Origin of the sequence: Methanosarcina sp. WH1, from assembly GCF_000970005.1 — an archaeon.
Classification (GTDB): domain Archaea; phylum Halobacteriota; class Methanosarcinia; order Methanosarcinales; family Methanosarcinaceae; genus Methanosarcina.
The window spans coordinates 691,580-922,265 of record NZ_CP009504.1; the positions used below are offsets into that span (position 1 = coordinate 691,580).

Here is a 230,686-nt window from a genome sequence, read left to right on the forward strand (position 1 = left end):
AGTCGACTCTTCTGAAGGATATCTTGCAGTATCTGAGCTTCTTTCGAACCCTCAGGGCTATGCCGGGCAGAGTATAAATGCAATGGGAATTGTAGAGGACGGAAGCCTTGAAAAGGTTCCTGGCATGACATCATTTGAACTGAAAGACGAAAATGATGAAAACCTTAAGATACATGTGAATTATGTAGGAGATCTCCCTTCCAATCTTGCCGAAGGAAAACAGGTGACAATTAGCGGAACAATGATTTCCGAATCTACGTTTGAGGCAAATAAGATAGTTACCGGATGCCCGTCAAAGTATACGGAGTAATATTGATGAATATTGAAGAATGGGAAGAATACAGATATGTAGAAGCCGGGATTGAGGACTCAATTGCCCGAATAGAGAACTCCGGCTTAAAAAAAATGGTTGAGCATGTCTGTCATTCCGGAGGAAAACGAATTCGACCAATTATCCTTCTTCTGGCCAGCGAGATCTGTTCAGATTCATATTCCCGGAGCCTTAATGCAGCCCTTGCCGTTGAAATGATGCATTCGGCTTCCTTAATTCATGATGACCTGCTGGATCAGGGGCTTATCCGGAGGAATCTGCCCTCTGCCCCGGAAAAATTCGGGCCTTCCAGATCACTGCTCTGTGGTGATTATCTCATTGCAAAATCAATTGCGTTCATTTCCCCTTATGGTGAAAAGGTAATTCGAGATTTTGGAAAGGCGGGAATGGATATGGCGGAAGGAGAGGTCCTTGACCTGAGGCTTGATGACGATAACTTCGGAGAAAGCGATTATTTAAAATGTATTTATAAGAAGACTGCTTCTCTATTCGCAATCAGTGCATCCATTGGAGCATATACCGGAGGAGCTGATGAGGCACTTGCGGAGCGTTTTAGCTTCTTTGGGAATTCCCTGGGAACTGCATACCAGATTGTTGATGACATTCTTGAATTTCTAGAAGTAGTCGAGGGCAAGGAATCAAAATTTACATCTGAAACCCTGCCGCACATCTACATGAGGAACATGTCAAAGGAAGAGGCCTTAGAGAAGTCTATAGATTCCGTAAGGCTGCACGTTAGTGCCGCAAAAGAAACCCTTGAAACATTTAGAGTATGTCCGGCAAGGGATAAGCTTTTCCAGATAACTGATTATATAACCGTAGACATGCTTCAAAATATCTGATTTAGCTCTACTCATCCTGAAAAATGAATTGACTCTGTCGAATTTCTGTGTATAGAATGCCAATAATGATGCAATTTAGTTTCTTACTTAAACCCCAAAAGTTTTCAGCTTTTGATATTAACTTTATCAGGTGTATCCATGCGAGTATATGATAGTCCGGTGATTAAGGTAAATGCCAGTACAGAAAATGAAAAGCTGGTGCTTGATGCAGAAGGTCCTCTTTCCCAGCTTGCAAAACCCTTTCTGAAACGTATAAACAACATCTTTGCGGAAGAAAAACCTATTTCAATAAACGAAGACGAGATTATTTTCTCCACATGGATTCCTCCCATTCCCGGCCCTGTTTTCAGCCGAGTCATAAGTGCTGAAATTGCAGCCATAATGAAGAAACGTGTTCCGGATCAATTTTCAATAGGGATTACCGCCCGCTGTCCAAATCGGTGTATTCACTGCGGAGCAGCTGACATAAAACCTGAAAGAGAACTGACCCTTGATGAGATATGTAACGCTATAGAGCAGAGCCTTGACCTTGGAGCCTATCTGGTTTCCTTTGACGGCGGAGAGACGATGCTCAGGGATGATCTCGTTGAGATGGTCTCCAGGGTAGACAAGACAAAGGCAATTGCCACATGTTTTACTTCAGGCTTCAAGCTCTCTGAAGAAAGGGCAAAGGCACTTAAGGCTGCAGGACTGTATGCTTCAAGGATCAGCTTTGATAGCCCATTTGAAGCTGAGCACGACCGCTTCAGAGGACGGAGCGGTGCATACCGGGATGCAATTGATGGAGTCAAAAATGCAAGTGCTGCAGGAATCCTTACTGATATGTTTGTCGTTGTTTCTCCGCATAATATCGATGATCTGGAGGATTTCTATTCCCTTGCAGCCGATCTGGAAATGAAGGAGATGTCTATTTACGAGATCATTGCAGTGGGGCGCTGGCTTGAACATGAGGATGAGGTAATAAGTGAGAAGGACGTATCAAGGCTTCAGACTTTCCAGAAAGCCATGAACAGCAAACCCGAGGGGCCGAGAGTTACAGCTTTCCCTTATTTTATGGGTCCTGAACTTTTCGGATGTTTTGCCGGCAGGCGCTGGATGCATGTTGCTTCAGACGGGGAGGTAATGCCCTGTGCATATACCCCACTATCTTTTGGCAATATATGTGAAGAGCCTCTGGAATCCATCTGGAAACGCATGGGCAAGCATAATGCCTACAAGAAAGATGATGCCTCCTATTGCATGATGCGAAACCCTGAATTCAGGAAGGAGTATATACATACTATCCCCAAAGGGGCCAGAATTCCTTACAGGTTTAAATAATTCCTTTTTAATACCTTTTAAGAAGGAAATTTTGCTTATTTCTGGCTTTTCGGCCTCCTTCAAGCCTCTTTCTTTTTATAAATTTTTTTACATTACTTCTTTTTTTTTCTCTTTCTCTTTTCTGCTATTTTCTGGATATTTTTCTATATTTTAAGCCGTGAATAAAATTTTTTAATTATTATTTTTTACACTTTCTTTAAAAAATTTTTATTGTGTTCGTGGCTTTATTTTGAATATTTCGATGGAACCTTCCTTGTTTATTATCGACTAAGTGTCTGCAACGAAATAACCTATGCAAATGATTATTTATTGTAACTTCAATTGGTGACTTTGATATTGAAAATTAAAAAGTCAAATAGGAAATCTACATAGGTTGTTCTGTGACGGCTACTAAGCTCAGTAATTATCTTTTCGGGAGTTTTGTTCACAGACTCGGAATTAAATGCATCTATTTAAAAAAGACTGGGCTGTTTTCTAAAGTAATCTTCTATTTTTTTGAAACAAGAGGCTAGTGTCGTTTGAAAATACATTGTATTTTTTTAAAAATTGTTATATCCCTTACTTTGAATACATTCTTTTTTTTATTTTTTAAACTCGCTTTAAATATCTTCTCTCTATTAGACAATGCTGTGCGTGTTTTAAGGATAGATACCTGTATATAGATACCTGATATAACTTGTTTTACAAAGTCTTAACTCAAAGTTGTTAATTCACATTTATTTTAAAATTACCTTGAAATCGCCTATCAGAACATTAATTCAAAAAAGTTCTTTTCATGGCTTTGCTCTTCTTTTTTACAGGCAAGATTTAACATTTTTTACCAATCAATTATATTCGACTGTTTATATTTAATTATTTTTTACTGTTCTATTTAATCTTTTGGATTTAAACCACATATTTTGCTATTTATATTTCTAAATTTCTTAAAAATTTCCGGTGAATTCGATATCTAATGAATATTCATTATAATTACTCTATCCCTCTCCGATAAAACCGAAGCTGTTATATAGTTCTTTCGCGAAGGATTTGTTAACTAGCTCCATTGGAGTAGGGATTTTTAATTATTAATTTATATATTAAATTTTGAGAGACGGAGATTCACATGGCTAAAAATGAAATCTTATCCGAAATAAAAAAAGCGGAAGAGAGCGCTAAATCAATGGTTGACAACGCTATTGATTCCAAAAACAAGCGTATCTCCGATGCTCGGGCCGAAGCCAGGGAAATCCTGAGGCAGGCCGAAATCGATGCACATAAAGCTGCACAAGACTCTTTTAAAGTAGGTGAAGAAAAGATCCTGGAGGAAAGAGATAAGATCGTCAACGATGGTGAAAAAAACGCATTAGCCATGTCCCAAAAAGCTCAAGCTAATTTAGACAAATCCGTCAATTACCTTGTACAGGAGTTTGAGAGGGCGGTCCTTAATGAGTAGACCTAAATCGATGACAAAGGCCGTTATTGTCGGGCATAAAAGCATTCTAAGTAGCACCATCGATTCATTGCATGAAACTAATCTCTTTCATATTGAAGATTTTGTTGAGGACGAGTCTGGTTTTAAGATCAGCAAGCCATTGAAAAACGCCGAAGAAGTCTCGAAAAAGCTTGTGAAGATCCGATCTATCGCCAATTATTTGGGGATTGTAAAAAAAGAACCGGTAGTTCAGAAAACTGACGCTGTTCTGCGCGACCTTAATTCAAAACTGGATGAATTGGACAGGACAATTGCAACTAAAACGGAATCAATTGCTCAGCTTGATAATGAGTTGAAAGATCTGGATTCCCAGAAGAAGGAGATCTTGCCTTTTCTGTCCATCAATCTCGACTTTGAGTATTACCGTGGCTACGATAGCCTTAAGGTTTTCGCGGGTACTGTAAAAGGAAGCCTGGATGACAGTCAGATTTCAAGCATCACCAAAGCTTATGAGCTGTACTTTGATTCCCAATCAAAATCAGTTGTACTGTTTGTAGCCAAGAATGATGCCGACAGAGTCTACGAATTACTTCAGGGTCTTGGATTCAGAGATCTCAGAGTTCCAGAAAGAGGTGGTGTCCCAAGCGATCTGTTAAGATTTATCGAACAGAAAGAAGTCGAAGTCACCAAGAAGATCGAGTCTTTAAAGGCTGATATCGAATCCTTGAAAGTCAAGTATTCTGATTTCATTCTTTCCAGTGACGAGGTCTTGACCATCGAGAGTCAGAAGGCAGAATTGCCTCTAAGGATAGCTACATCTGCAAACGCATTCATAATCGAAGGTTGGACTCCAACTGAGGATTATGACAAAGTTGTCAGTGCAGTCAACAGTGCCACTAATGGCAAGGCATATGTCACAAGCCTCGAAATTACTGAAGAGGAAGAAGAGCATATCCCTGTTGAGTACAACAACTCCAATATTGCAGCACCGATGCAGCAGATCATGGATCTGTACTCCAGACCCAAGTATACTGAACTTGATCCATCCTCAGTGATTTTATTCACTTTCCCACTAATGTATGGGCTGATTCTCGGAGACATCGGATATGCACTGATACTGGGAGTACTGGCACTGGCGATTCGAAAAGCAGTAAAGTCAGATGCTGTGAAGCCTCTCATGGATATTCTTATTTATTGTCAGATCTCAACATTTATATTTGGAATTCTTTATGGTGAGTTCTTAGGATTTTCGTTAGCGAGTCTTCATACCGAACATGGTTCAGTTCCGGGCCTGATTCCAGGTTGGGAAACTATTGTTCTGTTTGAAGGGCTCGGTGGTGAGGAATTTATGTTCCCGATCCACAGGACTCACATGGTAATGACTATGATTGGAGTAACTGTCGTAATAGGATTGCTTCAACTCAATCTCGGGTACCTGCTCGGATTTGCAAATATTTCCAGGCACCATGGGATAAAGCATGCGGTTCTTGAAAAAGGCAGTTGGCTTATTATACAGCTCGGTGCACTCGTTGCAGCTATCGGCTACCTTGGTGGTAATTCAGGACTGACTTACATCGGTGCTGGTATTCTTGTTCTCGGAATTGTGATGCTCACCATGGGTGAGGGTATCAAAGGTCCGATTGAATTGCCATCTCTTATGGGCAATGCATTGTCATATTCCCGTATTATCGCAGTCGGTCTGTCTTCGATTTACATCGCTTCAACGGTCAATGATATTGCTTTTGAAATGATCTGGGCGGATCACTCCAAGATCAATTTCTTAGCAGTAGCTGCAATAATCGTGTTTATACTCGGACATGGTCTTAACTCTGTCTTGAGTATCATCGCTCCCGGACTGCATGCACTCAGGTTGCAGTACGTAGAGTTCTTCGGAAAATTCTACGAAGGCGGGGGCAGAAAATACAACCCATTCGGATACATACGAAAATACACGGAGGAATAAAAACATGGTAGGAGAAGAATTAGTTAGTGGACCTTTCCTGGACGCAGACGGAATGAAAGCACTCGGTGCAGCACTCGCAATCACAGTAACTGGGCTTGCATCTGCATGGGCTGAAAAAGAAATCGGCACTGCAGCAATCGGCGCTATGGCAGAAAACGAAGGGTTATTTGGTAAGGGTCTTATCCTTACTGTCATTCCTGAAACCATCGTTATCTTCGGTCTTGTCGTTGCATTGCTTATCAATTCTGCTTAAATTTAAGAGCGTATTCCGCTCTTAAATTTCTCAGAGCATTACTCTGAGCTTCTCTGGGTGTCTTTTCCTTTCCAGGTGAAGTTGGAGTAATTATATGCTCTGAGTTTCCCCTTAGGTATCGTTGCACTCTAAGCAGCTTAGAGTATCTGCTCTAAGCTTTAGAGCACTTTTTTGCTCTATATTTATTTGGAGGTGTAAGCATGGGACTAGAGATCGTTACAAAAGACATCCAGGAGGGTGCAAGAGCTGAGGTTTCCCGTATAAATACCGAAGCCGATGCAAAGGCAGCCGAGATAATAAATGAGGCTAAAGAAGTACAGAAGAAGATGCTCGGGGACAGCCTTGCCAAGGTGGAAGAGGACCTCCAAAAGCTGCACCAGCAGGTTATCTCAAGTGCAAACCTGGAAGTAAAAAGAATTACGCTTAACAAGCGCAAGGAACTTCTTGATAAAGTTTATAGCCAGGCTGTTGATAAAATCAAGTCAATGCCGGCTTCCAAAAAAGAAGAGCTGCTGAAGCATATTATTAACAAGTATGAGGCTAGCGGTGCTAGGATTTATTCTTCTAAAGCTTCAGAAGAGACTGCCAGGAAATTATCTTCATTAACCTATGCGGGTAATTTGGACTGTATAGGTGGCGTTGTTATTGAAAACGAAGATGGGACCATCAGGTTAGATTTCACATATGATTCAATCCTGAAAAACGTGTATGAGCGTTCATTGAAGCAGATATCTGATACTTTATACGGGTGATGTTCGATGCGGCTTTTGGAGAGACTCTGGGGTAAAAATCCCTACCGAAAATCCGATAAGAAAAAAAAAGGCACTTCTAATTATGCTTATGCCGTAACCCGTGTCCGTGCGATGAAGAGTAAGCTGCTTCCTAAAGAAACTTATCCACGGCTTCTCAATATGGGGATTGATGAAATCACCCGTTTTATCCAGGAATCTGAATACAAAAACGACGTTGACGAACTGGCAATGAAATACAGCGGTGGCGATCTGGCAGAACATGCACTAAACAGGAATCTTGCGTTAACCTATGATAAGTTGCTCAGGATCACCTCAGGAGAATTGAACTACCTGATCATTGCATATCTTAAAAGATATGACATCTGGAATGTAAAAACGCTTCTTCGTGGCAAAATTTTCAATGCATCCGTTGAGGACATCCTCGAGTCTCTTATTTCTGCCGGGGAGTTTACCTATACCCTCCTGTCAGAACTTGCAGCCAAGGACACATATCAGGAAGTCATTGATGCTCTTAAAGAGACTGAGTACTACCCACTGCTGCAGGAGTTTGATGGAACCAACTTGGCATATATAGAAAACGAGCTTGACAAGATGTACTACGCAAGCCTGTTTGCCGTAATCGGAAGGCCAAGGTCCAAGGATCGTAAGCTCTTTGCAAGGTTCATCAAACTCGAAGTTGATGTCAAGAACCTGAGTAATCTATTCAGGTTGAAAAGAGCAGGAGTCGAGAAGTCTGATGAGATCATGCCCCTCATGATCGAAGGCGGCCTGGAGCTAAATCCCGAAAAACTGGCATCGCTTCCTTACGAGCAGTTTATCGATGAACTTCGAAAAACTCATTACTGGGATGCAATTTCAAGTGTTACGGGGCTGGATACGGTTTCTCTGACTCTCGTTGAAAGCAGGCTCATAAGGTACTCTCTTGAATCTGCAACCACTTATTCGCATGTATCTCCGATCTCAATTGTACCCATTATGGACTATGTTATCCATAAAAATAATGAGGTCACCAACCTCCGGATTATTTTCAGAGGTAAGGAAGCTGGCCTCGATGATACACTAATTAAAGATCAGTTGGTGGTTATCTAATGGAATTGGCAGTGATCGGAAAGAGCGAGTTTGTCACGGGATTCAGGCTGGCAGGTATCAGGAATGTATATGAAGTCGTTGATATCCCAACCACTGAATCCGCGGTAAAATCGGTGCTTGAAGATAAGAGTATCGGGATTCTTGTAATGCATAATGATGACATTGGTAATCTGCCGGAACTTTTAAGGAAAAACTTGAATGAGTCTGTCCAGCCTACAGTAGTATCGCTTGGAGGCAGTGGAGCAGGCTCGAGTTTAAGAGATAAGATAAAACAAGCGGTAGGTGTTGATCTGTGGAAGTAAAAGGTGAAATTTATCGTGTGTCTGGGCCTGTCGTCACCGCCATTGGCTTGCAGGCAAAAATGTATGACCTGGTCAAAGTCGGTAGTGAAGGTTTAATGGGTGAAGTCATCCAGATATTAGGACCCAAGACCATCATCCAGGTATACGAAGAGACTGCAGGCATCAAGCCAGGGGAGCCCTGTTATTCTACAGGTTCGTCTCTATCCGTGGAACTTGGTCCTGGTCTTCTTTCCAGTATTTATGATGGGGTTCAGAGGCCTCTGCACGTCCTGCTTGCAAGTACGGGCGGTTTCATTGGCAGAGGTGTTACTGCAGATGGGCTTGACCACAAGAAACTCTGGGAATTTAAACCCATTGTCAAGGCAGGCGATTTCGTAAAAGGCGGAGAAGTATTCGGTGTTGTACAGGAAACCGTGAATATTGAACATAAGATCATGGTGCCTCCTGACATCTCCGGTACAGTTGCCGACATCAAGAGCGGGAACTTTACGGTAGTAGACACAGTATGTACCCTTACTGATGGAACCGAATTGCAGATGATGCAAAGGTGGCCTGTCAGGAGACCCAGACCGGTGAGGGAAAAACTTACTCCAGATAAACCTCTGGTTACAGGACAGAGAATCCTTGACGGACTTTTCCCTGTGGCAAAAGGCGGAACTGCTGCAATCCCCGGACCTTTCGGATCGGGAAAGACCGTTACTCAGCAGCAGCTTGCAAAGTGGAGTGACACTGAAGTTGTGGTCTACATTGGTTGTGGTGAGCGCGGAAATGAGATGGCAGACGTTCTGAGTGAGTTCCCGGAACTCGAAGACCCTCAGACCGGCCGCCCACTGATGGAGCGTACTGTTCTTATCGCTAACACTTCAAACATGCCTGTGGCTGCAAGAGAAGCATCTGTGTACACCGGAATTACCATTGCAGAATACTTCCGTGACATGGGATTAGACGTCTCCCTTATGGCAGACTCCACCTCCAGGTGGGCAGAAGCTATGAGAGAAATTTCCTCCCGTCTGGAAGAAATGCCTGGTGAAGAAGGTTACCCAGCATACCTGTCTGCAAGGCTGGCGGAGTTCTACGAGCGTTCAGGTGTTGCTGAATCTCTCAACGGTGCGAAAGGTTCTATTACTGTTATTGGAGCAGTATCTCCACCTGGCGGTGACTTCTCAGAACCTGTTACGCAGAATACCCTGCGTATTGTGAAAGTGTTCTGGGCTCTCGATGCCAAGCTGTCTCAGAGGCGTCACTTCCCGGCTATCAACTGGCTGAACAGTTATAGCCTGTACAAGGAAAGCCTTAACAACTGGTTCTCAGATAATGTGGCTCCTGATTATGTGGCTATGAGGGAAAAAGCAATGGGAATGCTTCAGACAGAATCCGAACTGCAGGAAATCGTGCAGCTCGTAGGTTCTGACGCTCTGCCAGACGATCAGCAGCTTCTGCTTGAAATTACTCGTATGATCAGGGAAATCTTCTTGCAGCAGAACGCATTCCACCCAGTAGATACCTACAGTCCATTCTCTGAGCAGTACAAGATCATGAAGGCAATCATGAAGTACGGAGATGCTGCACAGGAAGCTTTGAAATCAGGTGTGCCTGTCTCGGAAATTATCAAGATGGAATCTAAGAATGAGCTTCCCAAGGTCAAGTTTGAAGAGAACTTCGATGCTTCTATGAATGATGTCCTGGCAAAGATGGATAAAGAGTTTGCATCCCTGAGAGGTAGGTAAACATGGTAAAAGAATATAAGACAATAACTCAGATTGCAGGACCTCTAGTCTTTGTTGAAAAAACAGAGCCAGTGGGCTATAAAGAAATCGTTACTGTCAACCTGCCTGATGGAACCACCCGTAGAGGCGAGGTGCTGGACTCTTCGGCGGACATAGTGGTTATCCAGATTTTTGAAGGTACTACCGGGCTGGACAAGAATTGTGGTGTAGTCTTCACAGGGGAAACCCTGAAGCTCCCTGCATCCATCGACCTTCTCGGAAGGATCCTTTCAGGTTCAGGAGAACCTCTTGACGGCGGGCCCAGGATTGTGCCTGATCAGCTTCTGGACATCAACGGAGCTGCAATGAACCCATATGCCAGGTTGCCTCCAAAGGATTTCATCCAGACTGGCATCTCCACAATCGACGGAACAAACACCCTGGTTCGTGGACAGAAGTTGCCTATTTTCTCAGCCTCTGGTCTCCCACACAACGAAATCGCCCTGCAGATTGCAAGGCAGTCGGCTGTGCCTGGATCAGAAGCGGCTTTCGCAGTAGTTTTCGCAGCAATGGGTATTACCAATGAAGAAGCCCAGTACTTCATGAGTGACTTCGAAAAGACCGGGGCTCTTGAAAGGGCTGTGGTGTTCCTGAACCTGGCAGATGACCCTGCTGTCGAACGTATCGTCACCCCGCGTATGGCTCTGACTGCAGCTGAATATCTGGCATACGAACATGGCATGCACGTTCTTGTCATTCTGACTGATATTACCAACTATGCAGAAGCTCTCCGTCAGATGGGCGCTGCCCGTAATGAAATACCTGGCCGCCGTGGGTATCCGGGTTACATGTACACTGACCTTGCAACTCTTTACGAGCGTGCAGGTATTGTCAAAGGCGCAAAAGGATCAGTTACCCAGATTCCGATTCTTTCTATGCCTGGTGATGATATTACTCACCCGATTCCTGACTTGTCCGGATATATTACTGAAGGTCAGATTGTGGTTTCAAGAGAACTGCACAGGAAAGGTATCTACCCGCCAATCAATGTGCTGCCGTCCCTGTCAAGGCTGATGAACTCCGGTATCGGAGCAGACAAGACAAGGGAAGATCACAAGGCGGTTTCTGACCAGATGTATGCAGGTTATGCAGAAGGGCGTGACCTGAGAGGTCTAGTGGCTATCGTCGGTAAAGAGGCTCTGTCTGATAGAGATGTTAAGTTCCTTGAGTTTGCCGATCTCTTCGAACAGAATTTCGTTACACAGGGCAGAAACGAAAACAGGACAATTGCAGATACCCTGGACATCGGATGGAAGATTCTTGCGCACCTGCCTGAAAACCAGCTGGGTAGGATTGACAACAAGTACATCCAGAAATACCATCCTGCACACAGAAAGGGTCAGTGATTGTCATGGCTCAAGACGTAAAACCAACTCGGTCGGAGCTAATTGAGCTCAAGAAGAAAATCAAGCTCTCTGAAAGTGGGCACAAGCTCCTTAAGATGAAGAGAGATGGTCTTATTCTTGAGTTCTTTAAGATTCTTAACGAGGCAAGGAACGTCAGGACCGAGCTGGATGCCGCTTATGAAAACGGTGTGGGCAAAATAAATCTTGCCTGTGCTGTTAACGGAATGGTTGCTGTCAAGTCAACTGCTTTTACAGCAAAGCAATCCCCCGAAATCCAGCTTTCAGGGCATAACATCATGGGTGTTGTGGTGCCAAAGATCAGCTCTACTGGAGTTCGCAAATCCCTCTATGAGAGGGGTTACGGTATCATCGGTACAAATTCATATATCGATGAGACCGCAGAAGCCTATGAGGATCTGGTAGAGAAGATTATTACCGCCGCAGAACTGGAAACAACGATGAAAAGGCTTCTTAATGAAATCGAGAAGACTAAGAGGCGTGTAAACGCTCTCGAATTCAAAGTTATTCCTGATCTCATTGCAACCATGAAGTATATTCGTTTTACCCTTGAAGAGATGGAAAGGGAGGGTACTTCCCGGCTGAAGAGAGTCAAGGAGAGAATGAAAGATCAAGCTTGATTTGAAATGGCAGGACGCGACGATCAATCAAATCTGATTGAAAAGGCAGTACATAAATTGTGGGAACCCGAAAACCAGGCCCGTCTGCTACAAGCAGCCTGGTTTATCTCCCTTTTAATGATGGTTTTAGGGTTCATTATTATGTTAAAAACGATATTTCCAAATTTTATCGTGACCTGAACTTCAGAACGATTATTTTTTTGAGTTCGGCACAAAGTATTGTTTTTTTTGGATATTTTTTTCTCTTTCTCTGGTCTGCTTATTATCAGAAAGCTATTTTAACGACGAATATCAATCCTAATTTCCTTATGCAAAACGAAGCCAGACTTCTTCATGTGACCGGCACGGTGCAGGGTGTCGGCTTTCGCCCCTTCATATACCAGCTTGCAAAATTCCACAGGCTTTCAGGGTACGTGAAAAATCTTGGAAACCACGTAGAGATCCTTATAGAAGGAAAAAGGCTAAACCTTGAAAGTTTCCTTTCCGATCTTCCTGAAAAAAAACCTCCACTTGCCAGAATTACGGATATCAAAATAAATACTGCCTCTTTTTCCGGTTATTCGGAATTTATTATCATACACAGTGAACCCGGAACGTTTGAAAACTCCATAATTCCTCCGGATACGGCTATCTGTGAAGAATGCAGGCTGGAGCTTTTTGATCCCTCTTCCAGGTACTATCATTATCCTTTTACTGTCTGTACAAACTGCGGTCCTCGCTACACAACAGTCCGTGCCCTCCCCTATGATCGGGAGAATACTGTAATGGCAGATTTTCCCCTCTGCAGGGAATGTGAAGTGGAATATACCGATCCTCTCAACCGGAGGCACCATGCTCAGCCTGTCTGCTGCTCGAAATGCGGACCTGAACTCTGGCTTTCGGATTCCCGGGGGAAAGTGCTCGCAAAGAATTATGAAGCAATTGTAAAAGCTTCTGACCTTCTCCAGCAAGGTTCAATTCTTTCGGTTAAAGGTTTTGGGGGGTTTCATATTGCCTGCAATGCCAGAAAGGAAGAGCCTGTACAGGAGCTTCGAAGAAGGCTTTTGCGTCCGGAGCAGCCTTTTGCAGTCATGACAAAAGATATAGCGGTTGTAGAGTCCTTTGCAGTACCAGGAGATACAGACCGGAAATGCCTCACATCTGCCCGCCGCCCTATAACTGTGCTTCCCAAATCAAAGGTCTTCAAACTGGCAGAATCGGTTTCTCCTAATCTGCACAACATAGGGGTCATGCTTCCCTATACAGGCGCCCAGAACCTGCTTTTTGACCTCAAACCGGATTCTGTATACGTTATGACCTCGGCAAACCTACCGGGAAGGCCCATGGTTGTTGAAAATGAAGAAGCGCTTGAAAAACTAAAAGAAATTGTGGATTTTCATCTGCTGCATAACAGGGTTATTGCAAACAGGAATGATGATACGGTTATCCGGGTTGTGAACGGACAGAAGGCTTTTATCCGGCGTTCCAGAGGGTTTGTGCCTGAACCTATAGAGCTTCCTTTCGAAATTGGAGCTTCTGCAGGAGTGGGAGCCGAAATGAACTCGACAGTAACCCTGGCAAAAGGAAAATTGGCTTACGTCTCCCAGTATATTGGGAATACAAACCATCTGGAGACCTTCAGGTATCACTCTGAGGTTTTCCAGCATCTGGTCCGATTGACAGGTATAGAGCCTCTTAACTGGGGCTGTGACCTTCACCCTGCTTTTAACACTACTCGTTTTGCAATGAGCAGGGGTGAAGAAAATACAATTCAGGTACAGCACCACTACGCCCATATCCTTGCTCTAATGGCTGACAATTCCTTGCCAGAAGACTCCCGGATCCTGGGAATCGCCCTTGACGGAGTCGGGTACGGTGAGGACGGCACAGTCTGGGGGGGAGAATTTCTGGGGGCCTCGTATTTCGGATATGAACGCCTGGGAAATCTGTTGCCCCAGCCTATGCCCGGGGGAGACCTTGCAGTAAAAACGCCTTCTCGCATGGTTCTTGGTATGCTTTCCGGGAGGCTTGAAGAAGCAGAACTGGAAAAACTCTCTCTTCACTTTCCCAGGGGCAGGCAGGAGTTTTCTACAGTTATGCAGCAGCTTCAAAGAAAAATAAATGTTACTATGAGCAGCAGCGCAGGGAGAGTACTGGATGCGGCTGCAGCGCTTCTGGGCATATGTAAAATGAGGACTTATGAGGGAGAGCCGGCAATGAAGCTTGAGTCTGCGGCAAAGAATAGCATTCACAGGCCAGACCTCCCCCTGGTTTTCAGAACAGGGGGGAAAAACGGAGTCTCTGTACTTGATACGACTGAGCTCCTGCTGGGGGTTTATGAACTCTCCGGGGGAAAGTATTCCTCTGCCGATCTTGCATTTGCCGTTGAAGAGAACTTTGCGAAAGGAATCTCGGAAATTGCCATTTCCCTTGCTACAAAAAACGGTTTTGAGCAGGTAGGCCTGAGCGGGGGGGTTGCCTACAACGACCATATCACCTCATGCATTGCAAGAACTGTGAAGGAGGCAGGCTTTGAATTTCTCACGCATCGCCATGTTCCTTGTGGAGACGGCTGCATTTCCTTTGGGCAGGCTCTGGCAGCCGGGCTTAGAACAGATTCAGAAGGAATTTTATGGTATCGGAAGTCCTCATCTTGCAGACCGGAAAATTAATTTTCACCTTTTTTGATGATCCCTGTCTGGTTACTCATCCAACATACTGAAATTTGATCCGAAAAACTGAAATACAAAATTAAATAAATGATCTATGCTTACATAGGAATGGGAGCATAAATGGGGTTGGGTAGTATACGGATTAGAGTGGTAACCAACAGGGATGAAATCCTTAGTCTGGAACACGAGGAGAAGGCAGTACATCTTGCTTTTAGGCCCTCGGACAGGGATCTCTTCAGTCTGGTCAAGACCTGTCCTGAAATTGAAATACTTCAGCTTCCCGCATCTTCCTATGAGGGACTTTCAAAATTTATTAAAATGTACCTTGCATCTTCAGGAATTCACCTTGTAAAGGGTGACGTCAGCGGGCACTGGCATGACCTTAATAATTATTTTGTAATACCTTCTTATGTGCTTGAAAAGATTAAGGAACTGGAGGTTCAGGGGAAAACCGAAGAAGAAATAATCGGCGAGGTAACAAGTCTCAGAAAAATCAGCCCTGATATGATCCTTCACCTGCTTCATAGCTCTTTTCTTACTACATGCCCCGAAAGGCCTGAAATGAACTAAATTTAAACCGATTTTTAACAAATGTTCTTGTAAAGAAAGCTGTTTTATTTCTGGCTTACAGGCGTTTCCACCATTTCTTTGAGGCTTTCTGTTCTTCTATCTGTCTTAATCCTTCAGCTGCAAGTTTATGCTGCATCCGGTACTTCCTGTTTTCTTCATTAAGCCTGGAAACTTCTTCTTCTTTGCTTACAAGTGTTCCTTTGATCTGTTTTATTAGCTCATCTTTTTCCCTGAGCTGCCCTGCCAGTTTTTCTTCTCCTACATATCCAGAGAGTTGTTTTTCAAGCTTTCGGACTTTTTCCTCGCTTGCGGCAAGCATGGCTTCTACTGTGTTTATCTTTCTCTCTTTTCCGGAGAGCTTCTCTTCAATTCTCTTTACTTCCCCACCCTTTGCAATAACCTCTCCGGCAAGAGTCTTAAGGTCCTTATCCTTTACTGAAATGTTTTCTTCCAAAACACTTATAACTTCATTTTTTTCGTTCAGTCTGATGTTAAGTCCTTCAATAGTGCTGTTGTCTTGAGTAATCCGACTTTCAAGTTTTTTTATTACTTCTCCGCTTTGAATAAGTTGATTTTCCAGATTCTTTACAGCTTCATCTCTTGCAGAAAGGGTTTCCTCAAAGGTTTTTATTTGTTCATTCTTTCCAGCGATCTCCTTCTCAAGTTCCACCAGTTTGCTTTCTTTTTCTGAGATAAGTTTTTCAAGCTCTTCCCGAAGCCTGCTGATTTCACTGTCCCTGCCTGCAAACTGTTCCTCAAACTCTTTTATTCTCTGCAAGCTTTCTGCAAGTTTTATTTCCAGGTTTTTTAATTCGGTATCTCTGCTTGCAAGCTGGAAGTAAAGAGAATTTATCTCGGCTTTGGACTCAGAGGCTTGCAGTTCTTTTTCTTTAGAAAGAAGGCTGACTTTGCCTCTTGTGTTTTCACAGATTTCAGCCCAGGCAAGAATTGATGCTATCGGAGTTATCCTTTTAAACACGCTGTCTCCTATCTTGCAGCCGTAAACTTTACTGGCGATATAACCTTCCATGGTATTCAGATCCAGGTTCGGATCTCCCAGCCTGGAGTTTGTTGCATTTCCTTTCTTCGCCTGCCCTCCATTTTCCTGCAAAAATTTAACGGCTTCGGAAAATGTATTCCATGGGAGAAATGGCTGATTTTTCAGGTTATCAACGTAGATTCCATCTTCTTCAGCTCGGGCTTTGAAAAACTGCTTTCCGCTCATAAGTGGAATCTTTGCCGGGTTTCCATTTTTATTGAACTTGTTTTTTATTTTTGCAACAACAGGGTCTTCCATGTATGGGCCTCATAACAGTCTTAGTTTCTGGAATATAATAAACGCAACATTTAATAAAAGTTATGTTATTCCCTCAAAATTAATTAGCAGAGAAAAAGTGATTTGCAGACATCATATAAATTGTCCGGTATTCCAGTTCATTCTCTGTTAAGATTTTCTCGTTTGGAGATGAAAATACGGACTGAAAAACAGTACTAGGAGGTCTGATGCTTCCGTTATTCTCGATACTTATATATACTTTGTAATTATTGTAAAGATCATTTGCCTTATATAATTATAATTTTTATATATTTCTATCTAAAATGCAATAACAGGCTGGAAGATCAACATCATGTTGGAAAATCAACATCATGTTGGAAGATCAACATCATGTTGGAAGATCAACACCATGTTGGAAGATCAACGTCGTTGATTCTGTAAACGAGGTTGTTAATTCGTTAAAGCTTGAAGGTTTAACGGGAAACATTTTGAGAACAGGCATGATTCTTTTTCAGGTGCTCTTTGTTTTTTAAAAACCGGTTTATTATATTGATTAAATATAATTTTTAATATACACAGCGATTTTTTAACGGGGGTGCTTTTCAATTAAAGTTGGGAGTTTTTCCGATGACGGTTAGTATATCTATTTTTGAAACCTATATTTAATTGCTTTCTGTTAGAAAAAGGAAAAGATCCGGACCTTTACCCTGAACCTTTTCAGATGCAATATGACGTATCAATATGTGGAATATTGATGAGCAGTTGTGGAGTATTATGATCAAATCGAACCAGAGGTATCAAAATGGATGATCTACCGGAAGAAGTCCAGGAATTAATCGAAGAACTGGATGAGGCAGCAGAAGATGAAGATGAGGATGCGATTAAAGAGCTGACCCAAAAGCTTCTGGACACGGGAGCTGATGTGGAAGCAATTACCCTCAAAAAACTCGCACTCCTGGTAATGGACGGCGAGGAGGAAATGACCCGGGGCTGGACAGAAGTGGCAATCCAGATAGATCTGGATCCTTTCAAAACTCTTATAGAGGGTCTTGCAACAGGCATGAGCCTTATTGGGAATAAATACGAACAGGGAGAAGCTTTTGTGCCCCAGCTCCTGATAGCTTCGGCTGCAATGTACGGCGGGATGGACCTTCTCGCTCCCTACATGAAACTGGATGAAAATAGCGGCTCAAAAGCTGCAACAGTTGTCATTGGTACGGTTGAAGGTGACGTCCATGACATTGGAAAGAGCCTTGTAAAAACTCTGCTCAGTGCAAACGGTTTCAATTGCGTGGACCTTGGAAATGACGTCCCAGCCTCCAGGTTCATTGAAGCTGCAAAGGAGAATCAGGCAACAGCAGTTTCCATGAGCACCTTGATGACTACAACTATGGCCGAGATGCCGAAGGTTGTCAAGATGCTTGAAAATGAAGGCATCAGGGACAAATTACTGGTAATGGTGGGTGGAGCTCCGATCACAACCGAGTATGCATCCCAGATAGGAGCAGATGTCTCTCCTCATGATGCGGCAAGTGCAGCAAACTGGTTGAAAAGAGCAGTTTTTGACTTCCCGTCTGAGGGCGTGAGATGGGGCTGACCTTAACAGATGCTTTTGAAAATTGACCTGATTAAAAAGCATAAAAGGAGTAAAAAAGGAGAAAAAAACATGGTATCTGAGATGACCTCAAAAGAAAGAGTCCTTGCAATGCTCAACAGAAAGTCGGTTGACAGGGTTCCGGTGATCACAGGCTCTGCTATGGTCAAGGAATATATAGAGAAGAGCGGGAGTTCCTGGCCTTATTATCACTGCAATGCGGAGATGATGGTTAATACTGTGAGCCTTATGCATACCGATGCTGGGCTTGACAATATTGTAATGCCTTTTGGCATGTTCATAGAATCCATGGCTATTGGCCTTGAAGTTAAGATGGGAAGGATTGATATTCAGCCTTCGGTAAGGAGCTTTTTCAACAAGCCCGAAGAGGTAAAATATGACAGTTTCCTTGAGGACAAGTTTGTAAAAACTACACTTGACGCTATAAAACTCTCTAAGGAAAAATATCCCGATGCAGCAGTTACTGCTTTTCTCGTAGCTCCCATAACCCTTGCCGGAGACCTCATGGGTGCTGAGAACCTGTCCATGCTCAGCATCAAGTGCCTCCAGAAGGAAAAACAAATGCAAAAAATGCAGGATTGGCTCTCGATAGCTCTGGAGATTAACAGGATCTATGTTGAAGCCTGTATCGAAGCTGGAGCTGACGTTATATACTATTCGGATGCATCAGCATCCCCTAATCTTGTAATGCCTGAGTTCTACTACCAGGTAGCCGTCCCTGCTGAAAAAGAGATAGGTGACTTTGTGCACCACCTTGGGTGTCCCTGGGAACTTCACATCTGCGGAGATACTGTCCCGATTATTGAAGGGATGGCTTCCACAGGCGCAGACTGTCTCAGTGTTGAACAGGCTGTTAATATGAAGGAAGCAACCAAGATCGCAGGGGATGTGCCTGTTGTCGGGAATGTGACTCCTCTCCTGATGGTCGAAGGCACGGAAGAGCAGATTATTGACGAAACAAGAAAAGGGCTCGATGGTGGAGCAAAAGCCAGTATGCTCGGATGTGGAACCCCACCCCTTAGTACGTCAGACAGGCTCAAGACCTGGGTTAAAGCTGTAGCTGATTGGTCTGCAGACAATATTTGATCAGAAAAATTTTGGTTAGATAAGCTTTTGATAAGCACATTGAAAAAATAACGAATTGCTGTTTGAAGAAGAAAGTTGTCCCGGGAAGAGAGTCACCTCAGTAAGAATGGAATTGTCAGCATTTTTCCGTTCAAGCTCTTCCCGTGGGAATAAATAGAGGGATCGGATTTAAGCATATCCTCTTGAGGATGCCGGATTCCAGTACTCTCTTTACATTTGTTATCTATGTTCTTAATTATTGTTATTGGGAGCGATAGCTATGGAAATTAATCAGAATAATATGAACAAAGTAATGAAATATCGCTGGGTGGTGTTTGTTATTCTCGCCCTTGCATATTTCTTTGTGTATTTCCACCGCGTGTCTACCGCAGTAGTTGCGACTGATATTATGAATTCATTTGGAGTGGGCGCTGCATCTATAGGGCTGCTTGGTTCCGCCTACTTCTATGCATACACGGCAATGCAACTTCCAAGTGGGATTTTGACTGACAGCTGGGGTGTAAAAAAGACTGCCGCAGTCTTTACAATGCTTGCTGCAGTTGGGGCTGTCCTGACAGGAATTGCTTCCAACTTCACGATGGTCCTTATAGGAAGGGTTCTCATAGGGGTCGGGGTGGCAATGGTCTACATCCCTGTAATGAAGGTGCTTGCCATCTGGTTCAAAAAGAATGAGTTTGCTTCAATGTCCGGAGTCCTGCTAGCAATTGGAAACATAGGAGCCCTGAGTGCCGCAGGTCCCCTTGCTATAATGGCAGCGTTCTTTGGAGACTGGCAGAAGGTTTTCTTGATGCTGGGTATCTTTTCCGGGCTGCTTGCAGTATCTATCTTTGTGCTGGTTAAGGATAAACCCGAAGACATGGGCTGTCCCACTATTCCAGAAATTGAAGCCTACGAAAAAGGAGAGAAATATATTCCCCCGAAAGCTGTTGCAAAGATTCCGATGGGAGAAGCTCTCAGGCAGACGTTTAATTCCGGGATGAAGTTCTGGCCTCTGTCCATCTGGTTTTTCTTCATGTACGGCAGCCTTATGGTCTACCAGGGATTGTGGGGAGGTCCCTTTTTTAGAGACGTTCTCGGCTGGGACAAGGGGACATATGCAGGAATTCTTTCCTTCATAGCAATTGGTATGATCTTCGGCTGTCCGATTGCAGGTTATCTCTCGGACAAGGTGTTCAAGTCCAGAAAGAAAGTCCTTATTGCAGGCACTGCCGTGTATATAGTGCTCTGGGGAGTCCTCTGGTCTCAGGCAGGAACCATTTCCAGCACCACCGCATATACCCTTATACACTTCCTCTTCGGGTTCTTCGGGGGTTTCTTTGTTGTATCCTATGCCCAGATTAAAGACTGGTTCCCTTCGTCGATCGTGGGAACTGCAATAGGGGCGTATAATATCTTTCCCTTCCTTGGTGGAGCTATTTTCATGACCCTGACCGGGAAGATGATGGAAGTTTCTGATGGAACTGTTGCTTCCGTAGCCCAGTATAAATCCGTCTGGCTGCTTATGTTAGCATGCATGGTTTTTGCCTTCCTCTGTCTTCTGGTCTCCAAAGAAAAAGGCGCAGAAAGCACTGCTGCCCCAGTAAAAGTTACAGAAGCCGGGGAAGTGCCGATCGGGTCTCAGAGATAAGATAATAAGAAGGTATAGAGCAAAAATCAGAGTGGTTACAGACACCGGAATGTTTTCCAGTGAGTTTGCAGTAAAAGCCTGCAAAAAGGCGAAGAACTTCATTTACACACCTCCAGAAGGAGTCGGTAAGGCTCCTGTAAAGTGTTTCACTTCGATAGGAGAACTTAGCTTCTCCGAGATGTATGTCGTCATGTATCCCCAAAGCAGGCAGTAAGCCCGCAATACCCTCTCTGTGCAGGCACAGATTTGCTATTTCAATGTGCTTGCACAAACTTTTTTATTGCTGATTTCAGGAACGGTAAGGGGAATATCCGGAGAGTATAGAATCCATGGCTGGCTGTTTAATAACTTTTTGATACATTATAAATAATAACTTTTTAATATCATATACCCCTATATTATATTGTTTATAAATTTCACTGAATGTTTCCCGATTCTCTTCTGCTAATATTCAATGGCTTTGATCCTGTCAAGCTGTCGTTTTACCCTGAAGGGTTATAAGTCCCTGGTGATTGAGATTGAACCCATCATGCCTGATAAAAACAATCTTCTTATCTGAAAAAAGGAAAAATGTACTGGTTTTTCTGTTGAAAGAAGGGCCCAAGAATATCGATGAAATTAAGGAGGCTCTTGAGGTCAATTCAAGCGCTCTTATGCCCCAGATTAAGAAACTTCTTAAATGGGATCTCGTAACCTATGACCCCGCTGAAGACATGTATAAGTTATCTGATATGGGAGTTCTTATTGTTGAAAAAATAGAGGAATTTCTGAATATTATCAACATTTATGTAGAAAACCATGAGTACTGGGAAACCCGTGACCTTAGTGAGATCCCGTATCATATGAGAAAAAGGATTGGAAATCTGAAGCACTGTGAGCTTCTGGAAGCAGACAGAGATTGCCTCTTTGAGTTCCATCCGAACGTTGTCGAAAATATCCTTGCCTCAAAATATGTTATGATGGCAAGTTCCACCTTTCAGCCTCAAACAGTCAGCATCTTTTCAAAACTTCTCCAGAAGAATGCAAAGGTCTCTTTCGTACTTATGGAACAGGTTTTTGATAAGTTTTTTGACGATTTCCCGAATCAATTTAAATGTTTTCTCTCCCATGAAAACATGAATGTTTCCATGCGTAGCGGACATATTGGCCCTCTTACTCTTGTTGTAACGGACATCTTTATGGCTCTCTGGCTCTTTGACAAGAATGGGCGATTTGATGGGACTACACTTATAAGTTATGAAGAGAGTGCCCTCAAATGGGGGAGGGAACTCTTTACTTATTACTCCAGCATCTCAAATCTGGTCTATATCGACCCTGATTCCGGGAAAATGGAGTTTACGGGATATAACATCACAAAAGCCAGTAAATTTTGAATTCTTTCAGGATTTTTTTCTCTTTAGCTGCAATTTTCTCTATATCGACTCAGTACCAAAATCCAGTGATGAATGAAAAATTAAAAATCACTGGATTTTATTTGGGCAGGTAACATCAGTAAACTTTGATTGTGGTCTGCGTTTTCCCATAATATATTTTTATATTACTATATTTATGTAACACTTACCATATACAAACTGGTCATCACATTTCCTGCTTTGACTATATGGCAATATGATGGCCTACGTATTCGGCAGATCAACATAATAATTCAAACTTTTTTCCAGATACTTTTTTGAAATAATAGTATCTATCTTAAAATCTTTGATTATGTTTTAATCTACTGGAAACTTCGGTTAATATATCAGTAAAAGTGAGTGTATGGAACTACAGATATTGGATGTTAGTTCTAATATCTGGCAAAAAACAATATCTGGCAAAAAACGTCTCGGAAAATTTTTTCTCATAAATTCAAAAAACCTGCCCAATGCAGGCTATATTGGTGCGATAACATTATACAAATGAAGTAATATTAGAATGATATGCTACTATCTGTCCCGATAGAATTATATTATGTGTTAAAAATATTAAATCCCTAGAGTGCATTATTAGAATGATACGCTACTATCTGTCCCGATAGAATAATATTATGTGTTAAAAATATTAAATATCTGGAGTGCATTGTATAACTTGAGTTATAATCCCTTTGCAGAGTTGGATGAACTTCTACTTTGAATCTATCACACAACACTGAAAAAAACAAAAACAATACCAGTTTAATATAATGATACCCCCTTTGCAGAGCTGGATAAACTTCTACTTTGAATCTATCGCACAACACTGAAAAAACAATACCAGTTATACCCCCTTTGCAGAGCTGGATAAACTTCTACTTTGAATCTATCACACAACACTGAAAAAACAATACCAGTTATACCCCTTTGCAGAGCTGGATAAACTTCTACTTTGAATCTATCACACAACACTGAAAAAACAATACCAGTTTAATACAAGGCGCCGGCTTAATTAACCCCACTTTCCGCAGTAAATTTTCGTATACTCACAATTATTCCTGCTATCAATTTTCAATATAACGAATTTATTGAATTTATGTGCAGGAGTTAAAAACAGCGAGATGGGTATTTAGAGGCCAAAAAATGATAACATTCAATTTTATCAAGTTCCATTTTGATCCTCTATTATTTGAAGATATTTTGAAAACGTTATCAAAAAAAATATTGATTTTCGGCAAAATACTGTGGAACTTAGGTTAAATAATGCCAAGTAATATGATGTTCGGAGTTTAAAGCTGAATAATGATGTCGGTTTAAAGCTAAGTGTTCAGATTATTTACCTGGATGTAATTTCGCTCAAGTAATGCTTTAACGGCCTTTTACTATCTCTGTGCTATTGATAGTGCCGTCGATTGGCTGAAGTACCTTTTTTATCAGCCTTTGCTTGTGAGAGGCAGTTATTAGACACTTACAGGATAATTTGGTTGGAGGAATAATACTTTGGTCAACTTCAGTGTAAAACCATGGGTCACAGATCTGGTTTTTATGCACATTTTGTTTATTGTGACCCTGTATATAGTCTACATTTTTATTGTGCCATTAATAGTTCCAGATTGATTGTAGATGAAATAGATGAAATTAATCTCAGGCGAAAGGATTGTTTGTACTCAAAAATTATTGAAATGATTGTAAATAGGATTGAAGATGGTCTCAATTGGTGGAAGGAATAAAATCTCAGATAGGTGACAATAATATGAAAAAACGAATACAAGATCCGGCTGGGGATGACAGGTCAACAGGATCTGTTCATTGCAACCCTGTACATAGTCTACGTTTTTATCGTGCTAGTGATTCCGGGTCGATTGCAGATGAAATTAATCTCAGGCGAAAGGGTTGTTTATACTCAAAAATGAGTATAAAACAAGATTTAAAGGTGGTTTTAAATGATGGAAGGAATGAAATCTCAGATAGGCGACACTAAAGTGAAAACAAGAAAACAAGATTCGATTACTGGGGATGACAGGCCAACAGGATTGGGGTCCAAAGGTTACTATCTTGACGTGCTCTTTATTCAGTTTGTGCTTCTCTTGCTTCTTTACGGAGTCTCCGTATTTGTTGTACCCGAGCTGTCTTGAAGTTCTTTAATTTGACTGAAATAGTCTCTGACTTTCTTCGGTGAAGTGTTTCAATCTCTTTCCAAAGCAGTACCCCACTTTTAAGGGGATTTCTTTATATTTAGGTTTATTTATTATTTTGGACTCTGGTTTATTCCAGGTTCATTGTAATTTTTTATCAGTCATTTCCTTCATTTCCTTCTCATGTATCTCTTTCTCAGTCACTTTCTTGCTTCGTGTTTTTTTCCTTAATTCTGCAGGTCATATAACTCTTCTTGACACTGTAGATTTTCTGGATTGTTGAATGTATATTATTCGGACGAGTTAACATTCAAATTTTGAGAGGTAAATATGTACAATCTGGAGGGTTGAATCTATATTGAGAACTTCAGCAAAGAAGAGGTTCAGAGAAAGTTTTCATAAACTTCCGGGGTTTATCTGGACTTTATCGAGTTATATTACAAAATATTGAAAATTACAAAATATTGAAAATTACAAAATATTGAAAATTACAAAATATTGAAAATTACAAAATATTGAAAGTGCCCTGACCCGTGATAAAATAAATTTTATTTCAATAATTCTGATTTTTTGTTGATTTTGTTCCTTATGCTTTTCAGAATGTTAAACTGTATGTCTATTGGTGTTTTTGATGAAAAGCTGCGATTCATACCGTTTTTTTCTATCTGATTCTATAATACACGAGAATAAAAGAAAGAATGTAAATACTAGTTCTCTCTAAATAAATCATGTAATTATAGATAAATATTTAATGAAGAATTTTTTACTATCAAATGAAAAAAAATCAATAGATAGGAAGGACAAACTTTGAAAATAAGGGTTGTGAGTTCTAGAGAAGAGATCTTTACATTAAATCCAAACGAAAGAATAGTTCACCTGGCTTTCAGACCATCAAACAAGGACATTTTTTCCCTGGTTGAGAACTGCCCAAAGATTGAGGTAATACAGCTTCCTAAATCATACAGGCGTACGGTCTCAAAGTCCATAGAAATGTTCCTTGAAATGCAGCGTATCCAGCTCATAGAAGGAGATGTCTGGGGCCACAGAAAGGACATTAATGAATATTATCGTATTCCTACCTCTATAATTGAGGAGATAAAGGAACTGAAGATTGAAGGCAAATCCACTGAGGCAATTGAAGAAAAAGTCTCAAGGGAGAGTAAACTGAACCCTGAAATGGTTGCGTACATCCTCAAAAAGGATGTTACTGTATGAGCCTCTGAAATATTTTTCAGGCTCTTACCATTTTATTTTCATTTTAATTTTATTGCTTTATTATTTTTATTATTGTTTTATTTGTATTTCTTTTTAAGGATGACATTTTATAAATTCATTACTTCTTAAGTTTTGTTACTTTTCTATTTGTATTACATTTTATTTTTAATTACTTTTTTATTTTCATCGTTTTGTAACTTTATATTATGACGTTATTTTTTAATCACTTTTTCCACTTAAACTACCTCTAAAACGTAATTAAGTATTCCTTGATCTTAAATTCCTCCGTTACATGAAAGTGTACAAGTTTTTTGAAGCTAATGTGGCAAACTTTATTCAACAGAGAGCCCTGATAAATTTCTGTAAATTTCTCAAACCTCCTTTAAATCTCCTTATACGAAGTGTTATGAATTCCTTTTTACATTGATCTTTATTGTAATTTCCATTCCGTTATCTCTTTTCAATTCAAGCTTGCCATCTGGCTGGTCTACGAGGATGCTTACCAGTTACAGACCAAGGGCATCTGAGTTTTCTAGATCGACTGTTTCTGGAATGCCGGTTCCGTTCTCTGAGACAATTAGAGTAAACCCGGTGCACTTGTTATCTCTTTCCCTGTGTCTCAGCATTACTCTGTAATCTTTGAAAATAACACTGTCAAGCTTTCTAAAATAGAACCAATTAAAACAGTTCTACATAGAAAGTTTGAAGGCGAACTTAAAACAGCTACCGTTTTGAGAACTTGTAAAGGATGTTACTACATCAGTATCCTTGTTGAAGATGGTAATGAGCTTCAGTTAAAAGACAGAGAATGGACTTGCCCTGATTGTAAAACAAAACATGATAGAGACATAAATGCCGCAATCAATATCAAAAAATTCGTTCTCATAGAGCAAAATCTACTCTCATAGAGCAAAATCTACTCTCATAGAGCAAAATCTACTCTCATAGAGCAAAATCTACTCTCATAGAGCAAAATCTAATTGGATTGTAACACCTATGGAACGTGGGGAAGAGCTTGGGGACTTGCCTCAATGGAGGGAGGAATGAACCAAGAATCCACTCAGTCTTTAGCTGAGTGGTAGTTCACTTTGCAACTAAAAAATAAGAAAAAAAGATTGTAAATAACCCTCTTTTTAGAGTATGCACCGGAACAGTATCTTAAACAGCCGGACCTTGAATTTCTTGCCGGGGAGGAGATACAAATTTATCTTTTTTGTTTTACTCTTTTTGAGTCCTGAACTAGTGCATAGATTCTAATATAAATCTATAGTATAATTATATTAATTATTCAATAAACTCTCTTATGCCTCTTATAAGCCGTCGCCCCAAATTATCATTTACTCAAAAAGATTTAGACTATCTTCTCAAGCTCAGCCACTCTAGAAATCAAGCAGCAAGCATTGTCGAAATATCTAAAATCATACTTTTAAGCTATCATGGAAAAAACGACACTGAAATCTCAAGAGAGTTAAAAGTAGATTACAAAACTGTAAGATAATGGATCAAAAAAGTTTTAGATTTAGGGGTTAAAGAAGGCTTAATAGATAAATCCAGAAGTGGAAGACTTCAAGACATTAATGCCGAATCACAGGCTGTTGTAATTTCACTTGCATGTATGAAACCAAAATCTTGGTCATCCTCATGAATTCTGGACGCAGAGACTTCTTGCCAAACATATCCTGGATAATTGTATCAAAGAAGGACATTCTGATTTATCGAAGATAAATCAGGGGACAATTTCAAAAATTCTCAATGTAAGCAACATAAAACCACATAAGATCAGATTTTATATTGCTAAAGTTGATCCGGAGTTTGATCAAAAAGCAGCCAGGGTATTAGCTACATATAAAAGAGGCTAATGAATTAAATGATAATATATAAAAAAAGAAGAAATTGAATCAATGATCATTTCCTACGATGAAAAACCAGGCATTCAAGCAACTGGAAATGTTTACCCAGATCTTATGCCAGTAGAAGGACATTATTCCACAATAGCAAAAGATTATGAGTACAGAAGATATGGTACTCTTTCGCTATTAGTTGGAATTGATTTGACATCAGGAAGAATTATTTATAAAGTATTTGAAAAACAGAAGCTGGGAATTCATACAATTCCTTAAAGAACTTGAGTTAATTTATCCAAAAGAAAAGATCAATATTTTGATGAATAATCACAAGAAAGGGTCGAAATGCCTGGTGGAATTATAATCTAAAAGAAAGAGGAATTAATTAGGAATCGATGCACTAGATAGATGCTAGATATATATTGAGATCTGCAATGTACACGGACCTGATAGGCAAACTCCAGAAGGTAGGATTCACAGAAAACAAAGCGAAGATCTATATAGGGCGCCCGAGCCTGGGCGAGGTAACAACAAAGGATATCCATGAATTTACCACACGTCCCAGGCTAAAGATTTATGCTACGCTGAAGAGTATGTCAAAAAAGAAGTGTGTGGTAGTAATAGAAGGAACTCCAGCATATTTTAGGTGTATTGGTTCGGAACAGTTGACCAAACGACTGAAAGATGAATTCCTTTTCTCCCTGAATGAAACATTGAAGGAACTTAATTTTGCAGGTTACGGGATAAAAAGAGGAAAAGGGAAAAAAGAAGTATTAAAAGGAAGATAATTAAATGAAAACCAAAACAACCGTAAATTCGAATCCCTTCAATCCTGAAAAAAGTCCGGAAACAATAGGTGTAAAGATCCTTGAGGGAGACCCGAAAAAAGCCATTATCAAACTTGCAGTCCCGATGATTGTTGCGATGTCCGTCCAGACTATTTACCAGCTGGTAGATACTTTCTGGGTCTCAGGGCTTGGATCGGATGCGCTTGCTGCAATGGGTTTCGTATTTCCTTTCTTTTTTATAAGCATGGCTTTATCCAATGGGCTGGGTATAGGAGGAGGAGCAGCCATCTCCCGAAAGATAGGAGCACGGGATAAAGCTGGGGCAGATAATGTAGCTGTACATACGATTATAATGATGCTGCTGCTTGTTCTGATATTTACCATACCCTTCTATGTTTTTGCCCCCCAGATCTTCACTCTGGCAGGAGCAGGAAGAACAACCGATCTTGCAGTAGCTTACGCGAGGGTGATATTCCTCGGGAGTTTAGTAGTTTTTTTTACGAATGTAGCTAACTCCATCCTAAGAGCTGAAGGAGATTCAAAGCGCGCAATGCAGGCAATGGTCCTTGGAGCAGTCTTGAATATTGTCCTTGACCCTATTTTCATATACACCTTTAAAATGGGAATTGCGGGTGCAGCCTGGGCAACCCTGCTTTCTCTTTCAGTCTCTTCGTTGATGATGCTGAACTGGCTCTTTTTCAGAAAGGATACTTTTGTTTCCTTCGATTTTAAAGACTTCAGCTTTGAAAAAAATATTGTAAATGACATATTCAGGATAACAATCCCTGCCTCTGCCCAGCAGCTTTCTATGTCATTATCCATGCTTGTCCTCAACCTTATTATTGTGAGCGTAAGTAATACCGACGGAGTTGCTGTCTATTCCACCGGCTGGCGGGTTGCAACAATTGCAATTGCTCCTCTTATAGGGATTGCAACAGCTGTAGTTTCAGTATCAGGAGCCGCGTTCGGGGCAAAAGAATATGAAAAAGCAGAAATTGCCCATACCTATGCAATAAAACTGGGGCTTCTCATCGAAAGTGCGGTTGCTGCATTAACTTTCATCTTTGCTCCGCAGATTGCAGCCATATTCACTCAGACAGCAGAAGCCTCCCATATAGCGCCAGATCTTACCCATTTCCTGCGCGTGATCTGCATCTTCTACCCCTCCGTTTCTCTCGGAATGCTCTCGACATCTTTCTTCCAGGGAGCAGGAAAAGGCATGAGTGCACTTACCGCAAACCTCCTGAGGACCATAGTATTTACTCCGATCTTTGCAGCTTTTTTCGCCTTCAATCTGAGTATGGGCCAGGTAGGGGCCTGGTGGGGCATTGTTGCAGGCAATGCCATCGGAGCTGGAGTGACCTTTGTCTGGGCAAGGCTCTACCTCAACACAATTCTGAAAACCGGATATCTGAACAAACCTCTGGAACAGGGAGTTTGAAAAGATCTTTTGGAAAAGTAGTTTGAGAAAGTGGCATGAGGATCAGTGTGCAAAATATTTATATATTATAAGGAGGTAATAAGATACCGTCTGCCGGCTAAAATAAAAAACAGAAAAACATGTTCAAAAGGTGAGCCAGAATGAAAGATACAGTTCCGCAAAAGCCTCTGGAACCAGTTTTACATGGGTTCCTGCTCAGAGACCGCAAGTTAGTCTCGTCCTCGAAGATAAAAATCCTGAAGCTCTTCGGGCTTATTTCGACACAGGAAGCATAAATCTAAAAACGTCCCTGAAGTGCAGGGAGGGCTAACCTTCTTCAATAAAGGGCGGAAATTAAAAAACCATTCGGAAGGCGGATACCTTTACAGATAAAACTAAAATTTCCTCCACCGAAAAACGCAAATCTACCTTAACCAATTATCATAACAAAAACCCAGCAATCCAAAATTGCCCGGAGATAAACCTTTGTCAATAGAAAAAAGTATTATTTTCTGAAAAATCTCCCGATAAATATATTGAAATAAAAAAACCTGATAAAAATCTCTAAAAAACGAACGGAATTTAAAAAAACGGAATTTAAAAAAACGGAATTTAAAAAAACGGAATCTAAAAAAAGGGATCTAAAAACAGATTCTAAAAAAGGATTCTAAAAAAGGATTCTAAAAACGAGAATATTCAGGAACATTTCAGATAAACAAGTCTTCCCAAAAACGTCTTCAATACTGTCTTCAAAAAATATATTTCAAAGCGACACCCAACAAATGAAGCCAGAATAATTTGAAGAAAATAAATGCGAGACACCAACAGCTCCTTCCTTGGAGTAATAAATAATATCTAAAAAACGGTAAGCTTAAAAGTATAAATCCCACCCAAAAAACGTTCAATAATCGGGAAAGGGAAAACGGAGGGAACTGGAAACTGCATCCAGTTCTTTCCAAAAAAATGTAACCACTTTGAATTATTTTCTTCTACTCTATTCTGTTTTATCTAAAAATAAAAATTGACTCTGGAAGAAAAAAATGGTTCCAAAAAACTCCAGCAGCAGGCAGAAAAAAAATATTTTGCTTATTATAGCCTGTTGGGATCGCATCTCTGCTGAATCCCGGTTTTCGTCACCCCCTACACACTTTGCAGTCATGCGAGTGTTGGGACCATACCTCTGCTTAATCCGGCGGATGCATCCTTCTTGGTAGCTTCTGTATCCAGCTGGGGTATCTGCGTGAACACACCCCTCACGAGATCTTCTCTCACCCTCTCAAGTAGCTCACTGCGGAACAGTTTATTCTGGCTCTTATTTATGTTCTGGCAAAAATAATAGGTGAAAGTTCCGTGCCAGTCCTCGCCTATTTTGGCATCTGCACTGGTCTGGTCAGACCGACATGCAGACCACAGTGTATGATCCACACCGATCCCCTTCGCTTTTAGTGATTCGGCCATCCCTCTGGGCATGTAATCTTTTATCTGCTTGAAGGCCTTCAGAGAAGGCGGTGGCATGAATCTGGGCTTTTGATCCCATAAATCGATAACTTTCAGGCCGTCACCGCTGTGGCAAGTATCGAAGACGCACTCCAGATCCACTGACGAGGGTAGCTGAAGAAAAAGATCATTTAGCTCATCATCGGTTATAATGTGAGCAGGATCCCATCCATCCCCCTTCTGAGCAAGGTCGGTGGGGCAGAAGGCCTCATCTGCGTAATCTCGCTCATCTTCGTTCAGATCTGGAACCTGGGTACCATGGCTGGAGATGCTAAAAAACAGATAGTTATACATGCCTTTATTTGCACCATCTACCATCTCGGTCAGGTTTGCCATGATATTGGCCTTGGTGGCCTGATCATCTGTGAGACTGATGATATCTCCATCTGTGAAACCCAGATATCTTTTCAGGACAGAAATCGACAAAAAATATTGCATAACAAATTTAAAAAGAATGTTCCCTTGATAAACTCACTCATTGTATTGAGGATTATATTTATAATTATAATAGTGTTTTAATTATAATAGCATTTTTTATAAAATGGTTGTATGAATCGTTCAGAAACGACTATTAGTTAACCTTAGGATCTTAATTTAAAGCGACAAAATTTGGATAATTCAGGTAAAAAAATACAGCGAACCGCAGAAAGTTCAGAGGGAAGGACTTGAAACTCAACATCGAAACTTCAAGGCGCATAGAGCTGATAGACATTACCTCAGAGGTACAGGAAGAGGTCAGGATAAACGGAATACAGGAAGGCATATGCCTCATCAGTACCAGGCATACGACTGCAGGTATTATAATTAATGAAAATGAAAGTGGGCTCAGAGAAGACATCCTGGATCTACTGAACCGGCTTGTTCCTCAGGGAGCCGGGTACAGGCACGACCGCATAGACAATAATGCTGATGCCCATCTCAAATCTGTGCTGCTCGGAGCAAGCGAAGCCCTGCCAATTGTAAAGGGAAAACTGGAACTCGGAACCTGGCAAAGCATCTTTTTTGCCGAGATGGACGGCCCAAGGCACAGGACAGTAGATTTGACGATTTTAAAAATAGAGTAAGGGTAGAGAACCTGAAAGAGTTAAAATAAAGGAGCAAAACAAAAAATAGTGCATTACAGCCAGAATGAAGAAATCAACAGAGAATAATAAAGTAAAATAAAGTAAGAAAAGTAAAAGAAGAAATCCTTAGAGGCTGTCTGAGGAGACTACCTGAGAGGAACCTCCGGCCTTACTGAAATCGTCAAGACGGGTTTGTTTTTTCCTGCATTTCTCACCAGGGATTTCTACAGGATACTCACCTGTAAGGCAGCCAACGCACATGTCGTTCTTATCGCACTCAAGAGCTCTCATGAGCCCTTCAATGCTGAGATAACCGAGAGAGTCAGCGTTTATAAGCCCTTCGACCTCTTTTATAGTCTTGTATGAGGCTATAAGTTCCTGCCTGGTTGCCATATCGATCCCGAGATAACAGGGGGCAATAATTGCCGGACTTCCGACCCTTGCATGGACTTCTGAAGCTCCTGCCTTCCTGACCATATCTATGATACGCCTGGATGTAGTGCCGCGGACAATACTGTCGTCGACCAGGACTACACGTTTGCCTTTGACATTATCCTGAATTGCGTTCATCTTGAGCCGAACTGCAGTTTCGCGCAGGTCCTGTCCCGGAAGAATAAATGTGCGCCCTATGTAGCGGTTCTTCATAAGACCTTCCAGGTACATGATTTTGGATTCCCTTGCATAACCGATTGCGGATGTGATTCCCGAGTCAGGGACTGGAGAAACGATATCTGCTTCAACATGATGCTCGCGGGCAAGCTCTCTTCCGATTCTTTCCCTTACCTTGTAGACGAGTTTGCCATCTATGACAGAATCGGGTCTTGCAAAGTAAATGAACTCGAAAACGCAATGTGCCGGATGGGCCTCATTTGTGAGCTGGTAGCTCTCAAAGCTTGAACCCGTGAAGACCATAACCTCGCCGGGCTTGACGTCTCTAATGAGGGTGCCGTTAAGGGTATCGATGGCCACACTTTCCGAAAATACTCCGTATCCACCGTCAACTTCTCCAAAACAGAGAGGCTTGAAACCGAAGGGGTCCCTGACAGCGTACACAACGCCGTTAATGAAGATGACAAGGGAATAAGAGCCAACAAGCTTGCGCATTACGATCCTGATTGACTCTATCGGATTGTGTTTTATAAGTTCTTTCACAAGCAGGTGACCGATAACCTCGGTATCTGAGTCGCTTATAAAAATCCGGCCTTCGTTTTCCAGCTCGTCCTTAAGTTTTCCGGCATTTATCAGATTCCCGTTATGGGCAATGGCAACTGTTCCACCCTTGAAGTTCAGGATAAAAGGCTGACAGTTTTCAATCTTTGACCCGCCAGTCGTGGAGTAGCGGACATGTCCGACTCCTGAGTTTCCGATCAGACGCCCAAGGGAATCCTTGTTGTATACATCAGGCACAAGTCCCATACCCTTGATGGAGAGCGGAGACGTGCCATCATGCACCATTATACCCGTAGATTCCTGTCCTCTATGCTGGAGAGCATACAGAGCGTAGTAAAGCTTGAATGCGACAGTATTTGACTGAGGTCTGTCGCCAGGGAGGATTATGCCTGCAACCCCGCATTCTTCTTTCAATCTTGACCTCCGGTGCAGGTAAAAAATAGAGAAAATTGAAAAGGCAGGCTTAGTACTTGCACTTTGCCTGCCACTTGTAAGTTCTCATGCGGGATGTCTTTCCAAAGCCGCATGAAGTACACTGTTTTGTATGCACGTTTAATGAAACACTACCGCAACGCCTGCATTTGACGTGGGTGCGCTTCTGTCTCTTTCCCATTGATGAAGTACCTTTACTCATTCATAAATCTCCTGATAAAAATCAACTTATTAGTGTGTAATATTCAATAATTTGAAGCGATTTTGTCTTTCTGAATTTATTCTCAGTCATACAGATTCTGTTGCTCACCGAGGTTTAACGTTAATAGATGAAGTAACGTTAATAGATGAAGTGCTTGATATAGATTACGGAGATACGTATACCACGTTGTCACCGCGAATAACAACACTGCTGAATTTACTTACAACTTCTCCTTCTCTTAATTCTTCAGCATTGTCAAGCACGAGATTCATGTGAATATCGTATCCTTTCAGTTCGCCCCTAAATTCACGTGCGCCTTTCAATCTAACGATTACAGGTGTGTCCAGTGCGTTGTTCAAAATATCCAGAGGTCGGTTTGCCATCCTTACAATCCCCTTAAAACATTATAAATCAATTCATTATCTATATCAATATAAATAGTTAATCCAGACTTAAATTGATCGCCGCGCTTAAGTATTTGATTATTTGCATCAAAGTCGCAAATACAATATATAAATGTATCGAAGCAATATGCTCTTTTCAGCTTCCAATATATATATGGCCACAAAATATAAGAAAAATACTCTTTTCAGGGGAAAGATACAATATTACTAAAACACATTCATCCAACACTCTTTTGAATGTTTCTAAAAGTTTTCAAAAAATAAAACCTGCAAAAAAAGAGGAATATAATGATAGGAAACCCCTTAACAGAAACCCCTATTGTGATGACTATTGCAGGCTCGGATTCAGGAGGAGGGGCCGGAATTGCCGCTGACCTGAAGACCTTTGCCGCATTTGGAGTTCACGGTACCTGCGCCATAACTTCCGTAACTGCTCAGAATACGACAGGAGTCCTTAAAACATTTGATCTTGCCCCTGAAGCTGTTGCAAGCCAGATTGAAGCGGTCTGTACGGATATGAATATTAAATGGACAAAGACCGGAATGCTTGCCTCTTCGGAAATTGTAAAGGAGGTTGCAAAGCAGGTAAAAAAGCACAGACTTTCCCTGGTGCTTGACCCTGTCATGGCTGCTGAAGCCGGAGGAGACTTGCTGCGAAAAGAAGCGTTTCTGGTCCTTATCGAAGAACTGCTGCCCCTCTGTAAGGTTACGACCCCAAATGCCTCTGAGGCAGGTGCACTTGCAGGAATTCACGTCAAAACCCCTGAAGATGCAAAACTTGCGGCAAGAAAAATTGCAGACCTTGGAGTTGAAGCCGTTATTGTTACAGGAGGGCACATTGATGCTACTGATCTGCTCTATGAATCCGCGTCTGATAACTTTACCCGCGTCCCCGGAACCTTTGTTAGGGGCGGGACTCACGGCTCGGGCTGCACCTACTCCGCAGCAATGACTGCCTGCCTTGCCTGCGAGGACAGCCTGGAAACCGCTGTCAGGAAGGCAAAGAACTTCGTGGTTCAGGCAATCCAGAGAAGCCTGCCTGTGGGCAGGGGAGTGGATCCTGTAAACCCCCTCGGAAAGACCCTTGAGGAAAAAGAGCGCTACCTTGCCCTGAAGGATATAAAAGAAGCGATTTTGATTCTTACAGACAGCCCTGAGTTTGCAAAGCTCATTCCTGAGGTTGGCTGTAACATAGGGATGGCAATTCCGGGAGCCAGAGATTATGAGGATATTGCGGCTGTGGAAAGCAGGATCGTGAGATACAGGGGAAGGGCAAACCCTGTTGGATGTGTTGACTTTGGAGCCAGCAGGCACGTGGCAGGGATAATACTTGCAGCTCTTCGTGAGAATCCTGACATCAGGGCTGCTGTGAATGTAAAATATTCAGAAGAAGTCCTTGCAGCCTGTGGGGAGATGGGGCTTAACATTTCCTCATTTGACAGGGAAAAAGAGCCTGAAGATATCAGCACCATGGACTGGGGCACTTCTGAAGCAATTAAAGAATACAGAGGGGTGCCTGAAGTAATTTATGATGAAGGGGGGGTTGGAAAAGAGCCTATGGTCAGGCTTCTCGGCCCGGATGCGTTAGAGCTTGCAAAACTTGCAGTGGAACTTGCCAGAAGAGTAGAATAATACCCGTAACATAATTACCGGTGGAAAAGCCGGTACAAGTTTTCTTTTTATATTTCCCATTATTCTAGCGGTTAGTCTCATTTTCGTAAAATATGACGAATAATTTTGTAAGCCAGACCTGCAAACAGACAACATTTATATACATCAAAGTATAATTTTGTACAGAACCATGTGATGGAGATTTCTATGGAACAGACAAAGATTATCCTTGACGAAAATGAAATGCCGACGAAATGGTACAATGTCCTTTCCGACCTTCCCACTCCAATTGATCCGCCTCTGGACCCGAGGACCTGGCAGCCTATAAGTCCGGATGCCCTTGAGCCTATATTCTCAAAGGAACTGATCAGGCAGGAGATGAGCAGTGATCGGTATATTGACATTCCCGAAGAAGTGCTTGATATTTACAGACTCTGGAGGCCAAGTCCCTTATTCAGAGCCCACCGGCTCGAGAAAGTTCTCAAGTCCCCTGCAAAGATCTATTATAAGTACGAAGGAGTTAGTCCCGCAGGCAGCCACAAAACAAATACCTCTATTGCCCAGGCTTACTATAACATGAAGGAGGGCATCGAGAGGCTCACAACCGAGACAGGGGCAGGGCAGTGGGGAAGTGCACTTTCACTTGCCTGCAATTACTTTGACCTCGAATGCAAGGTCTATATGGTCCGTTCCAGTTACTACCAGAAGCCTTATAGAAAATCCCTTATGGCCCTCTGGGGAGGAAATGTTGTGCCTTCCCCAAGCCCGGATACGGAGTTTGGAAGAAAGATCCTGCAGGAGCAGCCTGATACCCCCGGAAGCCTTGGAATTGCAATCAGTGAGGCTGTAGAGGATGCAGTAGCCCGTGAGGATACAAAGTATACCCTTGGAAGTGTGCTTAACCACGTTGTGCTCCACCAGACCATAATCGGTTCAGAGTGCAAAAAGCAGCTCGAGCAGGTAGAAGAATACCCTGATGTTGTTATCGGGTGCTGCGGCGGAGGAAGCAACCTCGGAGGAATCGGACTCGAGTTCATAAAAGACAGGCTTGAAGGAAAACACAACGCAAGAGTGGTCGCAGTCGAACCCTCAGCCTGCCCATCCCTGACGAAAGGAGAGTACAGGTATGACTTCGGAGACACTGCCGAGATGACTCCACTCCTTAAGATGTATACCCTTGGCCACAAGCATATGCCCCCTGCTATCCATGCCGGAGGACTCCGCTACCATGGCGATTCTCCAATCATAAGTAAACTCTGTGCTGAAGGGCTTATTGAAGCTGTTTCATATGACCAATACAATGTTTTTGATGCAGCCATACAGTTTGCCAGGACAGAAGGGATAGCTCCTGCACCTGAATCTGCCCACGCTATCCGCTGTGCAATTGATGAAGCCCTCGCAGCCAAACAGACAGGGGAAGAAAAGACCATTCTCTTCAACCTGAGCGGACACGGGCACTTTGATATGACCTCCTATGACAAATATTTCAGCAGGGAACTTGTCTAAAATAACAGGGATAATAAAGAGCATACAATGAAAAACACACAAAAAAATAAAACCTAAAATACACATGCTAACATGTACAGGCTAAAACATAAAGATTAAAGAGTAGAATAGTACAGGGATGCCTTTCAGGCGTTCTCAATTTTTTAGATTAATTTTTAGATTAATTTTTAGATTAATTTTTAGATTAATTTTTAGATTAATTTTTAGATTAATTTTTAGATTAATTTTTAGATTAACTTTTTTTTAGATTAATTTTTAGATTAATTTTTAGATTAACCGTTTTCCAGATAATGTGTTTTTTAAAAATGTTTCTATGTAGATATCTCCTTGCATTGTGTTACCAGTATGCTGTTAAGTTTTTTCATTCATATACGGTTCGTATTCAGCTGCTGTTATTCGTACACCATAGCTGCACTCCCAATGGAGCTTGTTACTCAAATTGATTTCTGTCCAGGATATAATGGATCATCTTCGGGTTGAGCTTGCTTTCCTTCGTCATTTTTTCAGAGATTTCGTCACCTGGTATTCCTTCTGCTTTCATGTTCCTTATTTTAGTCATTACTGAAGGAGGAACAGTATAATAATCGTTTATGTCCTTTCTGTGGCCCCAGACATCTCCTTCATGCAGGTAGATTTTTTGCATTTTCAGAAACATCTCCATAGACTTCGAAATAGTCCTTTGATATGATTTCGGAAGCTGGACTATTTCGAGCTTAGGACAGGTTTCAACAAGCAGGAAAATATCTTTATTTGAAGGCCTGAACGCAAGGTGAATTACCTTTTCGTTCGGGTTTAAGGAGAGAATTTCATCTCTGGAACTGACAACTCTTATTTTCATACCATTCCCCAGACCCTAGTTAAGTTCAAGAATCAATAAAATTGATTATACGACACTATTTAAATATTTTTCTGTGTTATACTCGAAAAGTTCGTTTTTCTGAGATGATCATATTTGAAATAAGAGGACTTTGAAATGCAAAAATAAAAATTCAGGAGCAAAAATACAGAATTTAAGATACAAAATCTTCTTTAATTTTTTTCACTCAGTTCACTATATATAAAAAAGAAGTTGTGAAAATAATCAATCATTTTCTACGGAATAAATCCAGTCCGAAACTCTTTGATCGTTGAGTTCGTCTGTTAAACGGTTTTTAAAAGAATAAATATAATAACTATACAGGAGATTATTTTAAGAAGAGAAGTCCAAAATACATGGAAAACTTTTTAAGACAGAGTCTTAAAAAGTTGACTGCCCCTTCAAAGAAATTATCTTTCACAACAAACTAAAAATCGATTTGTCCCGAAAGGTCATGGTTGAAAGGGCAGATGAATCCATATCTCAGGAAAATTCCATGTTTCTTTTGCTCAGGATATAAAGGATCATGTCAGAATTCAGTTTGCTTTCCCTCGAAAGCTTTTCGGCAATTATCTCATTTGAGAATCTGTCGGCTTTTAATTCCTGAATTTTCTCCAGAACATTCTGAGAAACGTTGTAGTATTCGTTTATGTCTTTCCGGTGTCCCCACACATCCCCTTCAAGGAGGTTTATCTTCTGCATTTCCAGGAACATCTCTATTGACTTTGAAACAGTCCTTCTGTAAGATTTAGGAAGCTGTATGGCTTCAATTTTAGGACATGTTTCGGCAAGCATGAATACATCCCTGTTAGACGGCCTGAAAGCAAGGTGGATAACCTTCTCATTCGGGTTTAGGGTAGGAATTTCCTCCCGTGAACTAACCACTCTGATTTTCATATTAATCCCCACTCTGTATTTATGAAAAATTTGTATTTATTTAAATATCAAATTTTATTTACGCATTTACGTTTTATATACATATCGACTAGCAGAAATATTATTTAGAGGGTTTGTACCCGAAACGAGTTCTAATAGCATCAGCATGTGCCTGCAGACCTTCTTCCTCAGCTAATGCGATTATAGTTTCTTTCAAACTTTCAAGCCCACTCTTGCTGATTTTCTGGATACTGGAGTATTTAAGGAAGTGGTTGATATTCAGGCCGGAATAAATCCTGGCATATCCTGCCGTAGGAAGCACATGATTGGTACCGGAGGCATAGTCTCCAACTGGAACAGGAGCATAGTTCCCTATAAAAATAGATCCGGCATTTTTGATTCTGTCAAGTACGAAATCGGAATCTTCAACCATAATTTCCAGGTGTTCGGGGGCGAATTTATTGCTGAAGTCAATGCCCTGCTCAAGAGACTCTGCAGTCAGGACTGCCGCATTTTCAAGAGAAGCTTTCACGATCTCACTTCTTTCAGTATTTTCGGCTTGCCCGAGTACCTCTTTCCTTACAGCTTCTGCGAGAGTTTCTGAAGTTGTCACAAGCACAGAAACTGCGCTTGGGTCGTGTTCTGCCTGAGCTATTATATCCGAGGCAGTCATGACAGCATCGGCTGAATCATCTGCTAAAATAAGAACTTCACTCGGACCTGCCGGGAAGTCAATCTCGGCAACATTCCTCACCTGCATTTTGGCAGAAGTCACAAAAACGTTCCCAGGGCCTACGATTTTGTCCACCTTCGGGACCGTTTCGGTTCCGTAAGCCATTGCTCCTATTGCCTGCACACCTCCAAGCTTGAAGACCTTATCTGCCCCTGCAACTTTCGCTGCAGCAAGCGTAAGAGGATGTACAGAACCATCTGCATTCGGAGGAGTACATACGATTACCTGCTCAACTCCTGCAACCCTGGCAGGGATTACTGTCATCAGCACTGTTGAAGGATAGGAAGCTCTGCCTCCCGGAGCATAGGCACCCACACTTTCAAGGGGTGTTGCCTTCTGCCCCAGAATAACCCCCGGCTGAAGTTCCATAAACCAGGTAGTTTCAGGCATCTGAGCTTCGTGGAAAGCTCTGATGTTTGCAGCTGCGGTTTTAAGGTGTCCCATAAGTTCAGGACCGATACCTGACAGAGCTTCTTTAAACTCTGCCTTACTTACCTCAAAATCGGCAAGCTCAACTTTATCAAACTTCTTTGTATACTCCTTGAGTGCAGAATCTCCCCTCATGCGCACATCAGAAAGTACGGAGGAAACAGTTTCCTCTACATCTGCAAGCCCGGACCCCCGGGAAAGTAATTTCTGCATTTCAGCTTCTGAAACATCAGACAATTTTTTGAATAACATTGTGACCATCTCTGAGATTACCTGGTAAAACCTGATCCAATTGATCTGATAAGTTTGGTATAAGTGTGGTATAAATTGATGCAATCTGACCTAATTTGATATAATCTGATATAATCTGATTCCATTAAATCCCTGATCTCATTTAATATTTTACCCTCTGCTCAGATCTAAAAGAGATGAAAAGTAAGTATTCTGTCCTGTACAATCATATTCTATACTGAGTCGTTCTTTTCACGCTCGACGCAGGAGAGCGGTCTTTCCCAAAAAGACGGATAGAAGACAAATCCAAAAAGACGGATAGAAGACGAAATAAGAGATAAGCCTGAAAGTAAAAACTATCGAAGAAGCCATAACACAAACAAAAAAACGAACAGATCAAATTCTGCCTGAAAAATACTTTTTTTGAGTTTTTTTCATTCGAACTTCTTTTTCCTGCTTTTTTTGTAGGACCGCCAGACAAGCTGGTGGAAGCGCTTATATTTTCCATACTTTAAAAACAGTTTCCAGGCTTAAGGTAACTATTCTCTCAATTCAGGGGGCATTTCTTCAGTACATATATCTCATAATTGCAGTGTCATTTTGCAGGTCACCTTTTTCTTGCGGGCAGGTCGACCCCATTTCCGGGCAGTGTAAGGGGAGAAAACTGAGAGATTGAATCTTTGGATTCCGGATGAGACAAAACGATTACTCAGGGACGCTAGGAATTGAAATCTAAAAAAGGAAAGATCAATGATCATCGAGACAAATCAAAAATCGTTGATCGTCCTCTGTCTTTCCGGGGAACTTTTTTCAAAAGACTTGGTGTCAGGGATTTCAGGCACTGTATCTCTTCTTCCGATCTGCTTGAAGATCCTTTCAGCAATCTTCGGCCCTACAAGAGCAGCCACCTGTTCAGGAGAAGCCCCTGCAAGATCTGCTGTGGATTTGAAACCTGCCTCATAAAGTTTCCTTGCCCTTACACGTCCGATGCTCCTGATATCGAGCAGCTCTATCAGTTCAGGACCTGCCCCGTAATGGATCCTCTTTTCAAGCTCTGCAGCTTCTTTTGCCCCTTTTAGGTCAAGGAGTCGGGCAAGCTGGGTGGTCACGTGCATGATCCACTCGGCAATGTCTGCACTTGCGTGGATGTCTCCTTCTCCTATATTGAATTTTAAACAGAGCTCATTTTCAGGCTTTTCATGGATCCAGTCCATCAGCAGTAGAGAGGTCTTTACCTCGCTCAGGAACCACTCGTATTCGACAACATTGAAGGGGCTAGGAACCTTTGAGAACTCTTCGGCATGCGCCATTACGTAATCATTGATGTTCTGGTAGTCCTGGCTCCGCATATACATAAGGCGCATATCGGGCGTGCTGCAGACCAGATGCAGGAGAGTAAGCTCGGTAAGAGTTCCGGCTCCTCTTAAGCCCTTTGCAATAAGGGCTGCAGAAAGGGGGTCAATATAGAGCCTGGAAACAAGTTTTCCGAAACTCGTGGAAATAAGGGAATCGGGATCCTGCTCAAGCATTCCCTCCTGCCGTAAAAAGTTCAGGCATTCGTCTACAACCATGGAGAGCCCGAAATTTGAGTATTGGAATGCGAAAAAAGTCGCCTCCAGAAAATCCATAAGTTCTTCCTTTGTCCGGGCAAACCCATTCGAGACCGTTGAAAGCACATGCGTCCTGAGAGCGTTTTCCGTCCCGAGCTTGGACCAGATATCTTCGGCTCCGGCTTCAATATATTTCTCAAAAAGGAAAACTAGTTCCTCGTACGATTTTGCAAGCAGTACAGCTTCCCCATAAGGGTCAAGCCTCGGCCTTCCGGCTCTTCCTGCCATCTGCTTGTATTCGAGCACCGGGATAGGCTGCATTCCTGAATCAGAAGAATAACGTCGATAACTCCTTATAATTACACGCCTGGCAGGCAGGTTCAGCCCTGCTGCAAGGGTTGGGGTACTTGAGATAAGCTTTATGCGCCCATCCCGAAAGCCGGCTTCTACAAGTTCCCTTAGAGGAGAGGTAAGGCCTGCGTGGTGAAATGCCGTTCCTGAACGGACACAGGTTGCAAGAACTGAAGAGGTATCGGTTTCGCTGTTTTCCAGAATCTCATCTGCAATCCCTGCAAGAGCTTCCTTCTCTAATGAGGAAAGAGTCTTTTTGACTGCAGAGGTTGCTTTCTTTGCAAAACCCATGCAGTTTTTCCGGCTGCTTTCGAAAACAAGGCACTGGCCACCTTCCTTTATGGTATCGAGTACAAGGTTTATGGCTTCATCCTTTGTGGGCTGTTCAACAGATTTTTCCCTGTCCCTGCAAAAAAAAGTCCCATTAAACAGCACCCCTTCCATAAGTTCGGTGGGCCTCCACTTGCTTTCCACAAGTTCGGCATCGAGCCAGGCTGCAAGCTCATCGGCATTCCCCACTGTTGCCGAAAGGGCAAGGATCTGGCAGGAAGGGTTCATTTTCCGGAGCTTGGCCAGAGTGACTTCAAGGGTGGGTCCCCTGTCCGCAGAATCGATAAGATGGACTTCATCTGCCACAACAACCGAGATCTCTTGCATCCAGGCAGTCTCGTTCCTGAGCAGAGAATCGGTTTTTTCCGATGTGGCTACAATGATGTCGTTTATACCGATTCTTTCATCTCGCCGGTCATAATCCCCTGTTGAGATCCCGACCCTGATACCCAGTTCGGAGAACTCCTGAAACCGCCTGAACTTCTCCGAAGCCAGAGCTCTCAGGGGCACGATATAGAGGGCTTTTCCTCCGGCAAGCACGGACTTCAACATTGCAAGCTCTGCAAGCAGAGTCTTTCCTGAAGCCGTAGGGATTGCAGCAAGCAGGTTTTTCCCTTCAAGCAGTCCCTTTTCAACAGCCTCTGCCTGAGGTGGATAAAGTTCAAGAATCCCGGAGTTTTCATAAAAGTGCTTTACTTCAACGGGCAGGTCGAGACTTTCTATCTTCATTGAAAACCAGTGACTCACACATTAGATAAAAAACTATTTTGAAACCAAGATGCCAGCGACTAAAAACTGCTTTCTTGCAAAAGGTTGAGGTTTCCTTTTAAGGGAACCCCGGAGTTTTTCAGAATATTCTCTTCAGAATATTTAGTGGAAAATCTGAAAAAACTCATTCTTTTGCAGAATAATAGTAGTTTCCGCTTTCCTTCTGCTCCCGGTCAAGCCGTGAGTCAAGGTTGTTTACGCGAGGGCGCCTCGTCTCTTCATCCCTGCGGAAGGTGATGCCGAGGTTTTTCAAGAACTTGTTCATGCCGCTTTCCATACTGAACGGGCCGTGAGCTTCACCGTAGATAGAGGGCTTGCCTTCAAAAACAAGGAGACGCTGGCTGAGTAGATCGATCATATATATGTCGTGGTCAACGACCATAGCCGTTTTCTGGTTGTTTTCGGCAAAGCGGTTGATGACTCTGGTGACCATGGAACGCTGTTCCACATCAAGGTGGGCACTTGGCTCGTCCAGGATATAGAGGTCTGCTTCCTGAGAAAGGCAGGCAGCAATTGCTACTCTCTGCAGTTCTCCGCCACTTAGGTCGATAAGCAGGCTGTCATAGATCTTCTCAAGCTGGAGAGGGTTCGAGATCTCAACCTCATAATAACTGGTCCCAAACCGCTTTGAAATGCCTCTCAGGAAGTCCTGAACGCTAACAGGAGTGTCTGCTTTAATATACTGGGGCTTGTAGGAGATTTTGACCTCGATTCCAGGGTCTCCTTCCTCTGGCTCGATTTCTCCTGCCAGGACTTTTACGAAAGTTGACTTTCCTATTCCGTTAGGGCCAACTATCCCGAGCACTTCTCCCTCACGCAGGTTTCCACCTGTTGCTTTGAGAGAAAAACCGTCGCCGTACTTCTTTGAAAAGCTGTTGAAAGAAACCGTGGACTTAAACTGGGCATCCTCTTTTGGAGGATGGACCTCGAACTTGATGGCTTCAGGCCGGATCCTGATGTTTTCTTCAGGGAGGTAGCCTTTAAGGTACTGGTTGATCCCGACCCGCACACTTTTCGGGAGAGTGACCACACCAAACCCTGCAGGTTCGCCATAGGCGATGTGAATTACGTCTGTAAGCATATCCAGGACTGCAAGGTCGTGCTCGACCACAAGCACTGCCCTGTCCTTTGAAATTTCCTGGACAAGGCGGGCTACGTTAATCCTCTGGTAGATATCGAGGTAGGGGCTTATTTCATCAAAGAAATAGAACTGGGCATCCCTTGCCGCACAGGCTGCAATTGCAACCCTCTGTAGTTCCCCACCACTTAATTCCGAGATTTTTCTCTCGACTACACCTCTCAGGTCAAGATAATCGATAAGCTCGTCCATAACCCCTCTTTCATCGGTTTTTTCAAGCAGCTCTGAGGTCTTGCCTTTGAAAGCTTTGGGGATCAGGTCAACGTACTGAGGTTTCTGGGAAACCTTTACCTTTCCATCCACAACTGCTTTGAAATAATCATGAAGTGTCGTGCCGGCATAGTGTTCGAGTACTGTATCCCAGTCGCCTTTCGCCTGCCCAAAATTGGGGACCAGGGTTCCGGAAAGGATCTGGACAGATGTACTTTTCCCTATCCCGTTCGGACCCAGAATACCGGTTACCTTTCCTGTCCTCGGCACAGGAAGCCCGAAAAGGGCAAAACCGTTTGTCCCGTACCTGTGAGTGGGTTCCGTAAGGGCTTCGGGAAGCCCAATAATCATGATGGCATTGAAAGGGCATTTGTTAACGCATATTCCGCAGCCCACACAAAGTTCCTCGGAGATGACCGGCTTTCCATCGGCCTCAAAAACAATGGTTTCGTCTCCTGTCCTGACTCTGGGACAGTACTTTTCGCACTCCTTGCTGCACCTTCTGGGCTGGCACCTGTCTTTGTTAATTATAGCTAATCTCATAATAGTCCCCGGAATTTACGTTTTTTGATTGTTTAAAGTATAAATAAATTAGGCAATATGGGTTCATTCATGTAAGTTATTTGTGTAAGTTGTATGAGTTCAATAATGTGGTATTGTTATCTGATTTATATTGTGCAGTTATCTGATTTTTGTAATGATAATAAGTATCAAAGTTATACCACATATAAAGCCGTCAAGCATCTACAGCATTTCTCGGTTATGAAATGCCTGCCCTGGTATATGAACCGTTGGGATGTTGCAGGTATGAAATACCATATTAATAAAAAATATTATTATGTCTGAGTACATAAGTGAAAATAAAGGTTAAAACCGATAGCAAAAGAGCCGGGATAAAAAGGCCCTCTTTAGAAAAAGCCTTTTTTGAAACCCAGGAAAGAGTTTTTCAATTCAGGAGCAGTGTCCATGTAACAAGGAAGAAGTCTACAACTATGAACTCTACGAAAATCCAGTCTTTAGCCTTGAATTCCTTAGTATCTATCTTAATCATAGGGTAAAGAATCCTCTGGATATAATATGTGATTCCTATAACGATCACGAGTATGGCATACCAGATCCGGTCTTCGCCTGCCCCATACTGGCTGAACATTACAACCCCGGAGATTATTCCAAGTATTGAAGATACAATTGTTTTTATAATGCCTTCTCTGTGAGCTTTCTGCTTTTCTTCGGGGGTCTTTTGCTTGATAAGGATTTTTTTTTCGGGAGCCTCAACAATTTCTGGGACACTTTCTACGGAAGCCTCGGAAACTTTTGCGAGTTCCTTTCTGGCTTTTGACTTTGGGGTTTGTTTACTCAACCTGCATTCTCTCCTGAACAGCAATTCTCTTTCCTGGGAATATAGTATTAATTAAAAGTTTAAAATGATTAAAAATGGGATTATAGATTTCAATGATAATATTTGATTCGGTGATATTAGTTAAATTAGTTCAAATTTGATTCATTGATATTATTAGTTAAATTAGTTCAAATTTGATTCATTGATATTATTAGTTAAATTAGTTCAATTAGGGTTTATTAAATTAGAGTTACATTTGACCCCGTGTACCTAATAATTGGATCTAGACTTACATAAATAGATTTGAAAATAAATTATCAGGTGGTGACTCAAACTGTTAGACCGGATTATCAGCCCGGTGTCTGAAGTTTGAATTGAAACCTGTCAGACCGGAGTTATCAAATTAAAGTATCAGATTTAAATCATCATATTTAAATATTTAGACCTTTATTATTAGGGCCGGGTTTCAGGGATTTAAATAAATTCATTGCTTAAAACATTACCGATCTGATCTATAGATATCGAATCGATCCCTATTGAATTTAAATGTTTTGAAAATTTTGAAGGCCTGTCTCCTCCGGGATGGTAAACAAGAGTGACTTCGGGATTAAGCTTTCGGACCATATCCTCAAGCCCGCACGCATCAAGGTGGTCACTTATCTTGATAATAGGATACGGATAATCAGCCCGGCAACTCAACACATACTTTTTCACATTCCACGGGAGCTTGTTAAGATTCCAGGGAGCCACCACGAAAACGTCATCCTCATTTCCGGAGTCAAGCCCTGCAAGTTCTCCTGCGTCTTCAAGCATGCTCCGCGTAAGCACCCTGGTCCGGGTTCCCATCCGAATTGTGCCATCGTACCCGAAGCCTCTTATTAGTTCAACAGCACGCTGGGTTTTTCCGAACTCATATGCTCCGAAGGCAACAGGTCCGCTCTCAAAAAGGGCGCATTTCATGCGGTCAAGGTCATCAGCAAAATGACAGGACGGGTCTTTAGGGTCTCCGTAGTTAGCTTCAGTTATAAGGACATCGCAGGGAGGAAGCTTGCTGGCATCCTTGACATCTCCTGTGACCAGGATTCTTGTTCCTACATCGTTTTCCCAGTAAAAAGCCGCGGCGCCAACAGTGTGTTCCGTAGGGCAAGTCCTTACCTTCACCCCTTCGACTTCAATTTCATCCCCTAGCCTGCACATGCTGCCCGCATATTTTTTGTCGTGCCTGATTTCAAGAGCAGTTGCTGTTTTTTCCGTACAGACCGCCCGCGGAGAGAGCATAGCAGATTTTCCGTGATGATCGGAATGGGCATGGGTAATCAGGTAAGCATCGGGCTGGGGGCACTTTCCCAGAGTCCGGGTCGTATCAATAGAAAAAGTACGTAAATCTCCTTCATTGTCCCTGAAACGGAGTGAGACATGGGGTTTAAAGGTTCCTCGGGAATTGCGCTGCCTGAGCGCGAGCACTCCAAGGTCAATTAATTTTTTAGAAATCACGCCAATCTCTGAGGAGATACTACTTAAGGTATTTAAGATTAGGGAAAACAAGTAAATTGGTGGTCTATATTTATCCAGTAATCGGAATAGGCTTATCTAGTAAATCAAGAAACTAACCTTTATATGAGTGTGTACCCCTTAGTTACTTACTGATAAGTAAGTGTTCTGTTATGAAAGAGATGAACGAAACCAATCAACAGATACTCCATTATGCAGGGAACTTTTTGCAGTGTCGGGGTTATAATGGATTCAGTTATAGAGACATTTCCCGGAAACTGGGCATAAAGAATGCGGCAATCCATCACTATTATCCCCAAAAAGAAGATCTGGTTGCAACCTTTCTGGAGGTCAGCAGGCAGAAATTTACTGCAAATATTGCTCAAATAGTGGAATCGGGAGGTTCAGCCCGTGAGCAGCTTCAATATTATTTTGATTATGCCCTGAAAGAATTTGATGAAGGCAAAAGTATCTGTCCACCAGGTTCGTTGATGCTTGATTTTGAAGAACTTCCGGAAAAGGTAAAAAAGCAGCATCTTCTGTTACTGGATGAGATCCTGAACTGGCTTTCCAGAGTTCTGAAAACCGGTCTGGAGCAGGGAGAGTTAAATTTCTCAGATCCTGTGGAGGTACGTGCGGATGCGATATTTGAAACCTTACTGGGTGCCAGGCAATTATCCAGCATTAAGGGAAGGAAAACGCTTGTCAGATCAATTGCTCTAATAAAATCCGATCTTGGGTGGAGGGATTGATTTTTACGGAAGGGTTGATTTTTCTCGAACTGCGACTTACTTATATGTAAGTAAGTAAAATGTATTTATATACTGATTTTATAGAGGAGAAATTTGATGCCTATTATGAGTATTCTTTCATGCAAGATAATGCAGGACGAGATTGTCTGGATTCTTGAAAATGACTCTGCGATTGATGAGGTTATTGTAGTTGAAAATGAAAACATCCGGGAATTCAAAGGAAAACTAAAAAAAGTAAACATTCAGCACAAAATACTCCCCATTGAGAATATCCCTTTACTTTCTGACATAAATAATAAACATGAGAAAAAAAGTAAATGTGAAAAATATACGGTTCTGGTCTACCTGATGGAACTGGGTCTGCATAAAAACCCAAAAGATTTGAAAAACAAGGTATATGAGAACATAGATACCCTTGCCCCATTCTCTTCAGGGATTCTGGTTTTTTACGGCTTATGTGGAAATGTGCTTGGAGATATCGAAACAGACTTTGAAAGAAATTCATTCCCATGCCCTGTTCGTATCCTTAAAGACAGAAAGAACAGAATAGTAGACGACTGCATAGGAGCGACTGTGGGAGGAATGGATAACTACCTGAGGTTACTCAAAAGTGTTGGTGATGCTGGAACGTATCTTTTTACTCCAATGTACAGTAAGGGCTGGAGAGAGTTTATTGAACTGGATAAGCTGCACAAAGACCCGGATAAAGCCTTGAAAATGATGAAAAAAACCCATGAAATGATTGGCTATAAGAGGGTTGCAAAAATTAATACCGGGCTTGAATACACTGAAAATTTCGATGACGCTATTAGAGAATTTGCAGAACTTTTTGATTTTGAAATACTGGAATTTAATAATGGCAACCAGGAAATTTTCGAAGATTGTTACGGGAAAATGAAAGTGGAAATCGGAATAATGAAAATGGAAATTAAGAATAAATAACGGAACATGAGAGATGGTTCACTGATGCCTGTACTGAGCATAATTGCTTGTGAAATGCTTGAGGACGAACTTGTTTATGTCCTCTCAAAAGACCTGAATGCAGTACGATTAATCACAGTTGAAAACAGGCAATGTTTCAGGTTTATTCGAAAGCTTAAATCCAGAAATTGCCAGGTCAGGCTTTTTCCTCCTGACAGGATATCTTTTTTCACAAAACAGATGAATCGTCCCGAATCCAGGAAATGTCCTGATTTTCTATTGAAGCTTCCACTTTTAGGGAAAATACATGAGAATATGAAGGGAAAGAACAGAAAAACAATCACCGTAGTGGTAAACATTCTGAAGCTTGGCCTGCATGCAGATTGTGACCTTTTAAAGTCTGAAATCTACCGAAATATGAAGGAAATGGCAGACTTTTCAGATGGAATTCTTATATTTTATGGGAATTGCGGACGCCCGTTAAGGAGCCTGGAAGCTGAGTTCAAAGATTTTGATTGCCCTCTATATTTTCTCGAAGATGAAAAAGGAGAAATTGTGGATGACTGTATCAGCGTAGCTCTTGGGGGCAACGATAATTATGCTGAGGTTATGCAGAGTGGAAACGGCACAGGTATGATATACCTTACCCCTATGTGGGCCTCCGGCTGGACAGAAATGAAAAAAGAATCATTAGGTACTTCTGACGTAGATATACATTTTTTAAAAAGTCCTTTGTATAAAAACGTTGTTAAAATCAGTAATGAAATCTCCAGAGGAGAAGAATTCGACAAAAATGTCTCTCATTTTGCCCGGATTTTTGATATGAGTATTATTGAAAGGGAAGGCAGTATGGAAATTGCAAGGAAGTCCTACCTGAATGCCAGGAACAATATCTGCAAAAAATTACCCAATTATCCTTAAAAAGAAGAGTTAAACTGGAGATTATATATAATATAAATGTGGAATCGACAAACTGTACACTCTAATCTCCAGCAAAGCCTTAAGGGCATGCTCCAAAAGAAAATCAGGCAGTAGTTTCCTTATCCAGGATATAACTGACCATTTCAGGGTTCAACTTGCTTTCCCTTGAAATCTTTTTCTCAATCTCCTCAGTGGTTTTACCTTCGATTTTCATTTCTTTAATCTTTTCAATCACTGAGATTGGAATGCTGTAGTATTCGTTAATGTCTTTCCGGTGCCCCCAGACATCTCCTTCGATGAGCTGGATTCTCTGCATCTCAAGGAACATTTCTATGGACTTTGAGACTGTACGCATGTAAGATTTAGGTAACTGAATTACCTCAATCTTTGGGCAGGTTTCAACCAATCCAAAAATGTCCTTGTTAGAAGGTCTGAAAGCCAGGTGAACAATACGTTCATTCGGATTAAGTGTAAAGATTTCTTCTCTTGAACTAACTACTCTTATTCTCATGTTTTTCCCCCACTGTAAAGTTGTTTTATGTTTTAAGTTGTTGTATGTTTTTACTATATTAGAAAGTACTTGCACTCATTATAAATAGTTATCTCATTGAACTAACATTATTTTAGTAGTTTATTTGGAATTCTACTTTTATTAGGCACCGGAAAAATAACTTTAAAAAGCTTTAAAAAAGATTAAAGTCGCTTATTACAGGTAGATTTTTTGTTTTGACATCAGTTTTTGCCGTTTTTCATTACAAAAATATTTTCAAACACTACTTGAATTCTTCTGATCTTTGAGCTCCTGAGTTATTAATTTTAGCTTGAAGTTTAACTGAAATTTTGTTGAAAAAAGGAAAAATTAAACTCCAATCAGGATTGGTAAAAAATCTATTGAGTTCAGTGCCTTAAATAGAAAAACTCTTGGAGAAATAGTGAGAAAAATCGTTCAGGAATAAAAATTTAAAGACAGTAATTCAGGAATAAATATTCAAGAATAAAAATTTAAAGACAGTAATTCAGGAATAAATATTCAGGAATAAAAATTTAAAGACAGTAATTCAGGAATAAATATTCAGGAATAAAAATTTAAAGATAGTAATTCAGGAATAAATATTCAGGAATAAAAATTTAAAGATAGTAATTCAGGAATAAATATTCAGGAATAAAAATTTAAAGATAATAATTCAGGAATAATTATTCAGGAATAAAACTTCAAAAATAATAATTCAGGAATAAAAACCTCCGGTTGAAGAGGTTGTAAAAGAAATCTTCTAAAAATTTGTGCGCCCTCAGGTTCCCCGAACCAGGGCGGCTTTTTTCCAGAAATACAGAGGTCAGAGAATTTTATCGAGTTCAGATGCCAGTACACTGCCCTGGGTTACACCCATAAAGCGCTTTACTTCAGTCCCATCCTTCTCAATGATCAGGGTCGGGACAGCGTGTATGCTGTACTTTGAGGCAAGCTCCTGGTTTTCATCTACATCGACAACCTTGAACTCTACCTTATCCCCGTACTTTTTCTCGAGCTCTTCAAGAATAGGTTTTTGCATTCTGCAAGGTCCACACCATGTTGCGGAAAAGTCCAATAACAACGGTTTCATAAAATCACCTGCAATACTTGAAACGACTGAGACTTTTACTGTTTTTGGTTTATCTATTCCAGTCAGCGTGCAGAGGAATTGTATATGCGTCCGTACGGCACGGCTGCTAAACCCCAATCCTGAATGATTGATTGACATGAAGGTGGAATTACCGGACACAGGATCGGGACTCAATTTATTGTATATATTATCGCCGAGAATATATAACGCTTATCTCAGTCCTGCGGGCTTGTATTTAAACGTATTCCGAAAAGGGAGTTATAGCAAGCTTTTTATTGATTCCCTGTTTCCGGATTCTCTTTTTCCGGATCATTGTTCTGGCCCCTGATGATGTTGCCGAAATACATACACCCTTCCATTGAGATTGTTGGCATCTCCGGAGACTCATCTGCCATTTTTACCGGAGCGCCCCGGATTAGCACGCAGGGAACCCTTTCTCCGGCTTCTCCCATAAGGATTTCGGCAGCTGAAACCAGGTTATCCGCCGCTGCTTTGTAAGTCAGGCGGAGGGGCTTTCCGTAAATATCAAAAGCGCCCCTTGCATCCTCCACAGGCACAAAGCCTGATACTCCGAGTGCAATCCCCGTGCAGCCTAACCGCAGGGGCTGAGTTCTGCTGTCCCCTATAATAACTCCCAGTCTGCAGGAGTAACGCTGCTCAAGCCTTTTCCGGATGTTTTCGGAGCTTTTTCTAGGGTCTACCGGAAGCAGGACTACATAGCCGTCAGGGGCATTTGAAGCATCTATTCCAGCATTGGGAGAAAGGATGCCCTTTGTAATCGTAAGTGCGGCTCCGGGGACGCCCCCAAAGAGCTCATCACATTCCTGAAGCACAAGCTCCATTTCTCTCGGGTCTATCCCGTATTTTTCCCCGAGGGATAATGCTTTTTCCCCAGGACTGATGCTGGCAAGTTCGATGATTCTTTTTTCCGCTGTGGCAACAGCCGACTCAGCCAGCACAAAAACATCCCCGTCAACTGGAATAATGCCAGTGTCCTGCAGTGCAACTTCAAGGGTCTGCACGATGTCATCCCCTGCTCTGATGATAGGGGTCTTAATCCCAAACATCTGGATGGAAGTGATTTCTGGACTCATTTTGATGCCTTTAAAAAACTGTGATTAATCTCGATTTTCGGAAACGTAAAATCAATATAGATAGAATCAAACCGTAAAATACCGAAAGGTATTGATAAATGTATCCAAATACTCTAGAAAACCCCTACTCAGGGATAAAAAAGCTTTGAAATGAGGAAATGCCCCCGGAATATTTAACCTGATAAACTAAAAGTTATCTACGGCAGGATCAAAATAGGACCTGAAATAACTTTTTCCAGAGGGGTTACATTAAGACAGGGGCCGTAAGCGAATGCTTCAGTTCACTGTAACACATTTCAAAGATAGCCTGGTCAGTTTCGATTTCTGTAATTTCAAAATTATAGAAAGCTGCAAATTCCCTTACCCTGGACTCGAAATTATGCTGATAGTTTAAGCCGGCATTAATCTTTGCTACCTGAGTATATCTGGCAGCCCGAAATACCAGCTTTGACTCTTCGAGATTTTCCAGACTCCGGGCAAACCCGTTAGCTACAACCATTTTTTCCCAGTTGGCAGCCCACATGGAAGTAAGCATGAAAACCCTTTTACCCCTGAAACCCTTTATTTTTTCCACGAAAGCTCTTTTGCCCCCTAGAGCCGCACAGATGCAGTCATCAACGATGTTTCCTTCGGGGTCCCTGAGCAATGTGAGAGGACACTTAAGGTACTTGAAATCTATCTCAATATCTTTGAGCAAGTTTCCGCAAAGCCCATAGAACAAAAGCATTTTGTCTGAGAAGAGCGACATCTTCAGAATCGCATCATATAAGTTCGTTTTCAGCATAGTACGCTTTTTTCCCATGCCAACTACTTCAAGGATGTTGATCACAAGCATGAGGCCCTCCCTGTCCACACGCATCACATCCTTAAGGAACCTTTGTGCCTCGATATTATTGAGAGTCAATTCCCGGCAGGAACAGCCAATTTCACCAAACTTCCGTACAATGTCCTCCGAACTCCCATTTTTCAGTACTATAACTTCATCCACCTCTTCATCATGCTCCACTAAATGGACAATTTCATCCTCAAAGATTTTACATGATATGATACTCATTACCTTCATTGTGACCTCCTTTTCGAGCTCTCTGATTCTGGCGGAAAAACTCTAAATCCACCAACAAATCCGGATTACAGAAAGAAACATAAAAACTCCCAACCCTCATAAACCCATGCAGGATACAGTAATGTACAGGTGGTGTCGATTATAATGTATTTACTGGGAGTATGTGAACTACCCCGCCCTGCTTTCTGATGAAAGCGAGGAAGGAGCTTCTTTCGAGTGATTACGTCACCTGGATATTTGCAGTGATGCAAGTATCCATCTGTAATCCTGTTCTGAGGACGTTTTCTTTTTCCAGTTACTTTCTTTGATTGAGCCATTTTTTTTACGTTAAGATCACCAACAATTATTGTATTGGCTCTGGTGTTCTCAATCATGGTTTTGGAAAGCTTATGTTGAAAATCTTTTATCTGATTAGACTTTTTTGCTTCCATCTTTATATATGTTTTGTGCAGTCTATTCCATCTATTGCTTCCTTTTTTACAATGATCTTTTCTGGATTTGATTGTATCTATTTTTGTATTCCAGTATTGATCTGAACGTGGTGTTTTAACTTCAAAGAATTTTCCTTGAGTGTTTACTGCTGTTACTATTTTCGTGATTCCTAAGTCTATTGCTTGATACAAATCGTTATCAACATACTCTGTTATGGGACTTATAGGATTTTCATCATATGTTATTAATACAACGAAATTTCCTCTACCCTTGTACGGATCATAATTGTAGATTTCAACCTGCTTGATTGCCAACAAATCACAGACGTTTCCGACTTCAAAAGATAATGGAATTTCATTTGCCTTATGAGAGAAACTTTCTTTCAATGCTGGAAGGTGATTCTGTTGTTCTACGTACTTTACAGTTCTTTGTTCAGTTTCCCATGAGTTTTTTCTTTCAGCTAAAGCAAAATTATAGAGGCATCTACATTGTTCAGATAATTGCCAAAGAACATCTATCTGTTCTTCAGTTGGATTGATCTTTATCTTCTTCGTCAGATGCATATTTGCCCTGGTTGTCCACATAATTTTGCAATCATTTCTTTGTAGATTTTAATTTCCTTTTTAGTGTCTCTCCTTGAATCAAATATTTTCAGAGGGTATCTCAGCATATTGAAAAGTTTCTTAAAATTACAGTTTTTCCTTGGAAAAATTAAAGGTACCACCCTGAACTCTCTCACAGATATACCATAGTTTTCGTAAGAATAGTATCTTCTATCAGCATAAACAATGTCTCCTGCTTTTAATATTCTCCGTTTTTTGAGTTCCTTGAGTATTTCTGGATAAATTTTAGGTTCTGATACATTTGCTTCATTAATCAGAAATGCTAAAGGTTTCAATGTTTGATATTCAAGTGCAAGAGTCAGTTTCACGCCAATGAAGAATCCTCTATGAGTTGAGTGGCCCCACTTGTATTCTTTGTTTTCCAGGCTTTTTTTGGTAATCTTTTTTGCATGCCAGTTCAGGTTAAGGTTTATGTCAGTACTGTCACTGATAATGCCTATTGATCCTTTTTTTCTCTTAGGGCATAATTCGTTCAAGAGTTCAAAAACAAAATAAGTAAACTGGTTTGGTTCATACTTACTAAGAATGCCATAAATTTCATTTTCAGTTGGTACCGAACTGATTTTTAGGAAATTTCTCAAGCTTTCCCTTTCGTTTAATTCTCTGATAGCATAGGTAATTCTACAGGAAAAAACATGCTTAAGAGTACGATTTTAATTGCAGGCACTGATCTTGAGAGGGGCACAATGCTCCTCCTTGTGAGTATTTGCCTGCAAGATCTCAAATCAAAAACATTTAATATTTCGGATAACAATTTCCATTTGAATCTTTGTTTAGTGGAATAAACGGAGCTTTCATAATATATCGTCAGAAGAGGATTTTATATCCTTTTCCATAAAATTGAAGGCTTATTAAGGCTTTAATTAAAATTTATTTTAAATATAGGATTCACTTCTTTTAGGAAAACTGTGATCTGATTTAATTGGTATAAAAAAGGACAAATATGGTTCAATTTAAGGGTGAATTCGAGAGGACCCTATATATTTTGGAATATCAAGCGAAGGTTTTGCTGAAAATAATAAGTGAAAATAGTCTTTGTCACACTCTATATTCAGCACTTCAACATCGAATGTTTCACTTATGTTATGGATTTTAGTTTTAAGAAAATCAACAACTAAAGGGTTCGTTAGAGCTTTTCTCCTATATTTCACACACTGAACTAAATGATAATGGAGTGAATACACAGAATGGCTCCTACAATTCAGTTTATACTACATAGATATAACTATATTGATGTAACAATAAATATAAATTATTATGCTACTGTTGTTTTGTAGAAGTTAACGGCTTTCATCTCCCATCTGTCGCTTACGCTCCGAGGAAGGAGACTTCCCACCTTAAAGTTAAAAGTAGGTAAAAAGAACGAGGTATGAATTATAAGAAGAAATTTTTTTCAAAAAATGAAGGTAATTGCACAAAATACACAGGACCTGAAAGCCTCGGCACTGGAAGAAAAAGAGAAGAAATCTCCCAGTTAAAGTGAATTTTCGGGATCCCGTTGTTTATCTGAAATTCCAGCCATGGAAAGCAGTCTGGGGGTGTTTTTGTGAGATCCGATTGGCATAATGTGAACCCCTCGTGAGAGTTTTGTCAATTCTTTTATAGTTTCGGAAGCTATTAACAGACCTTCTTCTATAGGGGAAGCTGCATCTTTCATTCGAAGCATGGTTTCTTCAGGCACATGAATTCCTGAGATGTTTTTATTCATATATTCAGCCATGCCCAGGGATTTGAGAGGAATCAAACCTGCAATCACAGGTACCTCAAGATGGTTTACTGCTTCCGTAAACTCCTCGAACCTTCCCACGTCATACACAGCCTGTGTCTGGATAAAATCGGCTCCGCATCTGACCTTTTTTTCAAGCTTTATTAACTGCAATATATTTTCAGGATCTATGCCTGAGACCGCGCCTGCACAAAAGGAAGTGCTTCCATCCAGCTTTTTTCCTGCAAAATCAATGCCTGAATCAAGCTTCCTGACAAGTTCAATGAGCTGTACGGAGTCAAGATCATAAACGGGTTTTGAGCCTGGATGATCTCCACAGATAGGATGATCTCCGGTCATCAAGCAGATGTTCCGGATTCCCAGAGCGTATGCTCCCAGAAGATCGGATTGAAGCCCGATTCTGTTCCGGTCCCGACAGGTAAGCTGCATGATAGGTTCATGCCCTTGATCGAGCAGAAGCTTGCTGAAAGCCAGTGAACTCATGTGCATAATTGAGCACTGATTGTCCGTAACGTTCAGGGCATCCACAGCACCTTTTAACTGGCAGGTATCCTCCAGGGAAGCTGAAAACCTGGTCCCTTTGGGGGGAGAGACTTCAACAGTAACCAGAAACTTCCTGGAGTTCAGTTTTTCACGAAAATTAAAAAGCATTAAATAAGAATATTAGGAATGAAATTATTTAAAACCATGCTCCTGGGGGGCATGGGTAACGTAAAGAAGGTCAAGCCTGTTGATCTTTTTCAAACGCTCATAGATAAGAGCCCATACACAGTTATTTTCCCTGTTTACCTCGCACATCCCTTCCACAGCCCCTCCGCAGGGCCCGTTGAGAAGTGCCTTAGGGCATTGAGATTTCGGACAGAGACCGCCATATTCACTTATGGTACAGTCCCCACACATAACGCACTGGTTGGAAAGAAGCTTGCCTCCACCAGAACCGCCAAGTGAAAGAGTGTTGTTCGAACCATATATAGGCAAATCAACAACACTGGCAACAGCAGAAACTCCACTGCCACAACCCATAACAAGAATGCAATGCGCCTCTTTTATTTTCTCATTTTTCTCAGCTAGAGATTCATAGGACCGGATACTGCAGGCTGCAGTTGGAAGAGCCCAGCCTATAACGTGCTTTCCGCTCTCTTCAAGCCGCCTGCACATCTCAAGGACTTCAGGTTCTCCTCCAGTCTTCAGTTTTGCAGCACATACGTTACATCCGACAACAAAGATATTGTCTTCATCTTTTAACAGGGAAAGGATTTCTTCAAAGGGTTTTGCTGAAGTTATGATCATAATTACCTCAAATATCGGTATTCCAGACTAGTCCGATTTGAAATACATTCGCGGATCATTTCTGCAATAAGTGGGAGGGAACGAGCCTGCCCATCCAGTTTTCTGGCAAGGCGTCCAAATTGCAGCAGGGTACCCATCACAAGCACGTCAGTAGTTTCCGTTTCATGGGAAACTGCATCTCTTGCAAGGGCTGCATCTCCACCCCTTGCAAGCATCTCCTGTTTTATTATCAGAGCTTCCGTGGTTGTAAGGTTCCTTATCTTTAACATAAGATGGATGCTTTTTCCCTGCATTACCTGCGAACCGACTTTTGTAGCTCCAATATTCCTCATTGCAATTCCTGCGTCCTGAGGAGTTTTTACTTCAAGCACCGAAACCTCATACCTGTCTTCCTTTACAACACTTACCCGGCTTCTCAGGGCTCCTGAAAGCTTAATAACGTCAGAAGTCTCGGGGACATCATGTGTACGGATAATATGTGCACCTTTGTGAACAGCAATTGCTGCTGCAGCCAGGCTGCCGTAGAGTCTTTCATTTGCAGATTTTCCAAGCACATCTCCTATAAAGGACTTCCTTGAAAGGGCTGCAAGCAGAGGTTTTTCAAAAATCTTAAGGCGTTCAAAATCATCCAGGGTTTCAAAATCATACATCGGAAGCTTTTCTTCTGTCCACCTGCCTATTGCGGGATCAAGAATGAGGCTGTCAGGTTCTATACCTCCAGCCTTAGCAGCCTGTATAATGGAATCAAGTGTTTCAATAATGGAATCCATGCCCAGAGGATCTCCGGGTATTTTTTTAGAAGCCATAACCACAGCCGGGCAGCCATGGTCTGCCACCACTTTTATCATTCTAGGGTCTGCTGTAAAACCGGAAACATCGTTTATGACATCTGCCCCTCTTTTGAGAGCTTCTTCTGCAATTTCGGAAAACATCGTGTCAACGGAAATTACCACATCCACATTGCCTTCCAGCGCTTCAAGCACAGGCAGTAAGCGCTCAAGTTCTTCTTTTCTGCTTATATTTTCTGAAAAGAGCCATGTGGACCGCGCACCCAGATCCAGGAAGGTTGCTCCGTCCTCAACCATTTTCCGGGCGACCTCAAGTGCGGATTCTGGACTTGATATCGAACCTTTGTAAAAAGACTCAGGGCTCACGTTAATAACGCCCATTACATGTGCAGGATATTGATCTCCCACCTTTAGACCACAGATATCAGTATTAACTACCATTTTTGACAACCAGGCTATGCAGCTTTTAACTCAGTTGGCGCAACAGCGCTTGATAAATATGAATGAACCACGTACTTAAGCAAACAATTACAGTATTTTTAAACACGATTTAAACAAGAACGATATTTGAAGCAGGATCTGTAGATTCCTTTTTTTCCGTGAGGAGATATTTTCAGCGGTATTTTGTTGAATAGTGACTGCAGACGCTGTTTATTCAGTCATCCATTAACATTCCCTGAAAAAGCTATTTCTGTCCCTTCACCTGAAAGGCTTCCCGAACGCAAGAAAAACAAAATAATTTTTCCGGCTGCGAAGCTGAACACTTGAGGACTTGAAAGGGAACTGGGGGATACATGTTCGGTTAAGTTTAAGAGCTTCAGGAGTCCAGGAATTCTGGATTCCTTATATATGGAAGTGGATGGAGTTTAAGGTTATGGAATGTACTTTTCTAACTGGAGTGAATTTTTTAATGAAATTGTCTATTTGAGATTAACATGCGATTATGAGAACCTGAAGGATTATCACGGGAACTCAATACCATCAACATATATCAGGCAGATTTATTTGGAGATTGCAAATAACTAATTTTAGCGCCCAGATATTTTATGAAAGTCTAAATATTAAATTAATACTTCATAAACTATTTTTATGATTTACTAAAGGCAAACAGGATTTACAGTAAAATAGGCTTCAATGATACATAAAAATATTGATGTGTAAAATTGATTTATCGCAATCAGGATAATTATGCTGCAGATTAATAATATATTTATATAAAACTCAACCTTAATAACCCAATATGGCATGTCCGGGAGAACAGAGTAATATCACCAAATATACTGCAATCAAAAAACAAATTCATTGGTCATCGGTTAAGGAATTTTTTTGCCCGAAAGCTATCGATTTTGGACCAGAAGCCTACCTTCTTTTTGGCCTATTTATATGAAATCGACACTTTGTTCCAGCCTACAATAATATCAAATATTTGACAACTGTTGTGGAAGTGAAAGCAATTTGTCACGATTCTTCACTTAACCGAAAACGCATGAAAACAAATTTACTTGTCTTGGTGCGAAAAGCTTGAGAAGATTAGTTTTGTGCTTTAAATATAATCAAAATGAAAAAAAGCTTTAAATAAATACAAAATAAAAAAAACCTTAACCCCACATTCCGCAGTATTTTTTCCAAAAATCAATATTTTCTTTGATAGTGTTTTTGAAACAAATCAAATTAATTTGAACTTTTAATGGAACTTGGTGAAAATTGAATGATATCGTTTTTTTGTCTCTATGATACACCATATAGCTGTTTTCCCTCCTGCATAAAAATCCAATAAATCCACGTTTTATCGAAAATCGATAGCAGGAAATATTGTGAATATGCAAAAATTTACTGCGGAAAGTGGGTTAACTATTCAGCCTGCTAAAATCATTTGATTGATACCGATTTTGATGAAACCGATATGTCTGATTACTAACCAATGAAAATTGAAAAAATGTAATCAATAGCCAATAATCAAATAAAATCGATTCCCAGAAATTTGCTTATTGAATTTTAATACAGATGGCTATTGATGTTGTTTTTCCCAGGCTGAATAGTTACAAAAAGCCTTACAATAGGGATTAAAGGCTTTTCTCCGCACACATCAGCACATGCTTCATGAGCATGGCAATTGTCATGGGACCTACGCCGCCAGGGACAGGAGTTATAAGAGAAGCTTTTTGGATTACGTTTTTAAAGTCAACGTCTCCGAATACTCCACCTTCCTCCTGGGTTATTCCCACGTCAAAGAGTACAGCCCCTTCTTTAACCATGTCTGCTTTGATGAGGTGCTTGACCCCTGCCGCAACCACTATGATATCGGCACCAAGGGTGTACTTCTTCAGATCATCGGTGAATATATGACAGACCGAAACGGTTGCGTTTCTGTTCAGAAGCATTGCTGCCATGGGTTTTCCCACAACATTGCTGTGCCCGACAATAACCGCATTTTTGCCCTTAACAGGCACATTATACTCCTCAAGTGCCCTGATAATCCCGTGCGGAGTGCAGGGGACAAGGCCTTCATCCCCTATCATGAGTTTTCCCATATTATAGGGATGAAAGCCATCTGCATCTTTTGCAGGAGATATAGCTTCCATTGCTTCTTGCGGAGAGAAGTGCTTCGGCAGCGGAAGCTGGAGCAGGATTGCGTGAACATCTTTGTTTTTGTTAAGAGAATCAATCAGGGCAAGAAGTTCTTCCTGAGTGGCTTCTGCCGGAAGAAGGTAATCTTCTGCGCTGATACCCACACGCTCGCAGGCTCTGTGCTTCAGGCGGACGTACATCTTTGATGCAGGGTCGTCCCCTACAAGGATGGTAGCAAGCCCCGGGGTGACTCCTCGGTTGCTTTCGAGGTCTTCGACTCCTGACCTCACTTCTTCTTCAACCTGCTGTGCAAGGACTTTTCCATCTATAATCCGTGAATCATAGCTTTCATCTGACAACTGGTAAAACCCCCTATCTCCTCAATTAGCTGTAAATCGGGAACCTTGAACAGAGATCCCTTACCTTTCCGTTGACTTCCGACAGCAGAGCATCGTTTCCTGCATTCTTGATTGCTGTCTCGATGTAGTCGGCAATCAGTTCCATTTCCTTTTCTTTCATACCCCTTGTGGTACAGGCAGGGGTCCCAAGCCTTACTCCGCTGGTTACAAAGGGGCTGCGAGTCTCGAAAGGAACCGTGTTTTTGTTGGCAATGATCCCGGCTTTGCTCATTGCAGCTTCTGCATCCTTGCCTGTAATGTTCATATTATTAAGATTTACGAGCATAAGATGGTTGTCAGTGCCACCGGAAACAATATCAAAACCTTTCTGCCTCAAACAGGAACAAAGAACCTTTGCATTCTTCACTGTCTGAGCCTGATCCTGCCTGAATTTTTCATCCATGGCTTCCTTGAAGGCGACTGCCTTTGCAGCTATGATGTGCATAAGGGGACCACCCTGGATGCCCGGGAAAACTGCCTTGTTTACCCCTATTGCAAGCTCTTCGGTCCTGGAGATAATCATTCCGCCCCTGGGTCCCCGAAGGGTCTTGTGGGTTGTGGTGGTGACAAAGTCTGCATAAGGTACAGGGCTCGGGTGTACACCTGCAACTACAAGCCCTGCAATGTGGGCAATATCTGCAAGAAGGTAAGCTCCTACTTCATCGGCAATTTCCCTGAACTTCTTGAAATCGATCTCACGAGGATAGGCTGAAGCTCCGCATACGATCATTTTCGGTTTGCATTCTTTTGCTATTTTCATGAGTTCGTCATAGTCCAGGGCTTCGGTCTCTTTGCTGACCCCATAAGGTACGATGTTATAGAGTTTCCCAGAGAAACTTACAGGGCTGCCGTGAGAAAGGTGTCCCCCGTGAGAGAGGTCCATGGACATGATTGTGTCCCCAAGCTGCAGTACGGAGAAGTAGACAGCCATGTTGGAGCCTGAACCTGAGTGGGGCTGGACATTCACATACTTTGCCCCGAATAGTTCCTTTGCCCTGGCAATCGCGAGGTTTTCGGCAACATCAACAAAATCACAACCACCATAATAGCGCTTGCCGGAATATCCTTCGGCATACTTATTGGTCATGATTGAGCCTTGGGCTTCCATAACAGCCCTGCTCGCGTAGTTTTCTGATGCAATCAGGTTCAGTTTGTATTCCTGACGTTCGGCTTCCTTTTCGATAGCCTCGAACAATTCCGGATCTATTTTTTCAATATAAGACATTACTGTCACCTCGTAGTCCATGCATTTAAAACTTATTCGAAGTAAAGGGTTTTTGCTAGCGTGAATTGATTAACTGTTAATATGCTTAACGGAAATAGAGATTCTATAAAAAATTTCCCGAGCATTTTGGGGACTCAGGAGATTCGAGAATATGGAAAGTCTTCGGTTGGCCAGTATAGTTTCGTGTAAATAACATAATTCAAATACTTTCCATTTACCATCTTTTTAGGGACATTTTCGTGTAAATAACATAATTCAAATACTTTTTCGCGTGAGTAATATAATTCAAATACTTATAACCGTCAGAGTATTAATGAGGACACTAATGGGTAAAATCTATTCCGGTTTGGGACTACTTCCTATTTTTTGAGCAAGTTCTCAAAACCTATCCCGCCGGAAGTTGCCCGATATTAATACATAGATATTAATACATATCTTTTAATCTGGACTTAAGGACCATTACTTAAGGGCTATTACATTTCTACCCTCGACTTTAAGTTTACCCTCGACAAAGAGCCTGACAGCTTCGGGATAGATAATATGCTCCTGTTCGAGAATCCTGGCAGTGAGAAGCTCTTCAGTATCTCCCGGAAGCACAGGCACACACTTCTGGATGATAATAGGTCCGGAATCGAGTCCTTCATCTACAAAATGTACAGTACAGCCTGCAACTTTTACTCCGTACTCAAAAGCCTGTTTCTGGGCATGAAGCCCTTTAAAAGCCGGAAGAAGAGATGGGTGTATGTTCAGGATCCTGTGCCTGTATGCCCCAATAATCTCGTTTCCTAAAAGCCTGAAATAGCCTGCAAGCAGAAGAAGGTCTGTATCATATTGTTTGAGGACATTCAGGATTTCTCTATCGTATCCGGCTCTGTCAAGCCCTTCGGGATCAAGAAAAACAGCACTGATTCCGTGTTTTCTTGCACGTTCGAGCGCATAAGCATTGGCCTTGTTGGAAATTACCACATTAACTGCCGCATTCTTTATATAGCCCTTTTCAATGCTATCTATGATCGCCTGGAGATTTGAACCCCGTCCGGAAACCAGCACTGCAATCTTTACCGTCATTGAAGCTTTTAGATTGAAACAGTGATATATTAGGGTTTTGGAACTATATTGAATTTGGATAAACTGAAAAAAAAATACTTATGGAATAATTTGGATGATAAGAGGTATTTGATTTCAAGAGTAGACCCTAACTTCATAACTGCTCTTCAAATTAAACTTATAAGTAAGAAATTGGGGCCTGGCTTTACCCCTTCGGTTTTCATAAGTTAAACCGCAAAATGTGTGAGTCATTTATAGAATTAAGTTTGCAATAAAATACGAAGAAAGTTGTTTCTGAACTGCTTCTGAACTTTATATTACATCCATCTGATCTTGTTCCTTCAAAGTAGAAGCCACTGACTGGAAATAATCTTTAACTTACCTTCGGCAGGTCGACATTTAATTTTTGATAATTTTTGTTGATGGCGATTTTGAAATGATGCCCCCTAATTGTGTGTAGTTGTTAGGTTTACATATGACCAATTATTTATCTATTATACTAAACTTTAATGAAAAAATGATTCAGTGCTATAATAAATTAAATAATAAATTTGTATTATTTTGCCTCATTAATAATAAATTATATAATAAATTAAATAATAAATTTGTATTATTTTATAATTGCAAAGGTTCCAGCTACTTAGCCTACTTATCAACATCCCTTAATCATGTTTTTTACGTATCCTCTTCATATCCAGGATTAATTAATCCAGCAAAATAAAATATCAATAAGTTTGTCATATGTTCTGGAAATTTAATTAATCTGTTAATTAACTTCAACTATGTTTTTATTGAAGAGAATACTTGGTTCATTTATCACTTAGAGAAAACCTTACTCAGTCACTTATGTTTTCCTGATATCGGTTTCCTTGAGAACTTCGCTTGGTCCAAATCCAAAGTCAACTTTATCTTTTGAACGGCTCCAGTCTCCTTGAACCCAGTCTTTACCCTGTACTAAACCTGCTTTATTTTTTTGAAAACAAACTTGGGTATTAATATACCACAGTAAATAATATCTCTAAACTTTGACAGCCAAATAACGAACCTTTAATTTTCAAAAAATTATAAAAATATTAAATGGATTGATCCCCAATGGGGTGATTTCCTTCTCCGGATGTTACAGGCAAATGTACGGTCAAACTTATTAATGCTAAAGAAATTTACGATCAAATTTATAATTCTAAAGAAAAAGTGCAGAAAATTAGAGAATAAGAGAATGCTTGATCAGATAGTAAACCTATCTTCCCGAATACAAATTATATTATTTGAGTTATTTTAGAATTCTTTTGCCAGATGATATTAAAGTGGAAAAAGATGGGAAAATAAATTGAAAATTCACGGCCTTGAACTTTATAAAAAGCTTGGTTTACAGAGTTGTTTGTGGAAGGAAAAGAAACTCAAAAGTGAACTTAACTTATGTACCGTCCCGAGTTTCCTTGCGCTCCTCTATGAAATCAAGAAGCTCCTGAGAATCACTTATATTGTCAAGTTCTTTCTTTTCTATCAGCACCGTATTTTCGACTGACTTCAGTTTAGATCGCCCGTTAATAATGAACACGGACTGAGTTTCTGTAATACAGGAGAGGCTGCTCATCAAATGAGCCCGTTTGATTACTGTTGTGTTAAACTCGCTGACCCCTGTAAGGATAACTGAAGACTTGTCTCTTGAGATAGCCTTGAAAGGTGCCTGTGCAGTATGAAGGACATCATATCCGAGCATTGAAATCGTATTGAGGATAAGGTCTTCCGGCAAAAGTACATTCTTTTTTGCCTGGGGTTCTTCCTTTTCAGACTCTGCTTTCTTCCTTGGCTTTCTGCTCCCGCAGGATTTCAGGATATCTATGGGCCTTGCCAGTTCGATCCGGAAAATATCTTCAAGCTGGAGAACTACATCAATGGATGCATCCATGCCTTCTTCTTCATATTTGCTGATAGTCCTTCTCGAAACTCCCACCATGGAAGCCAGGGTCCCAAGAGACATGGAATGGTCCGTCCTTGCCTTCTTCAGGAGATCTCCTTCTATTGAGACATAAAGCCCTCCAGGTGCTGCTGAAACTAGAGGCTGGATATTTTCGACAAAGTAGTCATGGAGGGTCTGGACACTAAGGGCAAGGATATCATAGCGCATGTAGACAACACTGTCTTCAAGCAGCTGGTCCCTTGTTTTGGCTCCAACAACGATAGCGGAACCTCCGAGATACTCAGCAAGATATTTCATCTCCCTTGCTGTTTCTTCGTTCAGGCCGTCAATGTTAAATAAAACCTTGCAAAGTAATAGTGTTTCATCTTTACGTGCGGCAACGTCAAAGCTCCTGGGGCGTATGTTACAACGATCAGAGAGTGCAAAACCTGCACGTGATAATACATCAATAATTTGATGTATGAGAACTTCTTTTGTCATTCCGGTATCAATCTCTGTTTGAACATCTATATATATATATCTCCAACAGAGTTAATGTTTGCAGGGAGAAAACGGGTCGGAGAATCCCGAAAACTAAGGTATCCCAGCTTCGGAATCGTAGTAATATGAAGGTAGAAAACCGGGTACGGAAAAATATGATCATCGGAATTGACGATACGGACTCAAATGAAGGTATGTGCACCACATATCTGGGAGCCCTGCTGCTGGAAGAATTGCAGGAATATGGTACTGTAGAAGCCCTGCCCCTCCTTGTGCGCTTGAATCCTACCATTCCCTACAAAACAAGAGGAAATGCAGCAGTAGCCCTGAAACTTAAAACTGTCTTCCCTGAAAAAGTAATTGCGCATGTAACATCCAGAATAGAGGAACTTGCACGTATGGAGTGCGAAAAAACTAATCCTGGAGCCGTATTTATTCTGGAGGACGATTATGAGAGCCTCAAACCTGTCCTCATGAGTTTTCTGGAAGAGGCTGTAAAGAACGTAATTGAAATAGAGAAAGCAAAGAACCTGATCAATGAACTGAGAATTACCTCTAAGAGCTTCAAGAATGGAAGGGGACTCATAGGCGCTCTTGCAGCCTGTGGAGCAATGCTGAACCCTGAAGAGTGGGACTGTACATTCGAGCATCTGGCATACAGGCAGAAGGAAAAATGGGGAACTCCGAGGGATGTTGATAAAAAAAGTTTTTTTGAAGCTGACCGGGAAACCTACCCTGAAACCTGGGATACTGTAGATCTTACAAACCGGCTCGTTGTCTGCGTGCCTCACTCAGCAGATCCGGTATTATTTGGGATAAGAGGAGAAAACCCTGAGATAGTTAATAAAGCTGCAGCCCTGATCCGGACAGAGCCGGTTGAGCGCTTTGCTGTGTACAGGACAAACCAGGGAACGGACATGCATCTCCTGCCAGCAGAGAATATCGCTAAAATCAGAGACATGCATTCTTATACGTTTGAAGGTACAGTCTCGGCAGCCCCGAAAACCCTTGAAGGAGGACACGTTATCTTTGCTGTCCGGGACGGGGAAGGAGACGAAATAGACTGTGCAGCCTTCGAACCAACCAAGAACTTCAGGTCGCTTATCCGAAAACTGGTGCCTGGGGACCTGATCATCCTTTCAGGGAGTGTCACTTCCGGGACTTTGAACATTGAAAAAATAGAAATTAAAGCTCTTGCCTCCGTATGCAGGGAAGAAAACCCTAAGTGCCCTGAGTGCGGAAAACACATGAAGTCTGCAGGTCAGAGTCAGGGGTTCCGCTGCAAAATGTGCGGGACGCTCTCCCTTTCAAAAGTAAAATATAAGATCGAGAGAGACCTTGAGCCAGGGCTCTATGAAGTCCCCCCCTGTGCCAGGAGACACCTCGCAAAGCCGCTGGCAAGAGAAAAACGCCAGGATATAAAACTTCATCCTGCGCGGTAAGAGGGAAAGCTGCAAACTTAAACTTCTAAGGTGCTACAAGTTAAATTGCTCAGATTTTTATGTCTATGTAAATTGCTCAGATTTTTATGTCTATGTAAATTGCTCAGATTTTTATGTCTATGTAAATTGCTCAGATTTTTATGTCTATGCCCGCCTTTCCCTCAATCCGAGAAACGCGTTATAGTTCCGGCACAGGTGGAGCTTTTCGTTTATGTTCGTTTCTCTCAATGCGTCTGGTAACAGAGCTGAGCTGTTCAGCAGAAATCCCCACATTATCCTGAATTTTTTTGGACTCAGTGCCTTCTTCAAGCATCCTGAGCACCTCATCGATCTTTACGTAAGAAATACCAAGTTCTGCTTCATCGGTCTGGCCTACCCATAATCCTGCAGACGGTTTTTTGGTAATGAGAGGCTCCGGGATTCCCAGCCTGCGGGAAAGTTCCCATACCTCGGTCTTGTAAAGCCCGCCTATTGGCTCAAGGTCGACTCCCCCGTCTCCGTACTTCGTGTAATAACCAAGAAGGATCTCGGTTTTATTTCCTGTCCCGATGACCATGCGGTTCAGCTGGTTTGCGTGGAAGTACAGGAGGGACATCCGGGTTCTTGCCTTCAGGTTGCCTCTGGTGAGCCGGTCTGCGGATTCGCTCTCTGGAACAGCATCCATGAAAGCCGAAACAATGCCTGAGATGTCAATTGTCCGATACTCAATCCCGAGCCAGTTGGCAAGAGTTTTTGCATCTTCGCTGTCAGTAGCAGGGGTAAGGCTGCTTTCGGGCATGTGGAGGCCAAGAACCCTGTCTTTTCCCAGAGCTTTTACAGCAAGAGTTGCGGTAAGGGCGGAGTCAATTCCTCCGCTGATGCCTACAATTGCCCCGTTTGCACCTGCTTTGCCAGTCCTGTTCCGAAGAAAATCAATAATCCTGTTCTGTGCTTTTTCAAGGTCCATGCTTTCAAATTCCTGGAATTTTGTGAATATAGGAAATCAGTTATCTCGAAATTCAAAATCTAATGTTATCTCGAAGTTCAAAATCTAATGTTATCTCGAAGTTCAAAATCTAATGTTATCTCGAAGTTCAAAATCTGAATATTAAACTATGGTTCATCAGAAAGCCTGAATTATCTAATATCTGAAATGCTAATTCAGGTTGTATTAACAGTTTTATACACAGAAGCTGTAAATATATTAACCTAACAGGGAAAAAGGAGCGAAGGGTAAACTTATTTAATAAATAGGGAATATAGGAAACTTATTCTCCGGACATAATAATGTAAATACTTGAGTATTAAACGTACTCAGTAATTGCCCGTTACTTGAGTATCCTGGTATCGGGATGTTAAAGGTACCTTAAGCTGGCGAGATACTTTCTCCGGGAGTGCAAAAACAAAAATAGCTGGACGTCGCCAGGATAAAGGACTTGCAGACACAGATTCGATGCCCGGAATGGTCCAGAGTAAATGCGTATACGGGACAAATTTTCCCGGATGACAGGCATTAAAATAAAAAGAGCATCTAATAAATAGAAGTAGATATTCCAGAGTTATACGACCCGGAAAAATTCGGGAAAAACCGGTGTCATTTCATTTTACGTCATTACCAGATAAAATAACAATCAAAAAGACAACTATTTTCGGGATGATCCATGGAAGAAATACAGTTGAAGGTTGAAAAGGCATATCCTATAGACCTTGGAAGAGGAATTATCCGGCTTGACCCTACAGCGCTACTGAAACTTCAGCTCTCTCCCGGTGACATTGTGGAGATAAAGGGGAAAAAAAAGACCACAGCAAAGGTATGGAGAGCGGACAGGCAGGATTGGGAACAGGGAATAGTGCGTATTGACAATTTCATCCGGCAAAATGCCGGAGTTTCCATAGGGGAGAAAGTGACCATTACAAAGGTCGAAGCCCCGGAAGCAAAAAAGCTTATTCTGGCACTTCCGGAAAGCATGACTCAGGGTGGACCTGAGCTGCAGTTTGGGGAACATGCAAATGAGATCATAAAGCGACATATCCTGAAAAGGCCTGTGTTTAGGGGAGACATAATTCCAATTATAAACTCAATGTCTCAGCCGATGACTGAGTCCCTGACAACAAGCCAGGTAATTCCCCTGGTTGCTGTTGAGACAGACCCTGCCAATACCATTGTCCTGATTACGGAAGCCACAACTATCGAGCTCCGGAAAAAACCGGTACAGGGCTACGAAAAAGCGACTCGAGGAGTCACCACCTACGAAGACATCGGCGGGCTGGGGCAGGAGATCATGCGCGTTCGGGAAATGATAGAGATGCCGATGAAGCACCCGGAACTCTTTGCCCACCTTAATATAGAGCCTCCAAAGGGAGTTATTCTCTACGGCCCACCCGGTACCGGAAAAACCCTTATTGCAAAAGCCGTGGCAAACGAATCCGGGGCAAGCTTCCATTACATTGCAGGTCCTGAAATTGTGGGGAAGTTCTACGGGGAAAGCGAAGAAAGATTAAGGAAGATCTTTGAAGATGCAACCCAAGATGCGCCTTCAGTTATTTTCATTGATGAGATCGATTCCATTGCCCCTAAAAGGGAAAACGTAACTGGGGAAGTGGAAAGACGAGTTGTTGCCCAGCTCCTTACTCTTCTTGACGGGATGGAGGAAAGAGGACAGGTCGTGGTAATAGGGGCTACTAACCGTGTGGATGCAATTGACCCCGCACTCAGGAGACCAGGCCGCTTTGACAGGGAAATTCATATTGGTGTGCCGGACACCAAAGACAGGTACGAGATCCTGCAGATTCACACACGGGGCATGCCAATTGAGAAAGACGAAGAAACCAGGATGTCTGAGCCTGAATCTGAAGTAGAAATCGAAGCCGGAACTGAAGTCGAAGCTGAAATTGAAGCTGAAATCGAAGTTGATGAAGCTGCAATAGACAGGGAAAAGAAAGAGAAGACAAACCTGTATCTTATGTACCTGGCTGAGAGGACTCAGGGCTTTGTGGGTGCAGATCTTCTGGCTCTCGTGCAGGAAGCAGCAATGCGTTGTCTCAGGGAAAGCCTGCCGGATCTTGACCTCGAAAAAGAAACAATTCCTCCTGAACGCCTGGAAAAGATTGTTGTAACTAAAAAGAACTTCGAAGATGCCCTGATGGAAGCCGAACCCTCAGCTCTGAGAGAGATCTTTGTTGAGATGCCTTCGGTTGGCTGGGATGATGTGGGCGGCCTGAATGAAGCAAAGAATTCGATTGTTGAAGCTGTTGAATGGCCCATTAAAAACCCGGAAAAGTTTATCCAGATGGGCATAAAAGCTCCAAAGGGAATCCTGCTCTACGGCCCTCCCGGTACTGGTAAGACCCTGATAGCACAGGCTGTTGCCAAAGAGTCAAATGCCAATTTCATAAGCGTCAAAGGGCCGGAGATGTTTTCGAAATGGCTTGGAGAGTCGGAAAAAGCAATTCGGGAAACCTTCAAGAAAGCAAGGCAGGTTGCTCCCTGTGTTGTCTTCTTTGATGAGATCGACTCCATTGCTGCGATGCAGGGTGTGGACACGGACAGCCGGGCTTCGGAAAGGGTACTCAACCAGCTGCTGACCGAAATGGACGGGCTTGAGACTCTCAAAGACGTGGTCATAATTGCCGCAACTAACCGCCCTAACCTGCTTGACCCTGCAATCATCCGTCCGGGGCGTTTTGACAGGCTGGTTTACGTTGGGGCACCTGACCGTAAAGGCAGGATGAGGATCTTTAAGATCCACACAAAGAATACTCCTCTTGCAGAGGATGTGGACCTTGAAATCCTTGCCAGTATAACAGAGGGGTATGTGGGTGCTGACATAGAAGCGGTATGTAGAGAAGCCGTAATGTTTGCCCTAAGGGAAAACTTTGACATCAAAGAAATTGAGATGAGGCACTTCAGAGAAGCCCTTAAGAAAGTAAAACCCACAATTTCCGAAAACATTGCCCAGTTCTATGAGAAGATAGAGGAGCAGTTTAAGGGAGGTCAGAGACCGGTAGAGACAGCTGGACTTGTGGGATACAGGTAAGAATTTAAATGAATAACTCTTAAAAGAGAAGAGTTTATAAAGATGATAACTTCAAATTGAATAAAATATCACAAGTAAAAGTATTAATACAAAAAAGCCAGCTTTACCCAAATTCCGCATAACACTGAGCACGGAGACAAGATAAGAATGTCTAAAGTATTTGCAAAAAACCTCCTCTTCAATAAACAGGTGATGGCTACCGACGGAACGGAGATAGGAACGCTGAGCAACATTGTAGTCGAAATCAAAGGAGGAAATATCATTGATCTTATGGTCAGCCCCAATCCCACCTTTGATATTTCAAGATACAAAAAAGAAGATAACTATATCCTGATTCCTTTCGACTCCGTAAGCGCCATCAAGGACTATATTATAGTAGACAAAATGAAAGCAAGGGCATGAATTGAAAAAGGGAAGGAAAGAATTTGTTTACTTTCTTTTTCTTTCATTTCCTTTCAGATCCTGTTTTCGTTTTCATTCTACATTTCTTTCAGCCCAGAGGAACTCTTCGTTTAATTCTTGCTATTCAATCTCTGGAAACACCGTTCTAATCCCGGTTTGTTTTAATCTAAGGAACTTTTCTTTTAATTCTGAATTTTTTTAGTTGAACTTTTTTAGTTGAACTTTTCTAATTCAGGTTGATCAGAAGGGATTCTAGCTCCGTTTGAAGCTTTCGTGTGACAATGACTATGCCAGCAGAGATATTGGAATGATGAAAGCCGAGGGTGGAAAATACTTCAACCTGGTTTCAATCATAAGCTACTAAGAGCCTATCCGAAAAGTCAGAGTAGATGACCCCTTTTCGGGTAGGCTCTAAAGGGAATAGCATTTTTGCTGTTTTTATTAATTTTGAGCAAAAAAAGTTTTAACTTTTATAATTAAGTGTTTGATTATGGACTCAAAGCACCTACATTTCAAATGTGATTCAAATGCTTTAAGTAACTGAGCCAGAAAACCAAAAATATTTCCTTTATTTCATCCCCCCATGAATATTAATCATAAATTTCACGATGTTCCCTCTTTCCCGTGAAATCTTCATCATCTTAATCCTCTTCAAGGTATTCACAAAAGGATTCACCTGATGATATTTTGAGCTCTGCCAGGCAAAAAACTTGTGGGCGAGGAATAACAGTATTGCACATATGGACGACAAAAATAATGCACTTACTGACATTTGTACTTCGAAAGGTGACGTTTTACTTGCTCCTCTTAATTTTCCTGTGATATTGAATGCAAGGAGAAGGTGACCTCCTTCTTAGAGTTTTCGGTATGTTTCTATTTATATTGAGTTATTGGTTTTTTTGTGTAAGAAGTGTTATAGGAAATGTTAGTTCCAATCCCTCATATCACGAAAATTTAATTATGGAAGAGCTCATCCCAAAACCAATTTTATTCTCAAAAATCAATAGTATTTTTTGAATACAGGAGTGTTTATGCGTGAACGATTTTCCGGAGTTTATGAAAAGTAAAAGTAATCATATGGGAGCACGGAGCAAAATACTGAAGATATCGAGGGCTATTTTTACGAGGGTGCAGACGGCAGTCAGATGGCTTTCTGGACCTGTTATTCTGACTGAGTTCCCAAAAAACATACTCATGAATTTGATGAGTATATGGTTTGCGTTAGTGGTCAATATACGGCAGTGTTAAATGATGAGGAGTTTGTTCTCAATCCCGGGGACGAATTATTCATCCCGAAGAGGACAGAACAGTGGGGAAAATGTATTGCTAGAACAAGAACTATCCATGCATTTGGGGGAAAAAGAATTCATAGGGATGAAGAGTGAGGAATTCGTAAAAATGTGCTTTGGGAATACTTTCGATATCATAATAAATATAAATTGCTTCTGAATATATTTAGTTATAAATCGAAAAACAGATCATCAGGTGACTTTTTGAATCCATTTATACGTCTTATTTCCCTTTTTATCCTCTCTATGTCATCCCTCAATAATGGATCATCACCTTTTTTGTTCAAATCGGATTTTTCCTTTAACTCTCTCTTAAGTTGAGCTATCTTTACATCAGCCATTTCTTCATATGTTGTTCCCGACTCTTTAAAAATAGAGGGAAGACCTAAGCTATCTAGAAAACTAAATGTTCCATTTAGGTTGGAAACTTCTTTTCTCATTTCATTTACTGTTGAATTAAATTCTGCAATGGACCCAAGAATTAGCGTTAATATATCATCTTCGGTATTTTCAAGGTCTGCCAAACTTCTAGCTAAATTCTTATAGGTGTACGCTAGAGTTATGGGGTTTAAATACTTATATACTGAATTGTCCATATTTTTTATTTGTTCGTAAAGCCTTTTCCTCGCCTCTTCGACTTTCTCTGGGTTTTTTAAGTCATAAGAAATAATTCTCATATCGTCAATGTCAAATGGAGTTTCTTGACCTTCTGTTTTCATCAGAACACATGGCTTTTTCATCGCATGTCTCACTGCGAGTTCATAAAAGACGTTCGGATTATTATTGGTTAAGTCGGCTATAACTAAAGGGGACGTTATTATTTTATCTATGATCTGGAACTTTATCATGCCCGACTCATTCATATGATCAGCTCTTATGGGGGCATAATTAAGTTTTTCAACAACGGGTTGAATAACATATTTAAAAAATAAATCGGAATTTTTTCGAATCTCAGTGTTCTCTTCACCAATTGGACATATGATAAAACAAGTTTTAGGAGGATGGGTGGGTTCCATTATAAACACATCTCTATAAAAAGTTTCTTAAAAGTCTAAAAAATATCAAGATAGATAATTACACTTATATGTATATCGTTTTTGTACCACTTTCTTTAAAATAACGAATCGTATATCTATACCTAGACACGTTTGCCACGATTTTAACCATGGCTTTCTGCTTTCCATATTCTTTGAAAACTCCTAGATCCGAAATTGAATCCTAACTACTTGCTTATTTTATTCTTATTTACTGCTCTACCTCTTCATCCTTCGTGTATAAATGCCAATGTTTTTTAGTTTATAATTGATAAAGGACAGATAAAAGTTTGTGGCAAAGAAAAAATATTATGACATTAAGAGAGGAGTTGAAACAGCTTGGTGATAATACCAAAAAAGATGCGAAACAAATCTATGAGAAGGTAAAACAATACCCGTTGATTAGCCTATTTTTCATAATCGCTGTATTGCTATTAATTGCACTTCCACATTGGCAAGTATCCGGAATAAATAACGCTATAGAAAAAGTCACTCAAGAAAATCAGTCCCGTGCAACATTAGCTCAAATACTAGGTGGTGTAGCTATCGGTATTGGGCTTTACTACACATGGCGACGAATTACTATTGCTGAGGAAGATCTGAAAGTTACTCAGGAAAATCTAAAAGTTACTCAAAAGAATCTAAAAGTTTCCCAAGAAGGCCAGATTACCGAACGTTTTACTCGGGCTGTTGAACAATTAGGAGCTATTGATCAATCAGGAAATCCAGCAATAGAGATTAGGTTAGGTGGAATATATGCCCTTGAACGAATCTCAACCGAATCTGAGAAAGACTACTGGCCGATTATAGAAATTTTAACTGCTTATGTTAGAAAGAATTCGAGTGTTGAAAATCAATCAAACGAAAATTTTCTGACAACTGGATATATATCCATGGATATTCAAGCTAATGAAAGTACACATAATGAAGTTCCCGAAGTAAATTCTTTGTCATTGGACATTGAAGCAGTTATTACAGTTCTTGGAAGAAGTAAACATAGATATATGGATAAAGAGTCTAAATGCCTTAATCTAAAGAATACGTTTTTTAAATGGTTAACACTTAAAGATGCTCATTTTGAAGGAACTAATTTTAGCAACGCCCATTTTGAAGGGGCTGTCCTTAAAAATGCCCATTTTGAACAAACGGATCTTTTCAGAGTTTATTTTGAACACGGTTTTCTAATAGAAGCTCATTTCGAACATGCTATCCTATAAGAAACTCGGTTCGAAAATGTTTATTTTATAGGCGCTTATTTTGAAGGATCTGAGATTGATGGGGCTCATTTTGAAGGATCTGTGATTGATGGGGCTCATTTTGAAAAGGTTGACATTAATTTGGCTCACTTTGAAGATGCTAGTATGATAACTACTCACTTTGAAGGAGCTAATCTCCTTGAAGGGACTAATCTTGAAGATGCTAACCTTGAAGGAGCTAACCTTGAAGGAGCTTATCTTCAAGGAGCTATAAATTTAACAAGTGACCAGCTTTCTAAAGTGAAAACCCTTTATAAAGCAAAGTTAGACAAAGAGCTCGAAATACCCTTAAGAGAGAAGTACCCCGCCCTTTTTGAAAAACCTGATCCAGATAAACTATAAGTTTATACATTCCTTATTAAAACGCGAATTTAATTCATAGTTACTGAGCAAATCAAGGTGTACCAATAAAAAAGTAGTTTCCGTCTCATATTTAAATTTCATAGAGGCTTTGTAGTATTTATTGACAGGTGAGTAAGACGCACACTGAAAGCAATAATCTTCAGGATTACCTCAAAAAGAATGAGATCATAAACTACGATCATAAGCTGATTGTTGAGAAGTGCCTTGAATTACAGAAAGGCATGGAAGAGGGGGACGAAATCAGTTTGATTAAGAAAATCTATGAATTTGTCCGGGATGAGATTCATCATTCAGGGGATATAGGTGCACAGGAGGTTACCTGTAAGGCATCAGAGGTTTTAGAGTTTGGGCATGGGATCTGTTGTGCTAAATCTCACCTGCTTGCAGCCATGCTAAGATTTTATGGGATACCAACCGGGTTCTGTTATCAGAAATTTTGTTCAAGCAAGGACGTTAACAGGAAATTCTTGCACGGCTTAAACGCGGTATATTTAAAAGATTCAAAAAAATGGATCAGGCTGGATGCAAGAGGCAATAAGCCAGGCATAGACGCTCAGTTTTGCATGGACGAGGAAAAGATTGCCCGACCAGTTAATAAAGAGCTTGGGGAAGAAGACAATCCGATAATATTCATAGAGCCAAATCCGACTGTTGTAGAGGTATTAAATACAAGTAATAATAGGGACGATATGTGGGAGCAGTGGGAACTTGGGCTGAAAGACCTGTTCAGCGTTTGAGAGTTAAATCCTGAGAGTTAAATCAAGAAACCGCATATGTCGCGATTTTTATATCCAGCCTTTCGATTCCAGATACTCGAAGGCTTCTACTGCTCCTTCCCCAAAAGAGGTTTCAGTTACATAATCTGCACCTTCCTTAATTTGCTTATCGCCGTTTGCAACAGCAATCCCGAAACCTGCAGCCTCAAACAGCTCAACATCATTTGCAGAATCCCCTATTGCCACAAAGTCCGAAGCCGCAAGCCCCATCATTCCTGCAATCTTTCGGAGGCCTGAGCCTTTGTTGACTCGGGTACTTTTGATGTGGACTGCATACTTGGTATCAACCATTTCGACATCAAATTTTTGAGTTTTCAGAAGAGATCTGGCTTTTTCAAGGTCAAAGTCCCGCCGGAGGGCAATCTCGGTTTTTCGGTAGAAGGGATCGAGTTTGGTGAGCTTGAAATGTTCGGATAGGAAAGAGAAGGCTTTTTCACATTCTTCCAGGCTTTCTTCAAAAGTGCCATTCAAATCATAGCGGACAGTAATAGCGCCTCCGTTTTCGGCGATCACAGCTCCGTCCAGGCCGAGAAGCTTTGATGTTGTCCTTGCATAACATAGAGTGTTGCCTGTGGCAAGGACTACCGGAACTTTAAGGGAACGGATTTTTTTGACGGCTCCCAGATGGAGTTCCCTGTTTTCGCAGGTAATTGTCCCGTCAATGTCAACGACAATAGCTTTGAATTTCATTGAAAAGAGATGGGAACGGGGAGATAAAATGTTTCCCCATTCACAGTTTTTTGAATAGATGTATCTAGATGTATAAGGCTCTGTTCGCCTTAACTCTACTCATCCTTAATTGAACTGATCTTAATTGAACTGATCTTAACTGAACTGATCTTAACTGAAATGATCTTAATCGATCTTAAATTTCTTCACTGATCTCCACTTTCACTGGTCAGTAAGTCCGGCTGTGGTGACTGCAACGACAGCTTCCCCTTCAGGCAGGTTGGGGGAGTCTACCAGGCGGATAATTCTCTTTTCTCCTTTGGATTTCCGCAGGTAGAGTCTGAAGGTTGCTGTGTGTCCCACAATATGTCCTCCGACAGGCTTTGTGGGATCACCAAAGAATGCGTCGGGTTTTGCCATAACCTGATTTGTAACAACCACGCAGGCATTGAACAAGTCTCCGAAGCGGAGTAGGCCGTGCATATGCTTGTTTAGCTTCTGCTGCCTGTCTGCAAGGGTTCCCCTTCCTACATATTCAGCTCTGAAGTGAGCCATAAGAGAGTCAACGATCATGAGGCGAACGGGTTTTCCCATTTCTTTGAGCTCGTTTGCCAGGTCTGTTGCAGAGTCTACAAGAAGGATCTGGTGATTGGAATTGTATGCCCGTGCAACATGAATGTTCTGAAGGAATTCTTCAGGATTAAGTTCCATTCCGTACTTCTCGGAAAGCCCCTTTACCATCTGGGTGATCCTTTCCGGCCTGAAGGTATTTTCAGTGTCGATTATAATGACGGACCCGCTGAGACCTCCATACTCTTTGTCCATCTGGACATTCACTGCGAGCTGGTGAGCCACCTGGGTCTTCCCGGAACCGAATTCTCCGTACAGTTCGGTAATAGCCTGGGTCTCTATGCCCCCTCCCATCATTTCGTCAAATTCCGTACAACCGGTAGTCAGCTTGCCTACCAGCTTCCTTCTTTCAAGCACAATATCTCCGGTTTCAAATCCCCCGATATCAGCAGCCTGCCTTGCAGCATTGATGATTTTTGCGGCAGTCGATTCCCCTATTTCGGCTGTAGTTGCAAGTTCAGAAGGAGAGGCTACGGCCACTGCTTCAATAGTGTTAAATCCGGCTTCTTTGAGTTTTTCTGCAGTTGCAGGGCCAACTCCTGGCAGATCTTCAAGTGCTATTTCGCTCATTACAGATTCTCCTGGATGCACATGTTTGTATAGGGTGCATGACGGTTGCTCCACTATGGTTTTGTGGGTATATATAGCTAGAGGAGGCGGGGTGAAAGTATTACAGAAAAACTTGTAAAACGCAGGCAGAATATTGCAACACTGTCAAAAAGAAGGAGATAAGAGATCTTTTTTTACATTTACATTTACATTTAGCATTTACAAAAAATAAGGGAAAAGATAAAGAAATTCCCCAGAAAACCGAAAAAAACCAAAACTTCTTTTTACTTAGTAGATTATCACCCATCATGCCAAAGGTCGCCTTAGGCGGTACGTTTCAGTATCTTCATGACGGACACGCCAGTTTAATTGAAAAAGCATTTGAGATAGCAGGGAACGGAAAAGTCTACATAGGGCTTACTTCTGACGAAATGTTGCAAAAAAACCACAATGTTGAAAATTATGAAAACAGGAGTGTCCGGCTGCTTGAGTATATTAAATATATGGGAGTTGCGAAAGAAAAATATGAAGTTACCAGATTGAACGATCCCTACGGCCCGACTCTGGAAGAAGACTTCGACTATATTATAGTCTCTCCTGAGACCTATCCGGTTGCCCTGAAAATTAACTGCATCAGAGAAAAAAAAGGGAAAAAACCTCTTGAAATTGTGTACGTTGAATATGTGATGGCTGAAGACGGGACTCCGATTTCGTCCACAAGGATTGCAAAAGGAGAAATTGACAGGCATGGAAGGCTGAAAAAAGAGTCATAGGCCTGAAACAGCTACATTTTTAGGCATATTCCCTTTCAACAGGTATAAATCCGGACAGGGTTATAAAGTGATAATATGCCCAGAGAATTCACACAAAAAGACATTGAGATTTTTAACAAGCTTGCCCCGGAAACCGGAGGAAGTCAAATTTCACGGGAAGCAGGACACCGTTTTCCTTTCATCCTGCGCCCGGTATCACACAAGTTTGCCGAATCTCCGGAAGACTTCAGGGAAAGGCTCGAGAGGCTGAACGCAGAAGAACTAGATTACCTTGTGGGACTTGCCCTTGAAGGAAAGGAAGATGTCCAGTCTCTGGACGAAGACCTTGAGGAACTGGTGGCGGTAGTTGAGGAAAAGGTATCTCCGGAAAGGGCAAAGCAATTAAAGGACTTTGTGGGAATTTTCTAAAATAGAGACTTTTTGAAAACCATGCCATCTGAAACACTTTTTTTTGGGACTGCCGGAGTTCCCAGAAGCGCAAAAGCCAGCAATAGCCCTGCAGGAATCGAGCGGGTCAGGGAACTGGGGCTCGACTGCATGGAGCTCGAATTCGTGCAGGGGGTGCGCATGAGCGAGAAAGGGGCAGGAAAGGTTCTGGAAACGGCCGGGAGAGAAAACGTAGCCTTGAGCGTACATGCCCCTTACTACATCAACCTGAACTCTCCGGAAGAAGAGAAATTAAAAGCCAGCATGGAAAGGATTTACCAGGCTGCAAGGATAGGCAGCCTCTGCGGAGCAGAGTCGATCGTACTGCACGCAGCATTTTATCAGAAGAGCAGCAAGCAAGCCGCTTATGAGAATGTCTCAAAGGCCCTCCGAGAACTTACAGAACAGCTCAGGGGAGAAAAGATACCTGCAGTCCTCCGTCCTGAGACCATGGGCAAGCGTTCCCAGTTTGGAACCCTTGAAGAAGTGCTTGCCTTAAGCGAAGAAATCGAAGGGGTTATGCCCTGCCTGGACTTTTCCCACATGCACGCAAGAGAAGGGAAAGAAAACTCCTATCCCGAGTTTACGACAATCCTTTCAAAAGTAGAAGATGTTCTTGGAAAGGAAGGGCTTGCAAACATGCACATGCACGTCTCGGGAATAGAATATGACAAAAACGGGGAAAAGAGACATCTGCCTCTTAAAGAATCAGACTTTAATTATCCAGAACTTTTAAAAGCCTTTAAAGAATTCAAAGTATGGGGGCGAGTCATTTGCGAAAGCCCGATCCTGGAAGAAGATGCGCTTCTGTTAAAAAAAACTTATAGCAAACTTTAAGGAAAGGGAAAAAGAGAGGAAGAATATGAAAAAAATCAGACCTTAAAAGCCTCAGGGTCACTATCCGTTTTTTCAGTCCACTTACATCCGCCTTCTCTGTTAACAACGCCTACAGTAAACTCTATCCCACTTTTTTCTACATACTCCCTGGTTCTTTTCAGAGCATGATCTATCATTCCGCCTGTAGTTAGGATAAGGCAGCGTTTTCCACAGAGTGCCATCAGGATCGACTTATCTATAACACCTGAGGTAACGTCCAGGTGAATTCCATCCTGTTCGGCAAGATTCTTGCTTTTCTTGCCCATTGCCCCCACGAAGGCAATTTCTCCATCTTTCAGGATCTGCCTGACTTCTGGCAGGGAATAGCTGTCAGTATCGTAAATCAGAACCCCGCCAGCTTTAATTCCTTTGCGCTTCAGCTCAACAATAGCCCTGCCGTCAGGATGGATGTGCAGAACCGTGGCATTAATAGCTTCATAAGGAGACTGAGTCGCATATTCCCCATACATAACTCCGAGATTCAAGTTGTCACCTTCCCGGACTCCGGGAGGGACATCAACCCACATAAGATCAAGAGGCTTTAAAGTGTTGACAAGGTCAGGTATGCTTTTAGGGGAGTTTTTGCCGTATGCAAGCCCTCTTCTCTCAATTTCATGATATATTTCAAGGGTAGTAGGCTGGCGTAGCCCTGTTTTTTTAAGAAGCTCCTGATCTTTGAAGACCTCCACAGGCGTCCCCTGTCCTATAAGTTTGCTGTTTGATATGAGGTACACATAGTCAGACCAGCGGTAAGCCAGGTCCACATCATGAGTGGAAATGATGATCGTACTCCCAAATTGGTTAAATTCGTTGAGCAGATCCATTATTTCGTCCGCACCCACCGGATCAAGGTTTGAGAGGGGCTCGTCCAGAATGATTACCTCGGGTTCCATCGCCATCACCCCTGCAATTGCAACCCTCTTTTTCTGCCCTCCGCTGAGATGGTGGGGAGGCTTGTCCTTCAAGGTGGAAAGTCCTACCTGTTCAAGGGCTTGCTGTACGCAGGCACCAACTCTTTCTTTTGAATATCCCAGGTTTGCCGGCCCAAAAGCTACGTCCTGATACACTGTAGGGGCAAAGATCTGGTCATCAGCATTTTGAAAAACTATTCCTATGGATTTTCGGATTTCCCGGAGAGACTTTGAATCGTACTTAAAAGGGGCTCCATGGAAGAAGATCTCCCCTTCATCTGGCTTTAAGGTCCCATTCAGGAGCAGAAAAAGCGTGGATTTTCCGGAGCCGTTTTGCCCTACAAAGGCAATCTTTTTTCCTTTTTTGATCTCGATATTTATACCCTGGACAGCTGCAGTTCCGTCCGGGTAGGTGTATTTAAGGCCCCTGGTCTCAAGAATGATCATGATCTGTTACCTCAAATAATGGATATGTTTTTTGTAAAATAAAAAAGTGCAAGGGCTGAAAGGAAGTAGGCAGAGGTAAGCAGCAGTTCTATTGCCCTTACTGGCCTGTGCACTTCGAAGAGAGTCATTTTTCCGTCATAACACCTGGAATTCATAGCAAGAAAGAGCTTATCTCCCTGTTCCCAGGATCTTATAAAAAGTGTACTTCCAAGCATACTCATTGAACTGAGGGAACGCCTGAAGTTTGAATAGCCTAACCTCACAGTCTGGGCATACTTTATGGAAAGGGCCATGTCCAGAAAAACAAAAATGTACCGGTAAATCAGCATGGAAAGCTCGATGAGGGATTCCGGAAGCCTGGTAGCCTTGAACACGGCAAAGAGTTCTATCATAGGAGTTGTAAGCGAAAGGAAGTAAAGGCAGCACATCCCGCTTAAGGACCGTGAAAGCACCAGTAGAGCAAGCTCAAGCCCATCTGCCCTTACAGAGAGAGAATAACCTGCAAGGTTAAAGGACAGAAGTTCCTGCCCCGATCCGGAGAAAAAAGCAATAATAACCACACCTGTTAGTGCAAAGCCTACAGGGGCGAGCAGGAGTTTCAGGTATAATTTAAGGGGAGCCCTGCCAAAAGCAACTGTTGTAAAGCTCATGCAAAGGGCTATGAAAAGAGGAGTTATAGGGGATGTGGATGAGACTCCTACAAGCAGCCCGAAGAGAACGATTGCCATCTTCAACCAGTTATTTCGGTGCCTTAAGGGGCTCATAAGGGCATAATCATCAAGGATATTGGTCATGTGGGGAACCTGCTGATAGGTAGATGAAAGCAAAAATCAGAGATTAAAAATAAAAGGCAAAAGATAAAAAACTTTCCTCCCCGAAAGGAAGATAGTAAAAGGGCAAAAGAAGAGATTATTGAGACTGCCTGTCGCTATTAGGCTTATTCTTTCCTTTGTATCCAAGCTCGTTTTCATAGTTTTTTTTAGCATTATAATAGCCAAGGAAGTAACCGATTACCCCTGCACCGATGGCTGCCTGAAGGCCAAAGAGAAGGCTTTCTATTTCCCCGCTTGGAGGCTCCCAGAAAGGTTCTGCAATTGGTTCGTAGGTTCCCCCGGTGATTTCATTTATCACGTTTTCAGCTTCTCCGTCAGCTCCTCCGTATTCGGCATCCGTTGTAGATGACATATAAACGAATTGCACTGTAAAGATCAGAAGAATTGCAAGTACAATAATTTCTAGTATTCTGCTCATGCGGGAATCCCTCTCAGTTTTTTCACGACCGCAGATTCAATAACTTTCATTTCAATCAGGATATCACTCTTGACGTTGACCACATACTTGAAGAGCAAAGCACTGACAGCGCCTTCCATGATTGCGAGAGGCACCTGAGTAACTGCAAAGACAACAGCAAATTTGCTGAATGAACTCATAACACCTGCAAAGGTGAGTACTCCTCCTGCAGGATAAGCAAGAGCAAGTTCCACTGAGGTGGTTACATAAGTTGCCCAGTCCCCCAAAGCCGTAGCAAGGAACACCACAGCATAAAAATTAAGATTTGCTTTCATTCCTGCCTTATAGACTAGATATGCCACTACAGGGCCAACTATGCCCATGGAAAAGACATTTGCTCCAAGGGTTGTAAGTCCTCCGTGAGCAAGGAAAAGTGCCTGGTAAAGAAGCACAATGGTTCCGAGGACTGCAGAGATTGCCGGACCGAATATAATTGCCGCGATCCCGGTTCCTGTGGGGTGGGAACAGCTTCCGGTTACCGAAGGCAGTTTAAGGGAAGATAGCACGAAAATAAATGCACCTGCGACAGCAAGGAGAGGCAATATTTCGCGTTTTTCTTTGACCAACCGATTCATTTTGTAGATGCCGTACATTATCACTGGAATTGACACTGCAAACCAGGCTTGCCACCAGGGACTCGGTAAAAAACCTTCCATTATATGCATTAAATCACCGTGAGGATATCAAGTAAATATTACTAGTGTTAAGTCAAGTTAAATTGAGTTCTTGGATACATAAAGGTTGCGGTGAGGGAGAAGCAGGCACGTAAGAACCCATAAAATTAGTTTGAAGGGAATGCAACTTCTAAAAAATTGGAGCAAATTTGATCGAACAAGCAAACTTGAGTAGTATATGCTATAAATCTGCATAGATATTATATTCAAAAAGGAATAATTATAAGAGATATCCACACCTATATACATCATTCGAAGAACTTACGGGGAAGATTAACTAATTTCAGTGTCAGTAAACGGGAATAGTGCGACATTGAAAGTAAAATTGTGTAGAAATGAGACCTATGATAAAGAACAAGAAAAAGAAAAAAGAAAAAAAATGGAGGTTATAATCGAGCATTGATTCGTTTTTGAAGACCTGGAAGACAGGTCTGAATGGCAAGCAAAGCAAATAGAAATCAACTAAAATTGCTTTAGCAAAAATACATTGTACCCTGAGTTATATAAATATATCCATTTGGTTCGTTTAGAGGAAAAGTCTTGAAACAAGATCGTCAGAGAGGAGATACTGTGGGAGAATAATAAGAAGATTTAAAAGGAGAATTTTCAGAAATAAAAAAAATTTGGTAACTATTCAGCCACTGATAAAAAAGTATGTTTTTTCAGCAAAATGCTGAAATTCTCAGAATAATAGCGGCGCTCCTTTGAGCGCCGCGAGAATACCGTCTATAACAGGTAAATCGTTCTTTTTAATGGTTGAGATATAAGCTCTAATTCTGCAGAAAGCTTCCGCTCCTTGTATAGTTCTGAAAGTTCCTGATATTTTCTGCTGTAATTTCATCATCCTTATGTCTCTTTCTGCTTGGTTATTCTCAAACGGAACTCTCAAGTCATTGAGGAATCTCAGGATCTGTTTTTTGTTTTCTATAAACCTGTCAAGTAGGTTCCTTGCTTTTGTTTTTGGATTTTTACCACGTTTTCCTTGTTTTTCAGGGTTTAGAGAAGGTGGATTTTCTTCAATCCCTTTCATGACTACAGCATCGAACCTTTCTTCTAACACTTTAATTTGCTCAAAGTCCAGATCTTTGACCTGCTCTTTACACTCATCAGTATACTTTTTCATTTCTGTTAACAGTTCATTCATCTCTTTAGCCCATTGCTGTTTATAGTTCTCCTCAATTCCAGTAAGTTCTCTCTGGAGATGAGCATTGCAAAGAGCATGATCACATTCATAACTGTTATAGGGTTTCCATCCGTCATGAACTGCTATTCCTTTAAACTCTGGAAGAATTCCCATGGCATTAATTGCTTCTGATCCTCTTTTTGAGTGAGCAAAATAACAGGTGTATTTGTCATTAGAAGCTACATGAAGCCAATGCCTTTTTCCTTCAATTTTCATCCCAGTTTCATCACAATGGATTACAGGAGAAGTTATTAACCTCTCCTGACTCACATTTTCAAACTCCTCTAAATTCCGGAAGCATTCTTTTTCTGCTCTGATTATCGTAGCAGAACAGATTTTTATCCCCATAACGTCATCAAAAAACTCTAAAATCCTTTTATAGGGAATAAACTGGTAGTTTTTACAGTAAATTGCTGAAGCTAAAATATTAGGACCATACTGGACGGGATATTTCACAGATTCTGGAAAAGAAGCTTTATTTGATTTTCCACAGTGAGTACAGGTCTTAATCTGACTTCGATGTTCCGTAACAATTAGATTTACAGGAGGAATATCAAAAATTTGTCTTCTCTCATAAGCTTCAACTTCAACATCCTCAAGAGTATGTCCACATTCTTTGCAGCAGGTCAAAGAATGTTCAATTACCTAATCAGGATCATTAACCATATCAAGAGTTGTGCCTGGATGACCTTCTTGACCTCCAGGTTTCTTCCCACTCTTTTTCCGGAGACTCTTGGGATTAGGTTTTTCTTTGACTAAAAAGTCAGTAGAAGGAGGTTTACTGCTGTTTCTGCTATTTTGATTTAAGCGAGATTCTAAAATCCTTACACGTTCTTCTAGTTCAGCAATTCGAATAGCTTGTTCTTCTATGATAGTTTCAAGTCTCTGGATTACAGAAATTACAGCTTCAGGACCAGCTTCATAGATAACGAGGATCTCTTCACGTGTAAGCATAATAACGAAACAAAATAGGATTCAATTTATATGCAATTTTTCCTCGAAAAGAGGAAAAATTGTAGCCTTTCAAAGGCTACCTGAATTGTTACAAAATTTGTTTGAAAACAAAGAAAAATGCAATCAAAAAAGGGAAAAGCAAAATCTGAAAAAACTAGTTTTGAAAAAATCAAAGTTGCCCACAACAAAAACAGTAAACCAATTTACTGGCGACTGAAGGATCAAAATAAAATCTTTTTACTTTTATTATTTATAAGCCTCAAATCTCCTTTTACTTGGATAAGTCCTTCTACTGATGATAAGTCTTTAGATTCATTTTGCCAATTGGCATACCTCAAAATCTGCCATTAAAAAACACTACTGAATAAGCAAGTACTAAATAACGTGCGAATTTCCCCAGAAAGACCAGGATTGAAAAAGATCTGAAAGGAAGCTGCATAAGCCCTGCAACCATGGTAATCACATCCCCTATACCCGGCACCCAGGTGAAAAGAAGGGTATAGATTCCATATTTGCTAAAAAGCCTTTCACTTTTCTCGAGCTTTTCAGGAGAAGGAGAGAGATACCTTTCAAGTACATGTCGCCCTTTTAAACCCAGGTAGTAGGTGGTACATGCCCCGAAAAAGTTACCGGTGGTGGCGACCATGACTACGGTAAGAGGGCCAAACCCCTTGTAAATGAGGGCGATTACCAGAGCTTCCGACCCGAAAGGCAATACTGTAGAAGCCAGAAAACTCAGGACGAAAAGATGAAGGTAACCGTAGTCAACAATAAAGGCACTCAGGGTTTCAAGCATAATATTCCTTCTCTTACACTTCTGCTTACTATTTTATTATATTACTTTTATGCCTGTGTGAGAAAGCCTCCAGTAAAATATCAAGGAAAGTGTCCGTTTAAGATATCCAGAAAACCATCAAATTGAGATCCGGAAAGTTGTCAGGTCGAAAATCCGAAGAAAAAAAGAAAAAAGACCGGAATCAAAAATTAATTTCCGGTCCCTGCTGCAGAAGAAGTACCAAACCTGGTTCAATTTCTTCTTTTCCTGAGCAGTACGAATGCCGTGGCGAGTATTCCGAAAGTTGCAATTCCGCTGAAGAAAGGAGCTGACTTCGTTACTTCATAGCTTCCGCTCAGATCCCCTACCTCAACCGTATATGCCCCTGCTTCTTTCTCAGCATGGGAGAATTCAACCACTGTACTTGTGCCAGCTTCCAGGCTCACGGTTTTGGAATCTACGGATTCGCCGTTGATCAGCAGTTCCACTTCGGTTTCTCCTGCAATATTACCGGTGTTTGCAACGTTCACCTTGATTGCAACTGCGTCTCCGCCCTCAACAGAAGCAGGCTCGATTGAAAAGTCCGAAAATTTAAAATTGGCTTTGTCTTCAGAAACCTCAATAACTGTTTTTCCTTCCTCATAACCTGTCTTTGTAGCATTTACAGTATATGTACCCGGAGCAGTTATCCAGTAAGAGACACTTCCGTCTGTACCCGTCTGTCCTTCAACCTTCTGTCCGCCGAAGTAGACATCCACTCCAGAGACAGGTTTCTTTTCTACAGAGTCGGTAACCTTTATATTAATCTGGTCTCCTTCCCTGATGGTTTCCGGAGAGATTGAAAGCAACAGCTTCAGGACCCCTGCTCCTACAATGTCCACGTCCTTAGTGCCGGAAATATACCCTGCCTTTTTTGCAGATAGTGTTAAACTACCTTCCTGCCCGGGGGTGTACATAAGAGTTCCGTCATCTCCCGTGGTCCCGATGCTCTTACCTTCAAGGAGGATTTCAACATCGCTGACTGAAACGCTTCTTGCCGTGACCAGGATTTCTGCTGCCTGCCCGACCACAAGGACATCGGAGGTTTCTATTTCCAGCTGATCCTGAGCAGCAGTCTCAATTTCAACATAGGGATAGAAGCGCAAGACCGAGGAGTCAGCAACCCTTAACTTGACGTTGCCCATCAGGTCAATGGTATTGCCCTTTGAAAGGGAAATAGAGTCATCATTCTTCATTTTTATTCCTGAGCTAGAAATCGTATTTATCTCCATCCTGCCGAAAGAATCTCCCTGAGAGAGCTCAATGTAATCGTCGGAGATCTGGAAAACCCCTTCTATAAACACAGCATCTGTTTCCTGAGATCTGAAGACAGTGTTTATGTGGACTGCGATCATCGGGACTCCTTCAGCCTTTCCAATGTCGGCCTCGTAGATGTAGTCGCCGTTCTGGGAAATGATTTCCGAATCCACCAGTTTCCCATCTTTATAAAGCTCAAAGATAACTTTTTCTCCGCTAACGTCGACTTCTGAAGCTTTGAGGGAGTAGCCGTTCTCGAGAGTTATTGAAGAGCCCGTAAACATCGACTTTTTGTTATCGTCATCAATCAGGACTTTTGCCAGGATACTGTCCGAAAGCACACTCACGCTCTTAGAATTTCCAAGGGTATTATCAGGATAGCCTGCAAAATACTTCTCAGCCATGAACCCGACAACCTCATAGCTTCCCCAGCCTTCGTGCTCAAATTTCACAAGAGCGGGGCTGGTGGAATAAACAAGCACCTCGTTATCAACTGATCTTCCACTGATTTCTTTTGTGAGAGTCAGGCTTTCGGTGGACACATTTTCATCGATGTTGTAATAGAATCCTTCAAAGTTGAAAGGGGTCCAGACAGTTGTATCAAACACTTCATCGTGGACCGTTCCCCTCAGTTCATAGTTTCCGGGCTTGGAAGTCTCAACTATGGGGGCAAAGCGGAGTTCGCTGGCATCAGCCACAATGAAGCTGAGTATTCCCATTATTTCGATGGTATTTCCCTTGCTGAGAGTGATAGAATCACGGTTTTTCATTGTGATTCCGGAACTTGAAGTGGAACTTATTTCCATTTTCCCGAATCTGTCCCCATTCTCTATCTGGACATATTCATCCGAAATCTGGAAAATACCTTCAACAAAAACCGCATTGGTTTCTGTACCACTGAAGATTTGAGCTAAATGGACTGCAATAAGGGGTACCTTATCCACGCCTCCAAGCTCGGTTTCATAAACATAGTCAGTGTCGGAAGAGAGGAAGCCGTCATCTATCACATTTCCATCTTTTTCGAGCTGTACCCAGACTGTATCCCCACTTACGTCTACTTCCACAATGTTCAGGGAATAACCTTCTTCAAGTATGAGGGAAGAGCCCGTGTACAGGGATTTTTTGTCATCGTTATCTATCAATATCTTTGAAAGCTGTCCTTCCGAAATAACACTGATTTCGTCCTTTACAAAGCTGGAATTTTTTGTATATCCCGCAAAATACCGCTCTGCCATAAACCCTATAACCTGATAGGAGCCCCAGTCCCCAAATTCGAATTCCGTTTCAACGGGTTTTGTCTCATACTGCAATCCGTTTTTCTGGATACTCCGGCTGCCAGCGGTAAGCTGGACCGTCATATTCTCGGAGCCTTCTCCTGTATCAAGGTCATAGTAAAAGCCCGAGTACGTTTGAGGAGTCCAGGTATAAGTAAGACTCTGGTTTGAGTTTTCATCCCAGATGCGGTTGCCTGTTGAATCTGAAACCTCTGCGACTGCAGTTTCACACAGCAATCCGAGCGCCAGAAATAGACATAGAATTATTATATATTTTTTAGTCCCCAAGTTAGACCTCCTTTTGAGATAACGGATAAGAGGGTGCAGCTTTTCGGAAGCCAGAGAAAAATAGAAACAAAAAAAGTTTCCAGAACACTCCCTGGATGCTTTCCTGAGCTAAAATGCCCCCGTTTTCTATAAAGATATTTAAACATTCAACAATATACAGTTTTAGGTATTGCAGGGATTGGATAAAGGTTTTTGGGTAGTCATTATTATAAGAAAACGAAAATGAAATAAGGAATCCTGAAAAAGGAATGAAAAAGGAGAATAAAGAAAAATAAAAATCTAAAATAGCTTAAAAAATAAAAAAGCGATGGATATAATATAGATATTATATTTCTCCCGTTAAACACAATATTTTTACTTATTGAGCAATTTTTTGTAGAGTACAAATCAGGGTTTATCCAGAAAACCGAGTACATTTTTACTGATAAGCTGCCCTATAACCAGGGGAATGATAGGCATAACCCCATAAAAAACAATAAAAACAAAGATCAGGGAATCCAGAGTGAGGTTAACAAAATCACTTGCACTTGAACAGAGACAGATGTAAGGATTTTCCAGAATATCGTGCTTGAAGTTTTTTTCCTTTTTCAGAGAAGTGCTTTTTAAGGGATGCAAAGAACCGGGCGTCAAAGGTCGAACAGACCATAAAAGAAACCCAGCTTGTGATTGTAATTCTGACGCTCAGCCTAAAGAGGCTCTTCCAGACATCTTCCAGCTCAAAGAAGGGGGCAGGGCTGAGACTTGTAACTATACCTATAAAGAGTACGAACAATACCTGGGTAGCAAAAGAGATGAGAATGGAGATATGCGTTCTCTGCTCCCCATAGACCTCATTGATTATATCCACACCTGGGCAATAAAAGGATAGATGAAAACTGCCGCAGGAGCAAAGAAAGAGTAAAAACCAAGGTCAAATACAATAATACGCGTGGTAAGGACCTGTGAAACCACAAGATAATCTACATAGAAAACCGTCAGCACGGTAAACCCGTTTTCAGGTATTTTTTAATAACATACGCGGATGTATAGGTAGCAATTGTTAGAGTAATAATCCAGTACAAATCCAGTACAACCAGATGAAAATCTTTTTACACAACCGGGTTTTATGGAGCTTGGAACAGACCGATGATCGGAATTGATCGAGAGACTTGAAACAGACTGATTGAGAAATACTGAGCTTAAAATTAAAGAGAAGGCAAATCTGCAAAACTGCAAGATTCGGGAGATAGAAATATTACTCATTTAGCATGAAAGTATATGAGGAGATCTTCCTCACGTACTCTCTCTTTCTTCATTTCTCGCAATTACATATATTTCACTCATTATTTTGATCCTTTCATCAACTGAGAATATCTCAGTCTCCACTATCTTTCTCTTTTGAATTTCCCCCTTTTTATATCCAGTTTCATCTTCATACATCTCCTCGTTTGTGATCAGATGCCATATAATTGTTGCAATTTTTCTTGCCAGGGCAATAATTGCCTTTGAATGCCCAATCGACTTCTTTTTTCTGTTGAAAAACTCTTTTAACCTGCTATTTTTTGTTCTTGCTGCTGCCTGAGCAATCTGTGTTAGAATCCACCTTGCTTCCTTAGATCCTCTCTTAGTGATTCTTCCGTTATGGTATTTATCCGCTGATTGGTACACATTCGGAACTATGCCAAGCCATGAAGCAAGCTTATCCCCTGAAGAAAAATCTTTGAAATCGCCTATTTCAGCAATAAGAGTTGCCGCTCCAAGTTCTCCTATTCCTGGAACAGACATTAAAATTTCCATTTCTTGCTTATGATTTTTATAAGCATAATTGAATATTTCTTTTTCCAAAATTTTGATTTCATTGTCAAGATGCTTTATGATATCCAGACAGATCTGAAGCCTGAATGCAGCACCTTGAGAGATTTCTCTGTCCAGAGTTTCCCTTATCTGATCACTTTTTTTACGAACATTTGGGGAAAGGCTTGCTATAATCTGGTCAACGCTTTTACCTGAACAAATTCCTGATAGAATTGCTCTACCACTCTTACCAAAAATATCTGTTAGCACATTCTTCAGATTAAACATTTCAGGTGCGAGTATGGCGTGAGCTTCATCTTTATATCTGTCCTTTTTTGTACAAGGTTATGGCGAAGCCGGATACATGAACGAAATGTTCTATGGTTTTTTGGGAAAACTCTTGATGGTTGAATCATATTATTCAATGCAAGTTGTGCGATGAATTCGGAATCGATCTTATCTGTTTTTTTGTGTGTAAACGCCTTCATATCTCGGGCATTTCCAACTATAACAGGTAGATGTTTTATCAACGCATCATAAATCGGAACCCAAAAGTCACTCGTTGATTCACAGGCAACAACGTCACATTTATCTGATATAACCCAGTTTTTAAAAGCTAAAATTTCGTCAGGGGTTCTAGAGAAATATTGTTGCTGTTTTTCACCAGATCTACTGAGGATTGTAGCAATGAAAAAGAGTTTGTGAATGTCTAAACCACAAGCTTTGTTAATGACTTCAACCAATTTAGATCACCAAATTAGATCACCAAATTAATTTGGGCAGTAGAATTGCCTCAAAGGCCAATTTAGCATCCGTGATCAAAGTCACATTTGAGCCTTCGATGGCAATTCACTGGTTAGTTTTATCACGGCTTCAAAGAACCAAAATAAGTACAACCTTACTGCCCAAGAGAATGATGAGGTTGATAGGTAAAAAAGGTAAGGAAAAAAAAGTACTTTCATTTCTTTGTGCCTGTTATTCGAAGAATTTCATATGCGTTTTATTTAAAGCGTGTATATTTTCTTACCACAGGAAGCTCTGGACAATACCCTGGAGAATTCCCCCGGATCTGATAATCCGCCTCACTCGAAAGAAGATCTTCAACCCTACAACCCGGAAAACAGCCATCCTTTTTGAAATTCTACCTGGAGATCCATAAATTATAAGTTAAAAGAGAAGATTTCTGACCTGTAGAAAATCAAGAATCAATCTGAAATCAAGAACTTATCTGCAGAATCAATAAATAACATATGGAGCCGTCCCGGGCATGGAAACGTATACCAGCATTCCAGAAGACCTGAAGCTTGCCGTACTTGAAAAGGTTAAACCTACGGAAGCCGAAAGAAAAATACTCTCAGCAGTTCAGGAGGAACTTGCCGCAGAGGTAATAGCGGCAGCTGAGAAACTTTGTGTATCGGATATTTTTGTAAAAATGGTCGGTTCTGCTGCAAGAGGCACCTGGCTCTCAGGCACCCATGATATTGATGTTTTTATCAGCTTTCCTGAAGAAACACACAGAAGAGATCTGGAAATCAGTGGCATGGCAATTGCAAGGGAAGTGGCAAAACACGCGGAACATGCCGAAGACCGCCATGCCGAACATCCATACCTGAACATTGTTTTCAAAGGCTTTGACGTGGACCTTGTCCCCTGCTTTCGGGTTGCTTCGGCGTGCCAGCTTAAATCCGCAGTTGATAGGACGCCTTTCCACAATGAATTCGTAAAAACCCACATAAAAGGACGGGAAGATGAGGTCCTGCTTATGAAGCAGTTCATGCGCGGAGGCGGAGTCTACGGCTCTGAGTTGAGGACTCAGGGTTTCTCAGGCTACCTGACCGAACTCCTCATCATTCACTACGGCTCTTTTGAAAACGCCGTAAAAGCAGCCTGTACCTGGAAACCCGGACAGAAAATAGACATTATGCAGCACTCGGAAATAGGACATAACGAGCCTCTTGTTATGGTAGACCCGACCGACCCGAAACGGAACGTTGCAGCAGCTCTCTCCCTTGATAAATTCTGCATGTTCATAGACCACTGCAGGGAGTTTCTGGCAAACCCTGAGTTCAAGTTCTTTTTTTCTGCCCCGATCCTGCCACTTGAAGATAAAGAATTTCTTGAGAAGCTGGAAAGCCGGAAAAGTTCACAGCTTGCAGTTGTCTTCAAAACCCCCGATGTTGTAGACGATGTGCTCTACCCGCAGCTCTATAAAATGGAACAGGCTGCAGCTGCTCTCCTGAGTGAGTACGATTTTTCGGTGATCAAAACCGGGGTCTGGTCAGGAAACCCCGTAACCGTAATCATGCTCGAACTTATCTCAGGCACCCTTCCCAACGTTAAAAAACGAATTGGCCCTCCGGTCTGGGTCAGAGAACACTCTGAGAAGTTCAAAGCCAAGTATGAAGGGGCTGAAAATGTTTTCGGAGGCTATATCGAAGGCGGAAAGTATGTCTTCGAGATCCAGCGCAAATACCTGACGGCAAAAAGCCTCCTTGAAGATCAGCTTGTAAACTGCTCCCTCGGAAAACAGGTGCATCAGAGCGTGAATGAGGGCTTTGAGGTTATAGAGGATGCCAGGATTTGCAGGTTAAATGATTCTGATTTCAGGGTTTTTTTGAGAAAATGGATGTAAAGACTTTGCTATGGGAATAAAGTAGTGTCCAATTAACTTATTTTACACAAAGCGGAATTTTTCCGCAAAAATTCTTTACCTATTTCCTGATTTTTTTTTGAAAATTTACCCACTGAAAGGTTACTGAGAGAAGGTGTTCTCCCAGCCAAGGGAAGATGAAGAGGTACAGACTTTCTACCTGATAGAAGCAGAGATTAAATCTGATAAGGAAAAAGTAAAGGAAAGAAGAGCAAAGTTAGGAAGGTTCATTCTTACAATTAATGATCTGGGGTTGACTCCAGATCAACTCCTAGAATACTATAAGGAACAGGGAACGGTTGAAAGGGGGTTCAGGTTCATTAAAGATAAGAGTTTCAGAGTGTCTGAGGCGTACCTGAAAAAGGAATCCAGATAACGAAGGTATTAAATCTGGATGAGGAAACCATTAAAGTGCTGAAACTGATGGGTGAAAAGTACGAAAAATATTATGTGTGAAAAAATAGGGCGGAATGTGGGGTCAAAACAGGTTTTTAAAGCATTTTTCGAGCAGCTCTGAATAAAAGTAAAAAACAGATCTAAATTTTGAAGGTGGAATTAAAAAACAAAAAAGATATAAAAGAAGACTATACAATTGGGCAAAATAAAATAGGGACATTAGATAGATGGATAAATTCATTATCAGTCTTTAACCTCGCAAAGCATAACCTTGCTAAAAGTTATTTCTCAAAAAGCTTCTCAAATTGAATCCAAACATTAATTCTCAAAATATTTCATATATCAGTTAAAATACCAATTCAAGTATAATTCAAATAGAATTCAAGTATAATTCAAATAGAATTCAAGTATAATTCAAATAGAATTCAAGTATAATTCAAATAGAATTCAAGTATAATTCAAATAGAATTCAAGTATAATTCAAATAGAATTCAAGTATAATTCAAATAGAATTCAAGTATAATTCAAATGGTGAGTAATCGCATTAATGCCAGTTCTCTTAAAGGATTGTTTTTACAGAGAATTAGATCTTGTAATTATCAGATCTCGAAAAGAAAAATAGGTATGAAAAACAGTAGAGGTAATATGTGTATAGCTATTCCTGGTAAAATAAAGGCTATCGTTAACGAAAACACTGTCACGGTTGATATGGGCGGGATCTGCAGAGATGTAAACATGGACCTGCTTGGAGGTGCCAGTGAAACTCTGCTCGGGAAATATGTCCTTGTCCATGTGGGATATGCAATATCCGAAATCTCAAAAGAGGAGAGTGAAGAAACCATGCGCCTCCTCAGGCAGATATCAGGCCTTGAAGATTCAGAGATCTCTGAAACAGGGTTCTCGGAAGAAACGGACGCTGAATGAAATGAAAAACAAGGATTCTTCTTTAAAGCCCGCGATGCCCAAACTTGAAAAAAAGCTTCTGGAAAGACTTCAAGCCTCTGGAACCTCACTCCGCGTAATGCATGTCTGTGGCACACACGAAAGGACAATAGCAAAATACGGGCTCAGGAGCGTGCTTCCGCAAAATATAGAAGTAATAAGCGGCCCCGGATGTCCCGTCTGCGTCACTCCGGTAAAAGATGTTGATATTGCAATTGCCCTTGCAAAGAGTGGAGCAACTGTAGTTACTTTCGGAGATATGATGCGAGTTCCCGGTTCTGCAGAAAGCCTGCTGGATGCAAAGGCTGAGGGGGCAGATATAAGGATGGTCTACAGCATTGATGATGCCGTAGCCCTTGCAAACAAAAAGCCTGAGCTTGAAGTGGTCTTTTTCGGGGTTGGTTTTGAGACCACAGTCCCTGCAAATGCAGCTGCCCTTCTAAGAAGTACACCTGAAAACTTCAGCCTCCTTGCTTCCCAGAAACAGACCCCTCCTGCAGTTGAGCTTCTTGCCAGAGATGCTGAAGTTGATGCCTTTATTGCCCCCGGGCATGTAGCAACCATTATAGGGACAAAGCCCTTCGAACCTCTTGCAGAAAAAGGCTTTCCTGTTGTTGTGAGCGGATTTGAGGCAAGAGATATTCTCCTAGGAATAAACCTGCTCCTGGCGCAGATAGAAAATGGGGTTTCAAGGGTAGACAATGGATATCCAAGGGTCGTAAAGCCAGAAGGGAACACAATAGCCCTGAAAATTATGAATGAGGTATTCGAAACTTCGGAGTCCGAGTGGAGAGGCATTGGAAATATAGAGGGGTCAGGGCTGGTGCTCAGGAAAGAGTACGAGGAAAAAAACGCCTCTAAAAAGCACGAAGACCTTTATTCTGCTTCCTTTGCAGAGATTAGAGCAAAGGCGGAGAAAAAGGATAAGAAGAGCTGTATCTGTGCAGCTATCCTCACAGGGAAAGCAAAACCTTCCCAGTGCTCCAACTTCGGGAAAGACTGCACCCCGAGAAATCCTGTCGGCCCCTGCATGGTTAGCCAGGAAGGTATGTGTTACAATTGGTTCAGGTACTCGCGGGAAGGGGGAAGCAGATTTGCATGAGTATTCCATCGCCTGTGAAATCTTTGAGCAGGTAATAGCAACTGCAAAAGCTCACGAAGCCCTGGAAGTCAGGCATGTAATCCTGGAAATGGGGAGGCTTGCCCATACAAATCCGGAGCAACTGAGTTTCTGTTTTAAGGCCATTGCCAAGGGGAGTATTGCCGAAAATGCAGAGTTCATTGTAGAGATGATCCCACTCTCCCTGGAATGTGAGTGCGGATACACAGGCCCTGTGGATGAAACACAGATAGGAAAGGACGACCTCCGAAGCGAACTTCTGGAATACATCGCAGCGCTTGAATGTCCGGTATGCGGGAAAAATGCTCGCATCACAGGAGGCAGAGAACTTATTATAAAAAGCATCGATATTGAGACCGAAATAGAAAAGTTAACCTCCAGGCAGGCAAACATATAAATGTAGTAAAAGGTAGCAGGTTTATCAAATACTCACTGAAACTATACTCACTAAAACTATACTCACTAAAACTATACTCACTAAAACTATACTCACTAAAACTATACTCACTAAAACTATACTCACTAAAACTATACTCACTAAAACTATACTCACTAAAACTATACTCCTTAAAAATCTCATTCAAACATACCTACTTTAATCATACATCCTACTCTTCAAAATCTAATTCAAGATCAATAAACGGATTTTTCACCGAGAGAATCAAGTAACCCCGAGTGATATTTATGTTAATGCATGTAATCCACATGGGACACGATGTGTTCAAGGCAAATGACAAAATTGCCGAGAAAAACAGGAAGACCCTTGACAAACACGGAGTCTTTTCTGTTAACGTTATGGGAGCCATCGGGTCAGGAAAGACTACTCTGATCGAAGAGGCAGTCAGGCATCTCAAAGATAAATACAAAACAGCGGTAATCGCAGGTGATGTTATCGCAGAGATGGATGCCTCACGTTTCAGGAAACTTGGAGTGCCGACAATCCCTGTAAACACTGGAAAGGAATGCCACCTTGACGCAAAGCTGGTGGAGAAAGCTCTCGATGAGATCGACCTTGACAATACGGACCTCCTTATTATTGAAAATGTGGGCAATCTGATCTGCCCTGTGGACTTCAAGCTTGGAGAGCACCTCAGAGTGGTTGTGGTAAGCGTCACTGAAGGAGACGATATCATCCTCAAACACCCCATGATTTTCAAAACTTCAGAACTTGCAGTCATAAACAAGGTTGACATTGCACATGCAGTTGACGTTGACGCCGAGAAAATGAGGGATGACATCCTTTCCTTAAACCCTGGTATACCGGTTATCCTTACTTCAAAGCACGACTGGGAGAGCCTTGAAACCTGGATAAGCTTTATTGAACTTGGAATCGGAAGAACACAGGAAGTTCAGGGGAAATAAACCAATTAAAAGCATTTTAAACGTGAATAAAAAGAAAAAGAGTCCTTATATGGAAACTAATACCATTTCTCTGGAACATGGGGCAGGCGGGGAAGTAATGCAGGCGCTTATAGGGGAAATTATCCTTAAAAATTTCCGCAACAAAAGCGCAGGTTCAATAGGTCTTGAAAGCCTTGATGACGGGTCTACGGTCAGGCTTGAAAATTTTAATCCCGCTTCCGAACTTGTGCTGACAACAGATAGCCACGTGATAACCCCTGCTTTTTTCCCGGACACTAATATAGGACGTCTGGCAGTTTCAGGCACCATCAACGACCTCACTGTAATGGGAGCAAGACCCCTTGCCCTTACCTGTGCAGTCATAGTCCCTGAAGGTTTTCCAATCCACGATTTTGAAGAGATAATCAAAACAATGGACGAAACAGCTGCTGAAGCTGGAGTCCCCATAATTACAGGCGATACAAAAACCGTGGAGAAAACTGCCCTTGACTCAATCATCCTGAACACAGCAGGCCTGGGCATAACGGACAGCCCCGTCAGGGACTCAGGCCTGAAGCCAGGAGACCTGATCCTTGTCACGGGAACGATAGGGGATCACGGGATTTCTCTTATGGCTCATAGGGAAGGCTTTGACTTCGACACCGACCTTGTCTCGGACTCCGCTCCCCTCTGGAAACTCATAGAACCACTTCTGAAACTCCGGACTCCGGAAGGAGCCCCGGTAATAACAGCTATGAAGGACCCGACCCGCGGAGGGCTTGCAAACGCCCTCAACGAAATGGCAGCAAAAGCCGGAGCAAGAATCCTTCTCGAAGAAGACCTGATCCCTTTCAAGCCTGCAGTCACTGCAGCCTGCGAAATGCTGGGCCTTGACCCCCTCGAAGTGGCAAATGAAGGAAAAGCTGTTATAGGGGTAAAAGCCGGCTTCGAAGAAGAAGTCCTCTCAATCCTCAGACAGCATCCCTATGGCAGGAATGCAGCCCTCATAGGAGAAGTTACTGCCGAAAACAAAGGTGAAGTAATCCTGAGAAATCGCTTTGGTGGCATGCGTTACGTGGACGTGCCGGCAGGAGACCCGATTCCGAGAGTCTGTTAACGCCGATCAGAAGACAGTCGATATTTTTCGATTACTTTTACTTGTTGTTTTCCTTCTGTTTGCCATAGATTCTAAGTCTCAAGCAGTTCCTTTCACTGCCTATGTGCCAGCTACTTTTGATGGAACTGCCTTTTAAGAATTTCTGGATACTACACGCGAAGTGTAGTACCAACAATTTTTGATGCAGAGAACCACTTAAAAATATCATCAATTTTGTAAAGAGTTTTCATTTTTGGCACCTTAACAATTCTTGTTACAATGCCTCAAGCCTTGTTTTAGTAAACCTTGCTCATGAACGAATTAGTTCAGGAAGACTGTAGATTTCAGGAAGGTTAAATGGTGAAACACTCCTGGAAAGCTGCAGATTTTGGGAGGTTTAAAAAGGCAAACTAATGCCAGAAGATTGTGGGTATATCCCAAGAATAATTCTTATTCCGATACCCACAAGGATTTCAGAACTACTTTCCTGATCGGAAGCTCGATTGAATATTTCAAATCGAGATTTAATAAAGCCGTTTTTGGACTTTGGAATCCGCTCTACGTACTAAGGGAGGAAAATACCGTTTTGCAAATAAATCAAGTAAATTTGATTTACATATCACTAAAAATGCGTTTGTATACATAAATGTTTCCCATAGTAGAGAACTTATTACTAAAAAACAAAGATCATAATACAAGTAAAAGTGAAACGTTGTTATCTGATAATAAGAATAATATATTCAGTAAAAAGATAACTTCATTGGGAGATCATCCAACGTGCCGCATTCAATAGTTTCCAAATATGTTTTGGATAATATTAAAGATTTTATGCGTACGAATTATGTGAATTTTCATGTTTCTTTGCCACACTCTTTAATTATTGCTCAAGCATTTTGTTTAAGGTTTAAAGAGTATGGAAACGACTTTGGTGTATCTGTATGTAATAGCCAATGCCGTAGAACTGGCCAAGTTTCATTTCTGGTTTTAATGGATTTTTTCTATAAGGTCGCTCTTCTAAATCGGGCGTGACAATTCAGTCCTCTTGAGCGCAGTGAAATGGACCTCTTGCTGTTGTACTTGCAGTGCAACTCCCCGAAAATCTTCGATTTACTGTGATCCCGAAATGAAACTCAGGAAACACAATTTATTTAAAGTCGTGAGCAAAAGCAAGCACGCCATAAAAAACATGTACTGAGAGGAAACGAAGGAGCTAAGGTTTGAAATGGGATTCCATTGTGGTAGAAGAACTATTACGCTCAATCCCTGTATATTTTGTTTTTTTTTGGCCATTGGAGCACTACTGGATTATGCAGGATACCTCTGAATTGCCGGTTTTGCAATTTTCATCCTGACCTTTATTGTGACAGTGGCACACTTTAATTTCATGGTCGGATACCGAAAAAAAACATTTGACAAACCCTTCAATCAGTTCAATAATAGGCCACATGCTTAAGTGACAGAAGCCTGAAGGAAGAAATACAGGATATATGGAATTGAGCCCAAACTTCCGTTCAATTCTAACAATATTGGTTATCGCATATCTTGTGTATCGTTATGTGGTGAACTGAGAGCTATTTTAGAGGCTTATTGAAAGAAGTTTTCCCGCATAGCAGGAGCTAATATCGAAAAACGACATAAACAATGCCGATAAATAAGGTAATTAAAGAAAAAATAACGCCTGGAAAAGTAGAGGGATAAAGATGATAATGGATTTTAAAGGCAAAAGTCCGAAAATCTCCGAAATAGCTTTTGTTGCGGATTCTGCAGACTTAATAGGAGATGTTGAGGTTGGGGATTTTTCGAGCATATGGTTCAATGCCGTGCTGAGGGGAGATCAAAATAAAATAAAGATCGGAAACGGGACAAGCATCCAGGACGGCGTGGTAATCCATGCAGATCCTGAAAACGGGGTCCAGGTTGGAGATTATGTCTCAGTCGGACATGGGGCTGTGCTTCACGGGTGCAAGATAGGAGATAATGTGCTTATCGGCATGAACTCGACTGTGCTGAACAGGGCTGAAATAGGGAAAAACTCCATCTTGGGAGCAAATGCGCTTGTGCCTCAGGGGAAGAAGTTTCCAGCCAACAGCCTTATTATCGGAGTTCCGGGAACGGTAAAAAGGGAGACAAAAGAGGCAGAGGTTGAGGCTATTAAGGAAAATGCTGACGAGTATGTAGAGATGGCAAAAGAGTATAGAGAAAAAATGAAGAAATATGCCTTCGCCAAATCAAATTCAATGACCTGAATAGGATACCATCGTGGGAGAAAACGAGTTTTTCTAGATATTTAACTTATTATGCTTGTCGGTCGTGTAGATGAGCTACTTAAAAAGTTTTAGCAATATAAAAAGTAACTATTCAGCCACTGATAAAAAAGTATGTTTTTTCAGCAAAATGCTGAAATTCTCAGAATAATAGCGGCGCTCCTTTGAGCGCCGCGAGAATAGCATCTATAACATTGAAACCATTCTTTTTAATGGTTGAGATATAAGCTCTAATTCTGCAGAAAGCTTCCGCTCCTTGTATAGTTCTGAAAGTTCCTGATATTTTCTGCTGTAATTTCATCATCCTTATGTCTCTTTCTGCTTGGTTATTCTCAAACGGAACTCTCAAGTCATTGAGGAATCTCAGGATCTGTTTTTTGTTTTCTATAAACCTGTCAAGTAGGTTCCTTGCTTTTGTTTTTGGATTTTTACCACGTTTTCCTTGTTTTTCAGGGTTTAGAGAAGGTGGATTTTCTTCAATCCCTTTCATGACTACAGCATCGAACCTTTCTTCTAACACTTTAATTTGCTCAAAGTCCAGATCTTTGACCTGCTCTTTACACTCATCAGTATACTTTTTCATTTCTGTTAACAGTTCATTCATCTCTTTAGCCCATTGCTGTTTATAGTTCTCCTCAATTCCAGTAAGTTCTCTCTGGAGATGAGCATTGCAAAGAGCATGATCACATTCATAACTGTTATAGGGTTTCCATCCGTCATGAACTGCTATTCCTTTAAACTCTGGAAGAATTCCCATGGCATTAATTGCTTCTGATCCTCTTTTTGAGTGAGCAAAATAACAGGTGTATTTGTCATTAGAAGCTACATGAAGCCAATGCCTTTTTCCTTCAATTTTCATCCCAGTTTCATCACAATGGATTACAGGAGAAGTTATTAACCTCTCCTGACTCACATTTTCAAACTCCTCTAAATTCCGGAAGCATTCTTTTTCTGCTCTGATTATCGTAGCAGAACAGATTTTTATCCCCATAACGTCATCAAAAAACTCTAAAATCCTTTTGTAGGGAATAAACTGGTAGTTTTTACAGTAAATTGCTGAAGCTAAAATATTAGGACCATACTGGACGGGATATTTCACAGATTCTGGAAAAGAAGCTTTATTTGATTTTCCACAGTGAGTACAGGTCTTAATCTGACTTCGATGTTCCGTAACAATTAGATTTACAGGAGGAATATCAAAAATTTGTCTTCTCTCATAAGCTTCAACTTCAACATCCTCAAGAGTATGTCCACATTCTTTGCAGCAGGTCAAAGAATGTTCAATTACCTAATCAGGATCATTAACCATATCAAGAGTTGTGCCTGGATGACCTTCTTGACCTCCAGGTTTCTTCCCACTCTTTTTCCGGAGACTCTTGGGATTAGGTTTTTCTTTGACTAAAAAGTCAGTAGAAGGAGGTTTACTGCTGTTTCTGCTATTTTGATTTAAGCGAGATTCTAAAATCCTTACACGTTCTTCTAGTTCAGCAATTCGAATAGCTTGTTCTTCTATGATAGTTTCAAGTCTCTGGATTACAGAAATTACAGCTTCAGGACCAGCTTCATAGATAACGAGGATCTCTTCACGTGTAAGCATAATAACGAAACAAAATAGGATTCAATTTATATGCAATTTTTCCTCGAAAAGAGGAAAAATTGTAGCCTTTCAAAGGCTACCTGAATTGTTACTATAAAAAAAGCATTTTAGTGCGAGGGATGGGATTCGAACCCACGAACTCCTACAAGACTAGGCCCTCAACCTAGCGCCTTTGACCTGGCTGGGCAACCCTCGCATTTCGATGTAGTAGATGAATAAGCTTTAAGAACTTTTATGGACTTTGTGAACTTTTTTATGGATATTCCTGTAAAAACGTATTGAATTCAAAGTTAACAATAAATATTAAGAAATCTGGTGCGAGGGATGGGATTCGAACCCACGAACTCCTACAAGACTAGGCCCTCAACCTAGCGCCTTTGACCTGGCTGGGCAACCCTCGCATCCTGTTTTCCTGTTAAATTCCGGCGCGCCTTGCGCCTTGCACTTCCTCACAATACCATGGATAATATATAAATGTTTCGAGTCATGAGGAACATTAATAATAATTGTTTGAAGATCCCACAGTAAACGGAATAATTCCTGAAGTATCCAGGCACAGGAAATCCCCTGAAAAGAGGATTTTCAGGCCAGAATACGGTCAGAAAAATGGTGCTTGAACCCAGGCTGAACCGGGATTCAGAGCTGGTTCAGAATTGTAAGCAACTCTTCGGCTTTGCTTTTAACAACGTTTGCGGCGTTAAAGACAAGGTCTTTGGAGGTATATGAACCATCGGACTCCATGGTAAAAACAAAAGCGTTTTCTTGGAAGCCCACCTTTATCGCGTTAATGTCGCACACTTTCTCACAAAGCCTGCAGAGGGAACACCTTATGACATCGTCCTCAGCAACCTTTGCTCCGGCCTCTTCAACTCTGATAATGCCCTTAGGACATTCTGCTGCACAGTGCCCGCAGGCATCGCAGTTTTCAATGGTTATAACAGGCACGTTTTTGTAGCCGCATGCAACACCGGCTTGCCATTTAACGCTGTCTCTACCGTAACCCATGTGGGCAATTGCCTCTAGCACAAGCTTCTGTCCTTTTTTCAGCTCAACAATCGGTATATTCGGATCTGCTGGCTGTATCTTGGGGTCAGCGGAGATGAGGTCCCGCGAATAAACGGTACAGGGACCTTCTGCACTGAGGGTCAGGGAGACCTCACAGGCAGGGCAGCCTTCTCCTCCGCAGATTTCGCACTCAGCTTGAGGCATATACGTCTCTATATCCGTTACGAGTGGGATTAAGGAGAGACGGAGAGCCAGCTGTTCATCATAGAGCACGGAGGTGTTGTCGTAAAGGTTTACATACTCAATTGCAAGAGTGGGTACATCGGCGATCATGGCACGCCGGATGCCGTTAGCAAAAGCCGTGCTTGCCTTTGACAGCACAAACTTTGCAGATCTATCCGATAACTCCAGAATGTCTACTTCCATCGTCATATACCTTAATTCCCCTTAATTTTGAATACCTTAAAAAAAGAGAATTTTGAAGAATTCTCTGAATAATTCTCTTTATACACGCCTTCCGCCTTTCGGACGGGTGCCGTCGTGTGGGACAGGAGTAACGTCCTCGATCCTGCCAATGCGGATTCCTGCTCTTGCAAAAGCTCTGATTGCAGCCTGTGCACCGGGTCCTGGGCTTCTCTGCTTGTTTCCTCCGGGAGCTCTTACCCGGATGTGGATACCGTTGATGCCCTTGTCCCTGAGCTGGTCAGCAAGCTGACCTGCCATCTGCATGGCGGTATAAGGAGAACTTTCGTCCCTTGCTGCCTTTACAACCATGCCACCAGAGGACTTTGCAATGGTTTCAGCCCCGGTGATATCAGTTACTGTGATAATTGTGTTGTTAAATGAGGACTTGATGTGAGCTACAGCCCATTTCATATCTGCCATGTTTATCTCCTCCCGCCTCTCTTCTTTCTGCCACCGCCCCTCACAGGAGGCTTTTCTCTTGCCTGTTTTGCTTCGGCAGCAGCCTTAAGGGTTGTTGCGCTGTCTGCAAGGAAGGATGCGACCTGGACAGGTCTTTCAGGGTGGTCTTCACTCATGAGAGGGGAGTTTCCATAGTATCCGATGTGCATCTCGTCATCCTTTGAGACCAGCATTCCCGGAATTGTAGCTTTTCTTCCGTTAATTGCAATGTGGCCGTGAGTGATGAACTGGCGTGCCTGGACAACGGTCCTGGCAAGCCCGAGGCGGAGAACCTGGGTCTGGAGTCTTCTTTCAAGAATATTTTCAGTCTTTAAAGAGAGAATCCCGTCAATGTCAGAGTCCGAGTTGAGAATACCATAACGAATGAGCTTGGATAGGATTTCTTCGGACTGAGTCTTCAGGTGTCCTTCAAGTCCACCTTCTTGACCGCCAGCGACGTTTGCAAGCAGGTTTCTGGCTTCAGACCTGTACATCCTGAGCATACTGGCTGCTTTCCATACTTCCTTCTTGTTTCGGAGACCGTATGCCTTCACGAGCTGGACTTCAGCAGCCATCCTGGCTTCCTGCCAGGGGTGCTTGGGAGTCTCGTAACTTTTACTTTTTTTACCTGGATATGCCATTACAAATCACCTTAACCGAAAAATTACTTCTTCCTGCTCACACCGACAGTTGATCCGCGGCGGCCTGTGGATTTTGTCCTCTGTCCTCTGACCTTAAGACCCCTCTCGTGCCTGAGACCTCTGTAAGCACGGACCTTCTTCAGGTTGTTAATGTCTTCCCTGAAAGTCAGTAAGATATCAGTTCCGAGCAGGTGCTTGTCCTGGCCGGTGGTAAGGTCTTTCTGCCTGTTAAGCATCCAGGTAGGGACGATGTCTTCAAATTTTCCGATTGCAGTGTCGAGTTTGGCTACTTCCTCGTCCGGAAGGTATCCAAGTGTAGCAGTAGGGTCTACCCCTGCGCCCTTTGCAATGAGTATTGCGGTACGTCTCCCGATTCCGGGAAGACCTGTAAGAGCATACTGTACGGGCTTTGCCCCCTTCAGGTCGGTATTCATAATCCGAACAAGATGCCTTAGTTCTTCTTTATTATTTTCTTCAACCATATACTTCCTCCATTGGAGTGCATACAGCATCCTGTAGCCCCTGATCGAATACCCTGAAAGAATACGCGAAAAACTCAGGAGCAGCTCTCAAAAGGAGCTTCTTTACAGCACATACTGATGAGTTCTGTTACATGCAACTGCCAGTATATAAGGATATCTGCCCCCACTCCTCCACTAAAAAAGAATGTACAACCGAACCCTCCGGATGATCTCATGAATTGCTGGAAACAACAGAGACATCATGAACCTGTTTGGATGGAACAGAAAAAATCCATGAAAGCAACACTATTAGATGCAAAAAATATCTGAAACATTCATTAAAACATCGTGTTAAAACATGTCAAAATAAAACATCGTGTTAAAACATGTCAAAATAAAACATGTCAAAATAAAACATGTCAAAAATAGGGTTTGAAATTTCGATGAAAAAAATGAAGAAACATCGATTGCCGTTAATAAAGACTTGAATATTTAATTTCCAGGTTGAACTTCAAAATTCCACATGCTAATTTTCTACAACCACAACTGTTCAGAAAAATATAACCCACATAAATGAATCGAAAAATATTTCAAAACTGTATATTGATGTGTAATATACTACAATAAATATTTAATAAAAGTTAAATAGCTAATTGAGAATATCTTTCTAAAAAAATATGCAGAAAAACTCAATCAAATAAAATAATTTGAGCAACTGAAATAGAGATCGCTCAATGTCCAGTCAATATAGATGGCTCTTTGCTGTTTCGAGTGGGTAACTTCTATTCATCCCTAATTGTTGAAATAACATATTTAAAATTTAAAACACTTGTTATTGTAAATCACGTTCAGACCTGATGTTTTTCTTTTTGGCCTGGCTACTTCCCAACTAAGCAATTATTTTCAACCCACACAATACAGCGAAGAACCACAAAGATTTTGGAGGAATTTTCTCGCAATTGAAAACTCTATGATTGTTAAAATTGTCAGATTCAAAAAATAAGTTCTGATTTTTGAAAAAAATTCTAAAAGATCTACAGTGCATAAAATTTTGTTTTACTACATATCTAAAAAATTATATTATTGGGCTAAAAATTGGGGAATAAAAATATGAATCTAAACAAAATAAACTTCGATTTTATTGTCACTTTATTAACGATATTGTTAGACAAAAATAATGCTGTGACACCGGAGAAGATGCTCAAGAACATCGATTCACAACACAATAAATGCAGACACCGATCCGTAATCTTATTAATGCTGATAGCAATCTTGAGCATGACCGTCTTAATGAGCATTGTACCTTTTGAAGCACAGGCTGCAAGTGGCTCTTATACTTTAAAATGGTATGCAGCCGACCCCTCATTAAACAGTGCTCCATATTTGCCTACATATGAAAAACTAACTCCAGCTTCACTTCCGTCTCCCGGACTTGCAGGGAGATATCCAGATCCTCTTGCTAATGCTGTGGCTTATGGACCCACTTCTTCTAATCTTGATGCTTTATCATCTCTTTCTCCAGAAAATATGGCTCTTGGGCAGGTGGTGCCATTTGAAATGGTGATATCAGTTAGTGGAAGTACATCTCCTGAAAACGGAACCATTAATTTTACAACTATTTTTGATGCCAATACGACTTCCGGCTCCAACTTTGGCTTTGATCCGGCTTATGGTGTGTACGCTGCTTTTGTAGATACTGCTGATGTCGGAACCAATGATCCTCTAAATAATTCTAAAGTAGAAAGCTTTACTTCCATTCTTACAGGTAGTGGTTCATCCCAGGAAATTCAGGGAACATTCCAGGTATCGGGTCTTGATGATGGTGACCGAGTAGTTGTTGAGATATGGGTTGTCCTCAAGTCGACAATTCCTACCGGGATTACGGGCAATGTACAGACAAGCTTGGACAGTGCACAGACTGCCACCGGGGACTCAATCAAAAGTGGAAAGCAGACAGTCTCTCTTTTACAAGTGGGTAAGTTCTTTTCCAGTGATGCCGATGTCTCGGTTGTGAAAACCGATAACCCTGATCCTGAGATTCAAGGAAAAAATCTCACTTATAATATTATTGTGAAAAACAATTCACCTGACACCATTGCAAATGGAATTGTGGTCAATGATGCCCTCCACGCCAATACGACTTTTGTTTCGGCAACCGGGGCTCCATACACAATTAGTGGGAATACTATCACCTTTAGTGTAGGGGCATTGAGTCCGGGTCAATCGGATACAATGACCATAGCTACTACAGTTTTGAATACAGCGGGGGCAAATAACGATACTTCTATAAACTCCGAACCGGGCACTTCGGGCCCTCTGCCTGCATTGTATGATCTGCTCGATACCGTATCGGTAACAGCCATTACTGATGATTCTAATACAGCTAACAATATTTACTACCAGCCAACAAATGTTTTGCTCGCGAATCCGATTTACATGATCAACAAGGTAGTCACGGATGTTGCAGGAGAGGGACCTGCGGGAGAGGTAACCTCACCAGGTGATGTAATCAGCTACAAGATTTACGTGAATAACACAGGAAACGTTGATCTAACAAATGTTATTGTTAATGATTCTCTTATTAACCTGACAGGACCGGCAGGAGATAATCTTTCAACAGGGATATTGAATCCAGGAGAATCCTGGACTTACATAGGAAATTATACCGTAACCCAGGAAGATCTGGACACTAACGGTGGAGGGGACGGCTTAATAAACAACACAGCAACCGTTGACTGTGATCAATTAGATCCGAAATCCCGTATTGCTGAAGTGCCGATAAGGGCACTTCCAGAATACATGATTAAGAAAATAGTTATAGATATTGGAGGGAGAGGACCTATAGGGAACGTTTCGGCAGGAGAGACTATTACTTACCTGATCAATGTGAGTAATATAGGAAATGTTGATCTGACAAATGTTACTGTTAACGATTCCCTCCTCAACCTGACAGGACCAAACGAATCTCTGAATAATAATAGCATCCTCGAAGTAGAAGAAACGTGGACTTACACTGGAAATTATACAGTTACTCTGGATGATGCAAACAACAGCGAAGAGTTCGGTTCAATAAACAACACAGCAACCGTTGACTGTGATCAGCTGGAGCCAATATCAGATAGTGCTGAAGTGCCCTTAGAGGGGATACCCGCTTACATTATTCATAAATTTGTTCTGGATGTTGCAGGAAGGGGGCCAGCAGCATACGTAACAGATGTTGGAGATGTCATTACTTACCAGGTTAATGTGAGCAATGTGGGAAACGTCAGTATGACAAGTGTGAATGTCAGTGATACTTTGATTAACCTGACAGGCCCGAATGAGTCTCTAAATATCGATAGCGTTCTGGAAATGGGTGAAACATGGACCTACACCGGAAATTACACAGTAACCCAGCAAGATATTAATGGGTATTGCGCAGGGAATAGAACAATAAAAAATGTTGCAACCGTTGACTGTGACGAGTGTGTGCAGCTGACTCCCAAATCAGATACTGCTGAAGTACCAATAAAAGCAACGCCAGGTTACATGATTAATAAGGTAGCTATTGATGTTGGTGGGCGGGGGCCAGATGGATACGTAACATCAGTAGGAGACGTAATCAACTACTCTGTTGTGATTGAAAACACAGGGAACACCTATCTGACAAATGTAAGTGTTAATGATACTTTGATTAACCTTACAGGACCAATTGAATCTTTGAATACTGACGGAATTCTTGAAGTAGAAGAAATCTGGACTTTTACAGGGAACTACACGGTAACCCATCAGGACATAAACAGTAATGGGGGAGGAGACGGATTAATTGAAAATACGGCAACGGTTTGGAAACCCGATTGTGACCAGCTTGTACCAAAATCATATACTGCTGAAGTACTAATAGGAATACCGGTTTACATTATTGAAAAAACTATCACAGATATAGCCGGGGAAGGACCTAATGCAGATATAACTGCAGCAGGAGACATCATCAGCTACCAGGTTAATATCAGTAATATCGGAAACCTTGATCTGACAAATATTACTGTTAATGATTCCCTTATTAACCTGACAGGCCCAGCGGGAGATAACCCACCAAATGATGTCCTAGATGTAGGAGAAGTATGGACATATACAGGGAATTATACGGTAACTCAGGAAGCTATAAACAATACTATTGAAGGAAAAGGATTCATCAACAACACAGCAACTGTAAACTCCACTCAGGTGGGCCCAATAAATGACAGCGCTAATGCACCAATATCTCTTCCCATAGCTTACAGTATTAGAAAAAGAGTTACAGATGCTGCAGGTAAGGGACCAGATGGATATGTAACAGCTGCAGGAGACGTAATAACCTATCGTATTAATGTGACAAATACCGGTCAGGTCAATCTCACAAATGTAACTGTGAATGACTCTCTAGTTAACCTGACCGGACCAACAGAGTCGCTAAATCCCGATTCGATTCTTGAGATCGGAGAGATCTGGATATACAATGGCACTTATACTGTTAATCAGACAGATATATACAACAATGGGGGAGGAGACGGATTTATAGAAAATACGGCAACTGTTTCCTCCGATCAGCTAGCTTCAAAGTTAGATATTGCTCAAGTACCAATAGTACAGATTCCGGAGTTGACGATCGATAAATCAGCCAGCCCAATGAACTATTCTGAAGCTGGCCAGAACATCACATACACTTACAATGTAACTAACTCCGGAAACGTCAATATTACATCACCAATTAACGTTACAGATGATAAGCTTGGAGTAATTCCACTTACGAGTGGAATCCTTGTTCCTGGACAGAATGAAATGGTAACATTGGACTATACCATTACTCAGTCTGACCTGGATTCGGGATTAATTACAAATGAAGCATTTGCAACAGGTATATTCGGTAACAACACAACCGTTTCTAACACAGACAACGTAACGGTTACTGCTGATCAGATTCCGGAGTTGACGATCGAGAAATCAGCAGCTCCTACAAACTATTCTGAAGTTGGCCAGAACATAACCTATACTTACAACGTTACCAACTCTGGAAACGTCAATATTACAGCACCAATTAACGTTACAGATGATAAGCTTGGAGTTATTCCACTTACGAGTGGAATCCTTATACCAGGACAGAGTGAATCGATAACGTGGGACTATACCATTACTCAGTCTGATCTTAATAACGGATCTGTAACCAATACAGCGTTTGTATCCGGTCTGTTTGCAGGTAACTTCACCAATTCAACTTCGGTTAATGCAACAGTTACTGCAGAGCAGAATCCGGAGTTGACGATCGAGAAATCAGCAGCTCCTACAAACTATTCTGAAGTTGGCCAGAACATAACCTATACTTACAATGTAACTAACTCTGGAAACGTCAATATTACATCACCAATTAACGTTACGGACGACAAGTTAGGGGTAATTCCACTTGCGAGTGAAATCCTTATCCCTGGACAGAGTGAAATGGTAACATTGGACTATACCATTACTCAGTCTGATCTTAATAACGGATCTGTAACCAATACAGCGTTTGTATCCGGTCTGTTTGCAGGTAGCTTCACCAATTCAACTTCGGTTAATGCAACAGTTATTGCTGATCAGAATCCTGCCTGCACTATTGACAAAATAGTTCAAGATGTCTCTGGAAAAGGACCCGAAGGACGGATAACAATCCCTGGAGATATCATTACATATCAGATTGTAGTAGCCAATACAGGAAACGTTGACCTGACAAATGTTACTGTTACCGATATTCGGATTGAAAATCTCACCGGACCAGATGAATCTCTGAATGAGAATAGAGTTCTTGAGACAGGAGAAAACTGGATATATATCGGAACTTACACCGTTACCCTTGAAGATATAATCAATAATGTAGTAAACGGCTTCATAGAAAATACTGCAACTGTTGAGTGTGACCACCTGGATCCGAGATCAGACAGTGTTAGAGTACCGATAGGAGGAGAAGGAGGAGAAGGAGGAGTAATACCTGAAGAAAAACCAGATTGTACAATTGATAAAACAGTTATTGATGTTGCAGGAAAAGGACCTGCAGGAACAGTAACAGCCTCTGGAGAAATTATTACATATCAGATTGTAGTGACCAATACCGGCAACTTTTACCTTACAGGAATATCAGTAACCGATTCGCTGATTCAAGATCTCAATGGACCGGAAGAGTCCCTGATAACTGATGGGGTACTTGAGCAAGGAGAAAGCTGGGTATATACCGGCTATTATATGGTGACTGAAGAAGACATAATCAGCAGCGGTGAAGAAGACGGGTTCATAGTAAATACTGCAACGGTTGAGTGTGACCTGCTGGGTCCGAGATCAGATAGTGCAGCAGTGCTGATAGAAGAAGAACAAATACCGATCAAACTTGAATACTGCATATCCAAGTCAGTAATCGGGGTGGATGAAGCAGGGGATTGTATAATCAACGAACCTGGAGATATAATTTCATACCAGATAGTGGTTGAAAATGAAGGAAATGTTGATCTCACGGGAGTTGAGGTAAACGATTCTCTGATTCAAACTCTCGATGGGCCAGTAGAATCCCTGTATGATGATTCAGTTCTCGGGATAGGGGAAAACTGGACATATACAGGCTGTTACATGGTTACCCTGGAAGATATCGAAACTAACGGACATGGAGACGGCTGCATAGAAAATATAGCAACCGTTGTATGCGATCAGCTGGACGCGGTATCAGACAGTGCTGAAGTCCCGATCGGAGAAGTCCCGATAGATGAGTATCCGGATTATGCCATTGAAAAAACGGTAACGGACGTTGGAGGGAAAGGACCGGCAGAAACAATAACACAGGCTGGAGATATAATCTCATATAAGATAGTGGTTGAAAATGAGGGATATGTCGATCTCACGGGAATTAAGGTAAACGATTCTCTGATACAAATTCTCGATGGACCGGTAGAATCTCTGAATAATGATTCAGTTCTCGGGATAGGGGAAAACTGGACATATACAGGCTGTTACACGGTTACCCTGGAAGATATCGAAACTAACGGACATGGAGACGGCTGCATAGAAAATATAGCAACCGTTGTATGCGATCAGCTGGATGCGGTATCAGACAGTGCTGAAGTCCCGATCGGAGAAGAGCCAACACAGGTGATAACTGAATACTGTATATCCAAGTTAATAACCGGGATCGATGAAGCTGGGGATCGTAAAATCAACGAAGCTGGAGATATAATAGAATATCAGATAGTTGTGAAAAATGAAGGCAACGTAGACCTGACAGGAGTTTCGGTAAGTGACCCGATGATTACATTGACAGGACCGATTGGAGACGATGTTGACTCAGGGATGTTGAATCCGGGAGAGTCATGGAAATTCTTCGGAAACTACACAGTAACTCAGGAGGACATTAGCAGTAACGGTGAAGGAGACGGATTTATTGAAAATACGGCAACAGTAACCTGCAACGAACTTCCTGAAGAAAACAGCAGTATAAAGCAACCGATTCTTCTTGGTTCAGAGGACGAGAAAGACAATGCTGATACCCAACACCATGGGAATGGTGGAACTGGCAGTGCCCGTGTGGTTTCCAAATCCGTCAAAGACATTGAAGTGAGTGAAAATAAAGAAGAAAATGATACCGTGAATGACACTGGAACACAGATTAAAACCAGTACTGAAATACAGTCTGAAACTGACAATGAAGATGTTAAACAAAATAAGGAAAGTATAGAATCAGATGTTGAAAAGAAACAGGAGGAGAAACAGGAAGGAAATAGAAGTGTGCCTGGATTTACTGCCATTTCTGGTATTATAGGTATGCTTGCAATATTCTTGTGTATTTCATATAAAAGGAAGTAAAAGCAAGGACAATCAAGTGAAAAAGACTTAAAGAACTAAATGAAAAAACATTGGGTGAAGGAATTAAACCTTCATCCAAATTGTACTTTTTTTAATTCAACATAAAGCCGCTATTACCGCAGCTTAAATGTTAGGTGCAAGCCTGTATGCAAGAAGTAAAGCGACGGCGATATATACAATACAAAATACGGAAATCAACGTGCCGAATATTAGAGTGGGAATTTCCTTGCCGATAGCAAGATAACAGACGATATAAGTAAATGAATTGACAATGGCAAAAGTGCCGCTTTTCATTTCAAGATTGATATTGTAAGGCTGCAAAAGATAATAAGGCACCATATTGTGCACCGAAAAATACCGACATGACGATAATGGAAACAAACAGCAGCACATAATTGAGCGCGTTATCCGTTCTGCCTGTAAACCATAACAGAAACGGTAGCTCGAGTGCAATTACCGAAGCTGGCATCAAGTTAATCAATAGAATGGATTTCAGCCGTTCCGTAAAGGAGCAAAATTGCACGCGGTTGCTTGTAAAACCGGTAGGCAAGCATACTGTGGTCACAGTTCATGAACATAGCCTGGTTGATAACCTTTCCGCGATTAATAAAATACATGACAAACAGAAAATAAGGCAAAAAGGTCAGAAACATCCCGTTTATTATTGGTTTTGCTTCCTGGAGAAGAAAACAGGCCATGATGGAAAACGCAAGCGTTACAAGGGAAATCAGGGTTATTTGCTTGACTGATTTGGTCAGCAGACTGCTGTGCCGCTTAACAAAAAGGTCGTTGAAATACCGATAGCCGCTTTTGCTGTTTGTTGCCTTAAGGTCTATTTTTCTTTGCAAAGATTTCTGAGTAGCCCGTGCAACCATATCTTTTCTGCTCACAGCAAAACTATTCGCTGTGAGAAGTTCCTTGCAAATCCTTCGGTATTCGGGGAATTTGAGTACATATGAAAAGGAAAACAACGCCATAACAACAGAAATGGCAAAGAGAACGAGGAAAACAGCTTCGTTCATGGCATAGCCGAGAAACGGCGGGAGATATGCCCAGTCAATGATACAGCAATGCCAACCAGAGAAACTGGATTGAGCTGATTTTCATTTTTTACATGGCCGGTCCTGACATAATTATGAAGCGCAAGGGCAGTAAAAATAAGTTTTACGGAAACAACAAAAAACGGCATCAAAAGGCAGATAGCAAGATCTACCCCGGAAAGTAGTCCTAAAAGCAACGTGACAGGCAAAAATCCGACAACAGTTTTCAAAAGGAAATAGAAGTAATTCGAAAGCGTATACTCCCACGCGTTCATTCGCATGAGAAAAATGGCATAATACTTGTCTCTGGTGGGGTGAAATATCTGCGTGTTGAGAAAACCACCTGCTATGGTCAGAAAGAAAAACATGTGCATGAAGCTGTTTGCAGAACTGTTTTTCATAGAGTTTTTTAGAAGGAAGATCAGAATAAACATATAAAACAGCTTGCTCAAAAACATTGAGACAAGTTCCCACAGGATGCTGACAAAATTGGCAAATCTTTTCAGCCCCGGGCTTCCATAAAGCGAAACCGGTAACAGCCCGTTGATGATAGGGATGGATTTGAGCGAATATATGATGCTATTGGCTCTATATGTGTTTTTCAGCCTGAAAGACGTAAGGAAAGTTTCAATCGCTTTCATCCCTTCTGAGGGCCTGAATAATTCTATCCTTAAAGACCTCGTTACTGAGGCCATCCCTTTCCATTTTTTTCAGAACCCCGCCACTCAGGATCACGATCTCGTCGCATAAATCCAGTGCAAGCTCCATGATATGGGTGGAAAAGATAATAATGTGGTCTTTTTTGATTTGGCGCAGCAGCATCTTCATTTCGTCGGCGACCACAACGTCAAATGAGGTCAGCGGCTCGTCTAAAAGCAGAATGGCTGGATTTGCGATGAAGTTTACAAGCATTTGCATCTTGTTCTTCATGCCATGGGAATAATCTTTCAAAAGCCTGTCGCGATCCTCGCTTCCAATCATTACAAAATCGAAATATTCGTCAATAGGCTTAATGTCCGGAATATTTTTCACGTTGATGTCAAGAAAGAACTTTAAAAATTCCCTACCTGTTAAAAACTCCGGAACGACCGGCGTCGACAGAACATATCCGATATCGCCCGGACAAACTTCTCTCTTCACTCCGTTTTCTTCACGGAGAATTGAGCCGCCGTCAATCTTTAAATCTTCATTGATGCAGTTAAAAAGCGTAGTTTTGCCTGAGCCGTTTCTTCCGAGGAGGCCGTAAATTTCCCCCTTTTCAAAGGCAAAGCTCGCACCCCGCAAAACCTCTTTTTTGTCAAAGCTTTTTACGATATCGTTCAGGATCAGTTTCATAAACCCTCAGCAGGAAATCCCTGAGCTAAACAGGCTGTCCGACAATTACCGCGGATAATTAGAGTTTCCTGTCTCGACATATATACTACAGTAGTTCCGATTAAGTATAGTTCCGAACGTCTAATTATTACATAAATTCGGGTTACTTACTCAAAAAGTATGAAATTATCTCCAAAAAGATAGAATCTAACCTCAGTTTGACAGTACCCACTAATTGGTACTGAATATTTCCCTTCTTTTTTGGTTCAATCGGGCTTGACAAGTCCTATAAATTTATAAAAATTTATTATATATTCTATGTAATTTCATTCCTTTTTGCTACTATCAAGCTATTGATCCAGTCAAAATTCGCAAAAATATGGTTTTTGACACCATTTATCTTGAACTTGATTGTAAGTGTCAAATTCTTCAAGCTTTTTTTAATGAATTTTGTAGACGTGTGTTTTAGCTCTTCAAATTCATATCGCATCAGCGATATGAATAATTGGGCGATAAACCCAAGGATAATGGCTCCATAAATGCTATCTTCCGACCACAACCTTAATGGCTTAATCTGAATTTCATTTTTCAATGAATGGAATATTTTCTCAATAGAATCCTTTTTTCTGTATGTTATCAATGCATCTTCAAGTGTCAAATGCCTGTTTGATTTCAGACAGAAAAATCCTTCTCTTCCATTAATCAGTGAAGCTTTTAGGAGTTCTACAGCTTCCTCGTCACTAAGCTCTTCTAGCTTAGTTCTAAAAGAGTAATCAATCTCGATCAACTCATTATTTACTCTGAATTTCTTAGGAAGCTTTTTGTTGTTTATGATGGCCTTCTGAATCTCTTTTGCTTCCTTTAATTTCCTCATAACAGCTCTTGCTTTTGATTCTAATTGCCTTTTCTGTAGAGCTTCAGAGAAATAGAAATATTTAATGCTGCTAGGCTTGACTATTTTTATCCCATATATACCTTTTTTGGAATCTATCAGTTCTGCTCTTTCCAGATCAAATTTCTCAATTATTTTATCGTCACTCGTATTCAGTTTCATGGAAGTGAGATAGTCCATCTCAGCATCCTGTATAATATCGATATTATCTTTGGTATTAGCTCCTTTATCAAAAACAATAAAAGAGCCTTTTTTAAGTCTACTTTTCACCTGGTTATAAGTGTCAGAAAAGTGCTCAAGATCAAGAACGTTTCCTTTATTCACTGTAACTCCAATAGGTATGTTAATGGGGTTAGCTAATTCACTAATTCCAACAGTTATCTGCAGCTTATCAGGCCTGTGATCTCTGCTATACCCGTATTTACCAAGGTTGGATTTAGTCCCATAAAGGACTATACTCGTCCAATCCAGGTTTATATCCGTCTCTTCAAAACCATATACAGAAAATAGAGAATCCAGAATATCAGAGAGAATTTCCTCTCTGTTACGTCCTAAGAGTTCAAGAGTTCTGTAAAGAACTCTTTCATGAAACCTTTCAAGATTCAATATCTCGAGAATTTCTTCCTGATTTAACCATTTGCCAGCTTCTTTGATACTAAAATTTTCAGTCAGCTTGTAGCTTAGCAAACCGATCAGCAAACTATTGAGATCAAGACCCTTGTTTTTATGTTTGCCAAAAATATCACAGAAATTAAGCTTTTCATAAAAGAGTTGGACGGCAAGAATCGATCCGATAGGAACACATATATTCTTGTTAGGAATTGTAGGGAATGCTCTCTGTTTTGTGATGTTCATTTGACCGAATAACACAAAACAAAGAGCACTTATTTTTATCTAACTGTCAAAGTCAGGATTCATTGTAAATCTTGTTGTACAAAAACGAACTCGAAAACGGGTGAAGTTACCTATTATCACCAAATGTTGAGTGGAGCAATCGTTCATCCTGATTTCAAGGAGGTAATACCTTTTGCACCAGAGCCGATCATCAAACAGGATGGAGAGAAAAAGAATGATATCGAACGCAATGCAAGCAAACGTTTTTTAGAGAAATTAAGAAAAACGCATCCCTATTTACGCCTCATTGTAGTGGAGGACTCTTTATATTCAAATGCTCCACACATTCGCGAATTAGAGAAGCATAAACTGAAATATATTATAGGAGCAAAAGAAGGTGATCTAACATATAGTTTTCCTCCGAAGAGTTATGCGTATCCGAATCGTGGACTTCAACTTCGTGAAGTTGGAGTGTTACAGCGTAGCTGGAACAAGTCAATTCCGGAATCCGTCCTCCTCTCGATCTGATATGGAAAGGTTTAACGATGCAAGCACTGTCCCTACCTCTCAGGACTGTTTAACCGGCATCCTTAGAGCCTTAAACTGAGGCGACATTCAAGGGTAACTATGTATTCTTTCCTATCGTTTACCGATTTTCTTAACTCCAATCGGTGATCTGGTCAACCAGGGCTTGTTAGACAAGCCCCTGAGTTTTAGCTCAGGGGTAGTTGACTTTCAATATTCCTTCTCTGTTTGTTTCCGTTTATTTCTTTCGTTCCCGCCTGAAATCAATCGATCATTTTTCAACGGGGTCCTTACCTTGACATTGTCAGATTAACTTCTTTTTTGAACTACTAACGCTTTTGCATATATTCCAGGTTGTTTATACATGGGAGTATTTGAACATATGATCTTTATACAAGTGAGTTTATGCCAAAATCATTTTAAATGCTTTAAATTTAAAATCAAACTGCGTGCGGCCACCCCAACCTAAAGGATGGGGTATGCTGATGGACCGCACGCCCGGTTACTCGGAAATGATTCACAGTGTCTTTTAACAAGGTTCCCTTGATCTAAGTTATTGAAACTCTGCTATCGAGCCCCTGTCCGATTTCCGATAATTTTACAAAGAAGCGACGATTTAGATATTTAAATCAAAACCAATAAGAGGCGAGGGTTCACTTCATCCCCGACCTAAAGGACAGGGTATTCGTGACCCTCCGCACTCCCGAAGTAATAAAAGCATTTAATCCTATATTTTCGAAAAAAATTCCCTTAAATCGCTTAAAAATGCAACCTTCTAAAAGCAGTTGGTGCCCTTATTAAATCTTGTCTTCCAACTTTAAAAAAGGATTGTAAATGTAATTTAGAAAAGACTTGAAAACATGACGCCGAGGGGGAGATTCGAACTCCCGAGGGGCTAAGCCCCACAAGCTTTCCAGGCTTGCGCCCTACCACTAGACTACCTCGGCACAGAGTTTATGGCACGACTTATACCATAACGGAATAGTGGTATATAAATCTTATTCTAGGACTGCGTAAGGAAGAAAGAAGGAAGAAAGAAATTTGAAGGAAGGAAGAAAGAATTTAAAAGGTTAAAGCTGGACTTTTTCTTCTTTTTTAGTCCAGCCTTTTGGATAAGTCCCTGCTTCCATAAGTATGCGGATAGGAGAAGCTGCAATACCGGCAGAAGCTTTGAGAATCTCTTCGGTTGTCATATCAGCCTTTGCAAGAGCCACAAGTTCCCCTTTTAAGGAAAAAAGCCCTGTAAGTCCCCCTATGATCAAGTTGGAGTCCAGGCTTGTAATACCCGGGACTGCCAGGGAAGCACCGGAACAAACCGCATCTACTGCACTGTCCCGCAGGATTATTTTGGGTAGGTGGGATACAGCTGATTCCATTGGCCGGATAACCCTTCTCAGTTCGGACTCATCACCATCTTCCTCCCAGAACACATAGGCGTCTTTGAGTTCATGGAGCGTTACAAGGGTTTTTTCCGTAAACGGGCCTGCTTTAGTCCTGCGGAGTCCCTGCATATGCCCGCCGCAGCCCAGAGCAAGCCCGATATCGTGGCAGAGTTTCCTTATATAAGTCCCTGCTTCGCATCCAACGCGGAAGAGCACGGAAGTGCCTTCGATTTCAAGCACTTCAATATAATAGATTGTCCTTACCCTTATGACACGTTTTACAGCTGATTTGATGGGAGGCCTCTGGTAAATAGGGCCTGTAAATTCCTCACAGACCTGGCGAATCAGCTTTGGAGGCATAACCCTGTGAAGCTTCAGATGGCAAACATACTCTTTTCCTGAGAGGCGCAGGGCAGGTACGGCTTTTGTAGCTTTTCCCAGCAAGGTAGGCAAAAGCCCTGTGACCTTAGGATCAAGAGAACCGGCATGTCCTGCTGTCTTCACGCCAAGGATGGCTTTTACCCAGGCTGCAACCTCGTGGCTTGTAGGTCCACTGGGCTTGTCAATATTCACCACTCCTTTTTCAATGTATTCAAGGATAGGGCGCTTTTCCGGAGGACAGCCGTAGGATGGATTTGTCCAGGCGCCGGACTTCCGGACAAGGGTTCTTTCAACTTCTGATGGCAGTTTGCCGGCGGATGACATGGTTTTTTAAAACTCCTGGGTTGTGGTTATGGATTCAAATGAGTGATGCGTACAGATCTGAAATACTCTTGAATAAATCACTCAGGCCCGACAATAGAGTCAATAGCAATCCTGAGGATATCAATAGTCTGGTACTGGTTCCATTTTTCAGAATCGATAACAATGTCGTAGATTGATAGGTCTGTAATATCAATCCCGTAATAGTTCTTATAACGGAGGGCTTCGGACTTTTCCCTTTCAACCGTTTTTTCCAGCTCTTCATCAAAGGAGATTGATTTCTCACGCCTCTGGATACGCCTGACTCTTGTCAGCAGTGGGGCTTTTATCCAGATTTTAAGCACATTAGGCACCCCTTCAGCCATATGACCTGCAAGCCGGCTTTCAAGAATGATATTGTCCTGGGTATGGATAATAGATTTCTGGTTTTTATCGATATCAAGGTCAATGGAGGGATCCTTTTCAGCCATGGCTCCAAACTCAGAAAGACTCATTCCCCTCTCCTTTGCCATCCTCCTGAAGATTTCGCCTGAGGAAACCAGCTCAAGCTCATAGTATTCAGACAGGAGCCTTGAGAGGGTTGTTGTCCCACTTCCGGGAAGCCCGCTCACGGTGATCCGCATTAGACCCCACCGATATTCAGTGCCTTCCTTATAAGCTGACTGATTCCAAGAGAGGAAATAAAGTACCAGTAGATCCAGTGTTGGAAGGGGCCAAAAGCCTTGGACGTTAGCAGTTGTTCACCCCAGAAGGGAAAGACCATGGTGGCAGCTCCGTGCCCACTAATGTAATAATAAGCCCACATGAAGAGAGGCAGGGAGATAATACTAATATAAGCCATAGGCTTGAACTGCTGTTTGGACATCTTCATCTGGTCTTCCATCATATCCTTGCGCTGATCTTCAAGTTTTTTCAGCATGTAAGTGTTCTGGGAAAGTTGTGCCTCCCGGAACTCCTTCTGAAAAGACTTCATGCGCTCCTGGGTGTTCCTCATGAGGTCCCAGTCGATAGTGTATTTCTGGATAAGGGATGCATAGATAGCAGTGATAGCAGCCATAATTAAAAGGGCCAGGTGGAAGTTCTCCTGTCCGATCAGCATGAGCATGGGGTCCATTAAAACCCCTACTGCTTCCCCCACAGATTGCCTGAATTCCTGTCCAAGGATCATTATCCCGAACATAAGGGAAAAACCGAAAGCCAGCAGGAACCGGTCAATTTGCTTTTTTAAAGTCTCCGAAACCAAGTTGTTCTCACCATTAAGGTTCAATAAATGTTAATTAGATTCATTCAAGTGGAAGAATCTTGCTAGATAGAGCTCAACTAAATAAAGTTTTGACAATGAATTGAGTCTTAATAAGCTTGAATTTTAGTAAATTAACCAATAAATCAGCTCAGACTGCAAGCGGGTTTAAGACGTTTACATAGGCTTTCTGGTTAATAAGTTTCGATGTATATATAAGTTATACTATTCGGTTAAACTCTGACTGCAAGTGCCCTTATTCCAGTTTTTCTCTTTATTTTACATACCTTTCGGATGGGCTCAGCTACATATAGCCACAGATACGGCCCCGTTGAAAAAACAGTACTCTCAAAGAGACTTTATTCTGGAGACTTAATGCTTGGAAAAGCCCGGCGTTTCTTGCCCGCAGGATTACGTTTTCCCTCGCAGTTTCAGGTAAAAATATTGGAGTATATTTATAGGTGGGTGCCAGATCAAAACATAGTTTTAAATAACTTATCATAACTTATCATAAAAAGGCTTCAGAGGCTGAAAACAGAGAGCTTGCTCTGAAGAGATATTTCAAACGGTATTCCGTGAAACACCCACAGGCATGAAAGAGGAATTTTAAAATGCACCTTCCAAATCCCCATAAACAACACCCAAAAGTAAGCAAAAGGGCGTGGATATCCGAAACAGCATTAATAATAGGAAACGTAAGTATTGCAGATGATGTATTCGTCGGGCCAAATGCAGTCCTCAGGGCAGACGAACCAGGTTCATCCATAACTGTTCACAGAGGCTGTAATGTACAGGACAATGTTGTGGTCCATTCACTCTCACATTCCGAAGTGCTAATTGGAAAAAACACTTCCCTTGCCCACAGCTGCATTGTACACGGCCCCTGCAGGATCGGAGAAGACTGCTTCATAGGGTTCGGGGCAGTGGTGTTTGACTGCAATATCGGGAAAGATACGCTTGTCCTCCACAAATCCATTGTCCGAGGCGTGGATATTTCCTCAGGCAGGATGGTACCTGACGGGACCGTGATCACCAGACAGGATTGTGCTGACGCTCTTGAGGATATCACAAAAGATCTGACTGAGTTCAAAAGATCAGTGGTCAAGGCCAATATTGACCTTGTGGAAGGTTATATAAGACTCAGAGAAGAGAGTTGAAGACAAAAATACAGCTAATACAGCTAAAATACAGCTAAAATACAGCTAAAATACAGCTAAAATACAGCTAAAATACAGCTAAAATACAGCTAAAATACAGCTAAAATACAGTTGAAAGCAAAAATACTGTATTTATCCAGAATTATTCTGGAAGAAAAATCCGGGAGGAAGAAAAAGAAGTAATCCAGACCGAAAACTTCTGACCGTAGGTTAAAGGTATTTTCCCTCCAGCTTTTCCAGAACTATTTTTCCTTTGTCCGTAAGCATATATTTTTTCCAGGTTGATTTCTCAGGAGTCAGGCATTCGATTAAATCCCTGTCCTCAAGTTCTTTTAAGGCGCGACTGATATTTTGTGTAGACCTGCTTGCTTCATGGGCGATATCCGAAGCTCTCACTGCATTATGCCTTTTCATGGACTCCATAAGTATCAGGCGGCGGTCAACACTGATAACCCACTTCATCAGTTCTTCTATTGAGTTTTCAGTCATGTAAGTCAGATTCTCCAGCAAAAACTTCCTATTGAGATAAGCAGTCGCATAATATTTAACATTTAATCACTCTGTCGCGGAAGATGCCGTCAGGAGATACAATTCAGGTACTTAAAGTAACTATAATTTTTAGGAAGTTTTAAAAACACAGGAAAATAAAAAAGAAAAAAAGTAAAAACAAAAGAAAAAGGAAGGAGGAATTCAGGCAAACTTTGCCAGAATTGCCTTAATATCCTCAAAAACCACGTCTATATCCTTTGTACCGTTAAGGGTGACAAGGATACCTTTTTCTTTATAGTAGTTGATTAGCGGTTGGGTCTGCTTTTTGTAGACATCCAGGCGGTTCTGGACGGCTTCTGCAGTATCATCGACGCGCTGGAATATCTCACTGCCGCAACTGTCACAGATGTTGTCTTTCTTTGGTGGGTTGGAGATCATGTGATAGCTTGCCCCGCATTTGCACATCAGACGCCCGCTGATTCTTCCTACAAGCACTTCGTCAGGCACCTCAAGGTTGAGGACAATATCGATGGGCTTTTCGATTTCATCAAGTATTGCTTCCAGGGCGTCTGCCTGAGGGACAGTTCTCGGGTATCCGTCAAGAATGAAACCTTTTTTACAATCTGCCTCATTCAGACGGTTTTTAATTATGCCTATAAGCACCTGATCAGGGACAAGTTCTCCTTTGTCCATATATGCCTTGGCTGCAAGTCCCAGTTCTGTTCCTTCTCTAACATTTGCCCGCAGGATATCCCCTGTGGAAATCTGCGGAATTCCGTAGAAATCAACCATTTTTTTGGCCTGGGTACCTTTACCGGCACCCGGGGGCCCGAAGAGTATTATGTTCATTCGAAGATCCCCTTTTTGTGTCCTTTTATTTGATTTTTTCTTTATGACCTATATTTTTCAGTTATCCTTGCAGTTAGAGGTTTACCAGCCCTTACTGCTCCCCGAAGAAAGAACGGATCATCGGGTGCATTTCCATCATCTGCTCGGAAGCAATATCCTCGTAAAGACGGTACACAATGCTTACTGTAAGCAGCAGTCCGGTACCTCCGGCACTTCCGAGAGTACCGAGCAGGCTTGCAACCAGAGTGAGAAGCCCAATGAAAGCTCCACCTATCACAGTAACCTTTGGAATGTAACGCTGCATAACTTTTTCAATACTGCCAATGTTCCGCCTGAAACCAGGGATCTGCATTCCTGAATTAAATATCTTCTGGGCTGTGGGCTTTGCACCCATGCCTGTGGTTTCGATCCAGAAAAGGGCAAATATAATTCCGCCTCCGATCAACATCACGGCATCTGAAAAGACATGAAGCACAATCTGCCAGGTAGCAGGAGCAGCTGCCCCGTAGCTTGCAAAGGATTGTTGTACAAGGGACGGTATCCAGTCATATGGACTGTGTATGGGAGCTAGGTAATACATGATCCCGTTCAGGGGCTTTGAGCCGCTGAATTCTCCGAGGAAGTTTATCCCTCTGCCGGAAAGGATTATCCCAATCATCTGGATGTTAGCCTGAAGAGCCCTGACAAGAATCATGGGCAGAACTGATGCGTATATGAGCTTTACAGGGAAACGACCCCTTGCCCCTCTAACCGCACTGTGGGCGAGAGGGATCTCAATTCTCGTACTCTCCACAAATACCACAAGCAGGAATATGATTACCGTGCTCAGGAGAGCGAGAATTCCTCCTCTGACCAGCAGGAACATCAGACCTTCACCGGAAAAGAGGTAGTCTGCCCCCGTGTTTTGGGCAATGTAGATCCATTTGGGAATGAGTCCGACAGGAAGCCCGTCTTCAAGTTGCCAGTTAAAAATACCTGTAACGATCTGCTGGGAGATTCCTGCAACTATGAAAAGCCCGACTCCTGATCCAATACCCCACTTAGAAATCACTTCATCCATGAAGAGGATCAGCGTGCCTCCGATAAAGATCTGGACAAGGAGCATGAAGGTGATCACTCCCAGGCCTACACCAAGAGTGGAAGCAAGCCCCGGATCCGGCTGGATGTATCCACCAAGAAGCTGCGGTAGAGCTTCCAGAATAATCATAACAAAGACAAGAAACTTCTGGGCACCCTGAAAGAACGCCTGGTCTTTGGGGTCCGAAAGATCCATTTTGATAATGTCTGCCCCGACAAGAAGCTGCAGGACGATAGAAGCCGTGACAATTGGCCCTATACCGAGAAGGACTAAAGATCCCGAAGCCCCGGCAAAGAAGGCGCGGTAAGATTCAAAAAGGTCAACAGAATCCTGAGACATCCCGAAGAGCGGCACATTTGCAAGAGCAAAGTACAGCACCAGAACTCCCAGAGTCCACCAGAGTTTATCCTTAAAGTGGACGTGTTTTTCCGGACTTGCTACTGCGGGCAACTTGTTAAAAAACGGTTCTAAGGTATCCCTGAGAGTCATCGATTACACCATTCAAAATATACATTTATTTATACTATATTAAATATTAGATTATGTTTTTACCTTAAGTTAAAGGTATATAGCACATCTAATATAAAAAGTTACTAAAAGAATGAAATAAGTAGAGTCAGGATGACACTACTTATTCGGCATCGATGCAGCTTCCGCCTGCATTTTCAATCTTTTCACGGGCAGAGGCTGAGAATTCCTCTGAAGTAACCACAAGGTTCTTCATGACACGTCCGCTTCCAAGTACCTTCTCAATTCCGAGATTTTCGAGGTTAATGTGGTATGCCCCGTCCTTAACCTCGGCAAACCCTTCTTCAACAAGATAGGGAGCAAGTTCGTCGAGCTCTCCAACATTTACTATGGAAACGTCCTTGGATACTACATCAGGGCGTTTGAAACCATGCTTTCCGTAGCTGTACCCGCGCATCATAGCTCTTACGAAGTGGTGTTTACAGCCACCGGCTTTCCCGCGGCCTCCGCGGTTTCCGGCTCCACGCCTGTTTTTGTGAGTTCCGCCACCGCAGGTCCTGGACCCTCTGAACTTTTTAACATCCATTCAAACCACCTTATCTCATTTTATGCAGGAGCACGTTGATATCTTCATCGTGGTTTCCGAGCACTCCGCCCTGCTGGACTGTCCTCTTAATTCCTGCATGTCCTTTTCGGGGCGGGTGAAGCCTGAAAACAGGCTTCAATTTGGGAACATCCTTAAGGGAGGTTTTTCCCTCAACAACAGCTTCGGCAAAGGCCTGTATGGAATCATAGTCCGTATTTTCACGGATATATTCTTCTGTGAGGCGGGTGTTGCCTTCAAGCCTTCCACGGTTTTCGAGGACTTCTGCAAGGATTTTTGCATCAATCTTTCCGTATGCAACGTAGTCCTTCACTTTCTGGACCATACCCTTGTAGTGAGGATTCTCCGGCACAAACACACAGTGGTTAACTCTGTGCAGGCGGAGCATCTTCATGGTGTCCTCAATGGTATAGCGCACGTTGACCTGTCCTCTCATTCTCACAACTGCATACATCTCAGACTTCCTCCTTACCATAGTAAACAGGCAGCCTTATAACGTTGACCTGGTTAAGGGCATCGTAGGTAGCCTTTGCGAAGTTGAGAGTTGTCCTGGTAGTTCCGAAGGTCTTGGTCCATACGTCTTTAATGCCGGCTTTTTCAAGCACTTTGGTTGCAGTGTTTCCTGCGGCAATCCCGAGTCCCCTTGGGGCGGGAATAAGGGTCACACTTACACTGCCTGCCTTCCCTGTAACCTCGTAAGGTACGGTATGCGGCAGCCCGCAGGCACATTCCCAGGAACCGCAGCCTCTGCGGATGTAGGTAATGTTGAGCTTTGCAGCGTCGATTGCCTTACGGATTGCAGGCCCGACCTGAACGTCTTTTGCCTGTCCAAGTCCTACATAGCCGTTTCTGTTTCCCACGATTACGGTTGCTCTGAACTTTACACGGCGTCCTGAGTCAGTCATCCTCTGGACCATGTTGATATCGAGCACCTCATCTTCCAGGTCAGGAAGCAGCATATCAATTATCTGGGGTTCCCTGATAGGCAGGCCTGACTTGATTGCCTCATCCATGGAAGCAACCTGTCCTTCAACGACTAGTTTTCCAAGCCTGGTTTTCGGTACCCAATCTTGATCGAATGCCATTTAATCACCTTAACTAAACTCAGCAAAGATTTTCTCTTTGGTTGCTTCAAACTGCTCTGGCAGGTCTGAGCTCTCTTCTCTGTATTCGGCTATGTGCTCTCCGCGGATTCTCTCATCCGAGGGAAACACTTCCGGGCTGCAGGGGATTTCAAAGCCTGAGTCTACAATCCCTTTAAGGGTGGCATAGACTCTTGAGCCTGTAGAGGAAGCCTGGAGTCCTATGTCCAGAATGCCTCCTTCATAGCCCTTCTGCAAACTCTTCAGCCCGAATAAGAGCCCTGTTAGGTATGCAGCCGTCGTGTTTCCGGTAGCTCCTGTGTAACCGTACTTTGCAAGTTCACTCGAAACGGCTGAGGAATAAGTTATGTCCCCGTCTGCTGTTGGAGCTATTAACTGGATCTGAACGTTTCTTGCACTCTTTCTGACAACTACACGGTCCTGCTTTGAGAGTAGTAATTTAAGGCGGAGGTGGTAGTTGGTACGTCCTTCTCTTCTTCGTCTAAAAGGAACCTTATATCTTGGTCCTGTTGCCATCTTCAGCTCCTCCAGGTTATTCTTTATTTAACAGTTTTTCGGACTCAAGGTGAGAGTTAAGGTGGGAAACGCTTCTGTATTCTCCGCCTTTTGCTTTTCTGTAGAGTCTGCAGTACACTGATTTATCAAGTGCTCCGTCTGCACGCAGCTCCTTGAGTCTGTTTCTAAGAGCCCGGATCTTTTTGATCCACTGTTCCTTTCTGGGAGTACGGGCTCCTTTCTTACCCTTTCTGGAACCATGTCCCTTGCAGTGCCCATACTTACGTTTGACAGCACGAGCTTTGGCTCTGCCTCTACTGACTCCTTTTACAGGCTTTGCCTTAATGGTGCCTTTCTCAATGAGTCCGCGGATATCTTCTCTTGTGATCGCAGAGGCGATTTCTTCGGATGCTTCGGGGTTAAGCCATACCCTGTCAAGCCCACAATCAAGAACTTTGGAAGCCAGCTTCCTCTGGTTGAACAGGTCTGACATTTTATTCACTCCTTCCAGGGTTCAGTACTTTAATTCCGAGTTCTTCAGCTTTTGCAAGAATAATGGCTTTCTTTTGTGCGCCTATTGTTCTTGCTATCCTGATAGCCTCAAAAGACGGGTCAACAAGCTCAAGTTCCGCAATGCTGGTAATAAGAACATCAGAATAACCCGAAGGGTGCAGACCTTTGACTGCTGCAGGGCTTCCGTATCCTACCTGGGCAAGAGCGCCTTTTGCAACATACTTTCTGCGCTGTTTACCCTGAGAACCTCTCGGGCGCCTCCAGTTGGTGTCAAGTCTTTTGAATTTGTGGCTGCAGGTTCTCTTGAACTGGGGTTTCTTCCCCTTCTGAACCTTTCTCACGTTGAATAAGCGCCTGGATTCAGGATCCATATCAAGGGCGGAAACCGAAGTACCTTCAACTTCATTGAATTCTTCTCCCATCATAACCACCTTCAGGCCTTCTGCACTATGTAGATTCCATCCTGGAAAATCCTTGGATCGAACCTCTTAATCTTGGTCTTCTGTTCTATGTTTGCGGCAGTCTGCCCGACATCTTCCTTGTTGATTCCGGTAACGATGACCTCGCCCCCGCTTACCTTAACCTTTGTCTCACCAAGGATTTTTGCAACTCTTGGCTTCTTTTCCCCAAGGAAGTTCCCGATTATGAGAGTCTTGCCTTCAACTTTTACCTGCATTGGGAAGTGAGCATACACAATATTCATCTTGCACTCAAAGCCTTCATTTACGCCTTTCATCAGGTTTCTGATATGGGAGGCAAAAGTCCCTACCATGGCTTTCTGCTCTTTCCTGGAGAATTCTGCATCCACCAGTACATCTTCTCCCCTGACTTCAATCTTGATTCCGGGGTACCAGAACTTTCTTTCAACAGTTCCCTTCGGGCCCCTGGCTGTAAAGACATCCCGAGAGAGAGAGACGGAAACTCCTTCAGGAATCTCTATTGTTCTTGCAATTTCCTTAACCATTTCCTGTTCCCTCCTCAGTACACATAAGCAAGAAGTTGCCCACCGATCTTCTTATCACGGGCCTCATACTGAGACATGACCCCGCTTGAAGTGGTTACGATAAGGGCACCAAAGTTCTTTGCTGGTAGAAACTGCTTTTCCCATCTTTCAAAGCTGGCAGTTCCTACGGAGTAACGCGGTTTTATTGCACCGCACTTGTTGATTCTTCCCACAAGGGTAACGCTGTAGATTCCGGCTTTTCCATCGTCGATAAACTCAAAATCTCCAATGTAGCCGAGATCCTGCATAACCTTCAGGACGTTGCCAATATTTTTTGAAGCAGGCCTGACAATACAGGAGCTCTTCCCAATGGCTTCCGCATTCTTAATAGTGGAAAGGGCGTTTGCAAGAGGATCAAGTAATACCATTTTAATCACCTTACGAGTACTTATCAAAGCCCATCTCGTGGGCAATTTCCCTGAAACAGTGCCTGCAGAGGTAGATGTCGTATTTACGGACAAGCCCCTGTTTTCTTCCGCACCGTTTGCATTCGTTTACTCCTCTTCCGGACTTGTTTATTGTATCTGTCATTTACATGACCTCCACGCCGTAACTTTCGTTAAGGAAGGCGATCGCATCGTCCACCGTGACCCTGTGGCCAGTCGGGATTTTCCGGGTTGCGATTCTCCTTTTGCAAATCCTTTCTCCCGGGCGTTTGAGTACAACAGTGACGTCCATTCCGAAAACCCCGATGTTAGGATCATATCTCATACCCGGAAAGTCAGTATGTTCTTCAATCCCAAAAGAGACGTTTCCGAGGGAATCGAACTGTGTCTTGCTCAGAGTCTTCTCAATTATCCCAAGAGATGTCTCAAGGAACTCCTGAGCTTTCGGACCCCTGAGAGTTACCTTGCAACCGATGGGCTCATTCTTTTTGATTGCAAAAGCAGGAAGGGTCCTTTTTGCAAAGCACTTTACGACTTCCTGTCCTGTGATAGCCCGTAGGATGTCTTCGGCGTTTACCAGTTGTTGACCACTTTCTCCAACACCCATGTGGACAATTACCTTTTCAACAACAGGTGTGCGCATAGGATTACTCACTAAGCTCACCACCAAGCCGAATTTCAGGTTTGTCCTTACCAATAACGATTACGTAGTCCTCGATTGTTTCGAAATCGGTTTCTCCGGAAATCATTACTGTGTTGTGTCTGGAACTCTTAACTTCCTTGATCTCCATGATCTTTCCGGTTTCTCCCGAGTGCTGACCACCTACAACCATTGCAAGGTTTCCGACCTCAAACTTCAGGTGTTTTACTACCTGCTTGTCAGGAATGGAAAGAATCAGGGAGTCCTTTGTCCCGTACTCGTTGGAGCCAATGATGTTGGTTCCGTCATTGAGGTTAAGCTGGACTTTTCCTCCCTTGACGGTTAACTTGTTGTCGATCCTGCACAGCTTGTTTACGTTAGTTTCGTTGAGCTTGTGAAGGGTCAGGCGTCCCTTTTCATCCTGGAGCATCCTGTATGCTTCATTTACAAGAGGAAGGGTAATTACATCAAAGAGCCCTACCGGGAATCTGAGGTCTTTCCTGGGAATTCCGTCAACAAGAACTTTTCCTTCGGAGAGAACCCTTTTACCTTCTCTGCTGTTGTCAACAAGCTTGAGAATGTCCCGAATGATGATTCCGAGCGGAAGACTACGTGCCTGGCTGTGAGGCCCCGGGCGGGTAGTGGAGATCCACTTATTGCCTTTTTTCCCGACCTTCCAGCTCTTTGGAACTGATAATCTTTTCTGGTGTGTCACAAAATCACCTGCCTCACTTTTTAATGCTTGACGCTCTGCGCCCGTCTTTCATTTCTAGTTTTGTGATCATGACGTTTGAGGGATTTATGGGCCTTGGGACTTCAGTGCCGTCCACTTTTGTGGAAGTAACTCCGTCCACTGAGATTGTGCCGTCCATAAGAGATACGGACTGGACTTTTCCTTCAGTGCCTTTGAAGTCTCCGCGCATGACCTTTACTGTGTCACCAGTGATGACTGCAGCACTTCTTGTGCCGTACTGTTTGGTAAGTCCCTCACTGAGTCTTGCACCCATGAATTTCTGCCTGATATGGAGAGGTGCGGTGTATCTTGCCTTTCTCTGCTTTCTGGGCTGTTTGGATACCATTGCAATCACCTCAGACAATTATGGATGCTGTAGTTCCTATTTTGGGGAACCTCTCAGCTACTTCCCTTGCTATCGGACCTTTTATGTCCGTGCCTTTGGGAATTCCGTCTTCGTCCGTGATTACCATTGCATTGTCCTCAAAGGACACGTGTAACCCGTCCGGACGGCGGAACTCCTGCCTCTGGCGAACCACCACTGCGAGGAGAATCTGTTTCCTCATTTCTGGTGTGCCTTTCTTTACGGAAACGACGCACATGTCACCAATTCCTGCGCAGGGCATTCTGTTTTTGACTCCTCTGTACTTCTTGACAGAGATTATCTCAACGACCTTGGCTCCGGTGTTGTCCACACACGGAATCTTGGCGCCTGCGTTAAGAGCCCTTGGGATGTTTGAGCGTATGCCTTTCATTTAGGCACCTCCGCTTTGACCACCACAAAAGACTTGGTTTTGCTTATACGCCTGCATTCTGCGATGGTGACAATGTCACCAACTTTTGCAGAAATGCAAGGCGGGTTGTGTGCGTGAACCTTCGAGCGTCTCTTCTCGTATCTCTGGTATTTCGGCACCATTTTCATGTATTGCCTTTCAATGACTACCGTATTGTCCATTTTGCTGCTGACCACGGTACCCACAAGGATCTGACCTCTCACCGGAAGTGTTCCGTGAAAGGGACAGTATGCATCATCACATTCCTCTGATGGCGCCGGTATATTTAATCCAATATCTCTTGCCATGAATTTAGCCCCATTTACGTAGCTTTTTAATGTTCTTGATCCGATTTTCGGGTTGTGAGAGCAGCAGGTTTCCCTGAATTTTAACGAATGTATCGGATCTGCGGCCTTTTTCTGAGAGCTCGGCAGGGACCCGGAAGATAAATTCCGAATCCGCCTTGGGAATCTGCAGTTCCCGGGACTGAGAGTTTTCAACCACAAACATATTTTTCGTCTCGTTAACTACTCTGCCCCGGATTCCTGTTAATGATGGATTAGTGGAGTAAATCACCTTAATATCGAGCCCTATCAGTTCATGAAAGATAAGAGTCGAAGGCAGAATTTCCACTTTAGATCTCATTTAGCTCGTGCTGAATTGTCTTTATCCGGGCAATAGTTCTCCTGATCTCTCCGATTCGTCCCGGATTGTCTGGAGCCCCGCCTGCAGAGGTAAGGGCACGTTCTCTAACCAGTTCATTATTAAGGTTTTCGAGTTCGTCAGCCCGTTCTTCGATTGTCATGGTCCGGATTTCGTTGGTCCTGAGAATTGCCATTATTCCTTAGCCTCCTTGTGGACCCTTGCCATGGGATGCCAGTAATCATAGCTCTCATGCTTGTGCTGCCAGACACCATTGACCTGTCTTCGGACTTCTTCTGAGCCCTCAACATAGATAAGTTCGGCTTCTTCGACGTCTTCAGATGCCTCCACCGGGGATTCTTCCTCAGCTTCTTCGGGTTCTGCGACTTCGGCTACCTCTACTTCTTTCTCGGGTACTGCCGCAGGAGCTTTGGGTTTTGCCGCACCTTCCTTTTTAGGGGCTTCAGCGGGTTTCTCAGCTGGTTTTTCGGCAGGCTTTTCAGCGGGCTCAACGATAATCTCGCTTGATTCCTTAATCCTGAATGAATCAGGTAGGACAACGTCAGGTTGAATGATCCTGACTTTGCAGCCAAGGGTTCCGAGCTTTTTAACTGCTACTGCAAACCCTTCGTCTACTACCTCTTGTACAGGGTGTCCGGAGTGTTTTACGTGCCCGTTAACGAATTTTTCAACTCTTGACCTTGCTCCGGTAAGCTTTCCGGAGATTACGACTTCACAGCCAAGTGCGCCTGCGTTCATGACTGCTCTGAGGGTGTTGTGTCCGGCTTTTCTGAAGTACCAGCCCCTCTCAATGGAAGATGCAAGCCTGGATGCCATCATCTGGGCATTAAGTTCAGGCCTCTTGACTTCCTGAGCGTCAATCTGCGGGTTTTCGAGGTTGTATTTGGTTGCAACGTCACGGGTAAGTTTTCTGATGACCTTCCCGGCTTTCCCGATTACCATCCCCGGCTTTTCGGAGTAAATAATAATCTGGGTGCCCATAGGGGTCCTGTTCAGCTCCATGCCGCCGTATCCAGCCCTGTTCAGCTGTTCTGCAAAATACTCGTCCATGGAGGCTTTAACATACCCGTCATTAACGAACTTTCTCTCTATTGCCATTTAGCGCACCTCGGAGAGGATCATCTCGATGTTTACAGTTTCCGTGTCTTTGGGTGTTGCCCTTCCTCTTGCCCTCGGCATGAACCCATGAATCACCCTTCCACGCTGAATGACAGCATGGGTGATGTACATGTTTGCAGGTTCAAGACCCTTGTACTCGGCGTTGCTCTCTGCATTTTTGAGAACCTTTAAGATCTCTTTTGAAGCACTGACAGGGTATCTTCCTCCAGCCATAGGACCTTTCCTGTGACCGGTCCCTTCGGAGTGTCTCTTGAAGGGCACTGCCTGCTTCAGGGCAATTACGTCCTCAAGGAATTTCCTTGCTTCAGAGGCTTTCATGCCTTTAATCTTGCAACAAACCTCACGGGACTTCTTCGGGGAAATGTGAAGTTCGGAACCCATTGCTTTAGAGGTAATTTCAGGATCTCCATTAATTGAATAGTTTATTCTTGCCATTCCCTTTCACCTCATTTCAACGGTACGAACTTGCTTGAACGGGTTGCTCCCACACCGGCACTGCCGTGGTTAACTTTTGGTCTTGTGGGTGCAAATTCTCCAAAGCGGTGCCCGATCATTTCAGGCTGAAGTTCCACACTTATAAAACTTTTCCCGTTGTGGATTTCGATAACTGTTCCGATCATTTCTGGAAGAATGATCAGGTCCCTGTGATGGGTCCTTATATTCTTTCCTTCCTTGAACTCGTGCAGGACTTTCTTCTGCCCGTCTGTGAACCCGCGTTTGATGCTCCTGCGCTCTCTGGAAGGCAGAAGTTCTGCAAACTCTTCAAGACTCAGTTCCTGAAGTTCTGAGACGGTTTTCCCGCGGTAGGTGAACTCACCTTTTCTCTTCGGTAACCTTGATGATGATTTTTTTACCATAACGAATTCCCCTCATCAGCGCTTCATTCCGGTCCTTCTTGCTGCAATCAGCCCGACTTTTCTTCCGGGCGGGGCGTTTCTACTAACAGTTGTGGGCTTTCCCGGGTGCTTCCAGGCACCTCCACCGAACGGGTGGTCAATCGGATTCATGGCAACACCTGAAACCCTTGGATACTTTGCAGCCCTTGTTTTCATTTTGTGGTACTTTTTACCGGCTTTGAGCCAGGGTCTGTCCACTCTGCCACCGCCAGCAACAATCCCGACAACTGCTCTGCACTTGGGGTTAAGCCACTTTATGTTACCGGAAGGCATAGCCACTGCAGTCCTTGTCGGTTCGTGAGTCACAACGGTTGCATATACTCCGGAGGATCGGACAAATTTGCCGCCGTCGTTTGGCTTTGATTCGATGTTGCAGATGAAGAAACCTTCAGGAACATTTCCGATAGGTACAATGTTCCCGGGCTTGACCACGGCATCGTCTCCACACTCAATGATGTTCCCTACTGAAATGCCTTCGGAAGCAAGAAGGAAAAGTTCCTCTCCGTTTTCAAAGGCAACTTTTGCGATAGGGGCTGAGCGAGCAGGGTCGTGCTCGATTTTTATGACTTCTCCCTGAAGGGAGGTATTTTCATCCACACGGGGGTGCCTCAGGTCTGCCTTATACTTGTGAGAAGGAGCTCTGTAGGTTGGAGTACCTCTACCCCTGTTCTGTGATATGATTCTTTTACCCATGGATCACACCTCACATAAGTCCTATTCGGGTTGCAATCTCATGTGCCGCTTCAGGTTCTTCAAAGGCAAGGACTGCTTTCTTCATACCCTTCATTGTGGTCATTGTCCGCACGGATCTTACTTTGAATCCGTACATTTTCTCAACATCTTCTACGATCTGCTTTTTGTTTGACCTGGTATCAACGATAAACTGAAGCTTGTTTTCATCAAGCAGCATCATCGCTTTTTCAGTAACAAATGGATAATTGATAGAACTCATTGGAATGCGCCCTCCAGTTTTCCAATTGCAGACTCTGTCCAGACAGTAAGGCGACCTGCATGCGTACCTGGTGCGAGCAGTTCGGCGTTCAGTGAGTCCACTGTTACGACATCTACTCCGGAAAGGTTTCTTGCAGCCTTCATGATAGGAGATTTTTCTCCTGCAACTATCAGGACGCTCTTTTTATGTTTGTATTTCCTGCCTCTGATTTTTCCACGGCCGGCTCTGATATGCCTTCCGTACTTTGCCCTGAGGACATCCTCATACAGACCAGCAGCTTCAAGGAATTCTATTACCTGCTTTGTCCTTTCGAGGTTTTCAAGAGCATTTTCCGCAACAATCGGAAGTTCAGCTTCAAATATGTGACCCCTCAGGCTTACAAGGGTAGGGTCAATGGTTGCTGCGATTGCAGAGCGGATTGCATAGCGGCGCTCTTTTGTGTTAACCTTCTCGCTTCTGTCAGCTTCCGGTTTTGGTGGGTGAGCTCTCCTTCCGCCCTTTGCGTGCGGGATTCTTGCAGCCCTGCTGCTGTTTACGAGTCTGGGGACCTGGGATACACCCCTTCCGGAGCCCCAGCCTCTTGCAGAAGTTTCCATGCCTGCGTAGAGACGGGGACCATAGGGCTGAAGCCTGTTTGCCTGTGCCGCAAGTACTGCCTTTTTAATAAGGTCAGGGCGGTAGTCTACGTCAAACACTGGTGGAAGTTCGATTTCCCCGATTACCTTTCCTGTAAGGTCTATGGTTTTTGCTGTAGCCATCTTAGATCACCCCTGCTTGGATTCCCTGCTTATGTACAGGATGTTGGGTTCGCCAAGGTCGGCTTTTTTTGCCCTGATCGGATCTCTGAACCTTATAAGTCTTTTGGAAGGCCCCGGGACACTGCCTTTTATCAGCACATAGTCTCCGCGGATAAGGCCATAGTTAATGAACCCACCTTCCGGAGTGACTTCTGTTCCATCGGCTCCGATCTTGAGGATACGCTTGTTAAACTCAGTCCTCTGGTGGTATCCCGTCTGACCCATCTGGGGAACTCTCCAGGAAACGTGAGCCGGATGGAAGGGACCGAGGGTACCGACCTGCCTGAGGCTTCCCTGCCGGGAGTGCTTGCCTTTCTGCATTTGAATACCCCAGCGTTTTACAGGGCCCTGAGTACCTTTACCTATGGTAATTGCGGCGGTGTCAACAAGTGTTCCATTCTTGAAAACATCGGTAAAGCTTACAAGTGTTCCGAAGATTGATTTTGCGTATTCGAATTTGGTGCTGAGGTCTCTTGCACTGATTCCGGATTCCATGATATCCGGCACCTTTTTAGGGACACCGGTAAGGCTCTTTGGAAGGGTGTAGACAACTGCCTTAACATCGCTTACTCTGCCTTCTTCGATCAGTTTTCCGATAGCTTCAAGGGCTTCAGCCTGATTCTCTACTGCTGGAATTGGAATCCTGCGTTTGAGTTCAGGATCAAGGTCTGCTGCCCATACCTCCGCAATTGCTTTTTCCCCGATGCTGTCTTCTGTGTAAGCCCGGATAGCTGCAACCCTTATCGCAGGAGTTTCGATTATAGTCACAGGCACGGAGATTTCCATACCCTGGGTAAGGCTGTTCTTTATATCATCAACCATAATCACGTGGGTCATACCCACCTTATAACCTGCAAAACTCTGTAGCTTTGGCTCGCCTGTAGCTTCCGGCCAGGCCCTGAACCTTGGAATGTGGCTCTTGGCCCTCTTGCGCGGACTGAATGCGAGGGAACCTCGTTTTGGTCGGTGTATGCTTGCCATATTTCTACTCCGTAAACTTCAATTGAAATGCCAGCCCCTCCGGTCGGAGTAACACAAGTGACAAAAGAGAAGTGTTCTGGATTCCCCGAACGCTACCAGGTGGGGGAGGGATGTCGTTTCAGACCTGCCGGCGGAAAGCCTCAAGCAGACCGGAGCCCTATGCTCCCGGTACCCTACATTCCTTCAGGCATCTGCAGATATTCGGTTCCCTTTTGCTCCTGCCTCAGCAGGAACATCTGATAAAAGGACCGACCTTACGATCCTGGCAGACCCAAATCCAGGCACTCGGCCCTGATTTGAAACATATAGCAATCTGATTTTGAAACTTCAGTATTCAGCAACCTGATCTATAAATCAGTTAACCTTATTTGAAACTTCAGTATTCAGCAACTGCAACCGCAACTCATCGAAAAACTGAAACAGTTTCGTGCGATTTTAGACGCCTGCGCGGCGTCAAAAGCGGGCGTTTCAAAGCATTGGCCCTTTGACACTCATGTTGATCCGACTTTTCTCACTGGCTTATATTCAATGCAGGGAATTCGACCGTAAAAACGGTAGAAAGCCCTTACTTCCGGAGATATCCGGGAGTTTAGCATTAAGCATCACATTGATCTGATAAGTAGTTCCAAGCACTATAATGCCTGAAACCTCACATCTCTGATGTACTTTGCCTTTAAATAGCACATCTAATATATAAAGCCTTTGCAGAGATAGAGGAAAAATAAAAAAGAAGAATCAATGGCAGGGGAGAAAAAAAGATTATAAATTTTAAAGTCAAAGGTGCAAGGATTAAGCCGATACGACAAAAATACTCAGGTATTCGCCGGCAAAAACTCGGAAAACATCCCATTCCGAATTGCCCTTATTAATACACCATTGCGAAGTATACTATATCGAAGTATACTATATAATACATTCAGAGCAACAAACCTGACTTATTTACCAGCGCCAAGGATGGCATTCATGAAGCATAAACCCTGAAAAAAGGAAGCAAAAAAGTTTTCGGATGGAGATCGAACCGAAAAAAGTTCAGGATTCTGTCTGTTTTTCGGCAGAAACCTGTTTTACGATTTTAGGGACCTTTCTACCCCTGAAGTTTATTCCGCCAGCAAGTGCCACACCCGGAGATTTCTTAACTAATTCGACATCGTTGCTGTCAAGACTGGCGATAATCGTTCTTCCTGCTACCATTTCAATCCTTCCACCGGCACCCAGAACCACTCTAAGGATTCCCTGTATCTGAAGGGCGGTAGCATTTTCTTCAACCTTTATAAGATATGTTTCAAACGGCATCGGAAAACCTGCAGATTAAAGTTTGATTCTTGAGAGAGTGTTGCTACGCAGTTGGGCTTCAGGTGCCTGTTTTGAGACTACAAGATTCACCGGGACCGATAGGTTGACCGTAGAACCTGCTTCCGGACTCTGACCTGTAACTGTTCCGGCGGTAGCCGTTGAAGCGACTTCGGAAATCGTCCCGACTTTAATCCCCTGAGCCCCGAGCAAAGAATACGCTTTTTCAAGGGGCATCCCGATAACGCCTGGAACTGATTTATAGTCCTGCCCGGAAGTTTCGGCAGATGTGCTGGCAGAAGTTTCACGGGATACCTTAGTTTCGGTTTCGGGAATTGTCCGCAGGGGTTTTTCAAGCACCACGTTCTTTTCTCCAGTTGAAACGATAAGGTCAACCTTTGCGTTTGCTTCAACTTCAAGCCCGGGTTTGAGGCTCTGGGTAAGTACGACTCCGGATTTTCCGCTCGAGAGCTGTTTCTTTAACCTTCCCGTCTGGAGCCCGGACTTTTCTATGACTTTTTTTGCACTTTCAAGCTCAAGCCCGAGCAGGTTAGGGACTTCGTAGACCTTTGCAGAAACCGTCAGGACAATCTCAGAGTCAACTTCGACTTCCGAACCCGAACTGAGACTCTGGGTGAGGACTATGCCCGGGTCTTTGTCCGAAGGCTGTTCTTTGACTCCTTCAAGCTGGAGCCGCGATTTTTCAAGAAGGACTTTTGCGGCTTCAAGTCCGAGTCCTACGAGGTTCGGGACCCTTACGGAAAGAAACCTGGAAACTGTAAGGTCCACGTCTGCTCCCGGTTCTGCAAGGGAACCTTCAGATGGGAGCTGGGCAAGGACCATACCTTGAGGTTTACTGCTTTCTATTTCAATGACATCTCCTATCTTAAAGCCTGATTCAAGCAGTTTGCTTTCGGCTTCTTCATTTGAGAGCCCCACAAGGTATGGAACTTCCACATAAGAGTCAATACCCGGTTTTTCAGGAGAAGCTTTCAGGGAAAATTCTATTGTGCTGAGGTTTTCGGGGCTGATGATGTCATCGGCTTTTGGCAGCTGGAACCTTAACTCCCCCCCTTCGAGAGCAATGTTGGTTTTTAAGGTCACATTCATATTGCTGACAAGGTACTTTGAGCCGGACTGCACTTTCTTAAGTCCCTTGTCCATTTCCACAAACGAGGACGCAAAAGAGCTGACAAGGTTTGAAGACGAAAGGACAGGTCTGTTTTTCAGCAAAATGGAAATCCGGGACTCAAGTTCTGCTTTCTCACTTGAGAGTGTCGTCACCTGGGTTGCAAGACTGTTTTTCTCCCGTTCAAGGACGAGTTTTTCCGCGAGCAGTTTGTCAAAATTTTCTTTATAGACAAGGGCTTCTTTTTGAATGGATTGGAATTTGATTTCCGTATTATTCAATTTATCTACAATGTTTGCATAACTAGCGGAATCTATTGTTCCGGCTTTCCTGAATGCTTCCAGGCTGCTCCTGATATCACTTAGATTTTTCATGCCGTTCCTCCTGAAAGAGCATTTCCTGAAAAGAACCTTATTCTTCCCTTACCTTTGAAGACGCAGGGACGGAAACGACCTTTGCTTTGATGCAGCTTGAGCCTTGCACATCGTAACTGTAAAGCGAGTTGTAAGAGGCATTGAGGGGAGAGGCGTTGAGGACAGGCCTGTAGCCCCTGACCCGTTTTTTGGAGTCCCTTTCCTCTTCAAGTTTCACAGTAAGCGACATCTTAAGCTCAAGGTCCACCTCAGGGATGTGATACCAGACAGCCTGAATATCATACTCGCTGAGGGTTTTTTCTTCATCAATCTCAATCTGGGTCTTTATGGAGTTCCTGTCAAGAGCCCGCTGGGTCTCGGCAACCGAACGCCCGACTTCCCCCAGAAGCTTGGAAAGGGGGGTGATAAGCACTTCTCCGATTTCTTCCCCGTAATTAACCACGATTATAACTCCTTGAAATAAGTCCCGGAAATTAGTTCCGGTAAGATAGAAAAATACGGCAGATATTTAACCTTCAAAAAGGGTATTTAGAGCCTTATTTCCCGTGGCTACAGGCAGGTTCTCACAGATTTCCAGAGAACCTTCCTGCAGCAAGAGATCTTTTGTTAAATATTTGGTCAGGGCGGGCTTATTCAGCAGCCTTGACTTTCACCTTGGGGATCGTTTTTTCAGGAGCAGGGACTGGTTTGAGGGTTGTCCTCAGCAGACTTGTGCCTTCTTCCTTAAAGGAATATTTAGAACTGTATTTTGCATTAAATGTGGAAGTGTAAGCAACAGAAGTCGTATTTTCAAAGCTCCCCTTGCTCTTTCCGAAGAGGACTTTTGCAAGCCCCCCGGATTCCATGCTGCCCGTGACCTTTGACTGGTTGTTAAACTTGAACTCCCTGCCATAAGTGAGATCTGTCGAAGACTCTCTCATCATGGTTATTGTCATCTTAACCTCGATAATCGATTCCGTAAATTCGTAGAAACGAGGCTCAAGCCCGTAAGTCAGAAGAGACATTGGCTGGTCATTGGTAACCACACTGCTTGCAGTAACATTCCCGTCAGCATCCACGGTCTCTTCAATATACATTACTACGCTTCCCGCATCAAGCTGGGTTGACGCGAGAGTCTGTGCAACCTGCACCGAATTCATGTCCAGAGCCATCTGCCCCTCTGCAATCGCAAGGGCCATTTCTTGAATCATGTCCCCAAAAGGAACATTCAATAGTTCCTGACCGACACTTACCATAGTTATTTATCCCCTTTTAAATAAATAAAAACTGAGTATAAAACTAAAGACTTTAATAGTATAAAACACTTTGTAATAAAATATCTATTGTTTTCAAATATTGTTATAAACCATTGACTTTAACATTCACGTAAATTTGCTCAGAAACAGTAGCAACAGAGTAGAGAAGAGACGAGATATATAACTATAAAAAATATAAATATAAAAAGAGTAATAAAAAATACAAAAAATGTAATATCTGTACAATCTATAAAAAGTAATAACTATATAAATAGTAATAAATATAACAAATGCAATAAGTATAAAAATTAATAAATATATAAATAGTACTAAATATAACAAATGCAATAAGTATCAAAAATTAATAAATATAAAAATAGTAATAAATATAAAAATAGTAATAAATATAACAAATATAATAAATAATACAGATTACGATGAAATAGAATGAAGTTATACAGACACGAAAGAGGAAATTTTCTCTCTTTTCATCTTCCCCTGAGATGCTGAAAGGCACTCAAGCGTACAGTAGATTGCCTTTTCCTCCACCTTTTTCAGGACTACAAACTCATTCCCACAAATCGGACATGTTTTTCTTACATACTCCATAATATCACCCACTTTTTTAAGTTCCAGTCTCGATGATGGTTATTCACAGGCAACAGCTACTTATTTTATTCCAGAATCAGGAATTAAAAGCATAGGGATTTATTAGTAGTTAATACTGTTTTTTCTGTATAAGATAATGCCACATTATATGTGTATTTTCCAAAATTTTGCGCTATAATAACTATTTAATCGTAAATATGATTGTACATAGCTAAACATTAGACGAGTAAATAACTTTAGGAACCTGACTTCCGCCTTTTTAGGTGCATATATACTTTTCCGTAAGTATATAAGGTCAGATGATTACGATTTAGAGATTCTACCTTGCATCCCACTTTCCGCAGTATTTTTCGTATATTCATTATTTTTCTTGCTATCGATTTTTGTCCTAACGTGAATTTCTCGGATTTCTATGCAGGAGTTAAAAATGGCTATACGGTATGTTCAGAGACCAAAAAACTTAGTATTCAATTTTTATTCAAATTTCAGTTTGGGTATATTAATTGAGAATTTTTGAAAAACGCTATCGGAAAAAATATTGATTTTCAAAAAAATACTGCGGAATGTAGGTTGCATCTGATGCGCTTAAGTTTAAGCGCATGAGTTGGTATCAGGCGACATTTATGCGCTTAAAAATACGGAACCAAGGTTAGGAAACATAGTTTCTGAAGATAGGCACTTAATAAGTGGATGTTTGGGGAGAACTTGTAGGGGTTTCAAAAAAGACAAAATTAAAAATTCATTTGATAAATGAGCCTATCCCGAAACTAACATTATATATAAATTATACATTTAATAACATATATTTTTGTATAATTTATATGAAGAAGCGTAAAACCCCTGAGTCTTTAGCTCAGGGGATATAAGCGTCAACTTCAACCCTGATTCCGTATGTAATATTCTGCCGCCTCTTTACTAACATTTCCGATAGTAGACGCAAAATAACCATCACTCCATAACGTATTCTCACCCCAATAATACTTTTTCATATATTCTTTTTGAGTTTTCCATAACCTGTTAGTATATTCTTGTTTCAATTTTCTGACAATTGACAAAACGCTAACTTTCGGCTCACTCTTAATCAAGAAATGAATATGGTCTTTGTCAGTTTCCATTTCAAGGATTTCAAAGTTAGACTCTTTTGAAATGTCAATCATAATCTGTTTGAGTTCTTCGCTAATTGGTTCAAGTATGACTTTTCGGTATTTGCAAACAAAAATAACATGATACATTAACAAAAATTTGCTATGATTCCGTGTTTCATACTTCGTATTTACCAAAAAGTACGTGTGTTGTTAAAACATATAATGCCTTTGTATGATGCAAGCGTTCAAATTTAGACTCTATCCTACAACTACACAAGCTATTCAATTGAATCAGCATATAGGTAGCTGTAGATTTGTCTATAATTGGGCACTTGACCAGAAAATTAAAACTTATGAGCAGACAGGGGAATCAATTTCCAGATTTGACTTAAACAAATTAATTCCTACTCTAAAGGCTTCTAATGAGTGGTTAGGGGAAGTTAACTCTCAATCATTACAGGGGATGACTAAGCAGGTTGAATCCGCTTTCACTAGATTCTTTAGAGAGAAAACAGGGTTTCCAAAGTTCAAATCAAAAAAGAATCCGATACAGTCTTTCCCTGTACCTCAACACTACACTGTAAACTTTGAAAATAATACTATCAAGCTTCCTAAAATAGAACCAATTAAAGCAGTTCTTCACAGGAAGTTTGAAGGAGAGCCTAAAACGGCTACGGTATCAAGGACATGTAAAGGACATTACTATATCAGTATCCTTGTTGAAGATGGAAAAGAACTTCCAGTAAAGGAAGCTTTCACAGAATCAACAACAGTAGGAATTGATGTAGGTATCAAAGACTTTGCTGTCCTTTCAACAGGAGAAAAGGTTGAGAATCCAAAGTACTTGAAAAACTCTCTTAAAAGGCTCAAAGTATTACAGAAAAGAGTCTCAAGGAAACAGAAAGGCTCTAAGAACAGGGCAAAAGCTAAACGAAGACTTGCTGTACTCCATGACAAAATAACAAATCAGAGAAATGACTTCCAGAACAAACTCTCTTTTAGACTTGTTAGCGAAAACCAAGCTGTAGCTCTGGAAACTCTAAATGTTAAAGGCATGGTTAAGAATCATCACTTAGCACAGGCTATAAGTGATTCTGCGTGGAGTAGTTTTGTAATAAAGTTGGAATATAAGGCTCAATGGTTTGGAAAAACCGTCCTGAGAATAGGACAATTTGAACCCTCTTATAAGCTATGTAGTGTGTGTGGATACCACAATAAAGAGCTTCAGCTAAAAGACAGAGAATGGATTTGTCCAGACTGTAAAACCAAACACGATAGAGACATTAATGCCGCTATCAATATCAAAAAATTCGCTCTCATAGATCAGAATCTAATTGGATTATGACACCATAGGGACTACGGGGATGAGCTTGGGGACTTGCCCTCAATAGAGGGAGGAATGAACCAAGAAGCCACTCAGTCTTTAGCTGAGTGGTAGTTCACTATATTCTATGAGAATCCATAGAACCCTATCTTCCTTCACAGAAACTCATATTAGAAGGTCTCTTGCCAGACTTCTGGAAGTTAAAAAAATGGATTTAGTTGCCGTTACAACAGATTGTACGTGAAAGATGCTTCGTAGATATGGCTCGAAGTCAACAGTTCATAGATTTCATCTCTACTTGTGTAAACATGTACCTATCAGAAGATTTTCAATGAATTACAAAATACGTATAACATGGTAAATAACTATCCAACTAAATGATAACAACAATGGAAAAATTCCCATATTTAAAGAACTTTCTAGAAACTCCTCCCCACGCTTTGAACCCGAAAGTATATATTTAATGCCAAGAAGTAAACCCAACCCGACTAATACCATATTATTGTAATCTGGGAGACCAAATACAATATTCATAAAAATTGTACTTGATGATGTAGTAGTGATTATGCTTGTAAACATAATATATCAGCTCTTTTATGGTTAAATATTAATCACAATTTGTAGTACGTACAATAAATAAGACATTCTTTAAGAAGATTCCGAAAACAAACTGAAAGTTGTTTATTTGTTATTTAAGTCTGCTTTTTATTTTTTATAATTAGTGATCAATTTAAAAGAACATTGACTATTTTTTGAAACACAGGGGATAGTTAGAGTATTCCGAGTCCGTGTCCCATAAGAGGGATAACTCCGAAAGAAAATACATTTATAAAACCATGTATCAATGCAATGAAAGGAAGGCTTCTTGTTCTATAGAACAAATATCCAATTAAAAATCCTGTAAAGGATGCATATAATATTTCATATGGAGACCCCAAACCGGAGTTCATGAGCCCGAAAACCAGGCTTGAAAGAACCAGACCACCCCGTGACCCAAATATTCCCTCAAGTCTTGTCTGGAGGATTGACCTGAATAATAGTTCTTCAGTAATCCCTACAAAAAAGACCATTACAACTGTAAGCTTTAAGATATTTATGAAAGAAAGATCAGGAATAAGTGAGACTGTTTGCGTGATAAATGATTCACCCTGCCCCAATAAGAGGCCAATAATAATTGATACAGGAAGATAATACCATATTTTTTTGAAACTCAGCCCTAACTGTTCATATGTAAACTGTTGACGAATTGTAACGATGGCCAAAGGAATGATCATTGGTGCGTAAATGTACTCGAAGGATAGAAGAGAAGATTCAGGGAACATAGGCACTGAAAAATTAATAAGGCGGAAGATCGGAAGTAACAGGAAAACCTGGCAGATGTTTCGGATTTCCTGCTCTTTTATGAATATTGAGATAAGAGATAAAGCTACCAGTATACCTGTATACAACAAGAGAGCAATTTTAATTTCTCCAGAATAAATCAACGATTCGGGAAGAACAATTAGAAGAAGAAGAACACCTGCAAGGGCTTCTTTACTCTGATATTTTGAATTTTTCAGTTGTACTTCTGGATTTTCGGCAGATTTCCCGAAAATTGTGGTTTCTTTGCTGCAGTTTTTCATACTTAATTACTCCATATTCACTACGCCTTCGATATATCAATCGCAGAGATAAAGATCTCGATAAGGGATATTCGTCTTGCTTTCATTGTAAAGCAGGAACTCAAGTTTCATATTTTTCCCTCAGAAGGGGTAACAATAACTAGCTCTTCCCACGCCTCATTACGAACAAAGCTTACTGGTACCTGTTTTTCCGGAAGAGTAAGGGGCCTGTTTTGAAACCTTACTTCCATTGTGTAGTTTATAGGCCTGTACTCATGATTTACGACTCCTACTATTGGCTAGTATTATAAAGGACTCCTACTATTGGCTAGTATTATAAAGGATTTCTACTATTGGCTAGTATTATAAAGGATTTCTACTATTGGCTAGTATTATAAAGGATTTCTACTATTGGCCTAGTATTATAAAGGATTTCTACTATTGGCCTAGTATTATAAAGGATTTCTACTATTGGCCTAGTATTATAAAGGACTCCTACTATTGGCTAGTATTATAAAGATTATTATGAGCAACAGATCTAAAGAAAATTTTTCGATGTCCAAACATAAATCCTTCTAAAATATTATTATGTTCTGGAAATCTTACTAAGAGACATTCCTGAGCATACCTTATAAATATAATAGTTTATGGCATTCAATTCTAGTCCAATTTTTGTATAGTTACTTACAAACTTTTATTCCAACCTTTTTATAATCTATATAAATTGAGAAAATAACCTACTTTGATTAATAAAGCACTAATATTCCTTTTAATATATTTATTTTCTGAATATAATATTGACTTTCATTTATTTCTTAGTGAACTAAATTTTTCTAAATTCTTATCTTAAGACTCGAATTTTAGAATAAATCGAAGAAAATATGAGCATAATATATAAAGTATCATATTAAGATTACTAATATATTTAGTATGGAATATCATATTTTAACATTTATCTTTAATAAATAGTAAAATATGATGCCTCAGTTAAAATACATTTCAAATGAATTGATATTTATTCTTTCTGAAATAAAGTAATATCCAAAGTTACTTATATTTATAGGTTCTATCCACAAATCGATTTTATAAATAAGAAAATGTTTAGAAGAACTTAGAAGGTCTTGCTATTTTTTAGCAAGTGTATTATAATTCAGTGGTTGGAATTGGTTTTACTCTAAATTATAGACAGTTATTCCGAATTTATTTGCTTGAGTTAAATTTATTCGATTTCAGGCACATCTCAAGTAAAGCATCATATTTCAGTTGTGGGTGAATGGACATGTATGAGGAGGCTTTACCGGAGGTTGCAGTTATTCTTCCGGCGTTTAATCGAGAAGTTGAGATTGGAACAGTTGTGCTGATCGCCAAGCGCTATGCAAACCGGGTCATCGTTGTAAATAATGGTAGTTCAGATCAGTGTGCAGAAGTGGCCGAACTTGCAGGAGCCGAAGTAATTCAGGATTTTTTAAACACAAGTAAAAATTATTCTCTTAAAAAAGGCATAGAGGCTGCAAAAGGTGCCGATATCATTGTCACGATGGACATGGATATTTGCAGAGATCCAAAATTAATCCCAAAGATGATCGCGCCCATTACAGAAGGAAATTTCGACTTGACAGTAGGAACCTGCTTACACAAGCGTCAGAGAAATTCCGAAAATGTCCTTTTGATTAAAAATAAAAAGACAGAAGGTGAACCAGTGGGTTTTCTGGCCTTCTCAAAAGCCTGTCTTGAGGAACTTGAACTTTCCGATGTCTATCTTAATTCCATTCGTTCTATTATGACTACCTGTGAGAGAAATAAAATCAAGGCCCATCACATTGACCTGCAGGAAGAACACGAAAAGACCCTCTTTAAAGCCTACAAGATCGGAGTCGTGGTTCCCGCCTACAACGAAGCACTTTTAATCCAGGAAACAATTGACGGGATCCCTGATTACGTGGATAAGATCTATATAATAAATGACTGCAGTACCGATCGTACAGGAGAGATCATCGACCAGATGATCGACCCCAGAATAGTACCAATACATCATAAAGTTAATAAAGGTGTGGGTGCAGCAATCATAAACGGCTACAAAAGAGCCCTTTCAGATGAAATGGATCTGGTTGCGGTTATGGCTGGAGATAACCAGATGGATCCCGCTCATCTTCCCCGCCTCCTCTTTCCTATTATTGAAGGGAAAGCCGACTACACCAAGGGAAACCGTCTTCTCTCAAAGGACATGAGGAAAGGAATGAGCGCCTGGAGAGCCTTTGGCAATGGACTCCTTACCTTGATAACAAAAATAGGAAGTGGGTACTGGAATATTACAGACCCTCAAAACGGTTACACTGTAATTTCTCGAGAAGCACTTGAAGTGCTTGATCTGGATTCAGTATATACTTATTATGGTTACTGCAACGATCTCCTGATAAAACTCAACGCTTTTGGCCTGCAAACAATGGACGTATCAATGCCCGCACGTTATGGCAGAGAAACATCTACTATCAAGTACGGTGTCTACATCAGAAAAGTTGCCCCCATGATTTTCAAAGGCTTTTTATGGAGGCTGAAGATGAAATACATAATTCTTGACTTCCACCCTCTGGTTCTGTTTTATATTGCAAGTATGTTACTGGTGCCTATTGGGTTTTTATTTGGAGTATGGATCGTTCTGCAAAAGTTAGTCTTCCACGGGCCCGTTTCGGCAAATTACCCACTTCTGGATGTGTTTATTTCACTCATGGGTATGCAATTACTTCTCTTTGCGATGTTCTTTGATATGCAGGTGAATAAGGCAACAAATTGGAATTATCCGGGCTTAAACTAATTGTTGAGTTTGTGGAATGCTTGAGAGCTATTCAATAATAAGTGGTTAGAAATTTTTGTCAAGGAGCTATCTGAGTGAAGTAGATAATAAAGACGGAATCTTCTTGAAAGAACTGGAAAGTCTGCGAAAAAAATGGATGGAGGGTGTGATGCCAGATGATCGAGGATAAAAATGCTAATTTCATAGAGGGAGGCTTAATATCCTGCATATCTGCTCAAACTTTCATGGTGATCTCTGATGCTAGACTTTAAAAATCGCGATTTTACGAGTTATAAGTTCCTTCAGCTCTGTGAAGCAATATCCGGCACCTACCCAACGGTAACAATGGCCGAGTATATGGAGAAACAGCATCCTACCCGTTTTATATTGATGCGCCATGATGTTGACAGGATACCGGAACGTGCCCTGGGTATTGCCAGGATAGAACAAGAACTTGGCATAAGATCAACATATTATTTCAGGATGATAAAAAGCGTATTCAAATCTGAGATCATACGTCAGATAAAGGATATGGGTCATGAGATTGGCTATCACTACGAGACCTTGAGTGATGCAAACGGAGATTACGAAAAGGCACTGGATTTGTTTCGATCAAATCTGGAAAAAATAAGGGAGGTCTGTGAGGTAAAAACAGTCTGTATGCATGGAAGGCCCCTCTCAAAATATGATAACCGCGAACTCTGGAAGAATCATGATTTTAAGGATTTCGGAATAATTGGTGAGGCCTACCTCTCTGTAGGAGATGATCTCAACTACTTCTCTGATACTGGAAGAACATGGGGTTGTAAAAATAGTTTAAGAGATTGTATTCCCGGTAAAACTGAGCAAGTTTTTGCTGAAACGACTGATGAGCTTATCGAATTGATAGAAAGAAAGGAATTAAATAATTTATATATTCTAACACATCCAGAAAGATGGCCTACAAGCGCTCTTGGATGGGGTATATATTATTCTACAGATCTTTCGGTCAACTTTGGAAAGAAAATTCTAATGAAAAGCCGTGGAAAGAATCCGAAGATTCATATCAGGAGTAACAACACATTATCAGTTACAGTTGACATCGAAGACTGGTATCATATCCCATCTGTTTGTGGGTCGAGTTTCTCAACTTACAAAAATGTAAGCGAATTTTTTAAAAAATGGAATGAAAGATATGATTACTTGAGTGAACCGACAAAAAGAACATTGGATCTTCTGGATGAATTTAATATAACTGCAACTTTCTTTGTTGTTGCAGACGTTGCAGAGCATTACCCAGGCCTGATCGAATCCATCGCTGAGAGAGGGCATGAAATTGCATGTCATGGAGCAGATCATACATGCGTACTCGATCCAAAAACGAAGGAACCTCTTACGACCGTTGAAGAATTTGAGGCAACAACTAGAAAGGCAAAGAAACTGCTTGAAAAAATATCCGGGCAAGAAGTAGTTGGATACAGGGCACCAAATGCAGCAGTTACTGGATGGATGCTTGACTCACTTGAAAAAATTGGATTTATGTACGATTCTTCAGTATCTGTAAATTCGCTATATAACAAGTCTGATTCACTTCTGAAGGATGTTTCTTCTTCACCTTATCATCCAGCTCCAGGTAGCCTGGAACCCACCGAATACAGGGATTTTGTTGAGTTTCCATGGGCTTATTATGATATGGGAATTAAGATCCCTGCTTATGGCGGACCAACACTAAGATTTTTGGGTTCTCATTTGATATCCAAAGGGCTGAAGCAGAGTTTAAATAGAGGCCATACGGTTTTTTATTTTCATCCGATTGATATTTCTCATGAGAAATTTCCATCTGTTGGGAATCGGAGACCTTTATATTGGTGTGTAAAAGGAAAAATGGTTGAAAAAAAGCTTCGGTGTGTGTTTAATGGACTCAAAAACGTTAAGAAAGTACCTTTAAAAAATCAGGTAAATAATTATTATAATGTTGACTATTAAACGATAAAATAAATCTAATTACTAAAAAATAAAAAACGTGAGTAAAAATACCTCTATTATAAAATATTCAGTCTAGATTTTTCTACAAAATATTTTCAAACCACAACGATGAACAAAATTGCACACAAAAAGTTATTTATCTGGCGTATTTGAAAGGGCGCAAAAATATCTCACTCAGGTACAAATCCATTAAATTGAGGGGCGAATAATTGCATGATAGGTTCTACAAATCGCGACTTCAGTCTTGAGAAATTTAGCCAGCTTTGTTCTGCAGTAGCAGATAAGTACACATTTATTACCATGAGTGAATATGTGACTGCAGGCGATAAGCTTCCAGAGCGTTTTGTATTAATGCGTCATGATGTAGATAAATGGGCTAAAAATGCACTAAAAACCGCAAGTATAGAAGAAAAATTTGGAATAAAGGCAACCTACTACTTTAGAAACAATAAGAAAGCTTTTGTTCCTGATATCATACAAGATATTGAGAAAATGGGACATGAGGTAGGATATCACTATGAAGTTTTGAGCACTGCAAAGGGAAATTATGAAAAAGCTATCAAATTATTCGAGCGTGATGTGCAAAAATTCAGAAGCATCTGCAACCTCAAAACTGTCTGTATGCATGGAGCCGTGTTGTCAAAATATGACAACCGAGACCTCTGGAAATCATATAGTTTAAACGATTTCGGAATTCTTGGAGAGGCTTATTTATCTGCAGGAGAAAGTCTCAATTATTTCACTGATACAGGAAGGGGTTGGAACTCAAAAAACAACCTGAGAGATTTTATCCCCGGTAAAACTGAACAGTTCTCTGCTGAAACAACTGATGATCTAATTAAGTTGATTGAGAGCTGTGAAATCAGCAATTTCTATATCTCACTGCATCCTGATCGATGGAAGTCAAATATTCTAAATTGGAGTTTATTCTGGATAGAAGATTTCGTATTGAATTCAGGGAAAAAAGTTTTGATGGCTGTGAGATCGTGAAATTCATTGACGAAATGAAAAAACTGAATTCAAATGTAAAATTTTTGACTGCGGATGACAGGTTTCCAGAGAGATATTTTTCGGGAAAACTTGATATTATTTTCGTGGCTGGTTTCTTGGTATTTGCTATCAATCTAAATAGAGAAATAATGGAAAAATACCAATCATTACTCGAAGAGGGAGGGAAACTAGTTTCAGTTCACAATTTTGATTTAACATGAATCGTAAGAGGAAATAATTGTAGAAATCGTAAAATAGAAAAGTTAATATCGTCTTTTGAAAGTTTAGGATGCAATATTGAAAATATATCTATTTATATCAGATCTATTATTATAAAAATGTTACGTTCGTTTGTTTTTAACAGCTTTTCGACAAAACTGTGTATTTTAATATTGAAAATAACAAAATTACCCTGTTATTTAGTCTTTACTGTAAAAAGACATGGTCAAACCACAGGATCATTTATTTAATTCAGGGAAAAATAATTTTTATAACGGTTAGAAAATGAGAATATTCTTCAATATATTCCAATTCAGGGAAAAATAATTTTGATAATGGTGAGGAAATGAGAATACTTTTCAATATATGTCATCCTGCTCAAGTTCATTTATTTAAAAATGTAATTTGGAATCTAGAAAAAAAAGGGCATAAGTGCAAGATAACAGTAGTTGAGAAAGACGTTTCTTTGAATTTACTGGATGCTTATGGTTTCGAATACAAAATTGTTGGGACTGCTGAATCGGGATTACTTTCTAAGGCACTAGAACTTATAAGAATAGATTCAAATATATATAATGTCTCAAAATTATTTAAGCCAGACATTTTGGTAGGAGGTTCTGGAAATGCCTACTGTGCACATATTGGAAAAATGATTGGAAAACCCTCTGTTATTATAGAAGATTCGGAAAGGGGAAAAATTGAACATTTTGTGACAAACCCTTTTGCTACCGTTATTTGCACTCCCGCCTCATTCAAAAAAAAACTCGGGAAAAAACAAATTTTATTCGATGGCTACAAAGAATTAGCATATCTTCACCCCAATAACTTTTGTCCAAAACAGACAGTACTTGATGAACTTGGCCTAGACAAAGAAGCTACTCTCATTATTTTAAGGTTTGTTTCTTGGAATGCAGACCATGATATCGGCCACTACGGTGTAAAAAATAAAGTTGAACTTGTAAAAGAACTTGAAAAACACGGGCATGTGTTAATTACTTCCGAATGTGAACTGGATCCGGACTTGGAAAAGTACAAAATAAAGATTTCCCCTGATAAACTACACGATTTATTATTTTTTGCCAAAATACTTTTAGGGGACAGTCAGACAATGACAACTGAAGCTGCTATGTTAGGAGTGCCTGCAATACGTTGTAACTCATTTGTGGGAAACAATGACATGTCAAATTTCATAGAACTTGAGCAAAAATATAATCTTATTTTCAATTATAGAGACTCGAAAGAAGCTTTAAAAAAAGCAGTTGAAATAATAAATGAACCAAAACAGAAAGATAAATGGAATGAAAAAAGAGAGTATTTGTTGAGAGAAAAAATAGATGTTGCCGCATTCATGACATGGCTTATTGAAAATTATCCCGATAGCTTTAAAATAATGAAAGAAAACCCGAAAACTCAATACCGGTTTATATTTCCTAATGCGAGTTATTAATTCTCGGCATTATCTTATACTGTTGATGTAGAATAAATTTGTAAGAAGAAATTCATAGTTTTAAGGAGTCGCCACAAAACAATATTTGAATTTTCCAAATGAATTGTAAGAAGAAATTCATAGTTTTAAGGAGTCGTCACAAAACAATATTTGAATTTTCCAAATGAATAGTAAGAAGAAATTCATAGTTTTAAGGAGTCGCCACAAAACAATATTTGAATTTTCCAAATGAATATCTCGATTAAATGAATATCTCAATTTTTTTCAATCACGGTCATCAATCACAGTTACAAATAAGATAATTTATACAGTTTATTTCGTTGCGGGTACTAAGGGGTAGGTAGAATGAAAATTATTAGTATCATTGGTGCTAGGCCTCAGTTTATAAAAGCATCAGTTGTTTCAAAAGAGTTAAGGAAAAAGTATGAAGAAATTATAATTCATACAGGTCAACATTACGATTATGAAATGAACAAGATTTTTTTCGAAGAATTAAATATTCCAGAACCGGATTATTATTTGGATGTTGGTTCAGGTTCACATGGTTTTCAAACAGGAGAGATGCTGAAGAAAATAGAAGGTGTACTAATTGAAGAAAAGCCGGATCTTGTATTAACTTACGGCGATACAAATTCTACAATTGCTGGAGCTCTTGCTGCTTCAAAATTGCATATCAAATCTTCCCATGTAGAATCTGGGTTGAGAAGTTATGATAAGATGATGCCTGAAGAGATCAACAGAGTTCTAACAGATCATTGTTCAGATATACTGTTTTGTCCAACGGAAAAAGCTGTTATTAATTTAAAAAGGGAAGGAATAACAGATAATGTGTATCTTACAGGGGATGTAATGGCTGATTCTGTATTATATTATAGAGAGATAGCAGAAAATAAATCAAATATCTTAAACGAGCTTGGTTTGGAAGACAAGAACTATTTATTAACTACGATTCATAGACCTGGTAATACAGATCATGAAGAAAAGCTCAAAAGTATTGTTGAGGCATTTTCAGAGATAGATGACACAATTGTATTTCCAGTTCACCCAAGAACTGAAAAATATTTGAGAGAATACGGACTATTTGATAGATTAGATTCTTTTGTTAAGCTAACAAAACCATTGGGTTTTTTTAATTTCATAAAGCTATTAAATCATGCAAAAATCATACTTACAGATTCAGGTGGGATTCAAAAAGAAGCGTATATTTTAAAAGTTCCTTGTATTACATTAAGGGAAAATACAGAATGGGGTGAAACTGTTGAAGATGGTTGGAATATTCTTGTAGGATCCAGCAAAGAAAAAATTACTCAATGCGTTAATGAGTTCAATCCTTCAGTAAAGTCTCATAAAAATAGATTTGGTAATGGAGATGCGTCTAAGAAGATCTCTTCAATTATTGGAATGTCTCATAATGGGGAAAAACAATGAGCTCTAGTGAACTAACTTGGAACTCTATTGAATCTCTATACAATTGGGTGAAAAATGAAAACTTTTATGGCTGGGATCCCTATGACGCGTTAAATAGCAGACTAATTGAGAAAGTCTGTATGGGGTCGCGTTTACTGGAAATACTTGCTATTCAGTCCAATAAATATTCAGTAGTAAACCTAAGGCCTTTTTTTAATGTAAAAAAAGGTATTGATGTAAAAGGCATGTCGCTTTTTGCTCAAGCTTTTCCTAAGTTATACAGAATAACAAATGACGAAAAGTACAAAAAAGATGCAGTAGATGCTATTTTATTTTTAAAAGACAGATCACTCAAGAATATATACGGTTATGATTGTTGGGCAGGACATTACTACAAATACACTGGTGCGGGTAATGAGAAACTGTCATCTAATCTTGCAGATATAATTACCACATCCAATGTCATCAAAGCAACTGTCGATAATTATAGAATATTTAAAGAAGAAAGTTTTTGTGACATGGGGCGAAGTGCCTATAACTTTTTAGTAAACTGTTTATTAAGAAAAACCGAAAAAGAAGGTGATTATTACTTCAGTTATGAACCATCTTATGAAAGTCGAATCGTAATTAATGCTTCTGCAGAGGGTTTAAGTTCTATTTGTAAACTTATGTATTTATTTAAAGATAATAAGATGGAGCAGATTGCATACGATATATCACAGTTTTTAATAAAAAATCAAGAAGATGATGGGTCATGGATATACAGTAAATTTAATGGGAAAACACGTCAACAACTTGACTTTCATCAAGGCTTTATCCTGGATTCATTAAATGAGTATCTTCCATTTGCAAACAATGACAATCATAGAAGTAAAGTTATCAGTTGTCTTGAGAAAGGAGCGGAATTTTATCGAAGAAATCAGTTTTTATACGATGGAAGATGTCATTTCAGATATCCACGCTTGTACCCGATAGACATCCATAACCAAGCTCAAGGAATTATCACATTTAGTAAACTTAGCTCCTTAAACAAAGAATACCTGGATTTTGCCGGGAAGATAGCTAATTGGACTATCAAAAATATGCAAGACGGTTCCGGTTATTTTTATTACCATAATTATAATTTGTTTTCAAATAAAACTCCACATATGAGATGGGGACAGGCTTGGATGATGTTAGCACTATCTACTTATCTAGAAAAACTATATTGTGATCGGTATGATTAAAGTCTTAATGTGTGGGCCTCTTAATGTTTCCGGGGGCGTCTCTGTACATACAAAAAGTGTTACTCAACACTTATCTGATATGGGTATAAAAGTACACATGTACAATTTTTATGGTGAAAACTTAAAATACTCACCTGTAAATCATTTCTTTAAAGTTTATCGAAGGACTTTGGGATTACTTTTCAAAGCGATTAAGTTACGCAGTGAATACGATATAATACATGTTCAAGCATCTGGGGGTATTTTTAGTTTCATATCAGCAATTAGTGCATCTTTCGCATCAAAGATTTGCAGCAAAAAGCTGTGTGTAACACTACATTACCGAGCTTCCCCTAAATTTATAAAAAAGTACAAATCTCTATTCTCTTTTGTATTAAGTACTTCCTCTGTATTTTTTGTTGTTTCAAAAGAACAAAAAGAAATTATCAAACGTTTTCTCCCTTCTTTTAATAATGTAATGTTAATTCCAAATGGGATAGACCCTAAAAAATTTAAAGTGATGGATAAAACGGCATGTAGAATAACGCTTGGATTGCCACTTGATAAATTAATTGTACTTTCTGTTGGCAACTTGGTGGATGAAAAAGGTCATCAATACTTCATAAAAGCTGCTAGAGATATTGTTCAATCCCGAAAGGATATTCTTTGCATAATAATAGGCACAGGCAATTTAAGAAAAAAACTTGATAAACAAATAAAAGACGATGGATTAGAAGAAAATTTTAAGCTGGTAGGAGTTAAGCCACATAGCGAAATTCCGATCTGGATGAATGCATGTGATATTTTTGTGTTCCCTAGTCTTGTAGAAAGTTTTGGTACGGCTCAAATAGAAGCAATGGCTTGCGGAAAGCCTATTGTAGCTACTTATAATGGTGGAAGTGAAGGGATTATAATCTCTAGCGATTATGGATTGTTGTGTGAAACAGCAAATTCCAGCAAACTTGCAGAAAATATCTTGAAAGCCATCAATAAATCATGGAATAAAGAAGACATAGTCCGATACAGTAAGCAATTTAGCTGGGAAAATATCGCAAAGAAAACGATTTCTATATACAACCAAATATAAAGGAGTATCAAAACTGTGAATGTTTTACATGTTATGCCGTATATTCCTTCTCCTACAAGTGGAGCTCTTGTTCGGGATTACAATATTATTAAACAGCTTTCTAAAAAAGGAATTAAATCTCATCTCATTTGCAATATTTGTTCAAATAAATATATGAATGATATTAATTTACTTGAAGATCAATTAAATATAAAAATTCATCCATTAAAAACACCTTATTTTTCCGCATTGTATAAAATGAAAATTGTTATTTTCGATCGAATGTATCCAGAAGTTCATCGTTTCAATACAATAGATAACAGAAATTTTATCTCTTCTTTGCTCAGCAACAATGACTTTAATATTATCCATGCTCAACATTCAGTGGAAGCCGAGCCTACAATTCAGGCTGCATTAAATTCCAATTTTAATGGATGTAAGATTCTTACACTCCACAATGTAGATCACTTAAACTTCATAAGACAAACTGACCATCAGAAAAATCCATTAATGAAAATGGCACGTAAAAGAGTTTCACTAAGATTTAAAGAACATGAATTGGATATGATTCAAAAATTTGATCATCTTTTTGTTGTTTCAGATATAGACAAAAGTGTATTCATGGCTAATGGAATACCAGAAGATAAAATTGATATAATTCCTAATGGAGTTGATTGCAGTTCATTTAACATTAGCAAATTTCACGGTGAAGATAAATTAATTCATCCAAATATATTATTCATGGGAAAATTATCATATCAACCAAATATTATTGGTATTAAAAACTATTTGAAATATATACACCCATTAATAAAGAATAAAATTTCTAATATCAAATTATACATTATAGGAAAAGAATGTCCCGACTGGCTTATTAAATATTCAAGAACTGATGATTCAGTAGAGGTTATAGGGTTTGTAGAGGACGTTAAGCCATACATTTTTGGTTCAGATGTATGTATTGCCCCATTAACAAGTGGTTCAGGTACTCGTTTAAAAATACTTGAATATATGGCAATGAGCAAACCTGTAGTTTCTACTACAATTGGTGCTGAAGGTTTAGAGGTTGAAAATAATAAAAATATATTGATAGCAGATATATGGAATGAATTTGCGGATAGAATTATTGAAGTATTAAATGACAAAGAACTGGCAACCACTATAGGAAACAATAGTAGGAAACTTGTGGAAGATAAATATGATTGGAATAAAATAGCTGAAAAACAAGCGAATATTTATCGCAAACTAATTAATAAATATTAAATAAGTTTGAATACACGGATACACGTTTAAAAATTGTAAATTTTAACTCAAAAAAAGTTAATTTTAACACAAGTGATTTATTGATAATTGCGTTTATATCTAATAACCCACTTTCCGCAGTATTTTTCGTATATTCATTATTTTTCTTGCTATCGATTTTTGTCCTAACGTGAATTTATCGGATTTCTATGCAGGAGTTAAAAATGGCTATACGGTATGTTCAGAGACCAAAAAACTTAGTATTCAATTTTTATTCAAATTTCAGTTTGGGTATATTAATTGAGAATTTTTGAAAAACGCTATCGGAAAAAATATTGATTTTCAAAAAAATACTGCGGAATGTAGGTAATAGAATGTAGGTAATAATATTTATTTTTAATTTTTCCGGATTATTTAATATTTTAAAAATTATAAAAAAAAGTCAATCTGTTAAGATGTGTATTCTTGAAAAAAGTTTGAGGATTGTGACTCATGATGAAAAAAGAGGATTTATTGTTATTTATTATCTCCTAGTTTGTTATTTTTACTTTTGATTTATGGCTTGTGTCCTTGATTCTTTACTTCAGTCTCCTTCTATTTATATAGCTCACAGATGTTCTTCCGCGAGGCAAGGAATATATATTAAAGCTACTGTGTGGGACATCCTTTAAAAATTATTTTGCTTAAAATCTCAGATATCTTACTAGTGAACACTCTTTTTTCATATGTTTCAATAATAAGCCGTCTCCTGTCTTTCATTCTTATTATATATCTAATCTGTTTCTTCTATTTTTCTTTAACTGTTTAAAATTGTTTTAACACATATGCAAATAATTTTATAACATAACGATCTAAATTACAATGCAGACTATAGAAAATTATTTTTGTAGATAAAAATAATTTCCTTCTACTGTTTGCACCGGGGGGAATTCGTGTATATTGGAGATAAATTGTCTACAAAACTGGTGAATTATCTCTGAATCCAGTATTCTTATTACATAATCGGGTCCTATAGCCTATTGGCTGATACCTTTGCTAGGACTTGTTCTATAGTCTTGAACATTTGGAGAGTGGATACTATCTACAAAATTTTGTTTTATAAGCTTAGGTACAGTGTAATTAAATTAACTAATATATTGGTTAACATTATAAAAATATGTAACAATTGTTCGGTCGATCACATATCCGCCAGGCAAATTAGAGTAAAATCCTGCCTTATATACACATGTAATAATTGTGTAATGTTAAACTATAGGTGATACATTGTTGGAAAGAAACTTAGAAGCCAGAATTCTGGCAGCATACATCATACTATTACTTCTGATGTGCACAGTAACGACCAGTACCGCGGCCTCCGGTGAATCTTCAACAATAACCGTGGGTAAATCTGGTGCAGTTGATTACTTAACTACGAATTACAAAACAGACAGTGCTTGCATCCAGGCAGCTCTCAATGCTGCAAAGAGTGGAGATACAATTATAGTACGAGAAGGGAAATATAATCTCGTAAACCAGGTCTCACAGCAGAACAAAGACCTGTGCATAATCGGTGAAGGGGATGTCATTTTTAATATTAATACCGGTATTGCAAGCCAGCCCGCATTTTACATTTATGGTAAGAAAATAGATACAGAGTATCTGGCAATTAATGCAGCTAAAGGCAAAACCCAGATAGTTTTAAATGATGCATCCAATGTACAGAAATTTGACCTTATTAAGATATGGAAAGATGTGCAGTGGTGTCCGGATGATTACCCACAGCAAAAAACAGGTGAAATGTATCTGATAGAGAGCGTTAGTGGAAATACCGTAACATTAAACCAGCCATTAATACGGGATTATAGCACATCGGACAATTCTGTTTCTGAAATCTACCGACCAATTAGGGTACAAATTGACAATATAAAATTCCAGAATTGCGATTCTACAGGTGACCTTGAAGGCTTAGCCCTGAGATACTGTAAGGATTCTTCCATTACTAACTGCTGGTTTGATGATAATGGCCAGGCTTCGATCCGGCTTTTCTCCTGTTTTAATGTAGAGGTAACAGGAAATTTCATAAGCGATTCAAATCGTGCAGGTAGAGGATATGGAGTATCAATAGCTGATGCAACTGCTTTTGTAAATATTCACGATAATCAAATAGAGAATTGCAGACACTGTATTATGAGTGGAACAGGGAAGTTTAAAGCTCTGAATAGAGATATTATAATCTGGAATAATACATTAGTAGGTTCATCTGTTACTGATGCGAATGTCATTGATGCGCATCCAATGACAATTGATTATACTGTGACTGAAAATACCATCTATCCGAAGCCAGGTTTTTATGCATTTTACGACGGGACACTTAAATCGGTGTTCTCGGATAATTATGTATACGGAGGCGGCGGAGTAAAGAGACGTGGAAGTGTTGATGATGGTCAACATATCATAAAAGACAATCGCGTTGAAGGCGGCACTTTGTACCAGACTGCTGGAAATGGAGTTGGGGATACACTCCAGATCATCTCGAACGTAAATGAAAATAGCGTGTATGGTGTGAATCTTTATAATGAAGACTATCGCAATGTGGTTATAGAAAAAAATACATTCAATAGTTTATCAGTGAATGGGATACTTCTTGCAATGCAGCCGACCACAACGGATTCTATGAATGTTACTATTTCAAATAACATAATCAGTAATGCCCAGAAAAACGGGATGTATCTGAAACGTTCAAATGCCAATAACAAAATGAATCTGGAAATAAAAAACAATACTATCAAGAACGTGAATTTAGTGTCTGAATACCATAATGGAATATATCTGGTTGACACATGGAGAGCTAACGTTGAAAATAACTTTATTTACGATGAAAAAGGTACTATGTATCTGGGAATCCGTGAGACTGGTAGCAATGCCGATTGGAACTATATCCATGATAACATTATCAGTGGTGGTAGCAAAAGTATACGTACTGTAGGGAAAAATACTATATGTGAGAATAACTTTGACCCGGCTGAAGCCCCGGTTAACCATGCTCCGATAAACGATGCGGTAATAAAGGGAAATATCTCTGACTTTCTTCCTTTAATACAGGATTCCCGTCTCCGTGAAGATTCTCCTGGTACGGTCTTTAAGGACGTGCCTTATATAGACCTTGGAGGAATGGACGGAGTTGGTGCTTATAGAAACCTGCTCTTATTTGACTTAAGTGAATATGATGATTCGGATTTGATCGAAAAGGCTACCCTTTCCCTCTTCTGGTACTACCCTGCCGGAATTGAAAGACCAGAGGATACCATTGTTGAAATCTACCGGCCGAAATCCTGGAACCCTAGTTATGTTACCTGGAACAACTGTGACCTTAACAAGCCTTGGGGCATTGCAGGTGGAGAATGGTTTGGTAAGAATAATGTAGCTCAGGGCAGCATCCCTTACGCAACAATAACCCTTAAAGGAAGTAACCTTCCTGACAACAGCTACCATGAACTTGATGTAACTGACCTTGTAAAAGAGTATGTAAGCGGGAAGTACGAAAACACCGGTTTTCTGATTAAAGCCCGTACAGAAAGCGGAAATTATGTAGCTTTTTACAGTAGCGACTGCGGAAACGAAAGCCAGATACCAAAGCTTAAAGTGACAAAGAAAACTGTATATGAGACTATTACTGGCACAAACGACAACCGCCTGCGTGAAGCTTCTCCTGAGACTGTTTTCCAGGATAAACCCTTTATTGATGTAGGAGGAATGAGTGTTGGCAGATACAGAGATGTAATGCTGTTTAACCTGAGAGACTATACCAACTCAGATATTATTAATGCAACCCTTTACCTGTGCTGGTATTATCCAGAAGGAAGTTCAAGACCTGAAGATACCGTAATTGAAGTTTACAGACCTGCTTCTACCTGGAACCCCAACTATGTGAGCTGGAATAAAAAGGACAAAGATATCGAATGGAGTACTTCAGGAGGAGACTGGTACGATAAAAACAGTGTCCTGCAGGGAAGTGCTCCTTATGCCATACTGACTCTTGAAGGAAGTGATATTCCTGACAACAGGTATTACAAGCTGGATGTAACCGATCTCGTAAAAGAGTACACCAGTGGAAAGTATGAAAACACGGGATTTCTGATAAAAGCCCGCACAGAGAGCAATAACTATATTGCATTCTATAGCAGTGACTGCGGAAATGAAAGCCAGATGCCGAAGCTAATCTTAGAACGAAGGATGTAAACTTCCTGGACTATATCAGGGATGGATAAATAGTATAACGTATTGGATGGAAAGAAAACCATCCAGCTACGGAATTTTTAAGGCACTTTTCTTGAATATGAATTCTTCGTTTGGTTATATATCTTTAGCTTATCTATTTATCCTTTAGCTTATCTATTTATCCTAACTTTGACAGTTACCACTATTTTTAACTTCATTTTGGTAGATAAATAAAACGCATATGAAATTCTTCGAATAACAGGCACAAAGAAATGAAAGTACTTTTTTTTCCTTACCTTTTTTACCTATCAACCTCATCATTCTCTTGGGCAGTAAGGTTGTACTTATTTTGGTTCTTTGAAGCCGTGATAAAACTAACCAGTGAATTGCCATCGAAGGCTCAAATGTGACTTTGATCACGGATGCTAAATTGGCCTTTGAGGCAATTCTACTGCCCAAATTAATTTGGTGATCTAATTTGGTGATCTAAATTGGTTGAAGTCATTAACAAAGCTTGTGGTTTAGACATTCACAAACTCTTTTTCATTGCTACAATCCTCAGTAGATCTGGTGAAAAACAGCAACAATATTTCTCTAGAACCCCTGACGAAATTTTAGCTTTTAAAAACTGGGTTATATCAGATAAATGTGACGTTGTTGCCTGTGAATCAACGAGTGACTTTTGGGTTCCGATTTATGATGCGTTGATAAAACATCTACCTGTTATAGTTGGAAATGCCCGAGATATGAAGGCGTTTACACACAAAAAAAACAGATAAGATCGATTCCGAATTCATCGCACAACTTGCATTGAATAATATGATTCAACCATCAAGAGTTTTCCCAAAAAACCATAGAACATTTCGTTCATGTATCCGGCTTCGCCATAACCTTGTACAAAAAAGAACAGATATAAAAAATGAAGCTCACGCTCATACTCGCACCTGAAATGTTTAATCTGAAGAATGTGCTAACAGATATTTTTGGGAAGAGTGGTAGAGCAAATTCTATCAGGAATTGTTCAGGTAAAAGCGTTGACCAGATTATAGCAAGCCTTTCCCCAAATGTTCGTAAAAAAAGTGATCAGATAAGGGAAAACTCTGGACAGAGAAATCTCTCAAGGTGCTGCATTCAGGCTTCAGATCTGTCTGGATATCATAAAGCATCTTGACAATGAAATCAAAATTTTGGAAAAAGAAATATTCAATTATGCTTATAAAAATCATAAGCAAGAAATGGAAATTTTAATGTCTGTTCCAGGAATAGGAGAACTTGGAGCGGCAACTCTTATTGCTGAAATAGGCGATTTCAAAGATTTTTCTTCAGGGGATAAGCTTGCTTCATGGCTTGGCATAGTTCCGAATGTGTACCAATCAGCGGATAAATACCATAACGGAAGAATCACTAAGAGAGGATCTAAGGAAGCAAGGTGGATTCTAACACAGATTGCTCAGGCAGCAGCAAGAACAAAAAATAGCAGGTTAAAAGAGTTTTTCAACAGAAAAAAGAAGTCGATTGGGCATTCAAAGGCAATTATTGCCCTGGCAAGAAAAATTGCAACAATTATATGGCATCTGATCACAAACGAGGAGATGTATGAAGATGAAACTGGATATAAAAAGGGGGAAATTCAAAAGAGAAAGATAGTGGAGACTGAGATATTCTCAGTTGATGAAAGGATCAAAATAATGAGTGAAATATATGTAATTGCGAGAAATGAAGAAAGAGAGAGTACGTGAGGAAGATCTCCTCATATACTTTCATGCTAAAATAAGTGCTCTTTGTTTTGTCTTATTTGATCCAATGAATAAAAACATAGAACCAAGAGCATTTCCTACAATTCCTAACAAGAATATATATCTTCCTATTGGAACAACAATGGCTGTTCAATACTTTTTTGAAAAGCTCAATTTTTACGACATTTTTAGCAAGTATATAAGTAAAGGCCTCAACATCAATAGTTTACTGATTGGATTGGTGGGCTATAAGCTCACTGAGAATTTCAGTATTAAGGAAGCAAGAACTGGATGAATCAAGCTGAAGTTCTCGACTTCTTAAACCTTAATATCTGGTCATATCCAGGAAAATAGGATGCATGTTAAGCGCTAAACGCTTCTTCAAATCAGCAACTTTTGGTTTCAGTTTGAAATGGAACTTACAGTATTCTTTCAATTCCATTCTCATGTTATCTCCATAACAAATCTTTGGGGTTTTCCAAATCGAATAACTCTAACTTCCACGCTTCCTCTGAACTTCTCAATGCTGTTTTTTGAATTCTTAATTCGAATAAAATTCCCTATTTACTCCCCGTTTTCGGTCAGTATACAGGCTTAATGAATATTCTTTGTTATCAATACCAACATTCAGATATACTTCTTCGAGCCCCACAAACTAATTTACAGACTGAGAACCAAATACTCTTTGTTCTCTACAGATCATAAGATCGTGAGAAGTATTGTTTCTAAAATTATTACTTTTAATTTTTAGCTTCTGTGGTCTATTCATTAAACGAAGAAAATTTAGGAACAGTTTATTGATTATTGTAGCAAGATTGTTAGTATATTTATATAGGTATTTCTTTATTTAATCATTCCATTCTATAAATTACAAGTATTAATTTAATAAATTTCAGTACAATAGTCACTTTTTCTTTATGAAACCGAACAATATCCAAAGGTATTTATATTTATAGGTTCAATTCGCAAATCAACCTGATAAACTAGGAAATGTTGAGACGAAGTTATATATCTCACTATTTTTCTAGTAAGTATTTCATTATAAAATGATTATTAGTGAGTGTAGTAGAATTTACATATAGTAGTTCCGAATTTATTTGTTTGGGTTAAATTCTTCAGTTTAGGAAAACTCAAGTTCAGGCAGACTCAAGTAAAACATGTACCCGGTTGTGATGAATGGACACGTATGAGGAGAGTTTTCCGAAGATTGCAGTTATCCTTCCTGCTTTTATCAGGAGATGGAGATAGGGACAGTCGTGCTGATCACAAGGCGTTACACAGACCGGGTAATTGTTGTAAATAATGGCATTTCAGATCAGTGTGTAGAGTTGGTCGAATTTGCAGGAGCCGAGGGAATTCGGGATTTTACGTACATGAATAAAAATTTCTCTTTAAAAAAAGGTATTGAAGCTGCAAAAGATGCCGATATCCTGGTTACGATGGATGGATGTCTGTAGAGATCCATAACTAATCCCGAAAATGATCATACCTATCTGAGAAGGGAACTTTGACCTGAGATGGTAGGGACTGGCAGACGTCACAGAGGTCTCAAAAACGCTTTTATGGTCAATAATTAAAAGATAGAAGGATGCCCTGTGGGATTCCTGGCATTATCAAAAGTCCGTCTTAAGGAACTTGGCCTTTCCGATGTCTATCTTAATTCCATTCGTTCCATTATGTCATAAAAGAAAATTAAATAATTTGTATATTTTAATACATCCGGATCGCTGGAAGTCAAATGTTATCAACTTGAGCTTTTTCTGGCTAGAGGATTTTGTATTAAATTCAGGAAAAATACTTTTGATGGCTGTGAGAACGTGAAATTCATTGACAAACTTATCCATAAACTGATCTTAAAAAAGGGTTTCAAATATTATCAAGAAGACAAATATTTTATAAAACAGGTTTTGAAATTTTCGGAAAATAAAAATATAAAGGTTCTTGACGTTGGTTGCGGAAATGGACATTATTCGTTTCTGTTTGAAAGTTACGGAGCAGAAGTAACTGCTTTTGATTATAATGAAGATTTAATTAAAAAAGCGAATGAGAAAAAGAAGGAGCTCAACTCAAATGTAGAGTTTCTGGTTGCTGATGGCAGGTATCCAGAAAAGTATTTCACTGATAAATTTGAGATTGTGTTTCTTTCTGGATTTGCATTATTTGGTATTAACCAGAACAGAGAACTTATGGAAAAATATCTATTATTGCTTGATAAAGGGGGTAAATTGATATTTGTTCATAGTTCCAATTTAACAGGGGACATTAGGAAGACGCGCTGGAGAAACCATAAAATAGAAGAGTTGAAATCATTTTTTGAGAGCCTGGATTGTACAATTGAAGAGATTTACTTTTACGATAGGCATATTAATATAAAATTATTTCATTCTTTTGTATTCAATGGCCTTTCGACAAAAATTCATATTTTAATATCGAGAATAACAAAATTACCCTGCTCTTTAGTCTTTATTGTAAAAAGGCAGGTCAAACCACAGAATCATGTATTTAGTTCAGGGTAAAATAATTTTGAGAATGGTGAGGAAATGAGAATACTTTTCAATATATGCCATCCTGCTCAAGTTCATTTATTCAAGAACTTACTCTGGGACCTTGAAAAAAAAGGTCACAAATGTAAAATTACAGCCGTTGAAAAGGAAGTTTCATTGAATTTGCTTGATGCCTACGGGTTTGAATACGAGGTCGTAGGAAGTGCGAAATTTACTTCTTTTTCAAAAGCAATGGAATTGATAAAAATAGAATATATGTTGTACAAGATTGCCAGAGTATTTAAACCTGATATTCTAGTTGGCGGCGTGGGAAACGTGCATGTTTCACACCTTGGAAAATTAATAGGTAAAACTTCTATTGTATTTGACGACACCGAACACTCAAAGATTGAACATCTTTTAATGGACCCCTTTGCGACTGTCATCTGTACGCCAGCAAGTTACAGGATTAGCCTTGGCAATAAACAGATACGATATGAAGGAAATCATGAACTTGCATATCTTCATCCTCACTATTTTACACCTGACGCCAGAGTTCTGAACGATCTTGGAATAAAGGAAAATGACACTTTCATAATACTAAGATTTGTATCATGGGGAGCAATTCATGATGTCGGGCATGCTGGTTTAACTCTAGAGGATAAAAGAAATGCTGTAAGAGAATTAAAGAAATATGGGCGTATTCTTATAACTTCGGAAAAACCTCTTGAAAAGGAGTTTGAGATGTACCGGATTAACCTTCCACCGGAAAAGATGCATGACCTGCTATATTATGCAACGTTACTTTACGGGGATAGTGCAACAATGGCTTCAGAATGTGCAGTCCTCGGAACACATGCGATTTTCTGTGATTATGCAGGGAGGGGGTACACAGACGAAGAAGAAAAAAGATATGGATTGGTGTATAACTTTTATAATGAAAATTCGATGGGTAAGGATTCTTTAGTCAAAGCGCTGGAATTACTGAATAATCCTAATCTAAAAAGAGAAGGCAAACAAAAAAGAGAAACATTGCTTGCTGAAAAAATTGACGTGACCAAATTTATGGCAGATATTATAGAAAAATACGGTGGCTTGTAGTTGAATCCTCAAGATATGCAGTTTTAGGGGAAATAATATGTTTCAAAAACCTTTGTTTATAACTGCCCATCAATTAGGAGAGCGGGGATTCTATCCATTATATAAAAAATTGGTCGACTCTCAGTGGAAATCTTACCCTGAACAAAAAAAAGATCAGGAAAAACAACTGAAGCATGTGATTGTTTTTGCATATAAAAATGTGCCCTACTATCACAAACTGTTTAATAAATTGAAACTGGAACCCAGTGACATCAGAAAGATTGAAGACCTCGAAAAACTTCCTATCCTTACTAAAGATACCATCAAGCAAAATTTTGAGGATTTTAAACCAGTTAACCTTAGTTCAATCAAATACTATCTAAATTCAACAGGTGGGTCCACAGGTAATCCCCTGCAGTTCAGATTATCAAAATATGATAGGTTTTTCAACGGAGCCTCACTATATCGTGGGTGGGGGTACGCAGGATACGAATTGGGGGATAAGATGGTGTTCTTGGCAGGTTCCTCTCTGGACATAGGTTCCGGATCTTTTGTTGTCCAGAAAGCTCATGAAATTGTAAGAAATCTTAGGAAACTGTCCTCTTACGATATGAGTACCGAAGATATGCAGCAATATGCAAAGACAATTAACTCATTCAAACCTCAATTCATAAGAGGTTATGCTTCTTCGTTAAATTTTTTCTCAGAATTCCTTAGTGAAAACAAAATTGATGTTATTACTCCTCAAGCAGTTTTCACAGCTGCAGAAAAATTAATTCCTCACATGCGGAAAAACATTGAAAATGCATTTGGATGTGAAGTATTCGATGGCTACGGGCTGAATGATGGAGGCCTGGGAGCTTATGAGTGTAAGGAACACAATGGCCTCCATATTGACACAGAGCGGAGTATCCTGGAAGTTGTGGATGAGAACGGTTCTCAACTGGAAAACGGAACTGGAAGGATTATTGCAACAAGCCTTCATAACTATGCTATGCCATTCATCAGGTATGAGACTGGTGATATGGGGCATATTGTAAGTGATGTTTGCGGGTGTGGACGTGGCTCCAGATTGTTAAAGGAAGTTCTCGGAAGACAACAGGAAATTTTGCAAACTCCGGAAGGAAAGTTTGTTTATGGCGGTTTTTTTTCACGTATATTCTGGGAAATTAGTGGGGTAAAAGAATTTCAGATTATACAGAAAAAATTAAACACGATTACTATAAAAATGGTATTGGAAGAAAATTTTGATGAAAATCAACTGGATATTATTAGAAAGATAATTAAAAGTAAGTCTGAGCAATGGGAAATAGAATTCATCTATGTGGATGAGATAGAAAGAACAAAAGCCGGGAAATATAAATTTATATTAAGTGAGTTATAATTATGGCGTCAAAAAATTTGCTCGTAATATCCAATGATTTTCCAAACGCTGACAATAAGTATGTAAGAGAGATTTTTGTAAAAGAGCAGGTCATGTTTCTTAAAGAACACTTCGATAATATATATGTAGTGTCTCCGGTTGCTCATGGGATGGAACTTTTAAGAAAGACGCGTCATGAAAACTATACATTTGATAATGTACACGTATATTTTCCAAAATATATGAACTGTCCATTATTTTTTAAATACGGAAGAGATTTTTGGATCTATTTCGAAGAAAAGGCTGTAAAAAAATTAATTGAAGATGAAAATTTGCAATTTGATTTAATTCATGCTCACTTTACATGGAGAGCCGGAGCAGTCGCTGTCAAGTTAAAGGAAATGTACAAAGTTCCTGTAGTTATTACGGAACATACTTCCAGAACGTTTAATAATGCTGTAAAAAGGAAAGAGCCTCAATTTATAAGACCATGGAATTTGTGTGATGCAATAATTCGTGTTAGGAAGGGTGATATATCACTGTTTAAAAGCGTTGGAGTGCCTCTGGATAAGGTATACTACATCCCAAATGGCTATAGTCCTAAATCCTTTCCAGATTTAGACCAGCAAAGCTGCCGAAAAAAGCTTGGGCTGCCTTTGGATAAGAAAATAATATTGAATGTTGGAAGTTTATATGGAGAGGTAAAAGGACATAAGTATCTTATTGAAGCTATGAATGAAATCATAATGCAAAGAAAAGATGTAATCTGTTTCATAGTTGGTGGGGGGAAACTGGAGAAGAAGTTAAAAAAGCAAATTAGCTCCTCAGGTCTCGAGGATTACGTAAAGCTTACCGGGAGCAGACCATATACTGAAATTCCATTATGGATGAGTGCCTGTGACGTCTTTGTTTTGCCGAGTTTGCACGAAAGCTTTGGAATAGTTCAGATAGAGGCAATGAGCTGTGGTAAACCTGTTGTTGCAACATATAATGGTGGAAGCGAAGAGGTTTTGATTTCTGAGAGTTATGGTTATCTGGTTGAGCCGACAAAATCAAAGGAACTGGCAGAAAAAGTGCTTGTCGCTTTAGATAAAGAATGGAACAATGAACAGATAAAAAAATACGCCATGAATTTTAAGTGGGATACGATTGCGGAAGAAATTCTGAGAATATATAAAAAAGTTGGAGTTTGAAGCCTGTGAGAGTTTTACATGTAATGCCCTATATTCCTTATCCTGTAAGTGGAGCTCCTGTCAGAGATTATAATATAATAAAAAATCTATCTGAAAAAAAGATAGATTCACATATGGTTTGTAATTATTCTGTTGATAATAAGCTTGAGAATTCAACATACAACTTGAATCAGCTTGAAAAAGAATTGAACGCAAAAATATACACCAGAGAGGTCCCGGATTTATCTATACTCAAAAAAACGAAAGCCGTTTTTTTAAACAGTATGTATCCTCCTATTTATAGATATAATTCACCAGCAAATATAAGGAGTATCGAATCTGTACTAAAAAAAAGTCAATTCGATATTATTCACGCACAGCACACTATTGAGGCTGCACCTGTAATACAGGCTGCATCAAACTCCCACTTTAAAGGGTGTAAGGTTATTACTCTTCATAATGTTGATCACTTAAATTTTATAAGGCAAATTAATCACCAAAAAAGTTCCTGGGTTAGGTTTGCACACAAGCGTGTTGTTAAAGGATTTAAGGATCATGAATTAAAGATTATAGACCAATTTGATCACATATTTGTAGTTTCGGAAACAGATAAAGAAATATACGTATCCTGCAGAATCCCGGAAGATAAAATAGATGTAATCCCGAATGGGGTGGATTGCAATTTCTATAATACGGAAGAGTTTGCAACCAGTGTTCAATTATCCCATCCAAATATCTTATTTATGGGGAGTTTATCGTATAAACCTAATGACTTCGGAATTAAAAACTATTTAGAAAATGTTCATCCCGCAATAAAAAAGAAATTCCCGAATATAAAATTTTACATTATAGGTAAAAGCTGCCCTGCCTGGCTCAATGAGTATTCAAAGACAGACAATACTGTGGAAATTATAGGGTTTGTAGAAGATGTAAGACCTTATATCTTTAACGCAGATGTCTGCATTGCCCCGTTAACCAGCGGTTCGGGTACCCGTCTGAAGATACTTGAATACATGGCAATGAGCAAACCGGTGGTTTCCACAACAATTGGTGCAGAAGGCTTAGAAATTAGCAACAACAAAAATATTTTAATCGCAGACCAATGGGATACATTTGCAGATTTAATTGTTTCATTATTAGAAGATAAAGAATTTTCTGAGCGAATCGGTATCAATGGAAGAATACTGGTTGAAGACAGATATGACTGGAAAAAGCTCGTAGAAAAACAAGTAAAAGTATATAAAAAGCTGACCACATGTAATTCTTAATTCGCTACATATTAATTTTTAATTTATCACATATGATTCTTAATTCATCACATATGATTCTTAATTTTTTATGTATTACTCTGCTAAGCCTGAGTTCTAATCCTATTTTTAACCCTAATTTTGTCAAACTCCGCAAATCTGTGAAGTCAGATGATTGCGGTTTAGGGATTCTACCTTGAATCTAATGTGCTTATTTTATATAGGGTGTTTTGCCGCTCTTTTACGAACATTTCCAGTTACAGGTAGCTGCAGTATATCAATCCCCGGCTTGCAAGTACATAATTTATCATGAAGAGCTTATGTATCTGAAGGGCAGGACGCTGAGCCTTAAAAATTGAAAGATGAGAATTTTAAAGTTTATATATGGAATTATCATAGTTTGAATAAATCAGATTATTTTGATCAGATAATGGGATGTCAGTAATATTCCATTTCATGCCTTGTTTCGGTCCATACATAATCCCATAATTAACGTTTGGGTACCTTAAATAGACATAAGAACCTGGCTCTATCCTGCTATGATCGGTTAATATGGGTTCGCCGGGGATCATGCCATAGCTGAAGAATAGGAGTGCTGTGGATGACAGATCAGCATATATTTTTGTCGTTGAATTTCTGTTTTTAGATAACCATTTAGTACCAGTAACATCCTGGGATGGAAAATGCATTTTGTAGAAGACATATTTATGTTCGAGGTTATCTGAGTTTTTTGCCCATTCCCTATTAATAGATACGGAAGTAGGGTTATCATGTATTATTTGCTGACCAATACCGACATTAAAAATCATAAATACTGCAAAAAAGACAGATAAAATTTTTAATGACTTTTTATAAGATATTGGATGCGTATGGAGAATCTTAGATATCGACTGAAAAAAAGTAAATCCACCAACAACACAGAACATTGATAAAAAGATGGATGTTATGTGATACAACCTGTGGATATTCATACCTGTAGAAGAAGTGAAAAATGATGTGATCAGTACAGATAAAAATACAAATGAAAAACCAAAATATTCATTAGATATTTTAAAATCTTCTGGTTTAAGATATACAGTTATGAATCCTATAGCTATGAAAAATTGTGATAATAGATATAGCATTCTTAATATTTGCCCACTCAAAAAAGGAGATGTACTGGTAGCCAGTTCAACTGACCTTGTTGAAAATAAATCATCCATTATACTTTCATGAATGTGGCCGAATATACTAACTATTGTTTCCAATACAGATCCTTGTGTGAAATTGGTATACCATATGAAAACAATAATAGAGAATAAAAGCATAAAATTAATTGTGTATGTGTCACTTTTATGTTTTAAAACATAAGTCATAAATAAATATCCTACTGGCATAAACAAGAGTATCAAGTAGGATAATCCGTAATGAGAAGTAACCAAACCCAGTACAAATAAAACCATCAAAAGTCGTTTCTTAAATAAATCTAGGTTACTTAACATAATTAAGAAGATAAGAACAAAAAAGAATTCTGCAATTTGTTGTCTTGCTAATGCTAGCATTTCTGTAAAAAATGTATATATCGACATGAAATAAAATACTGATATAAAAGCAATTTTTTCATTTAGTATCTGTTTTTGGTATATATGGTAGATTCCAATAGGTACCATCGAAAAGATAAAGGGATATACTATTTTAAACACATATGTAAGTTCTAAATTGCATATCTCTGAATAGATGGGAGCAAGCATTACAATGCTTAGCATTGCATTGACATTTAAGGGAATTGTAGAGTCCCATAAAGAATTTCCCAAAACAAGGTTCGCAAAATAGTACTCAAAGTGAATATCCCAGCCATCTAAAAAAGTTGATGCTAATGAATTATGGTATAAGATGGAAATTGAGATTATAAATATTGAAAAGGGATATAAATTTTTTGGCAGCAAATCGGTAAATGTAACTATAATTAATACTATAATTATAAAAATTATAGATATTATTGCAAGTATATTTGTGTGATAAAAGTTAATGAGATAGCTCCCAATTATACTTAAAAATGGAATTGTGCATAAAAATAATAAAGGTAGGGATAATGAAGTTTTTGTAGTGCTGGAGTATACTTCATTATATTCATTTTTATCTCTCATATAGCATATGAGGGATAAAAATAATAAAATCGTACCTATTATTAAAGTTAAAGGAATAGTTGAGATAAGAGCATCCGTGAAAAAATAGCCAAGGCTGTTTATAAAAAAGCCTGAAAACATGATAAACAGCATGCTCAGTCCCACGATACAAATAAATGATTCAAGGAAAGTCAGTTTTCTTAATTTAAGAGCTCTATGCAGAACGATTCCAGGTACAAAAGTAAGATATACAAACCCGATTACTTGCCGTAAGATTGGAACGGGGAAATTTAGGAAGTCAAGCAATATTGAACCTACAAGTGCACAATGTATAGAGAATAAAAAGATCAAAAATTTTTTAGCATCGTAGTTGATTATTTTTTCCATTAAGTTCATATCCCACCTGGTAGAAAAATGAAGGCAAAACTAATTAAATATTTGATTATTTAAGGCTATATATTATTGAAACATTCCTTAAAATCTATCTAATAGAGACCTTCAGGCTTAGTTAACTTTTTTAGTACCTATCAATTTTAAAAATTTTTTATATGGAATATTAATTCCACTTTTTTTCCCAATTTCAACCAATATCTTGATATCATCTCTATCCAGTGATTTTGTATATAATATGGAAATAACATAAATTAGCAAAAAAATTGAATACGATATTGCCACTGCCCAGAATGTTGTAATAAACAGGCTCTTCACAAAATAAAAAATAACTGCGAGTAGTACTGACAATATAGTAAACCTCAAATAAATATTTGTAAAGGGATGTATATTCAAAAAATGATATAGTTTTACAGTCATGTATATTTCGACTACTGCAAAAGACAAAGCCGATGCAATTGCTGCTCCAACCATTCCAAAAGAGGGAATCAAAATTAGATTCAGCAGTATATTCAAGATGGCACTCATTAAAGTACAGTTCATTAAGAAGTAGGATTTCCCTATAGACATTAACGTATGATAGTTAAGACCAAAATAAGCGTTTGTTATAAATCCCAGGACTAAAACCTGGAAGACGGTACTGGCCTCAATATACCGAGAATCATAAAATAAATCTAAGATAAAATCTGGATATAAAAAAAACAAAAAAAACATCGGCAAAGTAAACATAAAAGACCATTTAGTTGACGTTGCATTAATGACCCCGAGTTCCTCAATTTGATTTTTACTATAAAGTTGTGAAATAATTGGAACGTAAAGAAAGCCTACAGAATTAATAACAACTGAAAGCAGACTGGCTATCGTGTATGCAGCACTATACATGCCAACTACTTCTGGTGTTTTAAAGTAACCGAGCATCAAAGTGTCAGTCCATGACATTATTGTAAGCAGTATGCTTACCGCGAGAAGTGGCATGGAATATATTAATAATTCTTTTGTAACGTGGTTTATACGTAGCTTGTTCCACTTTAGTTTGAACGGGGGTTTTTTGATAAAATAAATTATAAACGCCAGAAATGTAATTAGAATTGATATGACATAGACAAAAACCATATTATGAAACGGTAATCGTAAAAAAACTACAGAGGCCAGAAATAAGAGATAAGTAACCGGTCTTAAGATTTCGTTTAAACAAATTTTTATTTTAGACTCACCAAAGCCCCTGAAAATTGAGATAAATATGCTGATCAAAACTGACAGGGGAACCGCAATTAATAACATTTTAAAAACTGGGGAGAGTTCTGGGGAATTATAAATATTCACAGATATATAATCAGATCCCAGATATGCAATAACAGAAATTAAAATACTGGAAATTAACGCAATTACTATTGATGAAACAACTGTATCCTGCACATATTCTGATTGGTCTTTTGCTCTGAACTTTGCAATGTACCTTGTAGTCCCATCATATAAACCAAGTGTAGATATTGTAACAAATACACTCATTAGTGTAAAAGCCAGAGAGTAAATTCCATATTCACTCTGGGTTGTGAACCTTATAAAAATAATTCTACCTAAAAATCCTAAAGCCAAATTAATAATCATTCCAATAAATATAATAATAGCACTTTGAGCTACATTTGTAAGTGATTTGCTTATAACTTCAGACATTTTTTAGCTCGAATTCCTTTTTGGGCTCTAATTTTCTTGATTAATTTTTAATTGAACATTTCAACTTGTTGCTCTGATATAATTCTTTCTAAATAATCAACAATTTCGATGGTTGATCAATCGACATTTCTTTAGTCTCAGCAGTCATACTTCTTTAAGCTGTTCTTTAATTCATTAATTTCAGTACTTTGCTAATTTTCATTTAGTATAAATGAGGTTATTCAAAACCTATATATAGGATGAAAATGCCTCCCCCCATACCTCTTTTGCCAAATAAGTTTAGATTCAAACTTTAAATAGAATTAAAGTCATAGAAATATATTGATACGGTATTACAACCTCTTTCTGACCATGTTACTATTAAGATCAATGGTTATCTTACAAGTAAAGACATTTTTCGTACCACTACTAATATGTCAGTCAACAGGAATTCTGTTCATTCAGTCACAGCGCGATATCAGGATGTTGCGTTCGAAACATCTCTTCGATACCATCTCAATAAATTAAACATGGAAGAACTGGAGTTTTTTTAATTTTTTCTGGTTCTTCTCCAATTTCAAAAAAATCATAAAATTTTATCATAACTTGATTTAAAAAAATCATAAAATTTCATCATAACTTGATTTAAAAAAATCATAAAATTTCATCATAACTTGATTTAAAAAAATCATAAAATTTCATCATAACTTGATTTAAAAAAATCATAAAATTTCATCATAACTTGATTTAAAAAAATCATAAAATTTCATCATAACTTGATTTAAAAAAATCATAAAATTTTATCATAACTTGATTTAAAAAAATCATAAAATTTCATCATAACTTGATTTAAAAAAATCATAAAATTTTATCATAACTTGAATAAACCAATCTACCCATTTTGGAAAAGTTGATATATTCAGACAAGAACTTGTTCAATATTTTTAATAAATATCTGGTTTTTGTGGAAATTTTCATTAGCTACCGCTATAAGATTTCAAGTTTCGGTTATAAGTTTCCGTTTTTCCTTTCCTTCACTCAGAACCATATTGGAATCTTGCCCTCATTAAGGGTGAGAATCCTTTCCATTTACCAGTACTAAAACATCACTGATTTAAATAAATATATAATTTATAACAAAAATTAGTTAGACCACTATCTGTTTTAATTGATCTTGCTTTGTCTGCTATATCACATATCAAAGAAAATATCTGTTCTATTGTATTATCCGTCTCAGGTGTAAAACCTTTTTTCAAGAAGCTTACATTCTTCTTAAAAATCTCTTCTACGTAACAAATCACTTTGTAAAACGCTTCTTAAAGTTCCAGATTAGAGTCAAATTCTTGTATCTCTTGAATATATGCGACAGTGTCACGAATTTGCTGTAAATTCGAAGCCACGTTTTTGTTCATATAACCACGGTGAAGTTGCACAAGGAGCTCTTCCACAGAATGCAGTCAAGCCTTCGGTGTATATTTCTCCAATTTGTTGAGAATTGTGTAGACTGCATTGTCCATCATATCTAACATTCATTTGTTTCTCATAATATTCAGAAATGTAATTTGCAGAACCTATTCAGAAATGTAATTTGCAGAACCTATTCAGAAATGTAATTTGCAGAACCTATTCAGAAATGTAATTTGCAGAACCTATTCAGAAATGTAATTTGCAGAACCAGAAACACCAATAATCTGATCATGAAAAGGCTTCTTACAAGTAGGATAAATCAGTATGTAACATTGCGAACTATAATGCTGTAACTTGATAGAATAAAGTGAGTGTAAAGAGTTCACATGTAATTTACTGCCATAATCATTAAAATGAGTAGGAGAACATATGGAAAACATAGGATAGTATCGATTTTCAACCCGAATTTTTGGTAAGGGGATTAGAATATTACCATTAACTACCGTTTTTACCATTGACGTATCTATTACAAGGGGATTAGAATATTACCATTAACTACTGTTTTTACCATTGACGTATCTATTAAGATGTTTTCTTTTCTCCTAAATAGAGGATTCGTTGAAATATAATTGAAATTTTTCTGTTTTGCACGATTTAGATAGAATATCTTAAGATCAGAAAATAATAAAAAGTCTCAAAAAGTACTAAAGGATTGAGATAGAACTTATTCTTCAAGTAACTTCAGAAGCTTCCGGACTTTTTCGTTGTCTATGGAATAAAGCCTCATCTTTCCGTCCTTTCTTACCTTGATGATACCCCAGTCCTGCAGTTTTGCTAGATGCATCGAGGTATTGGACTGGGTCTTGCCTATGAGGTCAGGAATCTCACATGCACATTTTTCCCCTTCAAGCAGGACTTTTATGATTTTATATCTGGTTTCCTCACTCAGGGCTTTGAAAACCTTTACATTTTCTTCATTAATCATATAATCAATCATTGAATTATAGCCGTATAAATACTTTTCTTAAGGCCTGGTAAATATTGTGGGGTGCCTGTGGCTTGCAGGAGTCTGGACCATACATTGCCTCTAAAACTGGTTTGAGGTTCAAAAAATCCAAAACCCTGCCAAAACAGGTCCCTAAAAAAATATGTTAATTGTAAAAAAGAGCGAATTGAAGATCAATCGGACTGCAGTATCTCCTTTATCTTATCCAGGGCTTCTTTAACTTCTTCATCCTTGAGGTCCAGGTCTTTGCTTTTTTTGATCCCTAACTCGGAGATCACAATGTGCCTGTCAGGGACAAAACCGGCAAGCTCCAGGGTCTCTTTTGTGCAGTTTAAGGGGCAGCCGTCAATGGCTATGAGCCTTTCGGAACCTTCGGCCGATTTCATAAGGCCTTTAATCCTGCCGCCGATCCCGACTGTGCACATCATTTTCCCAACTTCCTGCTTTGTAAGTTCGATTGCGACTTTGTTTGCGATCTGGCCTACGTTGGACCCTCCGCTGCAGGCAAAGATCCCTACGTTTGCTGTCCCGCATGCACATTTTACTTCTTCTGACATTGTTTTTATACTCCTTTCTTTACATTTTTTCTGCTTTTGATTGTTACTATTGCTAGTATTTTGTCCCTGATTATTTTGAAAACCTGTAGTTTTCATTCCTTATTTTGCAATCCACTTTTTGATGTCTTCTACACTTGGGACTTTACCTGCGACTTTAACATCTCCGTCAATAACAAGAGCAGGAGTGATCATGACCCCATATCCCAGTATTTTGTCAAAGTCCTCTACCTTGACAATTTCGGCTTCAACACCCATTTCCTTGACAGCTTTTTCAGCCATTTCTTTTGTCTTATTGCATTTTGCGCAACCTGAACCCAGTACTTCTATTTTCATACATTTCACCTATTGCTTAATTATTTCTTTATTTATTGTGATATATTTAGATATAAGCTTCATGAAAATTATTTATGACATTATTTTGATTTGATCCATATTCTCTTTTTTCGTTTATACAAACATAACTCCGAATATATACCCTGAAACGGTCGCAATCAAAACCACGAGGGAGATGTAGGTCATGCCTTTTTTTGGCCCCATGATCCTGTTGATAACAATCATATTCGGTAGACTGAGTGCTGGACCTGCAAGGAGCATGGCAAGAGAAGGACCTTTTCCCATTCCAAGCAGCGTGAGAGCTTTGATGATTGGCACTTCAGTGAGAGTGGAAAAATACATGAAGGCTCCGGCTACTGAGGAAATAAAGTTTGAAGTAAGAGAATTTCCTCCCACAAAAGCCGCTACTAACTCTTTGGGGAGTACGACTACCGCAATCCCGGCAAAGAAAACTCCCAGCAGGAGCAGAGGGGTGATCTGTTTTATCAGGAACCAGGTTTCTCCCATCCAGCTTTCTATTTCTTCTTTTGAAAACCATTTTAAAGATAGGAATGCTGTAATTACCAGCATTGGGATCCAGACAAGAAACTGAGTTGTATACTTCCAGCCCCAGGAGGACATCAGCTCGGGGGCTATAAGAACTGCAATTAGCACAATAAAGAGTTCAACGCTGTGTTTATGTTCTTCTTCTCCGAAAGTCTTTATGGACTTGCGTTCGGTTGCTTTTCCTTCATACGCAAGAGCCATAACTAAACCAACAAGTACGGAAAGAAGAATTGCCGCAAAGGCACGGGCTGCTCCGAGGTCATATCCCAGGATTTTTGCCGTATAGACAATTGCAAGGATATTGATCGCAGGGGCAGAGAATAAAAAGGTGGTTGCAGGACCTATGCCTGCCCCCCGTTTATATATCCCTGCAAAGAGGGGAAGCACCGTACAGCTGCAAACCGCAAGGAGGCAGCCTGAAACCGCAGCTACCGTGTACGAGACATATTTGGGGGCGTCCGCTCCGAAGAACTTAAGCACAGATTCCTTGGAAAAGAGGGAGGCAATCGCACCAGCCAGGAAAAAGGCAGGCACAAGGCACATCAACACATGGAGTGCCAGATACTCCTGCACTGACTGAAGCCCTACGGATATGAGATAAGTGATATAATCAAGAGTCATTTTTCCACCAGGGGTATTTATCCAGATTTGTTTCTGTTATTTCAAATATATTTGAAAGAACCTATATAAAATTTCCTATTTCAAATTTATTTGAAATAACTTCTTGGTCTGTATTCTGTTTATCCTTGCAGGTATTTTTGAAATCGAAGGTGGATATCTGGTCTGGTTATGGTTGTGTGAAGGTAGTGGACTCGTTTTTGCATTTCTCGGAGCAGTAATCCTGTTTCTGTACGGGGTCGTACCTACTTTCCAACCTTCTTATTTCCACAGGATATACGTGACTTAATGAAGAATTTTTATCACTTCCTCTCTTATACGGGGCTTTTTTGTCGATAAAAATATACCTGATAGGTATTAAATTATAGGGGCATTGATTTCACTTGTGGGCGTTTTTGTAATGTTCTATATTCCGCGTTAAATTCATGGGAAGAGAAATGAGCCGCTTATACGGGAACTCTAAAGTCCCGGATAACTTCAAATAGCACAATTTTCAGCTCTCATTTCTTGGGTTCGTTTTGTGCCTCTTTTGCCATGTTTTTAATCATTTCCCCGACAAGTGTTGATTTTTCGCAGTGAGATGCTTCTTTTGGGCTGCAGTTTATGAGGACACCCATTAACCTGTCAGCTGTCCGATAAAACTTCATATCCTCCAGCTTGACAAGAAGGCCGGATAACTTTTCACTAAATTCCCTGCATTTTTCGTGGTCACAGACTGCCTGCTCATGCAGTCGGCTTACCCGTTCCAATTCCTCAATAACCTCACGTGGAAGCTTTTCAGCCATATAATACAGTCCTGTATGATGAATATTGTTGAAGCAATAGGTTTTAAGGGATTTATCAGTGAATCGCATCGTAGGTACATTCACCATGCATGGATATATCCAGGCCTGCAAGCTCTTCTGCATCTGAAACTTTAACCGGAGTTATTGCATTTATGAGCATCAGCATAATGTAGGTAAATATAAATGCATAGATTGAAGCACCTGCAACAACCACGAGTTCTTTGATAAAGAACGCAGTGCCACCGTAAAGCAATCCGTTAGATCCTGCCGGATTTATGGCGGTTGAAGCAAAGACTCCAAGGAGAATTGTTCCTGTTACTCCTCCTATTCCATGAACTCCCCATACGTCCAGGGCATCGTCCCATTTCATCCTGTTTTTAATATGTACCGCAAAGTAGCAGACAATAGCTCCGACGATGCCCATTAATGCAGCCACATGCAAGGAAACAAGGCCTGCTGCAGGGGTAATGGTCGCAAGACCTGCAACAGCCCCTGTCATAAGCCCTACAAATTTTGGTTTTTCTTCCTTATTATAATATATAGGTATGTTTAAATATATTGTCTAAGAAGTAAGTTACCTACTGGTGGTCGCAATGAAATATGTAATAGCAATAATAAGACCGGAAAGGCTTGAGTCGGTCAAACGAGAACTTCAGAAAGTCGAAGTAAACCGGTTGACAGTATCGGCAGCTTCCGGATACGGTGCGCAAAAGGGGCATCTGGAAGTCTACAGGGCACTGGAACTTGAAGTAAATCTCCTTGAAAAAATAAGGCTTGACATCGCAGTAAATGATAATTTTTTGGAACCGACGATCGCTGCGATCCAGAAAGGGGCAAAGACCAATAGCGGTCATATCGGGGACGGCAAAATCTTTGTTCTCCCACTTGAAGATGTCATCAGGATCAGCACAGGTGAAACCGGATCTGATGCTATTTGAGGTGAGGTAAAAATGGCTATTGTAGCAGCAGATCTTGTTTGGGTATTGATTTCATCCGCGCTTATATTATTCATGCTTCCAGGGCTTGCTTTTTTCTACGGTGGGATGGTCAGGCGTAAGAATGTCCTTAGTAGCATGATGCACTCCTTTGCCGCAATGGGTGTCATGACCATAGAATGGGTGGTAATAGGTTATTCTCTTGCTTTTGGAACCGGAAACTGGTTCATAGGCGACCTTGAACACGCATTCCTGCGGGGAATTGACCTTTACTCGGTATCAGGTACCATTCCCACATATGCATTTGTTGTGTTTCAGGGGATGTTTGCTGTAATTACGCCTGCTCTTATCTCCGGAGCCATTGTCGGGCGTGCTAAATTCAGTTCATACATCGCTTTCATAGCCCTCTGGGGGCTTATCGTCTACGCGCCTGTTTGTCACTGGGTCTGGGGCGGCGGCTTTCTTACTGGAGAAGCCCTTGACTTTGCGGGCGGCACGGTTGTCCATGTAACATCAGGTATCTCCTCCCTTGCAATTCTGGTCTTCCTCGGAAAGAGGAAGGGGTACGGCATCGATTCGATTAAGCCGCACAATGTTACCCTCACCCTTCTTGGTACAGGGCTTCTTTGGTTTGGATGGTTTGGGTTCAATGCCGGATCGGCTCTTGCCGCAAATGAGGTTGCAGGTCTTGCATTTATTACAACATTCATTGCACCCGCAGCTGCAGGCCTTTCCTGGATGGCGATAGAATGGATGTCCACTGGAAAACCAACAGCCCTGGGGTTTGCTACAGGCATCCTTGCGGGACTCGTCGTAATCACTCCCGCTGCTGGTTTTGTCACGCCAATGGCAGCTCTAGTAATGGGTTTAATTGCAGGGGTTATATGTTATAAGGCTGTGATGCTCAAAGGCAAGCTCGGGTATGATGACTCACTTGATGCTTTTGGAGTCCACGGGGTTGGTGGAATAACCGGCGCTATCTTAACGGGAGTGTTCGCAAGTGTGGGTGCCACAAGTCTTCTCCTTGGCGATTCGCACCAGTTGTTCATCCAGGTCGAAGGAGTTATTATTACGATTGTTTATGCGGTTGCTTGCACACTCATAATAGGATTGGTCCTCCAGAAGACCATCGGGTTCAAGGTTTCTGAGAGTGAAGAAAACATTGGGCTTGATAAGACACAGCATGGAGAATCCGCATATAACATTTGAGTGCAGGTAAATCTTTATCCGTACTTTTAATTTTTCTTCTCCTTTTTTTCAACCTTTTACCTGCATTCTTTTTTTGGTTTTTTTAGACTTTTTTGGTTTCTTTTAGACTTTTTTAGTTTCTTTTAGATTTTTTTCTTAAGTTCCTTCCATAAGAGAGCTTTTATTCTTTAAATCAAATTTAGAAGTATGTTCGGAGAAATTGGAAGCGTAAGAAACGAGGCAGATGAAACTTCCCTGCAAATTCTCTCCCTTTTCAGGGAAAGCATAAGCGAAATCCGCCTTAATGAGCCTGAAGCCGTATCAGCATATTTCAAAGAGGACTATTCACATTATATTGTAGTGCACACTCCTCTGAATATCCGGTTCCCTGAAAAAAAGGAGACGTGGAATTTGCGCTTTTGTAAGGATGCCGGAGTTTCGGTCGTGGAGCTGGTCGTAGCCGATACAGGCAGTGCTTACGTACGGGGCCTGATGGCAGTTAACGGGTCAAAGGTTTATGCTATCCTTCCTTTTACATCAATAGATGCCGAAAAAGCAAAAAATGCGAAGTTTCCTGAAGACCGCATGGCTCGCGTGAGGGCACAGGTGCTTACCGATGTGATTCCCGGAATAAAAGGGGGAACTATCCTTGATATTGGCAGCGGTTTTGGAACCCTTACAATGGAGCTTGCAAAAAATAACCCTGATTCCCAGGTCTATGGCCTTGATCTTCACGACTCCCTCACAGGGCAGGCACAGATGAATGCAGAAGTCCTTGGTATCGAAAACGTTGAGTTCAGGACCGGGAGTGCCTATGCCCTGTCTTTTGAAGAAGGTTCGATGGATGCAGTTACCTGTTTTTTGATGCTTCATCACCTTGAAGACATTAAATTCGCTCTTTTCGAAATTAAAAGAGTGCTGAAAAAAGGCGGGTTATTAACTGCAGTTGAGCCGCTGGCACATCACCACCACCACGGCCCTCAACTCTCGGAAGCTGCATGGAAGGAGCTTTTTGAAGATGTGGGTTTCAATGTGGAAACGGAAAATCTGGAAGGAGCAGTTGCCCTTAAAGCCGTAAAACGAGAATAAAATCCTGTAAAAGATGATGAATCAAGAAAAATAATCTCAAAAATGGATCGAAAGACTGTCAGGCACATGAATGTATCTCCTGTTACCTTTCAATCCATTCTTATACATTGCCCTATTTACTGATAATCGATACCTTGCTCAATCCTCTTATCTGTTAATATTTTGAAAATCTGTTAGGGAATGGACGCAATTTGTCATGATGCCTCACTTAACAATTTGTACTATTGATGTGTCGGATTTTATATTTTGGCATCTGTGTATAATATTTTAGTCTTCCTGTAAAAACTGCTTATATGCCCCACAATAATACTTATCTAATTCTTTTGTACACATAAATGAATCCTCTTTATACAAAGCACATTCCGATATGTATTCACATCTGGTGTCAAAGATATTCATTTTTTCAAAAACTGTGTCCAATAACTTCATATGTAAGTGTACTCTTTTTATATATTTATATTTACCCCACTGTATTTCCCCATAATAAATCACATAAGACTGTTTTCAGGGACAGCAGGATGTAACCCCTAAAACGGTATGCTTAAAATGTGGATGTGAAAATCTAAAAATAGCCTGGACGCTTGAAATTCGGAAGTAAAGGCGGGTAGGATCATGCTACCCCAATTCAGCCTGCGACCGTCTCGCAGCTCACTACTCTAAACCATAAATTCGTCCTCTTGAGCGTAGCGAAAAGGACCGCGTACTGTTGCGATTACATCGCAACTCCCAGAAAATCTTCGATTTCCTGCGATCCCAAAGCGCAATTCGGGCGGCGCAACTCGGGCAGTCAGAAGACGATCATATCCGAGGCTCTGAGCCTGACCATGCATTCGTCTCCGGTACCTATTTTTAATGATTCAAAGACATGGTTTGCGACCTCTACCTTCAGGACGTCCTCGCTTTCTTTAAGTATCAGGGACATGATCCGGCTGGTGCCTTTGTTCACCACGTTCATTATTACCCCGTCGAAGAGGTTTTTCCTCCCTTCCTGTAGGATATGCATATTCCTCCTGTCCACAAGCTCGACATTCTCAGGTCGAATGCCCCAGCTGACCCTGTCTCCTGCCTTGCGTTCGATGTAGGGAGCGGTAATTTCCGTTCCAAGGGACCAGAGGAAGGTACATTCGGCTCCTTTGCCATGGCCTCCGATCACGGCATTATCAAAGAGGTTCAGGAAACCCACAAGTTCAGCCACATAGCGAGTTTTTGGGTGGTAAAAGACATTCTCAGGGGAACCGATCTGCTGCACCCTGCCCTCGTCAAAGACTGCCATTCGGTCTGCCATGGTAAAGGCTTCGACAGGGTCATGGGTAATGAATATCACAGGAATCCCGAGCCTTTTCTGGATCGTCCGCAGTTCTTTTCTCAATTTCAGGCGAACTACGGTGTCTAGGGCTGAAAATGGCTCGTCCAGGAGCAGGACTTTGGGGCCCGGGGCAAGGGCGCGGGTAAGTGCAACTTTCTGTTTCTGGCCGCCTGAAAGTTCGTCCGGGTATGCAAACTCAAGTTTTTCTATCCCCACAAGACCCAGCATCTCGTTTACCCTGTCCGTTTTTTCCATGGAGCTCAGGCCTTTTAGCCCGAACTCGATGTTCTGGCGCACGTTCATATGCGGGAAGAGGGCATTTTCCTGGAACATGTACCCGATTTTTCGCTTCTGGGGGGGCAGGTTTATTTTTTTCCTGCTATCAAAGTACACGGTACCGTTAATCTTTATAGTCCCTGCATCCGGGTTTTCAAGCCCTGCAATGCAGCGGAGAGCCGTGGTTTTTCCTGATCCGGAACAGCCGAACAGGACCACAAAATCGGAATCGGCATCAAAGCTGCAGTGCATTGAAAAGCTGGGGTTTTCACCTTTCTTTTTCCTGTTTTTCCTTTTGTAGAATTTCTTTTCAATGTCAACTTCAACAGTCATCCCTACTCTCACCTTTTTTTCATCGTTCTCCCAGTTTGCTGGTGGCTGCAATCGTTATAAGGGATATGGCAACCAGGATAATCACAAGCATGTTCGCAAGTTCATTATTTCCTGACTGGTATGCTCCGTAGATGGAAAGAGGCATGGTGCTGGTCTTTCCCTGGATATTTCCTGCGACCATCAAGGTTGCTCCGAACTCTCCGACAGCCCTTGCGAAACTCAGGACGCAACCTGCAATGATACCTTTCTTTGCAAGGGGCAGGGTTATGAAGAGCGCAGTTTCGAATTCACTTCTCCCCAGAATACAGGCAGCTTCCTCAACACTCCTGTCTACTGCCCCGATGGCGGAGGTGGTGGTCTTAACCATCAGGGGCAAAGAGACAACAAAAGCCGCAATGGCTGCTGCCTGCCAGGTAAAGAGGATGCCATTCCCCGTAATTTTGGTGAAGATGCTTCCTAAAATTCCGTTTTTTCCCAACAGGATAACAAGGATATACCCTGTTACCGTTGGGGGAAGAATCATGGGCAGGGTAATCATCGTGTCAGCTATCCATTTCCCAGGAAACTCCCTTTTTGCCAGTATATAAGCAATTATAATCCCCAGAATCGTCACAAAAAGGGTTGCAATGATGGAAATTTTGAGGGTAAGTAGAAGTGGGGACGCGATTAGTTGAAAGGTTTCCATCAAATCCTTCCCATTTTTGTGTTTTTTCCGGGTCTTAGAGTTTAAATCGCTTTCGGATTTCTCGTTCGCATTTTCTGTTTTTTATTTCTTGATTCGGAGTTATTTGATTCAGATTTATTTGATTCAGATTTATTTGATTCAGATTTATTTGATTCAGATTTATTTGATTCAGATTTATTTGATTCAGATTTATTTGATTCAGATTTATTTGATTCAGATTTATTTGATTCAGATTTATTTGATTCAGATTTATTTGATTCAGATTTATTTGATTTAGAGTTATATGAGTCCGGAGCTATTATGCCGCTTTGAAGCCGTATTCTGTCAGGATCTCCTGTCCTCTGGTTCCGGTTACGAAATCAACGAATTCCTGCGCTCCTTCCTTATTTGTTGATTTGCTTAACACTGCTATGGGGTAGGAAATCGATTCGCTAACCGGGACCATGTACGTTATTTCATACATGTCTTTCCGGCCGCTTTCGGCATCTGTCATGTATACGAATCCTGCATCGACTTCTCCTGTCTCCACATAAGTGAGTACCTGTTTTACATTTTCTGCAAGGATGACTTTGCTTTCAAGTTCTTCCCAGACTCCGGTGTCTTCCATTGCCTGCTTTGTATACTTGCCAACAGGTGCACTTTCAGGGTTTCCGATTGCTATTTTTTCCACATATTCTGCAGTCAGGTCTTCTAAGGACTTCGGGGTTTCAGCTCCGTTTTTCTCAGGTACGACCATTACGAGGGTGTTTGCTGCAAAATTCTTTCTTGAGCTGTTTTCAATCAGGTTTTCCTCCGAGAGGAGGTCCATATGGGCCTGGGAAGCCGAAGCGAACACATCAATAGGGGCTCCCCCTTCAATCTGCATCCTCAGGGTACCCGAACCTGCGAAGTTCAGTTCCACCTTCGTGTCCGGATTGGCGGCTTCAAATTCGCTGGTAATGTCAATAAAAGCCTCGGTCAGGCTTGCTGCAGCCGAAACAGTGATGGTGGCCGGCTTTTCTTCTGTTCCCAGGGATACTCCGAAGAAGGCTACTATCCCAAGGCAGAGGGCAGCTGCAAGTATTGGAAGTATCAGCTTTTTTGCTTTACTTTCGTTCATGCTCCCTCTGCGCAATCATCTTTTGTTCCCTGGCCGGTATATGCAGCCGGTTCTATCTGTTCAGGTGCGGTGAAAGTATCAGTAGCTTCAAGGATGGTGTTGGTTATCCTGTCCAGAAGTTCCAGGGCTCCCCTGTATCCTACAGTAAGGATGCGCTGTGCGCCTACTCTGTCGTGGATTGGCAGACCGACCCTTACAAGAGGAATATCGTGTGCTTTGGCAATGTATCTCCCGTTTGAGTTCCCTATCAGGATTTCGGGGTTGCATTCGCTGACTGCGTCGTTGAGGCTGTCAAAGTCAATCCCGTCCAGAGCCACAGGTTCTAGTTCCGGCCTTATCTCTTCAAAGATTTGTTTTATTTTCTTTTCAAAGTCCCGGCTTTTGCTTCCGGTTGCTACCAGGACGGGGTTCATTCCGAGTTCCAGCATGAAAGTCGTCAGGCTAAATACAGTGTCCGGATCTCCGTAGACGGCTGCCTTTACCCCGTAAAGGTACTTGTGCACGTCCACCATAGCATCAAGGAGCCTTCCCCTCTCTTTCTGATATTTCTCAGGGATAGGGCAGCTAAGGATGCGAACCAGTTCCGTAAAGTAAAGGTCGGTGTTTGAGAGTCCTATGGGGATGGGGACATTGTGTCCGGAAACCCCGTGGGAAGCTTCAAGGTATCTCACAGCCAGGTTTGTGCTGACAACACCCAGGCCAAGGCTTGCTCTGCTGTTGGACATGTCGGCAATTTCGGAAAGTGCAGTGCCTCCCGCCGCTATTTTGGGGAGTTCTTCTCCCAGGGGTGCGTCAAAGGTTTCGGAAATGTCCGGAAGGAATATGTAATCTCCTGCAGTCTCTGCAAGGATTTCTTTGAGTTCCCTCACATCAGCCGGGGAGACGCTTTCGACCGGAATAAGGTTGAGTTTGCTTTTCAGGACTTCTGTCATGTCAGGATTTTTTGCTTCCCCGACGTTTTCCTCTGCCTTTTCTTTTTCCAGGGTTTCCGCATACTCTATAATTTCCAGGTCTTCCATATAATCCAGGAACTCGATGTCTTCCAGGATTTTTGTTTTTTCTGGATCTTCCGGCTTTTCTGTAAACTTCCTGACAATGGCATCCAGGGCTTTTATATAGCCACTTACATGGCTTTCTCCATAGCTGGGAGTGGAAACGGAAATGATTATGATGTCTTTTTCGAGATCGTCTCCGATCCCCTCTTCCTCTTTAAATTCCCTGATAATTGCAGGTACGTCATCGCCAATTGTTTCGGCAAGGCAGGTGGTTGCAACGCCTATTACCTTCGGTTTGTACCTGTTGATGACGTTTCTAAGTCCCTTTTTCAGGTTTTCCCTGCCTCCATAGATTGCTCCCTTTTCACTGAGGGAGCTTGAGGCAATATCTACAGGTTCTCTGAAGTGGTGGGCAAGGTGCAGGCGCATATAGGTGCTGCAGCCCTGCGAGCCGTGGTAGAGGACCATGGTATTTTCAATCCCTTTAAAGGCAAGGGCACTTCCCATGGGCTGGCACATAACACAGGGGTTCACGGTCGTATAGTTTCTTTTAGTCATCTCATCGCTTCCTCATACATGGCTCTCAACTGCAGCATCCGACTTGGAGTGTAAATACCCCGGTTTCAGGGATTCGGGTTCAAGTGTCCTCTGCCTGACAGCTTTCCAGACAGGACTGTTAATGGAGGCATCCACTTCCCGTGCGAAGTTTACAAAGCCGTCAAAGCCTTCAAATTCCATCACCCTGTCGTGGTTGAAGTCGCAGAATGCAACTCCCAGCTTGTATGCGATAAACCTCTCTTTCACGCCTGCAACCATCAGGTCAGCTTTCTGTTTCACGAGCAATTCGGCAAGTTCCAGGGGGTTTGCATCGTCTACAATGACCGTTCCATCCCGAACAGAATAACTGATCTGCTCGTAGTCTTCCTTTTTCCCGGTCTGGGTCCCGATGATGACCACTTCCATGCCAAGTTCCGCAAAACCTTTGATAAGCGTGAGGGCTTTTGCAGGTCCGCCCATGTAGATGGCGGCCTTTTTTCCTTTGATCCTCTCTCTGATCCGGGAAATGTCAGGCATTATCCGGTTCGTTTCTGTCTCCAGGATTTCTTCTGCTATCTTTTTCATCTCTTCGGAGTCAAAGTATTCCGCAGTCTTTCGAAGAGCAATGGAAATGTCTTCGATTCCGAAGAAACTTATTGTCTGGTATGGAATCCCATACTCTTTCTGCATCCATTTTGCAAGGTAGGCCATTGACCCGCTGCATTGGACGAGGTTGAGGTCTGCTTCCGCTGCCCTCGTGATGGATTTGGCAGTCGAATCTCCGGTCATGGAAACTATGACTTCGATTCCCATCTGCTCAAAGAGGGGTTTTACAAGCCAGACGTCCCCGGCTACATTGAAGTCCCCGAGGATGTTAATCTTTGGTTTTCTGATTTTGGGGTTTACCCCGGGCTTCTTTTCTGCAGTTTCCTCTTCCGGTCTTTTGATAAGCTGCTTTAAGGCATCACAAGCTGCCTTGTACCCGTCGGACTTGTTGCCTTTGAAGCCTTCGGACTTTACGGGGAGTACCGGGATATTGTGCTTCTGACTTGCTGTTTTGCATACGGAATCAAGGTCATCCCCAATAATTCCTACAATGCATGTGGAATACACAAAGATCACCGGGGGGTGGTAGATGCCTGCCAGTTCGTCGATTGCATTTGAGAGCTTTTCCTCTCCTCCGAAGACGATATCGATTTCTTTCATGTCCGTGCTGAAACTGCTGCGGTTTGTTTCAATTCCACTGGACTTTGCACCCCTGATGTCCCAGGTATAGCCTGCACAGCCGATTGGGCCGTGGACCAGGTGAACTGCATCAGTTACTGGGTTTAAAACAACCCTGGCTCCCGAATAGACGCAAGCCCGCTGGCTGATGGCTCCTGCCAGAGAATTGTTGTCGCAGGCAAGGGGTATTGTCTGCCCCTTTTCTTGCTTTCTGGTGATGTATGGTTGCCTTTCTTCGAGAGTATCCACTATCCCGGTTTTCTCTTTCATCTATTTCTCCCCCTTACTGCTTCTGCTTTTCTGATTTGCAGCGGCTGGTTCTCCAGTTATTCTGATTTTCTCAGTTCTCTTCTGAAAATAGTTATTTTGAAGTCGGGCCCTTACTGGATGGTTTCAAGCAGCCAGTCTGGCGCATCTCTGTCTTTCCTGTCAAGCAGGGTGTTTCCTATGCGCTCCACCAGTCGTGCAGCTCCGGCGTACCCCATGATTGGGAAGTAGTGCAGGTTTGCCCTATCCATGATCGGGAAGCCTACTCTGACCAGGGGCACATCCTCTGCCCTTGATATGAATTTCCCGTATGTATTGCCGATTAGGAGGTCCACGGGCTTTCGCTTGATGATCTGGTGGAGCATGAAGAGGTCCCCACCCGAGATTATATCGGCGTCCGGGTATTCGGAACCTATGAGTCCTTCTACTTCTTTCTCAAACTCTGAGTTCTGGGTTCCGGTGAGGACAACACTCGGTTCCATGCCCATTTCCAGCACAAGGCTCGTAAGCCCTGAGAGTATGTCCGGATCCCCGTAAATGGCTACCTTTTTTCCATGGTAGTGGGGGTGGGCGTCAGTCATCATGTCTACAAGTCTTCCCCTTTCGTCTTCGAGTTCGGGGGGAATCGCCACGTTGGCAAGTTTTGCCGCGTTCATGACGAAACGGTCAGTGTTTCTGATTCCTATGGGGGTGGGCCCTACTCTGGCAGGGATCTTGAAACGGCTTTCAAGGATCTTTGCTGCAGAACCTCCTGCCATCTTGCAGGCCGCAATGGTCCCCAGGGAGTTTGCGGAATCTTCGATGTCTCCGATCGGGGTCCCGCCTTTGGGGTAAAAGGTATGTTCTTTTGTCAGGGGTGCATCAAAGACATTCGTGGTGTCCGGGAAGACAATACTGGAAATTCCCATTATCGAGAGTATACGTTTGATTTCCCTGATATCTGCAGGTTCTACAAAGCCGGGGATGATGTTGAGTTTCCCGTTTGGCTTGGTTTTTTTGGCAAAGGTAGTTACAAAAGCCTTTACCATGTTGTCATAGCCGGTTATGTGAGTACCGACATAACTTGGAGTGGAAGCTGCACATATTTTGATGGATGGGTCAATAAGCTCTTCAGCACTCACATCTTCTAAGATGACTCCAACATCGTCTCCAATGGTTTCTGCCACACAGGTGGTGTGAATGGCAATTACTTCAGGCTGGTATACGTTTGTCAGGTTGACGAGAGCTTCCTTCAGGTTTGCAGCTCCTCCGAAAACGGCTGTCCCCTCGGAAAAACTGCTGGTAGTCGCCAGTGCAGCCTCTCTGTAATGCCTGCTCAGGCACATACGCAGGTAGGAAAGGCAGCCCTGGGACCCGTGGCTGTGGGGCATACAATTGTGCACACCGAGAGCCGCATAAACGGCTCCTATTGGTTGACAGATTTTTGCAGGGTTGATAGTAATGGCTGAACGTTCCACTTCTTCACATGGGGTATAATCAAGCATTTTTTACACCTCTTTACTTTTTTGTTTTACTCCGCTTCTTCGCCTTTCCACGGTGGGTTTATGAATCTCCAGGTGGGGCTGTGAATAGCCATGTCAATATCCCGTGCGAAATTCAGGACTCCGGAAAAGCCTGTGTAACGTCCGCTGTAATCATAGGAGTGGATCTGCCTTGAGGGGACTCCTAATTTCTGAGCCCAGTATTTGTCCTTAATCCCGGAACAGAAGACATCGGGTTTGAGGGTTTTTACGAGGAATTCGGTTTCATGATGGTTAAGGTCATCAACAACAATGGTTCCATCCTTCATTTCGGGGAAAAGTCCCTCGTATTCCATGAGCCCGATTTTCTCTTTCAGTTCTGCAATTCGTTCAGTGCTAATGGAAGGCTTGAAGTTTTCTTCTCTTTCGTAATGTACATCCTCAAGAATGGATCCAAGGGCTTTTTCCTTTATTTGTGGAATGATCTGTCTACCTTCATAGTCGTCTCTGTGGGCGAACTGGTAGCCTGCAACAACAACCTTCATGCCAAGCTCTTCAAAGAGGTTTATATAGTGGTGACTCCTCGAGCCTCCGGCATAGATGAAAGCGGTTTTTCCCTGGAGTTTTTTTCTGTATCTTTCGATTTCATCCGCATATTTTGCTTTTTCTTCAGCAATGGTTTCCTCGGTTTTTCGGGTAAGTTCCGGGTTGTCAAAGAACTCTGCCATTTTCCGCAGGGATTTTTCAGTTCCTTTCGTACCGATGTAATTTACCTTCAGCCAGGGGACTCCGTATTTTTCTTCCATCATCCTGTTAGTGTAGTTGATAGAACGGTGGCAGAGCAGGATACTGAGTTTTGCTTGATGGGCCTGCGATATTTTGTGGAATGATCCGTCCCCGGTTAAACTTGAGATAATTCTGTACCCGATTTTTTCAAAAATAGGTTTGACTTCCCAGAGGTCTCCTCCAATATTGTATTCTCCAAACACATTTATGTCAAAGGGAGTGGGGTCTTTGATATCCTCTGTCCCAATCAGGTGTTCCATCAGGGCATTGCTTGCGATGTGGTGACCTGCCGACTGACTGACTCCCCGGTACCCTTCGCAGCGGGCGGGAATTACTTTGATCCCGTGCTCTTCTTCAGCTTCTCTTGCAACAGATTCTATATCGTCTCCGATAAGTCCTACAGGGCAGGTCGCACAGATGGTGATTGCGCCCGGATTGAAGATTTTTACAATCTCATCAATGGCCTTTTTGAGCTTTTTTTCTCCTCCAAAGACGATATCGGTTTCCTTCATATCCGTGCATACGGAATAATTCATAAAGTTGTCTTCGCCTTCTTCTGCCCTGGCAAGGTTTCTCCTGGTTCCCCAGGTGTAGTAAGCACAACCTATGGGGCCGTGGACCAGGTGGACCATATCCTTTATAGGCCCGAAGACTACACCCTTGGTACCTGCAAAGGCACAGCCGCGATTTGTGAGGATTCCGGGAATTACTTTATCGTCGGCCTCGATGTGCTGTTCGGTGGAACAGTCCCTGACAACGAGATGTTTTCTCCGGTTTCTGGCAGCCTTTTCAGGGAGCGCCTTCAAAATGTTGTCAACAATAAGCTGTTTTTCTTCAATTTCTGCTCCCATTCTTACATCAACTCCTTGTTTATGGTCGCTTCGCCGCTTTCTCCGGTCCGGATACGGATTGCTTCAGTGATGTTTGATACGAAAATCTTTCCGTCTCCTGCATTTCCGGTCTGGTTAACCTCTATGATTTTTTGGACCACTTCACTTACGTTTTCATCATCCACAACGATGGTTAACATACGTTTTGGAATGAAACGAATGCAGGTTTCTGCTTCCTTTTCCGGATCTGGCAGAGGTGGATTAAATTCAAAGCAGAGTCCTTTTTGTTTTCCGCGGCCCATGACCCTTCTTACGGTAAACGAAGGAAAACCGCATCCAAGCAGGGCATTTTTGGTTTTCTGGACCTTGTTCATCCTGATTATTGCCGTAATTTCTTTCATGGGGATTTCCCTCCAAAAAACCGGTTTTAAAGCCCGGTTTTTCCCGTCCTTATGGTATATGCTTCTTCCACGGGGTTTACGAAGATCCTTCCATCCCCATACTTCCCAGTTCTTGCAGCTTCCGTTATGGTCTTTATAACTTTGTCCTTGTGTTCGTCTTCGACTACCATCAGAAGCATGGTTTTCTGCAATTCGTCATAGTGGATGTCTGCAATGTGAATCCCTTTTTGCTTCCCCCTTCCAAAGACTTCCATTTTTGTAAGGGAAATACAGCCCTCTTTTTCCAGGCACTCGACAACCTTTGATTCCATTTCCGGTCTTATGACTGCTCTTATCATTTGCATCGTTTTCATCTCCTCTGGGTTTCAACAGTTACAGCTCAACGATTCCGAATTCCACCATCATTGCTTCTAACTCTTCCATAGGAAGCGGAGTTGGGACCACGAGGTCGGTGTTGCTCTGGACGTTGTTGGCGAGACTAAGGTACTCTTTGGCTTGGTCACATTCAGGGTCAAAGTGAATTACGGTTTTTCTGTTGATCTCTGCCCTCTGGACAATGTTATCTCTGGGCACGAAGTGGACCAAATGGCTTCCCAGTTTCTTTGCGAATGCATCTAGGAGTTCACGTTCCCCATCCACGTTCCTGCTGTTGCAGATGATTCCTCCCAGACGGGCTCCACCTTTGGCAAACTTAGCAAGCCCTTTGCAGATGTTGTTTGCTGCATAGATGGCCATCAGTTCTCCACTGGCCACGATGTAGATTTCCTTGGCTTTCCCTTCGCGGATAGGCATGGCAAAACCTCCGCACACGACGTCGCCAAGCACGTCATAGAATACATAATCAAGATCTTCGGTGTATGCCCCCAGATTCTCGAGCAGGTTGATTGAGGTGATTATTCCTCTGCCTGCACACCCTACTCCGGGTTCAGGCCCCCCGGACTCCACACATTTGATGCCTCCAAAACCGGGTTGTACCACGGCGTCAAGGTCTACTCCCTCATCCCCTTCACTTCTGAGGGTGTCAAGTACAGTCTTCTGGTTCAGGCCACCAAGCAGCATTCTGGTAGAGTCTGCTTTCGGGTCGCACCCTACAAGAAGAATTTTGTGTCCCATGGTTGAAAGGGCCGCAGTCAGATTTTGCGTGGTAGTGGATTTTCCAATACCTCCTTTTCCGTAGATTGCTATCTGTCTCATTGTATCAAACTCCTTTTATTTAATTAACTAGGCAACCGGAAACCGGTAACCTTTGTACTACTTATTATTATTTATAGTTATCTCCTAATTGAAACTATTTTTTATTCGTCTTTACTGCTTGCCTTTTTCCAGAGAAGGCTTACAATAAAACCTGTTCTGTAGAATATTAAAACAAAAACTCCTTCGCAATTCTTCATTAACGGAAACCGGCAACCTTTGTACTATCCAATATTATTTATACTTTTTTCTTTTGGAGTATCTTTTTCGCTACCAATGTTCTTACAAACATTTCTCAAAAATAAAGCGGGAATTTCCCCTCCTCGGAACGAAGCGGCAGGTGGGGGTAGTTCACTGATTGAATCTCTATTTTTGGTTTCAGGAAAGGATTAATAAACAATTCCTCAGTAAATTGCAGAGGCTAAATAAACAACAGGAAGACTTTTTCATGATTCCAAATGCCTCTTATGATGTCATCGTTGTGGGCGCAGGCCCCGCAGGTTCCACTGCTGCCCTTTATGCCGCAAGGAATGGGGCTTCTGTTCTTCTTCTTGATAAAAAAAGGGAAATCGGAAGCCCTATTCAGTGTGCAGGTTTTCTCCCCGATGCCTCGGAAGTCCAGGCTTTGCTACCTGATGCCGAATTGCCGGAGACCCTGAAAATCTATCCCGACTCCTGCGTGCTGCAGCATATCAAAACCCAGCGGATCATTCCCCCAAATTGCAATACAAAAGAATTTTCCGTGAGGGGAGCTGTCCTCGACCGGCGCCGCTACGATCAGTTCCTGGCTGAGCAGGCTGTCACGGCAGGAGCCGAAATGATGGTAAAAACGCGTGTAACAAAAGTGGAGGGCACAACTGTTGAAGCTTCAGGAATTTTCGGGAAGCATAAGATCAAAGCAAAAGCGATTATCGGAGCTGACGGCCCAAATTCCCTGGTTGCAAAATCAAAATGTCTTTCCTGGAAACCTGAGTCAAAAGAGACTTCTGTTGCTATTGAATACCAGGTCCGGAATGTTGATATTGATCCTGATACCCTTGAGATGTACTTCGGAAAAGATTATGTCCCCGGGGGTTATGCGTGGATTTTCCCCGAAGGCGAAGGGCGGGCAAATGTAGGAATCGGAATCCGAAGCGGAATGGCTGAAAAAGGGGTTTCTGCAAAAGAGTACCTGCACCGCTTTATGCGGGATCACCCTCTCGCCTCTCCTAAGCTGAAAAACGCCATCATTATGAATGTTATTGCAGGCATTATTCCCGTAAACGGAGCTCCTGCAAGCACTGCAACCGAAGATGCCCTTATTGTGGGGGATGCCGCCGGGCATATCATCGCAACAAACGGAGGAGGTATCCCTCCCGCAATGATTGCCGGAAAAATTGCCGGAGAAACTGCAGCTGAATTTGCAGTCGGGAAATGTAGGCTTGAAGAATACGACAGGCGCTGGAGAGCTCAGTTCGGATTAGCGCTTGAAACTTCGGTACAGGCGAGACAGATTATGGACGGGATTATGAAATCTGATGCCCTCATGAACGCAGCTTTCAAGTTTATTTCCCCTGAACAGATGAAAGTCATGCAGTGCGGAATACTTCCGGGACCTGTAAAACTTGGGCTTCATGCCCTGAGCCGCGGGAAAAATAAATGATGTTTTCAGCATTCAGGCAAAATCTACCTTTCTTTCTTCTCTTCAACCGGATTTTTTGCTTTCCTGATTTTTCTTAATTCAGTTTCAGCATCTTCTTTATTGTACCTTGCTTCCGGATATTTGGGTCTGATTTCGAGTGCTTTGTCAAAAGAGGTAATGGCTTCTTCATACCGCTTCAGGACTACAAATTCGAGTCCTCTCAGGTTCCAGGCTCCTGCAAAATCCGGTTTTAACGTCAGAACCTTATCAAAAGACTCAATCTTCTTTTCCGGATCGGTTTCTCCCACAGCAATTCCATACCATTCTTCTACGGTTTTTCCTTCGATTTTCTTCTTGAAAAGTTTGTCCAGAAATCCCAATAGCATCACTTCCGATTGAATATACGCGGGGTTGGCAGAAATAGATAGTGATGCCTATTGCTGTCCTTGTTTTTAAAAACATATGTGATCATGCTGAAAAGAAATTTTTCTCCTGCTGGTTTGTTATGGATATTTCAAACAGGTTTACAGATGTGGATTTTGTTCTTAGAAACGAAACTTCAAGTGAAGTGTATACTCGAAGGAAGCCACTTCTCCGGCAGGCTTTAGCCTGACAGGTGTGGGTAGTTCACAAATAAATGTTCATTTTCTTCTGCGCGAGTTTGACGGATAGGCGACCTTTTCAGTTCATCTTATATGGTTTCCTCACGGAGGCGGATTTTCCTGGATTTCGGGTTTTTATCCTCATGGCCCTGTTTTTAATTCGGCTTCTTTCATCTTTTTCTCCAGATTTTTCTTGTTATACTTTGCTTCTTTATACATTGGGCATATCGAAAGAGCCTTGTCGTAACATTCCATGGCTTTTTCATACTCTCCCATCTCGGAATAGGCATTTCCAAGCACAGTCCAGCCGCCTACAAACCCCGGTTTTAGCTTTACGGTATTTCTGAAGTACTCTACCTTTTTTGCAGGGTCTTTTTCTTTTGCTCCCAGTTCAAGCCAGTCATGGGAGTTCTTGCCGTTAATCTTTTTCAGGAATATCCTTTCGAATACGCTGAAAAGTCCCAGAGCCTCACCTCATTTTTTCAATTTTATTACATCATGTTCTCTTTCTTACAAATATTTCTGATCCGTACAACTTTATTCGCTATACTGAGCCATTTAAATACAACAAATAAAAACAACCGAGAGGCCAAAGATTAATAAGTAGAGTATAAAAATAAGATCACAAAATTTAAAAAAGAAAGTTTGCCTGCTTATATTGAAAGCAGGGCACTTTCGTTGTAAAGGCTTTCAAAGTCTGAGCTTATTACCAGTTTAGTAATATTATCCAGAGTAGTTACGTTGTAGGCCACTCCACGTTCGCTCGAGTTTGCCTGGTAAGCTTTGATCTTTTCATTCACTTCAGGTTCAGGGTCGAGGTATATGGATGTCTGCGTGTAACTTCCGTCGTCCAGCTTTTTGAGATCTCTGTAGTATTGTTTGGCGGGGATATCGGAGGTATTTGTTCTTTTTACCACTTCCTGGTAGATGCTCCCTTCCGGATCTGCCTGGCTCAATATCTGGTCGTATTCGGTAGTAGATGTTGCATTTCCTTCAAGGATATCGATGACGCTCGCTACAGTCTGAATGGGACCTATAATTGCAGGGCTTCCAACAACGTTCCAGATGTTGTAGGTACCGTTTGTCCTGTCGAGGATCTGATATCCTTCATATGGCATTACTCGTGTATTCGCTGGCATGCTAATCTTCTGCTCAGGAATCTGGTGCAGTTCAAAGCCACTCTCATTGCCATAACTTGCACCATATCTTTTCGTAACATCTGAACCGTAAGAGAATGAGACATTCATAGTCTGCATGTTCCCGAAGACGGCTTCTAAGGGAGTTCTCTCCGTTTTTTGAAAATCAACATATACAGCATTCGTTACTCCGTCAGGTGACATTTCTAATCCGTTGATAATAGAGTTAAACTCGTGATGTACCTGTTTGCCCTGGACCTGAGAGAACGGGACTGTGATAGGTTCTTCTCCGGTTTCCGGAGTAGGGACGTCATTATTGTTATTACCTGTAGCCGTGAAATATATCAAAAAGGCTGAGAGAAACATTGTTGCGGCCAGGAAGATAGCCAGATACTTCTGGTTCTTTGTTGCTGAATCCTTTCGTTTCATAAATGAAACCTCATTACATAAGGAAAATTATTCTGAGTGTAAAAAACACACATGGTATCTAAATCTATTATCATGAAAAAGTTTTCGCATCCGTTTTCTAACAAAAGAAAGAATTTGGGATATATTCGGAATTTTAAGTCCCAATATCTATTTTTGAAGGCTTCTGCTCGATCTTTTGTTCAGTCCAGAGTCAGGATCTTGAGCATGTTTGTACCCCCGGGCTTCCCGGAAGCAGGACCCTGGGTGAATACAACAAGGTCTCCACTTTTTGCAAATCCCAGTTCCTTTGCTTTTTCCGTGGTCTCCTTTTCCCAGTTTTCAATGGTTTCTTTTACGATTACCGGATAAACCCCGTAGGATAGGGCAAGGCGTCTGCCGGTATTTGGGAAACGGGTGAAAGCCAGGATCCAGGGTTCGGGCTTGAAGCGGGAAAGCCGGCGCGGGGTCGCTCCGCTCCGGGTTGGGGTCAGCACGGCTGTCACCGGAAGCTTCTGCAGGGCTTCGTGCACCTGGAGGGCGATTACCTCGTCTACTGACATTTCCTGTTCCGTGATCCCCTTGATCATTGTGTCAAGCCCCCATTTCGTCCGGGAGCGCCAGTTTTCGGTGGTTCTTGCAATCTTAGCCATCATCTCTACGGTTTCTACCGGGTAGTCCCCAACTGCGGTTTCCTCCGAGAGCATGACCGCATCCGTCCCGTCCAGAATGGCGTTGGCAACGTCTGTGGCTTCAGCTCTTGTGGGCCTTATATTATCGGTCATGGAGATCAACATCTGGGTGGCTGTGATCACAGGGATGCTCAGGAGCTTTGCACTCCAGATTAGTTCTTTCTGGATCGAGGGAACTTCCTGGATAGGGATCTCGACTCCGAGGTCTCCTCTGGCAACCATCAGAGCGTCGGTTTCCTCCAGAATCTCTACAATATTCTGGACAGCCTGTCTCCGTTCGATTTTAGATACAATATATACGGACTTTCCCCTGGCTGACGCAAAATTCCGGACCTTACGAATATCTTTTGCGTTTTCCACAAAAGAGATGCTGACAGCGTCAACTTCTTCCTTAAGTGCAAACTCCAGGATTTTTAAGTCATGTTCCGTTACCGGGTCCAGGAATATCTTTGCCCCCGGCAGGTTCAGCCCTTTATGGGAATAGAGCTGGCCTCCTACCATAACTTCGCAAAGTACATCTTTTCCCGAAATTTCCAGGCAGCGGAGCTGGATAAACCCATCGCTCAAGTAGATGAGGCTTCCCGGAGATACACTTTCTGGAAGCTGTTTGTAGCTGACCGGGATGCGGTTCTCGCTTCCGGATGCTTCGTCCACAGTAAGGGTTATCCGGTTTCCTTTATGGAGCATAAGCGACTCTTTTATGAGCTTGCCTACGCGAATTTTCGGGCCGGGCAGGTCGGCAAGAATGGCAACTGTCCTGTCAAGTTCTTCTGAAACCTTTCGAACCAGCTGGATCACTTTTCCGTGGCTCTCGAAGTCCCCATGGGAAAAGTTAATCCTTGCCACGTTCATGCCTGCAAGCACCAGTTTCCTGAGGACTTTCTCAGAAGAAGAAGCAGGCCCTATGGTGCAGACGATCTTTGTCTTATGGTCGGGGATTTGCATATTTTCACGGCCTTTGATATTCAATTTGATATTCAATGCCGTTTTTAGGATTGTTATTTTTAGCAGCATCAGAACTTACGCTGCTTACTGCTATCTGCTTTACTGCTATCTGCTTTACTGCTATCTGCTTACTGCTATCTGCTTTACTGCTATCTGCTTATTTTCCCCTGTAAATTTTCAGGGCTTCTTCAACACTTGCTTCTTCTACGGTTATGGCGTAGACAGCGTTGCACATGCGGATAGCTTCATCCAGGGATTTCTGGTGGATATTTCTTCCGGTTGCATTCCCCTGGGCTCCTGAGATGTGGATCTGGTCGTGGAGCTTTTTGAGGAAAGCTTCGGCTTTGTCACTTGAACCTCCAGCGCAAACGACTTTGGTGCGTCCGGCTGCTTTGACGGCTTCCTTGAAAATATCGGCAGATTTTGCCCCTTCCTTTTTCGGATAGTTGACTTTCACAAAATCAGTCCCGAGGCAGGCTCCTACTCCTGTTGCTCCTGCGATCAGGTGTGGGTCCTTCTCATCTTTTACGGCCGTTCCACGGGGGTATATCCAGAGTACGGACAGCATTCCATGCTTATGGGCATCATAAACTACCTGAGCAGCCTGTACAAGCATCTCGGCCTCAAACTCGCTGCCAAGATAGATTGTATATCCAACACCCAGGATATTGAGCCCGCTGTTTTCCTTAAACTCGGCAACCTGGTCAACGTCATACCAGAGGTTGCTGAAAGGGTCAGCCTGAGAAGTTTCCACAAGGTTTGTCTTGGAATTTACTTTTACAAGGTATGGTACATCCCTGTAGTCCATGCCGTAGCGTGCAATAAGCCCGATCTGGGTTGCAAAAACCCCTATCTTGCTCTGTGCTGCAATTCTGAATAGGTGCTCAGGGTCAGAATCGTCTTCGGGGACCCCTTCTCCAAAAAAGTCATCATTCAGGTGTTCTACTTTCTGGTCCCCGGCAAATAACATGAGCCTGCCGGTTCCTTTTGTAATCTCCATGTAGTTTTTCACGTATGTCTCACGCATTGCTTTTGGAACATCTAAAGGTACGATTACATCTTCTTTGTTAATTGAAACCATGTGTATAAACCTCAGTCTAATTAAGTAGCAGCCAATTGGGTGGTAAGTGGTATGCCAGACGATTTAGTTAAAAGGTAGGTAGTAATACGAGAAATGATTTATCTAGTTTATTCTTTCCTACTATATTTAATAATTTTCTAAGTTGATCTGCTGGCATATTGTATCATAGTCCTCCGCTCCAAACTTCCTGATGCTTTCTCATCTCTTCCTGTTTTTATTTTAAAAACTATTCGATTAAGAATTATTAAGCGTTTCGGAGGTTTGAAAACCGGATCAATTACAACGATTCAAGTAATGAAAAAGAGTAAAGCATAAGAATTCCTGTGTAATAAATAAGAAACTGAACTACCATATGAAAACGTAACTTAAGGCAAAACAGTAAGATTTTTTACGCCGCTTGCAGGGCTCGAACCTACGACATTCTGGTTAACAGCCAGACACTCTACCAACTGAGTTAAAGCGGCTTTCGGGTTGGAATTGTATTTTATTTTAGTTATTTTATTTTAGTTTTTGAACCTCTTATACAGGAGATTCTTCGAATATAAATTTTATGGGCCTGACCGGATTTGAACCGGTGACCGCTCGGTTATGAGCCGAGCGCTCTAACCTGACTGAGCTACAGGCCCGAATTGTTTGCATAGCGCTTTAGTAGTTGTTAGTAAGGTTTTAATAATAAACTTTTTGCATATGTTTTCACTTTCCCAGAAAAAGCGCTATAATATATGCAAAAATTTTACGCCGCTTGCAGGGCTCGAACCTACGACATTCTGGTTAACAGCCAGACACTCTACCAACTGAGTTAAAGCGGCTTCTGGTATCGGGTGTGCTTTTTTGCTCACCTATCGCGAACACTCCTAAAGCGATGATCTTATTTATATATTTCGCTTGAAGCTCTTTTAACAAACTGCAGGTGGGGTCGACTTCTCGGCTATCTTCTGACAGTATGTTTCTTCAATTCGATATTATGCCATTTTATCAATGACTTTATTTTATTCCCTTTCTATTTAATGTTCATTCAACTAATGTCTTAATCAGGTTCCTATTTTCCTTTTTCCCTAATTTTCTGTTCTCTTTTTTATAATTTCTTCATGGATTCCTTTTTCCTATTATTTTAATATAAATACTTGTTTGTGAGATAAACCTTATATCCTATCATGAGTAATATATTTGACTAGCTTTTTACAGCTTTAGGTAGCGAAGTCGGATGGGTTTTGTTTTAAGCAACTTAAATTTTAGCTTAAAACTCCTTTATTTAAAGGCCTGTCCGGGGGATTCCAACCAGTATAAAAGCCGTTTCCGACTTTATATAAAGTTAGCTTAAGGGGTTTAGGGTCAGTCACTCTCTGTACTGTTGGGTATCTTTTCAGGCATTTTCTGATATAAAGACACTCTTCGGGCTATATCACGCTTCTGGCCGCTTAACCTTAAAGGTCTAAAATGGAGAATAAGGGGGCTTATTCACGAAACATCTAAAAATATGTCCAAAATGCAACGCTAAGCTTAAATTGAGTGCAGATGGTGAGACACAGTACTGTCCCATTTGCAGGTACTGGACTAAAATCGGTACGGCAAGGCTCGACTCAATCATGATCTATGACTGAGGAGTCTGCATGGAAAATTTCAGTGTTCCTACGTTTTGCAGTGAATGCAAGGTCCAGTTGAAACGTCAGGTTCTAAATTCTAATGTTTTCTACTACTGCAGGAATTGTGGGCGCATGAGTTCTGAGGTCTGTTTCCCCGGAGGAAAGGCATAACTCATGCTCAGGAACCACTGTCTGCCCAAATGGCGTCTTCTGTTACAAACATGGAGGTCTTTGAAAATGTCCAGGTGCTGTGGTAGAGATCTGACCTGAAAAAAAGTTTTTGGTAAAGGAAAGTCAGAATATTCAAATTTAATTTTTTGAAAATGAGCCTGAAAAGGTTCTCTTTTTTTATTTTTTTGTAGCAATTTCTACTTTTTTGCAGTTAAATGTTTTTTAGCTCTGGATATGTGATACTCATCGTTATTCATTTCAATGTTTCATAGTTCTTTTTCCCGATTTTTCTACGGAGATTGCGCTGGATAAAGCAAACTTTTTTTGTCGGAAAAACCATGCTGGATAATATGCATAAAAAAGTACACCCTGTCAAGACCATCTATTGAAAATCTCACTACAAAAAATGAAGAGAAATTAAACTTGAAAAAAGAAACGTTAATTTTTTTTGAAAAAATCCGATTCCTTTTTCACTGCCCGGCTTTGAGCAATTTGCAAACGTTTTCTACTTCGGTCCGGAATTCGTCCTGAGTAACCCCAAAGAGGCCTGCAAGATACATGGCACCCCCGGCACCTGCACCTTCCTTGATTGTGCCTGTTTCGTACCTGTGAAGCCCTTTTAGGGATGATTTTCCAAAACCAGGGTCTGCAATATAGACTACCGGTACGCCCAGGGTTTTTGTGAGCTCGACAAAATGTGCTGATTTATCCTCTACTACGTAGCGAGTTGTTGCAATTGAGAGCTTTTCTGTGTTAAAGCCCAGGTGTTTGATAATAGCGTAGACTGCTGCCATCTGAGTTCCGCCGGCGAGGACAACATTAATTTCTGTGTCCTGGAAACCTGCAACAAGACCCACAACAGCAGGCATCATAGGGTCTCCCATACAGGCAATAGCTTTCATAGGGTCATCTTTCAGGCAGCCAAATGTCAGGCCTGAGGCCTTCATGCCTTCTTCAACAACCTGTTTTTTTAGCTCAAGGGGGTTTTCATCTGCGCTGCTGCTGACGTTCCCGTTATATCCGAGTGCTGTTAAAACTCCCATCGCTGTCGTTGTGCCACCGGGGATGCTTTCCCCGATTATTACATGGTCTGTCTGGTTTTGGAGCCTCTTGGCAAGGAATTTTGCCCGCTCGTAAATGCCCTGCACATCTCTTACTGCAATTGCTTGCCGGATGTCCTCTCCGGGCTTTGCTTTAAGATCAATGCACGGGACATCCGGAGTAACTATCAAACCGGAATTTATGAAATAGTAGGGAGTTTCCGTAAGCTTCAGCGCCGAACGGGTCATGATCGCAGGAGTAGGGGTGTCATAAGGAGGAGTCATGGGAAGCACCGGTACACTGATAATGTTTCCTGTTTCCATAAGTTCTGCATCCCCTGCAGGCGTATAATCCGTAAGTTCAGCCGTTTTTCCTGCTGCTGAGAGCTTTGGGATATGTGCTGTCTTTGTACTGGAAAGTACGCACAAAAAAATCGGTTTTTTAGGCTTTTTCGTTACTTCCGGTTCTATCCAGGCCATATCATATCTCCTCTATAAAATTAAATCGATAAATCTGTATATATATTATATTTGAATTGTTTTAAATTTATCTATTCCGGGATCGGGTTTCGTATAAATCAGCGATTATAGTACACAGCATTGATGTAAATTGAGGTAAATCTCCTAGAAGTCCAGTGAAGAATTCTTCTACTTAGTATTTAATATTTATCGGCACTCAATAATAATTTAATTATGCCCAAATTAACTTTACTTTATTTTGTTCAAATTTCGTAATCTGTTGCTTTGTCGCTGTAAACTATCTAATAAATATCAATTGAGTATAAGCTTATGGGCACCCTTTAAGTATAAACGTGGTACTGTATCCGGGCTATTAAAGTGGATGTTATAATTTAAAGAGAATCTTCCCGGGAAGGGTTGTCAACTGTTTTGAAAAAATGAATTGAGTGGCCTGAAAGGAATTTTCCGCTTAATTTCCCCTTATTTCTTCAAGTCTGGATCTTCTGTACGTCTGAACTCTTTTAAGTAAATGGTACAGGAGTAAATACCAGGAATATGGGGTGTATCTACCCCATATTTTTTCCTGCTGAATTTTTACAAAAAGGTTTTTAATGGCTCAGTATGTTCTTGCAACGTAAACGCGGGTTTCGGTTTCTTCTCCACAGGAAGGGCATTTCTCCTTTCCTTTTCCTCTTGGCGTCAGGGGAATTCCCAGGATTCCTGCTCCTATCCGGTCTTCCATCGCAAGTCCACACTCTCTTTTGCCGCACCAGGGTATTGTTGCAACACCTTTCTGGATCTTTTCCTTTACTTCCTCAAGTTCGGTACAGTCAAAGATGCGGCTTTCAAGTTCTGTTTTTGCTTTTTCGTAGAGGTTTTTATGGATTGCCTCAAACCTCGAAAGTACTCCGGCTTCAATTTCAGGCAGAGGGATCTGTTCCTTTTCTCCTGTGTCTCTCCTGACAGCAACCGCAATATTGTTCTTCAGGTCTCGTGGGCCGATTTCAAGCCTTAGAGGTACACCTTTCATTTCCCATCTATAGTACTTTGCTCCAGGGCGCAGGTCACTTGCATCAATTTCTACCTTAATTCCCGCTTTCTTCAGGCGCTCCTGAACATCCCTGCAGGCTGCAAGCACCTCTTCTGCCCCCTTCTTGAAAATAATCGGGATAATGACTGCCTGAATAGGTGCGATTTCGGGAGGCAGAACAAGTCCTTTGTCATCTCCGTGTATGGAAATCGTGGCAGCAATACACCTCTCTGAGATCCCGTAGCAGGTCTGGTGGGCATAGCGTTGTTCTCCATCAGGGGCTTCGTACTTGATATCAAAGGTCTTTGCGAAGTTGTCCCCAAGGTGATGTGCTGTGCCTATCTGGAGGGTCTTTCCGTCAGGCATCATTGCATCAATAGCATCGGTGTAGTCGGCGCCCGGAAACTTGTCCCAGTCAGGTCTCCTTGAACGGAGCACAGGAACTCCCAGTCTGCGGTATATCTCGGTATAAAGCTCAATAGCCTCCTTTACCTGGGCTTCTGCGTCTTCCCAGGTGGCGTGCACGGTATGGGCTTCTTTAAAAGAAGTAATCTCTCTTAGCCTGATCAGAGGGCGGGTATGCTTTGTCTCGTAGCGGAAAGTATTGACTATCTGATAGAGCTTAAGAGGGAAATCCGCATGAGACCTGACCCACATCTTGTACATCGGATAGATTGCAGTCTCACTTGTGGGGCGGAGTGCCAGAGGGATGTCAAGAGGGTCTTTTCCTCCGTGGGTGACCCAGTATACTTCATCTTCAAAGCCTTTGATGTGTTCGGCTTCCTTCATGAACTCGTTTTCGGGAATCAGCAGGGGGAAGAGGGCCTCCTGGTGTCCGCTGTTATCCAGAATTTCCCTGATGATGTTGTAAGTGGTCCTCCGGATGGCAAAACCGAATGGATACCAGACATAAAGCCCCTTCACAGGGTAGCGGACGTCCATTATTTCTGCCATCCACAGGAGTTCGTTATACCAATCGCTGAATTCCTCTTTTGGAGGGAGTGCTGCTTCTTTTTCGCTTTCTGCCATACCTTCACCGTATTATCGTGATCTCAGTTAATTTTTATGATCAAACCATATTATGAAACGTGTTCAGTCCAGTTGCCTATCCTAAAGGTCCTGCATATGGCTTTTTCGGATTTTGCACCCTGTGCGGCATCTCTGCAACTTTATCTGGACAGGAAAATGCCTGCATAGCCCTTAACGTGCTTGCCTTTATTGAAATAAAAGTAAATAACTATATGGGGGCTCTATCCCTGAATCACGTAAGGGCTGTTAAAAAATCGGAAAAAAGAATTAATCTCCTCCGAGGGGCTGGACATTGTCCGAAAAATCATGTTCAAGTTCGGATTTGTCAACATCAAAAACTATCATGCCGGTGTTTAGATCCTCAGCCTCTTCCTTTGAGAGTTTAGTAGCTACAGCCTTTTTCGAAATTATTGCGCTGTTTCCGAGCGGATCTTCAATGATAATTGTGATTGTTCTCTTGCCTTCGATTACTTCATTGAGCATGCGCAGGAGTTCCTGGCTGCGGGCGAACTTCTCTTCATCCTCCTGTACCCATTTGCTTGCAGTCATAAGGACATTCTGGACCCTCTGCAGCACACCTTCGATGTTCGTTATATATGAATCAGAAACCGTGCCGGGTTCGACTGTAATCCCCATTTCCGGAATTCGGATTGTTCCGGAGGTTGAGCGGATGACTCTTGCGTTCAGGTCTTCCAGGTTCTCAATTGACAGCTCATAGCGCATGGGCTCTTTACTAGAGAGGATCATAGTATCTGCAAAACGGAAACTGCACTGGCATTTTGCAGTTATGTACATGATCTCCCCGAAATAGGGAATATTATCTCTCTGCCACTTCATTACAAGGTCGTTCTGACACAAAGGGCAGGTGATCCTTGTCTCAAAGTTTTCATTCTTAAAATAATCCTGATTCAATATTTTCCACCAATAATCTTTGATCTGTCGATTTTAATGCCAGTAGGAGTTACAATCACAGTGTTTCCTTTGACGCCTGCGATATCTCCATGGACATCGACAACAACATCTTTCAGCTCTTTTAAAACCCTGTCCCTTAACAGGTCATCGCCTCTGATGTTTGAGATATCAATCATAAGTATGTTCCCATTGTAAATCTCCTGCTTGAGTGCGGATATCTGATTGATGCTTGAAACATCTGCAATTTTTACGTAAGTCTCTGCAGGCTCGTCCTCCATGACTTCTTCATATTTGCTGAGGTCAATTTCAGTGTAATCTTCGGCACTGGTAGAACTTTTTACATTGCCGCCAAGGATTTTGTCTATGAGTTTTGCCATTTATGCACGCCTTTTGTATTTTTTTAAATTTGGATAGTAATGTCCTATATCGGGATCTATATTAATTAATTTTGCTATTATAAAGCCACACTGGTTTCCAGTTTCTGTTATAACTCAAAATTCCAGAGTTTGTCTCCTACATAAGTTATTGACTTTATGGCTTTTCCAGAATCTGCATCAACCATTTGTTGCCCTTTCATGAGAGCTTTTCCTATGGCAAGAGGTTTTCTGTGGGTCTCTTCAACTATAATGACGAGGTCTCCTTCTTTGATTTCAGGGTCTGCTTCCAGGATGCCGGGAGCCATAATATCCGCCCCGTTTGAAACGAAACGAATAGCTCCTTTGTCTACAACAACAAGACGTTTCTGCAGCCCCATCTCAAGAGCTCCGCGGACTGTAGGGAAAAGAGTCCCCTCTATTTCAAACAGAAGTGGCCTGCCTTCCACGAGGATAAGGGAATATTCATCCAGAGTAACCTTTTCCAGAGTTTTGTTTTCCAGCTCTGCCATCTCTTCACCGAAGGCGGATTCAAGGTCTTTTAACATCTTGTTCTTTGCATTTTTCCTCAGCTGAACTCTTGCCTTTACTTTCAATAAATCACCTGATTTCAAAAGGTTGCGATTATTCATAGGATAGGGTTTTTGAGCTTTTTAAAGCTTATGTGGTTCCCCAAGGTTCCTGACGCAGGGTCTTTAATCTCCCTTTAAAGCTTCTATCCTGCTCTTATGGCTTTTTCCCGATGTTTAAGGATTTTATTCAAATTTTATAAAAAGCATCATAAGAAGCACCAGGGAGCTTCCGAGAAACACCGTTTCATAGCCAAAAGGATCTATCAATAAACTTCCAAAAACCGGTACCAGCCCAAGACCTGCATAAATTCCCGTATTAAAGAGCCCCATTGCAAGTCCACTCGAGCTGATTCTGGATACGGCAGTAATAAGCCCTATAACTGCAGCCCCTCCTCCGGCACCGATAAGGAAAAATGCCAGCAGAGGTGCTTTTACAGAGAGCAGAATGCCCGCAGCTGCAAGGATTATTCCTGTCCTTATTATATTCTTATAATCTACGCTTGTCCTCCCTGCAGCCAGGGAACTCAGCATTGCAGCTATATATGAGGCTGAAATTGCAAGCCCTAACTCCGGTTTTGTCAGGAAGTCAGCACTGTATTCCGGATAGTTTGAAGTCAACAGGCCTGTGGTTCCGTAGAGGAGAACCGAAATTCCCCAGATCTTCCAGAAGCCGCTTTCAGAAAAAGCTTTTCTGGCTTTTTTCAGGTATCCGGCAGGTTCGATGGTAATTGAAGTTCCAGGCTGGTTTCCTGAAGCTCCCTTGCCGTTTGAGGTGCCGGATTTTTTCTTTTTACTGCCAGTGCTGCCTGATGATATCAGTGTCCAGGCTTCAATAAGAAGCAGGGTAAAGGAAAAGCCTGCGAGAATGGTAAAGATGCCTATTGCAGTTTTGATTCCCAGTTCTGCAAGCATTCCTGAAAAAAAAACTCCTGCAGCAAGTCCGGCATTTAACAGGAAATTAAATTCCCCCAGGCTTCGTTTGCTGTCTTTCCATTCAGCAAGCATGGAAAAGGCAGCAGGAAAAAAAGCCCCGCAGCCCAGACCTTCTACGAATCTTGAGATGCCCAGGATCCACAGGTTGTCCGAAAATGAAATAAAAAGCCCTGAAATAACAGTAAGCGTGATTCCCAGGCCTGCTACCTTCAGGTTTCCTATTCTATCTGCAAGGATTCCAAATGGGAGGAGTGTTAGAAGGGCTCCTATAAAATATCCGGAATAAAGCAGGCTTGATACAGCAGGACTTGCATTGCCCTCTCCTGCAAGCTCCGGGAGGACAGGGATTGCTGCATTAGAAAGGCCCTGGATCGCAAAGACTGAAGAGTAGAGTATGAGTTTTTTAGAGTTCATGGGGTTTTATGTTCGGTGTGTTTTATCGGCAATTTAATTTTCTCTAAGTTGACTTTCATGTATCCTTCTAATCTATGTTAAATAAACTTCTGGATGGAGCGCTTTGTTATGTTAAAGTAAAAGGAGACAAGGGGTATCTCCTGGAAAGTGTCTGCCTAAGATCTGAATGTAGATACTATCTTTCAGTCTTTTAATAGAAGGGCTCCTGCTAGGATACATCCGTTTGCGACAAATATTTCTTCAAAGCTAAAGGTTCCTATAAGGAGCCCCGAAGCGATTGGAAACAAGGAAAGGCCTGCATATATGGTTGTGTTAAAAAGCCCCATTGCAAGACCTCTATCTGCATCCATTCTTGCAACAGCCAGGGCAAAGCCTACCATTGCGATTCCTGATCCTCCTCCGAGAATTGAAAAACCCAGAAAGGGGCATTTGGTGGCAAAAAGAGCACCAAGGGCAGAAAAAGATAATCCTATCCAGATGATTGCCGTTTCCTTAACCATAAAACGCCCTATCAGAATGGAAGATATCATGGCGCAGATATAAAGGCTTGCAATAGCGCTTCCAAGCTGGGCTTTTGTCAGGACTCCAAGACTGTAGTCAGGATAGTAGGCTATAAGAACTCCGATCACTCCGTTAAGCAAAAAAGAACTCAACCATATTCCTGAATTATGGTGGTTAAGGAGCCCTGCAACTTCGCTGAAAGAATGTTTGAAATGGTCTCCGAGAGAACCTGAGTCCGGCGGTAACTCTGATTTTCCTCCCGTTCTTTTAGGGTTGATGAGTTCTCTGTGTCTGGGAAGAAGGGGGATAACTGAAAGTAAAGCTATAAAAGTGAATATAAGGATGGATCCTTTCAGATAGATATCTGCCAGCAGTCCTGAGACTAAAGCTCCGGAAGCTAATCCGGCATTGAAAAGAAAGGTGAATTCTCCCATATAACGTCCTGGGTCTTTACACTTTGAGAGTGTAGAAAAGGCTGCAGGAAAAAAAGCTCCACAGGCAAAGCCTTCCATAAACCTTGAAAGAATAAGGACCCATAGGTTTTCGGAGAAAAGGATAATTAGCCCTGAGATGGCTGTAAGAATAATGCCAAGCCCTATGAGCCTGAGGTTTCCGAACCTGTCAGCCAGAATCCCGAAGGGAAGCATTGTTGCAAGGGCTCCCAGAAAGTACCCTGAAAAGAGCAGGCTTGACGCAAATTCTCCAAACGTACTGTGATAACGGGCAGCAAGTTCCGGGAGGATGGGAATTACAGTATTTGAAAGCCCCATTATTGTAAAAACTGCAATATAAATCAAACGCCTCTCAGGGTTCATAGAATTTAAAACTCGCAATCTCGTATAAGTTTCTTATTGTGGCTGCTCTACCTAGAAACTGTTATTCCTCTTTCAATATTTGCGGGTTCTTCTTCTTTGAACATCTGTTAATATATGCAAATATATGCAAAAAACAGAAAATGTACGAAAACAGAAAGTTCTGGGCAATGTCCTTGCACGAGGGTAATGTTCTTGCACGACATTTTACATGAAATTTTTTAATTATTCAACTTGTATTAATCAGTCGAATGATGTCGGTTTTGATAAACCGGGTAAATCTGATTACTACTTTGTGATATATGAAAAAAAGCAATCGAAAAAAAACAATCAATAACCAACAATTAAATAATCTCAATTCACAGAAATTTGTCCCTCGGGTATCAAAAAAGATGGCTATGATATTGTTTTTTCTGGAATAACTAGTCACGATAATTTTGTGCGTATTATATTAAACTCGAAAGAAATGCATAGCTATTTATATAATTACTTTGAATAGGGATAATGTGAGTAATGTGAGCGGGAAACTTTTTTCACATACCATACCCCCCACTCCCCATATGACCCCCCACTCCCCAACCCGCTCACACTACTTCTAATTTACTTCTAATTTATTTCTAATTTGGAAGCTCTTTTTTTCTGTTTTTTTTCTGTTTTATTTCTAATTTGAAAGCTAATTTTTTCTGTTCCTGGCATTTTCCCCTGTGGATTATTTTTCCCTGTGAATTTGACCTTCATAATTTATTTTGTCTTTAAACGTTGACTAATTTCTGAACTCTTGTTCTATTTTAATTTTGATGATTTCTTTCTATTATGTGTATAATAAGATTAACTATTATATTATCTTTTCTATTTTTCTATTTCTGTTATATCTTTTTTTGAGTTGTTTTATCTCTTGTAATTGCTATTTATCCTACAATAGATATTTTCAATCCTTTCTTATATTTGAATAAATTTAATCTATGTATGCAAAATTCTCTAACTAATTTCTATTTTACTATAAAGAAGCGAGTATATCATTCTATAAAACATACAATTTTTGAAGAGCAACTCACTGAATAATATGTTTTGATTCATGGGTATACTTGTAAAAAATGAGTGTGTTGTTAAGGGTAAATGGCCTGAAAAACAATGGCCTGAAAAACGGGTACGCCGGAAAAATAAAATATGAGATGTGAAAATTGGGAATATGGGTTCCCGAATTAAGGGATTTCAGACCCTTTTCTTCCCTTAGAAAAAGCCGCTGTGTAGTATAAGGGATGAGAAGAGAATTGCCACCATATTCACAACTTTAATCAGGGCGTTGAGGGCAGGTCCAGCAGTGTCTTTGAATGGGTCGCCTACAGTATCCCCTACCACTGCAGCTTTATGAGCTTCTGAGCCTCTTCCGCCGTAATTTCCATCTTCGATCAGTTTTTTTGCGTTGTCCCAGGCGCCTCCTCCATTATCCATCATTAGGGCTAACATAAACCCAACTATAATAAGCCCTATGAGAAGCCCCGCAAGCGCTTTTGGGCCAAGGATGAACCCCACAAGCAGAGGCACGAGTACGGCAAGGAAACCAGGCATTGCCATCTCATGGAGGGCCGCTTTTGTTACGATATCAACACAGCGCCCGTATTCCGGCTTAGCGGTCCCTTCCATAATGCCCGGGATCTCCCGAAACTGCCTGCGGACTTCATTTACTACCTCAAAAGCAGCTTTTCCTACCGCACTCATCGTAACTGCACTAAATACGAAAGGCAGTAGCGCTCCGAGAAGAAGTCCTGCAAGTACCACAGGGTCATCGAGGGTCAGGGGCTGCCCTTCAAGATTTACCTTGATGCGATAGTCTGCAAAGAGGGCAAGTGCACCCAGAGCTGCCGAGCTTATAGCATATCCTTTGGTAACAGCTTTTGTAGTGTTTCCCACGGAATCAAGAGCATCAGTGACTTTTCTGACCTTGGCCGGCAGGTTTGCCATCTGGGCAATTCCGCCTGCGTTATCCGTAATTGGGCCATAAGAGTCCAGAGCAACTATCATGCCTGTGGTTGAGAGCATTGCAACGGCTGCGATGGCAATTCCGTAGAGCCCTATCCCCGAGTCTGCTGCTCCTCCCACGATAAAGTACGAAGTAAGGATGCCTATCACAATTATTACAGTGGGCACAAGCGTGCTTTCAAAGCCTATCGATAACCCTGATATAATATTGGTTGCAGCCCCTGTTTCTGATGAGGATGCAATTGTTTTTACCGGTCTGTAGCTTGTGGAAGTGTAGTATTCCGTAATCATCACCATAAGCACCGTGATTATGATGCCTACTAGAGTGACGTAGAAAAACCTGATGTCACCCATAAGAGAGTTGGTTACGAAATAGAATGCAACAAGACTGAGTATTGCAGAGCCACCTACACCCTTGTAGAGAGCCTGCATGATCTTCTCTTTTTTTCCCATCTTCACAAAGAAGACAGATATAATGGACGCAAAGATTGCGACAGAACCAAGTATCAGTGGGTAGAAGATGGCATTTTCGTAAGTGTTGGTAATAAGGGAACCGAGCAGCATGGCAGCCAGGGAAGTAACCACATATGTTTCAAAGAGGTCTGCCCCCATCCCTGCACAGTCGCCCACGTTGTCACCAACATTGTCGGCAATAACTCCTGCGTTCCGTGGGTCGTCTTCAGGAATCCCGGCTTCGAGTTTACCTACCAGGTCGGCACCCACGTCTGCAGCTTTTGTAAAGATTCCTCCGCCAACTCTTGCGAAGAGGCTGATAAGGCTGGCTCCGAAACCAAATCCGACAACCAAGTCAACGTCCCCATAGAGAATATAAAAGCTACTTGTTCCGAGCAGTGCAAGCCCTACCACTGCAAGTCCTGTTACAGCCCCGCCGCGAAATGCAACTGACATGGCTCTCTCAAGCCCGCTTGATGCCGCATGAGCAGTCCGGACGTTTGCCCTTACTGAGACGCTCATCCCGATATAGCCGGCAGCAGCCGAACTTATGGCACCTGCCAGGAAACCAATAGCTATTTTCATTCCATCATCAAGTAAAAACAGAATTAGGAATGAGAGAATGATCGAAACCACTGCAATCGTTTTGTACTGGCGATTTAGATAAGCCATAGCTCCTTCCTGAATTGCTCCGGCTATTTCCTGCATTCTCTTATTGCCGGTATCTTCCTTCAGGATGCTTTTTGCAAAAAAAGCAGCGAAGACCAGACTTATAATGCCTGCTAAAGGAGCAATATATATTAAACTTTCCATAAATTTCATATCCTTTGGTTTTGACACCCTTTCACATTACAATATTTTTATAGTCCTCTAGTTCCCATCCTTTAGCTTCAATTTCCCTTATTATCTCAAATATTATGTTTCACATATATCTTTATTTTATAATGATTTTTACATATCAATTCTAGTATTATTCTAAAGTATTATTTTTCATTGTTAAAGCCCCATTTTCGGCGAAAGCGTAAATAATTATTTTTTATATAAACTTTTGCGCCCTTTTGCCTAATCAAAGGTCTATTAACTCTTTTAATCACAGCAATTTTTTTATACAGATTTTAATTAATATAATTTTGCGGTGCTTTTTTGTTCATCTAATTTGGGCGTCCTTAGCTACAGGGGTGATATTTAGTATCAGGTTTTCAGCCTGCCTGATGATTCTTTTTATCTACTGTATGCAGGTGGGCTCAAGCAGGGCGGTGCAGCATGTAAAAATAAAGAACAGGAGATACAACAAAAGGTCATTTTGAAATAATATTAACCAATTAACCAGGGAGCACCTCTAATTTAGATATTTATTTCAGTTGAATACCCCGCTAGCTTGCTGTGGGGTGTGCCAGCGCAACTTTGATTCTACTAAATAAGTTACCGTATTCCTCCCCCTGGCGAGGAAGATACTGGTTTTTTGCCCGGAGGGAAATGGGCAGGAACCAGATATGAGCAGGGACCGTTTAACCGGCAAAAGTTGTCTAAATCAAAAGAGTTGTTTAAATACAAAAACCGATACAAAAAGGTAAAATCTCAATCTATGAGATAGTGGCATATTACTGTCGAGTAGATTTATATGGGATTATTACAACGTGTCTGTTCGCAATGAAAAATTTTTGCTGATCAGGGGCTGAAATTCTCAGTTCCTCCGGATTATCAACGGATAATCGAGTATCAATTTATATACAAAGACCCATTTATTATCACGAAAAAGTACTTTGGAGGATTACTATCTTAAAGTGCTTTTGATGTGTTTTCCGGTAGGATGGTTGAAATTATGGATATGTTAATCTACCTCGCACCAATATGTGCCCTTATTGGTCTGATTTTTGCAGGTATGTCCTACAAAAACGTCCGAAAAGAAGGCGAAGGTAATGATCTTATTAAGAAAATTACTGCGGCAATTCACGGTGGAGCCATGGTCTATCTCAATAGGCAATACCGTGCAATCGCTGTTTTTGTCGTTTTCCTTGCAATTGTAATTGCATTAATTCTGCCTAACGGAGTCCTCACTGCAGCATGTTTTGTTTTTGGTGCAGTGCTTTCCGCAACAGCTGGGTATGCAGGGATGCTTACGGCTACCATTGCGAATGGGCGGACCACAAATGCTGCCACCAGGGGTATTGGTCCGGCTTTCAAGGTGTCATTTGCATCCGGTACTGTTATGGGAATGAGTGTTGTAGGTCTTGGTCTTTTTGGGCTGTCTATTTCATTTATAATTCTTTCAAATGCCTTTACAGATCTGGGTCTGCTCACCACCGTGAACATTGTTGCAGGCTTTTCACTTGGAGCTTCGTCTATTGCTCTCTTTGCTCGTGTCGGTGGCGGAATCTTTACCAAAGCTGCTGATGTCGGTGCAGACCTTGTAGGCAAAGTTGAAGCCGGAATCCCGGAAGATGACCCAAGAAACCCTGCCGTAATTGCTGACAACGTCGGAGATAATGTCGGAGACATTGCCGGAATGGGGGCTGACCTCTATGAATCATACGTAGGTTCAATCCTTGCAACGATGCTTCTTGCAGCGTCAACAGCAGCAACTACTTTCCCTGGCATCCCAATTATGAATGTTGTTCTGGTTCCATTGATTATTTCAGCTGTTGGAGTCCTTGCATCTATTATCGGTTCTTTTTTTGTCCGTACAAACAAAACAGAGTCTTCAGCAATCCACATGGCATTTAATATGGGGCTGATTGCTGCAATCGTTCTTACAGTCACTGCTTCATATTTCGTTACAGCCCAGCTACTTGGGGAATACGGCCTGAATGTCTTCTTTGCAACCGTTGCAGGGCTCGTTGCAGGTTTCCTTATAGGGCAGATCACGGAGCACTATACATCATATGATAAAAAGCCGACTCTCAGGGTTGCACATTCCTGCCAGACAGGTTCAGCTACCAATATCATTACAGGTTTTGCAAAAGGAATGGAGTCAACTCTCTGGCCTGTTATTATTATCAGTGCTGCAATCTATATTTCGTTCCAGCTCGCCGGCCTCTATGGCATAGCTATTGCAGCTGTCGGAATGCTTGCAACGCTCGGGATCTCCCTCTCAGTCGATGCATACGGCCCTGTAGCTGACAACGCAGGAGGCATTGCAGAGATGTCTCACCAGAAGAAAGAGGTGCGCCAGATTACCGATACACTTGATGCGGTAGGAAACACTACGGCAGCTATGGGCAAAGGTTTCGCAATCGGGTCAGCAGCTCTTACTGCACTTTCCCTCTTCGCTTCATATGGTATTGCAGTGGGTCTCGATGCTATCGATGTTATGAACCCTAACGTATTCATCGGGCTTACAATAGGGGCAATGCTTCCTTACCTCTTCTCGTCAATGACCATTTTGGCTGTCGGAAATGCGGCAGGTGAAGTGGTTGTTGAAGTGAGGAGGCAGTTTAAAGAGATTCCAGGTTTGATGGAAGGCAAAGCAGATCCTGATTACAGCAAATGTATTGCAATCTCAACACACTCTGCTCTTAAAGAGATGATTGCACCCGGACTTCTTGCTGTTACAGCACCTCTTTTAGTCGGACTTTTACTTGGAGCCGGGGCTCTTGGCGGACTCCTTGCGGGCTCTGTGGTTTCAGGTTTCATGATTGCAATCACAATGTCTAATGCAGGAGGTTCGTGGGACAATGCAAAGAAATACATTGAACTTGGAAACTTCGGCGGAAAAGGTTCTGATGCCCACAAAGCAGGTGTAACCGGCGATACCGTAGGCGACCCTTTCAAGGATACGGCAGGTCCTGCAATCAACATCCTCATTAAGCTCATGAGCATTGTGGCTGTTGTGTTTGCACCCTTGTTTATGTAATTCCTTAACTTTTTCCCTTTTTTTTATTTTTTATTTTTTTCTTGGTTCATTCTGGTCTTCCTCTCCAGTGTTTCTTTTACTTAAATCTGTGGCAGGTGTCTATTTCCTGTATTTCGTATTGCTCTTTTTTGAGTACCTGAAGAACGTGCCCTTTCTTCCAGTAGCTCAAATTTTCCGGTTTGATGGCCCATGAATTAATTATCCACAGCTTAAGCTACTTTAAGCACCGGGGATTTATGCCGGCAGGAACAAAAAACAGCATAGCAACGGCTCTTCGTTCTTTCCTGTCCCATAGACAAGCCTCTTGTTCACACTATGATAAGTTATTCACACACGATGTTATTCACACACAAATTTTTTTATATACAATCGGCTGTTTATACACGATGATTATTTATATGTCGAATCTCTAAAAAGGAATACAGTTTCCTATTTGATACTTATGATATAAAAATCTTTCGATTTTATACGGCATTTAGGGGAGTTCTATACCTTTTATCAAAAATAATTTGCCAGGCTGTGAATTCTTTAACTTCTTTACTTTTTAATTAATGTTCTTTTTTAATCAACGTCCGTTATGTTCGGCATGAGCGAGAAAAATAACTTATGTAAAAGAATAAGAAAACCTGTCTTTTTGAAGCACCTGTTTTTTGCAAGTATGGAGAGTTCAGTTAACTCCCCTTACCTGAAGCAGCTGGAATTCGATCTCATCAGGAATTGTAGCAAGGAACACAAAGGTGTTGTATCCCAGTTTCTGTACTTCTTTGATTGCATTTGCCTGGGTCTCATCCAGGTCTCTTGAGTCGCTTACGATACAGAATGACTTTCGATTTCCTGTGTTCACAAGGAAATTAAAGGTTTGCCCATTGGTGTTGAGGAAGGTAACCAGGGCCTTAAGTTCATTCCAGGTATTGCACATGTGGATGTTCCTTGATCCCATATTTTCCACATACCAGTCCCGGCTCACATAAGAGTAAGAAGCATACTGTTCGTTCAATTCCTCATAGGATTTGATGATTTTATTGAGGTCTTTCCTCAGGTTTACCCATTTCCAGTTCTGTGTTGTGAAATAGCGGGCTGCAACTATCTCAAAGATTGACTGTTTATCTTCATTTTCGAGTTTCATTTTCTCACATCTCTATTTTGTCTGCCTTCCAGTGTATTCAGAATACATCGTCCTGGGCATAACTCCGGTTAAAGCGCAGGGCAAGTTCGGCTTTTTCCAGTTCTCTTCCAAGGTATGCAGCATGGTCCAGGCGCGAGATCAGCTCAAGTTCGAGCAGCGTGTCCATAACTTCCCTGGCACTCTCTCCTGCAACCGCGGCTTTCTCGTGTTCAGCTACAATCAGTCCGCCGTTTCCACTTATTCTGTCCGGCACAATCCTTACTCGAATGGGACCTGCAGGGTCTACACGCCAGTTCTTCGAAGCTCTGGCCATGATTACTTTTTCAGGGAGGGGGCTATCAGGACGCCTTCGTTTTTCCTTTAAGCAGAGAAGGTCAATGCCAAGATCCTTTGGGGAGCTTTCCCTTATCCTGCAAAGTTGCATCATCTCTGAGGCTTTTTTCAGTTCTCCTATGGAACCCTGGGCTTTGTCACTGTATTCGGGGGTAAAAAGGATGCTTGCCCCTATCTCTGCTCCGATCCCGCAGAGTGTGGCATTTACTCCTATTGTGTCCACGTCCATGAGTTCCGTTACATTGCCAGCTCCGAAGAATAACGGAACTTCAGGATATTTTCTGTGAAACTCATGGTAGCGTACAATAGATTTGGTTATATTATGACCTACAGGGTCAAGGACAGGGTCAGCTATGATTTTTTCGATCCCAAGCCTGCGGGCAGCTTCGATATTTCTTACCAGGCTTTCCAGACTGTTTCCTTCATCGGGAATTACAACTGCTGCAACGCCTGCTCCTGCAACCAGGGGGCCTGCAGTTTCCATGTTCGTGCCGTTAAGGCTCAGAACAAGGTCTGCTCCTGCTTCTATTCCTTCCTTTATAAGCTCAGGGTCAAGCGTATCGATACTTATTGGAGTACATGTAAGGGTTTTTGCGAGGGATACTGTTCTCCGTACCTGGTCCGGAAGGGTGTTAAGTGTAGCTCCCAGATCGATAATATCTGCTCCACGGGCGATAAAAGCTTCGATTTTTATCTCCAGGTCCGCAGGGTCCATTTCCGCTGCTCCTACAATCTCTCCCATGACCTTCATGCAGGAATTACCTCCTAGCTTTACTCCACTAAGAGTAAGGGGAGAGTGAGCTTCTTCTTCGGCTTTCCTGATAAGCTCAAGCGCCATCTCCTTTCGCACATCTGCGAGAAGCTCACAGGCCGGAACTTTTTTGGAAAACTCAACCTCCTCTGCAAAATGGAGCACAAAGCTGAGGTCATAAGCATGTTTTGGGCCCAGCCGGATTCTGCAGCCCAGCTCTTCCGAGGCTTTTGAAAAGTCCCCTGCTACCAGCCCGGGAAGTAGAATAAGATCATATCGGTTTGAAAATCTTGCCTCCAAAAAGGCTTTAATAAGCTTTTTTGGGGTTATAAATGCGGCAATGTCAATGTCTGCCACGAGGACGTCTGCTTTTTCTCCAGCTGCTTTCCTCACGGTATTTTCCGCAAGCCGCCCTGTTGCAATCAAAATTTCCATATTTTTTAGATAGAATCGCTAATAAAAAAGAGTATCTGTTCGATAATCATTTCAAAAAATGAGTGTCCGGTCAGGAAAAACCCGAGCTATGTGCCTTGAGGAAACTTCCTTCCACAAATCTCTGATTGCTCTCCAAAAAAATCCGGGGAATAACCTGAGGGGGGCCCGGAAACTCGCGGGCCCGGGCTTTTTCCTGAGCTTGGTTTAATTTATGAAATCAATAATCGATTCTTCGTGCTTTTTTCTGAGAGGCCCTGCAGTCTCTCCTCTTTTGCCCACCGAATACAGTCTCCCATATCTCTTTTCCTGGATGGACTCAGCCTCGGCTCTGGACTCCAGGATTCCAGCTCCCGCCTGAGGGCCCAGGATCTGGGCAGATTGGACACCTGTCATGATTGCCATTACCCGGACCTTGCCTTCATAATCTTCCCTGATCCTTGCGCCCCATATTACATTGGCACTTGAGGAAAGTTCATAGGTCAGCATGGAAGCAATTTCTTCGGCTTCCTTCAGGCTCAGGTCAGGCCCGCCTGTTACATGGACAAGGCTGCCGGTTGCACCCTTGTAATCAACATCAAGCAGGGGATGGTTCAGGGCGGTCCGCACGACTTCCGTGCTCTTGTCCTGACTTTTGGATTCCCCAACAAGCATTACGGCAACTCCGCCGCAGCTCATAATAGTCCTGATGTCGGCGTAGTCAAGGTTGATCAGAGAGGGCACTGTAATAGTTTCAGTTATTCCTTTCACGGTTTCGGCAATTAACTGGTCCATTACTGAGAAAGCCTGGTCAATCGGAAGGTTAGGTACGTAGTTAAGCAGCCTATTGTTGTCCAGGACAATTACTGTGTCTGCTGCCCTGCGCAGGTCTTCAAGTCCTTCTTCGGCTTTGAATATGCGGGCTCTTTCGACCCTGAAGGGGCTTGAAACCATCCCTACGACGATTGCTCCCTGTTCTTTTGCAACCTCGGCAACTACGGGAGCAACTCCGGTTCCAGTGCCTCCTCCAAGACCTGCTGTGATGAAAACAAGGTCGACATTCTTTAGAACTTCTTCAAGAGTGCCTCTGGCAAGTTCTGCGGCTTTCTTTCCGGTTTCTGGATAGCCGCCTGCCCCCAGGCCTCTTGTGAGGGTTTTTCCTACAAGGATCTTCTTGTCAGCCCTTACATTGTCAAGGTGTTGCTTGTCTGTATTGATGCATACTGTTTCTGCGCCTTCGATTCCTATGTTGTAGAGCCGGTTTACGGTATTGTTTCCTGCGCCCCCGCATCCTACAATCATAATTCTCGGCTGCCCGAAGTCTTCGAAGTCTTCTTCGGAGGAGGAAGTTTTTCGGTATTCCTTCTCTTTTTCACTGAATTTCATCGCTTCCTGTACTATAGATTGCAATTTATCCCCTCGGCTGGATTTCGTTTATCATCATAATATCTTTATTTTTTCCTTTGACTCCCCACCCTCTAATCGGGGGGCAAATTTCTATTTAGATAGTTGAATTGGGGATAACCTGTAAAAACCTTCTAAAAGATTTCTATCCGTTATCTTTAACAAGTTGGTGCTCTACTACACTTAAACATTTTGAGTATGTTTAAACAGTGTTTTTAAATTGTATATGAAGTTTAAATATGTCACCCATAACTTTCATATATTTCACCTTTTTCAGCCCTTACTCTTAATTCTCAGGGTGAAAAGGCAAGGAATTTACATAATGTTTATATACATTAGGCTGAACTTTTCTAGAAAGTCTCTTTTGTCAGGAAAGCTATCTCGATCATACATGTCAGGGCAATTTTTATTTTCTTTCTGATCTGTTATTTTGCTGCCCTGCTTTTCTCAAATTATTGTGTATGTGGCCTCTTTACCACGTTTTCTTCGAGACGTCCAAACTGGGATACTTTCCATTTAATGAAACTGTTTATATTATTACTTTTAAGTAGAATTCTCATCTTAAAAACTTTTTCGGTATCTTTCGAAGATTTTAAGGCTCTTGCTTATTTTTTCTAGTATTAAGGGATTACTGCGCATAAGTGTTTATATAAATTTAAGTTAAATCTCCTGAAATTTCTGATAAATTTCCTGAATTTTCTGATAAATTTCCTGAATTTTCTGATAAATTTCCTGAATTTTCTGATTATCTTAAAGGTTATTTATTCATAAATTGCTTAATTATTTTATTCAGTTGTAACTTCTGAATAATCTGTTTCCTTTTATGCAGGGAAAATCCCGGATATTTGAAACCTTTTCAAAATCGTATTACAGAAGTTTCGTACTACTTTAACTAAATTGTGATCATTGAACTGTTCTTCGGGGAATGCCGGGAAAGCTTTAAGACTGCAAAACCATTTTTACTTTGAGTTGCTTTACCTCAACTCTTCTAAACAGCACTTCGGAAGAGTCATTAATTGTTCATTAACTTTTTCAAATCTTCTTCAATAGTTCCCATTTCTTTAGGTTCAGGAGTCAGAAGCGTGTTAAAAGCATTAATTTTTGATATGGATGGTGTTCTTGTGGATTCCATGCCTTTCCATGCAGCAGCCTGGAGAAAGGCTTTTCTTGATGTGGGTATGGAAATCCGGGATGAGGATATCTATGCAATTGAGGGTTCAAACCCCAGGAACGGCCTCCCCCTGCTGATCAAAAAAGCCAGAAAAGAGCCAGAGAATTTTGATTTTGAAACTATCACTGCAATCTACAGGCAGGAGTTCAAACGAATTTTTGAACTAAAAGCTTTTGATGGGATGAAAGAATGTCTCGAATTGCTTAAGGCACGTTTCTTGCTTTCGGTAGTCTCAGGTTCGGATCATCTTATAGTTAACGGAATCCTTGACCAGCTCTTTCCAGGTATATTTGATGCAGTGGTCACTGGAGATGACGTGCTTAACTCCAAACCCCACCCTGACCCTTTCCTGAAGGCAGTTGAACTTCTTAAGGTCAGAAAAAAAGAATGTGTCGTGATCGAAAACGCCATTCTGGGCGTGGAAGCCGCAAAAGAGGCTGGTATTTATTGTATCGGGGTCCCCACATATGTAGAGCCTTCTGAACTTGATAGAGCGGATCTGGTGGTGGACGACCACAAAAAGTTAATGGAACATCTTCTTAACCTTGAGTCTCTTCCCAGTCCTGAATTTGCTCCCCGGCACAGGAAATAAAAAGATTTGTGGCCCCTGTGGGGTCACAGTAGCCTTACGGTTTCGAGATTTGTGAGAGCGCGTGTCTCGATCTTAAGCTTCTTGTAAATGGAGCTGGCCATATCCACGCAGGCCTTTTCGTCTCCGTGTTCGGTGAAAACTCTTTCCGGACGGGGCTGCATTCTCTTAATATATTCCATAAGCTGCCTTCTGTCCGAGTGGCCTGAAAAGCCGTCTACTACCTGCACTTCCATGTTCATTTTCAGGATTTCGCTGCTTCCGTTCTTTCCTGTCAGGGGGATTTCCTTCCATCCCTTCTGGATCCTGCGTCCTACAGTTCCGTCAGCCTGGTAACCTACAAACACAAGGGTATTGCGTGAATCCTCAGCAAAAGCCCTGAAATAGTCCATAACAGGTCCTCCATTCATCATGCCCGAAGTTGAAATAACCACACAGGGGTGTGGGTTCTGGATTATCTTCTGGCGTGCTTCATGGGAGTCAACCGGCTTGAAGCATTCGGATAGGAAGGGATTCTGGCCCTTCTGGAAGATCAGTTTCCTCAGATCGTTGTTAAGGTACTCAGGATGGGTTGCATGGATTGCAGTAGCTTCCCAGATCATTCCGTCAAGGTAGACGGGGACTTCTGGGATAATCCCTTTCCTTATGGACTCTTCGAGTACGATCATAACTTCCTGGCTTCTGCCCACAGCAAAAGCAGGAATAAGTGCAATTCCTCCGCGCTCAACTGTATTCTTTACCACCATCTGCAGGTGCTTTTCAGCGTCCTTAAGTGCAGGCTGGAAGGCGTTAGAATTCCCATAAGTAGCTTCACTGATTACGGTTTCTACTCTGGGGAACTTGTTGACAGCAGGGTCGAAAAGCCTGGTTTTCTCATATTTGTAGTCTCCCGTGAAGACTACATTATGGAGACCATCTCCTATATGGAAGTGTGAAATTGCAGAGCCCAGGATATGACCCGCATTGTGGAAAGTCAGTTTAATGTCAGGGGCGATGTCTGTTACTTCCTCATAGTCCAGAGGTATGGTGTGTTTTAGGGTCTTTGTTATCATCCCGGATTCATAGGGGCTCTTCTTCCCTTCTTTAGCTGCTACGTCGATGTAGTCGAGCTGGAGCAATACCATAAGGTCTCTTGTGGGAGGTGTACAGTAGACAGGCCCTTCGTACCCATACTTGAAAAGCAGGGGAACAAGTCCCTGATGGTCCAGGTGTGCATGGGTAACTATTACGGCATCTATATGGCTTAATGGAAAAACTTCAGGAACGTAGAGGTAAGGAGTCATGTTTTCGTCAGAACCTACATTTACTCCACAGTCAATCAGGATTCTGGATTCAGGAGTAGAAAGCAAAAAACAGCTTCGACCTACTTCTTTACATCCCCCGAGGGCTGTAACCCTTACCCACTGGTCTTTTGAGGTACACTCCCTGTGAATTTTCCTCCCCACGGTTTTCAGGATTTCTTTTCTTTCTTTGAGATTGTTCCTCATGAACTCCCGGATGTTTTTCACTGTACGGGACTTAATAGGAGGAGTCCGGACAACTTTGGGAATCCAGCCGATCTGCTTTGTAATCTCTCTCAGGGTTGCGCCATGCTTTCCTATTACAAGTCCAGGCTTTTCGGCTTCGATGATCACTTCTCCGGAATCGGGGTCGAAATAGTAGCTTGAGATTACGGATTCTTTTGGAACAACTTCTTCAATTATAGAAATAGAGTCTTCAGGAGTTGCAAGTACCCTGGGGTCAGGACGCATGGCAATCCGCGTCCTTAGTTCTTTTGCCAGGTTGCGGATAATATTCCCGTCGTCTGCGAATTTGCGGGGTTCCTCAGTGTACAGGACAAGCTGAGGGCCTTCGAATTCGACGTCGGTAATTGTAACTCCTGCGGGTAAATTTTTCTCAATTTTATGTTTGAGGTCTAATAGCACGTCTTCAATAGGCATTAAGAATCTTCCTTTTTGTCAAAAAATCAAAAAGTATCTGGATGTTGAAAAAATAATATTTGAAAAAGGTGTTAGTTTATATATTGAAATAAAAAAACCAACAGTTAAATGATTTAGTTTAATAAAGCTCTTCTGGATTTTACTTCTTCTGGATCCAGCCTTTTGAATGCCTCCTTTGTAATTACGACTACATCGATATTTTCTCCGGAAGCTGAGTCTCTTTTCGTTGCATTGTGAATCGCCCGAATCGCAAGATCGAGACCCTCTTTTACAGTCATATTCTCCCTGTACTGGTCTTCCAGTACTCCGTAAGCCATGGGAGAACCTGAACCTGTTGCCGAAATCCTTGTTTCTTCAATACTCCCACCCATTGCATCCAGTGAGTAGATTCCGGGTCCGTTCTTGTCAACTCCTCCGATAAGGAGCTGGACCATCATAGGGTAGTAGCGGTTAGCACTCAAGAAGTTCGACATCAAGGTGGTGATTCCTTTGATTGTCATGGATTCGTCCCTGCGCATTTTGTAGAGCTGTGATTCTACACTTACCAATCGCACAAGCTGCTGAGCATCCCCTACCGAACCGGCAGTGGTCATTCCTACCAGGTCATCGATCTGGTAAACTTTCTTTGCAGTTTTGCTTGCGATGAAATGCCCCATTGTGGCTCGCTGTTCACTTGCGAGCACAATTCCGTCGGTACAAACTACTCCTACGGTAGTTGTGCCCTTTAGATATTTGTCATTATCCATAAACATACCCTCATAATAAGTTAAAAATGAGAAATGTCGCTAAAAAAAATATTTTAATTGAGGTGAGCATTTTTAGCTTAAATCGCAGGATTTAGCAATCCATTATCTCATTATTAATATCGCTATATATAAGTTTTCCTCCTTTTTTTCTAAATGCGTTCGCATTTAAAACCGGAGAATTATTTGACAAAACTATTTTTCTGTTTTTCTATATACTGGATATCCGAATTATTTTCTATCCGGAAAATTTGGAATTTAGTGGGAAAGCCCCTCTACTTCTTCAGCGAGTTTCTTTACTCTCTGAACTACATATTCAGATATATTCTTTTTATTCATGAGTTCCAATCTGTCGTTTATTGTTATTCTCTTCGTTCCTTTCACAAGGTTGTCTGCATGTGCAATGATTTTTTCTTCCAGACTTCGGGGAAAATAATCATCTTCAGGAAGTCCCAACTTTTTTGCTTCTTCTTTTGAAACGCCGGCTCCGATATGCCGCTTTATTATTTCGGCAACTTCGGGTTCGACTCCTTTGCTTTTAGCCAGTTTGAATCCTTCAATCGCATGAGCAATCCCATGAGTCCGGCACCTCCCAAGGTCATGTAAAAGAGCCCCTACTTCTACAAGCGCTGGATTTACGTTATTTCCGGCCGCTTTCGCCTTTTCTGCGATCTCGACTGCCAGTGAGGCAACCTCCTTGCAATGCTCGATTACATTGGGGGCACAGCCTGATTCTTCAAGCAGCCTTATTGCCTGGGCCCGGTTAGTCAAGATAATCCCTTATGTGGAACTCAAGGCATCAACGCGTTTTTTAAGGGCTCTCACAAAAAGGGAGTTATCATAATAGACCAGGTCTTCCCCGCACATGGGACAGAGAAATTCTGTTTCAGTTGCTTCGTCAAAAAGAAGGCGAACACAGCTCTGAGGGCAAACGTAAAACACATTATTTTCCTCAAATTCAAGGCGAGTCTTCAGGTTCCTGAGCAGTTTTTTCTTTTCCCTCATAAGCTGATGCTCTATGCCGGAAAAGTCCAGATGCCAGAGATAAGTCAGCCATCCACTGTTTGAATCCCTCTCTCTTACAACGATTGCAAATTTATTTTCGTAAAGTATGAAGAGAGTTCTTCTTACAGTATTCAGCAGAACTCCGGTCTTTGCCGCAACTTCTTCATCAGTGACCTCTCCTTCGGGCATCCCTTCTATCATCTTAAGCCCTTCTTCCCCTACAAGGCTCATGAGATATCCTCTAATTACCTTGTCATTCAAATCGACCAAAGTGTTCACCTCGCAAATCCCTTATATGAATTGGACATACCAGTATTAAAGTTTACATTAAGCTTTTCCTTAAAAAGATTTTCCAATGTTTGGAAAAAGCTGTACTTTCCCAATCAAACCTCATGCTTTTCTGGCAGGGTTCATAGGATTTCTTTCTTCTTTCGTTCAGTTTATAATAAAAGTCTTTATCCTCTCTGCCCCACTTTCAAGAGATTGGACTGCCTTGTCTCTTGTTGAAGCGCATGCAAACAGGGAGGTAAGGGGCCAGTCAGGCTCGGTAACGGTTCTCATGGAAGGAATATCAGCGCTTTTTTCCCTGAGAATGACGTTCATGAGCTTTCTGTCTATAAAAAGTTCTCGATCCGAGTAAAGAATCCCTCTTGCAGCAAATAATTTTGCTTCTGGTTTTTCAGGAAGTTCCCCCCTGAAGCAGCCAATATGGGATTCAAAAAGGTTAATTCCCACTGCCATCTCTATGGTATCCAGGCTGCCCTGGAACCTTGGGTTTACTTCCAGCACTACAGGTCCCTTTTCCGTGACCAGGAAATCCACCCCATTTGAGCCCAGGAGCCCGAGTTCGAGCACCAGGTCTTCAGCAAGGGCTTCCATCTCCTCTGCGTGTTCCGTCCTGAAAGGAGTTACGTTTCCGCAGTAGGCAAAAGGCAGCCTCGAGAGCCAGGGCGTCCCTATCAATTGTTCATTTACAGCAATTGCCAGGGCTTGATTGTTTGTGGAAAGCAAAGAAACGCTTGAAGGAATTCCTTCCAGAAACTCCTGAACTACAACCTCCTCTTCTGCGAATCCCGGGTCCAGCCTGGATAATTCTTCTAAAGCTGACAGCAGTTCCTGCCTGTTCCTTGCAACCCTGTTAAAGATTCCTCCTCCCCCTGAGGCAGGTTTGAGAATAACTGGGTATTCGATAGCATCCAGTTCTTCCGGAGAATAACAGCGAGGGTGTGGCATCCCCAGGGCTTCAAGTTTTTTTGCAAGGTGTAGTTTGTTTGAGGCTTCCTTAACGGTGTCGGGACGGCTGGCCAGTACAGGGCAGGGGAAACTGCCAGGGTCCAGCATCTCCATTCCCGAGCCGGGTACGATGGCGTCAAAGTTAAGCCCGAAGGCGTCCATTTTAGCTATTATCCAGCGAGGATCAAGCTGATGGAGTTCGCTTGAAGTCCTGGACTCAAGGAGAACTGATGCATATGCACATTTCTGCAGGTCAAGGTCACGAAAAGCATCTATAGAGCAGACAGTATAACCTGCCCTGTTTGCGGAGCATACAATGTTTCGTGTATCAAACCCAATTGCAAGGATATTCTGCATGTTTCCCCGTTTTTCTGGATTTCTTATTTTTCCTGCGGAACATCGGAGTGTGCCAGCGCAAAGATTCCATATTCGGTTTTCAGAACCGGGATTTCATTTCCTGCTTCTGCGCTAAAAGACATCGGCTTTTTTATTGCAACAGTTTCATAGGTCTGAGGGTCAAGCACAAGAATTGCATTTTCTTCGATTGAAACCAGAACTGTATAAACTGCATCCCCAATATTTGCAATTTTTTCTGCACCTTTGAGTTCTTCAGGGGTTGAGATAAACCGGGAGCCGTCTTCAAGGCTGACCCCGTTGACCTTCTTGCCTGAGCTTCTTATCTGGATAATTCTTCCTCTGAACCTTATCACATCCCCTGGCCTGAACTCCGGAAGGCGCATGGCGAAAGTAATTCTGTAGATGTTTTTCCCATCTTTCATTCCAACAAGGGTAGGAGACTCGGAAAAACTGCCTCCAAGCTCGTTAACGATCAGCCTGCAGACCTGCCTGCTGGCGTTCATGGAACCCATGTAGAGGTCGATTCCCTCTTTCAGTTCAAGGGCTTCGCTTATAAAGGCTAGACGGTCGCCTTTCTTTTTCATGCTTTCCATGGATTCCCTGGCAATAGAAGAGCAGCGCCTCCTTTCCTCTTCAGTCGGGAACCTGCCTGTTGCCCTTATCTGGAGAATTGCTTCAAAGTATCCCCCGGATTCACGGCTGCACATATCGCAGGCTGTCCGCTGAACCCTTACTTCGGTCTCAGCTTCGGCATGGACTGGCTCTCCTCTTACAACTGCATCTATTTCGGCCCTCACCATATATATATAAGGCGTAACTTCTCTTGGTTCAAGGCCGAGTTCCACATCTTCGGC

Annotated in this window: 201 protein-coding genes, 6 tRNA genes and 8 pseudogenes (2 of these 215 cut by a window edge); 81 read left to right on the forward strand and 134 right to left on the reverse strand. The window is 41.4% G+C overall.

Annotation, left to right across the window (positions count from 1 at the left end; translation table 11 throughout):
* The 14 genes from MSWH1_RS03095 to MSWH1_RS03165 all read left to right on the forward strand — a co-directional run.
* Positions 1 to 310 carry the 3' portion of a cytochrome c maturation protein CcmE gene (locus tag MSWH1_RS03095; protein ID WP_048125998.1) on the forward strand. Its footprint begins 71 nt before the window's first position, so 310 of the gene's 381 nt are visible here — the last part of the coding sequence; its start codon lies off the left edge, out of view; the stop codon is at positions 308 to 310.
* Entirely contained in the window at positions 286 to 1,173 is an 888-nt protein-coding gene (locus MSWH1_RS03100) for a geranylfarnesyl diphosphate synthase (RefSeq protein ID WP_048126000.1), read from the forward strand. Before MSWH1_RS03095 ends, MSWH1_RS03100 begins: the two co-directional genes overlap by 25 nt.
* 138 nt (positions 1,174 to 1,311) lie before the next feature.
* Positions 1,312 to 2,493: a radical SAM protein gene (locus MSWH1_RS03105; protein WP_048126003.1), complete on the forward strand. Its 1,182-nt coding sequence runs from the start codon at positions 1,312 to 1,314 to the stop codon at positions 2,491 to 2,493.
* A 1,102-nt stretch (positions 2,494 to 3,595) separates the two neighbouring features.
* Entirely contained in the window at positions 3,596 to 3,925 is a 330-nt protein-coding gene (gene ahaH, locus MSWH1_RS03110) for an ATP synthase archaeal subunit H (RefSeq protein WP_048126006.1), read from the forward strand.
* Positions 3,918 to 5,867 carry a V-type ATP synthase subunit I gene (locus tag MSWH1_RS03115; RefSeq protein WP_197074015.1) on the forward strand — a complete coding sequence of 650 codons (1,950 nt, stop codon included), beginning with the start codon at positions 3,918 to 3,920 and terminating at the stop codon, positions 5,865 to 5,867. Before ahaH ends, MSWH1_RS03115 begins: the two co-directional genes overlap by 8 nt.
* Before the next feature lie 4 nt (positions 5,868 to 5,871).
* Positions 5,872 to 6,120 carry an ATP synthase gene (locus MSWH1_RS03120; protein ID WP_048126011.1) on the forward strand — a complete coding sequence of 83 codons (249 nt, stop codon included), beginning with the start codon at positions 5,872 to 5,874 and terminating at the stop codon, positions 6,118 to 6,120.
* A gap of 200 nt (positions 6,121 to 6,320) precedes the next feature.
* Complete coding sequence (locus MSWH1_RS03125) at positions 6,321 to 6,872, forward strand: V-type ATP synthase subunit E (RefSeq protein WP_048126013.1); 552 nt, start codon at positions 6,321 to 6,323, stop codon at positions 6,870 to 6,872.
* Between the two features lie 6 nt (positions 6,873 to 6,878).
* Positions 6,879 to 7,961 carry a V-type ATP synthase subunit C gene (locus MSWH1_RS03130; protein WP_048126015.1) on the forward strand — a complete coding sequence of 361 codons (1,083 nt, stop codon included), beginning with the start codon at positions 6,879 to 6,881 and terminating at the stop codon, positions 7,959 to 7,961.
* Positions 7,961 to 8,263, forward strand: coding sequence for a V-type ATP synthase subunit F (locus tag MSWH1_RS03135; RefSeq protein WP_048126017.1), 303 nt, complete (start codon positions 7,961 to 7,963; stop codon positions 8,261 to 8,263). Before MSWH1_RS03130 ends, MSWH1_RS03135 begins: the two co-directional genes overlap by 1 nt.
* Positions 8,254 to 9,990, forward strand: a complete 1,737-nt coding sequence (locus MSWH1_RS03140; RefSeq protein WP_048126019.1) for an ATP synthase subunit A — start codon at positions 8,254 to 8,256, stop codon at positions 9,988 to 9,990. Before MSWH1_RS03135 ends, MSWH1_RS03140 begins: the two co-directional genes overlap by 10 nt.
* Positions 9,991 to 9,992: 2 nt before the next feature.
* The gene (locus tag MSWH1_RS03145; RefSeq protein ID WP_048126021.1) at positions 9,993 to 11,375 is read left to right on the forward strand and encodes an ATP synthase subunit B; all 1,383 of its coding nucleotides are present in this window, start codon (positions 9,993 to 9,995) and stop codon (positions 11,373 to 11,375) included.
* A gap of 5 nt (positions 11,376 to 11,380) precedes the next feature.
* Entirely contained in the window at positions 11,381 to 12,013 is a 633-nt protein-coding gene (locus MSWH1_RS03150; RefSeq protein WP_197074016.1) for a V-type ATP synthase subunit D, read from the forward strand.
* A gap of 308 nt (positions 12,014 to 12,321) precedes the next feature.
* Complete coding sequence (hypF, locus tag MSWH1_RS03160) at positions 12,322 to 14,664, forward strand: carbamoyltransferase HypF (protein ID WP_048130192.1); 2,343 nt, start codon at positions 12,322 to 12,324, stop codon at positions 14,662 to 14,664.
* A gap of 147 nt (positions 14,665 to 14,811) precedes the next feature.
* Complete coding sequence (locus MSWH1_RS03165; RefSeq protein WP_231585554.1) at positions 14,812 to 15,234, forward strand: DUF1699 family protein; 423 nt, start codon at positions 14,812 to 14,814, stop codon at positions 15,232 to 15,234.
* Positions 15,235 to 15,289: 55 nt separating this feature from the next.
* Here MSWH1_RS03165 and MSWH1_RS03170 read toward each other — a convergent pair whose 3' ends face one another.
* Positions 15,290 to 16,531, reverse strand: coding sequence for a hypothetical protein (locus MSWH1_RS03170; protein ID WP_048126030.1), 1,242 nt, complete (start codon positions 16,529 to 16,531; stop codon positions 15,290 to 15,292).
* A gap of 781 nt (positions 16,532 to 17,312) precedes the next feature.
* Here MSWH1_RS03170 and MSWH1_RS03175 point away from each other — a divergent pair.
* The 12 genes from MSWH1_RS03175 (at position 17,313) to MSWH1_RS20460 (ending at position 29,924) form a co-directional block, all read left to right on the forward strand.
* Positions 17,313 to 18,107 carry a corrinoid protein gene (locus MSWH1_RS03175; RefSeq protein WP_052722545.1) on the forward strand — a complete coding sequence of 265 codons (795 nt, stop codon included), beginning with the start codon at positions 17,313 to 17,315 and terminating at the stop codon, positions 18,105 to 18,107.
* A gap of 69 nt (positions 18,108 to 18,176) precedes the next feature.
* Positions 18,177 to 19,211: a uroporphyrinogen decarboxylase family protein gene (locus tag MSWH1_RS03180; protein ID WP_197074612.1), complete on the forward strand. Its 1,035-nt coding sequence runs from the start codon at positions 18,177 to 18,179 to the stop codon at positions 19,209 to 19,211.
* A gap of 259 nt (positions 19,212 to 19,470) precedes the next feature.
* Positions 19,471 to 20,838 carry an MFS transporter gene (locus tag MSWH1_RS03185; RefSeq protein ID WP_231585555.1) on the forward strand — a complete coding sequence of 456 codons (1,368 nt, stop codon included), beginning with the start codon at positions 19,471 to 19,473 and terminating at the stop codon, positions 20,836 to 20,838.
* A 31-nt stretch (positions 20,839 to 20,869) separates the two neighbouring features.
* A complete protein-coding gene (locus tag MSWH1_RS03190) occupies positions 20,870 to 21,052 on the forward strand; it encodes a hypothetical protein (protein WP_048126034.1) in 183 nt (60 codons plus the stop codon).
* 373 nt (positions 21,053 to 21,425) lie between these two features.
* Entirely contained in the window at positions 21,426 to 22,211 is a 786-nt protein-coding gene (locus MSWH1_RS03195) for a winged helix-turn-helix domain-containing protein (protein ID WP_156148062.1), read from the forward strand.
* Between the two features lie 1,958 nt (positions 22,212 to 24,169).
* Complete coding sequence (locus MSWH1_RS03200; protein ID WP_048126036.1) at positions 24,170 to 24,361, forward strand: hypothetical protein; 192 nt, start codon at positions 24,170 to 24,172, stop codon at positions 24,359 to 24,361.
* A gap of 807 nt (positions 24,362 to 25,168) precedes the next feature.
* Positions 25,169 to 25,576: a DUF1699 family protein gene (locus tag MSWH1_RS03205; RefSeq protein ID WP_048126038.1), complete on the forward strand. Its 408-nt coding sequence runs from the start codon at positions 25,169 to 25,171 to the stop codon at positions 25,574 to 25,576.
* 614 nt (positions 25,577 to 26,190) lie between these two features.
* Positions 26,191 to 26,484: a zinc ribbon domain-containing protein gene (locus MSWH1_RS03210; RefSeq protein WP_048126040.1), complete on the forward strand. Its 294-nt coding sequence runs from the start codon at positions 26,191 to 26,193 to the stop codon at positions 26,482 to 26,484.
* Between the two features lie 993 nt (positions 26,485 to 27,477).
* Complete coding sequence (locus tag MSWH1_RS17345) at positions 27,478 to 27,696, forward strand: hypothetical protein (RefSeq protein ID WP_052722547.1); 219 nt, start codon at positions 27,478 to 27,480, stop codon at positions 27,694 to 27,696.
* Positions 27,697 to 27,854: 158 nt separating this feature from the next.
* On the forward strand, positions 27,855 to 28,208 hold the full coding sequence (locus tag MSWH1_RS03220) for a helix-turn-helix domain-containing protein (protein ID WP_048126042.1): 354 nt from the start codon (positions 27,855 to 27,857) through the stop codon (positions 28,206 to 28,208).
* 4 nt (positions 28,209 to 28,212) lie between these two features.
* Entirely contained in the window at positions 28,213 to 29,649 is a 1,437-nt protein-coding gene (locus MSWH1_RS03225) for an MATE family efflux transporter (RefSeq protein WP_048126044.1), read from the forward strand.
* Positions 29,650 to 29,789: 140 nt separating this feature from the next.
* The gene (locus MSWH1_RS20460; protein ID WP_255350483.1) at positions 29,790 to 29,924 is read left to right on the forward strand and encodes a hypothetical protein; all 135 of its coding nucleotides are present in this window, start codon (positions 29,790 to 29,792) and stop codon (positions 29,922 to 29,924) included.
* An 859-nt stretch (positions 29,925 to 30,783) separates the two neighbouring features.
* Here the strand turns inward: MSWH1_RS20460 and MSWH1_RS03230 are convergent.
* Positions 30,784 to 31,563, reverse strand: coding sequence for a caspase family protein (locus MSWH1_RS03230; protein ID WP_052723120.1), 780 nt, complete (start codon positions 31,561 to 31,563; stop codon positions 30,784 to 30,786).
* Between the two features lie 227 nt (positions 31,564 to 31,790).
* Between MSWH1_RS03230 and MSWH1_RS03235 the strand changes: the two genes are divergently transcribed.
* On the forward strand, positions 31,791 to 32,189 hold the full coding sequence (locus tag MSWH1_RS03235; RefSeq protein WP_048126047.1) for a secondary thiamine-phosphate synthase enzyme YjbQ: 399 nt from the start codon (positions 31,791 to 31,793) through the stop codon (positions 32,187 to 32,189).
* Positions 32,190 to 32,315: 126 nt separating this feature from the next.
* Here the strand turns inward: MSWH1_RS03235 and purF are convergent, their stop codons facing one another.
* The 3 genes from purF to MSWH1_RS03245 form a co-directional block, all read right to left on the reverse strand.
* Positions 32,316 to 33,773, reverse strand: a complete 1,458-nt coding sequence (gene purF / locus MSWH1_RS03240) for an amidophosphoribosyltransferase (RefSeq protein ID WP_048126049.1) — start codon at positions 33,771 to 33,773, stop codon at positions 32,316 to 32,318.
* Between the two features lie 49 nt (positions 33,774 to 33,822).
* Positions 33,823 to 33,993: a 50S ribosomal protein L37e gene (locus tag MSWH1_RS17825; RefSeq protein ID WP_082088019.1), complete on the reverse strand. Its 171-nt coding sequence runs from the start codon at positions 33,991 to 33,993 to the stop codon at positions 33,823 to 33,825.
* Between the two features lie 164 nt (positions 33,994 to 34,157).
* Positions 34,158 to 34,376 (reverse strand): LSm family protein, encoded by a 219-nt coding sequence (locus tag MSWH1_RS03245; protein WP_011032293.1) that lies wholly within the window; start codon positions 34,374 to 34,376, stop codon positions 34,158 to 34,160.
* Between the two features lie 309 nt (positions 34,377 to 34,685).
* Here MSWH1_RS03245 and thiD point away from each other — a divergent pair, with 309 nt between their 5' ends.
* Both thiD and MSWH1_RS03255 read left to right on the forward strand, forming a co-directional pair.
* Entirely contained in the window at positions 34,686 to 36,029 is a 1,344-nt protein-coding gene (thiD, locus tag MSWH1_RS03250; RefSeq protein ID WP_048126053.1) for a bifunctional hydroxymethylpyrimidine kinase/phosphomethylpyrimidine kinase, read from the forward strand.
* A gap of 186 nt (positions 36,030 to 36,215) precedes the next feature.
* Positions 36,216 to 37,514, forward strand: a complete 1,299-nt coding sequence (locus MSWH1_RS03255) for a TrpB-like pyridoxal phosphate-dependent enzyme (protein WP_048126055.1) — start codon at positions 36,216 to 36,218, stop codon at positions 37,512 to 37,514.
* A 430-nt stretch (positions 37,515 to 37,944) separates the two neighbouring features.
* Here the strand turns inward: MSWH1_RS03255 and MSWH1_RS03260 are convergent, their stop codons facing one another.
* The 7 genes from MSWH1_RS03260 to MSWH1_RS03290 form a co-directional block, all read right to left on the reverse strand.
* Entirely contained in the window at positions 37,945 to 38,352 is a 408-nt protein-coding gene (locus MSWH1_RS03260) for a DUF1699 family protein (RefSeq protein ID WP_048126058.1), read from the reverse strand.
* A gap of 501 nt (positions 38,353 to 38,853) precedes the next feature.
* Entirely contained in the window at positions 38,854 to 39,267 is a 414-nt protein-coding gene (locus MSWH1_RS03265) for a DUF1699 family protein (protein ID WP_048126059.1), read from the reverse strand.
* A gap of 100 nt (positions 39,268 to 39,367) precedes the next feature.
* Entirely contained in the window at positions 39,368 to 40,669 is a 1,302-nt protein-coding gene (gene hisD, locus MSWH1_RS03270) for a histidinol dehydrogenase (RefSeq protein ID WP_048126062.1), read from the reverse strand.
* Positions 40,670 to 41,406: 737 nt separating this feature from the next.
* A complete protein-coding gene (locus MSWH1_RS03275; protein ID WP_048126064.1) occupies positions 41,407 to 43,599 on the reverse strand; it encodes an ATP-dependent DNA helicase in 2,193 nt (730 codons plus the stop codon).
* A 163-nt stretch (positions 43,600 to 43,762) separates the two neighbouring features.
* Positions 43,763 to 45,529 (reverse strand): ribosome biogenesis/translation initiation ATPase RLI, encoded by a 1,767-nt coding sequence (locus tag MSWH1_RS03280; RefSeq protein ID WP_048126066.1) that lies wholly within the window; start codon positions 45,527 to 45,529, stop codon positions 43,763 to 43,765.
* 403 nt (positions 45,530 to 45,932) lie between these two features.
* A complete protein-coding gene (locus tag MSWH1_RS03285; protein WP_231585556.1) occupies positions 45,933 to 46,346 on the reverse strand; it encodes a hypothetical protein in 414 nt (137 codons plus the stop codon).
* Between the two features lie 453 nt (positions 46,347 to 46,799).
* Positions 46,800 to 47,819: an MBL fold metallo-hydrolase gene (locus tag MSWH1_RS03290; protein ID WP_048126071.1), complete on the reverse strand. Its 1,020-nt coding sequence runs from the start codon at positions 47,817 to 47,819 to the stop codon at positions 46,800 to 46,802.
* Between the two features lie 170 nt (positions 47,820 to 47,989).
* Between MSWH1_RS03290 and MSWH1_RS03295 the strand changes: the two genes are divergently transcribed.
* The 3 genes from MSWH1_RS03295 to MSWH1_RS03305 all read left to right on the forward strand — a co-directional run bounded on the left by MSWH1_RS03295 (position 47,990) and on the right by MSWH1_RS03305 (position 50,410).
* The gene (locus MSWH1_RS03295; RefSeq protein WP_048126073.1) at positions 47,990 to 48,568 is read left to right on the forward strand and encodes a TetR/AcrR family transcriptional regulator; all 579 of its coding nucleotides are present in this window, start codon (positions 47,990 to 47,992) and stop codon (positions 48,566 to 48,568) included.
* A 96-nt stretch (positions 48,569 to 48,664) separates the two neighbouring features.
* Complete coding sequence (locus MSWH1_RS03300) at positions 48,665 to 49,510, forward strand: DUF1638 domain-containing protein (RefSeq protein WP_048126075.1); 846 nt, start codon at positions 48,665 to 48,667, stop codon at positions 49,508 to 49,510.
* 24 nt (positions 49,511 to 49,534) lie between these two features.
* Positions 49,535 to 50,410: a DUF1638 domain-containing protein gene (locus tag MSWH1_RS03305; protein ID WP_048130196.1), complete on the forward strand. Its 876-nt coding sequence runs from the start codon at positions 49,535 to 49,537 to the stop codon at positions 50,408 to 50,410.
* A gap of 103 nt (positions 50,411 to 50,513) precedes the next feature.
* Here the strand turns inward: MSWH1_RS03305 and MSWH1_RS03310 are convergent, their stop codons facing one another.
* From MSWH1_RS03310 to MSWH1_RS03370, 14 genes and pseudogenes are all read right to left on the reverse strand, one after another.
* Positions 50,514 to 50,921: a DUF1699 family protein gene (locus MSWH1_RS03310; RefSeq protein ID WP_048126077.1), complete on the reverse strand. Its 408-nt coding sequence runs from the start codon at positions 50,919 to 50,921 to the stop codon at positions 50,514 to 50,516.
* An 823-nt stretch (positions 50,922 to 51,744) separates the two neighbouring features.
* Complete coding sequence (gene trxA / locus MSWH1_RS03315) at positions 51,745 to 52,011, reverse strand: thioredoxin (protein WP_048126079.1); 267 nt, start codon at positions 52,009 to 52,011, stop codon at positions 51,745 to 51,747.
* Positions 52,012 to 52,283: 272 nt separating this feature from the next.
* Positions 52,284 to 53,105 carry a coenzyme F420-0:L-glutamate ligase gene (gene cofE, locus MSWH1_RS03320; protein ID WP_197074018.1) on the reverse strand — a complete coding sequence of 274 codons (822 nt, stop codon included), beginning with the start codon at positions 53,103 to 53,105 and terminating at the stop codon, positions 52,284 to 52,286.
* 244 nt (positions 53,106 to 53,349) lie between these two features.
* Positions 53,350 to 54,168, reverse strand: a complete 819-nt coding sequence (locus tag MSWH1_RS03325) for a DUF1638 domain-containing protein (protein WP_048126082.1) — start codon at positions 54,166 to 54,168, stop codon at positions 53,350 to 53,352.
* Between the two features lie 65 nt (positions 54,169 to 54,233).
* Complete coding sequence (locus MSWH1_RS18775; RefSeq protein ID WP_052723121.1) at positions 54,234 to 55,163, reverse strand: transposase; 930 nt, start codon at positions 55,161 to 55,163, stop codon at positions 54,234 to 54,236.
* Positions 55,164 to 55,186: 23 nt separating this feature from the next.
* Positions 55,187 to 56,021, reverse strand: a pseudogene (locus MSWH1_RS17350) (transposase); the annotation flags it as partial.
* 155 nt (positions 56,022 to 56,176) lie between these two features.
* On the reverse strand, positions 56,177 to 56,407 hold the full coding sequence (tnpA, locus tag MSWH1_RS17830; protein ID WP_255350484.1) for an IS200/IS605 family transposase: 231 nt from the start codon (positions 56,405 to 56,407) through the stop codon (positions 56,177 to 56,179).
* Positions 56,408 to 56,697: 290 nt separating this feature from the next.
* A complete protein-coding gene (locus MSWH1_RS03340) occupies positions 56,698 to 57,600 on the reverse strand; it encodes a methylenetetrahydrofolate reductase (RefSeq protein ID WP_048126084.1) in 903 nt (300 codons plus the stop codon).
* A gap of 24 nt (positions 57,601 to 57,624) precedes the next feature.
* Complete coding sequence (locus MSWH1_RS03345) at positions 57,625 to 58,239, reverse strand: methylenetetrahydrofolate reductase C-terminal domain-containing protein (protein ID WP_048126086.1); 615 nt, start codon at positions 58,237 to 58,239, stop codon at positions 57,625 to 57,627.
* A 2-nt stretch (positions 58,240 to 58,241) separates the two neighbouring features.
* Positions 58,242 to 59,468, reverse strand: coding sequence for a dihydropteroate synthase (folP, locus tag MSWH1_RS03350; protein WP_048126088.1), 1,227 nt, complete (start codon positions 59,466 to 59,468; stop codon positions 58,242 to 58,244).
* A gap of 1,622 nt (positions 59,469 to 61,090) precedes the next feature.
* Positions 61,091 to 61,954, reverse strand: coding sequence for a bifunctional methylenetetrahydrofolate dehydrogenase/methenyltetrahydrofolate cyclohydrolase (locus MSWH1_RS03355; protein ID WP_048126091.1), 864 nt, complete (start codon positions 61,952 to 61,954; stop codon positions 61,091 to 61,093).
* Between the two features lie 25 nt (positions 61,955 to 61,979).
* Complete coding sequence (glyA, locus tag MSWH1_RS03360; protein ID WP_048126093.1) at positions 61,980 to 63,218, reverse strand: bifunctional serine hydroxymethyltransferase/L-allo-threonine aldolase; 1,239 nt, start codon at positions 63,216 to 63,218, stop codon at positions 61,980 to 61,982.
* A 459-nt stretch (positions 63,219 to 63,677) separates the two neighbouring features.
* Positions 63,678 to 64,286, reverse strand: coding sequence for a phosphoribosylglycinamide formyltransferase (gene purN, locus MSWH1_RS03365; RefSeq protein WP_048126094.1), 609 nt, complete (start codon positions 64,284 to 64,286; stop codon positions 63,678 to 63,680).
* Positions 64,287 to 65,679: 1,393 nt separating this feature from the next.
* On the reverse strand, positions 65,680 to 66,666 hold the full coding sequence (locus tag MSWH1_RS03370; RefSeq protein WP_048126096.1) for a transcriptional regulator: 987 nt from the start codon (positions 66,664 to 66,666) through the stop codon (positions 65,680 to 65,682).
* A gap of 155 nt (positions 66,667 to 66,821) precedes the next feature.
* Here MSWH1_RS03370 and MSWH1_RS03375 point away from each other — a divergent pair, with 155 nt between their 5' ends.
* Positions 66,822 to 68,108, forward strand: a complete 1,287-nt coding sequence (locus MSWH1_RS03375; RefSeq protein ID WP_048130199.1) for a tRNA(Ile)(2)-agmatinylcytidine synthase — start codon at positions 66,822 to 66,824, stop codon at positions 68,106 to 68,108.
* A gap of 178 nt (positions 68,109 to 68,286) precedes the next feature.
* On the opposite strand, the gene MSWH1_RS03380 is transcribed toward MSWH1_RS03375, so the two are convergent.
* Complete coding sequence (locus MSWH1_RS03380; RefSeq protein WP_048126098.1) at positions 68,287 to 69,054, reverse strand: NAD+ synthase; 768 nt, start codon at positions 69,052 to 69,054, stop codon at positions 68,287 to 68,289.
* 694 nt (positions 69,055 to 69,748) lie between these two features.
* On the opposite strand from MSWH1_RS03380, the gene MSWH1_RS03385 reads away from it, so the two are divergent.
* From MSWH1_RS03385 to MSWH1_RS19825, 3 genes are all read left to right on the forward strand, one after another.
* The gene (locus tag MSWH1_RS03385) at positions 69,749 to 72,124 is read left to right on the forward strand and encodes a CDC48 family AAA ATPase (RefSeq protein ID WP_048126101.1); all 2,376 of its coding nucleotides are present in this window, start codon (positions 69,749 to 69,751) and stop codon (positions 72,122 to 72,124) included.
* Positions 72,125 to 72,271: 147 nt separating this feature from the next.
* On the forward strand, positions 72,272 to 72,526 hold the full coding sequence (locus MSWH1_RS03390) for a PRC-barrel domain-containing protein (RefSeq protein WP_048126102.1): 255 nt from the start codon (positions 72,272 to 72,274) through the stop codon (positions 72,524 to 72,526).
* A gap of 1,211 nt (positions 72,527 to 73,737) precedes the next feature.
* On the forward strand, positions 73,738 to 73,911 hold the full coding sequence (locus tag MSWH1_RS19825) for a hypothetical protein (protein WP_231591887.1): 174 nt from the start codon (positions 73,738 to 73,740) through the stop codon (positions 73,909 to 73,911).
* 74 nt (positions 73,912 to 73,985) lie between these two features.
* Here MSWH1_RS19825 and MSWH1_RS17355 read toward each other — a convergent pair whose 3' ends face one another.
* The gene (locus tag MSWH1_RS17355) at positions 73,986 to 74,831 is read right to left on the reverse strand and encodes a hypothetical protein (RefSeq protein ID WP_052722552.1); all 846 of its coding nucleotides are present in this window, start codon (positions 74,829 to 74,831) and stop codon (positions 73,986 to 73,988) included.
* Positions 74,832 to 75,139: 308 nt separating this feature from the next.
* Here MSWH1_RS17355 and MSWH1_RS03415 point away from each other — a divergent pair, with 308 nt between their 5' ends.
* The 3 genes and pseudogenes from MSWH1_RS03415 to MSWH1_RS03425 all read left to right on the forward strand — a co-directional run bounded on the left by MSWH1_RS03415 (position 75,140) and on the right by MSWH1_RS03425 (position 77,205).
* A complete protein-coding gene (locus MSWH1_RS03415; RefSeq protein WP_197074614.1) occupies positions 75,140 to 76,066 on the forward strand; it encodes a pentapeptide repeat-containing protein in 927 nt (308 codons plus the stop codon).
* Between the two features lie 18 nt (positions 76,067 to 76,084).
* Positions 76,085 to 76,447 (forward strand): annotated as a pseudogene (locus MSWH1_RS03420) (pentapeptide repeat-containing protein); the annotation flags it as partial.
* Between the two features lie 128 nt (positions 76,448 to 76,575).
* A complete protein-coding gene (locus MSWH1_RS03425; protein ID WP_048126116.1) occupies positions 76,576 to 77,205 on the forward strand; it encodes a transglutaminase family protein in 630 nt (209 codons plus the stop codon).
* A gap of 48 nt (positions 77,206 to 77,253) precedes the next feature.
* Here the strand turns inward: MSWH1_RS03425 and MSWH1_RS03430 are convergent, their stop codons facing one another.
* Entirely contained in the window at positions 77,254 to 77,934 is a 681-nt protein-coding gene (locus tag MSWH1_RS03430) for a phosphoglycolate phosphatase (protein WP_048126118.1), read from the reverse strand.
* 201 nt (positions 77,935 to 78,135) lie between these two features.
* Positions 78,136 to 79,113 (reverse strand): DNA repair and recombination protein RadA, encoded by a 978-nt coding sequence (gene radA / locus MSWH1_RS03435; protein ID WP_048126120.1) that lies wholly within the window; start codon positions 79,111 to 79,113, stop codon positions 78,136 to 78,138.
* 287 nt (positions 79,114 to 79,400) lie between these two features.
* Between radA and MSWH1_RS03440 the strand changes: the two genes are divergently transcribed.
* The 3 genes from MSWH1_RS03440 (at position 79,401) to MSWH1_RS03450 (ending at position 81,128) form a co-directional block, all read left to right on the forward strand.
* Complete coding sequence (locus MSWH1_RS03440; protein ID WP_048126122.1) at positions 79,401 to 79,865, forward strand: phosphopantetheine adenylyltransferase; 465 nt, start codon at positions 79,401 to 79,403, stop codon at positions 79,863 to 79,865.
* A gap of 75 nt (positions 79,866 to 79,940) precedes the next feature.
* The gene (locus MSWH1_RS03445; RefSeq protein ID WP_048126125.1) at positions 79,941 to 80,273 is read left to right on the forward strand and encodes a hypothetical protein; all 333 of its coding nucleotides are present in this window, start codon (positions 79,941 to 79,943) and stop codon (positions 80,271 to 80,273) included.
* A gap of 21 nt (positions 80,274 to 80,294) precedes the next feature.
* Positions 80,295 to 81,128: a TIM barrel protein gene (locus MSWH1_RS03450; protein WP_048126127.1), complete on the forward strand. Its 834-nt coding sequence runs from the start codon at positions 80,295 to 80,297 to the stop codon at positions 81,126 to 81,128.
* Between the two features lie 35 nt (positions 81,129 to 81,163).
* Here MSWH1_RS03450 and MSWH1_RS03455 read toward each other — a convergent pair whose 3' ends face one another.
* From MSWH1_RS03455 to MSWH1_RS03505, 11 genes and pseudogenes are all read right to left on the reverse strand, one after another.
* Complete coding sequence (locus MSWH1_RS03455; protein ID WP_048126130.1) at positions 81,164 to 82,525, reverse strand: energy-coupling factor ABC transporter ATP-binding protein; 1,362 nt, start codon at positions 82,523 to 82,525, stop codon at positions 81,164 to 81,166.
* Positions 82,526 to 82,536: 11 nt separating this feature from the next.
* Positions 82,537 to 83,319, reverse strand: coding sequence for a cobalt ECF transporter T component CbiQ (gene cbiQ, locus MSWH1_RS03460; protein ID WP_048126132.1), 783 nt, complete (start codon positions 83,317 to 83,319; stop codon positions 82,537 to 82,539).
* A 115-nt stretch (positions 83,320 to 83,434) separates the two neighbouring features.
* Positions 83,435 to 83,776, reverse strand: coding sequence for an energy-coupling factor ABC transporter substrate-binding protein (locus MSWH1_RS03465; RefSeq protein WP_048126134.1), 342 nt, complete (start codon positions 83,774 to 83,776; stop codon positions 83,435 to 83,437).
* Positions 83,773 to 84,480 (reverse strand): energy-coupling factor ABC transporter permease, encoded by a 708-nt coding sequence (locus tag MSWH1_RS03470; RefSeq protein WP_048126135.1) that lies wholly within the window; start codon positions 84,478 to 84,480, stop codon positions 83,773 to 83,775. Before MSWH1_RS03470 ends, MSWH1_RS03465 begins: the two co-directional genes overlap by 4 nt.
* 691 nt (positions 84,481 to 85,171) lie before the next feature.
* Positions 85,172 to 86,626: pseudogene (gene tnpC / locus MSWH1_RS03475) on the reverse strand (IS66 family transposase).
* A gap of 334 nt (positions 86,627 to 86,960) precedes the next feature.
* The gene (locus MSWH1_RS03490; protein ID WP_048126139.1) at positions 86,961 to 87,422 is read right to left on the reverse strand and encodes a YqaA family protein; all 462 of its coding nucleotides are present in this window, start codon (positions 87,420 to 87,422) and stop codon (positions 86,961 to 86,963) included.
* A 230-nt stretch (positions 87,423 to 87,652) separates the two neighbouring features.
* A complete protein-coding gene (locus MSWH1_RS03495; RefSeq protein WP_048126141.1) occupies positions 87,653 to 90,259 on the reverse strand; it encodes an S-layer protein domain-containing protein in 2,607 nt (868 codons plus the stop codon).
* Between the two features lie 387 nt (positions 90,260 to 90,646).
* On the reverse strand, positions 90,647 to 90,874 hold the full coding sequence (locus tag MSWH1_RS19830) for a hypothetical protein (RefSeq protein WP_231585758.1): 228 nt from the start codon (positions 90,872 to 90,874) through the stop codon (positions 90,647 to 90,649).
* Positions 90,777 to 91,106 (reverse strand): queuosine precursor transporter, encoded by a 330-nt coding sequence (locus tag MSWH1_RS19835; protein ID WP_231585561.1) that lies wholly within the window; start codon positions 91,104 to 91,106, stop codon positions 90,777 to 90,779. The genes MSWH1_RS19830 and MSWH1_RS19835 overlap by 98 nt, the downstream gene beginning before the upstream one ends.
* The gene (locus MSWH1_RS19840; RefSeq protein ID WP_231585562.1) at positions 91,097 to 91,240 is read right to left on the reverse strand and encodes a hypothetical protein; all 144 of its coding nucleotides are present in this window, start codon (positions 91,238 to 91,240) and stop codon (positions 91,097 to 91,099) included. Before MSWH1_RS19840 ends, MSWH1_RS19835 begins: the two co-directional genes overlap by 10 nt.
* A 291-nt stretch (positions 91,241 to 91,531) precedes the next feature.
* A pseudogene (locus tag MSWH1_RS03505) lies at positions 91,532 to 92,775 on the reverse strand (IS110 family transposase).
* A gap of 524 nt (positions 92,776 to 93,299) precedes the next feature.
* On the opposite strand from MSWH1_RS03505, the gene cca reads away from it, so the two are divergent.
* The 9 genes and pseudogenes from cca (at position 93,300) to MSWH1_RS03545 (ending at position 101,823) form a co-directional block, all read left to right on the forward strand.
* Complete coding sequence (gene cca, locus MSWH1_RS03510; protein WP_048126142.1) at positions 93,300 to 94,664, forward strand: CCA tRNA nucleotidyltransferase; 1,365 nt, start codon at positions 93,300 to 93,302, stop codon at positions 94,662 to 94,664.
* 142 nt (positions 94,665 to 94,806) lie between these two features.
* Positions 94,807 to 95,138 (forward strand): annotated as a pseudogene (locus MSWH1_RS03515) (transposase); the annotation flags it as partial.
* A gap of 585 nt (positions 95,139 to 95,723) precedes the next feature.
* Positions 95,724 to 96,002: a HypC/HybG/HupF family hydrogenase formation chaperone gene (locus MSWH1_RS03520; protein WP_048126146.1), complete on the forward strand. Its 279-nt coding sequence runs from the start codon at positions 95,724 to 95,726 to the stop codon at positions 96,000 to 96,002.
* Position 96,003: 1 nt separating this feature from the next.
* On the forward strand, positions 96,004 to 97,122 hold the full coding sequence (gene hypD / locus MSWH1_RS03525; RefSeq protein WP_048126148.1) for a hydrogenase formation protein HypD: 1,119 nt from the start codon (positions 96,004 to 96,006) through the stop codon (positions 97,120 to 97,122).
* Positions 97,115 to 97,537 carry a hydrogenase maturation nickel metallochaperone HypA gene (gene hypA / locus MSWH1_RS03530; protein ID WP_048126150.1) on the forward strand — a complete coding sequence of 141 codons (423 nt, stop codon included), beginning with the start codon at positions 97,115 to 97,117 and terminating at the stop codon, positions 97,535 to 97,537. Before hypD ends, hypA begins: the two co-directional genes overlap by 8 nt.
* Before the next feature lie 43 nt (positions 97,538 to 97,580).
* Positions 97,581 to 97,739 (forward strand): pentapeptide repeat-containing protein, encoded by a 159-nt coding sequence (locus MSWH1_RS20710; protein WP_369798575.1) that lies wholly within the window; start codon positions 97,581 to 97,583, stop codon positions 97,737 to 97,739.
* Between the two features lie 91 nt (positions 97,740 to 97,830).
* Positions 97,831 to 98,502: a hydrogenase nickel incorporation protein HypB gene (gene hypB, locus MSWH1_RS03535; protein ID WP_048130201.1), complete on the forward strand. Its 672-nt coding sequence runs from the start codon at positions 97,831 to 97,833 to the stop codon at positions 98,500 to 98,502.
* Between the two features lie 49 nt (positions 98,503 to 98,551).
* Positions 98,552 to 99,598 (forward strand): hydrogenase expression/formation protein HypE, encoded by a 1,047-nt coding sequence (hypE, locus tag MSWH1_RS03540; RefSeq protein ID WP_048130202.1) that lies wholly within the window; start codon positions 98,552 to 98,554, stop codon positions 99,596 to 99,598.
* Positions 99,599 to 101,277: 1,679 nt separating this feature from the next.
* Entirely contained in the window at positions 101,278 to 101,823 is a 546-nt protein-coding gene (locus MSWH1_RS03545; protein WP_048126152.1) for a gamma carbonic anhydrase family protein, read from the forward strand.
* A 160-nt stretch (positions 101,824 to 101,983) separates the two neighbouring features.
* On the opposite strand, the pseudogene tnpC (MSWH1_RS03550) reads toward MSWH1_RS03545, so the two are convergent.
* The 7 genes and pseudogenes from tnpC (MSWH1_RS03550) to MSWH1_RS03585 form a co-directional block, all read right to left on the reverse strand.
* Positions 101,984 to 103,438 (reverse strand): annotated as a pseudogene (tnpC, locus tag MSWH1_RS03550) (IS66 family transposase).
* A gap of 111 nt (positions 103,439 to 103,549) precedes the next feature.
* Positions 103,550 to 103,634, reverse strand: a tRNA-Leu gene (locus tag MSWH1_RS03560).
* Between the two features lie 117 nt (positions 103,635 to 103,751).
* Positions 103,752 to 103,839 (reverse strand) — tRNA-Leu (locus tag MSWH1_RS03565).
* 235 nt (positions 103,840 to 104,074) lie between these two features.
* A complete protein-coding gene (locus tag MSWH1_RS03570; RefSeq protein ID WP_048126155.1) occupies positions 104,075 to 104,875 on the reverse strand; it encodes a DNA-directed RNA polymerase subunit D in 801 nt (266 codons plus the stop codon).
* Positions 104,876 to 104,947: 72 nt separating this feature from the next.
* Positions 104,948 to 105,328: a 30S ribosomal protein S11 gene (locus MSWH1_RS03575; protein ID WP_011034088.1), complete on the reverse strand. Its 381-nt coding sequence runs from the start codon at positions 105,326 to 105,328 to the stop codon at positions 104,948 to 104,950.
* Between the two features lie 2 nt (positions 105,329 to 105,330).
* Positions 105,331 to 105,987: a 30S ribosomal protein S4 gene (locus MSWH1_RS03580; RefSeq protein WP_048126157.1), complete on the reverse strand. Its 657-nt coding sequence runs from the start codon at positions 105,985 to 105,987 to the stop codon at positions 105,331 to 105,333.
* A 23-nt stretch (positions 105,988 to 106,010) separates the two neighbouring features.
* Entirely contained in the window at positions 106,011 to 106,499 is a 489-nt protein-coding gene (locus tag MSWH1_RS03585) for a 30S ribosomal protein S13 (RefSeq protein ID WP_082088022.1), read from the reverse strand.
* Positions 106,500 to 107,738: 1,239 nt separating this feature from the next.
* Here MSWH1_RS03585 and MSWH1_RS17360 point away from each other — a divergent pair.
* Positions 107,739 to 114,284, forward strand: coding sequence for a DUF11 domain-containing protein (locus tag MSWH1_RS17360; protein WP_052723123.1), 6,546 nt, complete (start codon positions 107,739 to 107,741; stop codon positions 114,282 to 114,284).
* Positions 114,285 to 114,407: 123 nt separating this feature from the next.
* On the opposite strand, the gene MSWH1_RS19845 is transcribed toward MSWH1_RS17360, so the two are convergent.
* From MSWH1_RS19845 to MSWH1_RS03615, 5 genes are all read right to left on the reverse strand, one after another.
* Positions 114,408 to 114,623 carry a hypothetical protein gene (locus MSWH1_RS19845; RefSeq protein WP_231585565.1) on the reverse strand — a complete coding sequence of 72 codons (216 nt, stop codon included), beginning with the start codon at positions 114,621 to 114,623 and terminating at the stop codon, positions 114,408 to 114,410.
* A 134-nt stretch (positions 114,624 to 114,757) separates the two neighbouring features.
* On the reverse strand, positions 114,758 to 115,306 hold the full coding sequence (locus MSWH1_RS19850) for a hypothetical protein (protein WP_231585566.1): 549 nt from the start codon (positions 115,304 to 115,306) through the stop codon (positions 114,758 to 114,760).
* Positions 115,303 to 115,965, reverse strand: a complete 663-nt coding sequence (locus MSWH1_RS19855; protein ID WP_231585567.1) for a hypothetical protein — start codon at positions 115,963 to 115,965, stop codon at positions 115,303 to 115,305. Before MSWH1_RS19855 ends, MSWH1_RS19850 begins: the two co-directional genes overlap by 4 nt.
* Positions 115,952 to 116,659: an ABC transporter ATP-binding protein gene (locus MSWH1_RS03610; RefSeq protein ID WP_048126161.1), complete on the reverse strand. Its 708-nt coding sequence runs from the start codon at positions 116,657 to 116,659 to the stop codon at positions 115,952 to 115,954. The genes MSWH1_RS19855 and MSWH1_RS03610 overlap by 14 nt, the downstream gene beginning before the upstream one ends.
* 295 nt (positions 116,660 to 116,954) lie before the next feature.
* The gene (locus MSWH1_RS03615; RefSeq protein ID WP_048130206.1) at positions 116,955 to 118,385 is read right to left on the reverse strand and encodes an IS4 family transposase; all 1,431 of its coding nucleotides are present in this window, start codon (positions 118,383 to 118,385) and stop codon (positions 116,955 to 116,957) included.
* 123 nt (positions 118,386 to 118,508) lie between these two features.
* On the opposite strand from MSWH1_RS03615, the gene MSWH1_RS03620 reads away from it, so the two are divergent.
* Complete coding sequence (locus MSWH1_RS03620; RefSeq protein WP_048126163.1) at positions 118,509 to 118,892, forward strand: hypothetical protein; 384 nt, start codon at positions 118,509 to 118,511, stop codon at positions 118,890 to 118,892.
* 861 nt (positions 118,893 to 119,753) lie between these two features.
* Here the strand turns inward: MSWH1_RS03620 and MSWH1_RS03625 are convergent.
* The 4 genes from MSWH1_RS03625 to MSWH1_RS03640 form a co-directional block, all read right to left on the reverse strand.
* Positions 119,754 to 119,836: transfer RNA gene (locus tag MSWH1_RS03625), tRNA-Ser, on the reverse strand.
* Between the two features lie 123 nt (positions 119,837 to 119,959).
* The gene (locus MSWH1_RS03630) at positions 119,960 to 120,976 is read right to left on the reverse strand and encodes an RNA-guided pseudouridylation complex pseudouridine synthase subunit Cbf5 (protein ID WP_048126165.1); all 1,017 of its coding nucleotides are present in this window, start codon (positions 120,974 to 120,976) and stop codon (positions 119,960 to 119,962) included.
* A gap of 77 nt (positions 120,977 to 121,053) precedes the next feature.
* Positions 121,054 to 121,596 carry a (d)CMP kinase gene (gene cmk / locus MSWH1_RS03635; protein ID WP_048126167.1) on the reverse strand — a complete coding sequence of 181 codons (543 nt, stop codon included), beginning with the start codon at positions 121,594 to 121,596 and terminating at the stop codon, positions 121,054 to 121,056.
* The gene (locus tag MSWH1_RS03640) at positions 121,596 to 122,216 is read right to left on the reverse strand and encodes a DUF106 domain-containing protein (protein ID WP_048126169.1); all 621 of its coding nucleotides are present in this window, start codon (positions 122,214 to 122,216) and stop codon (positions 121,596 to 121,598) included. Before MSWH1_RS03640 ends, cmk begins: the two co-directional genes overlap by 1 nt.
* 608 nt (positions 122,217 to 122,824) lie before the next feature.
* Here MSWH1_RS03640 and MSWH1_RS03645 point away from each other — a divergent pair.
* The gene (locus MSWH1_RS03645) at positions 122,825 to 123,370 is read left to right on the forward strand and encodes a carbonate dehydratase (protein WP_048126171.1); all 546 of its coding nucleotides are present in this window, start codon (positions 122,825 to 122,827) and stop codon (positions 123,368 to 123,370) included.
* 210 nt (positions 123,371 to 123,580) lie between these two features.
* Here MSWH1_RS03645 and MSWH1_RS03650 read toward each other — a convergent pair whose 3' ends face one another.
* From MSWH1_RS03650 to rpl3p, 26 genes are all read right to left on the reverse strand, one after another.
* Positions 123,581 to 123,859: a MarR family transcriptional regulator gene (locus MSWH1_RS03650; protein ID WP_048126173.1), complete on the reverse strand. Its 279-nt coding sequence runs from the start codon at positions 123,857 to 123,859 to the stop codon at positions 123,581 to 123,583.
* Positions 123,860 to 124,060: 201 nt separating this feature from the next.
* Positions 124,061 to 124,708 carry an adenylate kinase gene (locus tag MSWH1_RS03655; protein ID WP_048126175.1) on the reverse strand — a complete coding sequence of 216 codons (648 nt, stop codon included), beginning with the start codon at positions 124,706 to 124,708 and terminating at the stop codon, positions 124,061 to 124,063.
* Positions 124,709 to 124,799: 91 nt separating this feature from the next.
* Entirely contained in the window at positions 124,800 to 126,275 is a 1,476-nt protein-coding gene (secY, locus tag MSWH1_RS03660; protein WP_048126177.1) for a preprotein translocase subunit SecY, read from the reverse strand.
* Between the two features lie 142 nt (positions 126,276 to 126,417).
* A complete protein-coding gene (locus MSWH1_RS03665) occupies positions 126,418 to 126,840 on the reverse strand; it encodes an uL15m family ribosomal protein (protein WP_048126179.1) in 423 nt (140 codons plus the stop codon).
* Positions 126,841 to 126,850: 10 nt separating this feature from the next.
* Positions 126,851 to 127,312: a 50S ribosomal protein L30 gene (locus tag MSWH1_RS03670; protein ID WP_048126181.1), complete on the reverse strand. Its 462-nt coding sequence runs from the start codon at positions 127,310 to 127,312 to the stop codon at positions 126,851 to 126,853.
* 1 nt (position 127,313) lies between these two features.
* Positions 127,314 to 127,943 (reverse strand): 30S ribosomal protein S5, encoded by a 630-nt coding sequence (locus MSWH1_RS03675; protein ID WP_048126183.1) that lies wholly within the window; start codon positions 127,941 to 127,943, stop codon positions 127,314 to 127,316.
* Positions 127,944 to 127,952: 9 nt separating this feature from the next.
* Positions 127,953 to 128,477, reverse strand: a complete 525-nt coding sequence (locus MSWH1_RS03680) for a 50S ribosomal protein L18 (RefSeq protein ID WP_048126185.1) — start codon at positions 128,475 to 128,477, stop codon at positions 127,953 to 127,955.
* A gap of 16 nt (positions 128,478 to 128,493) precedes the next feature.
* Positions 128,494 to 128,949, reverse strand: coding sequence for a 50S ribosomal protein L19e (locus MSWH1_RS03685; RefSeq protein WP_048126187.1), 456 nt, complete (start codon positions 128,947 to 128,949; stop codon positions 128,494 to 128,496).
* Between the two features lies 1 nt (position 128,950).
* On the reverse strand, positions 128,951 to 129,391 hold the full coding sequence (locus MSWH1_RS03690; protein ID WP_048130207.1) for a 50S ribosomal protein L32e: 441 nt from the start codon (positions 129,389 to 129,391) through the stop codon (positions 128,951 to 128,953).
* Positions 129,392 to 129,402: 11 nt separating this feature from the next.
* Positions 129,403 to 129,933: a 50S ribosomal protein L6 gene (locus tag MSWH1_RS03695; protein ID WP_048126189.1), complete on the reverse strand. Its 531-nt coding sequence runs from the start codon at positions 129,931 to 129,933 to the stop codon at positions 129,403 to 129,405.
* 14 nt (positions 129,934 to 129,947) lie between these two features.
* Positions 129,948 to 130,340, reverse strand: coding sequence for a 30S ribosomal protein S8 (locus MSWH1_RS03700; RefSeq protein WP_048126191.1), 393 nt, complete (start codon positions 130,338 to 130,340; stop codon positions 129,948 to 129,950).
* Between the two features lie 10 nt (positions 130,341 to 130,350).
* Entirely contained in the window at positions 130,351 to 130,503 is a 153-nt protein-coding gene (locus MSWH1_RS03705; protein WP_048126193.1) for a 30S ribosomal protein S14, read from the reverse strand.
* Entirely contained in the window at positions 130,504 to 131,001 is a 498-nt protein-coding gene (locus MSWH1_RS03710; protein WP_048126195.1) for a 50S ribosomal protein L5, read from the reverse strand.
* A 4-nt stretch (positions 131,002 to 131,005) separates the two neighbouring features.
* Positions 131,006 to 131,713 carry a 30S ribosomal protein S4e gene (locus MSWH1_RS03715; RefSeq protein ID WP_048126196.1) on the reverse strand — a complete coding sequence of 236 codons (708 nt, stop codon included), beginning with the start codon at positions 131,711 to 131,713 and terminating at the stop codon, positions 131,006 to 131,008.
* 13 nt (positions 131,714 to 131,726) lie between these two features.
* The gene (gene rplX, locus MSWH1_RS03720; protein WP_048126198.1) at positions 131,727 to 132,077 is read right to left on the reverse strand and encodes a 50S ribosomal protein L24; all 351 of its coding nucleotides are present in this window, start codon (positions 132,075 to 132,077) and stop codon (positions 131,727 to 131,729) included.
* 10 nt (positions 132,078 to 132,087) lie between these two features.
* Positions 132,088 to 132,486 carry a 50S ribosomal protein L14 gene (gene rpl14p / locus MSWH1_RS03725; RefSeq protein WP_048126199.1) on the reverse strand — a complete coding sequence of 133 codons (399 nt, stop codon included), beginning with the start codon at positions 132,484 to 132,486 and terminating at the stop codon, positions 132,088 to 132,090.
* Positions 132,483 to 132,812 (reverse strand): 30S ribosomal protein S17, encoded by a 330-nt coding sequence (locus MSWH1_RS03730; RefSeq protein WP_048126201.1) that lies wholly within the window; start codon positions 132,810 to 132,812, stop codon positions 132,483 to 132,485. The genes rpl14p and MSWH1_RS03730 overlap by 4 nt, the downstream gene beginning before the upstream one ends.
* Before the next feature lie 4 nt (positions 132,813 to 132,816).
* Positions 132,817 to 133,149 (reverse strand): ribonuclease P protein component 1, encoded by a 333-nt coding sequence (rnp1, locus tag MSWH1_RS03735; RefSeq protein WP_048126203.1) that lies wholly within the window; start codon positions 133,147 to 133,149, stop codon positions 132,817 to 132,819.
* Positions 133,139 to 133,342: a 50S ribosomal protein L29 gene (rpmC, locus tag MSWH1_RS03740; protein WP_048126205.1), complete on the reverse strand. Its 204-nt coding sequence runs from the start codon at positions 133,340 to 133,342 to the stop codon at positions 133,139 to 133,141. Before rpmC ends, rnp1 begins: the two co-directional genes overlap by 11 nt.
* Entirely contained in the window at positions 133,342 to 134,265 is a 924-nt protein-coding gene (locus MSWH1_RS03745; RefSeq protein ID WP_048126207.1) for a 30S ribosomal protein S3, read from the reverse strand. Before MSWH1_RS03745 ends, rpmC begins: the two co-directional genes overlap by 1 nt.
* A complete protein-coding gene (locus MSWH1_RS03750) occupies positions 134,266 to 134,721 on the reverse strand; it encodes a 50S ribosomal protein L22 (RefSeq protein ID WP_048126212.1) in 456 nt (151 codons plus the stop codon). It abuts the gene before it with no gap.
* Positions 134,722 to 134,732: 11 nt separating this feature from the next.
* On the reverse strand, positions 134,733 to 135,143 hold the full coding sequence (locus tag MSWH1_RS03755) for a 30S ribosomal protein S19 (protein ID WP_048126214.1): 411 nt from the start codon (positions 135,141 to 135,143) through the stop codon (positions 134,733 to 134,735).
* A gap of 15 nt (positions 135,144 to 135,158) precedes the next feature.
* Positions 135,159 to 135,875 carry a 50S ribosomal protein L2 gene (locus tag MSWH1_RS03760; protein ID WP_048126216.1) on the reverse strand — a complete coding sequence of 239 codons (717 nt, stop codon included), beginning with the start codon at positions 135,873 to 135,875 and terminating at the stop codon, positions 135,159 to 135,161.
* 10 nt (positions 135,876 to 135,885) lie between these two features.
* The gene (locus MSWH1_RS03765) at positions 135,886 to 136,134 is read right to left on the reverse strand and encodes a 50S ribosomal protein L23 (protein WP_048126218.1); all 249 of its coding nucleotides are present in this window, start codon (positions 136,132 to 136,134) and stop codon (positions 135,886 to 135,888) included.
* The gene (rpl4p, locus tag MSWH1_RS03770) at positions 136,131 to 136,892 is read right to left on the reverse strand and encodes a 50S ribosomal protein L4 (protein WP_048126220.1); all 762 of its coding nucleotides are present in this window, start codon (positions 136,890 to 136,892) and stop codon (positions 136,131 to 136,133) included. The genes MSWH1_RS03765 and rpl4p overlap by 4 nt, the downstream gene beginning before the upstream one ends.
* 6 nt (positions 136,893 to 136,898) lie before the next feature.
* Positions 136,899 to 137,912 carry a 50S ribosomal protein L3 gene (gene rpl3p / locus MSWH1_RS03775; protein WP_048126221.1) on the reverse strand — a complete coding sequence of 338 codons (1,014 nt, stop codon included), beginning with the start codon at positions 137,910 to 137,912 and terminating at the stop codon, positions 136,899 to 136,901.
* Between the two features lie 57 nt (positions 137,913 to 137,969).
* On the opposite strand from rpl3p, the gene MSWH1_RS18790 reads away from it, so the two are divergent.
* Positions 137,970 to 138,152, forward strand: a complete 183-nt coding sequence (locus MSWH1_RS18790) for a hypothetical protein (RefSeq protein WP_156148065.1) — start codon at positions 137,970 to 137,972, stop codon at positions 138,150 to 138,152.
* A gap of 789 nt (positions 138,153 to 138,941) precedes the next feature.
* Here MSWH1_RS18790 and MSWH1_RS03785 read toward each other — a convergent pair.
* The 6 genes from MSWH1_RS03785 to tnpA (MSWH1_RS03805) form a co-directional block, all read right to left on the reverse strand.
* Complete coding sequence (locus tag MSWH1_RS03785) at positions 138,942 to 139,205, reverse strand: hypothetical protein (protein ID WP_048126225.1); 264 nt, start codon at positions 139,203 to 139,205, stop codon at positions 138,942 to 138,944.
* Between the two features lie 15 nt (positions 139,206 to 139,220).
* Positions 139,221 to 140,705: a PASTA domain-containing protein gene (locus tag MSWH1_RS03790; protein ID WP_048126227.1), complete on the reverse strand. Its 1,485-nt coding sequence runs from the start codon at positions 140,703 to 140,705 to the stop codon at positions 139,221 to 139,223.
* A gap of 37 nt (positions 140,706 to 140,742) precedes the next feature.
* On the reverse strand, positions 140,743 to 141,147 hold the full coding sequence (locus MSWH1_RS03795; protein WP_048126229.1) for a hypothetical protein: 405 nt from the start codon (positions 141,145 to 141,147) through the stop codon (positions 140,743 to 140,745).
* Between the two features lie 187 nt (positions 141,148 to 141,334).
* Positions 141,335 to 141,940 (reverse strand): hypothetical protein, encoded by a 606-nt coding sequence (locus MSWH1_RS03800; RefSeq protein WP_231585568.1) that lies wholly within the window; start codon positions 141,938 to 141,940, stop codon positions 141,335 to 141,337.
* 453 nt (positions 141,941 to 142,393) lie between these two features.
* A complete protein-coding gene (locus MSWH1_RS19565; protein ID WP_197074019.1) occupies positions 142,394 to 142,549 on the reverse strand; it encodes a hypothetical protein in 156 nt (51 codons plus the stop codon).
* Between the two features lie 875 nt (positions 142,550 to 143,424).
* Entirely contained in the window at positions 143,425 to 143,829 is a 405-nt protein-coding gene (gene tnpA / locus MSWH1_RS03805; protein WP_156148066.1) for an IS200/IS605 family transposase, read from the reverse strand.
* Positions 143,830 to 143,866: 37 nt separating this feature from the next.
* Here tnpA (MSWH1_RS03805) and tnpB point away from each other — a divergent pair, with 37 nt between their 5' ends.
* Positions 143,867 to 144,979, forward strand: a complete 1,113-nt coding sequence (gene tnpB, locus MSWH1_RS03810; RefSeq protein ID WP_048126233.1) for an IS200/IS605 family element RNA-guided endonuclease TnpB — start codon at positions 143,867 to 143,869, stop codon at positions 144,977 to 144,979.
* A gap of 749 nt (positions 144,980 to 145,728) precedes the next feature.
* Here the strand turns inward: tnpB and MSWH1_RS03815 are convergent.
* A complete protein-coding gene (locus MSWH1_RS03815) occupies positions 145,729 to 146,580 on the reverse strand; it encodes a CPBP family intramembrane glutamic endopeptidase (protein WP_048126235.1) in 852 nt (283 codons plus the stop codon).
* 1,252 nt (positions 146,581 to 147,832) lie between these two features.
* Between MSWH1_RS03815 and MSWH1_RS03820 the strand changes: the two genes are divergently transcribed.
* From MSWH1_RS03820 to MSWH1_RS03910, 18 genes and pseudogenes are all read left to right on the forward strand, one after another.
* On the forward strand, positions 147,833 to 149,371 hold the full coding sequence (locus tag MSWH1_RS03820) for a glycosyltransferase (RefSeq protein ID WP_048126237.1): 1,539 nt from the start codon (positions 147,833 to 147,835) through the stop codon (positions 149,369 to 149,371).
* A gap of 237 nt (positions 149,372 to 149,608) precedes the next feature.
* The gene (locus MSWH1_RS17855) at positions 149,609 to 151,315 is read left to right on the forward strand and encodes a polysaccharide deacetylase family protein (protein WP_082088024.1); all 1,707 of its coding nucleotides are present in this window, start codon (positions 149,609 to 149,611) and stop codon (positions 151,313 to 151,315) included.
* Between the two features lie 213 nt (positions 151,316 to 151,528).
* A complete protein-coding gene (locus MSWH1_RS03835; RefSeq protein WP_048126239.1) occupies positions 151,529 to 152,305 on the forward strand; it encodes a hypothetical protein in 777 nt (258 codons plus the stop codon).
* On the forward strand, positions 152,302 to 152,526 hold the full coding sequence (locus tag MSWH1_RS17365; RefSeq protein WP_052723124.1) for a hypothetical protein: 225 nt from the start codon (positions 152,302 to 152,304) through the stop codon (positions 152,524 to 152,526). The genes MSWH1_RS03835 and MSWH1_RS17365 overlap by 4 nt, the downstream gene beginning before the upstream one ends.
* A 344-nt stretch (positions 152,527 to 152,870) precedes the next feature.
* On the forward strand, positions 152,871 to 153,971 hold the full coding sequence (locus MSWH1_RS03845) for a DUF354 domain-containing protein (protein ID WP_048126242.1): 1,101 nt from the start codon (positions 152,871 to 152,873) through the stop codon (positions 153,969 to 153,971).
* Between the two features lie 345 nt (positions 153,972 to 154,316).
* Entirely contained in the window at positions 154,317 to 155,399 is a 1,083-nt protein-coding gene (wecB, locus tag MSWH1_RS03850) for a non-hydrolyzing UDP-N-acetylglucosamine 2-epimerase (protein ID WP_048126244.1), read from the forward strand.
* Positions 155,396 to 156,604, forward strand: a complete 1,209-nt coding sequence (locus MSWH1_RS03855; protein ID WP_048126246.1) for a hypothetical protein — start codon at positions 155,396 to 155,398, stop codon at positions 156,602 to 156,604. Before wecB ends, MSWH1_RS03855 begins: the two co-directional genes overlap by 4 nt.
* Positions 156,597 to 157,670, forward strand: a complete 1,074-nt coding sequence (locus MSWH1_RS03860) for a glycosyltransferase (protein WP_052722564.1) — start codon at positions 156,597 to 156,599, stop codon at positions 157,668 to 157,670. Before MSWH1_RS03855 ends, MSWH1_RS03860 begins: the two co-directional genes overlap by 8 nt.
* Positions 157,671 to 157,685: 15 nt before the next feature.
* The gene (locus tag MSWH1_RS03865; protein ID WP_048126247.1) at positions 157,686 to 158,912 is read left to right on the forward strand and encodes a glycosyltransferase family 4 protein; all 1,227 of its coding nucleotides are present in this window, start codon (positions 157,686 to 157,688) and stop codon (positions 158,910 to 158,912) included.
* Positions 158,913 to 160,157: 1,245 nt separating this feature from the next.
* Positions 160,158 to 163,109, forward strand: a complete 2,952-nt coding sequence (locus tag MSWH1_RS17370) for a disaggregatase related repeat-containing protein (protein ID WP_052723125.1) — start codon at positions 160,158 to 160,160, stop codon at positions 163,107 to 163,109.
* A 470-nt stretch (positions 163,110 to 163,579) separates the two neighbouring features.
* A pseudogene (locus MSWH1_RS03875) lies at positions 163,580 to 164,827 on the forward strand (IS110 family transposase).
* Between the two features lie 64 nt (positions 164,828 to 164,891).
* Positions 164,892 to 165,151: pseudogene (locus MSWH1_RS03880) on the forward strand (IS1634 family transposase); the annotation flags it as partial.
* Positions 165,152 to 166,062: 911 nt separating this feature from the next.
* Positions 166,063 to 166,281, forward strand: coding sequence for a hypothetical protein (locus MSWH1_RS03885; protein WP_048126249.1), 219 nt, complete (start codon positions 166,063 to 166,065; stop codon positions 166,279 to 166,281).
* Positions 166,282 to 166,641: 360 nt separating this feature from the next.
* Positions 166,642 to 167,340 (forward strand): class I SAM-dependent methyltransferase, encoded by a 699-nt coding sequence (locus MSWH1_RS03890; protein WP_052722570.1) that lies wholly within the window; start codon positions 166,642 to 166,644, stop codon positions 167,338 to 167,340.
* 24 nt (positions 167,341 to 167,364) lie between these two features.
* On the forward strand, positions 167,365 to 168,408 hold the full coding sequence (locus MSWH1_RS03895; protein ID WP_048126250.1) for a DUF354 domain-containing protein: 1,044 nt from the start codon (positions 167,365 to 167,367) through the stop codon (positions 168,406 to 168,408).
* A gap of 37 nt (positions 168,409 to 168,445) precedes the next feature.
* Positions 168,446 to 169,771 (forward strand): phenylacetate--CoA ligase family protein, encoded by a 1,326-nt coding sequence (locus tag MSWH1_RS03900; RefSeq protein ID WP_048126252.1) that lies wholly within the window; start codon positions 168,446 to 168,448, stop codon positions 169,769 to 169,771.
* Positions 169,772 to 169,773: 2 nt separating this feature from the next.
* Positions 169,774 to 170,943: a glycosyltransferase family 4 protein gene (locus MSWH1_RS03905; RefSeq protein ID WP_048126254.1), complete on the forward strand. Its 1,170-nt coding sequence runs from the start codon at positions 169,774 to 169,776 to the stop codon at positions 170,941 to 170,943.
* A 5-nt stretch (positions 170,944 to 170,948) separates the two neighbouring features.
* Positions 170,949 to 172,190, forward strand: coding sequence for a glycosyltransferase family 4 protein (locus tag MSWH1_RS03910; RefSeq protein WP_231591952.1), 1,242 nt, complete (start codon positions 170,949 to 170,951; stop codon positions 172,188 to 172,190).
* Between the two features lie 350 nt (positions 172,191 to 172,540).
* On the opposite strand, the gene MSWH1_RS03915 is transcribed toward MSWH1_RS03910, so the two are convergent.
* From MSWH1_RS03915 to MSWH1_RS03940, 6 genes are all read right to left on the reverse strand, one after another.
* Positions 172,541 to 174,661 carry a DUF2206 domain-containing protein gene (locus tag MSWH1_RS03915; RefSeq protein WP_197074615.1) on the reverse strand — a complete coding sequence of 707 codons (2,121 nt, stop codon included), beginning with the start codon at positions 174,659 to 174,661 and terminating at the stop codon, positions 172,541 to 172,543.
* Positions 174,662 to 174,778: 117 nt separating this feature from the next.
* Positions 174,779 to 176,338 (reverse strand): flippase, encoded by a 1,560-nt coding sequence (locus MSWH1_RS03920; protein ID WP_048126260.1) that lies wholly within the window; start codon positions 176,336 to 176,338, stop codon positions 174,779 to 174,781.
* A gap of 2,110 nt (positions 176,339 to 178,448) precedes the next feature.
* Entirely contained in the window at positions 178,449 to 178,709 is a 261-nt protein-coding gene (locus MSWH1_RS03925; RefSeq protein ID WP_231585576.1) for a helix-turn-helix transcriptional regulator, read from the reverse strand.
* A gap of 194 nt (positions 178,710 to 178,903) precedes the next feature.
* A complete protein-coding gene (locus tag MSWH1_RS03930; protein WP_048126264.1) occupies positions 178,904 to 179,287 on the reverse strand; it encodes a putative zinc-binding protein in 384 nt (127 codons plus the stop codon).
* Between the two features lie 99 nt (positions 179,288 to 179,386).
* Positions 179,387 to 179,620, reverse strand: coding sequence for a thioredoxin family protein (locus tag MSWH1_RS03935; protein ID WP_048126266.1), 234 nt, complete (start codon positions 179,618 to 179,620; stop codon positions 179,387 to 179,389).
* A 114-nt stretch (positions 179,621 to 179,734) separates the two neighbouring features.
* A complete protein-coding gene (locus MSWH1_RS03940) occupies positions 179,735 to 180,787 on the reverse strand; it encodes a permease (RefSeq protein WP_048126268.1) in 1,053 nt (350 codons plus the stop codon).
* Positions 180,788 to 180,890: 103 nt separating this feature from the next.
* Between MSWH1_RS03940 and MSWH1_RS17860 the strand changes: the two genes are divergently transcribed.
* Entirely contained in the window at positions 180,891 to 181,073 is a 183-nt protein-coding gene (locus MSWH1_RS17860; RefSeq protein WP_231585577.1) for a hypothetical protein, read from the forward strand.
* Positions 181,074 to 181,284: 211 nt separating this feature from the next.
* On the opposite strand, the gene MSWH1_RS03945 is transcribed toward MSWH1_RS17860, so the two are convergent.
* Complete coding sequence (locus tag MSWH1_RS03945) at positions 181,285 to 181,569, reverse strand: hypothetical protein (RefSeq protein ID WP_048126270.1); 285 nt, start codon at positions 181,567 to 181,569, stop codon at positions 181,285 to 181,287.
* 55 nt (positions 181,570 to 181,624) lie between these two features.
* Positions 181,625 to 182,128 (reverse strand): hypothetical protein, encoded by a 504-nt coding sequence (locus MSWH1_RS03950; protein WP_369798576.1) that lies wholly within the window; start codon positions 182,126 to 182,128, stop codon positions 181,625 to 181,627.
* Positions 182,129 to 182,162: 34 nt separating this feature from the next.
* Between MSWH1_RS03950 and MSWH1_RS03955 the strand changes: the two genes are divergently transcribed.
* The 3 genes from MSWH1_RS03955 to MSWH1_RS03965 all read left to right on the forward strand — a co-directional run bounded on the left by MSWH1_RS03955 (position 182,163) and on the right by MSWH1_RS03965 (position 184,781).
* On the forward strand, positions 182,163 to 182,507 hold the full coding sequence (locus MSWH1_RS03955; RefSeq protein ID WP_048126271.1) for a P-II family nitrogen regulator: 345 nt from the start codon (positions 182,163 to 182,165) through the stop codon (positions 182,505 to 182,507).
* A gap of 12 nt (positions 182,508 to 182,519) precedes the next feature.
* Positions 182,520 to 183,713: an ammonium transporter gene (locus MSWH1_RS03960; RefSeq protein WP_048126273.1), complete on the forward strand. Its 1,194-nt coding sequence runs from the start codon at positions 182,520 to 182,522 to the stop codon at positions 183,711 to 183,713.
* A gap of 186 nt (positions 183,714 to 183,899) precedes the next feature.
* Complete coding sequence (locus MSWH1_RS03965) at positions 183,900 to 184,781, forward strand: class I SAM-dependent methyltransferase (RefSeq protein WP_048126275.1); 882 nt, start codon at positions 183,900 to 183,902, stop codon at positions 184,779 to 184,781.
* 787 nt (positions 184,782 to 185,568) lie between these two features.
* On the opposite strand, the gene MSWH1_RS03975 is transcribed toward MSWH1_RS03965, so the two are convergent.
* From MSWH1_RS03975 to nifH, 11 genes are all read right to left on the reverse strand, one after another.
* Positions 185,569 to 186,696, reverse strand: coding sequence for an ABC transporter ATP-binding protein (locus MSWH1_RS03975; RefSeq protein ID WP_048126279.1), 1,128 nt, complete (start codon positions 186,694 to 186,696; stop codon positions 185,569 to 185,571).
* A gap of 19 nt (positions 186,697 to 186,715) precedes the next feature.
* A complete protein-coding gene (gene modB, locus MSWH1_RS03980; RefSeq protein ID WP_048126281.1) occupies positions 186,716 to 187,381 on the reverse strand; it encodes a molybdate ABC transporter permease subunit in 666 nt (221 codons plus the stop codon).
* A gap of 34 nt (positions 187,382 to 187,415) precedes the next feature.
* Entirely contained in the window at positions 187,416 to 187,664 is a 249-nt protein-coding gene (locus tag MSWH1_RS20715; protein WP_082088214.1) for a pentapeptide repeat-containing protein, read from the reverse strand.
* A gap of 15 nt (positions 187,665 to 187,679) precedes the next feature.
* Positions 187,680 to 188,480, reverse strand: a complete 801-nt coding sequence (modA, locus tag MSWH1_RS03985; RefSeq protein WP_048126282.1) for a molybdate ABC transporter substrate-binding protein — start codon at positions 188,478 to 188,480, stop codon at positions 187,680 to 187,682.
* The gene (locus tag MSWH1_RS03990) at positions 188,477 to 190,033 is read right to left on the reverse strand and encodes a nitrogenase component 1 (RefSeq protein WP_048126283.1); all 1,557 of its coding nucleotides are present in this window, start codon (positions 190,031 to 190,033) and stop codon (positions 188,477 to 188,479) included. The genes modA and MSWH1_RS03990 overlap by 4 nt, the downstream gene beginning before the upstream one ends.
* Before the next feature lie 12 nt (positions 190,034 to 190,045).
* Complete coding sequence (gene nifE, locus MSWH1_RS03995; RefSeq protein WP_082088025.1) at positions 190,046 to 191,506, reverse strand: nitrogenase iron-molybdenum cofactor biosynthesis protein NifE; 1,461 nt, start codon at positions 191,504 to 191,506, stop codon at positions 190,046 to 190,048.
* A 110-nt stretch (positions 191,507 to 191,616) separates the two neighbouring features.
* Positions 191,617 to 192,987 (reverse strand): nitrogenase molybdenum-iron protein subunit beta, encoded by a 1,371-nt coding sequence (nifK, locus tag MSWH1_RS04000; protein WP_048126284.1) that lies wholly within the window; start codon positions 192,985 to 192,987, stop codon positions 191,617 to 191,619.
* A 26-nt stretch (positions 192,988 to 193,013) separates the two neighbouring features.
* On the reverse strand, positions 193,014 to 194,600 hold the full coding sequence (gene nifD / locus MSWH1_RS04005) for a nitrogenase molybdenum-iron protein alpha chain (protein ID WP_048126285.1): 1,587 nt from the start codon (positions 194,598 to 194,600) through the stop codon (positions 193,014 to 193,016).
* Between the two features lie 2 nt (positions 194,601 to 194,602).
* Positions 194,603 to 194,980 carry a P-II family nitrogen regulator gene (locus MSWH1_RS04010; RefSeq protein ID WP_048126286.1) on the reverse strand — a complete coding sequence of 126 codons (378 nt, stop codon included), beginning with the start codon at positions 194,978 to 194,980 and terminating at the stop codon, positions 194,603 to 194,605.
* Between the two features lie 26 nt (positions 194,981 to 195,006).
* Positions 195,007 to 195,324, reverse strand: a complete 318-nt coding sequence (locus MSWH1_RS04015) for a P-II family nitrogen regulator (RefSeq protein ID WP_048126287.1) — start codon at positions 195,322 to 195,324, stop codon at positions 195,007 to 195,009.
* Between the two features lie 28 nt (positions 195,325 to 195,352).
* Complete coding sequence (gene nifH / locus MSWH1_RS04020; RefSeq protein WP_048126288.1) at positions 195,353 to 196,174, reverse strand: nitrogenase iron protein; 822 nt, start codon at positions 196,172 to 196,174, stop codon at positions 195,353 to 195,355.
* 445 nt (positions 196,175 to 196,619) lie between these two features.
* Between nifH and MSWH1_RS04025 the strand changes: the two genes are divergently transcribed.
* A complete protein-coding gene (locus MSWH1_RS04025) occupies positions 196,620 to 197,813 on the forward strand; it encodes a geranylgeranyl reductase family protein (protein WP_048126289.1) in 1,194 nt (397 codons plus the stop codon).
* A 23-nt stretch (positions 197,814 to 197,836) separates the two neighbouring features.
* On the opposite strand, the gene MSWH1_RS04030 is transcribed toward MSWH1_RS04025, so the two are convergent.
* The 16 genes from MSWH1_RS04030 to MSWH1_RS04115 all read right to left on the reverse strand — a co-directional run bounded on the left by MSWH1_RS04030 (position 197,837) and on the right by MSWH1_RS04115 (position 215,729).
* On the reverse strand, positions 197,837 to 198,172 hold the full coding sequence (locus MSWH1_RS04030; protein ID WP_048126290.1) for a tetratricopeptide repeat protein: 336 nt from the start codon (positions 198,170 to 198,172) through the stop codon (positions 197,837 to 197,839).
* Between the two features lie 363 nt (positions 198,173 to 198,535).
* Positions 198,536 to 198,694, reverse strand: coding sequence for a tetratricopeptide repeat protein (locus MSWH1_RS17870; RefSeq protein WP_082088026.1), 159 nt, complete (start codon positions 198,692 to 198,694; stop codon positions 198,536 to 198,538).
* Positions 198,695 to 199,047: 353 nt separating this feature from the next.
* Complete coding sequence (locus tag MSWH1_RS04050; protein WP_048126295.1) at positions 199,048 to 199,959, reverse strand: hypothetical protein; 912 nt, start codon at positions 199,957 to 199,959, stop codon at positions 199,048 to 199,050.
* Between the two features lie 179 nt (positions 199,960 to 200,138).
* Positions 200,139 to 201,572 (reverse strand): pyruvate kinase, encoded by a 1,434-nt coding sequence (pyk, locus tag MSWH1_RS04055; protein WP_048130216.1) that lies wholly within the window; start codon positions 201,570 to 201,572, stop codon positions 200,139 to 200,141.
* A gap of 157 nt (positions 201,573 to 201,729) precedes the next feature.
* Positions 201,730 to 202,653: an aldolase gene (locus tag MSWH1_RS04060; protein ID WP_048126301.1), complete on the reverse strand. Its 924-nt coding sequence runs from the start codon at positions 202,651 to 202,653 to the stop codon at positions 201,730 to 201,732.
* A gap of 391 nt (positions 202,654 to 203,044) precedes the next feature.
* Positions 203,045 to 203,117: transfer RNA gene (locus MSWH1_RS04065), tRNA-Asn, on the reverse strand.
* 87 nt (positions 203,118 to 203,204) lie between these two features.
* Positions 203,205 to 203,279: transfer RNA gene (locus tag MSWH1_RS04070), tRNA-Ile, on the reverse strand.
* Positions 203,280 to 203,389: 110 nt separating this feature from the next.
* Positions 203,390 to 203,462 (reverse strand) — tRNA-Asn (locus MSWH1_RS04075).
* Between the two features lie 1,415 nt (positions 203,463 to 204,877).
* Positions 204,878 to 205,927 (reverse strand): nicotinate mononucleotide-dependent phosphoribosyltransferase CobT, encoded by a 1,050-nt coding sequence (gene cobT, locus MSWH1_RS04080; RefSeq protein WP_048126312.1) that lies wholly within the window; start codon positions 205,925 to 205,927, stop codon positions 204,878 to 204,880.
* Between the two features lie 595 nt (positions 205,928 to 206,522).
* Positions 206,523 to 207,965 (reverse strand): proline--tRNA ligase, encoded by a 1,443-nt coding sequence (gene proS, locus MSWH1_RS04085; protein ID WP_048126323.1) that lies wholly within the window; start codon positions 207,963 to 207,965, stop codon positions 206,523 to 206,525.
* Between the two features lie 267 nt (positions 207,966 to 208,232).
* Entirely contained in the window at positions 208,233 to 208,877 is a 645-nt protein-coding gene (locus tag MSWH1_RS04090; protein ID WP_048126327.1) for a ZPR1 zinc finger domain-containing protein, read from the reverse strand.
* Positions 208,874 to 209,254, reverse strand: coding sequence for a cell division protein SepF (gene sepF, locus MSWH1_RS04095; protein WP_048126338.1), 381 nt, complete (start codon positions 209,252 to 209,254; stop codon positions 208,874 to 208,876). Before sepF ends, MSWH1_RS04090 begins: the two co-directional genes overlap by 4 nt.
* Positions 209,255 to 209,361: 107 nt before the next feature.
* A complete protein-coding gene (locus MSWH1_RS04100; protein ID WP_048126340.1) occupies positions 209,362 to 209,847 on the reverse strand; it encodes an RNA-binding protein in 486 nt (161 codons plus the stop codon).
* Positions 209,848 to 210,006: 159 nt separating this feature from the next.
* The gene (locus tag MSWH1_RS04105) at positions 210,007 to 211,170 is read right to left on the reverse strand and encodes an MFS transporter (RefSeq protein ID WP_048126342.1); all 1,164 of its coding nucleotides are present in this window, start codon (positions 211,168 to 211,170) and stop codon (positions 210,007 to 210,009) included.
* A 182-nt stretch (positions 211,171 to 211,352) separates the two neighbouring features.
* Positions 211,353 to 212,486, reverse strand: coding sequence for an MFS transporter (locus MSWH1_RS04110; RefSeq protein WP_048126343.1), 1,134 nt, complete (start codon positions 212,484 to 212,486; stop codon positions 211,353 to 211,355).
* 1,227 nt (positions 212,487 to 213,713) lie between these two features.
* Positions 213,714 to 215,729: a sodium-translocating pyrophosphatase gene (locus MSWH1_RS04115; RefSeq protein ID WP_048126345.1), complete on the reverse strand. Its 2,016-nt coding sequence runs from the start codon at positions 215,727 to 215,729 to the stop codon at positions 213,714 to 213,716.
* 1,009 nt (positions 215,730 to 216,738) lie between these two features.
* Here MSWH1_RS04115 and MSWH1_RS04120 point away from each other — a divergent pair.
* Positions 216,739 to 218,769: a sodium-translocating pyrophosphatase gene (locus MSWH1_RS04120; RefSeq protein WP_048130217.1), complete on the forward strand. Its 2,031-nt coding sequence runs from the start codon at positions 216,739 to 216,741 to the stop codon at positions 218,767 to 218,769.
* A 667-nt stretch (positions 218,770 to 219,436) separates the two neighbouring features.
* On the opposite strand, the gene MSWH1_RS04125 is transcribed toward MSWH1_RS04120, so the two are convergent.
* From MSWH1_RS04125 to ftsZ, 3 genes are all read right to left on the reverse strand, one after another.
* A complete protein-coding gene (locus tag MSWH1_RS04125) occupies positions 219,437 to 219,895 on the reverse strand; it encodes a hypothetical protein (protein WP_048126347.1) in 459 nt (152 codons plus the stop codon).
* A 37-nt stretch (positions 219,896 to 219,932) separates the two neighbouring features.
* The gene (locus tag MSWH1_RS04130; RefSeq protein ID WP_048126348.1) at positions 219,933 to 221,414 is read right to left on the reverse strand and encodes a dihydropteroate synthase-like protein; all 1,482 of its coding nucleotides are present in this window, start codon (positions 221,412 to 221,414) and stop codon (positions 219,933 to 219,935) included.
* Between the two features lie 204 nt (positions 221,415 to 221,618).
* Positions 221,619 to 222,800, reverse strand: a complete 1,182-nt coding sequence (gene ftsZ / locus MSWH1_RS04135; protein ID WP_048126350.1) for a cell division protein FtsZ — start codon at positions 222,798 to 222,800, stop codon at positions 221,619 to 221,621.
* A gap of 1,076 nt (positions 222,801 to 223,876) precedes the next feature.
* On the opposite strand from ftsZ, the gene MSWH1_RS04140 reads away from it, so the two are divergent.
* Positions 223,877 to 224,557: an HAD family phosphatase gene (locus MSWH1_RS04140; protein ID WP_048126352.1), complete on the forward strand. Its 681-nt coding sequence runs from the start codon at positions 223,877 to 223,879 to the stop codon at positions 224,555 to 224,557.
* Positions 224,558 to 224,580: 23 nt separating this feature from the next.
* On the opposite strand, the gene MSWH1_RS04145 is transcribed toward MSWH1_RS04140, so the two are convergent.
* The 6 genes from MSWH1_RS04145 to MSWH1_RS04170 all read right to left on the reverse strand — a co-directional run.
* Positions 224,581 to 226,494 carry a beta-CASP ribonuclease aCPSF1 gene (locus tag MSWH1_RS04145; RefSeq protein ID WP_048126354.1) on the reverse strand — a complete coding sequence of 638 codons (1,914 nt, stop codon included), beginning with the start codon at positions 226,492 to 226,494 and terminating at the stop codon, positions 224,581 to 224,583.
* A 113-nt stretch (positions 226,495 to 226,607) separates the two neighbouring features.
* Positions 226,608 to 227,240 carry an archaeal proteasome endopeptidase complex subunit beta gene (psmB, locus tag MSWH1_RS04150; protein ID WP_048126356.1) on the reverse strand — a complete coding sequence of 211 codons (633 nt, stop codon included), beginning with the start codon at positions 227,238 to 227,240 and terminating at the stop codon, positions 226,608 to 226,610.
* Between the two features lie 255 nt (positions 227,241 to 227,495).
* Entirely contained in the window at positions 227,496 to 228,008 is a 513-nt protein-coding gene (locus MSWH1_RS04155) for a TIGR00295 family protein (protein WP_048126358.1), read from the reverse strand.
* 9 nt (positions 228,009 to 228,017) lie between these two features.
* Complete coding sequence (locus tag MSWH1_RS04160; RefSeq protein WP_048130218.1) at positions 228,018 to 228,512, reverse strand: transcription factor; 495 nt, start codon at positions 228,510 to 228,512, stop codon at positions 228,018 to 228,020.
* A 165-nt stretch (positions 228,513 to 228,677) separates the two neighbouring features.
* Positions 228,678 to 229,832 carry an ATP-grasp domain-containing protein gene (locus tag MSWH1_RS04165; protein WP_048126360.1) on the reverse strand — a complete coding sequence of 385 codons (1,155 nt, stop codon included), beginning with the start codon at positions 229,830 to 229,832 and terminating at the stop codon, positions 228,678 to 228,680.
* Between the two features lie 23 nt (positions 229,833 to 229,855).
* Positions 229,856 to 230,686, reverse strand: the 3' portion of a protein-coding gene (locus MSWH1_RS04170) for a 60S ribosomal export protein NMD3 (protein ID WP_048126362.1). The gene runs 234 nt beyond the window's last position; the window shows 831 of its 1,065 coding nt (coding positions 235-1,065); the start codon falls outside the window, past its right edge; the stop codon is at positions 229,856 to 229,858.

Excerpts from the sequence above, each read along its gene's own strand:
- MSWH1_RS03100 (WP_048126000.1), top strand. The coding sequence starts at position 286 with ATGCCCGTCAAAGTATACGGAGTAATATTGATGAATATTGAAGAATGG.
- MSWH1_RS03105 (WP_048126003.1), top strand. The coding sequence starts at position 1,312 with ATGCGAGTATATGATAGTCCGGTGATTAAGGTAAATGCCAGTACAGAA.
- ahaH (WP_048126006.1), top strand. The coding sequence starts at position 3,596 with ATGGCTAAAAATGAAATCTTATCCGAAATAAAAAAAGCGGAAGAGAGC.
- MSWH1_RS03115 (WP_197074015.1), top strand. The coding sequence starts at position 3,918 with ATGAGTAGACCTAAATCGATGACAAAGGCCGTTATTGTCGGGCATAAA.
- MSWH1_RS03120 (WP_048126011.1), top strand. The coding sequence starts at position 5,872 with ATGGTAGGAGAAGAATTAGTTAGTGGACCTTTCCTGGACGCAGACGGA.
- MSWH1_RS03125 (WP_048126013.1), top strand. The coding sequence starts at position 6,321 with ATGGGACTAGAGATCGTTACAAAAGACATCCAGGAGGGTGCAAGAGCT.
- MSWH1_RS03130 (WP_048126015.1), top strand. The coding sequence starts at position 6,879 with ATGCGGCTTTTGGAGAGACTCTGGGGTAAAAATCCCTACCGAAAATCC.
- MSWH1_RS03135 (WP_048126017.1), top strand. The coding sequence starts at position 7,961 with ATGGAATTGGCAGTGATCGGAAAGAGCGAGTTTGTCACGGGATTCAGG.
- MSWH1_RS03145 (WP_048126021.1), top strand. The coding sequence starts at position 9,993 with ATGGTAAAAGAATATAAGACAATAACTCAGATTGCAGGACCTCTAGTC.
- MSWH1_RS03150 (WP_197074016.1), top strand. The coding sequence starts at position 11,381 with ATGGCTCAAGACGTAAAACCAACTCGGTCGGAGCTAATTGAGCTCAAG.
- hypF (WP_048130192.1), top strand. The coding sequence starts at position 12,322 with ATGCAAAACGAAGCCAGACTTCTTCATGTGACCGGCACGGTGCAGGGT.
- MSWH1_RS03170 (WP_048126030.1), bottom strand. The coding sequence starts at position 16,531 with ATGGAAGACCCTGTTGTTGCAAAAATAAAAAACAAGTTCAATAAAAAT.
- MSWH1_RS03175 (WP_052722545.1), top strand. The coding sequence starts at position 17,313 with ATGGATGATCTACCGGAAGAAGTCCAGGAATTAATCGAAGAACTGGAT.
- MSWH1_RS03180 (WP_197074612.1), top strand. The coding sequence starts at position 18,177 with ATGGTATCTGAGATGACCTCAAAAGAAAGAGTCCTTGCAATGCTCAAC.
- MSWH1_RS03185 (WP_231585555.1), top strand. The coding sequence starts at position 19,471 with ATGGAAATTAATCAGAATAATATGAACAAAGTAATGAAATATCGCTGG.
- MSWH1_RS03200 (WP_048126036.1), top strand. The coding sequence starts at position 24,170 with ATGATGGAAGGAATGAAATCTCAGATAGGCGACACTAAAGTGAAAACA.
- MSWH1_RS17345 (WP_052722547.1), top strand. The coding sequence starts at position 27,478 with ATGATCATTTCCTACGATGAAAAACCAGGCATTCAAGCAACTGGAAAT.
- MSWH1_RS03220 (WP_048126042.1), top strand. The coding sequence starts at position 27,855 with ATGTACACGGACCTGATAGGCAAACTCCAGAAGGTAGGATTCACAGAA.
- MSWH1_RS03225 (WP_048126044.1), top strand. The coding sequence starts at position 28,213 with ATGAAAACCAAAACAACCGTAAATTCGAATCCCTTCAATCCTGAAAAA.
- MSWH1_RS20460 (WP_255350483.1), top strand. The coding sequence starts at position 29,790 with ATGAAAGATACAGTTCCGCAAAAGCCTCTGGAACCAGTTTTACATGGG.
- MSWH1_RS03230 (WP_052723120.1), bottom strand. The coding sequence starts at position 31,563 with ATGCAATATTTTTTGTCGATTTCTGTCCTGAAAAGATATCTGGGTTTC.
- MSWH1_RS17825 (WP_082088019.1), bottom strand. The coding sequence starts at position 33,993 with ATGAGTAAAGGTACTTCATCAATGGGAAAGAGACAGAAGCGCACCCAC.
- MSWH1_RS03245 (WP_011032293.1), bottom strand. The coding sequence starts at position 34,376 with ATGGCAAACCGACCTCTGGATATTTTGAACAACGCACTGGACACACCT.
- thiD (WP_048126053.1), top strand. The coding sequence starts at position 34,686 with ATGATAGGAAACCCCTTAACAGAAACCCCTATTGTGATGACTATTGCA.
- MSWH1_RS03255 (WP_048126055.1), top strand. The coding sequence starts at position 36,216 with ATGGAACAGACAAAGATTATCCTTGACGAAAATGAAATGCCGACGAAA.
- MSWH1_RS03260 (WP_048126058.1), bottom strand. The coding sequence starts at position 38,352 with ATGAAAATAAGAGTTGTCAGTTCCAGAGATGAAATTCTCTCCTTAAAC.
- MSWH1_RS03265 (WP_048126059.1), bottom strand. The coding sequence starts at position 39,267 with ATGAAAATCAGAGTGGTTAGTTCACGGGAGGAAATTCCTACCCTAAAC.
- hisD (WP_048126062.1), bottom strand. The coding sequence starts at position 40,669 with ATGGTCACAATGTTATTCAAAAAATTGTCTGATGTTTCAGAAGCTGAA.
- MSWH1_RS03275 (WP_048126064.1), bottom strand. The coding sequence starts at position 43,599 with ATGAAGATAGAAAGTCTCGACCTGCCCGTTGAAGTAAAGCACTTTTAT.
- MSWH1_RS03280 (WP_048126066.1), bottom strand. The coding sequence starts at position 45,529 with ATGAGATTAGCTATAATTAACAAAGACAGGTGCCAGCCCAGAAGGTGC.
- MSWH1_RS03295 (WP_048126073.1), top strand. The coding sequence starts at position 47,990 with ATGAAAGAGATGAACGAAACCAATCAACAGATACTCCATTATGCAGGG.
- MSWH1_RS03300 (WP_048126075.1), top strand. The coding sequence starts at position 48,665 with ATGCCTATTATGAGTATTCTTTCATGCAAGATAATGCAGGACGAGATT.
- MSWH1_RS03305 (WP_048130196.1), top strand. The coding sequence starts at position 49,535 with ATGCCTGTACTGAGCATAATTGCTTGTGAAATGCTTGAGGACGAACTT.
- MSWH1_RS03310 (WP_048126077.1), bottom strand. The coding sequence starts at position 50,921 with ATGAGAATAAGAGTAGTTAGTTCAAGAGAAGAAATCTTTACACTTAAT.
- trxA (WP_048126079.1), bottom strand. The coding sequence starts at position 52,011 with ATGAAACCGTTGTTATTGGACTTTTCCGCAACATGGTGTGGACCTTGC.
- cofE (WP_197074018.1), bottom strand. The coding sequence starts at position 53,105 with ATGAGTCCAGAAATCACTTCCATCCAGATGTTTGGGATTAAGACCCCT.
- MSWH1_RS03325 (WP_048126082.1), bottom strand. The coding sequence starts at position 54,168 with ATGAAGGTAATGAGTATCATATCATGTAAAATCTTTGAGGATGAAATT.
- MSWH1_RS18775 (WP_052723121.1), bottom strand. The coding sequence starts at position 55,163 with ATGCATCTGACGAAGAAGATAAAGATCAATCCAACTGAAGAACAGATA.
- MSWH1_RS03340 (WP_048126084.1), bottom strand. The coding sequence starts at position 57,600 with ATGCTTTTTAATTTTCGTGAAAAACTGAACTCCAGGAAGTTTCTGGTT.
- MSWH1_RS03345 (WP_048126086.1), bottom strand. The coding sequence starts at position 58,239 with ATGATCATAACTTCAGCAAAACCCTTTGAAGAAATCCTTTCCCTGTTA.
- folP (WP_048126088.1), bottom strand. The coding sequence starts at position 59,468 with ATGGTAGTTAATACTGATATCTGTGGTCTAAAGGTGGGAGATCAATAT.
- glyA (WP_048126093.1), bottom strand. The coding sequence starts at position 63,218 with ATGTCTTATATTGAAAAAATAGATCCGGAATTGTTCGAGGCTATCGAA.
- purN (WP_048126094.1), bottom strand. The coding sequence starts at position 64,286 with ATGACGGTAAAGATTGCAGTGCTGGTTTCCGGACGGGGTTCAAATCTC.
- MSWH1_RS03370 (WP_048126096.1), bottom strand. The coding sequence starts at position 66,666 with ATGACAAAAGAAGTTCTCATACATCAAATTATTGATGTATTATCACGT.
- MSWH1_RS03375 (WP_048130199.1), top strand. The coding sequence starts at position 66,822 with ATGATCATCGGAATTGACGATACGGACTCAAATGAAGGTATGTGCACC.
- MSWH1_RS03380 (WP_048126098.1), bottom strand. The coding sequence starts at position 69,054 with ATGGACCTTGAAAAAGCACAGAACAGGATTATTGATTTTCTTCGGAAC.
- MSWH1_RS03385 (WP_048126101.1), top strand. The coding sequence starts at position 69,749 with ATGGAAGAAATACAGTTGAAGGTTGAAAAGGCATATCCTATAGACCTT.
- MSWH1_RS03390 (WP_048126102.1), top strand. The coding sequence starts at position 72,272 with ATGTCTAAAGTATTTGCAAAAAACCTCCTCTTCAATAAACAGGTGATG.
- MSWH1_RS19825 (WP_231591887.1), top strand. The coding sequence starts at position 73,738 with ATGGTTTGCGTTAGTGGTCAATATACGGCAGTGTTAAATGATGAGGAG.
- MSWH1_RS17355 (WP_052722552.1), bottom strand. The coding sequence starts at position 74,831 with ATGGAACCCACCCATCCTCCTAAAACTTGTTTTATCATATGTCCAATT.
- MSWH1_RS03430 (WP_048126118.1), bottom strand. The coding sequence starts at position 77,934 with ATGAAATTCAAAGCTATTGTCGTTGACATTGACGGGACAATTACCTGC.
- radA (WP_048126120.1), bottom strand. The coding sequence starts at position 79,113 with ATGAGCGAAATAGCACTTGAAGATCTGCCAGGAGTTGGCCCTGCAACT.
- MSWH1_RS03440 (WP_048126122.1), top strand. The coding sequence starts at position 79,401 with ATGCCAAAGGTCGCCTTAGGCGGTACGTTTCAGTATCTTCATGACGGA.
- MSWH1_RS03445 (WP_048126125.1), top strand. The coding sequence starts at position 79,941 with ATGCCCAGAGAATTCACACAAAAAGACATTGAGATTTTTAACAAGCTT.
- MSWH1_RS03450 (WP_048126127.1), top strand. The coding sequence starts at position 80,295 with ATGCCATCTGAAACACTTTTTTTTGGGACTGCCGGAGTTCCCAGAAGC.
- MSWH1_RS03455 (WP_048126130.1), bottom strand. The coding sequence starts at position 82,525 with ATGATCATTCTTGAGACCAGGGGCCTTAAATACACCTACCCGGACGGA.
- cbiQ (WP_048126132.1), bottom strand. The coding sequence starts at position 83,319 with ATGACCAATATCCTTGATGATTATGCCCTTATGAGCCCCTTAAGGCAC.
- MSWH1_RS03465 (WP_048126134.1), bottom strand. The coding sequence starts at position 83,776 with ATGAGCAGAATACTAGAAATTATTGTACTTGCAATTCTTCTGATCTTT.
- MSWH1_RS03470 (WP_048126135.1), bottom strand. The coding sequence starts at position 84,480 with ATGCATATAATGGAAGGTTTTTTACCGAGTCCCTGGTGGCAAGCCTGG.
- MSWH1_RS03490 (WP_048126139.1), bottom strand. The coding sequence starts at position 87,422 with ATGCTTGAAACCCTGAGTGCCTTTATTGTTGACTACGGTTACCTTCAT.
- cca (WP_048126142.1), top strand. The coding sequence starts at position 93,300 with ATGGAAACGTATACCAGCATTCCAGAAGACCTGAAGCTTGCCGTACTT.
- MSWH1_RS03520 (WP_048126146.1), top strand. The coding sequence starts at position 95,724 with ATGTGTATAGCTATTCCTGGTAAAATAAAGGCTATCGTTAACGAAAAC.
- hypD (WP_048126148.1), top strand. The coding sequence starts at position 96,004 with ATGAAAAACAAGGATTCTTCTTTAAAGCCCGCGATGCCCAAACTTGAA.
- hypB (WP_048130201.1), top strand. The coding sequence starts at position 97,831 with ATGCATGTAATCCACATGGGACACGATGTGTTCAAGGCAAATGACAAA.
- hypE (WP_048130202.1), top strand. The coding sequence starts at position 98,552 with ATGGAAACTAATACCATTTCTCTGGAACATGGGGCAGGCGGGGAAGTA.
- MSWH1_RS03545 (WP_048126152.1), top strand. The coding sequence starts at position 101,278 with ATGATAATGGATTTTAAAGGCAAAAGTCCGAAAATCTCCGAAATAGCT.
- MSWH1_RS03570 (WP_048126155.1), bottom strand. The coding sequence starts at position 104,875 with ATGACGATGGAAGTAGACATTCTGGAGTTATCGGATAGATCTGCAAAG.
- MSWH1_RS03575 (WP_011034088.1), bottom strand. The coding sequence starts at position 105,328 with ATGGCAGATATGAAATGGGCTGTAGCTCACATCAAGTCCTCATTTAAC.
- MSWH1_RS03580 (WP_048126157.1), bottom strand. The coding sequence starts at position 105,987 with ATGGCATATCCAGGTAAAAAAAGTAAAAGTTACGAGACTCCCAAGCAC.
- MSWH1_RS03585 (WP_082088022.1), bottom strand. The coding sequence starts at position 106,499 with ATGCTGTATGCACTCCAATGGAGGAAGTATATGGTTGAAGAAAATAAT.
- MSWH1_RS17360 (WP_052723123.1), top strand. The coding sequence starts at position 107,739 with ATGAGCATTGTACCTTTTGAAGCACAGGCTGCAAGTGGCTCTTATACT.
- MSWH1_RS19845 (WP_231585565.1), bottom strand. The coding sequence starts at position 114,623 with ATGGTGCCTTATTATCTTTTGCAGCCTTACAATATCAATCTTGAAATG.
- MSWH1_RS19850 (WP_231585566.1), bottom strand. The coding sequence starts at position 115,306 with ATGAACGAAGCTGTTTTCCTCGTTCTCTTTGCCATTTCTGTTGTTATG.
- MSWH1_RS19855 (WP_231585567.1), bottom strand. The coding sequence starts at position 115,965 with ATGAAAGCGATTGAAACTTTCCTTACGTCTTTCAGGCTGAAAAACACA.
- MSWH1_RS03610 (WP_048126161.1), bottom strand. The coding sequence starts at position 116,659 with ATGAAACTGATCCTGAACGATATCGTAAAAAGCTTTGACAAAAAAGAG.
- MSWH1_RS03615 (WP_048130206.1), bottom strand. The coding sequence starts at position 118,385 with ATGAACATCACAAAACAGAGAGCATTCCCTACAATTCCTAACAAGAAT.
- MSWH1_RS03620 (WP_048126163.1), top strand. The coding sequence starts at position 118,509 with ATGTTGAGTGGAGCAATCGTTCATCCTGATTTCAAGGAGGTAATACCT.
- MSWH1_RS03630 (WP_048126165.1), bottom strand. The coding sequence starts at position 120,976 with ATGTCATCCGCCGGCAAACTGCCATCAGAAGTTGAAAGAACCCTTGTC.
- cmk (WP_048126167.1), bottom strand. The coding sequence starts at position 121,596 with ATGCGGATCACCGTGAGCGGGCTTCCCGGAAGTGGGACAACAACCCTC.
- MSWH1_RS03645 (WP_048126171.1), top strand. The coding sequence starts at position 122,825 with ATGCACCTTCCAAATCCCCATAAACAACACCCAAAAGTAAGCAAAAGG.
- MSWH1_RS03650 (WP_048126173.1), bottom strand. The coding sequence starts at position 123,859 with ATGACTGAAAACTCAATAGAAGAACTGATGAAGTGGGTTATCAGTGTT.
- MSWH1_RS03655 (WP_048126175.1), bottom strand. The coding sequence starts at position 124,708 with ATGAACATAATACTCTTCGGGCCCCCGGGTGCCGGTAAAGGTACCCAG.
- secY (WP_048126177.1), bottom strand. The coding sequence starts at position 126,275 with ATGACTCTCAGGGATACCTTAGAACCGTTTTTTAACAAGTTGCCCGCA.
- MSWH1_RS03665 (WP_048126179.1), bottom strand. The coding sequence starts at position 126,840 with ATGGATGTTAAAAAGTTCAGAGGGTCCAGGACCTGCGGTGGCGGAACT.
- MSWH1_RS03670 (WP_048126181.1), bottom strand. The coding sequence starts at position 127,312 with ATGTATGCAGTTGTGAGAATGAGAGGACAGGTCAACGTGCGCTATACC.
- MSWH1_RS03675 (WP_048126183.1), bottom strand. The coding sequence starts at position 127,943 with ATGGCATTCGATCAAGATTGGGTACCGAAAACCAGGCTTGGAAAACTA.
- MSWH1_RS03680 (WP_048126185.1), bottom strand. The coding sequence starts at position 128,477 with ATGGCAACAGGACCAAGATATAAGGTTCCTTTTAGACGAAGAAGAGAA.
- MSWH1_RS03685 (WP_048126187.1), bottom strand. The coding sequence starts at position 128,949 with ATGTCAGACCTGTTCAACCAGAGGAAGCTGGCTTCCAAAGTTCTTGAT.
- MSWH1_RS03690 (WP_048130207.1), bottom strand. The coding sequence starts at position 129,391 with ATGGGAGAAGAATTCAATGAAGTTGAAGGTACTTCGGTTTCCGCCCTT.
- MSWH1_RS03695 (WP_048126189.1), bottom strand. The coding sequence starts at position 129,933 with ATGGTTAAGGAAATTGCAAGAACAATAGAGATTCCTGAAGGAGTTTCC.
- MSWH1_RS03700 (WP_048126191.1), bottom strand. The coding sequence starts at position 130,340 with ATGGTATTACTTGATCCTCTTGCAAACGCCCTTTCCACTATTAAGAAT.
- MSWH1_RS03705 (WP_048126193.1), bottom strand. The coding sequence starts at position 130,503 with ATGACAGATACAATAAACAAGTCCGGAAGAGGAGTAAACGAATGCAAA.
- MSWH1_RS03710 (WP_048126195.1), bottom strand. The coding sequence starts at position 131,001 with ATGCGCACACCTGTTGTTGAAAAGGTAATTGTCCACATGGGTGTTGGA.
- rplX (WP_048126198.1), bottom strand. The coding sequence starts at position 132,077 with ATGGTATCCAAACAGCCCAGAAAGCAGAGAAAGGCAAGATACACCGCA.
- rpl14p (WP_048126199.1), bottom strand. The coding sequence starts at position 132,486 with ATGAAAGGCATACGCTCAAACATCCCAAGGGCTCTTAACGCAGGCGCC.
- MSWH1_RS03730 (WP_048126201.1), bottom strand. The coding sequence starts at position 132,812 with ATGGCAAGAGATATTGGATTAAATATACCGGCGCCATCAGAGGAATGT.
- rnp1 (WP_048126203.1), bottom strand. The coding sequence starts at position 133,149 with ATGAGATCTAAAGTGGAAATTCTGCCTTCGACTCTTATCTTTCATGAA.
- rpmC (WP_048126205.1), bottom strand. The coding sequence starts at position 133,342 with ATGGCAATTCTCAGGACCAACGAAATCCGGACCATGACAATCGAAGAA.
- MSWH1_RS03745 (WP_048126207.1), bottom strand. The coding sequence starts at position 134,265 with ATGGCAATAGAGAGAAAGTTCGTTAATGACGGGTATGTTAAAGCCTCC.
- MSWH1_RS03750 (WP_048126212.1), bottom strand. The coding sequence starts at position 134,721 with ATGGCAAGAATAAACTATTCAATTAATGGAGATCCTGAAATTACCTCT.
- MSWH1_RS03755 (WP_048126214.1), bottom strand. The coding sequence starts at position 135,143 with ATGGTAAAAAAATCATCATCAAGGTTACCGAAGAGAAAAGGTGAGTTC.
- MSWH1_RS03760 (WP_048126216.1), bottom strand. The coding sequence starts at position 135,875 with ATGGGTAAAAGAATCATATCACAGAACAGGGGTAGAGGTACTCCAACC.
- MSWH1_RS03765 (WP_048126218.1), bottom strand. The coding sequence starts at position 136,134 with ATGAGTTCTATCAATTATCCATTTGTTACTGAAAAAGCGATGATGCTG.
- rpl4p (WP_048126220.1), bottom strand. The coding sequence starts at position 136,892 with ATGGCTACAGCAAAAACCATAGACCTTACAGGAAAGGTAATCGGGGAA.
- rpl3p (WP_048126221.1), bottom strand. The coding sequence starts at position 137,912 with ATGGCAAGCATACACCGACCAAAACGAGGTTCCCTCGCATTCAGTCCG.
- MSWH1_RS03785 (WP_048126225.1), bottom strand. The coding sequence starts at position 139,205 with ATGCCGTTTGAAACATATCTTATAAAGGTTGAAGAAAATGCTACCGCC.
- MSWH1_RS03790 (WP_048126227.1), bottom strand. The coding sequence starts at position 140,705 with ATGAAAAATCTAAGTGATATCAGGAGCAGCCTGGAAGCATTCAGGAAA.
- MSWH1_RS03800 (WP_231585568.1), bottom strand. The coding sequence starts at position 141,940 with ATGGTAAGTGTCGGTCAGGAACTATTGAATGTTCCTTTTGGGGACATG.
- MSWH1_RS19565 (WP_197074019.1), bottom strand. The coding sequence starts at position 142,549 with ATGGAGTATGTAAGAAAAACATGTCCGATTTGTGGGAATGAGTTTGTA.
- tnpB (WP_048126233.1), top strand. The coding sequence starts at position 143,867 with ATGATGCAAGCGTTCAAATTTAGACTCTATCCTACAACTACACAAGCT.
- MSWH1_RS03815 (WP_048126235.1), bottom strand. The coding sequence starts at position 146,580 with ATGAAAAACTGCAGCAAAGAAACCACAATTTTCGGGAAATCTGCCGAA.
- MSWH1_RS03820 (WP_048126237.1), top strand. The coding sequence starts at position 147,833 with ATGGACATGTATGAGGAGGCTTTACCGGAGGTTGCAGTTATTCTTCCG.
- MSWH1_RS17855 (WP_082088024.1), top strand. The coding sequence starts at position 149,609 with ATGCTAGACTTTAAAAATCGCGATTTTACGAGTTATAAGTTCCTTCAG.
- MSWH1_RS03835 (WP_048126239.1), top strand. The coding sequence starts at position 151,529 with ATGATAGGTTCTACAAATCGCGACTTCAGTCTTGAGAAATTTAGCCAG.
- MSWH1_RS03845 (WP_048126242.1), top strand. The coding sequence starts at position 152,871 with ATGAGAATACTTTTCAATATATGTCATCCTGCTCAAGTTCATTTATTT.
- wecB (WP_048126244.1), top strand. The coding sequence starts at position 154,317 with ATGAAAATTATTAGTATCATTGGTGCTAGGCCTCAGTTTATAAAAGCA.
- MSWH1_RS03855 (WP_048126246.1), top strand. The coding sequence starts at position 155,396 with ATGAGCTCTAGTGAACTAACTTGGAACTCTATTGAATCTCTATACAAT.
- MSWH1_RS03860 (WP_052722564.1), top strand. The coding sequence starts at position 156,597 with ATGATTAAAGTCTTAATGTGTGGGCCTCTTAATGTTTCCGGGGGCGTC.
- MSWH1_RS03885 (WP_048126249.1), top strand. The coding sequence starts at position 166,063 with ATGGAGATAGGGACAGTCGTGCTGATCACAAGGCGTTACACAGACCGG.
- MSWH1_RS03895 (WP_048126250.1), top strand. The coding sequence starts at position 167,365 with ATGAGAATACTTTTCAATATATGCCATCCTGCTCAAGTTCATTTATTC.
- MSWH1_RS03900 (WP_048126252.1), top strand. The coding sequence starts at position 168,446 with ATGTTTCAAAAACCTTTGTTTATAACTGCCCATCAATTAGGAGAGCGG.
- MSWH1_RS03905 (WP_048126254.1), top strand. The coding sequence starts at position 169,774 with ATGGCGTCAAAAAATTTGCTCGTAATATCCAATGATTTTCCAAACGCT.
- MSWH1_RS03915 (WP_197074615.1), bottom strand. The coding sequence starts at position 174,661 with ATGGAAAAAATAATCAACTACGATGCTAAAAAATTTTTGATCTTTTTA.
- MSWH1_RS03920 (WP_048126260.1), bottom strand. The coding sequence starts at position 176,338 with ATGTCTGAAGTTATAAGCAAATCACTTACAAATGTAGCTCAAAGTGCT.
- MSWH1_RS03925 (WP_231585576.1), bottom strand. The coding sequence starts at position 178,709 with ATGATTAATGAAGAAAATGTAAAGGTTTTCAAAGCCCTGAGTGAGGAA.
- MSWH1_RS03930 (WP_048126264.1), bottom strand. The coding sequence starts at position 179,287 with ATGTCAGAAGAAGTAAAATGTGCATGCGGGACAGCAAACGTAGGGATC.
- MSWH1_RS03935 (WP_048126266.1), bottom strand. The coding sequence starts at position 179,620 with ATGAAAATAGAAGTACTGGGTTCAGGTTGCGCAAAATGCAATAAGACA.
- MSWH1_RS03940 (WP_048126268.1), bottom strand. The coding sequence starts at position 180,787 with ATGACTCTTGATTATATCACTTATCTCATATCCGTAGGGCTTCAGTCA.
- MSWH1_RS03945 (WP_048126270.1), bottom strand. The coding sequence starts at position 181,569 with ATGGCTGAAAAGCTTCCACGTGAGGTTATTGAGGAATTGGAACGGGTA.
- MSWH1_RS03955 (WP_048126271.1), top strand. The coding sequence starts at position 182,163 with ATGAAATATGTAATAGCAATAATAAGACCGGAAAGGCTTGAGTCGGTC.
- MSWH1_RS03960 (WP_048126273.1), top strand. The coding sequence starts at position 182,520 with ATGGCTATTGTAGCAGCAGATCTTGTTTGGGTATTGATTTCATCCGCG.
- MSWH1_RS03965 (WP_048126275.1), top strand. The coding sequence starts at position 183,900 with ATGTTCGGAGAAATTGGAAGCGTAAGAAACGAGGCAGATGAAACTTCC.
- MSWH1_RS03975 (WP_048126279.1), bottom strand. The coding sequence starts at position 186,696 with ATGACTGTTGAAGTTGACATTGAAAAGAAATTCTACAAAAGGAAAAAC.
- modB (WP_048126281.1), bottom strand. The coding sequence starts at position 187,381 with ATGGAAACCTTTCAACTAATCGCGTCCCCACTTCTACTTACCCTCAAA.
- modA (WP_048126282.1), bottom strand. The coding sequence starts at position 188,480 with ATGAACGAAAGTAAAGCAAAAAAGCTGATACTTCCAATACTTGCAGCT.
- MSWH1_RS03990 (WP_048126283.1), bottom strand. The coding sequence starts at position 190,033 with ATGACTAAAAGAAACTATACGACCGTGAACCCCTGTGTTATGTGCCAG.
- nifE (WP_082088025.1), bottom strand. The coding sequence starts at position 191,506 with ATGAAAGAGAAAACCGGGATAGTGGATACTCTCGAAGAAAGGCAACCA.
- nifK (WP_048126284.1), bottom strand. The coding sequence starts at position 192,987 with ATGCTTGATTATACCCCATGTGAAGAAGTGGAACGTTCAGCCATTACT.
- nifD (WP_048126285.1), bottom strand. The coding sequence starts at position 194,600 with ATGGGAGCAGAAATTGAAGAAAAACAGCTTATTGTTGACAACATTTTG.
- MSWH1_RS04010 (WP_048126286.1), bottom strand. The coding sequence starts at position 194,980 with ATGAAAGAAATTACGGCAATAATCAGGATGAACAAGGTCCAGAAAACC.
- MSWH1_RS04015 (WP_048126287.1), bottom strand. The coding sequence starts at position 195,324 with ATGCAAATGATAAGAGCAGTCATAAGACCGGAAATGGAATCAAAGGTT.
- nifH (WP_048126288.1), bottom strand. The coding sequence starts at position 196,174 with ATGAGACAGATAGCAATCTACGGAAAAGGAGGTATTGGAAAATCCACT.
- MSWH1_RS04025 (WP_048126289.1), top strand. The coding sequence starts at position 196,620 with ATGATTCCAAATGCCTCTTATGATGTCATCGTTGTGGGCGCAGGCCCC.
- MSWH1_RS04050 (WP_048126295.1), bottom strand. The coding sequence starts at position 199,959 with ATGAAACGAAAGGATTCAGCAACAAAGAACCAGAAGTATCTGGCTATC.
- pyk (WP_048130216.1), bottom strand. The coding sequence starts at position 201,572 with ATGCAAATCCCCGACCATAAGACAAAGATCGTCTGCACCATAGGGCCT.
- MSWH1_RS04060 (WP_048126301.1), bottom strand. The coding sequence starts at position 202,653 with ATGGTTTCAATTAACAAAGAAGATGTAATCGTACCTTTAGATGTTCCA.
- cobT (WP_048126312.1), bottom strand. The coding sequence starts at position 205,927 with ATGGCCTGGATAGAACCGGAAGTAACGAAAAAGCCTAAAAAACCGATT.
- proS (WP_048126323.1), bottom strand. The coding sequence starts at position 207,965 with ATGGCAGAAAGCGAAAAAGAAGCAGCACTCCCTCCAAAAGAGGAATTC.
- sepF (WP_048126338.1), bottom strand. The coding sequence starts at position 209,254 with ATGGCAAAACTCATAGACAAAATCCTTGGCGGCAATGTAAAAAGTTCT.
- MSWH1_RS04105 (WP_048126342.1), bottom strand. The coding sequence starts at position 211,170 with ATGAACTCTAAAAAACTCATACTCTACTCTTCAGTCTTTGCGATCCAG.
- MSWH1_RS04110 (WP_048126343.1), bottom strand. The coding sequence starts at position 212,486 with ATGAACCCTGAGAGGCGTTTGATTTATATTGCAGTTTTTACAATAATG.
- MSWH1_RS04115 (WP_048126345.1), bottom strand. The coding sequence starts at position 215,729 with ATGGAAAGTTTAATATATATTGCTCCTTTAGCAGGCATTATAAGTCTG.
- MSWH1_RS04120 (WP_048130217.1), top strand. The coding sequence starts at position 216,739 with ATGGATATGTTAATCTACCTCGCACCAATATGTGCCCTTATTGGTCTG.
- MSWH1_RS04125 (WP_048126347.1), bottom strand. The coding sequence starts at position 219,895 with ATGAAACTCGAAAATGAAGATAAACAGTCAATCTTTGAGATAGTTGCA.
- MSWH1_RS04130 (WP_048126348.1), bottom strand. The coding sequence starts at position 221,414 with ATGGAAATTTTGATTGCAACAGGGCGGCTTGCGGAAAATACCGTGAGG.
- MSWH1_RS04145 (WP_048126354.1), bottom strand. The coding sequence starts at position 226,494 with ATGCCTATTGAAGACGTGCTATTAGACCTCAAACATAAAATTGAGAAA.
- psmB (WP_048126356.1), bottom strand. The coding sequence starts at position 227,240 with ATGGATAATGACAAATATCTAAAGGGCACAACTACCGTAGGAGTAGTT.
- MSWH1_RS04165 (WP_048126360.1), bottom strand. The coding sequence starts at position 229,832 with ATGCAGAATATCCTTGCAATTGGGTTTGATACACGAAACATTGTATGC.